Source organism: Burkholderia sp. BCC0397, from assembly GCF_902832865.1.
In the GTDB taxonomy this organism is placed as follows: Bacteria; Pseudomonadota; Gammaproteobacteria; order Burkholderiales; family Burkholderiaceae; genus Burkholderia.
On the sequence record NZ_CADFDL010000001.1, the window covers coordinates 280,194 to 509,000 of the forward strand.

Sequence of the window (228,807 nt, forward strand, 5' to 3'; positions counted from 1 at the left end):
GCATGCGCGCGCGCATTGCCGGTCGATCTGCGGCGAGATGCATTCCGGCTTCAGCGCATTGCGATCCGCGCTGCCGATGAACCTGCGCGGGCATTTCCCCGGTTTCCGGATCTGGTCGCGCGCGCAGCACGACATCCAGCGGATCGTGACGATCTGGCGCGAGTGCCTGATGGAGTACGGCGGCCCCTGGCTGTTTGGCGCCGAGATCGGCATCGCCGACGCGATGTATGCGCCGGTCGTCACGCGCTTCCTGACCTACGACGTGAAGCTCGAATCGGACGTCGCCGAGTACTGCATGCGCGTCCTCGCGCATCCGTTCGTCGCCGAGTGGATCGAGGCGGCGAAGGCCGAGCACGAAGACATCGACGAACTCGACATGGAGTTCTGACCTGACGCGCGATCGCGGCGGGCTTTCAATTTCACTACATGTGCCGTGGGCGAAACGAACGATCGATGCGCCCATGCAACCCGCAAACGTTTCACCTTGATTTCGGTTCAAAACGAGCACGAATGCCCTAAAGGGCGTTGCGCCCGATGACGTAAACAAGTCACGGGGACGACTCGTGATCGCATGCTTCAGACGTGCGACGCGCAGTCCGCAATAACCAGCGCAGCAGGGGGATCGACTTGTGAATCGTCAGCAATCGTGGACGCGTACCGCGGCGCCCGGGGAAATCATCTACTCGGAGGGCTTCGCGGGCGAGCCCGTCCTCTTCCTCATTACCGACGGCAAGGTCGAGCTGTCCACGCGCTGCGACGACAAGCGCGTGATCGTCGCGACGCTCGGCCGCGGCGAGTTCTTCGGCGAATCGGCGCTGCTCGCCGCCGAACCGCGCGCGCATACCGCGAAGGCGCTGTCGTTCTGTCAGCTCACGGTCGTGCCGGCCGGCGTGCTCGATGAGGAAATCGAGCGCGTGTCCGCGCTGCTGCGTCATATCGTGCGAACGATGATCCGGCGCGTGAAGCGCAAGGACGACCAACTGGCGACCTATACGCATGCGGATTTCATGCCGGGTGTGCTGTCGTATGCGCACGTGCTGTCGCTGATGGCCGGCGCCGACGCGCGCGAATCGGGCGACACGTGGGCGCGCCGAGCGATGCAGGCGCATGCGGCCGAAACTTCCGTGCCGCTCGCCGACGTGATCCGCAAATGCCGCGCGATTGCCGGCCATTCGCGGCCGCACGTGCTCGCGATGCTGCGGCGCATGGAGAAGCTCAACCTCGTCACGATCGAAGCCGCGCAGGGCGATGGTGCCGGCGGCACGACCGACTACGCGGCATCGTCGGATGCGCGCCAGGTCGTCACGTTCGACGCCGCACGCGTGATCGACCGGGCGCAACAGGTTGCCGATCACGATCTCGACCTGTCGATCAACAGCGAACTCGAACTCATCGAACTGGCCGATCTCGAATCGCTGATCGGCGTCGACAAGACGCTGTTGCTGAGCAAGCTGTCGAACGGCGAGATCGCGGAAGAAGTGTTCGCGTTCCGCAAATCGAAGGTGCTCAACTACGTCGAACAAAAGGGCGTTGCGTACTTCTCGCGCCGCAACGCGCGTCGCGGCGGCGACGTGCGCGCACTCGAGGATCTCGTATGGATCGACCAGCGCACGCTGTTCGACGTGATCAGCGCGTTCGATACCTACGACCTCGCGAAGCTGATCGCGAACCTCGACGATCGCGCGGTGGCCGACAAGCTGTTTTCCGTGATGACCGAGGCGCGACGCAACGAGGTGTCGTGGGTGATGCGCCGCGAACTCAAGCTCGACCCGGTCGAGATCGAGGACATCGAACAGCGCGTGCTGGAGGCCGTACGCGTGGCGAAGGCGCCTGCGGCGGGTGCGATGTCCGTCGCATCGACTTCATCGTCGAATGCGTGATACGGAGGCGCGTATGGATCTGTTGACTCTGGTCGGTGTGGTGCTGGGCGGCGCGGCGATCGTGTTCGGGTTCGCGCTGGAAGGTGGGCATTTCTCGATGCTGTTTCAGCTCGAGGCGCTCGTGATCGTGCTCGGCGGCACGCTCGGCGCGGTGATGATCCAGAACACGTGGGCACGCTTCTTCGACGCGGTGAAGCAGTTGCGGCTCGCGTTCGTGCGGGCGCGCGAAGTCGATCGCAAGAACCTGTCCGACCTGCTCGAATGGGGCGACCGCGCGAAGCTCGACGGGCTGCTCGCGTTCGAATCGATGGACGTGAGCGGCATTCATCCGTTCGCGCGACGCGGGCTCGAACTGCTGGCGAACGGCGTGTCGACCGCCGTGCTCGAAGATGCGTTGCAGCGCGAACTCGACGCGTACGAACGCAGCCGACTCGCCGCCGTGCGCGTGTGGCAGCAGGCCGGCGGTTATGCGCCGACCTTCGGCATTCTCGGTTCGGTGCTCGGGCTCGTGCAGGTGACGAGCCATATTCTGGAGCCGGCGCAACTCGGGCCGGGCATCGCGGTTGCGTTCATCGCGACGCTGTACGGGCTCGCGTTTGCGAACCTCGTGTTCCTGCCGCTGTACGGCAAGCTGCGCGCGCAGATCGACAGCGAGATGCGGTTCCGCAAGCTGTATCTCGACGGCTTGCTCGCGATTTCGCGCAAGGAGTCGCCGCATACGATCGAGACGCGGTTGACCGGCGATGTGCGCGGGCGGGCGGCGGAATCGCTGGCGTGATGGTCGTGCGCTTGTGCCGGTGCCCGTACCTGTACCGTATGACGAACCCGGATTCCCGACAGCATGACTGCTCGAACTGACGGCGCATCCGCTGCCGATCGCGACGATGACGAACTCGAAGGCGCGCAGTCCGGGCGCTGGCTGATTTCGTACGCGGATCTCATCACGACGCTGATGGTGCTGTTTCTCGCGCTGTATGTGCTTCAGCTCGCGAAATACAACGCGCTCGATGCGCGGTATCAGACGCTTGCGCGGCAGGCTGGTGGCGTGCCGAGTGCTGCCGATGTTGCTACGCCCGTTCATGCGCCGCCGTGGCTCGCGTTGCTCGATTCGTTGAAGTCGAATGGCCGCATTTCGCTGGTGAAGTCGCCGCACGGCGTCGAGATCGGCATCGACGCGAAGATTCTGTTCAATGTCGGCGATGCGCGTTTGCTGCCCGATTCGTCGCCGGTGCTGAACCAGATTGCGCAGGCATTGAGCGAGCATGCAACCGGTGACATCCTCGTCGAAGGCCACACGGACAGCATGCCGATCGCGAACGCGAAATACGAATCGAACTGGGAGCTTTCGTCGGCGCGCGCGGGGAGTGTGGTGCGCTACCTGACCGAGCGCGGTGTCGCGCCGCATCGGCTGGCGGCGATCGGGCGGGCGGATACGCAGCCGCTTGTCGCGGGGGACGATGCTGCATCAAGGGCGCGAAATCGGCGGGTGACGATCTTCGTTGCGTATTAATTGGATTGCTCGCGCTCACCCAAGATCTGAACCTGAGGGAATGTATAGATGTCGACCGAGAATAATGCCGGGGCCGCTGCCAATCGCGAGGACAAGCGAAACCCTCGCGGTGTTGTCAGGCTGTTGGTGCGTGTGCTGACAGCTGATTTGTCGCTTAGAAACCTAATCATCGAGACGATTGTGCTGTCCTTGGCGATTGCATTAGCCTGCCATTACTGGCTGGGGCCGTGGATGGCCACACATAGTGATTACGCATGGTTGAGCCAGTGGCGCTGGATGCCGTTGCCGGTGGCATTGGGGTATCTGGCGTTGATTGGGGTCATACGGCATCGGTCGCTGATGGCGGCGCATGCGGCATTTCGCGAGTTGCCGAAGGGCGCGCCGGACGAGAAGAAAAGTCAGCTCAAGAACCGGGTCGAGAGAAAGCGCAGTCTGTACAAGATGATCGGTGAAGTATTCGCTGCGATGTCGGTACTCAGCGCAGCATTTTCGCTGATGGCCTCCTATACGTCGTTCGACGCGCGATTTCTGCGACCCGGCCACGCTGCGATTGCAGCGGATCTGGCACGGATCCGCGTGTTGACTGAGCGGACGTGCCGCATGGGTGTGACGGCGGACATATGCACGACTCCACCTTCCGTGAGCCAGATGATTGAAATCATCGAGCAGGAAACCGATCCGATTGACCGGCGGGCTGCGGTAATGGAGATGCTGGAGCGTGTTCGTCCGTTGCTGGCCACGATTCAGGACGTCGGGCATGACGAGCTGGCGCGTCTGCTCGAGAAGATCGATGCTGAAATCCCAGACGAGGCGGGGTTCTCGTTACTTCAGATGGCTATTGCATCGTTTCTGGTTCTGACGGTGACCATTGCGGTTGGTTTCAAGCTTGCTGTTGCCGTGTATGAGTACCGGCTGACGTTTTTGACCACTGACGACGGTGCAAAGCAAACCGTCACGTCCGATGTTTTACGGTGTACGAATGTGCCGCGGGTTGCCGAATCCCAGGAATCGTCAAAATAAACAGCCCGAATGTCGCTGGGGCTGACATATATCGAATCTCGCATGACGAACATCTGAAATCAGCGATGCGGTTCTGCGCGTGCATGCCGATAACCCAATCTGGCTCAGACCGAGCGGTTATCGAGGGTTCCCCATGCATTTCTGGCGCAAGCTTTCCATTCAGAACAAGCTGATTCTCAGCATGACGAGTTGCCTGCTCGTGTTCGTCGCGATTTCGAGCGGGCTCAGCATCCGTCTGATCGGCAATGCGGTGCGGGAGCGCGTCGTCCGCGAAGAGCTGCCGACCGCCGTGAACGGCATCCGCGCCGACGTGCAGCGCCAGATGGCCGGCCCGATCGCCGCGTCGCGCATTCTGGCGCGCGATGCGTTCCTGCTGCAATGGGAAGCCGACGGCGAACCCGATGCCGGCACGCGCAACTGGATTCAGCTTGCGAAGAACGTGAAGGACGAGCAGAAGGCCGCGTCCGTGCAGTGGGTGTCGGTGAAGAGCGGCAACTACTACAACGAAGCCGGCCTGCAGCGGAAGGTAACCGACAAGGATCAGTGGCTGACCAGCTTCCTGTCGTCCGGCAAGGCGTTCGACGTGAACATGGATCGCGAGGTGACCGTCGGCGGCTACATGATGTTCATCAACAGCCGCGTGGAACTCGACGGCGTGCCGATCGGCGCGGCGAGCATGAGCCTGTCCGTCGATGCGCTCGCGAAGGGCATCTCGGCTTACCGGATCGGTGAGAGCGGGTTCGCGTATCTCGTGCGCCCCGACGGCGCGATCATGATGCATCGCGATACGTCGCTGATCGACGGCAAGCATTTCCTGAAGGATGAACCGGGCCTGCCGGGCGATGCGTCGTCGACGCTGCTCGCCGGCAAGCCGTATGCGTACCTGAGCTACGAAGGTGATGGCGGCGCGCGCTTCATCGCGACGTCGTTCATTCCGGAGCTGAATGCGTATGTGGTCGTCCAGGTGCCGCAGGCCGAACTGCTCGGGCCGGTGACGCGCGCGATCCGCAGCGCGGCGCTCGTCGCGGCGGTGGTGGGGCTTGGGGTTGCGCTGTTCGTGATCTGGCTGGTGGGCCGCGCGATTGCCGCGCCGATTCGGCGTGCGGCGACGCTGCTGTCGGAGATCGCCAGCGGCCATGGCGATTTGACGCGCCGCATGACGGTCGAGAGCGAGGACGAGATCGGGCAGTTGTCGGATGCGTTCAACCGGTTCGTGTCGTCGCTGTCGACGCTGGTTCATCGGATTCGTGCGGCTTCGGCGTCGATCGCGACCGGGTCGGCGCAGATTGCTTCGGGGAATGCGGATCTCAGCGAGCGCACCGAAGGGCAGTCGAGCAACCTGGAGCGAACGGCTTCGTCGATGGAAGAGATCACGGCCGTGGTGCGCAACAACACCGAGACGGCGACGACGGCCGCGAAGATGATCAACGGCGCGGCGGATACGGCGGCACGTGGCGGGCAGGTGGTGGGGGAGGTCGTGACGACGATGGAGCAGATCAGTAACGCTTCGCAACGGATCTCCGAGATCATCGTGATGATCGACAGTATTTCGTTTCAGACGAATATTCTGGCGCTGAATGCTGCGGTGGAGGCGGCGCGGGCGGGGGAGCAGGGGCGCGGGTTTGCCGTTGTCGCTTCGGAGGTGCGGAACCTGGCGCAGCGTAGTGCGCAGGCGGCGAAGGAGATTAAATCGCTGATCGAGCACAGCGCGGGGACGGTGGGTGCCGGGTCGCGGCTCGTTAGTGAGGCGGGGAAGGTGATGAGTGATGTTGTCTCGCAGGTTCAGGGCGTTAGCGCGATGATGAGCGAAATTGCCGAGGCTAGCCTGGAGCAGAGTGCCGGGATCGATCAGATCGGGGATGCGGTGCAGTCGCTCGATCAGATGACGCAGCAGAATGCGGCTTTGGTCGAGGAAAGCGCGGCTGCGGCGGAGAGTTTGAAGCAGCAGGCGGCGGAATTGACCAAGCTGGTTTCGGCTTTTAAGGTGGATGAGTAGAGGCTGATTTTTGATTTGGAATTCGGGGTGTTTCTGAGGGCGGCTGCCGTGGGGTTACGGTAGCCGCTTTTGCTTATTGGCGCCGGATTTGGCGGGGTTTATAGAAATGAAACGCATTTCCAGATTGAATGGCTTGGGGCGGCGGTGCTTGTCGCCGTCATTGCTGCGGTGAGGGCGAAGGTTGTTGGGGCGACGGGTTGAATTCGCGTCCCACAAGCGCCACTCAAACTAACGCCATAGCATCTGCGCTCACATCGGGACGTCCCAGTGATGGCACGGATGAAGGGCTCCCTTGCGCGGTTGGCTGTACCGGCAGCTACTCTTTATGCAGATGAGCAGTTGCCGCCCCTGTTCTTGCTAGCTTCGGTGCGCGTTCCTGCGGGGCTTGTGATAACTTGTGAACTTGCGCGATATTAGGTTACGGGGGAAGCGTGCACATTTCAAAGCTAACGCTCATAAACTATCGAAATTTCGCTAACGCCACACTGAGATTTAGCAAGGGTGTTAATACGGTCATTGGAGAAAATGGCGCGGGGAAGTCCAACGTACTAAGAGCAATCAGACTCATGTTGGACGACAACATGGTTCGGGCGTCATACAGGCTCGATGAGTTGGACTTCTATCGGGGGCTTGGTTCCTGGCGCGGCCACTGGATCATCATCAGCGTCGAGTTCGAGGAGATCAGTGCAGATGAGTCGATTCAAGCGCTCTTCGTACATGGCACGGGAGTTGGGCAGGCTGGTGGGGCCGTAGGGCTAGCAACTTACAACCTGATATTCCGTCCCAATAAACAGACCAGAATGAATCTGGCAGCGCTCGCGGACTTTGATGTAGCGGGGATGAACGCGATTCTTGATCAGGTAACGATCGACGACTACGAAACTCTATTTACGGGGCGGAGTGTTGCTGATTTCGCCGATCCGGCAGTTTATCGGCGCATCGTAGGAGACTTTAGCAGCGCTGTATTTAGCGATGAAGTCGAGTTTCCGGAACTGGGTGCTCGAATTCCGGGTACGCTGTCAGTCACTAAGGAGGTGTCATTCACCTTCATTCAAGCACTGCGCGATGTGGTATCTGAGTTCCACAACAACCGGACTAACCCTCTTCTCACATTGCTGAAGAGCAAGAGCGGACAGATTGACCCTTTGCAGTTTCAACCAATCGTAGAGCACGCCCGGCAACTGAATAGAGAAATTGAGAATCTGAACGATGTGCAAATTGTTCGCTCCGACATCGTGGATACGATCCATGGAGCTGCCGGCCAGACCTACTCTCCTTCCTTGCTAGCAATCAAATCTGATCTTCCGGATGAAGCGGATTTGCTGTTCCAATCACTCAAGCTTTTCGTCGGTGAGTTCGATGCGACCCATGAGGGTAGTATCCAGGAGCTCAGCCTTGGGGGCGCCAATCTGATTTTCCTGACGCTGAAGCTTCTGGAGTTCAAGTACCAACACGAACGTCAGGCGCTTGCGAACTTCCTGCTTATCGAGGAGCCAGAGGCGCACCTACACACGCACGTCCAGAAGACGTTGTTCGATCGAATCGGATACGCGGGGGCGCAGATTATCTACTCGACGCACTCGACGCACATTTCAGAGGTGAGCAACATCCAGAGCGTCAACATCTTGGGGCGCAACGGGACTGCTTGTGAGGCGTTCCAGCCGTCGACAGGGCTTGCCCTTGAACAGGTGGGCAACCTCCAGCGCTACCTCGATGCCGTTCGCAGTAACTTGCTCTTCGCAAAGAGCGTGCTCCTGGTGGAGGGTGACGCCGAAGAAATCCTCATCCCATTGATGGTGAAGAGGGTTCTTGGCGTAAGCCTTGACGAACTTGGAGTCAGTCTGGTCAATATCGGCAGCACTGGCTTCGCCAATGTATCGGTGCTGTTCCACCAGACTAGAGTTCGCCGACGTTGCTCGATCATCACGGACCTGGACGCGGCATTTATGAACCCGCACCCCGTACCGGGCGACGATCCTGAGACATTGAAATTCAAGAGCAAACTGCTCGGATCCCAAACGGCCGGAGCGGCTCGCAAAGTCGCACTCGATGCGCAGGTCGCTGGCAATGCATGGGTTCGGCCCTTCTACGCCGCCAATACGTTCGAAGTTGACTTCGTGTCATGCGGCAACGTGGGGACGGTGGTTGCATCAGTCAACGATGTCTATACGCAGCCCGCAACGCGCGCTCAGTCGATAGCCGAGTTGACCTCGGGTGATCCGGCTCAGTTCGGGAGGCGAGTGCTCACCATGGCCAACTATGAAGGCAAGGGTTGGTTCGCCATTCTTCTAGGCAAGCGGATAGATCACAGGACCGTCATCCCACCCTACATCCGGCAGGCGATCATCTTCGCGCATGGCACGTTCTCGACCGAGCTGATCTTCAACATACTGAAGCACAGAGTTACTGTTAACTATCCGGGCGGAGCCGCCACACCGCCAGCACTGCACTATTGGGAACGTCTGCTTGAGTATCGCGCAGGCCGAATTGACTTTAACACCATCAGGGCGGAGGCAGCTGTAGGGCTCCCCGGCGATCAGATCCTTGCATTCCTTGGAGATCTGCCGTGACGTTCACCTGGACTCGGACCGAGCTGAACGATGAACAGTCGGAGGCAGTACGCGAAGAGAACAGCGTGGTTCTGGTTGCCTGCCCGGGCAGCGGAAAGACTAGAACACTCACCTACAAGATCGCCTATGAGCTATCACGCCTGCAGAGCAAGCGGCAGTTCATCGCCGCTCTCACCTATACGCACCGAGCGGCCGACGAAATTCATGAGCGTATTGAAGGGCTTGGCGTCGATACCTCGCAGCTATGGATAGGAACGATTCACTCTTTCTGCCTGGAATGGATTCTGAAGCCCTACGGCATCTACGAACCTGCGTTAGCACATGGCTTCCGGATCATGGACAGCCATGAGCAAGAGAATCTACTTGGAGAGCTGTGCCGGACGCAGCGAGGAATCGCCTACTGGGACTGCGAATACTATTTCACCGATCAGGGGTACGTTCTGGCGTGCAGGGATCAAGGCAAACACGAACGTCTTCATGCCATTTTTGCACTGTATTTCCGCCATCTCGCGGATAACAGGCAAATTGACTTTGAGCAGATCCTCTTCTATGCGTCGCGCCTGATCCAAAGTCAACCACAGATCGCTAGGGTCCTGGCTAACATCTTCCCGTGGATGCTGGTTGACGAATACCAGGACACGAAGAGGATTCAATACGAGGTCGTTGCCGCCATCGTGAGGGCTGGAGCAGAGCGAACAAAACTGTTTGTTGTCGGCGATCCCAACCAAGCGATCTTTGGCTCGCTTGGTGGCTTCGCAATGCCGGTTGCCGAACTTCGGCAGCTCTGTGGTGTTCGGCTGGAGGAGCGCGCACTGTCTGAAAATTATCGGTCCACCGATCGGCTGATCAGGTACTTCTCGAACTTCACCGTTCAGGCGACCGACATTCGCGGAGCCGCGTCCGACCGAGCGTTCCCCAGCAGCATCAGCTACAACATCAATCTGGAGCGAGACCAACTGGAGGCTGAGCTTGTGAGACTGATCAGGCTCAGCACCGCCCAAGGTTTTGCCGCGGATCAGATCTGTGTTCTGGCGCCGTGGTGGATTCTGTTGGCGGGAGTGACACGTCGACTTGCAGGCGCTTTGCCAGAGTACCAGTTCGATGGCCCAGGCATGGTTCCCTTCAGCCGCGACCAGGAGAACTTCTGGTATCGGTTGTCGCGGATCGCACTGACGGAGGCGTCCCCTGCGCAGCATGTGCGGCGGCTGCGTTGGGCGGCGGAGGTAATCAGAGACCTAGGCAATGAAGGCATCGACACTCGGGAGCTGTCCGTTAAGCGGCTTCTTCGGGAGAGTAATTCTATTCGGCTGAATCAGCCTGATGGGCTTCGATATCTCGCGGAGTACTTTGCCTCATTGATGGATTGCCTCGGAGTTGACTGGCAATCGCACCCTCTGCTCTCGGAGCATTATCAAGCCTTCTTTGATAGTTCGGCCGCGAAGATTGACAGGCTACGTAGGGAGGGTGCCGCGTACATCGGCGGAATTGACTTCTTCCGTAAAGTGTTCCAACACCGAAGCGGCATCACCGTCAACACCATCCATGGCGTCAAGGGTGCGGAGTTCGACGTCGTGATAGCGTTTGGCCTACTGCAGGGAATGGTTCCGCATTTTAGCGAAGAAGCAGAGGCAGATGGGGGTGTCAACAGCGCCAAAAAGTTGCTTTACGTTATTGGTTCGCGGGCACGCAAACATCTTTATTTGATCTCAGAGCGGCAACGCATGAGAGGGGGAGGGCGAGGCCCGTACGCAGCAACGGACACGCTTGCCGCATGCGCGTTCGATTATGACGTCGTGTAGCCAATGCCTTGACGAGGGTTGACGTTAGAAACACGTTCTCTGGCAACAGAGTTCGTGCAGTATCGTGTGTATTCGGGGCATCGCCGAGCGTATTGAAGAGCTCGACACAACGTCGGAGCTGTTATGTGTCGATCCATCCGTCAGTCACTAGATTCGTACCCAAAAAATGAAACGAATTACAGCGTTGCCTATTAAAGGTGAATCTTATCTGTTGGAGTACGTTGGAAAGCGCGTTCTCGTCGATGGTGGTTACACTGGCGCCGCTCTTGCGCTAGTTCTGAAGAAACAGCTCGGCAAGCCGAACGTCCACCTAGACGTTGTGGTGTGCACACATAGTGATAACGACCATGCAGGTGGGTTGACGAACCTGCTCGATCAACCAGGAATAACGGCATCAGAGTTTTGGCTGCCTGGCTCATGGAAAGAAAGCGTTAAAGAGCTCGTCGAGGAAACTGAACTCTTCTACAAGGAGTTGGTGAAAGAGATCAAAGACGTTGATGGCGAACGCATTGAAACCCTGTCTGCCGAAGAAAACGAGAAGATCGACCGCGAACTTGCCAAGTTGACTTCCGACGTGTTCGTCTCCGAGGAAGGCGATCCAGGCGGAACAGGACGCACGCTTCAGTTGCGGCCTGCGAAGCCGGACACGAAGACGACGTCAGCCGCCAAGGCGAAGCAGTCAATCAGGAAGGCGGGCAAAGCCCCAGGAATCACGCGGCGCGCAATGGATCTTATCGACACGGCCGAGCGAATCAGGAAAATTGCATTGTCGGCGAACGACAAAGGCGTCCCAGTACGGTGGTTCGATTACCTCGCCTATTCTAAGGATCGTATAGCGACGGGCGGTGAGGACTTCCTCACGCCTGTCAATGCAAAGGAGTTACGGGAGCCACCGACACTGTTGGGGTTGGCATTCCGCCGCTTCATCGTACTCTCCCGTGCCAATCGGGAAAGCCTCGTCTTTCTTTCTTCAGGCAATGACGCGCACGTCGACATCATGTTCTGTGGCGATTCGCCTCTGGGTGACGGCCCCCTCTATGCGAATTCATTTTTTTCCGGCAAGAGGACACACGGGCCTTTGATCGCGACCGCGCCGCATCACGGAGCCGATTCCAATGCAGTGGCATACGATCATATCGCTGGATTCGGCAGTGTCTCCTTCTGGATACGTGCCGGAGGCAAGCCCCATCATCCCCAATCCGCGTATCGAGCGATCCCTGGCGCTATCAGGACTTGCACGCATTGCCCACACAACGGCCTTCCACTTCAGGCCGTGTGCATTACGGACAAATGCGAAGAATTTGCTGACCCACAGGCGTGGCTGACCGTAAGATCGCACGATTGCCTCTGTTAGATCGCTATGGACAGCACGCTCGGCCTAAGGGATTGCGCAACGAACCGAGCAATGCCGATTCCGAGCAATGGTATTTGAATCTACCCACGACACATTGCTAGCCTGAAACGGCTGAAGGAACCTTCGCCGTAAATTCGCTGAGGAGGCGAGGTCAGCAAAAGAGAAGGCTTGTCCTGCTAGACCAATGCGCGCAACGGCGGAGTATCCGACGGCTAAGCCAGCGTCCGGATGACCGCTGTAGTTCGGGAGCAGACGTAAGACCGGGACAGCGTCGAGCGACCGAGAAGGGGCGGTAACGGTCAACCGCATCTGCTCCGTTCGGTTTTAGCGATTCGACGAACATCCAGGAACGTAACCTGACGAATTCGCAGCATCCGTCTTGTGTTGCGCACGCCCTATACCTAACGGCCAATCCCCCTCAATTCCCTAATTCTGAGATGCCAGCCCGACTACACTGGTTATGAAGCCTTGCTTCTCGCCATCGGAAGTTGGCCGCAATCCCCACCGCACCGATGGTCGAAAAAGTCTTGTCCAACAAGACACAGCGAAGGGGAGAAAGTAGGAAAACCCAAGGCATCAAAGAAGCGCGGGCCGCATGGGCGGCAACCCATACGACCCGCTGACCACCACCAACTCGGACAAGGAGTCGGAAATGGCTGACGCCAATACTAAGCCACGTCGTAGAAAGAACAAACCCGTCAACATGCAAAAGACGTTTGAGCTGGTCCTGCGCAACTACCCGGACCTTCCCAAGCGTGGCTGGCCGTACCTGCCGTGGATGAAGGCGATCGATATCAATTTCAAGATCTTCGGCTTCAAGCCGGGCGACCGCGTGTACCTGAGAGTCTGCGACGTCAACCGGACGATCACGATCACGCCGGACTACGGCCAGTTGGCGCTGCGAGAGCAGCCGTACCACGATCCTGATTGGGTACCGCCGCCGCTATAACGTCTGCAAGGGCCGCTTGATGCGGCTCTAGCGAGTGGAACGCAGGCGTTTCCCGAATGCGATTGACCGCCGGGGCGACACCGCCCCGGCCATTGCCGCGAACGCCGCGACTCACACCCCCAGCGACCTTCAACAACTGTCACGACCACAAGGCCCGTGATGCCGCAACGCGCCTGCCGAAATAGCCGAATGGCTTCACATCAACGCCCGCCAGCCCGCCGCTTCACAACCGTCCCCCGCTGCAACACATACTCGACCTTCGCGCCTTCATCGGCCACGACTCCGATATCCTCGAGCGGATTGCCGTCCAGCACGACGAGGTCCGCAATCGCCCCCACCGCAACCACCCCAAGCTGCCCCGTCATATTGACGATCTCCGCCGCCACCGTCGTCGCCGACCTCAGCGCCTCCAAATTCCCAAGCACCTCCGCCCGAATCCGGAACTCATCGGACTGAAACGCATGCATCTCGCCGAGCAGGTCCGACCCGAACCCCATCTTCACACCGGCCTTCGCATAGATATCCAGCGACTCGCGTCCTTTCTGCTGCACGGAAGCCACCTTCGCGATGGAGTCCACCGGCATCCCGAACGCCGCCCCATGTTTCGCCAGCGCGTCATAAGTCACCAGCGTCGGCACCACGAACGCCCCCCGCTCATGCATGAGCGTGGCAGCCGCTTCATCCACGAGATTCCCGTGCTCGATCGTCCGCACGCCGCATCGCACGGCCCGCGCAATCGCCCGCCCGGTATACGCATGCGCCATCACATACGTATTCGCGGCCTCGGCTTCGTCGACGATCGCCCGAATCTCGTCCTCCGAATACTGCGTGTTCGCAATCGGATCGGTCGGCGAAGCCACGCCGCCTGACGCCATGATCTTGATTTGCGTCGCGCCTTTCTGAATCTCCTCACGCACGGCGAGCCGCACCCCTTCGACGCCATCGACGACTCGCGCAATCGCCCCCGTCCTGAAACAGCAGGAGCAGGGCTCCAGCACATCGCCGCGCGGCCGGAAATCCCCATGCCCGCCGGTCTGCGACAACGCTTTCCCCGACGGAAAAATCCGCGGCCCCGGAATCAGCCCCGTCTCGACCGCCTGCATCAGGCTCCAATCCGCGCCCCCCGCATCCCGCACACTGGTAAACCCACGCGACAACATCGCATCGAGAATCGGCAGCGACCGAATCGCCGCGAGAATATTCGGCTGCGTCGCATTCGCGCCCAGGTTCGCATTCGACGCCAGCACATGCACATGGCAATCGATGAACCCCGGCATCACGGTCTTGCCGCGCGCGTCGATCACCTGCGCATTCGGCAAATCCACTGGCCGATCGGTGACTTCGACGATCCGCTCGCCTTCGATCACGACATGATGATGTTCGAGCAACACGCCTCGTTCGAGGTCGAGCACGTTGCCGCCTTGAAGCACGGTAATGGTCATGAGGGAAAAGTCCTTATCGAGTCGTTGCGGCCGCACGCTTCGCATCCTTCACGAAGCGCGTGCCGACGAAACTGACGGCCGCCGCGAGCATCACGTAGAACGCAGGCGCCATGTTGCTGCCGGTGCGGGCGATGAGCCACGTGATCAGGAACGGCGCGAACCCGCCGAAGATCGTCACCGCGAAGTTGTACGCAACGGATAACCCGGTCGACAGCACCTTGGTCGGAAACAGCTCCGCGAACGCCGCGAGGATCGGCCCCGTATAGGTCGCGATCAGCACGCCGAACACGGCCTGGAACACGATCAGCGACGCGAACCCGGGCGCATGGTTGATCCACGAGAACATCGGCCACGCCAGCACGAGGATCGCGAGCGCCGAGCCGGACAGGAACACGCGCCGTCCCCACGCGTCGGCGAGTCGCCCGACGATCGGCGAGCAGCACATGATCATCAGCCCGCCGACCATGCCGGCCGTGAAGCCGGTCGATTGCGGCAGATGCAGCGTGCGCACGGAATAGGTCGGCATGTAGAACAGCAGCACGTAGGTGCAGACGGTCCACAGGATGACCATCGAGAAACTCGCGAACGTCTCGCGCGGGTAGGTGTGCAGCACTTCCTTCAGCGGCGAGCTTTCCTTCGCCTGCGATTCGACGGCGGTGAACGCGGGCGTCTCGTCGATATGGCTGCGAATGAAGTAACCGACCGGCCCGACGATGATCCCGAGCAGGAACGGCAGCCGCCAGCCCCAGCTATGCAGCGCCTGCGTGTCGAGCGACGTCGTGACGAACGTGCCGGTCGCCGCACCGAGCAGCACCGCGAAGCCGATGCTCGACTGGATCCAGCTCGAGTAATACGCGCGCTTCTCCGGCGGCGCGTATTCGGTGAGGAACGCGGTGGCGCCGCCCATCTCGCCGCCGGCCGAGAAGCCTTGCAGCAGCCGCGCGACGACGATCATCAGCGGCGCGGCGATGCCGGCCTGTTCGTAGGTCGGCGCGATCCCGATCAGCGCGGTGCCGGCCGCCATCAGCAGGATCGTGAGCGACAGCGCGGCCTTGCGTCCGACCTTGTCGGCATAGACGCCGAGCACGATGCCGCCCACCGGCCGCATGAAGAAGCCCACGCCGAACGTCGCGACGGTGAGCAGCACGGACGTGAGTTCGTTGCCGGTCGGGAAGAACAGCTTCGCGATGATCACCGCGAAGAAGCTGTAGACGGTGAAGTCGAACCATTCGAGACCGTTGCCGATCACGGTCGCGACGATGGCACGGCGGCGCTGTCGCACCGCCGCATCGACGGAAGGCGCGGCGCGTGGGGAAAGCGTTCCTTGCATGGTCTCTTCCTCTGTCAGAAGACGGGACGGCTGCCCCGCGTGAATCCCATGCTAAGGACAGCCGGATTTTTTTCTGAAACGAAAGATTCGCATGCCTGCATGCGCTGCACGCATGCGTCGCGCGCGGGGCATTCAGGCCCCGGTCTGTTGCTCCGCCTGTTCGAACAGCCAGCGCGTGAACAGGCGGGCGGCCTGGTTCTGCACGCGGTCGTTCGGCGAGATCACGTAATAGCCGCCGCCGTGGCTCGCGGACGCTTCCGTCACGCGCACGAGCAGGCCGGCTTCGATGCATGCGTCGATCATGTAACGCCAGCCCAGCGACACGCCCTGACCGAGAATCGTCATCTGCACGATCTGCGGATAGGAGTTGATCGTGATGTCCTGCGGCTGCGCCTTCTGCCGGTCGACGTCGTTCATGTCGAACCATTCGGACCACGACATCCATTGGCGCTGGCCGTCTTCGAGGCGCAGCAGCGTTTCGTTCGCGAGATCGGCCGCGTCGAGCGTGCGGCCGGCCAGATAGCCGGGCGCGCAGACCGGGAACACTTCTTCGTCGAACAGCCGGCGTGCGGTGTATTCGGCCGGCGCCTGCTGGCGCACGTAGTAGACGCCGACGTCGAATTCCGCGGGCGACATCGATGCAAGGCCGTCGCGCACGATCAGGCGCAGCTTGATGTTGGGATACGTGGCGCGAAAGGTCGGTAGCCGCGGTGTGAGCCACAGCAGCGCGACGCCGGACGAGCACGCGATCGTCAGTTCGAGATCGCCGTACGGTTTCATTACGTCGTGCGTGGCTTCCGCGCATTGCGTGAGCAGATGGTGGACTTGTGCCGCGTATTGCTCGCCGGCGATTGTCAGCCGCAGCGAACGGTGTTCGCGAACGAACAGCGAGCGGCCGAGGAATTCCTCGAGCTGCTGGATCTGGCGGCTGATCGCGCTTTGGGTCAGGTGCAGTTCGGCGGCGGCTTTCGTGAAACTCGCATGCCGCACGGCGGCTTCGAACGCGATGAGGCACTGAAGAGGCGGGAGAGGCGTGATGCGCATGGCGGGCAGGGATTCGAGGGCGCTGCCTCCATGATACGGGTGGAGTCGACGGAAATCGTAATCTGTGAAGGCAGCTGTGGATTCGCCATATTCAATCGTGCGAAGATTGAGCGAAACAACACCGACACGTACCGAGAACGACGTGACCCTATCAAACCCTGAGAGCAAAGTGAAAGCTGTCCACCCACCCTGGATGCCCGTCGCGCTGGCCGAACTCGGCATCCGCCGCCACCCGCCGGGCAGCATCAACCCGCGCATCGTCGAGTACAACAACCAGACGAACCTGGTTGGCTACGACGACAAGATTTCCTGGTGCTCGTCGTTCGTGAACTGGTGCATGGCGCACGCCGGATTCCGCGGCACAGGGTCTGCGCTCGCACGCTCGTGGCTCGAATGGGGCAAACCGCTGGAGCGTCCGGTCTACGGCTGCATCGCGATTCTGACGCGTGATGATCCGACGAGCTGGAAAGGGCACGTCGGTTTCTACCTGCGTCACGATGCCGAATATGTCCACCTGTTCGGCGGTAATCAATTGGAAGAAGTGCGCGAACTCGCGTATCCGTTGAACGAAGTGATCGGCTACCGTTGGCCGATGTTGGATAACCACGGCGCCGAGCTTGCGTAACGGTGCGGGGCCGTCGACGCGGTCCGCATCCGTATCAGGCATCGGCTTCAATTCTTCGCGACGGCCTCCACCTCCGTCCCACCCGCCGCGTCATTCCTGCTCCACCCACCCCCAAGCGACCGATACAACGCCACCGCCGCCAGCGCGTGCTCGCGCTTGACCTGATTGAGCGAATCCGAATCGCGCAGATAAACCTCCTGCGCCGACAGCACATCCAGAAAATCCGTCGCGCCGCCCTTATAAAGTTGATTCGCCAACCCAAGCGCCTTGTCCGAAGCGGAAAGCGCGCTACCCAGCCGCCGCGTCGCCTCATCGGAACTGACGAGATTCGCGCGCGCATCCTCGACTTCCCGCAGCGCTTGCAGCATCGTCTGCCGTAACCCGAGTTCGGATTCGCGCATCCGGCTTTCGCTCTGCGAGATATCGGCGGTAATGCGCCCCGCGTTGAAGATCGGGCTCGTCGCACTCAGCGCCGCGCTGAACAGGTTATCGGTCAACGTCGGCAACCCGAGATACGAAGCCGCCAGAATCCCGTCCGTCAGGTTCAACGAAAACTTCGGATACCGCTCGGCCTTCGCCACGCCGACTTGCGCGGCACGCCGTTCGACTTGAGCGTAGGCAGTCAGCACATCGGGCCGCCGCAACAACGCTTGCGAAGGCAACGTCCCCGGCGCGCCGACCGGCGGCGCCGGAATCTCTCCCGTCTGCGCCAGCAAAAGCCGATCGATCGATTCCGGCGTCCTCCCCGAATACACGGCGATCAGATTCAACTGATGCGAAATCTGCGCCTGCGTCGGCGGAATCCGCGCTTCGAGCGCATCGAGCTGGTTCTGCGCGCGCGTCACGTCGAGTTCCGTCGACAGCCCGAACGCCTGACGCTTGCGCGTGAGTTCGAGCGCATGCTGCCGGATCTTCGCGTTGTCCTGGAGGATCTTCAATTCCTGCTGCGCCCAGCGCAGATCGACATATGCGGATGCCGCATCGGCGGCAAGCGCGAGGCGCATTGCATCTTCCGCGTGCTTCTGCCCAACCAACTCCGCTTGAGCGGCCAGCAAATCGAGCCGCTCGCCGCCGAACACATCGGGCGACCAGCTCAGCGCGAGCCCCGCGCCGGCCTGCCGCACATAGCCGAGCGGTGGCGGCGTGTTCTGCCGCGCGTCGGCCGCATGGGCGGTCGCGTCGAGTTCGGGCAACAGCACCGCGCGCTTTTGCACGGTCAGCGCTTGCGCCTGCTTCACGCGTTCGGCGGCGGCTTGCAGATCGAGGTTGCCGTCGAGCACGGTCGCGATCAGCCGGTCGAGCACGGGGTCGTGGAATTGCGCCCACCAGGCGGCCGCGTCGATGTCCGCGCGCGGCACGTCGGTATCCCACGCGGTGGGCGCGAGCGTCTGAACGGATTCGTTCAGCGCCGGATGCTGCGCGGGTTGCACCGCACACCCTGCGGCGAACACGCTGACGGCAACGGCGACGAGTAGCTTTTTCATGATGATGATCTCAGTGCGCGTCCGGCGGCGGCGCGTTCAACGTAATGGGTTTGGAAAACACGACGGCAAGCAGCGCGACGACGAAGCACAGCGACAGCGCGTAGTACGCATCCGCATAGGTGAGCGTCAGCGCTTCGCGATAAATCAGCCGATGCAGGTTCGCGAGCCCGGCCTGCGCGGTATTCAGCGTATTGCCGGCCACCGAGCCCCAGTACGCAGCCTGGCGATCGAGCAGCGATGCGACCTGCGGTTCGCCGGCGCTCACGTGCTCGTTCAGCCGCAGGTAATGAAAATTCAGCCGGTCGTTGAGCATCGTCGCGCTCACCGCGATACCGATCGCCCCGCCGAGGTTACGCATCAGGTTGAATAACCCGCTTGCCGATTTCAGCCGCGACTGCGGCAGCGAGCCGAGCGCCATCGTCACGATCGGCGGCACGCTGAACTGCTGGCCGATGCCGCGCAGCGCCTGCGGCAGCAGCAATTCCCGCCAGCCCCAGTCGTGCGTGATCGGCGTGTACAGATAGCAGCCGAGGCCGAAGCAGATCAGCCCGAACACGAGCAGCGCACGCATGCTGACGTAGCGCGCGGCGAACGCATACGCGCACAGCGCGACCAACTGGAACGCGCCGACCGACAGCAGCGCGATGCCGATCTGCAGCGAGCTGAACGCACGCACCTGCGCGAGAAACAGCGGCGTCAGGAACACGGTCACGAAGATCCCGATGCCGGTCACGAACGACAGCAGGCTGCCGATCCCGAAGTTGCGCACGGCGAGCGCGCGCAGGTCGACGATCGGATCTTTCGCAGTCAGCGCATGCACGATGAACAGGAAGCCGCAGATGCCGGAGATCCACGCGCAGATCACGATCGCATCATCGCCGAACCAGTTCTTGCGCGGGCCTTCTTCGAGCACGTATTCGAGGCAGCCGAGGAAGCCGGACATCAGCACGATGCCGAGATAGTCGCCGCGCTTGATGAGGCTGAGATCGGGCGCGTCGATATGCACGTAGCGCGGCACGAGCGCGGCCACCGCGATACCCGGCACGAGGTTCAGGTAGAACAGCCAGTGCCACGACCATTGGTCGGTGATCCAGCCGCCGATCACGGGGCCGATCGCCGGCGCGAGCGACGCGAGCGCGCCGATGGTCGTCGACGCGATCAGCCGCTGCCTGCCGGGGAACAGCACGAACGCGGTGGTGAACACGGTCGGGATCATCGCGGCGCCGAGCGCGCCCTGCATGCCGCGGAACAGGATCATCGAGTTGATGTCCCACGCGAGCCCGCACAGCATGCTGGTGATCGTGAAGCCGACGGCCGATGCGACGAACAGCCAGCGCGTCGACATCACCTTCGACAGCCAGCCCGACATCGGGATCACGATGATCTCGGCGATCAGGTACGCGGTCTGCACCCACGACAGTTCGTCCTGGCTCGCGGACAGCCCGCCGCCGATGTCGCGCAGCGACGACGCGACGATCTGGATGTCGAGCGTCGCCATGAAGAAGCCGACGCACATCAGCGCGAACGCGAATACGCGCTGCCTGGTCGGTTGCGACGCGGGGTCGCCGGAAAACGCGGTGGTCATCGTCGGCTCCCGCTCAGTTCTTGTGGTCGGTATGCACGGTCACGACCGCGGACAGGCCGGGGCGCAGCACGTGCTCGATGCCGGGCTGCGGATCGAGATGCACGCGCACGGGCACGCGCTGGACGATCTTTGTGAAGTTGCCGGTCGCGTTCTCGGGCGGCAGCACGCTGAAGGTCGCGCCGGTGGCGGGCGCGACGCTGTCGATGCGGCCGTGCAGCCGCGTGCTCGACGCATCGAGCGCGACGTCGACGCGATCGCCCGCGCGCATCTTGCGCAGCTGGTCTTCCTTGAAGTTCGCGTCGATCCACAGGCCGGACGCCGGCACGACCGTCAGTAGCGGCACGCCGACGTTCGCGAGCATCCCGACACGGCCCGTGCGGTTGCCGACGTAACCGTCGACCGGCGAGCGGATCGTCGTGTATTCGACGTTGAGCGCCGCGACGCGCTGCGCGGCGAGTGCGGTGTTCACGCGGGCCCGCGCATCGGCGAGTTGCGCGCCGAGCACGTCGAGCTGCCGCTTCGACGCGAGCAGCGCGGCGTCACTGCGTTCGACGGCCGCGCCGGCCTTCGAATAATCGGCGTCCGCGCGCTCGACGATCTGGTTCGATACGGCGTCCGACTTCACGAGCTCGCGGTAGCGCACGCGGTCTGATGCGGCACGCGTCAGTTCGGCCGACGACGCGTTCTTGTCCGCCGCGTGCTGGCCGATCACCGCGAATTGCAGTTGCTGCTTCGCCTCGAGTTCGGTCACGGCGGAGCGCGCGCTGTCGACCTCGGCGCCGGCCTGCGCGAGCTTCGCGTCGTAGTCGCGCGCATCGAGCTGCACGAGCACGTCGCCGGCTTTCACGCGCTGGTTGTCGGTCACGAGAATCTTGTCGACGAAGCCGTTGACCTTCGGCGCGAGCACCGTCACGTCGCCGCCGACATACGCGTCGTCGGTGCTTTCCTGGAAGCGCAGCACGAACAGCCAGTCGAGCGCGGCGGCCGCGACCACGACGACGACGGCGCCCACCGCGATGCGCATCCACGGCACGCGGCGTTGCTGTTTCGCGGGCTGCTCGGTTGTGGCTGCTTCGCGTGACGAGGCAGCGGCTTGGGTCGTATCCATCGATTCACCTATGTATATGCACTGATCAAAACGATCGACATCGTCGTGTCGATCGGGGAAGGGGTTAGCGTTCCGGCAGGTTGTGCGTGATCCGGAACAATTCGTCTCTCAGGCGGGCCGCCTGCGTCGGCCCGAAGCGCCGCTCGAACGCTTCCTGCGCGGCGAGCCAGTGCACGTGCGCATCGGCGACTTTCGTTTCGCCGTCCGCGGTCAGCGCGAACGTCTGGCCGCGGCACGGCGGCTCGATCCGCCCCGTCACCAGCGCCGCGCTGACGAGCGGCTTGAGCGCGCGCAGCAGCGCGGTGCGTTCGATCACCAGCACGTTCGACAGCGTCGCCATCGTCAGGCCGGGCCGGTCGCGCAGCAGCGCGAGGATGCTGTACTGCGACGGCGTCACGCCCGCCCGCGACAGGTAACGCTCGTAGAACTGCGAGATCCGCCGGGCGGCTTGCCGGACCGCGAAGCAATCGTCATCGGTGAGCGTGGTCTTGTGCATGTGCACATGTTAGGTGGCGGGGCGGCGCGAAGCGAGCGGTGCGGCGGGATCAGATTGGTGTCGTGGCTGTATCAATCGGCGTTGGAAGGGCGCGTTCGCGCGCCGGGTCAAGCCGCCGCCGGAACGATCCAGCCTTCGCGGTCGCAGTACGCGGCCGTGTAGTCGATGAACGCCTTTACCTTCGCGGGCAGCAGCGCGCGGTTCGCGTAGGCGAGCTTGATTTCGACGAACGCATCGACGAGATCGGCGCCTTCCAGCAACTGCACGAGCGCGCCGGACGCGAGTTGAGCCTCGACGAGCGTTTTCGGGACGACGCCGATGCCGAAGTCGTGCATCACCATTTCTCGGTTGAACACGGGGCTGTTCGACGAGATGTCGAAACGGAACGGCACGGTGAGCATGTTGCCGTCGACCCGGAACGACAGCGCCGGGCGGCGCAGCGACGGCGAGATCGGCACGAACGGATGATGGGCGAGGTCGGCCGGCGTCTCGGGGCGCGCATGCGCCTGCAGATACGCCGGCGTCGCGACGATCACGACCGGAATGCGCTCGACCAGCCGCACGACGGTCGATTCGCTCGTCAGCATGTACGGCACGACGATGCCGATGTCGTAGCCTTCGCCGACCAGGTCGACCGGGCGCTCGGTCAGCGTGACGTCGAGGCGCACGTTCGGATGCGCGGCCTTGAAGCCGGCGATCAGCGGCACGAGCCGGTTCAGCGCGGCCGTCGTATGCGCGACGAGGCGCAGCAGGCCTTCGGGCTCGCGCGTGTGCGTCTGCGCTTCCACTTCGAGCGCGTCGAGCTCGTCGAGCACGGCCGCGCAACGCTCGTAGATGCGCTCGGCCGTTTCGGTCAGCGACACCTGGCGCGTGGTCCGGTGCAGCAGCCGGCTGCCGAAACGCGCCTCCAGATCCGCGACCGCGCGCGATACGACCGGCCGCGCGAGGCCGTGCATGTCGGCGGCGCGCGTGAAGCTGCGCATCTCCACCACCGACCGGAAGATCCGCAGCTTGTCGATGTAGTCCATGTCCGTCTCCTTGACGCGATGGCCGGCCGCCGGCCCCGTTACGGCGGAGTGTACATTGACTTTATGCATATGCACATATAGATTGCCAAACATGAACGACATTCCGATTTCCGAGGCGTGCAACTGCCTCGCGCTGCGTCAGGCGGCGCGCTTCGTCACGCAACTGTACGAACGCCATCTGGCCCCGGTCGGCGTCACGCCCGCCCAGTTCTCGATCATGGTGAACCTCAAACGCCGGCCCGGCCTGCTGATGAGCGAACTTGCCGATACGCTCGTGATGGATCGCACGACCTTGCTGCGTGCGCTGAAGCCGTTGCAGCGAGACGGTTTCGTCGCGACGGCGGCGTCCGAGCACGATGCGCGCGCGCATGCGCTGCATCTCACGAAGCTCGGCGAGCGCACGTTCGCACAGGCGAAGGTCGCGTGGCAGGCCGCGCAGGACGAGTTCGACACGCAATTCGGCCGTGATCGCGCGAAGGCGTTGCGCGATGAGCTGTTCAGCCTGACGGCGGGACGCTAGGCGAGGGGCGGGCGGTTCGGTGTGGCGATCTCAACTGGTGCTAAATTCGAGCCATTGGTCGCCTCCGAAGAATTCTTTCGTGAAAATTGGTTTTAATGACGTCCGATTTGAAGGTAATCTGGACAGTTTTTATTTCCAGTTGTAGAGTCCTCTGACTGAATTCATGAGCCGGCGCGGCCGCCGGCACGCGTCACGAGGAGCAACCGATGCTGCAGTTGAGTGACCGCGACGACGCAATGTTGCGCGGGGATTTCGGCGACGGCGTCGCCCGCGCGATGCGGATCGTCGCGCGCACCGCGCAAGTGATGTCCGCGCCGCACCTGATCGACATTACGTCCGCGCATATCGACGGCTGTCTGTATCACGGCCAGACGAGCCTCGACTTCGTCGACTATTTCGTCGACACGGGCGCGAAGGTCGCGGTGCCGACCACCTTGAACGTTGGGTCGCTCGACCTGATCCATCCCGAGCTGTACCACGGCGACCGCACGATCCAGCGCGATGCGCAGCGCCTGATGGACGCGCATTTGCTGCTCGGCTGCGAATCGAGCTTCACGTGCGCGCCATATCAACTGAAGAATCGTCCCGCGATGGGCGAGCAGATCGCGTGGGCCGAATCGAATGCGATCGTGTTCGCGAACTCGGTACTCGGCGCGCGCACGAGCCGCTACGGCGATTTTCTCGACCTGGCCGCCGCGATCACCGGGCGTGCGCCGTATGCGGGGCTGCATGTCGATGCGAACCGCGCCGCGCGGATCGTGTTCAATGCGCCGGATTTCACCGGCCTGCCGTCGCGCGACATCTATTTCGCCGCGCTCGGTTTGGCGGTCGGCAAGATCGCGGGCGCGGTCGTGCCGGCGATCGTCGGGCTGCCGGCGGACACCACCGAGGACGAACTCAAGGCGCTCGGCGCGGCCGCCGCATCGAGCGGGGCCGTCGCGCTGTTCCATGCGGTCGGCGTGACGCCCGAGGCGCCGACGCTCGACGCCGCATTGCACGGGCGGGCGGCGCAACGCACGGTCGATATCACGATGGCCGATCTCGACGAGATTCGCCGCACGCTGAATCACGGTGCGGCCGGCGACGCGCTCGTCGCGGTCGCGCTCGGCACGCCGCATTTTTCGCTGGCCGAATTCCGCACGCTCGACACGTTGCTCGACGCGTTCGACGGCAAGCCGGCCTGCGATTTCTACGTGAACACGAGCCGCTTCATTCTGTGGGAACTGGAGCAAGCCGGTCTCGCGGAGAAATTCGCCGCGCGCGGTATCCAGATCGTCGTCGATACCTGCACGTACATCACGCCGGTGATGAAGCAGTTGTCGGGGCTGGTGATGACCAACTCGGGGAAATGGGCGTCATATGCGCCCGCGAACATCGCCGTGACGGTCGCGTACGGCAGCATGCGCGAATGCGTGCGCTCCGCGTACGAAGGCAAGGTGCGATTCGATGACTGAAGCGACGGGCCAATTCTTGACGGGCGACACGCTCGTGCCGGGCAGCGCGTGCGCGCGTCCGTTCATCCTCGACAAGCCGCTCAGCTTCTGGGGCGGCTACGACTCGGGCGCGGGCAGGATCGTCGATCGCGGGCATCCGCAGGCCGGCGCGAGCCTCGCCGGCAAGGTGATGGTGATGCCGCACGCGAAGGGTTCGAGTTCGAGCAGCAGCGTGCTCGCGGAAGCGGTGCGCAACGGCACCGGGCCGGTCGGGATCGTACTGAAGGAGCGCGACCTGATCATCTCGATCGGCACGATCGTGGCCGCGGAGCTGTATGCGATCGCGGTGCCGGTGGTGTGCGTGAGCGATGACGTGTACGACGCGATCGTCGCCGCCACGGGCGACGTGCGGATCGAAGCGGGCGAGGGGGACGGCGGCGCGCGGATTCATATCGGCCGCTGACGCGTCGCGCACATCTTTCGCGTTACTCGCGAGTTCCCGCAGCCGCCTCACGGTACGCGCTCGGCGTCTGCCCGGCCCAGCGCCGGAACGCGCGCGTGAAATTCGCCGGGTCGGTGAATTGCAGCCGCTCGGCGATCGTTTTCAGATCGAGATCCGACGCGGCGAGCAACTGCCTGGCGTCGCGAAACCGCGCTTCGTCGAGCAATTGCCGGTAGCTCGACCCCGCTTCCTCCAGCCGGCGCCGCAGCGTGCGCGTCGACACGAGCAGCGCGTCGGCGAGCGTATCCGGCCCCGGATAATCGCCGGCTGCGCGCGCCAGTTCCGCCCGCACGCGCTCGACCAGATCGCCTTCCTCCTGCCGCACCTGCGCATACTCGCGCTCGACCTGCACGAGCGCCTGCCGGTGCGCGACTTCGTCGGCGAGCGGCAGCGGCCAGTCGAGCACGTCGCGCGCAATCCACAGCGCATTGGCCGCGCAGCCGAATGCCACCGGCGGCAACGCGTCGCGATAGCGCGCGAAATACGCGGGCTCCGGCCACGCGAATTGCAGCCTGATCGGCGGTGACGCGCGGCCGGACCATTGCGAGATGTTCTGCGCGAGCCCCGTCAGCACGAATTCGAACATCACGTGATGCTGCAGCACGGGGTTCGCCTGCACGCCGTGCAGTTCGAGCGTCGCGCCGCGTTCGTCTTCCGCATAGGTCAGCCGGTACTGGCGATTGCGCATCCGGAAGTAGCGCTGCGTGACGGATAGCGCGTCGCGGATGTCCCGCGCGGTCAGCGTCGCGTAGCCGAGAAAGCCGTGCACGGTCGGCTTCAGCAGCAGCCCGAACGCGAGCCCGATGCCCGGATCGCCGCCGATTTCGATCGCATTGAGCACGAGCCGCCCCCATTGCGACGGCGCGACGCGCGCGTCCGGTTCGGCCAGCACCGCGTCGCGCAGGCCCGTGCCGGCACGCACGGCGGCCAGGTCGACGCCGCGTGCGGCCAGCGCCTGCAGCAGCAGGCGCGGATAGGCGACCGGAATCGTCGGCCGGCGCAGCCCGAGGCGATCCTTGCGAGACGGGGAGATCATGTCGATTTGGCCGGAAATGACAAGCATTATGGCTGTTTGCCCCCTCACGTTCAAGGCGGCGCGCGCCTACGATGGCAGGCATCGCTTATTGGCCGAATCATCATGACGACACCCTTTCCCCACCTGCTCGCACCGCTCGATCTCGGCTTCACGACGCTGAAGAATCGCGTGCTGATGGGCTCGATGCATACCGGCCTCGAGGACAGCCGCAAGACGCTGCCGCGCCTCGCCGAATATTTCGCCGAGCGTGCGCGCGGCGGCGTCGGCCTGATCGTGACGGGCGGCTTCGCGCCGAACGTGGCCGGCTGGACCAAGCCGTTCGGCGGCACGCTGATGACGTCGGCCGCCGCGCGCCGGCATCGCGAGATCACCGGTGCCGTGCATGCGGAGGACGGCAAGATCGCGCTGCAGATCCTGCATACGGGCCGCTACGGTTACCACCCGTTCGCGGTCGCGCCGTCGAAGATCAAGTCGCCGATCTCGCCGTTCGCGCCGCACGAACTGAGCGCGCGCGGCGTCGAGCGGCAGATCCGCGCGTTCGTGCGCTGCGCGACGCTGGCACGCGAAGCCGGTTACGACGGCGTCGAGATCATGGGCTCCGAGGGCTACCTGATCAACCAGTTCATCTCGATGCATACGAACAAGCGCACCGACCAGTGGGGCGGGTCGTACGAGAACCGCATCCGTTTGCCGATCGAGATCGTCGAGCGCACGCGCGAAGCGGTCGGCCGCGATTTCATCCTGATCTACCGGCTGTCGATGCTCGACCTGATTCCGGACGGCAGCGACTGGCGCGAAACCGTGCAGCTCGCGAAGGCGGTCGAGCGCGCGGGCGCGACGATCATCAACACGGGGATCGGCTGGCACGAGGCGCGCGTGCCGACGATCGCGACATCGGTGCCGCGCGGCGCGTTCGCGTGGGTGACGAAGAAGATGAAGGGCGAGGTCGGCATCCCGCTCGTGACGACCAACCGGATCAACCGGCCCGAAGTGGCCGAGCAGATTCTCGCGGACGGCTGCGCGGACATGGTGTCGATGGCGCGCCCGCTGCTCGCGGATGCCGAGTTCGTCGTCAAGGCCGCGCAGGGCCGTGCCGACGAGATCAATACCTGCATCGGCTGCAACCAGGCATGCCTCGATCATGCGTTCAAGAACCGAATCGCGTCGTGCCTGCTGAATCCGCGCGCGTGCCACGAGACGGAACTGAAATACACGCCCGCGTCGCAGCCGAAGCGGATCGCGGTGGTCGGCGCGGGGCCGGCCGGGCTCGCCTGCTCGACGGTGCTCGCGCAGCGCGGTCATCAGGTCGACCTGTTCGACGGCGCGGCCGAGATCGGCGGCCAGTTCAACATGGCGAAGCGGGTTCCGGGCAAGGAGGAGTTTCACGAAGCGCTGAGCTACTTCGGCCGGCAGGTCGAGCTGACCGGCGTGAAGCTGCACCTGAACCGCCGCGTCGACGCGAGCGACCTGATTGCGGGCGGCTACGACGAGATCGTGCTCGCCACGGGCGTCGCGCCGCGCGACCCGAAGATTCCGGGGCAGGACGGGCCGAACGTGCTCAGCTATGTCGACGTGCTCGCGGGCAGGCAGCCGGTCGGCCGGCGGGTCGCGGTGGTGGGCGCGGGCGGGATCGGCTTCGATGTCGCCGAATATCTGGTGCAGGACGGCGAGTCGCCGGCACTCGATCTCGAAGAATGGAAAGCGGAGTGGGGCGTGACCGATCCGGCCGCGACGCGCGGCGGCGTGACGCGTGCGCAGGTATCGGCGCCGGCGCGGGAAGTGACGCTGCTGCAGCGCAAGGCCGCGCCGCTCGGCAAGGGGCTCGGCAAGACGACCGGCTGGATTCACCGTGCGACGCTGAAGATGAAGCAGGTGAAGATGATCGGCGGCGTGAACTACGAGCGGATCGATGCGCGCGGGCTGCATGTGTCGTACGGCGAGCAGCGCACCGATCACGAACTGATCGAAGCCGACACGATCGTGCTCTGCACGGGGCAGGAGCCGCAACGTGCGTTGCTCGCGCCGTTGCAGGCGGCCGGGCGCTCGGTGCACCTGATCGGCGGCGCGGAACTGGCCGCCGAACTCGATGCGAAGCGCGCGATCGATCAGGGCTCACGGCTGGCGGCGCGGTTGTAACGGGCGACCGCTGCGACGCTCATCCGGACGTTCGTCGCGTGGCGATGATCGGCTGACGGGACGGTTCGCGGCTTGCCACAGGATGCGCCGATTCGCGGGCGCAGAACCATAACAAGCCGCAGTGCCGACCGCGCCACCATGCAACATGGCGGCGCGAACCCGGCCGACCGTGACCGCGATCGGCCGGCGCGGCTCAGGCCGCTTCGGCCCGCTCTTCCGCTTCCGCTTCGAGCATCGCCTTGACGATCAGGTAGATGGCCGGCAGGTCGTCGTCGTCCCGGCGCCAGTCGACCGGCTCCTCGACGTCCGCCGCGACCAGCCGGCTGTCGCGCAGCCGGATGAAAGCGTCGACGACGGCCGGATCGTTGCGGTTCAGGAACCCGGCGTTCGAGAACGCCAGCTCCTCGACGTTCAGCAGCGCCTGCCAGCTCATCGTGCGGACGGCCGCCGGGTGGGTGCGGCGCCTCAGGCCGAGCGCCCGCTGCGCGGGGCCGCCCGCGACACGCTGCAGATCGACGACCGCCCGCTGCGCGGCGCGCTCGAAATGGACGGGATTGAAGCCGGGTTGCTCGGGATCGAATGCGGAAGCCTGGAACATGGTCGCCTCACAAAAGTCCGTTCGTCTTGGATGACGGAATTCGGGTCAAATGGTGCAAAAAAGCACTGTAAATATATACAGTGTTTGGTGCGGTTTCAAGTCCCGAATGCAGGATTTCGTGCGTCGGCGCTCGACGCGGGCGAATCGCATCGAGCGGGCGAGCGATTTACACCGCCGCCGCGATCGTCTCCCGCAGCCATCGATGCGCCGGATCGCGATGCACGCGCTCGTGCCACAGCATCGACATTTCATAGCCGGGCACCTCGACCGGTGCGTCCACCACGCGCAGCGCGGGCACGTCGCGCACCAGCCGCTCGGGCAGCATCGCGACGAGGTCGGTGCTCGCGACGGCCGACATCACGAACAGGAAGTGCGGCACCGACAGCACGACGCGCCGCGCGGCACCGACCTTTGCGAGCGCTTCGTCCGTCACGGCGAAGAAGCCGCCGCCGTCGGGCGACACGATCACGTGCTCGAGCGTGCCGAACTGCGCGAGCGTGGGGCGCCGCTTCAGCTTCGGGTGGCCGGCACGGCCGATCAGCACGTAACGCTCGACGAACAGCGGCAGTCGTCGCATGCCGGGCGGCGACCCTTCCGTCGTATGGAAGGCCAGGTCGACGCCGTTTCGTTCGGCATCCTGCTCGATGCGCGGCGGCACGAGTTCGACGACGGCCAGCCGCGTGCCGGGCGCGGTCGAACGCAGCGTGCGCAGCGCGGGCAGCACGATCGTCGATTCGCCGTAGTCGGTCGCGGCCACGCGCCACGTGTTCGTCGCGGTCGCGGGATCGAACGGCGTCGCCGGGATCACCGCGCGCTCGACCGCTTCGAGCGCGTCGCGCAACGGCTCGCGCAGCGCTTCCGCACGGGCGGTCGGCCGCATCCCGCGCGGCCCCGGCAGCAGCAGCGGATCGCCGAACACGTCGCGCAGTTTCTGCAACTGCACGCTGACCGATGGCTGCGACATGTTCAGCTTCTCGGCCGCGCGCGTGACGTTGTGCTCGGCGAGCAGCACGTCCAGCGTGACGAGCAGGTTCAGATCGAGCCTTCTGAGATTATTCATGGCTATACCTGGAATATCATGAATTCATTTCAAATATACCGTTGAAAGCCCCATTCTGCAGTCATTCAATCCACGGAGTGACCAACATGAATGTGCTGATCGTGTATGCCCATCCCGAGCCGCGTTCGCTGAACGGCGCGCTGCGTGACTTCGCGGTCGAACATCTCGAAGCGGCCGGCCACGCGGTGCAGGTGACCGACCTGTATGCGATGAACTGGAAGGCGGTGCTGGATGAGAACGACGTGACCGATCGTGCGCCCGACGCACGGTTCGATCCGTCGCTCGATTCGAAGCGCGCGTTCGCGACGGGTACGCAGAGCGAAGACATCGCGCGCGAGCAGGACAAGCTGAAGTGGGCCGACGCGGTGATCCTGCAGTTTCCGCTGTGGTGGTTCTCGATGCCGGCGATCATGAAGGGCTGGTTCGAGCGCGTGTATGCATACGGCTTTGCGTACGGCGTCGGCGAGCACTCCGATACGCACTGGGGCGACCGCTACGGCGAAGGGATGCTGGCAGGCAAGCGGGCGATGGTGATCGTCACGACGGGCGGGTGGGAACCGCACTACAGCCCGCGCGGCATCAACGGACCGATCGACGACTTGCTGTTCCCGATCCAGCATGGGGTGCTGTATTACCCGGGGTTCGACGTGCTGCCGCCGTTCGTGATCTATCGGACGGGCAAGATGAACGCCGCGCGCTTCGACGAAACGCGCGCGGCGCTCGGCCGGCGTCTCGACGATCTGTGGACCACGCCGCCGATTCCGTTCCGCCGGCAGAACACGGGCGATTACGAGATTCCGGCGCTGACGTTGAAAGAGGAGGTCGCGCCGGGGAAGGTGGGGTTCGCCGCGCATTTGACCGCCTGACGGTTACTGCACCCCCCGATGCGGGGTGACACGGCTAACCGCCGCCAAACACAAATTGCACCATGCAAAAGACCCGGGCGGCCTGCGTGACATCGCCGGCCGCCCGGGTCGTGCGGATCGTACATCTCGTGGCCGTGGGTCACGGCCGCGATTCAGCGTGGCTTACCGATCGTCTTCCCGCACCGACGACGGATGCCGGCACAGCGCCCGCACCTCCATCTCCATATACGGAAACAGCGGCAGCTGACTCAGCACGTCATGCAGCTGCTGCACGCTTTCGACGTCGAAGATACTGACGTTCGCATACTGCCCGGCGATCCGCCACAGATGACGCCAGGTCCCTTCGTTCATCAGCCGCTGGCACATCGCCTTTTCTTCGGCCTTCAGCGTGGCCGCCTTGACCGGATCCATGTCCGCCGGCAGGCGAACGGTCATTTCCACATGAAACAGCATCCTGCACTCCTTGCATTGTCGATTCGTCGAACGGGAAGGCCGCTCACGCCTGCGCGCGGGCCCGCTCGACCTCGCTTCCCGGCACGTCCTGCTTTTCCTTGAGCAGCGAGAAGTCGAAGTCGATCAGCGCGAATTGCCCGTCGACGCCGTACGGCTTGCCTTCCGCGCCCTCCGCCTGCCTGACCGGCGGGATCAGCCCGTCGCGCGTCGCGAACGCGAAGTCGTCCCACAGATGCGGATCGCCATCGATGTTGATCTGCGTCGTCAGCTTACGATAACCGTCCGCGGAAACGAAGAAGTGAATATGCGCCGGACGATGGCCGTGGCGGCCGAGCTGGTCGAGCAGTTGCTCGGTCTTGCTGCCCGGCGGCACGCTGTAGCCGACCGGCAGCACGCTGCGGAAGCTGTAGCGGCCTTCGGCATCGGTGCGGATCGAGCGGCGCAGGTTGAACGCGGGCTGCGACGGGTCGAAGTACGAGTAATTGCCCAGATGGTTCGCGTGCCACACCTCGACCAGCGCGTTCGCGAGCGGCGCGCCGTCCTGGCCGAGCACCTGGCCGCGCATGATCAGCGTCTGGCCCGGATCGGTGCCGTCGTCGAGACGCGCGTGGCCGACCGATTCCGGCGCGCCGGCGACATACAGCGGACCTTCGATCGTGCGCGGCGTGCCGCCCTGGATGCCGGCCTTTGCCTCGGCTTCGTCCATCCGCACGTCGAGGAAGCGCTCGAGGCCGAGGCCCGCGGCGATCAGCCCGAATTCGCGGCCGGCTTCGTTCAGGTAGTTGAGGGCCGTCCAGAACTCGCTCGGCTGCACGTCGAAGTCCTCGATCGTGTAGCAGAGGTCCTTCACGATCCGGTTGACGATCGCGCGCACGCGCGGGTTGCCGGGCTTCTCGGCGGCGTCGTCGAAGGTCTTCAGCAGTGCGTCGATGGCTGGCTTGTTCATCTGTGTCTCCGGTTTCGGTTGTCGTGTGGGGATCAGCGGGCGTCGCGTCGCATCCGTTCGATGCGGGCCCAGTCGAAGGTGAGGCCGAGGCCGGGCGTCGCCGGCAGATGCAGCTTGAAATCCTGGTAGCGCAGCGGCTCGACGAGGATCTCCTCGGTGAGCAGCAGCGGGCCGAACAGTTCGGTGCCCCATTTCAGCGAGTCGAACGTGCTGAACAGTTGCGCGGACGCCATCGTGCCGGCCGCGCCTTCGAGCATCGTGCCGCCGTACAGTTCGATGCCGGCCGCCGCCGCGATCGACGCGACGCTCGCGGCGCCCTGCAGGCCGCCCGATTGCGCGATCTTCACCGCGAACACGTCGGCCGCGCGATCCTGCGCGAGCGTGAACGCATCGACGGGGCCGTGCAGCGCCTCGTCGGCCATGATCGGCACCTGCGCGAGCTGCGTGAGGCGTTTCAGCCCCGCGCGGTTGGTCGCGGCGATCGGCTGCTCGACGAGGCTCACGCCGGCGTCGGCGAGCCGCGCGCCGGCCCAGATCGCATCGGTTTCGCTCCAGGCCTGGTTCACGTCGACCCGCACGTCGCCGCGCTCGCCGAGCGCGCGCTTGATCGCGACCACGTGGGCCACGTCGTCGGCGACTGCGTTCGAGCCGATCTTCAGCTTGAACGCGCGATGGCGGCGGGCGTCGAGCATCGCTTCGGCTTCCGCGATGTCGCGCTGCGTGTCGCCGCTCGCGAGCGTCCACGCGACATCGACCGCATCGGTCCGGCGGCCGCCGAACAGCTCGGACAGCGGTACGCCGAGACGACGCGCCTGCGCGTCGAACAGCGCGGTCTCGATCGCGCATTTCGCGAAGCGGTTGCCCTGGAACAGCTTGCGCGCACGCGCCATCGCGGCGCCGGGGCGCGTCGCGTCCATGCCCTGCAGCAGCGGCGCGAAGTAGGTGTCGAGGTTGACCTTGATGCTTTCGGGGCTCTCCTCGCCATACGCGAGACCGCCGATGGTCGTCGCCTCGCCGACGCCTTCGATACCGTCCGTGCATCGAATTCGGACCAGTACGAGCGTCTGGCAATTCATCGTGGCGACCGACAATTTGTGGGGCCTGATCGTCGGCACGTCGACCAGCAACGTCTCGATGCGCTCGATGGTGGCGGCAGTTGCTATCATGCGATTCCTCCTGTTGGTGCACATGGTAGGAATTCCCGCCCCGCGTCGTCCAACACTCTTTCCGACTACTTCCATACCTTTGAGGCATGAAATGGAATTGCGTCAGCTCCGGTACTTCATCGCCGTCGCCGAGGAAATGAACATCACGCGGGCCGCGGAGCGGCTGCACATGACGCAGCCGCCGCTGAGCCGCCAGATCCAGGCGATCGAGGACGAGATCGGGTTGCCGCTGTTCGAGCGCGGCGCGCGGCCGCTGAAACTGACCGATGCCGGGCGCGTGTTCTATGCGCAGGCGAAACGTCTGGTCGACCAGGCCGACGAACTGGGGCCGCTGACGCGGCGGCTCGCGCAACTGTCGGAGCGGATCGTGATCGGCTTCGTGCCGTCGACACTGTACGGCGCGCTGCCGGACGTGATCCGCGCGTTTCGCGAGGCGCAGCCGGACGTCGAGTTGTCGCTGATCGAAATGTTCACGCTCGAACAGTTGGGCGCGCTGAAGGGCGGGCGGATCGACGTGGGGTTCGGCCGCTTGCGCTTCGACGACGACCAACTGGTGCGCGAGGCGCTGATCGAGGAGAAGCTGATCGCGGCGCTGCCGGTCGGGCATCGGCTCGCCGATCCGGCCCGGCCGCTGACGCTCGCGGATCTCGCGACCGAGACGATGATCGTCTACCCGAGCACGCCGCGGCCGAGCTTCGCCGATCAGCAGTTGTCGGCGCTGCGCGACGGTGCGGTCGTGCCGGCGGCCGTGCACGAGGTGCGCGAACTGCAGACGGCGCTCGGGCTCGTCGCCGCGCAGGTGGGCGTGTCGCTGGTGCCGGAGAGCGTGGAGGGCGTGCGCGTGAAGGGCGTCGTCTATCGGCGGCTGCCGGAGCCGGGCGCGACGTCGCCGATCATCATGAGCCGCCGGCTGCACGGCGAAAGCGCGGCCACGGCGGCGTTCTGCGCGATTGCGCGGGAGATGATCGTGCCGGCGGCGTGAGGGCTGCCGGACGACCGAAAAACGATCGCCGCGAGCCGATTATTGCCGCACATGGTTTTTTCTATCCCGTCGCCGGCGGATAAATCGGCCGTGTCGCTCTCCGTAAACAGGGTTGGAGGCGGGGTTTCCCGTTCCGCATCGCCCTGGGCATTCAAGGAGAGCAACGTGAGCCGATTTGGGAAAAGCATAAAGTTCAGGATCTTTTTCGCGCTTGCCGCGTGTGTCGCGCTCATGGTCGCCATCGGCGTGTTCGGCCTGTTCGGCATGTCGAGACTGAATTCGAACGTCCATGACGCTTATACGGGCAATACGCTGCCGATCAGCGAGTTGTCGGAAATTCGCGCCGCGACCTTCGAGACCCAGCTTCGGATGCGTGGGGCATTGTCCGAGCGCGATCCCGCGCGGGTCCGAAGCGGGATCGACGAGACGCGTGCCGAGCAACGCCGTCTCGACACGATATGGAACCGCTATTACAGCGAATCGATCACGAGCGACAAGGAGCGCCGCATCGCGGACCGGATTCGCGACGTGCTGCCGCGGTTCCGGGCCGGCGTGGACGAAGCGCTCGCGGCGGTGGGCGGCGGGGACCGCGACGCGGCCGCCGCGGCGATCGACCGGCTGGCGCCCGCCGCCGGCGCGCTCAAGCAGGCGCTCGACGACGACATCGCGCTGAACATCGAGCAGGCGAAGTCGTTCGTCGACGACAGCGCATCGACCTTCGTCATGATTTTATGGATTGCGATCGGCCTGATCGGCATCGGCGTGCTGGTCGCGGCGTGGGTGTCCGCGCACCTGATGCGGCATATCTCGACGCCGCTCGGCAAGGCCGTGAGCGTGGCCGACGAAATCGCCGGCGGGTCGCTGGACAATCGGATCGACATCGATTCGCACGATGAATTCGGCCGGCTGCTCGGTGCGCTGGCGACGATGGATCGGCAGCTCGGGGCGACGGTGCGCGGCATCAAGCGCAGCGCGGAAGCGGTGGCGGTCGCGTCGCGCCAGATCGCGAGCGGCAATGCCGATCTGTCGGCCCGCACGGAAGAGCAGGCCGCGTCGCTCGAGGAAACCGCGTCGAGCATGACGCAACTGACCGAGACCGTGAAGCAGAACGCCGACAACGCGCAGCAGGCCAATACGCTGGCGACGCGCGCGACCGGGATGGCCGATGCCGGCAACGATGCCGTGCAGAGCATGGTCGCGACGATCGGGCAGATCAGCAGCAGTTCCAGCCAGGTTTCCGACATCACGGGCGTGATCGAGGGCATCGCGTTCCAGACCAACATCCTCGCGCTCAACGCCGCGGTGGAGGCCGCCCGCGCCGGCGAGCAGGGGCGCGGCTTCGCGGTGGTCGCGAGCGAGGTGCGCAGCCTCGCGCAGCGCTCGGCGGCCGCCGCGAAGGAGATCAAGGAACTGATCGGCGCGTCGGTGTCGATGATCCGGGACAGCGCGCAGCAGGCCACGGGCGTCGGCGCGACGATGGGGCAGGTGAAGCTCGCGATCAAGCAGGTGTCCGATATCGTCGCCGAAATCGCGGCCGCGTCGCGGGAGCAGAGCCAGGGGATCGGGCAGGTCAATCTGGCGATCGAGCAGATGGACATGGTGACGCAGCAGAACGCGGCGCTCGTCGAGCAGGCGGCCGCGGCGGCGCATTCGCTCGAAGAGCAGGCCGGCCGTCTGCAGGAGGCGATGGCCACGTTCAAGCTCGCCCCGAACGCGGTCGATGCGCCGGCCGTGGCGTCGTCGGTGCCGGCGCCCGCGCGGACGAAACCGCCGGCGGTTGCGCCGCTGGTAGTGGGGCTGAGCGAGCCTGCTGTGGCCGAAGCCGTCGACTGGAAGGCGTTTTGATCGGGATCACGGTCCGCAGCCTGCTGCGACGGGGGTATAGGCCCATGAAAGGCTCGACGCGTTCTGCTCACGTGGTACTCACGCTCGATGCGCTCGTCGACGCATGCGTGCGTTTCGATCCGTTGGACCGCGATCAGCGGCTGATCGTCCGAACGCTGGTCGTGCCGATGCTCGCGCGGCGGCTGAGGTGGCTGGGGCTGTTGCTGCGCGCGAGCCCGCGCAGCGAGGCCACGCGCACGATGGTCGAACGGATCGAAGGGGCGCTGGCGTGCGCGGCGGCACGGCTCGACCCTGCACGCCGGCCGTCCGCGGACGCGGCGCGCAACGCCGTGCGGCGGCGCGAACCGTCGGCGTAGATCTCGAGGTCGCGTCGTGCGAGCGCAACCGACCGTCGATGAGCGGCTGTCCTCGCCAGCGGAAGGCGCGAATGGTAGGGATGGCGATCGGCAGGACGAAGCGCGAAATGCGGCGTGCGGCGTGGAGCGTGGCGTGCGCGGACGGTTTCAGCGCTTGGCGTCGAGCGTGTCCGACGGCGATTCGCCGAACCTCTCCCGATACGCGATCGCGAACCGCCCGAGATGGGTAAACCCGCAGTCGAGCGCGATATCGGCGATCCGCCGGTCGGATGCCGCGCCGCGCAGCAGTTCGCGCGCGTGCGCGAGCCGCGTCGCGCGCAGGTATTGCATCGGGCTCATGCCGCGGAATTGCAGGAACGCATCGCGCAGCGTCCGTTCGGGCACGTTGGCGGCCTGGACGATATCGGCGAGTTGCAGCGGCTGCGCGTAGTGCGCATCGACGAATTCCTGCGCGCGCCGCACGAAGCCCGGCGCCGGGTCGCGATGCGACGCCGGCAGCACGGACGGCGGGTGGCCCTCGATCAGCAGGTCGATCAGCAGATGCTCGAGCTGCGCCGCGACCCGCGGGTTCGCGTTCGCGCGTTCGAGCAGCTCGGGCGACCGCGCGACGAACATCAGTTGCTGGCGCCACGCGCCGAGCGCGGCGTCGCTGACGTGCAGCACGGGGTCGAGTGTCGCGCGCGGGTCGCCGGTCAGCGCGCCGACGGTCGCCGCGTCGATGCGCAGCACGAACTGTTCGCAATCGGCCGACAGCACCGCGTCGAAGCGCTCGCCGGGCGCGCACAGCACGCCGGTCTGGCCGTCGACGCCGAGTTGACGCCCCATCGCGCGCACTTCGGCATGGCCCGACAGGCAGAACATCAGCAGATAGTAGCCGTCGACGGCGTCGACCTGTACGCGCATCGCGTCGCCGAACGCGATCGTGCCGATCCCGAGGCCGCCCAGCTTGACGAAATCCATGTGCGATGCGCCCTGCACGCGGCCGTTCGGCAGCAGCGCGTGCGGCTGCATCACGCGCGAGATCCGCTCGCGCGTCTCGTCGAGATCGCGGGATTCGAACAGCCGGTGCGCGCGCAGCGCGAGCGGCTCGAACGATGTTGGGGACATGGGCCTCAGCCTCGGTATGGACGACGCGCGCTTCGATCCGACGAATGGGGCGCGATCGGGCGCCGGGTCGCGTGTGCCGTCATGCTAGCGCAGAAATCCGCCGAAAGTGGATAGTGCGCCGCCGCAATCGCACTTTCCGGATAGACGCCGAATATTAGCTTTTCAAAAATCGGCTCCATGCATTCAACGCAACGGATCGACCAGGAGTCCGACATGGAGCAGACAGAATCGCCCGTCGTTTTCGCCGCCCGCGGCGACGCATCCGACGTAACCTTCCCGCACGACGACGGCTCGCGCGTGCCGTACAAGGTGTTCAGCTCGCGGGCGGTCTACGATCGCGAGCAGGAACGCATTTTCCGCGGGCCGACGTGGAATTTCGTCGCACTCGAAGCCGAGATCCCGAACGCCGGCGACTTCAAGAGCACGTTCGTCGGCGACACGCCGGTGGTCGTCACGCGCACCGAGGACGGCGCACTGTCCGCGTGGGTGAACCGCTGCGCGCACCGCGGCGCGCAGGTCTGCCGCAAGTCGCGCGGCAACGCGAGTTCGCACACGTGCGTCTATCACCAGTGGAGCTTCGACAACCAGGGCAACCTGCTCGGCGTGCCGTTCCGGCGCGGCCAGAAGGGCATGACCGGGATGCCGGCCGATTTCGACCCGAAGCAGCACGGGCTGCGCAAGCTGCGCGTCGACAGCTATCGCGGGCTCGTGTTCGCGACCTTCAGCGACGAGGTCGTACCGCTGCCCGAGTATCTCGGCGAGCAGATGCGGCCGTGGATCGACCGGATCTTCCACAAGCCGATCGAGTATCTCGGCTGCACGCGCCAGTATTCGAAGTCGAACTGGAAGCTGTACATGGAGAACGTGAAGGACCCGTATCACGCGAGCATGCTGCACCTGTTCCATACGACCTTCAACATCTTCCGCGTCGGGATGAAGGCGCGCTCGATTCCGGACGCGAACCACGGGCTGCACAGCATCATCACGGTGACGAAGACGAACGACGACACGTCGGCCGCGTACAAGCAGCAGAACATCCGTTCGTTCGACGAAGGCTTCCATCTGGAAGACGAATCGATCCTCGATCTCGTGTCGGAATACGACGAGGACTGCACGAACCATATCCAGCCGATCTTCCCGCAGCTCGTGATCCAGCAGATCCACAACACGCTGGTCGCGCGGCAGATCTTGCCGAAGGGGCCGGACAACTTCGAGCTGATCTTCCACTTCTTCGGTTACGCGGACGACACGCCCGAGCTGCGCGCGCTGCGCATCAAGCAGGCGAACCTCGTCGGGCCGGCCGGCTATATCTCGATGGAAGACACGGAAGCGACCGAGCTCGTGCAGCGCGGCACGGTGCGCGATGCCGACGCGACGTCGGTGATCGAGATGTCGCGCGGCAATCCGGACCAGCAGGACACGGTGATCACCGAGAGCCTGATCCGCAAGTTCTGGGTCGGCTACCAGAAGCTGATGGGCTATTGAGGCGGGAGCAAAAAATGACGGAAGACATGAAGACGTGGTTCGAGATTTACATGCTCCAGAACCGCTACATCGGGCACCTCGACAACGACCGGCTCGAACACTGGCCGGACATGTTCACCGAGGACTGCACGTACGAAATCGTGCCGAAGGAGAACGCCGATCTCGGGCTGCCGGTCGGGATCGTCCACTGCACGAACCAGCGGATGCTGCGCGACCGCGTGGTGTCGCTGCGGCACGCGAACATCTTTGAGGAGCACACGTACCGGCACATGACGTCGGGCCTGACGATCGTCGCCGAACGCGACGGCGAGTTCGATACCGAGAGCAACTACGTGGTCGTGCAGACGCGCAGCAACGGCGAATCGAACGTGTATCAGGCCGGCAAGTACTACGACACGGTGGTCCGCACGCCCGACGGGTTGCGCTACAAGACCAAGCGCGTGATCTACGACACGTCGCGCGTGCAGACGCTGCTCGCGACGCCGATCTGACCGATCTGACGAAGCAAGGAAACGACATGACCGAAGCAACGCTGGCCGAGTGGCATCCGCTCGGCACTTTCGACGAATTCTCCGAGGACGAACCGGCGGCGCGCGTCGCCGGCCAGAAGCCGATCGCCGTGTTCCGGATCGGCGACGAACTGTTCGCGATGCACGACCTCTGCACGCACGGCCATGCGCGGCTGTCCGAAGGCTATGTGGAGGACGGCTGCGTCGAATGCCCGCTGCACCAGGGGCTGATCGACATTCGCACGGGTGCGCCGAAATGCGCGCCGATCACCGAGCCGGTGCGGACCTATCCGATCCGGATCGTCGACGGGCAGGTGGAAGTCAATGTCGGCTGATCCGTTCGTGATCGTCGGCGCCGGCCACGCGGCGCGGCGGACGGCCGAAGCGCTGCGCGAACGCGATGCGGCGGCGCGCATCGTGATGATCGGCGCGGAGCGCGAGTTGCCGTACGACCGGCCCGCGCTGTCGAAGGATGCGCTGCTGACGGACGGCGGCGAGCAGCGCGCGTTCGTGCGCGACGCGGCGTGGTACGACGCGCAGCGCATCGAACTGCGGCTCGGCACGCGCGTCGATGCGATCGAGCGGGACGCACAGCGTGTGCGGCTCGACGACGGTGCGACGCTGCCGTACGCGAAGCTCGTGCTTGCGACGGGCTCGCGCGTGCGCACGTTCGGCGGGGCGATCGACGAAGGTGTCGACGTGCACTACGTCCGCACGGTCGACGATGCGCGTGCGTTGCGTGCGCAACTTGTGCCCGGGCGCCGCGTGGCGGTGCTCGGCGGCGGCTTCATCGGCCTCGAGGTCGCGGCGTCGGCGCGTCAGCTCGGCTGCGACGTGACGGTGATCGACCCGGCTGCGCGCTTGCTGCAGCGTGCGTTGCCGGAAGCCGTCGGCGCGTATGCGCGGCAATTGCACGATGCGCGCGGCGTGCGTTTCCAGATGGCGACGCTGCCGCACGCGATCCGTCGTGCACCAGGCGGCGCCGTCGTCGAGACCGATCAGGGCGACGTGCCGGCCGACATCGTCGTGGTCGGCATCGGCGTGGTGCCCAACGTCGAACTGGCGCAGGCGGCCGGGCTCGACGTCGACAACGGGATACGCGTCGATGCGGGCTGCCGCACGGCCGATGCCGCGATCTTCGCGGCGGGCGAGGTGACGATGCACTTCAATCCGCTGCTCGGGCGGCATGTGCGGATCGAATCGTGGCAGGTGGCAGAAAACCAGCCGGCCGTCGCGGCCGCGAACCTGCTCGGCGCCGACGAGCGCTATGCCGAGCTGCCGTGGCTGTGGTCCGATCAGTACGACTGCAACCTGCAGATGCTCGGGCTGTTCGGCAGCGAACGCACGATCGTCGTGCGCGGCGATCCGGCGAGCGGGCCGTTCACGGTGTTCGGGCTCGGCGATGACGGCAGGATCGTCGCGGTGGCCGCGGCGAACCTCGGGCGCGACATCGGCGCGTCGCGGCGGTTGATCGCGGCGGGCGCGGTGCCCGATCCGGTGAAGCTGGCCGATCCGGCGGTGAATCTGAAGACGTTCATGTAACGGCGGGACGCGCGGCGCGTGTGCGCCGGGCGCGCCGACGTCGGCTGCGGGTTTGTCGGTTGCGGCGAAATCGGGGATATTAGCGACATCGCCGATCCGCCCGTCCTCCATGACGCCCGACAAAGCCCTCGAACTGAAACGCAGCAAGCGCCGCGCGCTGTGGCTGCTGCTGGCCGCCGTCGCGGTGTTCGTCACCACCATCCTGCTGCCGCGCGGCCCGTGGGTCGACGGCGTCAAGGCGGTGGCCGAAGCCGCGATGGTCGGCGCGCTCGCCGACTGGTTCGCGGTCGTCGCGCTGTTCCGCCGCGTGCCGATCCCGTTCGTGTCGCGCCACACCGAGATCATTCCGAAGAACAAGGACAAGATCGCCGACAACCTCGCGGTGTTCGTGCGCGAGAAATTCCTCGGCCCCGACGCGCTCGCCGCGCAGATCCGCCAGCACGATCCCGCGCAGAAGCTCAGCGCGTGGCTCGGCGAGCCGGCGAATACCGACGCGCTCGGCGGCTACGTGACGAAGCTGATGAGCTTCGCGCTCGACATGACCGACGACGCGCGGATCCAGTCGTTCGTCCACGATGCGTTCCGCGCGGTGATCGACCGGATCGACCTGTCGCAATCGGCCGGCGCGATCCTCGACACGCTGACGAAGGACGGCCGCCATCAGGCGCTGCTCGACGACGCGATCGAACAGGTGGTCGACGTGCTCGACAAGGAGGAGAACCGCGAGGTGATCGCGGGCTTCATCGTCGAATGGCTGAAGACGCAATATCCGAAGGTCGAGAAGATCATGCCGACGCAGTGGTTCGGCGAGAACGGCGCGCGGATGCTCGCGAGTGCGGTGAGCCGCGTGCTCGAAGGTGTCGCGGCCGACCCCGAGCACGAGCTGCGGCAACGCTTCGACCGGACCGTCGTGCGGCTGACCGAGCGGCTGAAGCACGACCCCGCGTTCATCGCGAAGGGCGAGGAGATCAAGCGCTATATTCGCGACGGCGATGCGTTCAACGAGTATGTGCGCGACTTGTGGGACCAGTTGCGTGCGTGGCTGAAGGCCGATCTCGCGCGCCCCGATTCGGCGCTGCACCGGCAGGCCGCGACGCTCGGCGGCTGGCTCGGCGCGCGGCTTGCCGAGAGCCCGGCGCTGCGCGCGTCGCTGAACGAGCACGTCGAGAAGGCCGTGCACGAAATGGCGCCCGATTTCGCCGATTTCCTGATGCGTCACATTCGCGACACGGTGCGCAACTGGGATGCGCGCGAGATGTCTCGACAGATCGAACTGAACATCGGCAAGGACCTGCAATACATCCGCATCAACGGCACGCTGGTCGGCGGGTTGATCGGGCTTGGTTTGTATCTGGTGTCGCTGGCGCCGCGCTGGGCGGCCGGGTGGCTGCACTGAGGCGGGCACGGGCGTTGCGCCCGCGGCGCGATGCCGTGCGCCGCCGGGTCACGCGCCAGCCTTGGCGCCGTGCAATTGCAGGCCGAGCGCCTTGATGACTTTCAGGATCGTGCCGAAGCTCGGATTGCCGTCGTGCGACAGCGCCTTGTACAGCCCTTCGCGCGACAGGCCCGCGTCGCGTGCGACCTGCGACATGCCGCGTGCGCGGGCGATCACGCCGAGCGCATGCGCGATGAAGGCCGGATCGTCGCCGGCCTCCTGCAGGCATGCGTCGAAGTAGTCGGCCATGTCGTCTTCGGTTTTCAGGTGTTCGGCCGAATCCCACGGCCGCGTGTTGATCTTGTCCATCGATCACTCCATGTCGAGGTGCGCGAGCATTGCGTGCGCGGCGCGTATGTCGGCCTGTTGCGTCGATTTATCGACGCCGCAGAGCAGGATGACCCAGATCGTTCCGCGCCGGACGTAGTAGACGCGATAACCGGGCCCATGATCGATGCGCATTTCGACGATGGGCGCGCCGGCGGATTTCCAGTCGCCCGGATTGCCCATCGACAGGCGGTCGATGCGCGCCTGGATGCGGCGTTTGGCGATGCGATCGGGCAGGCCGGCAAACCAGGCGTCGAAGACGTCGGTGGTCCGGATGCTGAATGCAGGGGCACTGTAGGGCATGAATGGCAATGTGTCAACCATGGTTCACATGTCTGTTGAATGGAACATCGTTGCCATTACAGCCCGGCCGGGCGCGTCCTGGACGTTTACTGGCCATCAGGCCGACCTTTGTCCCGCTGCGGGAGCCGGCCATCCGGTCGAATTCGGAATTCCGCGAATCCGTCTACAATCAAAAACGTCTTTGCCGTCCGTGTGCGCTTGCCGCGCGCGGGCGGGTCCGTTCGTCCTCCGGCATCCGGAGGCGCCGCCGCGCATCACGCATCCAGCATGGCGTCTTGCGCGGCGAGCAGTGCCGTGGTCTGTGTCCAGTAGGTAAGGCGTCCGCGTGCCGTAGGCCGGCGCGCGTCCTGAACGCCGCGTGTCCGTAGGCCGGGCAGGCGGCATAACCGAGAGTCCCCATGAAAGCATCGGATCTGTTCGTGAAGGCGCTGGAAGCCGAAGGCGTCGAGTACGTGTTCGGTATTCCAGGTGAAGAAAACCTCGATCTGCTCGAATCGCTGCGGCGATCGACGATCAAGCTCGTGCTGACCCGGCACGAGCAGGCGGCCGGGTTCATGGCCGCCACCTACGGCCGCCTCACGGGCCGCACCGGCGTGTGTCTCGCGACGCTCGGGCCGGGCGCGACGAACTTCGTGACGGCTGCCGCGTATGCGCAGCTCGGCGGGATGCCGATGCTGATGATCACCGGGCAGAAGCCGATCAAGTCCAGCAAGCAGGGCCACTTCCAGATCGTCGACGTGGTCGACATGATGCAGCCGCTCACGAAGTTCACGCGGCAGATCGTGTCGATCGGCAACATCCCGTCGGCCGTGCGCGAAGCGTTCCGCCGCGCGGAGGAGGAGCGCCCGGGCGCCGCGCACCTCGAGCTGCCCGAAGACATCGCGCACGAGGAGGGCGACGGCAAGCCGATCCCGCGCAGCTACAGCCGGCGGCCGGTGGCGGAGGAGAAGGCGGTCGCGCACGCGGTCGACGCGATCCAGGCCGCGCGCCATCCGCTCCTGATGATCGGCGCGGGCGGCAACCGCAAGACCACCTGCAAGATGCTGCTCGAATTCGTCGACAAGACGGGCATCCCGTTCTTCACGACGCAGATGGGCAAGGGCGTGATCGACGAGACGCACCCGCTGTGGCTCGGCAACGCGACGCTGTCCGACGGCGACTTCGTGCATCGCGCGATCGAGCATGCGGATTGCATCATCAACGTCGGCCACGACGTGATCGAGAAGCCGCCGTTCTTCATGCGCACCGACGACAAGACCGTGATCCACGTGAACTTCCTCGGCGCGCAGGTCGACCCCGTCTATTTCCCGCAGATCGAGGTGGTCGGCGACATCGCGAACGCGGTGTGGCAGATGAAGGAAGCGGTGACGCCGCAATCGCACTGGGATTTCGAGCGCTTCACGATGATCAAGGCGCATTTCGACGCGCATCTGGAAAAGGGCCAGCACGATCCGCGCTTCCCGATGTACCCGGTGCGGATCGTCAACGACCTGTACAACGCGCTGCCGCTCGACGGCATCGTCTGCCTCGACAACGGGATGTACAAGATCTGGTTCGCGCGTTACTGGCGGGCGCACGAGCCGAATTCGCTGTTGCTCGACAACGCGCTCGCGTCGATGGGGGCGGGCCTGCCGTCGGCGATCGCGACGAAGATCGTGCATCCGCAGCGCAAGGTGATCGCCGTGTGCGGCGACGGCGGCTTCATGATGAATTCGCAGGAGCTCGAAACGGCCGTGCGGCTGAAGCTCGACATCGTCGTGATGATCCTGCGCGACGACGCGTTCGGGATGATCCGCTGGAAGCAGGAGAACATGAATTTCCCCGATTTCGCGATGACGCTGCAGAACCCCGATTTCGTGTCGTACGCGCAAAGCTACGGCGCGCACGGGCACCGCGTCGAGTCGGCCGACGATCTCGAGCCGCTGCTGCGCGAATGCTTCTCGTCGCCGGGCGTGCACGTGATCGACGTGCCGATCGACTACTCGGACAACGAGCGCGTGCTGAACCGCGAGATCAAGCGCCTGTCGGCGCAACTCTGAATTCCCCGTTCACAGGAAGGAGTCGTTCCATGTTGAAGGAAACCTATCCGTACTACCTCGCCAACGAAGCCGTCTACGCGAACACCGATCTGGAGGTGACCGACAAGTTCAGCGGCAAGGTCGCCACGCGCGTCGCGCTGGCCGACGCGAAGGCGATCGATGCGGCGATCGCCGCGGCGGTCGACGCCGCGAAGCCGATGCGCGAGATGCCCGCCTACAAGCGGCAGGCCGTGCTCGATCATTGCGTCGCGCGGTTTCGCGAACGTTTCGACGAACTGGCCGAGGCGCTGTGCATCGAGGCCGGCAAGCCGATCAACGATTCGAAGGGCGAAGTGACGCGGCTGATCGACACGTTCCGCGTCGCGTCCGAGGAATCGGTGCGCATCGACGGCGAGATCGTCAACCTCGAGATCTCCGCGCGGGCGCAGGGCTATACGGGCTACACGAAGCGCGTGCCGGTCGGCCCGTGCTCGTTCATCTCGCCGTTCAACTTCCCGTTGAACCTCGCCGCGCACAAGGTCGCGCCCGCGCTCGCGGCCGGCTGTCCGTTCGTGCTGAAGCCGGCGAGCCGCACGCCGATCGGCGCGCTGATCATCGGCGAGGTGCTCGCGGAAACCGACCTGCCGAAGGGCGCGTTCTCGGTGCTGCCCGCGCATCGCGACGGCGCCGACCTGTTCACGACCGACGAACGCTTCAAGCTGCTGTCGTTCACCGGTTCGCCGGCGGTAGGCTGGGCGCTGAAGGAGAAGGCCGGCAAGAAGAAAGTCGTGCTGGAGCTCGGCGGCAACGCGGCGGCGATCGTCGATGCGGACCAGCGCGACCGGCTCGACTACGTGGTCGAGCGGCTCGCGTTCGGCGCGTACTACCAGTCGGGCCAGAGCTGCATCGGCGTGCAGCGGATTCTCGTGCATGCCGACCTCTACGACGCGCTGCGCGAGAAGCTGATCGCGAAGACGCGTTCGCTGAAGATGGGCGATCCGAAGGATCCGTCGACCTTCGTCGGCCCGATGATCTCCGAATCCGAGTCGCGCCGGCTGTCGGGCTGGATGGACGCGGCCGTCGCGGCGGGCGCGAAGATCGTCGCGGGCGGCAAGGTCGACGGCGCGATGTTCGAGGCGACGCTGCTGGAAAACGTCGGGCGCGAGCAGGACCTGTACCGGAAGGAGGCGTTCGGCCCGGTTGCGATCCTCGAGAAGTTCGACCGCTTCGACGACGCGCTCGCGCGCGTGAACGACAGCGACTTCGGGCTGCAGGCCGGCGTGTTCACCGATTCGCTCACGCATGCGCACCGCGCGTGGGACGAACTGGAGGTCGGCGGCGTCGTGATCAACGACGTGCCGTCGTTCCGCGTCGACAACATGCCGTATGGCGGCGTGAAGGATTCGGGCCTCGGCCGCGAAGGCATCCGCTACGCGATCGAGGACATGACCGAGCCGCGGCTGATGGTGGTGCGGCGTCGGTAACGCGCGGCAGGCGGCGGGGTGCCGCGACGGCACGCGGGCGGGCGATCGGGCCGGCCCGCGTGCCGTTTTTCATGGTGCGTCGCGCAGCGGCACGGCACCGCGCGTGTTGTGCGCGGCCGGTCGCCCGATACAGGCTCGACTACGGGCCTCGCCTCGTGATGTAATCGCGCGAAACCGCCGACCGGGGTACGACGCCGGAAAGCGCGCATTCATTCTTCACGAGGTCGATTCATGTCCCCCGTCTCGGCATTCAAGCTGGTTCTGTTGTCCTTCCTCGCGATCGTCGCGCTCGAATGCATCGCCAAGCGGCTGCGGCTGCCGCCCGCGGCCGCGCTGCTGATCGGCGGCATCGGCATCGCGTTCATCCCCGGCCTGCCGCCGATCAACCTCGATCCCGAGCTGGTGCTGCTGGTGTTCCTGCCGCCGCTGTTGATGGACGGTGCGTACTTCTCCGTGTGGGAAGAATTCAAGCGCAACGTCGGCGGCATCCTGATGCTGGCGATCGGCGCGGTCGTGTTCACGACGTTCGCGGTCGGCTTCGCCGTGCACTGGGTGGTGCCGGCGCTGCCGTGGGCCGCATGCTTCGCGCTCGGCGCGATCGTGTCGCCGCCCGATGCGGTCGCCGCGAAGGCCGTGCTCGAACGCGTCGCGCTGCCGCGCCGGCTGATGGTATTGCTCGAAGGCGAGAGCCTGCTGAACGACGCGGCCGGCCTCGTGCTGTTCCGCTTCGCGGTCGCGGCCGCGCTCACCGGCGCGTTCAGCCTCGAGCATGCGGTCGTGCGCTTCGCGGAGCTCGGGCTCGGCGGCGTGGTGGTCGGCTTCGTGGTCGGCAAGCTCGTCGTGTGGTTCCTGAAGCTGCTCGACGACGACTACCTCGTGATTACCGTCGCGGTGATCGCCGGCTGGATCGCGTACATCGCGGGCGAAATGGTCGAGGTGTCGGGCGTGATCGCGACGGTGACGGCCGGCATGATCGTCGGCTGGCATCAGCACGAGGTGTTCTCGGCGGCCGTGCGCACGCGCGGCACCGCGTTCTGGCAGGTCATCGTGTTCCTGTTCGAGGCGATGGTGTTCGTGCTGATCGGGCTGTCGCTGCGCGGCGCGATCCACCGGCTCGGCGGCTTCGAGCAGGTGCTCGGCACGATGGTGCCGCCGGTGCTCGCGGTGCTGGCGGCGGTGATCCTGTCGCGCTTCGTGTGGATCTACGCGGTCGAGGCGCTGAAGTGGCCGGTGCGCGGCCTCGCGCGGCGCGGCGAGGCGCCCGACTGGAAGGCCGCGACGATCATGAGCTGGGCCGGCATGCGCGGCGTGGTGACGCTGGCGATCGCGCTGTCGCTGCCCGAGGCGCTGCCCGGCCGCGACGTGATCCTGGTCGCGTCGTTCGCGGTGATCCTCGTCACCGTGCTGCTGCAGGGCACGACGATCGGGCCGCTGATCCGGCTGCTGCGCCTGCCGCAGCGCGACGAGCGCGCGGCGCACCATCTGACCGAGCCGCAGACGTGGGCGTACGTCGAGGCCGCGCAGCTCGCGGCGATCCAGCCGCTCGTGCGGAACGAGAGCGGCGTCGTGATCCATCCGCGCCTGCTCGAGCAATACACGTATCGTGCCGAGCTGACCGAACGGGCCAAGAACGAGCCCGCGTATCCGGCGGAAGTGCGCACGGCGCACTACGACGTGGTGCTGGCCGCGATCCGGGCCGGGCGCGCCGAACTGTTGCGCCTGCACCGGTCCGGGCGCATCCACGACGAGATGCTGCACACGCTCGAACGCGACCTCGACCTGCAGGAAGTGTCCGCGCAGCACGCACGCGGGTAAGCGGGCGCGCGGCGCGCGCATCGCACGGGCCGGCGGCCTGCCGGCCCTGAAACGCACGCGGGTCGAGCGTCCGTCGCGCGATTTTTCTTCTCCCGCGTGCCGATGCCGGGTATCCGAATCCGGCCCCCAATACGACTTCCTATCCGACCGGCCCCCAGCCTTGCAGCGCATGCAAACCTCATCGCGGCGGTCTCGCAAACGTTATCGTCTTCCGAATCCGGAAATGATCCGATTTATCTGTTTCCGTCTCTTTCTGCATATTTGGCAAAACTAAACCGGAACGAGATAGATGCTGTGTTCTAATTTCATTTAGAATCAGCCGGTTATGTTTATTGAGAGAAAGAATGCGGAGGTAATGCGGTCGTCGACGGGGGAACAAGCGGCGTCCGAAGCCCTGCATGGCAGTGCCGACAGGCCAAATCGGCGGAATCAGGCGGTTTTTACAACTGCCAATATAAGATAGTGTCCAAGTCGGATAAACAACTCCTATGAAAGAATCGATTGGAGATTCGGCGTTTGAAACTGTATTTATGAAAGAATCGAGCAGTGATAATGCCTCGGATTGCCTCGAATCGGGGTTATCGGTCCTCCTCGTCGACGACCAGCCGTTCGTCGGCGAGGTGATCCGCCGCGCGCTGCGCAGCGAGCACGACATCGACCTGCACGTGTGCACCGACGCACATCGGGCGATGGCGGTCGCGCGCGACGTGAAGCCGACGGTCATCCTGCAGGATCTCGTGATGCCGGAGATCGACGGCCTCGATCTCGTGCGCGCCTGGCGCGCGGACGCCGGCACCGCACGCGTGCCGATCATCGTGCTGTCCGCGAAGGAGGAGCCGATCGTCAAGCGCGAGGCGTTCATTGCCGGCGCGAACGACTATCTGGTGAAGCTTCCCGACGCGATGGAGCTGACCGCGCGCATCCGCTATCACTCGAATTCGTACCTGATGTCGCGGCAGCGCGACGAGGCGCTCGATTTCCTGTCGCACGACATGCGCTCGCCGCAGACGTCGATCCTCGCGCTGCTCGACGTCTACCGGACCGAACACGGCGACATGCCGGCGATCATGGAGCGCATCGCCGGCCATGCGCGGCGCGCGCTCGCGCTCGCCGACGGCTTCATCCACCTGACCCGCGCGCAGTCCGAGCGCCGCGCGCACGAGGTCGTGAGTCTCAACGAGATCGTGCTCGACGCCGTCGACCAGCTGTGGGAGAAGGCGGCCGGGCTCGGCTGCCGGGTGACCGCGCACGTGCCCGATAGCGAGTGCGTGACGATGGGCGACCGCATGATGCTGACGCGCGCGGTCGCGAACCTGATCGACAACGGGCTGAAGTACGGCCCGGCCGGGATGGACGTACATTGCACGCTGAGCGGCGACGACGGCGCCTGGCTGATCGGCGTCGAGGATGCCGGCGCCGGCATCGCGCCGGAACAGCGCACGGCCGCGACCGAGTCGTTCGTGCAGCTCGAATCCGCGCACGGCGCGGCGCGCAGCGGTTTCGGCCTCGGCCTCGCGTTCGTCCGCGCGACGGCGGCGCGGCATCGCGGCCAGATCCTGATGCGCAATACGGCGCGCGGCTTCATGGTCGCGCTCCGGCTGCCGGCGCAAGCGGAGCGGTGATGTCGCGGCGCGGCCTGCCGGCGCCGCGCCGCCCGCGAGACCCCGATGCGCTCGTGGCGCGCCACCCGGCGCGCAGGCGGGCGCGGATTTTTTCAACGCTGAATTTAGAAAGCCCATAACGAACATGGCTACCGTGACGCCCCGCGCGACCAATGAAAGCCTGCATCCGACGATCGGCGCTGCCCGGCTGACGCTCGGCAATCGCATCCTGCTCAGCTTCGGCGTGCTGTTCGTGCTGATGCTGGTGACAGCCGGCGTGTCGTACGAGCGACTGCGCGCGATCAACGCCGAAGCCGTCAGCATCGAGCGCGACTCGCTGCCCGGCGTCTACCTCGCGTCGTCGCTGCGCGGCGCGGTCAACGAATCGTTCATGCTGCTGCAGCAGGCGACCTTCGTCGAGACCGGGCCCGAAACCGTGCAGCGCAATCTCGCGAAGATCGCCGACGCGCTGAAGGACGTCGAATCGCTGTCGGTGGACTACCAGAACACGACGTTCCGCGACGACGACCGGCAGCGCTTCACGGCGTTCCGCGGCGCCTACGATCACTACGTGCCGTTGCTGAACGACGCGGCGCAGAAGAGCCGCGCATCGCACGACGAGGCAGTCGCCGCGTACGCGAAAGTGCTGCCCGCGTGGACCGAGGTCGTGCGCAACGCGAACGTGCTGGTGCAGGAGAACCGCAAGTTCGCGGAGCAGTCCGCGAAGCTGATCCGCGAATCCGTGCAGGACACCGAGGTCGTGTTGGCGACCGCGCTGACGTTCATGCTGCTGTCCGCGCTCGGGCTCGGCTACATGCTGTACCGCTCGGTCACCGTGCCGATGGCGCGGCTCGTCGAGGTGCACGACGTGATGCGCACCGGCAACCTGACGCGCCGCCTCGACCTGCGCCGCCGCGACGAATTCGGCACGCTCGAGACCGGCTTCAACCGGATGGCGGACGAGCTGACCGAGCTGGTCTCGCGCGCGCAGCAGTCGTCGCTGCAGGTGACGACGTCGGTCGCCGAGATCGCGGCGACGTCGCGCGAGCAGCAGGCCACCGCGAACGAGACCGCGGCGACGACGACCGAGATCGGCGCGACCTCGCGCGAGATCTTCGCGACGTCGCGCGACCTGCTGCGCACGATGAACGAGGTGGCCGGCGTGGCCGAGCAGTCGGCGACGCTCGCGGGCGTGAGCCAGAGCGGGCTCACGCGGATGGGCGAGACGATGCGCAGCGTGATGGACGCGGCCGGCTCGGTGAACGCGAAGCTCGCGATCCTCAACGAGAAGGCGCTGAACATCAACCAGGTGGTCGCGACGATCACCAAGGTGGCCGACCAGACCAACCTGCTGTCGCTGAACGCGGCGATCGAGGCCGAGAAGGCCGGCGAGTACGGCCGCGGCTTCGCGGTCGTCGCGACCGAGATCCGCCGCCTGGCCGACCAGACGGCCGTCGCGACCTACGACATCGAGCAGACGGTGAAGGAGATCCAGTCGGCCGTGTCGGCGGGCGTGATGGGGATGGACAAGTTCTCCGAGGAAGTGCGCCGCGGGATGCTCGACGTACAGCAGGTCGGCGGGCAGCTGTCGCAGATCATCGCCGAGGTGCAGACGCTCGCGCCGCGCTTCCAGATGGTCAACGAAGGGATGCAGACGCAGGCGAACGGTGCCGAGCAGATCACGCAGGCGCTGTCGCAGCTGTCGGAGGCCGCGCAGCAGACGGCCGAGTCGCTGCGCCAGTCGTCGCAGGCGATCGACGACCTGACGCTCGTCGCGAACCAGTTGCGCACCAGCGTGTCGCGCTTCAAGGTCGACGCGTGACGCGCGCCGATCCGCAGCACGGCGCGCATGCGCTGTTCCTGATGTTCGAGCTCGACGGCGAACGCTATGCGCTCGACGCGGCCGGCATCGAAGAGGTGCTGCCGCTCGCCGTGATGAAGGCGGTGCCCGGCGCGCCCGACTGGATCGCCGGGCTGCTGATGCGCGGCGGCCAGCCGGTGCCGGTGATCGACGTGCCGATGCTGGCGCTCGGGCGGCGCGCGCAGGCGCTGCGCTCGACGCGGCTCGTGATGGTCCGCTATCGCGCCGGTCATGCCGATGGCGAGCGTACGATCGGCCTGATCGTCGAGCGGGCGACGCAGACGATGCGGATCGACCGCGCGGCGTTCCGCACCAGCGGCGTGTCGACCGCGCGCACGCGCTGGCTCGGGCGGGTCGCGAACACGCCCGACGGCGTCGTGCAGCAGGTGTCCGTGTCCGACCTGATCGACGACGTGGCACGCCTGTATCTGGTCGACGGCCTGTCGGGCCACGGGGAGGAATCCGCTTGACGTCCTCCTACGCCTAAAGGCGGAGGATTCCCACACCTGGCGATGCACGTCCGCATCGGAGAATGTTCAGCGCAGCGTTGATATCACGATCATGCACGACACCACATCCACTGCAGGCCCATTCTCTTACTCGCAGTCCCGCGATACCTTTCGGCCGCGTCGTGCTGTCTTTCGACCCGCACGCCGAACAGGACTGGGTGGAACCGCTTTCGTCAACTTCCTCGAACGTAGCCCCGTGCGCGATCGCTTTGTAGCGGAGCTTGTTCCGGAAGGACGACCAGGACGCGTCGTAGACGCTCTTCGCCATCCTGGTTCTGGCGAGCTTCGCGGCCGACACGTTGCCGACCGCGATGTAATCGAAATGCCGCACCAGATCGAGTGCCAGCTTGTGCTGGAAATCGGCACGCGCATTCGCCACCTTGGCGTGCAGTTTCGCGATATGCCGCCTGTGCTTTCGCGCCCGTTGCGCTTTCGCCAGCTTTTCCGCCGCTCGTCGACCGAACTGGTCATTGGGCAGTTTCTCGCCGGTCGAAAGTGTGGCGAAGTCTTTCAGACCGAGATCGATGCCGACGCCGGAACGGATCGGGCGGGCCTGCACATCCGGCATCTCGATCACGATGTTGAGAAACCAGTTGCCGCGTGCATCCTGCGCAAAGTTGGTCCCGTCCTTGATCTTGCCTTCGGGAAGCGGCCGGCTGTTGAACACACGAAAGGTGTTGCCGGCGAAACGGAACGCGTCACCCTCGCGCTTCAGGTCACGCCCCTTCAGCGGTACCCAGCCGAGCGACTTCCTGCCGCGATAGCGCAGGTACGGGCGTCGGTGTTGACTGCGCGACTTCGCATATTGCTCGCACGTTGCGTTGACCGTGCCGGAGTGGATGCCGAGCGCCTTGCTGCTCCCCGTCGTCAGCACGTTCAGATCGAATCCCGTCGGCCACTTCTTGCTCCACTTGAGCGCGTGCTTCTGCGTGTCATTGCAGAAGTTCCAGACGTAGTTCACCGCACGGCTCTGCTTGTTGAGCAGTCCGTTGAGCGACTTCACCCGGTAGCGGTAGACAAGGATCATGCAGGTGATCCTAACCCGTGGAAGAAGCTGCTTGTCAACAGCACGCCTTTCCTTCCCGCCATCAATGGCGGAGTTTCTCGGAGCAAATTCTGATGAACGCGTCCGAATCGCGATTTCGCGGCTGGTTGCTGCGCGAGACCGGCATCGACCCCGATTCGCTCGGCAACGATTTCCTGATGCGGGCGCTGGCGGATCGCGTGCAGGCGTTGCAGGCGGACGGCGAGCGCGTGCCGTCGGCCGCGCGCCCGCCCGTGACGCCGGAAGCGCTCGACGCGTACTGGCAGCAGATCAACGCGTCGGCCGACGAACGGCGCGCGCTGATCGAGCTGTTCGTCGTCCCTGAGACGTGGTTCTTCCGCGACCGTGAAGCCTTTACCACGCTCGCGCGGCAGGCCGCCGAACGGCTCGCCGCGATGCCCGGCCGCGTGATCCGCGTGCTGAGCGCGCCGTGTTCGACGGGCGAGGAGCCGTATTCGGCGGCGATGGCGTTGCTGGATGCGGGGCTCGACCCGAGCAGCTTCGCGATCGACGCGATCGACCTCAGCGCGCGCGCGATCGAACAGGCGCGGCTCGGCTGTTACGGGCGCAATGCGTTCCGCGGGACGGCGACGGAGTTTCGTACGCGGTATTTCACGCCGACCCGCGACGGCTGGCTGCTCGACGAGCGTGTGCGCGCGTGTGTGCAGTTCAGTCATGCGAACCTCGTCGAACCGGTGGCCGATAACGGCATTCGCTACGACTTCGTGTTCTGCCGCAACGTGCTGATCTATTTCGACCGCGATGCGCAGGATCGCGTGATCCGCTCGCTCGACGCGCGTCTCGCCGACGACGGCATGCTGTTCGTCGGGCCGGCGGAGACGGGCGTCGCGATGCGGCACGGGATGCGCTCGGCGCGCGTGCCGCTGGCGTTCGCGTTTCATCGCGAGCCGGCCGGCGCGGCGGCGGCCGATGCCTGCGCGGCCCGGCCGGTTGCGCCGCTGCCCGCGGCGGCGCCGTACCGGCGTGCGGAGCGCTTCACGGTCGCACCGCTCGCCGCGCCGCGCCCGGTGGTGGCCGTCGAGCCGCCGGCCTGGCTCGGCGACGTGCGTCAGCCGTTCGTGGCGGCGCCGGCCGTGCAGACGGCCGCCATCGATGCACGGGCCGACCTGGCGGTGGCGACCGCCGTAGCGGCCGCACCGGCCTACGACGGCATCGCGTCGACGATCGACGATGCGCCGACGCTGGAGGATGCGCAGGCCCTGGCGAACGCGGGCGCGTTCGACGAGGCCGAGCGCGTGCTCGCGCAGTTCTCGGCGCGCGTCGGCCCGCATGCCGATGCGTTCTACCTGAACGGACTGATCGCGGATGCGCGCGGGCGCGCCGCGGAAGCGAGCGACTTCTACCGAAAGGCGCTGTACCTGCGCCCCACGCATCACGAGGCGCTGACGCATCTCGCGACGCTGCTCGACGTCGGCGGCGATCGTGCGGGCGCGCAATGGCTGCTCGAACGCGCCCGGCGTTCGGCCGGCTGACACGACGACGGGAATGGGACCGACACCGCGATGACCAGAGGAATTCATGAACCGCGCCGCCGCTGCCACTGACGACGCGACGCTCGACGTCGACGATTGCTGGAACCGGATCGGCACGCGCGGCGACCGCTCGTGCGAGCGGCTGAACGACTGCCTGCGCTGCCTGAACTGCCCGGTCTACGCCTATCACGCGGCGAAGCTGCTCGAGCGTCCGCTCGACGTCGCCGAGATGGCCGACGTCACGCGCCGGATGAGCGCGTTCGGCACCGCCCATGCGCGCGACGACGATGGCGATACGCGCCATGCGGCGCTCGCGTTCCGGGTGGCCGACGAATGGCTCGCGCTGCCGATCGGCGTGCTGCGCGAGATCGCCGGCACGCGCCCGATCCATTCCCTGCCGCATCGCCGCCATTCGGCGGTGCGCGGCGTGGTCAATATCCGCGGCACGCTGCGCATCGCGATCTCGATCGGCGCGCTGCTCGGCCTCGAGGCCGGCAACGCCGGCAGCGGCGGCGGCGACGGCCGTTTCACGCGGCTGCTGGTGGCCGCGCACCAGGGCGAACCGGTCGTGTTTCCGGTCGACGAAGTCGAGGGCGTGCTGCGTTTCGGCGCGTCCGACTGGGTGCCGGTGCCTGCGACGGTCGGGCGCGCGAGCGCCGGCCTGTCGCGCGGCGTGCTGTCGTGGCGCGGCAAGTCGGTGGGGCTGCTCGACGACGATCGTCTGTTCGACGCCGTGACCCGGAGCATGCGATGAGCGGCGATGACGACCTGAGCCACCTGTCGCTGCTCGAGCTGTATCGCGAGGAGACGCGCACGCAGACCCAGGCGCTGTCGGAGCGGCTGCTCGCGCTCGAATCGGGCGAGCCCGATTCCGTCGCGCTCGAAGCGTGCATGCGCGCCGCGCATTCGCTGAAGGGCGCCGCGCGCATCGTCGGCGTGCCGCTCGGCGTCGAGATCGCCGGGCGGATGGAGGAATGCTTCGTCGCCGCGCAGGCCGGCACGATCGCGCTGACGGCCACGCACGTCGACGTGCTGCTGGCCGGCGTCGATTTGCTGGTGCGCGTCGGCGATCCGCAGGGGCAGCCCGTGTCGCAGACCGAGATCGACGTGTTCGCGGCGGCGCTGAAGGGCGCCGATGGCGCGCAGACGATGCAGGCGCCGACCGCCGTGCCGCCGCCGGTGCCGCCGTCGTTCGTGCCGTATCGCGATCACGACGGCGCCGCGAACGAGCCGGTCGGGGCCAGTGCCGCGGTGCCGCCGCTCGCCGTGTCGGGCACGGCGCCCGACCCGGCCCAGGCCGGCCGCGTGGCGGGCGCCGGCGCGATGCGCCGGGTGCGCGCCGATACGCTGAACCGGCTGTTGAGCCTGTCCGGCGAATCGCTGGTCGAATCGCGCTGGCTCAAGCCGTTCGCCGAATCGATGCTGCGCGTGAAGCGCGCGCAGCGCGACGCGGCCCGTTCGCTCGACCTGATGTACGAGCAGTTCGCCGACGATCTCGACGCCGGCATGCTCGCGTCGATGAACGAAGTGCGGCACATGCTCAACGACCTGCAGCGCTCGCTCGCCGAGCGCATGGACGAATTCGACCGCTTCGAGCGGCGCAGCACGCATATCGCCGAGCAGCTGTACGACGAGGCGCTGCAGTGCCGGATGCGGCCGTTCGGCGACGCGACGCGCGCGTATCCGCGCATCGTCCGCGATCTCGCGCGCTCGCTCGGCAAGCAGGTGCGTTTCTCGATCGTCGGCGAAGGCACGCAGGTCGATCGCGACATCCTCGACCTGCTCGACGCGCCGCTCGGCCACCTGCTGCGCAACGCGATCGACCACGGCGTCGATTCGCCCGACGCGCGCCACGCGCGCGGCAAGCCGGCCGAGGCGAGCGTCACGCTCGAGGCGCGCCACAGCGCCGGCTCGCTGCTCGTCAGCGTGATCGACGACGGGCCGGGCGTCGACATGGACGCGCTGCGCGCGGCCGTCGTGCGTCAGCGCCTGACCGACGACGAGACGGCCGCGCGGCTGTCCGATCCCGAACTGCTCGAATTCCTGCTGCTGCCGGGCTTCTCGATGCGCGATGCGGTGACCGACGTATCGGGGCGCGGCGTCGGCCTCGACGCGGTGCAGGAGATGGTGCGCGGCGTGCGCGGCGCGGTGCGGATCTTCAACGAGCCGGGTTCCGGCATGCGCTTCGTGCTGCAGTTGCCGCTCACGCTGTCGGTGATCCGCAGCCTGCTCGTCGAGGTCGGCGGCGAGCCGTATGCGTTCCCGCTCGCGCACGTGCGGCGCACGCTCGAACTCGCGCACGACGACATCGACGTGCTCGAAGGGCAGCCGCATTTTCCGTTCGACGGCCGGCGCGCGGGCCTCGTCGCCGCGCACCAGCTGCTCGACGCGGGCGCACCCGACGTGGCGCGCACCAGTACGGCGGTCGTGGTCGTCGGCGCCGAGCCCGAACTGTACGGCGTCGCGGTCGACCGCTTCCTCGGCGAACGGATGCTCGTCGTGCAGCCGCTCGACAGCCGCCTGCACAAGATCCAGAACATCGCGGCCGGCGCGTTGCTCGAGAACGGCGACCCGGTGCTGATCGTCGACGTCGAGGACCTGATCCGCTCGGTCGACAAGCTCGTGCGCGGCGGCCAGCTCGCGCGGCTCACGCGCGATCCGCAGCTCGCGCTCGCCGACCGGCGCCGCCGCGTGCTCGTCGTCGACGATTCGCTGACGGTGCGCGAGCTCGAACGCAAGCTGCTGGAAAAACGCGGCTACGACGTGACGGTCGCGGTCGACGGGATGGAAGGGTGGAACGCGGTGCGCAGCGATGCGTTCGATCTCGTCGTGACCGACGTCGACATGCCGCGCATGGACGGGATCGAACTCGTCACGCTGATCAAGGGCGACCCGATGCTCAAGCGCGTGCCGGTGATGATCGTGTCGTACAAGGATCGCGACGAGGATCGCCGTCGCGGGCTCGACGCCGGCGCCGATTACTACCTCGCGAAGAGCAGCTTCCACGACGAGGCGCTGCTCGATGCCGTGCACGACCTGATCGGGGGCGCGCGAGGATGAACATCGGCATCGTCAACGACCTGCCGCTGGCCGTGGAGGCGCTGCGCCGCGTGATCGCGCTGCGCGCGGATCATCGTGTGCTGTGGGTCGCGACCGATGGCGACGAGGCAGTGGATTTCTGCGTCGCGCATCCGCCCGACGTCGTGCTGATGGATCTCGTGATGCCGAAGGTCGACGGCGTTGCCGCGACGCGTCGGATCATGGCGCGCGCGCCGTGCGCGATCCTGATCGTGACGGCGAGCGTCAGCGCGAACACGTCGTCGGTGTACGAGGCGATGGGCGCGGGCGCGCTCGACGCGGTCGACACGCCGACGCTCGCGCTCGGGCTGTCGACCGATGCGTCGCCGCAGGCGCTGCTCGCGAAGATCGACCAGATCGGCCGGCTGCTCGAAAGCCGCACCGCGACGCTCGTGCCGCCGGGGCCGGCGCCCACGCGCGGCCAGCCGACGCTCGTCGCGATCGGTGCGTCGGCGGGCGGGCCGACCGCGCTCACCGCGCTGCTGCGCGCGCTGCCGGCCGATTTCCCGGCCGCGATCGTGATCGTCCAGCACGTCGACCAGGCATTCGCGTACGGCATGGCCGACTGGCTCGACGGCTATACGCGGCTGCCGGTGCGCGTCGCGCGGCAGGGCAGCGTGCCGGAAGCGGGCGAGGTGCTGCTCGCGGCGACCAACGACCATCTGACGCTGTCGCCGCGCGGCGTGCTCGGCTATACGCGGCATCCGGCCGAAACGCCGTACCGGCCGTCGATCGACGTGTTCTTCAACAGCGTCGCGGACGGCTGGCAGGGCGATGCGCTCGGCGTGCTGCTGACGGGCATGGGACGCGACGGCGCGCTCGGCCTGAAGGCGATGCGCGCGAAGGGCTGCTACACGATCGCGCAGGACGAAGCGACCAGCGCCGTGTACGGGATGCCGAAGGCAGCGGCGGCGATCGGCGCGGCGTCGGCGATCCTGCCGCTCGAACAGATCGCGCCCCAGTTGATCGCGCGGATCGCGCTCGCGCCGCGCGACTGACCGCGCATCGGGCAGGCGCCGTCGTTTCGCGGCGCGCCGGCGTCCGCATTGCGTGCGTGGCGCGGCGTCGCGTACAATCGCGGCCTGCGGAGATGGCATGCCTCCCTGCGGTCGTTCCCGGCGCGTGGCGCGCGGTGCGGCCCTCAACCGCCGGTTTGCCCGGCTGATGATGCCTGCGTGTTCCTGGGTCGTCAGGAGGTCGCAGGCCGTCCATGCGGTATTCTGCCGCCCAGGTTTTGATGTCCTGTCGAATCTGGAAATCATGTTTTTCACGACTTCTGCCGATCTTTTCGCGACCGTGCGCTATGTGTGCCGCTGGCTCGCGCTTTCAGCGCTGCTCGGCGCGCTGGCCGGCACGGCTTCCGCACTGTTCCTGATCGCGCTCGACTGGGCGACCGGTACGCGCGTCGCGCATCCGTGGCTGTTGTGGGGGCTGCCGGTTGCTGGTTTCGCCACCGGCTGGGTCTACCATCGCTTCGGCCAGTCGGTCGCGCGCGGCAACAACCTGCTGATCGACGAGATTCACGACCCGAAGGCGCTCGTGCCGAAGCGGATGGCGCCGCTCGTGCTCGTCGCGACCGTCGTCACGCACCTGTTCGGCGGGTCGGCCGGCCGCGAGGGCACGGCCGTGCAGATGGGCGGCGCGCTCGCCGATCGCGTCACGCACCTGTTCCGCCTCGATCGCGAGCATCGTCGCGTGCTGCTGATGGGCGGCATCGCGGCCGGCTTCGCGTCGGTGTTCGGCACGCCGCTCGCGGGCGCCGTGTTCGGGCTCGAGGTGCTCGCGATCGGCCGCGTGCGGTACGACGCGCTGCTGACCTGCGTCGCGTCGGCGATCGTCGCGGACGTCGTGTGCCGCGCGTGGGGCGTCCATCACACGGCCTATGCGATTCCGTTCGTGCCGGCCGTATCGGCGACCGGGCTGGCCGTGACGGTCGTCGCGGGCATCGCGTTCGGCGTGGTCGGGCGGCTGTTCGCGTTTGCGACGCATGCGCTGACCGCGTGGTTTCGCCGCGTGATCCGCTATGCGCCGCTGCAGCCGGTGCTCGGCGGCCTGCTGGTCGCCGTGGCCGCGACCGTGCTGAACGTGCCGCAGTATCTCGGTCTCGGCATCCCGACGATCGAAGCCGCGTTTCGCGGCCCGCTGCCGCTTTACGATTTCGCGGGCAAGTTCGCGTTCACCGTCGTCACGCTCGCGTCGGGGTTCAAGGGCGGCGAAGTGACGCCGCTGTTCTATATCGGCGCGACGCTCGGCAATGCACTCGGTCAAGTGCTGGCGCTGCCGGCGCCCGTGCTCGCGGGGCTCGGCTTCGTCGCGGTGTTCGCGGGCGCGGCGAACACGCCGATCGCGTCGACGATCATGGCGATCGAACTGTTCGGCGCGGATATCGGCGTGTATGCGATCGTCGCCTGTGTGGTCGCGTATCTGTTCTCGGGACACGCGGGGATTTATCGCGCGCAGCGCGTGGCGGTGGGGAAGGGGGCGCAGGGGGAGGCGGAGTGAGGCGCGGGCAGCCGTGGTTCGATATCGTTCGATCGCGGCGGCCCCGTGTGATACCCAAGGTGCAACAAATGACTGACGGACATCCGATGACGCTGGACGACTTTCTGACCGAAGCGAAGCGCCTCGCCAGGCCATGCCACGAGTACCGCTTCGCGGACGACGGCGAACCCGTCACCGGCTACTGGCATGGGATCGACGCCGGCGCGTTGTGCATCTCCGTCGAGCGCGACGGCGTCTGGCTGAACGTGTATCTCGACGAAAGCGGCACGTCAGGTCGTGTGGAGATTTCCACGCAACCCGTCCGCTCCGACCGCCCGCTGTGCCGCTCCGACGCAACGTCGCTTCCGCCGGTCGACGCGGTGTTCCGCTTCGGCTCCGCCGCGATCGGCGCGTACCTCGACGCACACGGCTGGCAGCGCGACTGGGGATTCAACGGCAACTTCAAGGGCGCGGCCGCGCACGACTACGAGCGCGAGTGGATGGCGCAATGCCCGCTCTACATGGGCGGGGTGGTGGCCGTCGCGGGCGGATGGAACATGCCGTGGCCCGACGACGGGGACGAGCCGGTCGATCTCGAGCTCGTCCTCTGGACGTTCGAGGAATCGGAACCGTGGGTCGAGGTGTTTTCCGACGGCAGCCGGTACTCGGTGATCCAGCGGATCACCTAGCACGCGGGTAATCAGCCTTTACTGCTTCGGCAGCCGCGCGACGTTGCGCGCGAGCAGTTCCTCGATATCGATGCCTTTTTCCGCCAGCAGCGCGGTGACGACGCCGTTCAATTCGCCGAGCGTTTCCTTGACCGATTCCCGGATCGTATCCACGACGACCTGCGTGCTGCGTTCGATCTCGATGTTGACCTTGTCGTTGACGCCCTTCGCATCGAACGTGGTCGCGCGGCGCGTTTCGGGAATCAGCCACACGTCGAACCAGCCTTCGTCGCGATTGACGTCCGACACGGTGAGGCTGCAGCCGTTGATCGCGATGTAGCCCTTCGCGAACACGTAGCGCTTGAACTCGGCAGGTACGCCGATGCGGATCATCCGGTTGTGCTCGGACGATGCGATGTGCGCGATGGTCCCCGTGAAATCGACATGACCGGACAGCGGATGCCCGCCGATCTCCGCGCCGTCCTTCGCGGCCCGCTCGACGTTGACCCGCGCGCCGGTCGTGAGGTCGGCCAGCGTGGTGATCCGCAGGCTCGGCAGCATCACGTCGAAGTCGATCAGCACCGGCGAATGGAGGGTCGTCACCGTCAGGCACACGCCATCGACCGACACGCTCGCGCCGATCTCGATATCGTCGGTGAACCGCTCCGGGAATTCGATGCTGAACGTCCTCAGCTCGCCGTGATCCTTGATGGCGTTGATGGTGCCAACACCCTGAACAATGCCTGTAAACATGATCGATCCCTTGTCGCCCATTTGCTGGCCGACATGATAAGTGATCCGCGGGAGGGGCGCGTGACGGCGGCGGCCTGACGGCGGCAGGCCGCTTTCGTGGAAGCCCCGGCCGCGGGCAGGATCACTGCGAACAAGGTCGATCGTCGCGAGTCGACCGCCTATGCCTGCCCGGGGCTTTCGCATGTCACCGGGGCCGGTATCTGATAAATGACCGACACGAATTTCGGGGTCTCGCCGTGACCCGTTACAGTGCCGCCGAGGGACTCGGCGATACGTCGGCTCGGATGGTTCTCTTCGGCGACGGGATAGTTGAAGCGCTGAACGTTGAGCGTCACGCACGCCCATTCCACGACGAGCCTGACCGCCTCTCGTCCGATCCCTTCGCGATGCCGATCTTCGCGGATCCAGACGCCCAATTCCGGGATGGCTTGCTTGACGTGATGAACCCCCACCAGGCCGAGGAAAACTCCGCCGTCGCGTTGTCGAATCACGAACACGTAGTCTGTGCCGGCGGCTTGTGCATGCAGCCACGTCTGCCAGATGCGATCGAAACTTTCCCTGTCGGCCGGAGGGTCCCAGCCCATATAGCGAGTCAGCGACGGCGTAATGCATGCAAGCGTCGCATCCGCGTCGTTCGCCGAGAACGGTGCGAGCGAAAGGCGATTCGATTCGATACGGGTTTCGTCCGGTTGCAGCATCGTTGCCTCGTCGTGCGTCGACCACGCCAATCGGATCGCCGACATGGCCCGGCGATCGAAGCCATTTCGCCGGGCCACGTGACGACCAGCCTGCATCAAACCTCCGCCGGCTCCCCCAGCGGCCCGGCATCGCGATCCGCCACGCGCCGCGGCGAATCGGCGAGCCCCTTCGCCAGCTCCAGCGCCTGCCGCTCGAACAGCCGCCGATAAATCCCGCCGTCGATGCGGATCAGCGCGTCGTGGTTGCCTTCCTCGATCACCTTGCCGCGATCGAGCACCAGCAGCCGGTCGAGCGCACGCACGGTCGACAACCGGTGCGCGACGACGAGCGTCGTGCGGCCGACCATCAGCCGCTCCATCGCCTGCTGGATCAGCAGCTCGCTTTCGCTGTCGAGGCTCGACGTCGCTTCGTCGAGGATCAGGATCGGCGCATCGGCGAGGAACGCACGCGCGATCGCGACGCGCTGGCGCTCGCCGCCCGACAGCTTGATCCCGCGTTCGCCGACGAGCGTGTCGTAGCCGGCCGGCAGCGCGACGATGAAGTCGTGCGCGCTGGCCTGACGCGCGGCGCGCTCGATGTCGGCGCGGCTCGCGCCGGGGCGCGCATACGCGATGTTCTCCGCGAGCGTGCGGTGGAACAGCACCGGCTCCTGCTGGACGATCGCGATCTGGCTGCGCAGCGACTCCTGCCGCACCTGCGCGATGTCCTGGCCGTCGATCGTGATGCGGCCGCCCGACACGTCGTACAGGCGCTGGATCAGCTTGATGAACGTCGTCTTGCCCGACCCCGAATGGCCGACGAGGCCGACGCGTTCGCCGGGCGCGATCCGCATCGAGAAATCGTCGTACAGCGGCACCGGATGGTTGCCGTAGCGGAACGTCACGTGCTCGAAGCGGATCTCGCCTTGCCCGATCCGGATGGCCGGCGCGCCGGGGCGATCGTCGATGCCGAGCGGCTGGCGTTCGAGCGCGACGAGTTCTTCCAGGTCGTTGACCGAGCGCTGCAGGTTGCGGATGTGCATGCCGACGTCGCGCAGGTAACCCTGCAGCATGAAGAACATCGTCAGCGCGAACGCGATGTCGCCGACGCTCGCCTCGTCGTTCATCCACAGCCGCAGTGCGACGCCGATCATCGCGGCCTGCATCGCGACGAGCATCGCGCCCTGCAACCCGCCGTTGAACGTGCCGCGCACCCACGTACGGCGCGTGCGCTGCCGCCACTTGCCGATCACGCGCGCGAGCCGCGCTTCCTCGCGCGTTTCCGCGCCGAACGCCTTGACGACCGCGTTGCAGCTGACGGCGTCGGCCAGCGCGCCGCCCATGCGCGTATCCCACAGGTTGCCGAGCCGGGCGGCCGGCGCGACGATGCCGAGCGACACCCCGACCGTCACCGCGATGTACAGCAGCGAACCCGCACCGACGACGAGCCCCATCACGGGCCAGTGCGTGCCGAGCAGCACGGTCGCGCCGACCAGCATCGTGACCGACGGCAGCAGCGCGATCAGCACGGTGTCGTTGAGCAGGTCGAGCGCCCAGATCCCGCGCGTGATCTTGCGCACGGTCGAGCCCGCGAAGCTGTTCGCGTGCCAGTCGGTCGAGAAGCGCTGCACGCGGTGGAACGACGCGGCGGCGATCTCGCTCATCATCTTCAGCGTGAGCGTGATGATGTTCAGGTAGACGCCCTGGCGCAGCACCGTCGCGCCGATGCCGAGCGCGGTGAGCGTGCCGAACGCGACGAGGGCCGAATGCCACGCGGCGGCGCGGTCGGTCAGGCCGGTCGACAGCGCGTCGACGAGGCGGCCGGCGAACAGCGGCGTGAGGACGTCGGCGAGCGCGGCGAGCAGCGCGAGGCTCGCGACCGTGGCGATGCGCGCCGGCTGCTTGCGCCAGTAGCGGATGGTGAAGCCGAAGACGGCCTGGAATGCATGGCCGCCCAGATGGGAGGTTTTTCTGGTCATGTATCGTTGCCCGGCGCATCGCGCGACGGGACTTTCCGGTTCGGAGAACGTCGAAAACGCAACAGCCGGGCCGCGCGAAACACGCGGGCGGAACGAAACGGGCTGTCGGGAAAAGCGCGGCTGACGGGTTAGCGGAAAACTCGGGAGCCGGCGCGGACGGCGGGCTGGATCAGCTGCGCCGTGGGACCACGTTCGGGAAGGTTGCTGGCATTCGGAACATCTGCACCTCCCCTGAAGTGAACGGTTGAAAGGACGCCGAAAAGACGTGGAAAAGATTTTAGCAGGACAGTCGCGCGCGCCGCAACGTCTGACGAATGCGGCGTTGCTGCGTCGATACGGTTAGTATTCAGGGTTTTGGCCCCTTTTCGCGTACGTTGCGCGATGGCGGGCTCGGGCCGGCGGGCGCATCGATTACACTTCCGCGTCCGCGGCGCGCGACGATGCGCGCCCGCCCGGATTCATTCCGAACCATTCCCGAGGAAACGATGAGCGACGTTCAGCACGGCATCCTGGCTCCGATCGATACGGCAGCCCGATACCTGACTTTCACGATGTCGAATGACGGCAATGTTGCTGCGGCGCTGGCCGCGCTGCGCGAGATCGTCGACGGACGCGACACGGTCGTCGGTTTCGGGCACGCGCTGGCTGCCTATCTCGGGCATCCGGTGCCGGGCCTGACCGACTACCCGGCGTTCGCGGTGAACGACCGCACGCTGCCGGCGACGCCGGCCGACGTGTGGGTCTGGCTGCGCTCGGACGACCGCGGCGAGATCGTGCTGCGCGCGCGGGCGATCGAACGCGCGCTGGCGCCGGCATTCGCGCTGCAGGATGCCGTCGACGGCTTCCGTTATTCGAACGATCGCGACCTGTCCGGCTACGAGGACGGCACCGAGAACCCGGAAGGCGACGACGCGGTGGCCGCGGCGATCGTGACGGGGCAGGGCGCGGGGCTCGACGGTTCGAGCTTCGTCGCGGTGCAGCAGTGGGTGCACGACTTCGACCAGATGGAGCGCATTGCGTCGGGCGACATGGACCACATCATCGGGCGTCGCCGTTCGGACAACGAGGAACTCGACGACGCGCCCGAATTCGCGCACGTGAAGCGCACCGCGCAGGAGAGCTTCGCGCCCGAGGCGTTCATGCTGCGCCGTTCGTCGCCGTGGTCGGACACGCGCCGTGCGGGCCTCTACTTCGTCGCGTTCGGCTGCTCGTTCCGCGCGTTCGACGTGCAGATGCGCCGGATGAGCGGCGCGGAAGACGGCATCGTCGACGGCCTGTTCCGCTTCACGCGGCCGCTGACGGGCGCGTATTTCTGGTGCCCGCCGATGAAGGACGGCAAGCTGGATCTCGCCGCGCTCGGACTGTAAGCGCCGGGCAGGATCGATGAACGGGCGGGTCGCGCTGGATGCGCGGCCCGCCCGTTTCGTTTTTCAGGCTTTCAAGTGGCAGTGCGTACGGCCTGCCGCGTGCGTCAGTTCAACGTCGTGTCGATCCGCGTGCCGCGCTTGATGAACTGCGTCACCGGGGTTTTCTCGCAGATTTCCGCGAGACGCTGGCGTTGCGCGTCGTCGAGCGGGCCGTCGAGCGTCACGACGCGGCGCACGTATTGCACGCCTTCGCGATCGGCATGCAGCTCGGTGCGCACGGCGATGCGCGCGGCCGGCCACGTCTTGCGCTGCATATACATGCGCAGCGTCGCGGCCGTGCATTGTGCGAGCCCGGCCAGCACGAACTCGTACGGTGCCGGCCCGCGATCCTGGCCGCCTTCGCGCGGCGCTTCGTCGCCGGTCAGCGCATGCGTGCCGGCCTGCAACTGGACGACGTAGTCGGGCGCGTCGGCATCGAGGACGGCGGCGGCGTGGATGAGCGACATGGCAAGTCTCCGGTAAGCGGATCAAGGAAAGCGGGCGCCGCGTGGCGGCGTGGTGAAGGACGGATCGATTCTAAAGGATGCGCAGGCAACGGATGCGCCGGTTGGCATACGCGGCGATCGCACGCGTTCGACGCGTGTCGATGCCGTTCGCGCCGATACGCGAGCGCCCGCTTGACCGCTGCGCAACGCCATCGAACACGCATGTCATTACGCACGACGACCGCAACAATCGGCCGCATCGCATACGCGATTCTGTGCCTGCATACCAGCGGCGCGCGGCAGCCTGTAGTAATCCGCCATCATGCTGTCCCGGTCGGCCATTTCGCGCCAAAGGCACTACCCGTTCGGCTAAGATGCCGTCGCTTCATATTTCGGGATAGCCGTCCTGTCGCACGCATTCAAACCAAATATAAGCCTGACAGTTCGACGGTATTAGAAGAAGTCGAACAAGTCGGGGGCTTGGCCAGTGAATGCAGCAGATCAGCGATGGGTCATCATCTATTTGAGTACGGGTTTTTCGTTGGCCCAGGCCGCGCGTCTTGGCGAGGCCTTCAACCTGGCGAATCGCCTGCATGGGTACGGCGTGGATTACCAGCTCAAGTACGTCTCCGAAAGCGGGGGACTGTTGCAGTCGTCGTCCGGCGTGAGAATCGCGGCCGATCCGCTCGGCGACGAACACAGCCGCCGTGCGCTCGCGTTCTTTCATCTTCATGGCGACCGTGCGGCCGTCAACTGGGACGACGCATTGCAGCGGCGCCTGACCGACATTCGCCTGCATGCGCGCTGGATCGTCGACGCGATGGATCTGCCCGCGCTCGCCGCCACGCGGCGGCCGTCGTCGTCGATCGACGGGCGGCCGGGCAGGGCCGGGCGCCGCGCCACCACGACGATCGAATCGCAGGCCGGCGAAACCGACGTGTTTGCCGCCGCGCTCGACATGTTCCGCGCCGACCTCGGCGACGGCGCCGCGCAGGAGATCGCCAGCAACATGATGCGGCCGGTCGAGCAGCGCTATGTGCAGTCGATGTGGGCATTCCGCGAACTGAGCGCGAGCCCGTCGATCCGGATGTCCGCGCAGCGGCTGCGCGCGCAGAGCGTGAACCGCATCTCGATCGCGAACGCCGCGCAGGCGGCCGCGATGAGCGAGCGCAATTTCCTGCGGCGCTTCAAGAAGGAAATCGGCGTGACGCCGACCGAGTTCGTCCAGCACGTGCGGCTCGAACGTGCGTGCCACATGCTGATCCATACGACGCTGCCGGCCGACAAGGTCGCGCGGCGCACCGGGTTCGGCAGCGGCGAGCGGCTCGCGAAGCTGTTTCGTCAGCGCCTGTTGATGTCGCCGACCGAATTTCGCGTCGCCGAGCGGGAAAAAATCCTCGCGCACGGCGCGGCGTCGCCCGATCCGGATGACGGGGCCGCCGCCGCGTGTTGCGACGGCGACGGGGCGGGATGCGACGCGTGCGTGGCCGAGCACGGGAAAACGGGCCGGATACCCGTAGAATCGTCGTGTCGCGACCTCGATTCCCGGTTTCCATGCCTTTCCTCCCCACTACCGCCACCGCCCCTTTCTGCCCGTCGGAAGTAAAGGGCAGCATCACGATCGATGCCGCCGCGCCGCGCTGGCAGAAGCTCAGGCGTTTCTTCGGCCCCGGCCTGCTGGTCGCGATCGGCTATATGGATCCCGGCAACTGGGCGACCGATATCCAGGCCGGCTCGCAGTTCGGCTATTCGCTGCTGTGGGTCGTCGCGTTCTCGAGCCTCGCGGCGATCTTCCTGCAGATGCTCGCGGCGCGGCTCGGCCTCGTCGCGGGCAAGGATCTCGCGCAGGCCAGCTACGAACGCTACGGCCGCCTCGGCCGCGTCGTGCAGTGGATCACCGCCGAAGTGTCGATCATCGCGTGCGACATCGCGGAAGTGCTCGGCTGCGCGCTCGCGTTCAAGCTGCTGCTCGGCGTGCCGCTCGCATGGGGCGTCGTGCTCACCGCGCTCGACACGGTGATCGTGCTCGGCCTGCAGGGCAAGGGGTTCCGGCAGATCGAGGCGATCGTGCTCGGGCTGATCGCGACGATGGCGTTCTGCTTCGTCGCGCAGGTGGCGATCACGCCGCCCGACTGGCATGCGGTGGTCGGCGGGCTCGTGCCGGGCGACCCGGGCCACGACCGCAAGGACGCGATCGTGCTCGCGCTCGGCATCGTCGGCGCGACGATCATGCCGCACAACCTGTACCTGCATTCGTCGGTCGTGCAGACGCGGCACGTCGTCGGCGGCGCGCGCGGCGTGATCCGCGACACGCTGGCGCTCGTGCGCATCGATACCTGCGTGTCGCTGTTCGTCGCGATGCTCGTCAACACGGCGATCCTCGTCGTCGCGGGTGCGGCGTTTCATGCGACGGGCCAGCACGACGTGACCGACATCGAGCAGGCGTACCGGCTGATCACGCCGATCGCGGGCGGCGCGGCCGCGCTGTTGTTCGGCATCGCGCTGCTCGCGTCGGGGCAGAGCTCGACGCTGACCGGCACGATCGCCGGCCAGGTGATCATGGACGGTTTCCTGCATACGAAGATCCCGTGTTATCAGCGCCGGCTGATCACGCGCGGGCTCGCGCTCGTGCCGGCGCTGATCGGCGTGCTGTGGCTCGGCGACGGCTCGGTCGGACAACTGCTCGTATGGAGCCAGGTGCTGCTGAGCCTGCAGTTGCCGTTCGCGATGTGGCCGCTGATCCGCTCGGTCAGCGACCGCGGCACGATGGGCGACCACGCGATCGGCCGCGGGACGCAGGTGGCCGCATGGGCGCTGTTCGCCGTGATCACCGGCACGAACCTGCTGTTGATTACCGGTGTCGCGGGCTGATACAGCCTGTCACAGGCTGACACAGGTGCGGCGTGCGCTTGCGGTAAACTCTGGCCTTTCGATCGTCCCCGAAGTCCGTTATGTGGAGTGAAATCAGCAATATCGGCGATGCCGCGCTGACCTTGCCGATCGCGCTGACCTGCGCGGTATGGCTCGTGCTGACCGACTGGCGCCTCGCCGCCCGCTGGGGTGTGCTGCTGGCCGCCGGCATGGGCGTTGTCGGCGCCACGAAGATCCTGTATGCCGGATGCGGCATCGAGCTTCCGCAATTCGATTTCCGCGTGATCAGCGGCCATACGATGCTGTCGACGTCCGTGTGGACGGTCGCGCTGTCGATGCTGTGGCAGGCGTTCCGGCCGGGCAAGGCGCCCGGCATCGCGGCCGGGCTGGCCATCGGCGCGATCACGGCCGTCGCGCGCGTGTTCGATCACTCGCACACCGTGCCGGAAGTCGTCGTCGGCTGGATGCTCGGCGCGCTGGTCGCGCTGGTGTTCCTGCGCGGCTACGACGGCGCGCGGCAACGCGCGTTCTCGCCGCGCGTCGCGGCGGTCTGCCTGCTGCTGGTGTCGGGCATCGCGTACGGGCACCGCGCGCCGTTCCAGCAGATGATCGACACGCACTCGCCGCAGCTCTGCGCGTTCGTGCGCGCGCCGTCGGGCGACCGATTCTGACGGTTGCCGGTGGCGGGCGCGCTGGCGCCGCCTTCTCTCCGTCGGCGTTCGTCCTCTGGCGTTCGTCCGGCGGGTGGCACGAGGCCACGCCGGGTCATCTTCCCGAATGCTTCCTCCCCTGAGCGGCAACGCTCGTCATCTCGCGAATCCACGAATCGACTGATGCCCTCGACCGGCCGCGCCGGCCGGTTTGCGCGTCGGCGCGGATACGCGCAAGTCATGAACGATGTCTATGACCGGGCATAACGAATATTCATTTCATCGATTGGTGGCATTCGCGTACGCTGGCTGTGGTTCAACCGCGGGCAGGCTGCCCGGCCGGTCCGGCTTGCATCGCGTTCATCTCGATATACTTGTGGAAACCGTGCGATGCGTCGTGATGTCGGCGCGCAGGCCATCGGCGTATGTCGGCGGGAAGATGCACGGAAACCCCGTCGCGGCAGCGTTCCGCGACGACGACTCAAGACAGGAGCAGGTCACATGACAATCGTTTCCCCACGCCTCGCCGGCAAGTGCGCATACATCACGGGCGCCGCGGGCGGCCTCGGCCGCGCGATCGCGCGCCGGATGGTCGAGCAGGGCGCGCGCGTGTTCGTGACCGACATCGCGGAAGCGGCGGTGCTCGACGCGTTCGCGCAGGAACTCAACGCGGGCCACGCGACGCCGGTCGCGTTCGCCGCGACCCAGGACGTGCGCGACGAAGCGCGCTGGCAGGCGCTGCTCGCGGAGGCGACCGATGCGATGGGCGGGCTGTCGGTGCTGGTCAACAACGCGGGCGTCGGCTCGATCGGCTCGCCCGCGCAAATCGAGCTGGACGAATGGCGGCGCGTGATGGCGATCAACGTCGAGAGCATCGTGCTCGGCTGCAAGCACGCGCTGTCGTACCTCGCCGAGAGCCATCCCGCGTCGATCGTCAACATCTCGTCGGTCGCCGCATTCAAGGTCGAGCCGGACTTCACCGCGTACAACGCATCGAAGGCGGCGGTCGCGTCGCTGACGAAGTCGGTCGCGATCGACTGCGCGCGCCGCGAGATCGACGTGCGCTGCAATTCGATTCACCCGGCGTTCATCCGCACGGGGATCGTCGAGCCGCTGTTCCAGTCGCTCGGCGAACGCGACGCGACGCGCAAGCTCGCGCGCGGCATTCCGCTTCGCCGGCTCGGCGAGCCGGACGACGTCGCGCACGCGGCCGTATATCTCGCGTCCGACGAGAGCCGCTTCGTGACGGCCGCCGAACTCGTGATCGACGGCGGCATGTGCGCGGTCTGACGCGCATCCCGAACCACAACGATTGGAGGAGAACATCATGTCGACACCCGTGAACCGCCAGCTGCTGCTGAAGACGCGCCCGGAAGGGCGGGTCGGCCGCGAACATTTTTCGCTCGTCGAGACGCCGGTGCCGGCGCTCGCCGACGGCGAGGTGCTCGTGCACGTGCTCTATCTGTCGATGGACCCGACCAACCGCGTGTGGATGAGCGACGTGCCGCAGTACCTGCCGCCCGTCGCGATCGGCGAGGTGATGCGCGCGCTCGGCATCGGCCGCGTGGTCGCGTCGCGTCATGCGGATTTCGCGGAAGGCGATCTCGTGCAGGGGCTCGTCGGCTGGCAGGACTACGCGGTCGTGCCGGCCGAGCAGGCCGCGCAGCTCGTGAAGCTGCCCGCGCAGTCGGGCCTGCCGCTGCCGACGCTGCTCGGCGCGTGCGGGATGAGCGGGCTGACCGCGTACTACGGGCTGACCGACATCGCGCCGGTGCAGCCGGGCGAAACGCTCGTCGTGTCGGCGGCGGCCGGCTCGGTCGGCTCGATCGCCGGGCAGATCGGCAAGATCCACGGCGCACGGGTGGTCGGCATCGCGGGCGGCGCGGACAAGTGCCGCTACCTGACCGAGACGCTCGGCTTCGACGCGGCCGTCGACTACAAGGCCGACGATTTCCGCCAGCAACTGAAGGCGGCGACGCCGGACGGCGTGCACGTGAACTTCGAGAACGTCGGCGGCGAGGTGATGCGCGCGGTGCTGTCGCGGATGGTGATCGGCGGGCGTGTCGCGCTGTGCGGCGTGATCTCGAACTACAACAGCGGGCGCGCGGCCGACGACGTCGGCGTGCTGATCTCGAAGCGGCTGACGATGCGCGGTTTCCTGATCCTCGACTACCGCAAGAGCCGCGAAGCCGTGCAGACGCTCGCGGGCTGGCTGCGCGACGGCCGGCTCAAGGCCGAGGAAACCGTGGCCGACGGTCTCGAAAACGCGCCCGACGTGCTGAACCGCCTGTTCGACGGCGACCATCGCGGCAAGCTCGTGCTGCGCGTCGATCCGGACGCGTGACGAGCGTGTCATGCCTGTCGGATCGGGCCGCGGGCGCGTATCGACCGCGCTGAGTTCGATCGACGCGGCTGCAGTTTAGGACTTGTCCCATATATTGTCCGGGCCGCTCTCCCTACAGTGATTGCCAGCACACAGGCGGCGTGACCGACGCGTCACGCCGCCTGTTTTTCTGGTGACGCGGCAGAGGAGAGGGAACATGCGCAACAACGCGAAGCGGTCGGCATCGGCAACGGCAGTGGGCGCCGGAGCCGTGCGGAGGATGGTGTTCGGGCTCGGTGTCGTGCTCGCGATGTCGAACGCGATGGCGGCCGGACAGCCCGCGTCGGACGGCGTCGTGCGATTCACCGGTTCGCTCGTCGATCTCTACGACGTGACGCTCGATGCCCCGGCGGGCGTGCAGGTCGACGCGCGGGAGGCGGCCGACGGCGGGGCAACGGCCACGCTCCGGTTCGATGCGCATGGCCGGCGCTTGCCCGGTGCGCAGGTGGCGCTGGTCAAGCCCGACGGCGCGCCGTTCGCGCCGGACGGCGGCGCAGCGGTGCGTGTCACGTGGCGCGATGCGCGCGACGAACGAAGCGTGCGGCTGGCGCCGGGCCGGGTGCATCGCGTCGGCCCGTATGGCGGCGTGATGACGGTCGCGGCGGATGAAGCAACGGGCGCCGTGGCGCCCGTCGTGATCCATATCCGTCATCCTTGACCGGCGATGTCCGCACGCGTGCGGATCGCCGGCGGCCGGACGCGGGTCATTCGCCCTGTTCGGCGCGCGCGTAGATGTCCCAGCTCGCCATGAACAGCGCGGCGACGAGCGGCCCGATCACGAAGCCGTTGATGCCGAACAGCGCCATCCCGCCGAGCGTCGAGATCAGCACGACCCAGTCGGGCATCTTCGTGTCCTTGCCGACGAGGATCGGGCGCAGCAGGTTGTCGACGAGGCCGATCACGCCGACGCAGAACACGACGAGGATCACGCACTTCCAGACCGCGCCGATCATCAGCAGGTAGAGCGCGGCCGGCACCCACACGAGGCCCGCGCCGATCGCGGGCAGCAGCGACAGGAACGCCATCAGCGCGCCCCACAGCACGACACCCTCGATCCCGAGGATCCAGAAGATCAGGCCGCCGAGCGCACCCTGCACGAGCGCGACCGCGATGTTGCCCTTCACGGTCGCGCGCACGACGGTCGTGAATTTCGCGAGCAGCAGGTTCTTGTGCTCGTCGTCGAGCGGCAGCGCGCGGCGCACGCGGCGGCCGATCTCGCCGCCGTCGCGCAGCAGGAAGAACACCATGTACAGCATCACGCCGAAGCTCACGATGAACTGGAACGTGTTCTGGCCGATGCTGAGCGCCTGGGTCGCCGCGAACTGGCTGATCTGCGCGGCGCCGTCGGTCAGCTTCTTCTGGATGCCCGGGATGTTGGTCAGCCCGTATTTCTGCAGCAGATGCTGGATCGACGACGGCAGTGCGTGAATGATGTCCTGGAAGTACTGCGAATAGTTCGGCTGTGCGGTCTTGATTTCCTGGTACACGTACGCGATTTCCTGCACGAGCGTCCCGGCGACGAACACGAGCGGCAGGATCACGATCAGGATGATCAACGACAACGTGACGAGCGCGGCCAGGTTGCGCCGCTTGCCGAAGCGCGCGGCAAGCCAGCGCTGCACGGGCTGGAACAGGATCGCGAGAATGGTGCCCCAGAACACGGCGCCGAAGAACGGCGCGAGGATCCAGCAGAGTCCGACGGTGACCGCGAACAGCAGGAAGTAGAAGAATTTTTGGTGGTCTTGTCCGCTATCCATGGGTGGCATTCGCGCAGATTGATGCGTGGTTTGATTGAATCTCGTTGCCCTGTGCGCGATCGGTTCGCGAACGTCAGGGTTCACGGCGCAACGCGCCGCCGGGCGGCCCATGCGGAGTATGCCCGCAAAGGTGCCGCCATCATAGCCGCTGCGTGAGACACATGCGAAAACGCCGCGGCCGGGGCCGCGGCGCTGCCGGGAGGCGAATGCGGCGCAAAGGCCGCGTGCCGCATCGTCAGATGTGGAGCTTGGTGACCTTCGTGCCGTTCACCGACAGGTCGCCCATCAGGCCCGCGTTGGTCAGGACCAGCACTTCCACCGGTGCGGTGGCCGTGTTGGAGTCGACCGCGCCGTTCGCGCCCATCTTCACGACCGCGACGGAAGCGTCGGCGCCGGCCGACCAGCCTTCGGACTTGCGGAACGAGTCGAGCGCGTCCTGCGTCATGAACAGGAACACGACGGCCTTCGACTGCGCGCCTGCCTGCAGGCCGACCGACAGCGACGACGTGTTGTAGTAGCCGACGGTGCTGCCGCCGACGCGCAATGCGCCGTTGCCCGACTGGCCGCCGATGATGAAGCCGGCCTGCAGCACGTTCGGGAACACGAGCACGCCGCGCGATTTCGCGACGAGCTCACGTGAGCCCGGCACCGTCGAATAGAGACGCGACAGCGTCGCGTTCACGCTCGCGTCGATCGACTCGCGTTTCGATGCGCTGGTGGATGCGTTGTCGGATTTGTTAGGCGTGGTGGTGCAGCCGGCGAGGGCGAGGCTGCCGAGCATCACGGCAGCGGCGGCTTTCATGGCGAGGGATTTCTGCATGGCGGTTTCTCCTTCGTTGTCTGATTGAGGACGGACGGTGCGGGCAGCGGGGCGGCCGGCCCCGTTCAACGGCGGGAAAGGAGCAGCCCCGCGACGAACGCGAGGCCCGCGACGACGCCGGCGGTCTGCCACGGATTCTCGTGCACGACCTGCGACACGCGTTCGGCCGAATCGCGCAGCCGGGCGGCCGCGCTGCCCGACGCGTAGTCGAGCGCGCCACGCGCTTCGTCGATCCGCGATTGGATGCGCTTGCGCAGGGCGGCGATGTCGCCATCGCCATCGTTTTTCAGCAGATCCTCCAGTTCGTCGACCAGCCCGCGCAGATCGTCGCTCACGTCGGCATGCAGGTCGCGGGCGGCAGCGCGGGTCGTACGGCCCACGCGTCGGCCGGTGCGACGGATGTCGGACAGGCCGCGGTCCAGCTTGTGTTCGATCGAGTCGGTAAGCGCCATGGTGTTTATCCTCCTTTGATTCCAGGCCAATTTGAAGATAAGACGAATCCCAGCAACTAGTGTGATTCACTTGATCCGCTTGAGTTTCGAGACAAATTTTCAATTCGTCGGCGGGATCGCCCGGAAGCCCCGTCACGCGGGGCGGGGCGGCGGTTGAAAAAATTTCGCGTCTCGGGGCGAGGCAGCGTGTCGAGCAGCGGATCGCAGTGAAGGTCCGGTAAATATGGCGTTGCCGGGCCGTCAGGTAAATAGTGCCGTTGCAGGCCGCGTACTGATGCAATTGCACTAATCAACGCCAGATCGATGCGCACGATTCGTGCCCGCAGCCGACCGTGTACCGCTGCCGTCCAGCGCGACGTCGATGACGACGGGATCGTGGTCCGACGAGCGGTAGGCGTCGGGCGCGTAATAAGCCGACCGTCGCGCGGACGTTTTGTAATCGGGCACGGGTTGCAGGACGAGCGGTTCGTCCGCATTGATGTGCCAGAACCGCACGGCCTTCACGCGCGCGGCGAGCTGCGGTGTGGCGAGCGCATGGTCGAGATTGCCGGCTTCGCCGCGAAATACGTAGCTATACGCAGCATCGCCGACGAAGCGCGCGACCAGGTTCGTGTAGCCGCGCGCTTCGAGCGCGCGAACCGGGTCTTCCTTCGCATAACTGTTCAGATCGCCGATCAGCAGCACGCCGTCGGCCGCGACACCCGTCGGCGACGTGGCGAGCCAGTCGGCGACGCGCGCGGCCGCCCGCGTGCGTGCCGCATTCCAGCAGCCCTGGCCGTCGGACTGGTCGAGATCGACGCCGCTCGCATGCGGGCAGTTCTTCGACTTCAGGTGATTGACCGCGACCGTGAACGCGCGTGTGCCGCCGATGCGCCGGAACGTCTGCGCGAGCGACGGGCGGTGCCGGCCGCCGAGTGCGATGGTGGCGGCGCGCCCGACCGGCTCGACCGCGCGGCTGTCGTACAGCAGCGCGACCGCGATCGCGTCGCGGCCCAGCCGCGCGGTGCCGGGATCGACCGCGCGCCAGCCGTCGCCGAGTTGCGCGGCGAGACGCCTCACGGCGCTCGCGTCGCCGTGGCCGTTGTTCGCGATTTCCATCAGCCCGATCACGTCGGCGCGCAGCGCGCGCAACGCCGCGACGATCTTCGCTTCCTGCCGCGCGAACGCGGCGGGCGTTTTCGCGCCGCGGTTGGCCGGCGCGTCGAATCCGCCGCCATGCCCGTCGCCGTTGAAATAGTTGAAGACGTTGAACGATACGACGCGCACGTCGGCTTCGGGATGCCGGGGCGGTGCCGCGGTGCGCGGGTTCGCGGCGGCATCGAATACCGGTGCTGTGCCGGCCACCGGTTGCAGCCGCCATGTGCCGTAGCGCCACTCGAGCACGCCTTCGACGCCGCGTACCGTGTAGCCCGCGCGCAGCGTGTTGGCGGCGCTCAGCGCGGGCGGCGGATAGCGGACGCTCGCCGGGTCGCGGCGGCTCGAACCGTCGTCGAGCACGATGCGGTTCAGTGCGTTGGCCGCTACCTGTGCGGCAGCGTCGGCCGGCAGGGCGACCTGGGTCGGCACGCGCAGCCGGCCGTTGCTCAGCACGATGCTGCCGTAACGGCCGAGTTCGTAGGTATCGCTGACCGTCAGCGTTTGCGGCAGGCGTACGCGCATGGCTTCGTGAGCGGCCAGGACGGCGGGCGACGCGACCGGCAGCGTGAGCGTTGCCGGCGTGACCGTCTGCCCGCGTGCGCAGACGGCCATGCGGCCCGACAGCGTGAACTGTGTCCGGCCGTATCGTTCGTCGACCTTGCCGGTCAGGTGCACGAGATCGCCGGGTTCGGCGCGCGCGTTCGGCGCGTAGACGAACAGGCCTTCCGGAACGCCCGGCCGGCGTTGCCGCTGCGCGTCGGCCTGCTGGACGAAGAAGCCGCCCAGGCCGTCGGCGCCGCCGAACGCCGCGGTGACGACCGCTTCGATCGACGTCGTTTGCCCGGCGAGCGGCGACGGACCGCCGGCGCGGCGGATCTCGGCAATCGCCGTGGCTGCGCCGCCGCAGCCGCTGCTGACCGGCAGCGCGGCGGCGGCCGGCCGGGCGAAGCCGGCCGCGGAGAGCACGACGGACGACACCACGAACAGCGCAACGGCAAACAGGGGGAGCGGGCGTGACATGAGACGGTCCACAGGATGAAAATCCGACAGTTCGGGACCGCATCTTGAAGGCAAAATGTCAGGCCGCGGCCGAAATGGCCGTCCGGCCAGTGCCGGATGGCCAACGATGCGGCAAGCGGCTCCGCGGCTGTTACGCTTTCGCATCGGGCGTCGCATGCCGCTCGCCCGGCGCATGCCGCCGCGCCCCGTCCCCACAGGAGAAATCCATGTCTTACATGCTGTTGATTGTCGAACCGACCGAACAGCGCGCCGAGCGCACGCTCGACGAAGGTCAGGCGCTCTATGCGCGGATGGTCGATTTCGCCGAGTCGTTGAAGGCGCGCGGCGTGCTGCGTGGCGTCGAGTCGCTCGAACGGTCGGAGCGCGGCACGCGCGTGCAGGTGCGCGACGGCGAGACGCGGCTGCTCGACGGTCCGTTCGCCGAGGCGAAGGAGATGGTCGGCGGTTTCTTCCTCGTCGATGTCGACACGCGCGAAGAAGCGATCGAGATCGCGCGCCAGTGCCCGGCCGCGCAATGGTGCACGGTCGAGGTGCGCGCGGTCGGCCCGTGCTTCCTGTGAGCGTCGCGACTCGGTATTTACCCTGATTCGTCGTGGCGCGTGTCGATCCGGCCGTCTTCCGCCCGTCGTCCGGGTAAGGCGCTGCGGAACGGGCGCCGCTTTCCACCGACGACAAGGAGTGAACGATGCGATTCATGATCATGATCCGGGCGAACGCCGTCAGCGAATCCGACGCATTGCCGGACAACCGGCTGGTCGAGGCCATGACGGTCTATCACGAGGAACTGGCGAAGGCCGGCGTGCTGCTCGACGCCAACGGCCTGAGGTCGAGCGCCCACGGCTGGCGCGTGCGCTACACGGGCGGCAAGGGCACGGTGATCGACGGCCCGTTCGCCGAAACGAAGGAGCTGATCGCCGGCTATACGCTGATCCAGGTGCGTTCGCGCGACGAGGCGCTCGAATGGACGCGCCGGTTCCCCGCGCCGTTCGGCGCCGAGCTCGATTGCGAGATCGAGGTGCGGCCGCTGTTCGAGCTCGACGACCTTACGCCGAGCGATGCGGTCGAGCGGTTCCGCGATCTCCACGTCGGCCGCAGCCACGCCTGAATCCAACCTCACCGGGAGCACCCGTCATGCACAAGATGGTTTTCATCAACCTGCCGGTAGCCGACCTGCCGCGCGCGAAGACGTTCTACCAGGCGCTCGGCTTCGAGGTCGTGCCGGCCTATACCAACGAGCAGGCCGCCTGCATCCAGATCAGCGACACGATCTTCGCGATGCTGCTCGTGCGGCCGTTTTTCCAGACCTTCACCGACAAGACCATCATCGATCCGGCGACGCACATCCAGGTGTTGTCGTGCCTGTCGTGCGACAGCCGCGCCGAAGTCGACGCGATCGTCGCGAAGGCGCTGGCGGCCGGCGGGGCCGCGCCGCAGGCGCCGCGCGAGTACCCGAACATGTACGGCCACGGCTTCACCGATCCGGACGGCCACACTTGGGAGCTGATGGCCATGCCGCTGGATGCGTCGGCCCAGGGGCAGGCGTCGTGACGCATGAGGCGACGCATCGTGCGATCGAAGCGGTCTGGCGAATCGAGGCGCCGAAGATCATCGCGCGCGCCGCGCGCGTGGTGCGCGACGTCGGCGTGGCCGAGGAGCTGGCGCAGGACACGCTCGTCGCGGCGCTCGAGCACTGGCCCGTCGACGGCGTGCCCGACAACCCGGCCGCCTGGCTGATGACGGCCGTGAAGCGTCGCGCGCTCGACCGCGTCCGGCAGGAGTCGCTCCATGCGGCGAGGCGCGACCAGCTCGGTCACGAGATGGACGCGCTCGAAGCGCATGTCGTGCCCGACATCGCGGACGCGCTCGCCGACGCGACCGACGACGACATCGGCGACGATCTGCTGCGGCTGATCTTCACGTCGTGCCACCCGGTGCTGTCGACCGACGCGCGCGTCGCGCTGACGCTGCGGCTGCTCGGCGGGCTGACGACGGGCGAGATCGCGCGCGCGTTCCTGACGCCCGAGCCGACGATCGCGCAGCGGATCGTGCGCGCGAAGCGCACGCTCGCGGCCGCGCACGTGCCGTTCGAGGTGCCGGCCGCCGACGCGCGGCCCGCACGGCTCGCGTCGGTGCTCGAAGTGATCTATCTCGTGTTCAACGAAGGCCATGCGGCGACGGCGGGCGACGACTGGATGCGTCCGGCGCTATGCGACGAGGCGTTGCGGCTCGGCCGCGTGCTGGCGGGGCTCGCGCCGGACGAAAGCGAAGTGCTCGGGCTCGTCGCGCTGATGGAGCTGCAGGCGTCGCGCATGCATGCGCGCATCGACGCGCAGGGCCGGCCCGTGCTGCTGCTCGACCAGGACCGCAGCCGCTGGGATCCGTTGCTGATCCGGCGCGGCCTCGCGGCGCTGGAGCGGGCGACGAAGCTCGGCGGCGTGCGCGGGCCGTATGCGCTGCAGGCCGCGCTCGCTGCGTGCCATGCGCGTGCGCGGCACGCAGCGGACACGGACTGGGCGCAGATCGTCGCGCTGTATGACGCACTCGCCGAAGTCGCGCCGTCGCCGGTCGTCGAGCTGAATCGCGCGGTGGCGGTGGGGATGGCGTTCGGGCCGGCCGCGGCGCTCGAACTCGTCGACGGGCTGCGCGACGATCCGGCGCTGGCGCGCTATCACTGGCTGCCGAGCGTGCGCGGCGATCTGCTCGCGAAGCTCGGCCGCGCCGACGAGGCCAAGCTGGAGTTCCGCCGCGCGGCGGAACTGACGCGCAACGAGCGTGAGCGCGAATTGCTGCTCAAGCGCGCGATGGATGCTTGACGCCTGGCGCATGACGAGCGCGGCACCGTGCGGCGCCCGTCTTTCTGGCCATCCGCCGCTCCGCACCCGACACTATCGCCCGCATTGAAAAAGCCTATTGGGGGATGCGAACGCAAGCGCCTAGATTGAAGAGCACGATGCGCGCCCGGCGCACGTATCGTTCCCCACATATCTGATCGGCCCGGCGTCGCACGCGGCCGCGCCGACTCGAACGGAGGCGCAAATGGCTCAACTCAAGGGCAGCAAAACCGAAGAGAACCTGAAGGCCGCATTCGCGGGCGAATCGCAGGCGAATCGGCGCTATCTGTATTTCGCTTCGAAGGCCGACGTCGAGGGGCAGAACGACATCGCCGCGCTGTTCCGCTCGACCGCCGAAGGCGAAACCGGGCATGCGCACGGCCATCTCGAATACCTGGAAGTCGTGGGCGACCCGGCCACGGGTTTGCCGTTCGGTTCGTCGCGGCTGAATCTCGAATCGGCGATCGCCGGCGAAACGCACGAATACACCGACATGTATCCGGGCATGGCGAAGACCGCGCGCGACGAAGGCTTCGACGAAATCGCGAACTGGTTCGAGACGCTCGCGAAGGCCGAGCGCAGCCACGCGAACCGCTACACGAAGGCGCTCGACAGTCTCGTCGACTGACGGGCCGCCGCGGGTCGCACGGCATCGCCGTGCGACCGGCACGCGGCCGGCTGTTCGTTCATCGCCGCCCGCACCGTGCGGGCGGTGCGCTTGCGCACATGCGCGCCACGCGGGAGCGCCCCATGCCCCACAAGGAAGGCAGTCTCGAAGCGCCGACCCGGCATCCGCTCGACTGGCAGTCCGAAGCGTTCTACGACCAGGCCGCGATCGATGCGGAAATGACGCGCGTATTCGACATCTGCGCCGGCTGCCGGCGCTGCGTGTCGCTGTGCGGCGCATTTCCGGCGCTGTTCGACCTGGTCGACGACACGCCGACGGGCGACATCGACGAAGTGCCGAAGGCCGCGTTCGGCAAGGTCGTCGACCAGTGCTATCTGTGCGACCTCTGCTACATGACGAAATGCCCGTACGTGCCGCCGCACGCATGGAACGTCGACTTCCCGCACCTGATGCTGCGCGGCAAGGCCGCGCGTTACAAACGCGGCGAAGCGACGCTGCGCGACAAGGTGCTGTCGAATACCGATGCGCTCGGCCGTCTCGCGGGCATTCCGGTCGTCACGCAGGCGGTCAACGCGGTGAACCGCACGCCGCCCGCGCGCCACGCGCTCGAAGCGGCGCTCGGCGTCGACCGCAACGCGTGGCTGCCGGAATTCGCGCCGCGCACGTTCCGGCGCGCCGCCGAGCGCTCGGACAACCCGCCCGTGCGCGACGGCGAACGCACGCCCGGCAAGGTCGCGATCTACGCGACGTGCTACGTGAATTTCAACGAGCCGGGGATCGGCCACGACCTGCTTGCGATCCTCGCGCACAACGAGATCCCGTACGAACTCGTCACGCGCGAAGCGTGTTGCGGGATGCCGCTGCTCGAGCAGGGCAATCTCGACGGCGTCGCCGCGAAGCGGGCCGTCAACATCCCGGTGCTCGAGCGCTACGCGCGCGAAGGCTATGCGCTGATCGGCGCGATCCCGAGCTGCGTGCTGATGTACAAGAGCGAGCTGCCGCTGATGTTCCCGGGCGACGAAGCCGTGCGCGCGGTGGCCGACGCTTTCTGGGACCCATTCGAATACGTGATCGCGCGGCATCGCGACGGGCTGCTGAAGACCGATTTCAAGACCGGCCTCGGCACCGTGTCGTATCACGTGCCGTGCCATGCGCGCGTGCAGAACATCGGCCGCAAGACGGCCGATGCGCTGTCGCTCGTGCCCGATACGCGCGTGAACGTCGTCGAGCGGTGCTCGGGCCACGCGGGCACGTTCGGCGTGAAGAAGGCGTTTCATGCGGACGCGATGCGCATCGGCGCACCGGTATTCAAGGCGATGGCCGAGCCGCGGCCGGATGTCGTGTCGTCCGACTGCGCGCTCGCCGGCCATCACATCGTGCAGGGCATCGACGAGAAGGGGCTGCCGCCAGCGCCGCTCGCGCATCCGCTGACGCTGTTGCGCCGCGCGTACGGCATCTGAGCCGCTGCCGGCCATCCACGAGGATATCCATGACGCTGACCCGCGACTCCCTGCTGACGCTCGAAGCGTACGCGAAGATCCGCAAGGCCGAACACGCGCGGCTCGTCGCGTACAAGCGCCGCCGCGCGGTGGCGCTCGGCAACCACCTGCGTTTCCTGTTCGAGGACGAGACGACGATCCGCTACCAAATCCACGAGATGCTGCACATCGAGAAGATCTTCGACGAAGCCGGCATCGAAGGGGAGCTCGACGCGTATCTGCCGCTGGTGCCCGACGGCACCAACCTGAAGGCGACGATGCAGATCGAATACGAGCACGAGATCGAACGGCGCGCGGCGCTCGCGCGGCTGATCGGCGTCGAGGATCGCGTGTATCTGCGGGTCGACGGGCACGCGAGCGTCTACGCGATCGCTGACGAGGATCTCGAGCGCGACAACGGCGAGAAGACGTCGGCCGTGCACTTCGTCCGCTTCGAGTTCGATGCGCCGATGCGCGCGGCGCTCAAGGGCGGGGCGGCGCTGTCGATCGGCTGCGATCACCCGGCCTATACGATGCCGCCGCAGCGCGTCGACACGGACGTGGCCGCGTCGCTGGCCGGCGATCTGCGCTAACGCCGCCATTCATCACCGCCGCCGCGTGCCGCGCACGCCGGCTCCCGCCTTTCCGTTCCGACCCGAAACCGGCGTGCCGCATGCGATGCGGCGCGCCGGTTGGCCTATTGCCGCGAAGATGTAACAAGCGTGACGGATTTGCATGCGGGGACACAGTGGGCGCAATGCGTCAGCGTGTTTTCATCACTCGCAGAGAAACAATAAAAAGATTGTGCATGGAGATAATTCGATTCAACGGGAATCGAATGATTTACCGATTCATGAATATCTTGTTACGAATTTTTCCCTGATTTACCGATTTCAGGGAGCAATCCCGGTGATTGTTGCCGGGAGGGGTCGGAGCAGCCGGTAACAGCCTATTCGAGGGCATTCTTCAGACGCTGCGGAGCCCCGCCAGACGGGCCTTTGCAGCCGCCGGCATAAAGATCTCGCAAAAAAATTCAAGCGTAAATGGTTTGCCCGCCCATGGCAGGTTGTTTCAGTGCGTAACATTAAGTCATTGTCATATTGAGATAAACCCTGAGGATGGTATGCTTCGTGCACAAAAATTCCCACATTGGAGTGAGACCGCGATTTGTGCGCCATTGCCGGGAATCGCGGCACCGTGAAAGTGCGGTGTCGCCCGGTATGCACAACGCCGGATAACCATAATGTGCAACCTGGGCCGCCCTGCGACGCGATGTGTCGCGACGGCGCCGCCAATCGCAGCCCCGGCCTGGCTGCGTGGAGAGATCGACTATGTTCTTCGATGAGCTTAACGATGAAGAGTGGTTTCGCCTTTCAGCGCTGATCGCCGATGAACCCATCCGGCTGAACCGTCGTGGGCGTCCACGCGCCGAACCGCGCGTCGTCGCCAACGCGGTGCTCTGGATCCTGACGACCGGGGAAGCCTGGTCAAAGCTGCCCGGTCGCTATCCGTCCGGGCCGACGTGCCGCCGCCGCTACGAAGAGTGGCTCGCGAACGGCACGCTGCTGAAGATGATCGACGTGCTGACGCAGTTCAGCGGGCGTACGTTCGCGTATATTCCGCCGCCGCCGGAGGCGGTCGTGCCGGCCCGCCGCGCGGAGCCGGTGCCCGACAACGACCGTCTGCGCGGCGTGTTCTGGCAGAACCCCGAGTCGTGGCAATTGCCGGTTGCGCAGGCAAACGTTTGGGAGGGCGAGGGTGCGTCGCTGAGCACGATGCCGGACGACCAGGTGGACGGCCGCTCCGACGTGTCGTTCACGGTGCCCGGCGCGCCGGCCGCGGAGTTGCGCCATGTGCGGGCGTCGGCGGCGAGCTTTGCCGCGGCCGAGCCGCAGGTCGACGAGTATCGCGGCTATACGATCAGCGGCATCGCGCAGCCCGTGCAGAACCTGATGTATCGCGCGTGGGCCGAGATCTCGCAGGACGACCGGCGCGTCGAACGCTCGGGCCTGATCGGCCCGCGTTTCACCGACGCCGAGGAAGCCGAGCAGTACGCGCTCGAGTGGGCGCGCCAGTGGATCGATCGCCACGGTGCGAGCGACGCGCCGGCGTGCGAGCCGCAAGGCGAAGTGCTGGCCGGTTTGTCGGCGCTGGCGCGCGCGGAATCGGACATCAAGCGCTTCATCGCCGAGCGTCGCGCGGGCGCGTTGTCGGAAAGCCGCAACGATCCCGTGCAGTCGTCGGAGCGTCGCGAATACGCATACCGCGTGGGCTGATCGCCGTTGCCGTGTCACGCGCGGGCCGTCGTGTGCCACGATGCCCGCGCGCAACTCCAGTGTCTCCATCTCTTGCCTTACCCGGGCGCCGCTGTCGAAGCGGCGCCCTTTGGTGCATGGCGTTACTGTCTGCCGTAGGTATCGTCGAAGCGGACGATGTCGTCCTCGCCGAGATACGCGCCCGACTGCACTTCGATCAGTTCGAGCGGCATCTTGCCCGGGTTCTCCAGGCGGTGCGATACGCCGAGCGGAATGTACGTCGATTCGTTTTCGGACAGCAGGAACGTTTCGTCGCCGCGCGTGATCCGTGCGGTGCCGCGCACGACGATCCAGTGTTCGGCGCGGTGGTGATGCATCTGCAGCGACAGTTGCGCGCCCGGCTTCACGACGATGCGTTTCACCTGGAAGCGCTCGCCCGTGTCGACCGAGTCGTAGTGGCCCCACGGACGATGCACCTTGCGGTGATCGGTCGCTTCGGAGCCTTGCCGCGCCTTGATGTGCCCGACGATCTTCTTCACGTCCTGCACGCGCGATTTATCCGCGACGAGCACGGCGTCGGGCGTTTCGACGACGACCAGGTTCTGCGTGCCGACGCAGGCGACGAGCCGGCTTTCCGAATGCGCGAACGTCGATTCGGCGCCTTCGAACAGCACGTGGCCGCGGCCGACGTTGCCGGTGTCATCCTTCGGCGAGATCTGCCAGATCGCGTCCCACGAGCCGACGTCCGACCAGCCCGCGTCGAGCGGCACGACGACGCTTTCGCACAGTTGCGGCAGGCTCGCGAGCGGTTCCATCACCGCGTAGTCGATCGAATTCGACGGCGACGCGGCGAATGCGTCGCGATCGACGCGGAAGAAATCGCCGTCTTCCTTGCCCTGCGCGACGGCCTGTTCGCAGGCCGCGTAGATCGCGGGTTCGAGCTGCTGGATCGCCTTCAGCCAGACCGACGCGCGCACGATGAAGATGCCGCTGTTCCACCAGTATTCGCCCGACGCGACGTACTGCTGCGCGAGTTCGAGGTGCGGTTTCTCGACGAAACGGTCGAGGCGGCGTACGTCGAGGGGGCCGGTTCCGGCGTCGCCGAGCGGCGCGCCGACGCGGATGTAGCCGTAGCCGGTTTCCGCGTGCTTCGGCACGATGCCCATCGTCGCGATCTTGCCTTGCGCCGCGCAGTGCACGCCGGCCGCGACGGCCGCGTGAAAGCGCGGCACGTCCGCGACCGCATGGTCGGCCGGCATCACGGTCATCACCGCGTCGTTGCCGCCGGCGACGAGCCGCAGCGCGGCGAGCGTCAGCGCGGGCGCGGTGTCGCGGCCGAGCGGCTCGAGCATGATCGTCGCGTTCTTGGCCGTCAGGCGCAGCTGTTCGGCGGTCGTGAAGCGGTGATCCTCGCCGCAGACGATCAGCACGTCGTCGTTCAGCGGATGATCGGCCGTCAGGCCGTCGAGGCGCAGCGCGGTGGACTGCAGCAGCGAATGATCGCCGAGCAGGCCGATCAGCTGTTTCGGAAAACGCTCGCGCGACATCGGCCACAGGCGCGTGCCGGAACCGCCAGCGAGAATCACGGGCTGCACGGCGAGACGTGTGCCGGCTGCGGGCATACCGGCTGCGGGTGCGGCGGAAGAAGAATGGCGCGTTTCGGCGACCACTGCCGGAGCATTCATGATGACACTCTCCACGGTTGAAGTCAGTGCCTGTCGTTGTAGCATGAAGTAAATCGACAATAAAACCGGACCCAATGCCGGATATCCGCTACGCATTGATCCGGGAGAATTTTCCGCGATAGCACCGGCCGGCAATAAAAAAATAAAAAATAATTCCGGGCGCCGGCCGGACATGACCGCCCGCAAAGGGCGAGCGGAAAGCGTAAAGATCCCGAAAAAATCCCCGTTCCCGACCGATTCGGGAAAACCTGCCGATTTAATTAAAAAAGATCGCGGCAAGAATTTCCGATTATTTTTCGAAATACTTGTGCGCTTGAGGCGGAATTTTCTTGTCGGTTCAATAGCGTCATGCAACGTTTGAATCGAATGTGCGGCACGGGCTGCACAAGGCGCTGTTCGGCAAACGCCTGTTCAAAGAAGAGGAAACAGACATGTTGAGCGTGCTGGCGAGAGTCATCGATATCGCGATGGTCGTGACGGGCGCGCTGATCGCGGCCGCGCTGCACGACGGCAGCATCGGGCTCAACGACCTGCAGCGCACGACGGTGCTGTTCGACTGCCTGCTGGTCGTCGTGTTCTTTCCGGCCGTCGGCATCTACCAGTCGTGGCGCGGCAAGCGTCTCGTCGGGCTGGTGGTCCGCGTGGCGTTCGCGTGGCTCGCGGTCGAACTCGCGGGCATCCTGATGAGTTTCAGCTTTCACCAGTCGGGCGACCTGTCGCGGCTGTGGCTGGGGTACTGGGCGCTCACGACGATGGCGCTGCTCGCCGGCTCGAAAGCCTGCGTGCACGTCGTGCTGCGGCAGTTGCGCCGCGGCGGCTACAACCTGAAGGCGGTCGCGATCGTCGGCGGCACGCCGGCGGCGCGGCGGCTGATCGCGCAGATGCGGGCGCGGCCGGAAGCCGGCTTCAACCCGGTGTGCGTGTACGACGAAAGCGAGGCGCCGGGCGAAGTCGCGCTCGACGACGTGCGCATCGAGCGGCAGTTCGAATCGCTGGTATGGCTGGTGCGCAGCCGCGCGATCAGCGAGCTGTGGCTCACGCTGCCGATCACGGAGGAGCGCCGGATTCACCAGATCGTGACGGTGTTCCGCCACGACTTCGTGAACATCCGCTTCATCCCGGACGTGCGCACGCTGTCGTTCTTCAACCAGGAAGTGGTCGAGGTGCTCGGCGTGCCGGCGATCAACCTCGCGGCGTCGCCGATCACCGACGTGCGGATCCTGCCGAAGTTCGTGTTCGACCGGCTGTTCGCGCTGGCGGCGCTCACCGCGCTCGCGCCGGTGATGCTGCTGATCGCGGCCCTGATCAAGCTGACCTCGCGCGGGCCGGTGTTCTTTCGGCAGAAGCGCAAGGGCATCGACGGGCACGAGTTCGAGATCTACAAGTTTCGCTCGATGAAGGTGCACCAGGAAGTGGCCGGGCAGGTCACGCAGGCAACCAAGAACGACTCGCGCGTGACGCCGGTCGGCCGGTTCCTGCGCCGCACGAGCCTCGACGAGCTGCCGCAGTTCATCAACGTGCTGAAGGGCGAGATGTCGGTGGTGGGCCCGCGCCCGCATGCGCTTGCGCACGACGACATCTACAAGGATCTGGTCAAGGGCTACATGTTCCGCTACCGGATCAAGCCCGGCATCACCGGGTGGGCGCAGATCAACGGCTTTCGCGGCGAGACCGACCAGATCGAGAAGATGATGGGCCGCGTGAAGCTCGACCTGTACTACATGCAGAACTGGTCGTTCTGGCTCGACATCAAGATCGTCGTGCTGACGCTGTGGAAAGGCTTCACCGGCAGCAACGCGTACTGACACCGACGCGCTGCGTCACGCAGGTATTCCGGTTTTTCCGAATTTCGAATCATTGGTCAAGGGGTCCGACACATCATGAATCTGACTATCATCGGCAGCGGTTACGTAGGGCTTGTCACCGGCGCCTGTCTCGCCGACATCGGGCACGACGTGTTCTGTCTCGACGTCGACCAGGCAAAGATCGACGTCCTGAACAACGGCGGCGTGCCGATCCACGAGCCGGGCCTGAAGGAAGTGATCGCGCGCAACCGCTCGGCCGGCCGCCTGCGCTTCTCGACCGACATCGAGGCCGGGGTCGCGCACGGCGACGTGCAGTTCATCGCGGTCGGCACGCCGCCCGACGAGGACGGCTCTGCCGATCTGCAATACGTGCTCGCGGCGGCGCGCAACATCGGCCGCTACATGACCGGTTTCAAGGTGATCGTCGACAAGTCGACGGTGCCGGTCGGCACGGCCGAGCGCGTGCGCGCGGCGGTCGCCGAGGAGCTCGCGAAGCGCGGCGGCGACCAGATGTTCTCGGTCGTGTCGAATCCGGAATTCCTGAAGGAAGGCGCGGCCGTCGACGATTTCACGCGGCCGGACCGCATCGTGATCGGCTGCGACGACGACGTGCCGGGCGAGCGCGCCCGCGAGCTGATGAAGAAGCTCTACGCGCCGTTCAACCGCAATCACGAACGCACGCTGTACATGGACGTGCGCTCGGCCGAGTTCACGAAATACGCGGCGAACGCGATGCTCGCGACGCGCATCTCGTTCATGAACGAGCTGGCGAACCTCGCCGACCGCTTCGGCGCGGACATCGAGGCCGTGCGCCGCGGAATCGGCTCCGATCCGCGCATCGGCTACCACTTCCTGTACGCCGGCTGCGGCTACGGCGGCTCGTGCTTCCCGAAGGACGTCGAGGCGCTGATCCGCACGGCCGACGAGCACGGCCAGTCGCTGCAGATCCTGAAGGCCGTGTCGTCGGTCAACGCGACGCAAAAGCGCGTGCTCGCCGACAAGATCGTCGCGCGTTTCGGCGAGGACTTGAGCGGCCGCACGTTCGCGCTGTGGGGCCTCGCGTTCAAGCCGAACACCGACGACATGCGCGAAGCGCCGAGCCGCGAGCTGATCGCCGAGCTGCTGTCGCGCGGCGCGCGCGTCGCGGCCTACGACCCGGTCGCGCAGCAGGAAGCGCGCCGCGTGATCGCGCTCGATCTCGCCGATCACCCGAGCTGGCTCGAACGCCTCACCTTCGTCGACGACGAGGCGCAGGCCGCGCGCGACGCCGACGCGCTCGTGATCGTCACCGAATGGAAGGCGTTCAAGAGTCCCGACTTCGTCGCGCTCGGCCGCCTGTGGAAGACGCCGGTGATCTTCGACGGCCGCAACCTGTACGAGCCGGAGACGATGAGCGAGCAGGGCATCGAGTATCACCCGATCGGCCGGCCGGGCTCGCGCCAGGCCGTCGCCGCCCGCGTGCCGGGCGCCGCGCGCGCCAGCGCGTAACCCGTTTTACGTCACTCGTTACGAGACGCCATGTTCCGGAACATCCTGATCGTCTGCCACGCGAACGTCTGCCGCAGCCCGGCGGCGGAAATGCTGTTCAAGTCGCACGTCGCGTCGCGCGGCGGCCCGCGTCCGACGTTCCATTCGGCTGGCGTGCACGCGAACGACGGCGACGGCATCGATCCGGTGATGCGGCAACTGCTCGCCGAGCGGGGCGTCGATGCGACGACCCACCGCTCGCGGCGGCTGTCGCGCCGGATCGTGCGCGACGCCGACCTGATTCTCGTCAGCGAGCGCGATCAGATCAAGGCCGTCGAATCGGTCGATCCGTTTGCGCGCGGCAAGGTCCACCTGCTGGGCAAGTGGGAGGACGCCGAGATCGCGGATCCGCATGGCGGCCCCGAGGCCGACTATCGCGAGAGCTACTCATTGATCGAACGTCTGGTTCAAGGATGGCTGCAAAAACTATGCTGAAACGTCCCATGCGCCCGCTGGCGCTCTCTGTCGCGCTGACGACTTTCCTGTCGGCCTGCGCGACCGCGCCCGGCAACTACCTCGACTCGTCGAACCTGAAGGACGAAGGCCGGCAGGAAGCGGCCGAGACCTATCCGGTTCATTACATCGACGCCAAAGTGGTGATGGACCAGCTGCAGAAAGCGCAGGTCGACCATCCGCTGCCGCCCGGGCGCTATACCGATCCGTCGCAGTACACGTATCGCGTCGGCCCGCAGGACATCCTCGGCGTCACCGTGTGGGACCACCCGGAGCTGACGACGCCGCAGGGCCAGTCGTTCTCGAGCGGCGGCAACACGACGCAGTCGGTCGCGGGCGCGCTGCAGCAGCCGTATACGACCGCGCTGCCGGGCCAGGCCGATCCGTACGGCCAGACCGTGTCCTCCGACGGCACGATCTTCTTCCCGTTCGTCGGCCGCATTCGCGTGGCGGGCAAGACGGTCGCGCAGATCCGTGAAGAGATGGCGTCCAGCCTGTCGCGCTACGTGAAGAATCCGCAGCTCGACGTGCGCGTGCTGTCGTTCCGCAGCCAGAAGGTGCAGGTGACGGGCGAGGTGAAGCAGCCGGGCCCGCTCGCGGTGAGCGACGTGCCGCTGACGCTCGTCGACGCGATCTCGCGCTCCGGCGGCTCGACCAACGAGGCCGACCTGCAGCGCGTGCGCCTGACGCGCGACGGCAAGCTGTACACGCTCGACGCGAACGGCGTGCTCGATCGCGGCGAGGTGAAGCAGAACGTGATGCTGCAGCCGGGCGACATCGTCAACGTGCCGGACCGCAGCGACAGCCGCGTGTTCATCATGGGCGAGGTCAAGACGCCGGTCACGGTGCCGATGCTCAAGGGCCGGCTGACCATCGCCGATGCGCTGACCGCGGGCGGCGGGATTCTCGACACCGACGCGAACCCGCGCAAGATCTACGTGATGCGCGGGATGCGCGACAACCCGACGAAGCCCGAAGTGTTCCGTCTCGACATGACGCAGCCCGATGCGCTGATGCTGTCGAGCCGCTTCCCGCTTCAACCGCTCGACGTCGTCTACGTCAGCACGGCCAGCTCGGTGCAGTTCAACCGCGTGCTGCAGCAGGTGCTGCCGACGATCCAGACGATCTTCTACATGCGGCAAATCACGCGCTGATAGCCCGCCGGGGCGGCGCCTCCGCCCCGGCACCACTCAAGCGGGAACGAATGGTGAACACGCAAGCGAAACACTCCTACGCGGACCTGACCGCGAAAACCGAGGAAGAGGACTTCGTCCTCGGCCAGTTGCTCCAGGTCATCATGGACGACATCTGGCTGCTGCTCGGCATCGCGGTGACGGTCATCGCGTTCGCCGGCCTCTATTGCTTCATCGCGAAGCCGGTCTACCAGGCGGACGTGCACGTGCGGGTCGAGGGCAACGACAACACGTCGCAGGCGCTCACGCAGACGCAGACGGGCGCGTCGATCAACAGCGGCCCGCAGCAGGCGCCGACCGATGCGGAAATCGAGATCATCAAGAGCCGCGGCGTCGTCGCGCCGGTCATCGAGCAGTTCAAGCTGAACTTCTCGGTCGCGCCGAAGACGCTGCCGGTGATCGGCAGCCTCGCCGCGCGCCTCGCGACGCCCGGCGAGCCGTCGCGGCCGTGGCTCGGCCTGAAGTCGTATGCATGGGGCGGCGAACTCGCCGACGTCGACTCGATCAGCGTCGTGCCGGCGCTCGAAGGCAAGAAGCTGACGCTGACGGCCGGCCCGAACGGCACCTATTCGCTGGTCGACGAGAACGGCACGCGGCTGCTGGCGGGTCGCGTCGGCGAATCGGCACAGGGCGGCGGCGTGACGCTGCTCGTGCAGAAGCTCGTCGCGCGCCCCGGCACGCAGTTCACCGTGGTGCGCTACAACGATCTCGACGCGATCAGCGGCTTCCAGGCCGGCATCCAGGTGACCGAGCAGGGCAAGCAGACGGGCGTCGTGCAGATCTCGCTCGAAGGCAAGGACCCGGACCAGACCGCCGCGATCGCGAACGCGCTCGCGCAGTCGTACCTGAACCAGCACGTGGTCGCGAAGCAGGCGGAAGCGACCAAGATGCTCGACTTCCTGAAGGGCGAGGAGCCGCGCCTGAAGGCCGACCTCGAGCGCGCGGAAGCCGCGCTGACGCAGTACCAGCGCACGTCGGGCTCGATCAACGCGAGCGACGAGGCGAAGGTCTACCTCGAAGGCAGCGTGCAGTACGAACAGCAGATCGCCGCGCAGCGCCTGCAGCTCGCGTCGCTCGCGCAGCGCTTCACCGATTCGCACCCGATGGTGATCGCCGCGAAGCAGCAGCTCGCCGAGCTGCAGGGCGAGAAGGACAAGTTCAGCAACCGCTTCCGCAGCCTGCCGGCGACCGAAGTGAAGGCGGTCCAGCTCCAGCGCGACGCGAAGGTCGCCGAGGACATCTACGTGCTGCTGCTGAACCGCGTGCAGGAGCTGTCGGTGCAGAAGGCCGGCACGGGCGGCAACATCCACCTCATCGATTCGGCGCTGCGTCCGGGCGCGCCGGTCAAGCCGAAGAAGGTGCTGATCCTGTCGGCCGCCGTGTTCCTCGGGCTGATCCTCGGCACGGGCGTCGTGTTCCTGCGTCGTAACCTGTTCCAGGGCATCGAGGATCCGGATCGCATCGAGCGCACGTTCAACCTGCCGCTGTACGGGCTGGTGCCGCAAAGCGCCGAGCAGGTGAAGCTCGACGCGGCGGCGGAGAAGGGCGGCGGCCGCGCGCGGCCGATCCTCGCGAGCCTGCGTCCTAAGGACCTGAGCGTCGAAAGCATGCGCAGCCTGCGCACCGCGATGCAGTTCGCGATGATGGACGCGAAGAATCGCGTGATCGTGCTGACCGGCCCGACGCCGGGCATCGGCAAGAGCTTCCTGACGGTCAACCTCGCGGTGCTGCTCGCGCATTCGGGCAAGCGCGTGCTGCTGATCGACGCCGACATGCGTCGCGGGATGCTCGACCGCTACTTCGGCCTCACCGTGCAGCCGGGCCTGTCCGAGCTGCTGAGCGATCAGTCGCCGCTCGAGGATGCCGTGCGCGAGACGCCGGTGCAGGGCCTGTCGTTCATCGCGGCCGGCACACGCCCGCCGAATCCGTCGGAGCTGCTGATGTCGACGCGCCTGCCGCAATACCTCGAAGGGCTCGGCAAGCGCTACGACGTCGTGCTGATCGATTCGCCGCCGGTGCTGGCGGTGACCGACGCGACCATCATCGGCCGCATGGCCGGCTCGACCTTCCTCGTGCTGCGCTCGGGCATGCATACCGAAGGCGAGATCGCCGACGCGATCAAGCGCCTGCGCACCGCGGGGGTCGACCTGGAAGGCGGGATCTTCAATGGCGTGCCGCCGAAGGCGCGCGGCTACGGCCGCGGCTATGCGGCCGTGCACGAATACCTGAGCGCTTGATCGCATTGCACGAAACCGGGCCGGCGCGCGCCGCATCGGCCCGGCCGAATGGAGAACCCTCGATGAAAATTTCCGTGCTCGTTCCGACCTATCGGCGTCCCGCCGACCTCGCGCGCTGCCTGCTGGCGCTGCAGCGGCAGCAGCGGCTGCCCGACGAGGTGATCGTCGTCGCGCGCCCGGAGGACGACGCCACGCACGAACGGCTCGCCGATCCGGCGGTCGGCGGCGCGCTGCCGCTGCGCATCGTGCCGGTCGACGTGGCCGGGCAGGTCGCCGCGCTGAACAAGGGGCTCGACTCGGTGAACGGCGACATCGTCGCGATCACCGACGACGATGCGGCGCCGCACCCCGACTGGCTCGCGCGCATCGAAGCCGCGTTCCTGTCCGACCCTCGCGTGGGCGCGGTCGGCGGCCGCGACTGGGTGCACGAGAAGGGCCGCCTGCTCGACGAGTCGCGCGAGCTCGTCGGCCAGCTCACGCTGTCCGGCAAGATCATCGGCAACCATCACCTCGGCGTCGGCGGCGCGCGTGAAGTCGACATGCTGAAAGGCGCGAACATGAGCTACCGCCGCGCGGCGATCGAACGGCTGCGCTTCGACACGCGGCTGCGCGGCGCCGGCGCGCAGGTGCACAACGACATGGCGTTCAGCATGGAAGTGCAGCGCGCGGGCTGGACGCTGCTGTACGACCCGGCGATCGCCGTCGATCATTTCCCGGCCGAGCGCTTCGATGACGACCGGCGTGATGCGGCGTCGCTGAACGCGATCAGCAACGGCGCGTACAACCTGCAACTGACGCTGCGCGAGCATCTGCCGCCGGTACGGCGCGAGATCGCGTGGTGGTGGTGGGCGCTGATCGGCACGCGCGTCTATCCGGGCTTCGCGCACGTGCTGCTGTCGCTGCCGACCGCGCGGCGCGCCCGCGTGCTCGCGCACTGGCGCGCGGTGCGCCGCGGCGCACGCGATGCGCGCCGCACGAACCTCGCCCCCCACCGTGCGGCGATGCCGCCGGTGACGTCTTGAACGGCCTGCGCGCATCGCGCGCGGCCACGCCCGGAGGGCTCGCATGACCACGAAGGCTGCAACGAAAGTTCACGTCCATTTGTTCTACGGCGCCGATCCGCGTACCTACCGGAAAGGCGACGACATCGGCTGCCTGTATGGCTATCACCACGCCGAATCCGACGAATTCCGGCTGACCTATTCGCAGGACGGCGGCGAGAACCGCGTCGCGAGCCTCGCGCGTCGCGCGCTGAAGGCGGCGCTCGGCTTCGACGTCGTGCATGCGTGGCGCAACCGCGCGGCGCTGCTCGATACCGACGTGATCTGGACGCACACCGAGCAGGAGCATCTGGCCGCCGCGCTGATCCTCAAGCTCGCCGGCGCGCAGGGCAAGCGCCCGCTGCTGCTCGCGCAGAGCGTGTGGCTGTTCGACAAGTGGGGCAGCTTCGGCGGCCCGCGCCGCTGGCTGTACCGCAAGCTGCTCGCGCGCGCCGACGCGCTGACCACGCTGGCTCGCGACAACGCCGAGCTGTGCCGCCGCTATCTCGGGCGCGAAGTCGAGTTCGTCTATTACGGGCTGAACACGCAGGACTTCCCGCCGGTCGAGCCGCAGCAATGGCAACCGAACCGGCCGCTGCGGATCGCGGCGATCGGCAACGACCGCGACCGCGACTGGCGCACGTTCCTCGCCGCGTTCGGCGGCGACGCGCGCTACGACGTGCAGCTCGCGACGCGCCGCCGCGTGCCGCGCGAATGGCACGCGCCGAACGTGAAGATCGGCCCGGCGTCGGGGCTCGCGAAGCAGCACGAGCTGTACGCATGGGCCGACGTGATCGTCGTGCCGCTGCGGCCGAATTTCCACGCGTCGGGCATCACGGTGATGCTCGAGGCGGCGGCCGTCGGCAAGCCGATGATCGTGTCCGACGTGGGCGGCCTGAGCGACTATTTTCCGCACGATACGGCCGCCTATGTGCCCGCGTTCGACGCGCCGGCGATGCGCCAGGCCGCCGACCGCTTCATCGCCGACCCGGTGGCGGCGCTCGACTGTGCGCGGGCGGCCGCCGCGTGCCTGCGCGAACGCGACCTGACCACGCAGGCGTTCGCCGAGCAGCACGTGCGGATCACGCGCGACATGCTGCGCCGGCGCCGCACGCCCGCGGCGGCCGGCATGGCGATGCCGCTCGCCGATTCGCGTCCTTCGTCGCAGTGAGCGCGGATCGATGAGTACGATTGCCGCCGAACGCGCGCCGTCGCGCGCCCGCAGCTGGTTCGCCGAGCCGAAGCACTGGGCCGGGCAGGCCGGGCTGTGGACGTTTACCGCCGCGCTGATCGCCATCCACCAGGGCAAGGTGCTGACGCTCGCATTCCCGGTGCTGGCCATCGGGGTCGGCATCTGGCTGTATTTCAAGAGCCCGGCGCGCTATGTCGGCTTCATGTGGTGGGTGTGGTTCCTGAGCCCGGAAGTGCGGCGCCTGGCCGACTGGTCGAAGGGCGCGTTCACGCCGACGAGTCTGATCCAGGTCGCGCCGCTCGCGGTGACGATGATCGCCAGCTTCGGGCTGGTCAGGCATTACCGCGTGCTCGCGCAGCGGCGCGGCATTCCGGTGCTGCTGATCCTGTTCGGGCTCGTGTATGCGTACCTGGTCGGGATCGTGTCGAGCGGCGTGATGGCCGCGACCTACGATCTCGCGAACTGGCTGTACCCGATCCTGATCGGCTTTCACATCATGGTGAACGCGCGCAACTATCCGGAGTACCGCGACGTGCTGCTGTCCACCTTCATGTGGGGCATGCTCGTGATGGGCGTGTACGGCGTCGTGCAGTATTTCGTGATGCCGCAGTGGGACGTGCTGTGGATGGTCGGCTCGCAGATGGGCTCGCAGGGCGAGCCGGTGCCGTACGGCGTGCGGGTGTTCAGCACGATGAATTCGTCCGGGCCGTTCGCGTTCGCGATGATGGGCGCGCTGGTGTTCGTGCTGGTCGCGCCGCAGAAGATCCGCTGGTTCGCGGGCGCGGCCGGCTTCGTGTCGTTCGCGCTGTGTCTCGTGCGCTCGACCTGGGGCGGCTGGGTGATCGCGCTCGCGATCCAGCTCGTGCAATCGAGCAACCGCGTGCGGATGCGGATCCTGATCAGCGGCGTCGTGCTGGTCGGGCTGTGCGTGCCGCTCTTGACCGTCGGGCCGGTGGCCGACCGGCTCGGCCAGCGCCTGCAGTCGATCACGAACCTGAAGGACGACCGCAGCTACGACGACCGCAACAAGTTCTACGCGACCTTCGCGCAGACGGCGTTCACCGACGTCGCCGGCGAAGGGATGGGCGCGACCGGCGCGTCCACCAAGCTGTCGAGCGACAGCGGCGAGCTCGGCAAGTACGGCAGCTTCGACAGCGGCGTGATGAACGTGCCGTTCGTGCTCGGCTGGCCCGGCACGCTGCTGTATCTCGCCGGCGTCGTGATGCTGTTCGGCCGCACGCTGCGCGCGGCGTTCAAGCTGCGCAAGGACAAGTTCGTCGGCGCGTGCCTGAGCCTGTGCCTGTCGACCTTCGCGATGCTCGTGTTCACGAACTCGCTGATCGGCACCGGCGGCCTGCTGATGTTCACAGCCATTTTTTCGATACTTGCCGCGGCGCACTGGCAGAAGGCGCAACGCCTGCTGGCCGCCGCGCGTTCACGGGGAGGCGACCATTGAGAATCGCGATCGTCACGCACGTCGTGCGACATAACGACGGGCAGGGCCGCGTCAATTACGAAATCGCGCGCGCGGCGCTGGCCGAAAACTACGAGGTCACGCTGGTCGCGTCGCATGTCGCGCCCGAGCTGCTGGCCGACCCGCGCGTGCGCTGGGTGCCGGTGAAGGTCGGCGGCTTCTGGCCGTCGAATCTCGTCAAGCAGCAGGTGTTCGCGCTGAAAAGCGCGGCGTGGCTGCGCGCGCACCGCGGCGAATACGACGTGCTGCACGTGAACGGCTTCATTTCGTGGATCAAGGCCGACGTGAATACCGCGCACTTCGTGCACGGCGGCTGGTTCAAGAGTCCGTACTATCCGTTCGGGCCCACCAAGGGGCTGTGGTCGGCCTATCAGTACGTCTATACGCGCGTGAATACCGTGCTCGAGCGCTGGGCATACAAGCGCTCGCGCGCGATCACCGCCGTGTCGCAGAAGGTGGCCGACGAGATCGCCGGGCTCGGCATCGACAGCCGCAAGATCAGCGTGATCTACAACGGCGTCGACGCCAGCGCGTTCGCTGGCGCGCAGGCCGACCGTGCGGCGTTCAAGCTGCCGGACGATGCGTTCCTGCTGCTGTTCGTCGGCGACCTGCGCACGCCGCGCAAGAACCTCGGCACCGTGCTGAAGGCGCTGACGAAGCTGCCCGCGAACGTGCATCTGGCGGTGGCCGGCTACTTGCCCGGCAGCCCGTATCCGGAAGAAGCGCGCGCGCTCGGTATCGATGCGCGCGTGCATTTCCTCGGGCTCGTGAAGAACATGCCGATGCTGATGCGCTCGGTCGACGCATATGTCTTTCCGTCGCGCTACGAAGCGATGAGCCTGTCGCTGCTGGAGGCGATGGCGGCCGGGCTGCCGGTCGTCACCGCGCGCACGGCGGGCGGCGCGGAAATCATTACGCGCGAATGCGGGATCGTGCTGGAGGATCCGGACGATCCGGCCGCGCTCGCGCAGGCGATCGGCTCGCTCGCGGCGTCGCGCGACACCTGTCGCGCGATGGGCGACGCGGCCCGCGAACTGATGACCCGTTTCGGCTGGGCGCATATGGGCGCCCAGTACGTCGCGCTTTACCGGCGCATCGGCCAACCCTCGCAGCCGTCCGCCTTCGAGCGGGTCGAGCATGCAATCACGCAGGAGCAACCGTGATGTCCCAATCTTCCCGGCCGATCAAATCGTTGCAGATCGGCATGCACTGGTTCCCCGAACGCGCGGGCGGCCTCGACCGGATGTACTACTCGCTCGTCGGCGCGCTGCCCGGCGCGGGCGTCGAGGTGCGCGGGCTCGTCGCCGGCTCGCCGAAGGTCGCCGACGACACGGGCGGGGCGATCCAGGGCTTCGGGCCCGCGTCGCAGCCGCTCGCGCGCCGGATGCTCGCCGCGCGGCGCGCGCTGCGCGACGAGATCCGCAGCGACCGGCCGGACGTGATTTCGTCGCACTTCGCGCTGTACACGTTCCCGGGCCTCGACGTGACGCGCGGGATCCCGCAGGTGTCGCATTTCCAGGGGCCGTGGGCCGACGAAAGCCAGGTCGAGGGTGCCGCGACGCTCGGGCAGCGCGCGAAGCGCTATCTCGAGCAGGCCGTCTATACGCGCTCGTCGCGGCTGATCGTGCTGTCGCAGGCGTTCGGCCAGATCCTGACGAACCGCTACGGGATCGATCCGTCGCGCGTGCGCGTGATTCCCGGCTGCGTCGATACCGCGCAGTTCGACACGCCGCTCACGCCCGCCGAGGCGCGGCACAAGCTGCAACTGCCGCAGGACCGGCCGATCGTGCTGGCCGTGCGCCGGCTCGTGCGGCGCATGGGGCTGGAGGACCTGATCGACGCGATCGGCCTCGTCAAGCGCCGTCACCCGGACGTACTGCTGCTGATCGCCGGCAAGGGCAAGATCGGCGAGGAGTTGCAGCAGCGCATCGACGCAGCCGGGCTGCAGGACAACGTGAAGCTGCTCGGCTTCGTGCCCGACCACCATCTCGCGGCGCTGTACCGCGCGGCGACGGTCAGCGTCGTGCCGACGGTCGCGCTCGAGGGCTTCGGCTTGATCACCGTCGAATCGCTGGCGTCCGGCACGCCGGTGCTGGTCACGCCGGTCGGCGGGCTGCCGGAGGCAGTCGCCGGCTTGTCGAACGATCTTGTGCTGCCGTCGACGGGCGCGGACGCGATCGCCGAAGGGCTCGGCGGCGTGCTGTCGGGCGCGATCGCGCTGCCCGACGAGGCCGCGTGCAAGCGCTATGCGCGCGATCATTTCGACAACGCGGTGATCGCGCGACGCGTGGCCGGCGTCTACGAAGAGGCGATTCAGGCGGCAGGCTGAACCCCGCGGCGCGCCCCTCGCGCGCCGCACCGAAACCCGGACCGGCGCGCATGCGTGGCCGGTTCGCGTGCCGGCCGCCCGTCGAGGGCGGGCCGGCTTTTCCCGTTCGATCCGCATGGCCGGCGCGCATCACGCGCGCCGCAGCGTCGCGCCCCATACGCCGAGCGCGGCCACGCTCACCCCCGCGCCGAGCACGCAGACGCCCGTCCATCCGGCGCGCGCATACATCATCGTCGCCGCGATCGCGCCGAGCCCGCTGCCGGCCGAATAGAACAGCATGTAGCAGCCGACGAGGCGCGCATGCGCGTCGGGCCGCGCGCCGAGAATCATGCTTTGATTGACGACGTGCACGGCCTGTCCGCCGACGTCGAGCAGCACGATGCCGACGATCAGCAGCGCAATCGACGTATTGCCGAATGCGAGCGGCAGCCACGAGCACGCGAGCAGCGCGAGTGCGGCGCCGGTCGTCGCTTCGCCGCGCCCGCGATCCGCGAGCCGGCCCGCGCGGGCGGCGGCCGCCGCACCCAGCGCACCGACGAGGCCGAATGCACCGATCTGCGTGTGCGACATCGCGTGCGGCGGCGCGCTCAGCGGCAGCACGAGCGCGCTCCAGAAGATGCTGAACGCCGCGAACATCAGCAGCGCGATCGCGCCGCGCACGCGCAGCACGCGTTCGTCGCGCAGCAGCGACACCATCGAGCGCAGCAGCGCCGCGTAACCGATGCGCTCGCGCGGTTCGTGCGTATCGGGCAGCAGTCGCGACAGCACGACCAGCATCGCGATCGCGAGCCCGCCCGACACGAGATAGACCGCCCGCCACCCCGCGATGTCGGTGACGACGCCCGCCAGCGAGCGCGCGGCCAGCAGCCCGACCACGACGCCGCCCTGCGCGGCGCCCACGACGCGCCCGCGTTCGCCTGCGCCGGCGAGAGCGGCCGAGCAGGCGATCAGCCCTTGCGTCATCGCGGTGCCGAGCAGCCCGACCGCGACCATCCCGGCCAGCAGCGCGACACGGGTCGACGCCGCGGCCACGCCGATGCAGGCCGCGGTCAGCAGCAGAAGCTGCACGGCGATCAGGCGCTTGCGGTTCAGCAGGTCGCCGAGCGGCACGACGAACAGCAGCGCGAGCGCGCAGCCGAGCTGCGTCGCGGTGATGACGCCGCCGACGGCGGCCTGCGACATGCCGAAATCCCGCGCGATCGAATCGAGCAGCGGCTGCGCGTAGTAGACGTTCGCGACGCTCGCCGCGCAGCACACGGCCAGCAGCGCGACGCGCGCCGACGACAGGCGGCCGCCCTCGGCCGGATGGATCGCACCGGTGGGCGCGTTCGATGCAACGGTGCCGGAATGGCAGGACGATTCCATGGTTTCCTCACGCAATGTAGTTGCAATTTGAAACTGGTTTGGAGTGTAGGGAAACTGGTTTTAAAATGCAACATGTTGGGTGACGGGCCAGGAGCCCGTGCACGGATGGCCGGCATGCCCGAAGGCGGCCGGCACGATTGCGGAGAGGAAGATGGCCAGGCAGAAAAGTCTTGCGGATTCGCCGTGCCCGGTGGCGCGCGCGACCGATATCGTCGGCGATCGCTGGGCGCTGCTGATCGTGCGCGATGCGTTCGACGGCGTGCGCCGCTTCGGCGATTTCCGCGCGAGCCTCGGCGTCGCGAGCAACATCCTGTCGGACCGGCTGAAGATGCTGGTGGACGCGGGCGTATTCGACGTCGTGCCGGCGTCCGACGGCACCGCGTATCAGGAGTACGTGCTGACCAAAAAGGGCGAGGGGCTGTTTCCGGTCATCGTGATGCTGCGGCAGTGGGGTGAGGCCCACCTGTTCGCGCGCGGCGAGCCACATTCGGTGCTGGTCGATCGCGGCACCGGGCGTGCGATTCGCAAGCTCGCGCTGCGGCACGACGACGGCCGGCCCGTGAAGGCGGCCGACACGGTCGTCAGGAAGATCGACGACGAGGCCGGCGCGGCACGACGGTGAGCGTCATGTGTGATGGTTGAGCCGTCGAAGGGCATTCGGCGCGGAAGCACGAGCGCGACCCGGCCGGCTACGCGAGTCGAGACAGCGGGGTGCGTGAAACTGGAGGTGACGAGCGGCGACCATCGGCTCGATGCGCACCGCTTTTACGCGCGGCACGGCTTCACGCGGGACGGACAGCGGCTGTCGAAGCTCGTCCGTCCGTGACGCCACGGCGCGAGCGAGCGCCGCATCCGTTATCGCGGGAAAACCGGCGCCGCTTGGCCGTTCAATGCCGTTCGCCGCGCCAGCGTCCGGGTGCCACGCCGAAGCGCTTCGTGAACGCATGCGTGAACGTGCTTTGATCCGCGAAGCCGACGCTGCCCGCGATATCGACGAGCGAATGGCGGCCGTCGGCGAGCAGCACGACCGCTGCGTCGAGCCGCAGCCGCTGCAGGTAGCGATGCGGTGTTTCGCCGAACGCATCGACGAACAATTGATGAAATCGGCGCATCCCGTAGCCGCAGTGCGCAGCGAGATCGGCGATGCGCAGCGGGTCGGCGAGCCGCGCGCGCAGCCAGCGGTCGATGCGCGCGAAATCGAGGCCCGACGCGGGCGCGGCGATGCCTGCATCGTCGAGCAGCGCGTCGCACAGGCGCGCGGCGGCCTGCCACTGGAAACGGTGCGCGGCAGCCTGCCGTGCGTCGCCGGCAGGCGCATCGTGTTGCACGGCCGCCGCCGCGACCTGCGCGACGAGCGACGTGAGCGCCGGGTCGATCGACACGGCGCGGGCATGGTCGAACAGCCGCTGCGGTACCGCGAGCGACGCGGCGGGCAGGTCGATCACGAGCTGGCGATTGTCGCCGAGGCCCGCGTAGTCGTGGCGCGCGCCGGCCGGAATCAGCCAGGCCGCGTGCCGGTCGATGCGCCGGCCGATTCCGTCCACCGCCATCACCATCGCGCCATCGACGCCGAGCACGACCTGGTGGAAGTCGTGCACGTCCGACGCTTCGCACGTGTCGTAGCGGCGCAGCGCGATGGCGGGGGAGGCGATGCGTTCCATCGGAAGGAACCGGCCGGAGGCGCGGTCAGACGTCGAGCAGTTCGACTTCGAACACGAGCGTCGCATTCGGCGGAATCACGCCGCCTGCGCCGCGCGGGCCGTAGCCGAGTTGCGGCGGGATCGTCAGGCGACGCACGCCGCCGACCTTCATGCCCTGCACGCCTTCGTCCCAGCCCTTGATGACCATGCCGCCGCCGAGTACGAACGCGAACGGGTCGTTGCGATCCTTGCTCGAATCGAATTTCTGACCGTCGGTCAGCCAGCCCGTGTAGTGGACGCTGACGGTCTTGCCGGCTTGCGCTTCCGCGCCGGTGCCTTCGGTCAGGTCTTCGTACTTGAGGCCCGATTCGGTCGTGATGACGGACATGATTTCTCCTGAAAGAGAGGTTGCGTAAAACCGCTATTGTAGGCGAGCGCGCAGCGGGCCGGCGCGTGTGGATTTCGCGCTGCCGTACGCGTGTCGGCAAGCGTGGCGGGGCGCTGCGCGCAGGATCGGCCGAAACGCAATTGGAACGCGCGTTTGAATTTTTCGCGAGCCGCGGGGCCGAGGCTGCACCACGGCAGTGCGCTACGCGTATGAATCGACGCAACCGGCACGAATTGCCGCATGTTGAGCGACCGTTGCCGGATGCGGCGAAAGGCCTGCCGCATGAGGCTTGCGGGCCGATAGCAGGGCGCTGCGCCGCACCCGATATCCCGCCCGTCCACGCGCCCGCGCGTTCGAATCGCAATTCGTCCGGGCGCCTTGGGAACGCCGTTTTTTCCGCCTTTCCGACCGTGCCCTGTTTGGAAGCGCGCATCTACCGCGCGGCTTGCGTGCGTCGGCGCGCGCGGCCTATCTTTACATCTGTCGATGTCAGGATTTTGGCGGCGCGCGACGCGTCGCCCGGGCTTGCGCCGGCCGCGTCGGACGATGCGCCGGGCCGCTCCGCAACAGGAGAACGATGAACATGAAGTCAGCCGCTTCCGCCACCGCAGCCGGGATCATGCCGGTGCGCCGCGACCTGCGCTTCGACCTGCCGGTCGAACGCGCGAAGGACTGGCATGGCCTCGGGTCGCATGTGACCCATTTCTTCAACGCGCTGTCGCTGCTGTTTCCGGCCGGCGAGCGCTTCTTCATGGATTCGGTGCGCCACTACCGCGACCGGATCGACGATCCCGTGCTGAAGCAGCAGGTGCTGGGCTTCATTGGCCAGGAGGCGATGCACACGCGCGAGCACGTCGAATACAACGAGCTGATGCAGGCGAACCGGCTGCCCGCGCGCAAGCTCGACCGGCGCGTGTGGGCGGTGCTCGGCTACATGAAGCGCAAGCTGCCGCATTCGGTGCAGCTCGCGCACACGGTGGCGGCCGAGCACTACACGGCGATGCTCGCCGACTGGCTGCTGCGCGACCCGACGCGCCTCGACGGTTCGGTCGAAGGCTACCGGCAGATGTGGATCTGGCACGCGCTGGAGGAAACCGAGCACAAGGCCGTGTCGTTCGACGTGTGGAATGCCGCGATGAAGCCGGGGCTGCGCCGTTACCTGATCCGCGTCGGCGTGTATCTGCTGACGACGCTGACGTTCTGGCCGACCGTGTTCCTGATGCATGCGACGCTGCTGTGGCGCGATCGCGGCGCCGGCCATCACGTGCGCGGCATGCTGCGGATGATCGCGTTCCTGTACGGGCCGCGCCGCGGGCTGTTCCCGTGCATCGCCGGCGAATGGCTGAGCTTTTTCCGGCCGGGCTTCCACCCGTGGGATCACGACAATCACCACCATCTCGCGCGGGTCGACGCACTGGCCGCCGCCTACGGCGAACATGGCGGCACGCGGGCCGGCCGCGGCCGCGCGAACGCACCGGCGCCGCTCGCGTCGGGCCGCTGACCTGGCCCCGCCGCGCGGCGGGATGCCGTGCATGTTGCGTTCGTGCATCAATCGGCTTCTTCCGACGATTGACGAAAATTAACCGGCACCGGTCGAGCGGGCGCCCGCATGCCCGGCCGACCGGTTGCGCGCGCATGCGCCGGCGCGCCGATCGTGCGTGCGCCGCGTCGCACGCAATCGCCGCGCGCCAGCACCGGCGTGGCTTTGCGCGCGCGGCGCCGGTCCCGTCCGGTCGCCCGCGGCGCCCGCCACCGGGATAATACCCATCTAGCCGCAGGCCGGCCGCATCGATATACCGTTCATGACGATGTCGACCTCCGGCGCGATTCATGCGCAGGGGGATTTTATTCGGACGGAAATGCGGCCAATATGTCGGTTCGATCGTGTCCGTCGGACGCGGCGGTGAGCCGGCGCGCGATACCAACGCCAAGCGGGGAACAACGATGGTTGCAAGGTCACCCGACGCAAACGGGCACGCGGCGCCCGAGATGACGGACGTGTCCGTCACCGCTCCCGAGGCCGGCCGCAAGCTGTTCGCGATCATGCGCACGCCCGACGAGCCGTTGCTGGCACAACTGCGGGGGCTCGGCTGGGAGATCGCGGTCGCGAAGACGGCCGGCGCCGCGCAGAACATGACCTCCGGCGTGAGCGTGGCTGCCGGGCTGGTCGATTTCACCGGGTTCACGTCGCGCGACTATCCCGCGCTGAAGATGTGTCTGAGCCAGCCGGCGATCGGCTGGATTTCCATCGCGCAGGCCGGCATCACGATCGGCCCCGCCGTGCGCGAAATGATTCGCAGCTATTGTTTCGATTACGTGACGCTGCCGCTGCCGTACGAATGGATTTCGCACGTGCTCGGTCATGCGCGCGGGATGGCCGCGCTCGATCGCGTCGACGGCGCCGCCTATGCGGCGTCGATCGGCGAACACGGGATGATCGGCAACTGCGAGGCGATGCAGCAGCTGTTCAGCACGATCCGCAAGGTCGCGAAGACCGACGCGAGCGTGTTCATCTCGGGCGAGTCGGGCACCGGCAAGGAACTGACGGCGCTCGCGATTCACGAGCGCTCCAGCCGCGGCAAGGGGCCGTTCGTCGCGATCAATTGCGGTGCGATTCCGCATCACCTGCTGCAGTCCGAGCTGTTCGGCTATGAACGCGGTGCATTCACCGGCGCGAACCAGCGGCGCGCGGGCCGGATCGAATCGGCGAACGGCGGCACGCTGTTTCTCGACGAGATCGGCGACATGCCGGTCGAAAGCCAGGCGAGCCTGCTGCGCTTCCTGCAGGAAGGCAAGATCGAGCGGCTCGGCGGACAGGAATCGATCGCGGTCGACGTGCGGATCATCTCGGCCACGCACGTCGATCTCGACGGCGCGGTGGAGGCCGGGCGCTTCCGCGCGGATCTCTATCACCGGCTGTGCGTGCTGCGCATCCACGAGCCGCCGCTGCGCGCACGCGGCAAGGACATCGACATCCTTGCCCACTACGTGCTGCAGAAATTCAAGGCCGACAGCGGCCGCAAGATCAGCGGCTTCACGTCGGCCGCGCTCGACGCGATGCGGCGCTACGAGTGGCCCGGCAACGTGCGCGAACTGATCAACCGCGTGCGGCGCGCGATCGTGATGGCCGAGAGCCGGCTGCTGACGCCGCACGATCTCGGGCTCGACACGCCCGGCGAAACCGAACCGGTGACGCTCGAACAGGCGCGGGCGCTGGCCGAGCGCACCGCAATCGAGAACGCGCTGCTGCGCAACGACCACCGGATCAACAAGGCCGCCGCCGAACTCGGCATTTCACGCGTGACGCTCTACCGGATGATGATCGAGCACGGGCTGAACGATCGCGACAACAACGGCGGGCACGACGGCGCGCCGTCGGACGACGCGGGGCATCAGCGGGTCGGCTGAGCGGCGCGCGAACCGGCTCAGCGATAGGTCCACAGCCGGTGCAGCACGAACGTGACGGGCGGCACGCACAGCACGACCGCGACGACGCTCCACGCGCGGGCAAGCCCGAGCGCGTCGGTGCCGTGCGCAAGCAGCATCGTCACGGCCAGGCCGGCCGTCGCAACCGCGAGAAAGCGCACGAAGTTGCCCCACGTCATCGGCGACGAAAAACTCCACAACGTGTTGGCGAGATACGAGAACGCGGTCGAGCAGACGAACGCGGTTGCGTTCGCGACGACGGGCGTCGCGTCGAACAGCGCGAACATCGCGGCGGCGATCAGCGCATGCAGCGCGGTCGAGCCCAGGCCCGTCACGCCGAAGCGGATCAACCTGGCGCGCTCGGCGGCATGGAAGGTACGGATCATCGTGGGCGGTCGCTCGGGCGGCGTGAGGTCGCGTGAAGCGGTGTCGCAGTATAGCCATGCGCTCGGCCGCCGCGCCCAGCGTCCAGCCGCGACGGGCGGTGCGCATCGCCGCCGCCGGCATGTAAAGCGCATGAAACATTTCGCGTCGGCGGCCGGGCGAATTTCCGCGGCGAACCGGGGCCGATCGGCCAGCCCGCCGCCGGTAAAAATTCCGTGCTCATTGTTCAGCCTTATTCCGCAACGCCCCGCCGTGACACGGCCGGCGCGTGCCGCGGCCCCGATGTTTCAGTTTCGTAACTTCCGGCATGCCGCGCCCGTTCCGGCCGCGAGCCGGCCCGGTCACCGCCTTGTCCGGCCGGGCTCGCGCAGCGCTGGCCCGGTCCTTGCGGAGAAGGGCGTGCGAGAGTCGACGACGCGAGGTCCGTCCGGTCAGGCAGCGAAAGCCTTCAGTACCGGCCAGGATGCAGTCCGCGGGGATGCGGCGGCCGAGCGCGGTGCAGCAGCCGCGTCACGGCGAGCACGGAGCGTCGTCGCCTGATCGCCGGGGCATCGGCATCGTCCGGTTGCCGGAACAAACATCAGACAGCAAACGGGGTAGAAAAATGATCGATCGTCACACGCCGCGGTCCGCAGGCCGCGATCGCCGTGATCCGGGGCATCGCCGCTCGAACGTCGCGCTTGCGGCCGACCGGCATGCCTCGACAGGCCATCTCTCCGCGCCCGGTGCGAGGCGGATCCGGCTGGTTGCCGGTCATCCGCGCCGGGTCGGCACTTTTCTGCACCCGAACCCGGTCCGCATGGGCATGTGCACACGGGCGCCGGTGCCGCGACGCCCGATCTTCGCCTATTGACTCGAGCAGTACGACGGCCGTTGGCGTTGCCCATCGTTGCCGCGAACGGTTGGTTTGTAATCCGAACGATGATCGAAGCGTCGTGCCGCGGGCTTCGCGCGACGCAACACGACAAGCATTCGATGCAACGGCGAACCGCTCGATGCCGTTGCCATCCGGTTGAAGGGGAGGGGCGGTCGGACGCGCGCGGCGGAAGCAGCAATCCGTACGCGCGCGACGCCGTTTTTTCAACCGCCGTAGATGTCGAAGTCGAAGTACTTCGACGCGAGCCGCTTGTAGGTGCCGTCCTTGACCATGTCGGCGATCGCGCGGTCGATCTTTGCCTTCAGGTCGGTGTCCTCCTGGCGCAAGCCGATGCCGGCGCCGATGCCGAGCACCTTTTCGTCGACGAGTTCGGGCCCGACGAACGTGTAGTTCGCGCCGCGCGGCGATTTCAGGAACCCGATCGCGGCCTGCACTTCATCCTGGAGCGCCGCATCGAGGCGGCCGGCGATCAGGTCGGCATACACGCCGTCCTGGTTCTGGTACGACACGACGTTCGCGCCTTGTTTGCCCCAGTACGCCTTCGCATACGTCTCCTGCGTCGTGCCCTGCTCGACGCCGATCGATTTGCCCTTCAGCGATTCGGCGGTCGGCAGCAGCGACGAGCCCTTCTTCACGACGAGCCGCGTCGGCTGGTTGTAGATCTTCGTCGTGAAGCCGATCTGTTGCGCGCGCTGCGGCGTGATCGACATCGACGACAGCACCGCGTCGAACTTCTTCGCCTTCAGCGCCGGAATCATCCCGTCGAAATCGTTCTCGAGCCACACGCATTTCGCCTTCAGGCGCGCGCAGATCTCGTTGCCGAGGTCGATGTCGAAGCCGACGAGCTTGCCGTCGGGCGCCTTCGACTCGAACGGCGCGTAGCTGGCGTCGGTGCCGAAGCGGATCGTGGTCCAGTCCTTCGCGACGGCGGGGCCTGCGGATACCGCGAGCAGGGCGATCGAAACAGCGGCAATCAGTCTCTTCATGGTGCGTTCCTTGGCGGGGTGCATCCGGTTTCTGTGCGACACGGTCTCCACGGACACGATTCGCGCCGTGACGCAGTGTCCGCACGGCCATTAACGCAGAAAATAAAATTAGAGTCCAGAATGGACAAAAAATATCGATTTGTCGGAGGGGCGTGCACGATCGATGGGTGCGACCCTTGCAAAAATACGAGAATGGACTAATCTTGTTAGTAAATTCGTTTCGAGACTAACGATCATGTCACACCCTGCCTACGAATCGTATTCCGCTGTGCCGCACGCTTCGGTCGCGCAGATGTCGGCGGCCGGCCTGCGTGCGTTTTTCAACATCGCGCGCGACTGGGAACTGACGATCGACGAGCAGATCGTGCTGCTCGGGTCGCCTGGCCGGTCGACGTTCTTCAAGTGGAAGGCCGCGCCGGAATCGGCGCGCCTGCCGCGCGATACGCTCGAGCGGCTGTCGCTGCTACTCGGTATCTACAAGGGATTGCAGATCCTGCTGCCGCAACCCGCCGCGGCCGATGCGTGGGTCAAGCGGCCCAACGATGCGGCGCCGTTCGGCGGCAAGCGTGCGCTCGACCGGATGCTGGCCGGCAACGTCGGCGATCTGGTGGCCGTGCGGCAATATCTCGACGCGATGCGGGGCGGCTGGGCGTGACGACACCGATCGAAGTTACCCGGTGGCCCACCACCACCGTCGACTGGGCGCCCGCCTATCGCGTGATTCCCACCCGTTTCCCGGCCATCAACCTGTTCGACCGCGTCGCATCGGCGGACGATTTCGACGCGCTGTACGCGCTCGAATCGCTGACCAACGATCGCATCCGCAACGAAGTCGGCACGCTCGACCTCGTGCCGCCCGCCGAGCGCCGCTACGGGCAGGGCTGGGGGCCGATCATGGCCGCGTTCACGCACCTGAATCCGCTGGGCAGCCGCTTTTCGGACGGCAGCTACGGCGTGTTCTACTGCACGCGCTTGCGCGACACGGCGATCGCCGAAACGCGCTATCACAGCGGGCTGTTTCTCGCCGCGACGAAGGAGCCGCCGATGCGCCAGCAGATGCGGCTCTACACCGTGTTCGCGCACGGTGACGTCGCCGACGTGCGCACGTGGCCGCAGCGCGATCCTGCGTTGCTGGATCCGGGCGACTACAGCGCGGGGCAGGCGTTTGGCCGTGCGGTGCGCCATGCAGGCGGCGCGGGGATCGTCTATCCGTCGGTGCGCGACCCGCGCGGCGAGTGTCTGGCCGCGTTCCGCACGACGCTGCTGCGCGACTGCCAGCATGCGGCTTATCTCGAATACAACTGGAACGGCTCGGCCGTCGATGCGGTGTTCGAACTGAATCAGGTCGGCTAGCGTTCGCTTGGCCGGCGCGGCGGCCCGTTGCATTGCGCGGCGCGGGCGCCGGCCGGCGCGTCAAGGCAACGGCCAGTCGCCCGCGTGGCGTTCGCGCGCTTCGGCCTGCGTCATCGACCATGTGCGGCCGGTGCGCGGCTCGGCGAGTGTGAGCCGGCCGGCCGGCGCGAACGCGCCTGTGTCGATGAACCATTGCGCGCCGATCCGCTGCGGCGCACGCACCGGCGTGTGTCCGGTGCAGGTCAGCGACAGTCCGGCCTGCCGCGCCGGATCGGCGAGCCCCTGGACGAGATCGCGGCCCCACATCAGCCGCTCGCGCACGTCGTGCGGATAGCTGCCGGTATCGAGATCCGCGTCCGAGCCGAAAAATTCCGCATGCAGCACATTGAAGCGCGCCGGGCCGTCGCCGACCACGCGCACGAGCGGCAGCGCGTCGACGCGCGCCGCGTGTGCGCGCAGCCGGTCCGGCGGCAGGTCGGCGCCCCAGTCGCCGCCGATCCCGCGCCACGCGTCGGGCGGCAGCTTGCCGCGCGCGACGAGGCTCAGCACTTCCTCGTGATTGCCGCGCACGACGTGGCACCACGGCCGGTCGAGCAGGTCGAGCGCGGTGTCGGAGGCCGGGCCGCGGTCGACGAGATCGCCGACCGAGAACAGCCGGTCGCGGGCCGGATCGAAGCGGACGTCGTGCAGCAGCGCGCGCAGTACGTCGACGCAGCCGTGCAGGTCGCCGACGACGAAGTCGCGGCCGGCTGTGTTCTCGGGATGGCGGCAGAGCAGGGCGGTGGCAGTCATCCTCTTATCTTAGGCGCTCGCGCCCATCGCCACGCCACGATGGAATGGGGATAATCGGGGCGCGTTACCCGCCGGCGCAGTGGCCCTCCCGCGCACCGGCCGAACCCTTTCCATCCGCTTTCGGAATCCCACGATGACGTTTTATCCGCAGGTATTACGCAACCGGCCGCGCATGGTCGCGGCATTCGTCGCCGGCGTGCTGTGCGCGGTGCTGCTGCCGTTTCCGCTGCGCCCGACCGCGCGGGCGCTGATCGGCTGGGATTGCACGGTCTGGCTGTATCTGGTGCTGATGTGGGTGCGCATGGTCACCGCGCATCATCACAAGGTGCGCGAAGTCGCGATCCGCGAGGACGAAAACGCGACGACCGTGCTGACCGTCGTGTGCCTCGCGACCGTCGCGAGCGTGGCGGCGATCGCGATCGAACTCGCGACCGCGAAGAGCGTCGGCTTCAGCGCGGGGCTCAGCCACTACGCGATCACGGGCGCGACGCTGTTCGGCGCATGGTTCCTGATTCCGACGATCTTCACGCTGCACTATGCGCGGCTCTATTACGGCTCGCCGACCAGCGATCGCGCGCTCCGTTTCCCGGACCGGAACCCGGAGCCCGATTACTGGGATTTCCTGTATTTCGCGTTCACGCTCGCGGTCGCGTCGCAGACGGCCGACGTGTCGCTCGCGAACCGCTCCGCGCGGCGCGCGGTGCTCGCGCAGTCGGTCCTGTCGTTCTACTTCAACATGGCCGTGCTCGGCTTGTCGATCAACGTCGCGGCGGGGTTGCTGAACTGATGCCGGTTACTTGAGCAGGTCAGGTCCTGGAGCCAGTACGTGTCGTCATGCGCGCCGCACCGCGATCCACGCACCCCAGAACAGGCTCCCGAAAAAGCGCAGCGGCGCATCGAAGCCCGCGTCGTGCAGCAGCGCGAACACGGCTTCCTCGGACGCGGGCGGATCGGCGCCCTGCAGGATCTTCGCGAGTTGCGCGCGCACGGCGTCGGGCGTGGCGCCCTTCATGCGCCAGCGCTGCTGCCAGGCGTCGAGCAGGCGCGGGTGGTCCGCGTAGCGGCGATGGTTGCCGGCGAGCACGAGCGGCGCGCCGGGCTTCAGGCGCCGCGCGATCGCGTGCAGCAGCGCGGCTTTCGCGTCGTCGCCCGGCACGTGATGCAGCACGCCGATCAGCGTCGCGCCGTCGAACGCGGGCGCGTCGGGCAACGCGTCGACGCCCGCCTCGACGAACGTCGTACGCGCGCCGAAACCCGCGGCTTCGACGTTCGAGCGCGCGAGCGCGAGCATCGGCGCGGACGGGTCGACGGCCGTGAATCGCCAACCCGGTTCGAGCCCGGCCGCGACGCAGATTTCCTGTCCCGTGCCGCCCGCGCCCGCGACGAGCATTCGGGCATCGGCCGCACCGATCGCCGACGCGAGCATGCATGCGGCGAGTTCGTGGCAGGCATCGTAGCCGGCGAGCGCGATGCGCGATTGCTCGGCGTATTCGTGGGCGCGTGACGGATCGAATTTCGCGGCGCTGGCGGGAAGCGACATGGCGGGGTTCCTCGGGTCGGGAGCGGACGAGGTGTCCGCGAGCATGACGCAGAGCGTAGGGGCGCGCGGCCGGCACAACAAGGCGAGCGATCATTCCGGTATGCCAACTACCCGACTCGGCGGCGCGTGCCGATCCCCGGTTTCCAGGGCCGGTTTGCCGGGGTCGATTCGCATTTAAAAATGTCTGATCACGATGCATCGCGGTGGCGAATCCGGCGCATACTCGTTCCTCTCCCCCCGCCTGGCCTTCGCATGCCGGGCCCCGATGCGCTGCGCCATCGGCGCGGCCATGCCGCTCGGTACGCACGAGGAGCGCATGATGTCCGATTGTCCGCACGATCCGTACGCGCAGCACTACATCCATTGTTTGCCGTTTGGCGCGCAGCCCTGCGGCGCGCTCTGCACGACACCGCGCACGCATTTCCGCGTGTGGGCGCCCGGCAGCACACACGTCCAGCTCGAACTCGATACCGGCTACGGCCCGACGCTCGTGCCGATGGCGAGCGCCGGCCCGAACTGGTTCGAAGTCTTCGTCGACTGCGGCGCGGGCGCGCGTTACCGCTATCGTCTCGACGATACCGTGTCGATTCCCGATCCCGCGTCGCGCTCGCAACCCGAGGGGCTCAATGGCCCGAGCGAGGTCGTCGATCCGCGCGCGTTCACTTGGCGCAATACCTTCTGGCACGGGCGCGCGTGGGAAGACATCGCGCTCTATGCGATCCGCCCGCACGCGGTGGGCGGCTTCGACGCCGTGCGCCGCCGCCTGCCGCAGCTCGCGCGCCTCGGCGTGACCGCGCTGGAGCTGCTCGCGTCGCCGCACGACAGCCTGCCGTTCGCGCCGCTCGCGGCCGAAGGCGGCCCCGACGCGCTGAAGGCGCTGATCGACGGCGCGCACGGCTACGGTCTCGCGGTGCTGCTGGAACTCGACTACGCGCGCTTCGGCAGCGGCACCGATGCGCTGCGCCACTATGCAGGGCCGTTCTTCCATACGCGCGACGATCCGCTGCAGGCCGCGCCGCTCGCGCTCGATCATCCGGAAGTCTGCGATTTCTTCTGCGACAACGCGCTGTACTGGATCGACGAATACCGCTGCGACGGGCTGCGCCTGCGCGAAGCCGACCGGATCGGCGTGTCGTGGCTGCGCGAGATTGCGGATCGCGTGCGCGCCGCCGTGCCGGCCGACCGGCTGATCCACCTCGTGCTCGGCAGCGAGCGGCATCCGGCGCATCTCGCCGATACCCATTTCGATGCGCAGTGGAACGGCTGCGGCGAACGCGCGCTGCACCGGCTCACGGGGCGCGACACGTCGGCTCATGAAGGTATTTCCGCGCACCAGTCGATTCACACGCTCGCCCGCGCGCTGACCGCGGCCGGCGCGGCGTACCAGTCGACCGCGCCGGCGGAAGGGATGGCCGCCGAAGGCGGCCTGTCGCTGACGTCGCTCGTGCTGTCCGATGGCGCATGGCGCGACAGCGGCCAAAGCGATCACGAGCAGGCGGCCGGCCTGGCCGGGCTTGCGCTGTCGCTGCTCACGCCGCAGATCCCGCTGATCTTCGACGAAACCGCGCGCGACATCGACCGTGCGCATTTCGTGCAGTCGGCGCTCGCGGTGCGCGCGAAGCTGATCGCGCCGCGGCTGTCCGATTGCCGGCCGCAGGAAGCCCATGCGCTGAAGGCGGACGGCGACGGCGATGCCGACGCGCTGTGCGCATCATGGTGGCTCGCCGACGACGAGACGTTGACGATCGCGTTGAACCTGTCGCCCGATGCGGTGCCGTTCGACGCACCGCGAGGACAGGTGGTATTCGAGACGCCGGCGCGCGCGCGCGACCGGGTCGATGAAGGGGAGTTGCCGCCGTATTCGCTCGTCGCGTGGCTGACGGGCGACGTCAATCGCTACGCGCTGACGCACGACGTGCGTCGCATCGACGACGGGTCGTGGCGCGGGATGCGTCCGAACCTGAACGCATGAGGCGATGAACGCGTGAAGCGCCGGAGCCGGGCGCGGTCGTGCCCGGCAGCGCTGCCGGAAGGCACCGAATTACCAGAACCCGCGAATGCCCGCGATGCCGTACGCGCCGTGATGGCGTGCGTCGTCGAGGTGTGCGCGCGTCATGCCGCCGAGCGCGAACACGGGCATCGCGGCCTGTGCGGCCAGCGTGTCGAATTGCGCCCAGCCGAGCGTCGGCGCGCCGGGGTGGCTGAGCGTCGGCAGTACCGGCGACAGCGTGACGAAATCCGCGCCCGCACGCGCGGCCAGCAGCAGGTCGTCGTGCGAGTGGCACGCGGCGGACACCCAGCGTCCGGCCGGCAGCGGCCGTTGCGCGACGGCGCGCAACGCAGTGCCGTCGAGATGCCAGCCGGCGCCGTCGAGCCGCATCACGCCGGCTGCATCGATCGGGCCGTTCAGCATCAGGTGCGCGCCGGCTGCGTCGCAGCGCGCGAGCGCCGCGGCGGCCAGTGACGCGAACGCGGCCGCGTCGAGCGATTTCACGCGCAGTTGCACGAGCGTTTCGCCGCGCGCGAGCACGGCCGACAGCCGGTCGAGAAACGCGGCCCGATCGGCCGCCGACGCGGATGCCGGTTCCGGCGTGATCACGCAGCAGCGCGGCAGCGGCGCGTTCATCGCGCGATGCGACGCGCGGCCGTCATTCGTCGGCCTCTTTCACGATCTTCGGATAGACGCGCACGAGCACGATACGCGGCCCGTTCATCTTCTTCACGACGACGTCGAAGCGGTCGAACGACACGCGCTGCCCTTCGGTCGGCAGGTCGCTGAGCGCCTGGATCACGAGGCCGCCGACCGATTCCGCGCGGCCTTCGTCGATGTCGATGCCGAGCGCCTGTTCGAGCGACACGACGGGCAGGCTGCCCTTGCCCATCAGCGTGCCGTCGTCGAGGCGGCTCCAGTCGGCATCGCCCTGGCGGAACTCGTCGTGGATCTGGCCGACCAGCGCGCCGAGCAGGTTGTCGAGCGTCAGGAAGCCGATCGGCTTCTCGCCCTTGTTGCCGACCAGCGCGAAGTGCGGGGCGCCCTTGCGGAAGCGGCGGAACAGCTCCAGCGCCGGCGTGTCGGGCTTCACGTACTGGACCGGGCGCACGTAGTCGGAGAGATCCTCGAGCGCGGCGCCCGCGTGACGCGCGAGCAGCAGGTCCTTCAGGTGGATCAGCCCGCTCACCTGTTCGCGCGACGCATCCTCGAACAGCGGATAGCGGCTGAAGCGGTGCCGCGCGACGATCTCCATGTTGTCGGGCAGCGGCAGGTCGCGCCGCAGGCCGATCATTTCATGGGCCGGCCGCATCAGGTCCGACACGGTCATCGACGAAAAATCGAGCGAATGTGCAAGCGTGTTCCACTCGTCGTTGCTGTACGTGCCGCGCGCCGGCTGTGCCGCATTGCCGGCCGCGCTGCGGCGGCTGCGCAGGATCAGCTTCAGTTCGTCGGTCGAGTAGTGCGCATCGCCGCCATGGTCGGCCGACAGCCCCGCGAGCCGCAGCACCGCGTTCGCGCTGTTGTTGAGCACCCAGATCGCCGGATACATCGCCCAGTAGAACGCGTAGAGCGGCAGCGCGACCCACAGGCCGACCTTCTCCGACTGGCGGATCGCCATCGATTTCGGCGCCAGTTCGCCGACGACGATGTGCAGGAACGAGATCAGCGAGAACGCGAACACGAGCGAGATCAGGTGCACGACGCGTTCGGAGTGGACGCCGATCAGGTCGAGCAGCGGGCCGATCAGTTGCGCGAATGCCGGTTCGCCGACCCAGCCGAGGCCGAGCGACGCGAGCGTGATGCCGAGCTGGCACGCGGAAAGATACGCGTCGAGCCGGCCGTGCACGAGGCTGAGGATGCGCCCGCGCAGGCCGTGCTTGCGGGCGAGGGTCTTGACGCGCGTCGCGCGGAGTTTGACGAGGCCGAATTCGGCCGCAACGAAGAACCCGTTCAGGGCCACCAGGAACAACGCGCCGATGAGCGCGAAGATCTGTAACAAAGAATCACTCCGGTTATGACAGGCCCATCAGTATAGGGCCAGAAAGTAATTTGTAATGTGTCGGACGGCCGATCGCTTACACCGGCGCCTCGCAGGGAATCGAGAACGTGAGGGTGGCGGGCGCGCCGTCGGCGAACACGTCGTGCGCGAACGTGCCGCCGTGCGCGAGTGCGACGCGCTGGCACAGCGCGAGCGTCCAAGCGCTGCGTTTCGCGTCGCGCTCGCGCAGCATCTCGCGCCGGGCGAACGATTCGAACATGTGCGGCTGCGCGGGATCGACGAGCACGCCGGCGTTCACGGTGCAGGTGGCGCGCGCGGTGAACTGCGCGCCGTCGCGCGTGCATGCGAACGCGACGCGGCTGCCGGCGGCGCTGGCCTCGACGGCCGCCGTCAGCAGGGTCCAGAGCGCCTGCGCGACGCGTTCGCGATCGACGGTGAGCGACGGCTCGCCGTCCGGCAGCGTCGTGTCGAGCGCGACCTGCCGTGCGTCGGCGAGCGCGAACCGCACGAGCGCGATCGTGTCGTCGAGCAGCGCGCGCAGCGCGAACGGCCGCGGCGCGAGCGCGAGCGTGCGCGTTTCCGCGCGCGGCGCGTCGAGCACGCCATCGATCAGCGCGACCTGCTGGTCGATGCCCGTGCGGATGCCCGCGAGCGCGCGCTGCAGGTTCGGATCGGCATTGGCGAGCTGGCGCTCGAGCACGTAGGCCCAGCTGTGCATCGCATTCAGCGGGCTGCGCAGGTCGTGCGACGCGGTGGAGAGCGCCTGGTCGCGCAGGAACAGCGCCGCCTGGGCGGCGTAGTGCGCTGCGCGTTCGCGCAGCAGGTCGGCGGCGGGATCGGCGGAAATGGACGTCACGGAGCGGGCCTGTCGGAAGCGGTTGGCGTGGAAGTCACGCGAATCGCCATTATAGGGACGGTGGGTGTCACGCCGGCAGCGCGTCCTCGTCCTTTTTCCGTGCGTCGCCGTTCGGCAGCAACTGGCACGCGAGCAGGCCGGCCAGCATCAGCGCGCAGCCGACGAGCGCGCGCAGCGTCAGCGTTTCGCCGAGCGCGGCCCAGCCGGCGATTGCCGCGAACACGCCTTCCATGCTGAAGATCACGGCCGCGTGCGCGGGCGCCGCGTCGCGTTGCGCGACGACCTGCAGCGTATAGCCGACCCCGACCGACAGCAGCCCGCCGTACAGCAGCGTCGGCAGCGCGCTGCGCAGCATCGCGACGCTGACCGGTTCGACCGCCAGGCCGACCGCGAGACACGCGACGCCGCACACGAGAAACTGCAGGAACGCGAGCACGAGCGGATCGTGGCGTTTCGCGAGATGGCCGACCGCCATCACGTGCGCGGCGATGATGACAGCGCCCGCGAGCTGGAACCAGTCGCCGTAGAGCACCGAGAAGTGCTCGTCGATGCTGAGGAAATACAGGCCGATCGCGGCCAGCAATGCGCCGAACCACGTGCCCGCGCCGATCCGGTGGCGCGCGAACACGCCCATCAGCGGCACGATCACGACGTACAGCGAGCTGATGAAGCCGGCGTTCGCGACCCGCGTGTATTGCAGGCCGAACTGCTGCAGCGAGATCGATACGGCGAGCAGCCCGCCGAGCGCGAGGCCCGGCAGCAGCAGCGCCGGTTTGCGCCGGATGGCCGCGAGCTGCGCGCGCGACGCCGGATTCAGCATCAGCAGCGGCACCAGCACGAGCGCGCCGAGCAGGAAGCGCAGCCCGGTGAACAGGAACGGCCCGATCACGTCGAGGCTCAGGCGTTGCGCGACGAAAGCGGAGCCCCAGATCGCGGCGGCCGCGAGCATCAGCAGGTTGGCGCGGAGGTGCTTGCGGGCGTCGGGCTTCATCGGCATTCGTCTGGAGATTGCGGGGCGGAGCCGCTAGTTTACGCCGAGATTGCAAGGCTGTCGGCGAACCTGCGCAGCGCGGCGGCGGCGCGGGCGTCGCGTACGCGCGAATACAGCACGACCTGCGATGGCGGTAGCGCCGGCAACCCGAATTTCGCGCCGACGTCGACCAGCGTGCGCGGGGCGACGCGCCGCGCGAGCGGGCAGACGGCCAGCCCCGCCGCGGCGGCGGCCGCGACCGCCGCGACCCCGCCGCCCGTGAAGCGCTCGCGCCATGGCAGCCCCGCGCGGTCGAGCGCGCGCAGCGCGGCGGCCCGCACACCGCAGGGGCCGGCCAGCACCGCGAGCGGCAGCGGCTCGCCGGCGCGCGGCGCCCAGTCGGGCGCGGCGAGCCAGGCCAGCGGCTCGGTGAACAGCGGCGTGCCGTCGTCGCGCGGCGGATCTTCGCCGGGCTCGTGCCGGACGATCACCGCGTCGAGCCGCCGTTCGTCGTATTGCGGAAGCAGGCTCGTCGACGCCCCGAGATGCATTTCCAGCGACAGCCCCGGATCCTGCCGGTGCAGGCTCGTGAGCACGGCCGGCAGGTCGGGCACCGCGACGTGCTCGCTGACGCCGAGCGACAGGCGGACCGTGCCGGTCGAGATCGCGCCGAGCGCATGCTCGTGCGCGTCGAGCAGCGCGCGGGCGGCCGGCAGGAAATTCTCGCCGTCGGCGGCCAGCTTGACGACGCGCGGCGTGCGCGCCAGCAGCGGCTTGCCGAGATGGGCCTCCAGCCGCTTCAGCTTCAGGCTGACGGCCGATTGTGTGGTGCCGAGCGCATCGGCGGCGCGCGTGAAGCTGGCGAGGTCGGCGACCAGCACGAACGCGCGGACAGCATCGAGATCGAGTACTTTCATTTCAAATGAAAATGAATGAAATATTCATCAATGACTGTTCATTATAGGTTGGCGCGCCTAATCTGACGCTGTGTTTTCGTTCTTCAACGTCACTCACCGACAGGAGCAGGACCATGCCATTCACCCGTATCGCCGTACGCGAAGGCAAACCGGCCGCCTACCGCAGGGCCCTCGTCGACGGCGTGCATCGCGCGCTGATGCAGACCTTCAACGTACCCGAGGACGACATCTTCATGGTCGTGACCGAGCATGCGGCCGAGAACTTCGTGTTCGGCCGTCATTACTACGATATCGAGCGCAGCGACGATCTCGTGATGATCCAGATCACCGCGAACAACACGCGCACGCTCGAGCAGAAGCGGGCGCTGTACCGGACGATCGCCGAGAACCTCGCGCAGGAGCCCGGCGTCCGGCAGCAGGACGTATTCATCAGTCTTGTCGAGGTGCTGAAGGAGAACTGGTCGTTCGGCAACGGCATCGCGCAATACGCCGTCTGACGTGCCGTCTTGACCTGCCACAGGGCGACGGGGCCGGATCGTCGCCTGTGCGTTGGGGCGGCGTGTACTATGGAAGCTGCTTCACGAGCGACGCCGGCGCGGTCGATGCGCCGGCGATCCTTCATGTGCAGGAGCCTCCATGTCGCGTGTGCTGGAAATCGTGTTGTCGCTGTCGCTGGAAGGGTGGCCGGTCAAGGGCGCAAGCCGCGCCCGGGGCGCTCAGCGCGACTTCGGCGCCGAGCTCGTGCGCGCGTGGCGGATCTGCCCGCAGGTCCGGATGCGGCGCGGCCACGAGCGCGTGACGATCGAGCCGAGCCTGATCGAGGAGGCCGAACGGAGCCCCGGCGCGAGCTGGTGGACCTGGGTCGAATCGAACGCGCATGGCACGCGGGTCGTTGCATCGCGCACCGGGGCGTTCTCCCCCGGCGTCACGCAGCGCGAACTGTTCGACGCGGAGCACGCGGGTATCGTCGTCGCGACGCCGCTGCCGATACCCCCGACATGTGCCGCAGCCGATGCCGACGCGCCGGCCGCCGAAATCGACGGCGTTGCACCGCACACCGACGAAGCGCGGGCCCAGGCGTCGGCGCTGCGCATCGTCAGCGAACGGCGGCGCGGGCGCTGGGCCGACGACAGCGGCGTCGTGGTCGAGATGACGCTCGACGACATCACGCTGCACGGCGGCGGCGAGCCGCCGCGCCGCTACGTCGAGCTGCGTCTGGCCGCGCCCGACTGGGAGACCGTCCCCGCGCGCACGGCCGCGCTGCACGCGCTGTTTGCCGCGGCGCGCGAACTGAGCGGCGCGTGGCCCGCCTTCGTGCAACTGACGAGCGTGATCGACCGCGCCTGCGCGGGCGGACCGGTGGCCGCCGCGCTGGTCAAGGCGCAGTCGGTCGACCTGACCGGCATCCGCACGCAGCGCGCCGCGCTGTTCGCGCTGTCCGGCGACATCACCGCGCAATGGCTCGGCAACGAGTGCGGCGTGCTCGCTCGCGACGATCCCGAATTCGTGCACCAGATGCGGGTCGCGTTGCGCCGCCTGCGCACGCTGATGCGCTTCTTCCCGCGCTTCACCGACCGTCAATGGAAGGACACGCTCGGCGTCGACCTGCGCTGGCTCGCCGCGCTGCTCGGCACGGTGCGCGACTGGGACGTGTTCGCGACCGAGAGCCTGCCCGCGCTGATCGAGGCCGACGGCGGCGGCAGCGACTGGGACGGCACGCTCGACGCCGCCCGCGCGCAGTCGATGGCCGTGCGCGTCGAGCTGCGGCAGGCGCTGCATTCGGCCCGCTATGCGCGGCTGACGCTCGGCTGGCTCGAATGGCTGAGCGCGCTCGCGCTGCCGGCGGCCCACGGCGACGCCGCGCCGTCGCTGCGGCGTCACGCGACCAAGCGCGTGCGGCGGCTGTTCGGTCATCTCTACGGATCGCCGTCGCTCACGTCGCTCGACACGGCGGCGCGCCACCAGGTGCGGATCGATGCGAAGCGGCTGCGCTACGCCCTCGAATTCTTCGCGTCGCTGGCGTCGCGCCGCACGCGCAACGAGACGGTCAAGACGCTGGCGCGCGTGCAGAGCGTGCTCGGCGAAGCGAACGACGCGATGGTCGCGCTGCACCATCTCGAGCAACTGGCGGCGCCGCCGTATCAGCTCGGCTTCGTGCGCGGTTACGGCGCCGCGCTCGAACAGCGGGCGGCGCGCGACGCCGAGACGCTGCTGGCCAGCCTGCGGGCGCCCAAGCTCGACGGCAAGCCGGGCTGAGCGCCGCGCGCCGACCCTATAATGGCCGCCCGTTTCCCGCACGCCTGCCGATGATGACCGACGCACCGCATTCTTCCTCGTCCGCCGAACCGCTCGAACTGGGCGGCGAGCTGTGGCTGCGCGCCGGGGAACAGACGCTCGGCGGCGCGACGCGCATCGCGCTGCTCGCGGCGATCGGCGACACCGGTTCGATCACGCGCGCGGCGAAGGCCGTCGGCCTCAGCTACAAGGCCGCGTGGGACGCGGTCGACACGATGAACAATCTCGCCGGCGAACCGCTCGTCGCGCGTTCGACGGGCGGCAAGGGAGGCGGCGGCACGACGCTGACGCCGCGCGCGACGTCGCTGATCGCCGCATTCCGCACGATCGAGCGCGAGCATCGCCGCTTCATCGAGGCCGCGAGCGCGGCCGTTGCCGGCTTCGACGTCGACTGGGCGTTGATCGGCCGGATCGGGATGAAGACCAGTGCGCGCAACCAGTTGTTCGGCAAGGTCGTGTCGATCGTGCGCGGCACCGTCAACGACGAGGTGACGCTTGCGCTGCCCGGCGGGCAATCCGTCGTCGCCGTGCTGACGCACGAAAGCGCCGAGACGCTCGGGCTGCGGGAAGGCGCGAGCGCGTGCGCGCTGGTGAAGGCGTCGTGGGTCGTGCTCGCGGTCGACGATGGCGGGCCCGACCTGAAGGTGTCCGCGCGCAACCGTCTGTGCGGCAGCGTCGAAGCCGTCGCGGCGGGCGCGGTGAACAGCGAGGTGACACTGGCGCTCGACGGCGGCGGGACGCTGACGGCCGTCGTGACCAACGACAGCGTCGACGCGTTGCAGCTCGACGCCGGCCGGCGCGCGATCGCGCTGTTCAAGGCGTCGAGCGTGATTCTGGCGGTGACGGGCTGACCCGGCCGGCAGCGCGGCTCACGTTGGCCGGCGGCCGTCGTGCGGGGCGGGGCGAAGCCGGTGCCGCACTCGTCTGCACCGCACCGGCTTCGTTTCCGCTTTCAGCATGTGCCGCGACGCGGCGTCTCTCAGGCTTCAACGTGGCGGCCAGCGCCACGGTCACGACCACGGCGTCGCGCGCTCAGGTGACGCGCGTCGGCCACTCGGCGTGCGGCGAGCTCGCCTGCACGCGTCCTTCGCTCAACTGCACGACCTGGTCGCCGAAGGCGGCGACGTCGTCGGGGTCGTGCGAGATCAGCACCATCGGGATGTCGAGCCGCGCCTGCAGTTCGGCGAGCTCGTGACGCATGCGCTGGCGCATCGCGCCGTCGAGCGCCGCGAACGGTTCGTCGAGCAGCAGAATGCGCGGCTGCGCGACCAGCGCCCGCGCGAGCGCCACGCGCTGCTTCTGCCCGCCCGACAGTTGCGACGGATATTGCCCCGCGAGCGATTCGAGGTCGAACGCGCGCAGCCAGTACGCGACCTCCGGCGGCACCGTCTTCGCGCGCGGGTTGCGCAGCCCGGACGTGAGCCCGAACGCGATGTTCTGCCGCACGTTCAGATGCGGAAACAGCGCGTAGTCCTGGAACAGGTACGCGACCCGGCGTTCGCGGGTCGGCACGTCGATGCGGCGTGCGGCGTCGAACAGCGGCTCGTCGTTCAGCGTGATCGTGCCTTCGTCGGGCGTCAGCAGCCCGGCGATCGCCTGCAGCGTCATGCTCTTCCCCGCGCCCGACGGCCCGAACAGCACGACGCGCTGCGTCGTCGCCGTGAACGACATGTCGAGCGTGAAGCGGCGTTCGGCGTTCGCGTAGGTCTTGCGGATATCGACGACGAGGCTCATGCGAACCTCCGCCGAAGCAGGCCGGCTGCCGGACGGCGCCGGCGATACGGACGGGAGAGGCGCTTCATGTCAGCTGGCTCCGCCGGGCGCGCGACGGCACGAGCCAGCCGGTCGCGAGCAGCACGAGCACGCAGGTGATCGACGTCACCAGCACGAGGAAGTTGGCCGTGCTGTCATCGCCGGCCTGCACGGCCGCGTAGATCGCGACCGACAGCGTCTGCGTGCGGCCGGGCAGGTTGCCGGCGATCATCAGCGTCGCGCCGAATTCGCCGAGCGCGCGCGCGAACGCGAGCAGCGCCCCCGCGAGGATCCCGCGCGCGGCGAGCGGCAGCGTCACGCGGAAGAACACCGCGACTTCGCCGAGCCCGAGCGTGCGCGCGGCGCGCTCGAGATGCGGATCGACGCCCTCGAACGCCGCGCGCGCCGATTTCAGGATCAGCGGAAACGCGACGACCATCGACGCGATCACCGCGCCTTGCCACGTGAACACGAGCTCGATGCCGAGCGTGTCGAGCCACGCGCCGAACACGCCGCGCCGGCCGAGCAGCACGAGCAGGTAATAGCCGAGCACCGTCGGCGGCAGCACGAGCGGCAGCGTCAGCACGGAATCGACGACGTCGCGCAGCGGCGAGCGCCAGCGCGCGAGCATGAACGCGGCCGCGACGCCGAGCACGATGTCGAGCGCGGTCGCCCAGCCGGCAACCTTCAGCGACAGCAGCAGCGGGACCCAGGCGTCTTGCATCGCGATACGCTCACTTGGCGGGCTTGAAGCCGAACGTCGACAGCACGGCCTGGCCCTGCGGCGACGCGACGAAATCGATGAACGACTGCGCCTGCGCAGCGTGGCGGCTGTCCTTGACCACGGCGATCGGGTAGGTGATGGCCGTCTGGGTCGGCACCGTCAGCGCGACCTTCACGCGGCCCGGCATGATCGCCGCGTCGGTGCCGAACACGAAGCCCGCGTCGACCTCGCCGCGCGCGACGTAGTCGAGGCTCTGGCGCACGTTGGCGGCCAGCACGCCCTTCGCGCTGACGGCGTCCCACACACCGGCCGTGCGCAGTGCGCCCTCGGTGTAGCGGCCGACCGGCACCGAGGCCGGGTCGCCGTACGCGATGCGCTTCACGCCGGGCGCGGTCAGGTCGTTCAGCGACGTCGGCGCGGCCGCGCGGCTGTCCGCCGGCACGATCAGCACGAGCGAGTTCGCGGCGAAATCGCGGCGCGTGCCGGGCACGATCACCTTCTCGTTCACCGCGCGATCCATCGCCTTCTGGTCAGCCGACGCGAACACGTCGGCCGGTGCGCCCTTGGCGATCTGCTGCATCAGCACGTCCGATGCGCCGAAGTTGAACAGCACCTTGGTGTCAGGATGCTGCTTCTCGTACGCGTCGCCGACGGCCTTGAATGCATTCGTCAGGCTGGCGGCCGCCGACACGACCAGTTCGTCGGCGGCGGAAGCGGGCGCGCTGAACGCGACCCCGGCAGCCAGCGTGGCGATCGGCAGCAGGCGAAGCAGGGTGCGGCGAAGCGGACGGACGGTTGAGCGCATGGGGGATTCGTTTTGAATGGGTGGAAACCGTAATCGTAATATAGGGCGGGTTATAACGCTCGACATACTGCTCATGCGGCGGTGCGCATGAAATGGTCAGACGTGAAAAGGGGCGGCCGGGCGGCCGGTCACGCGTGAAGCGGATGCGGCGCCGATTCGGTGCGCTGCAGCGACGACGGCTGCGACGCGGGATGGTAGTTCGGATTGGCCTTCCAGCGCGCGCGGACGAACGGGCGCTCGTGGCCCGACAGTTGCAGCGCGACCTGGGTGACCCAGCGGTGCGACGGCACCGTGAGGCCGTGCAGCGCCACGGTGACGAGCGCGAGGCTCGCGACGACCGCCGGCACCGACCAGCGGTGCGGCGCCGCGCGCCACGAGCCGGCGATGAACGCGAGCGCGGCGAGCGCGCCGACGATGCAGCCGGTGATCGATTCGGACGGCGAATGCGCGTCGAGCGCGACGCGCGACACGCCGACCGCGACGCCGGCCGCGAGCCCGAGCGCGATGCCGGCGATCCGCACCGGCGTGCGCGTGCGGATCAGCGCGAGGAAAATCGCGACCGGATACACCGACGTCGATAGCATCGCATGGCCACTGAACCCGGTGAAATCCCATGCACGGATGCCGATGCCCCAGCCGAGGAACGCGATCTTCGTGAGCGCCACCACGCCGATCGCGGCCGCGAGCACGCCGAGCCACGCAGCCGCGCGCTGCCACGAGTAGCCGAGCGCGAGCCAGACGGCGATCGTGATCGCGAGCGGCAAGGTCAGGCCGGCGCCGCCGAACGCGGTAATCATGATCCACAGGTGAGCGGGCAGGTCGAACATCGGGAAGGGGACGGACGAAGGCGGGGAGAATGCTTAAATCAACGCACGAGCCGGGAAGAACGACTACAACGGATACAAGCGGCGAAACCCCAGTATAGCGCCGCGTCCGGATGAGGCCCGTTTTTGCGTCGCCGGGATCGATCGGCGTGCAGGAAAAATCCTGGAAACAATGTTATGGTGCATTGCACAAAGTCGAACGATGCATCCGTTGCGGCACCCTGATGGTGCCCCTATTTTTCCTGACTGCGAGCCCGATCGATGACCAAAAGTCTGACCAAGGTGTGGCTGGGCGGCATGAAACGCGTGCTGTCCCCGGCCGCCAAGCGCGCGGCGCGCGATGCGCAGCGCATCGCCCGCAACGCACTCGAGGCTGCGGCCTCTCCTGCCGTGTCCGATCCGTCCCCGCCGCGCGAATCACGCGTGCGGCCGCGCGCGGCCGCGTGGGCGGCGGGCGAGTGGACGCGCGGCGAACATCCGATGGCGCCCGCGCTCGGCCGCCTCGTCCAGAATCTCGCGTACGGGCTCTACGTGCCGCCCGGCCGCCGGCGTGGCGCGATGCCGCTCGTCGTGATGCTGCACGGCTGCCAGCAGTCCGTCGACGAATTCGCGCAGGGCACGCGGATGAACCTGCTGGCCGACAAGCACGGCTTCGCGGTGCTGTATCCGGAGCAGTCGCTGCGCGCGCACGCGCATGGCTGCTGGCACTGGTATGAAGACACCGACCGCGCGGGGCGCGGCGAGGCGGACGCGGTGGCGTCGCTGGTCGACGCGCTGGTCGACGAGCACGGCTTCGACGCGTCGCGCATCTACGTCGCGGGGCTGTCAGCCGGTGCGGGCCTCGCGTCGCTTCTGGCGCTGCACCATCCGGACCGCTTCGCGGCGGTCGCGTTGCACTCCGGCCCCGCGCTCGGCGAGGCGAATTCCGGCATCACCGCGATGGACGTGATGCGGCGCGGCCTGCGGCAGAACCCGGCCGCGGCGGTCGATGCGCTGGTCGACGCCGGCGCGTATCCGGGCATGCCCGCGCTGATCGTCCAGGGCGACGGCGATCGTGTCGTCGCGCCGAAGAATGCCGACCAACTGACCGTGCAGTTCATGCGCCTGAACGGGCTCGCCGACAGCCGGGGCGCGTTGCGCGGCGGCGAGCGGGTCGAGACGCGCGAAGCGGGCGCCCAGATGACCGATGTGTGCCGCGACGGCGCGCCGGTGGTGCGGCTGTGCCACGTGAAAGGGCTCGATCACGCGTGGGCCGGCGGCGACGAAGCCGTGCCGTTTCACGCGGCCGTCGGCCCCGACGCAAGCGCGATGATCTGGGCCTTTTTCGAAACCAATCGCCGCACTGTGGCGACCGAACGACGCACCGTTTGATCGACGCTGGCCAAAGACTAGGGTTTTCCCTATAATTCGGGAAAACCCTAGTCCAGAACCTTTGAATAGCGAGATCGAACATGTACCTGCTGAGCCACCTCTTCCTGATGCTGACCAAGAACGCTGAAAAGGCCGCGAAAGAGCGTGCCGACGCGTACCTGGCCGAAGCCACCGATATCTACGATCTCGAATTCCGCATGCGCAAGATCGATCGCGACGCGGCACTGAACCGCCCGTATTCGATCGGCGCGCGCTAAGCGGCGCACACGGGCCTGCCGGCCCGGCATTTCGATGAATCGCGCAAAAGGGCGCGTGCGGCATGATGCCGCACGCGCCCTTTTTGCATTCTGCCGAACCCTGCGTCGCGTCAGACGACCGTCAGGCGCACCGGCACGTTGTTGCGCGTGGCGTTCGAATACGGGCACACGTGGTGCGCCTTCTCGACCAGCGCCTGCGCGTCGGCCTTGTCGAGCCCCGGCAGCGACACGCGCAGCTCGATGTCGAGCCCGAAGCCGCCTGCGTCGTTCGGACCGATGCCCACTTCCGCCGTGACCTGCGTATCGGCCGGCAGCGCCTGCTTGTTCTGGCCCGCGACGAATTTCATCGCACTCAGGAAACAGGCCGAGTAACCTGCGGCAAACAGCTGCTCCGGATTCGTGCCTTCCGCGCCCGTGCCGCCGAGCTCGCGCGGCGCGGCTAGCTTCACTTCCAGCTTGTTGTCGGCGGATACCGCGCGGCCGTCGCGGCCGCCCGTGCTCGTGGCGCTGGTCTTGTACAGAATGTTCATCGTGCAGCTCCTGTCGGGAAGAGAGGGGGAAAGCGGTCCGGTCAGACGGGATGTCGCCGGCCATGAATAAAATATAGAACACTAATCATTAGTGTGCAAATGAAATTTTGAAAAAAAAACCCGGCAGCGCCAGGCGGTCCGTTTGCGCTTGAGTGTCAGCGTTCGTTGGCCACCGACAACGCGTCGCGCAACTGCTGGAGATCGGCGCGCAGCCTGATCAGGAATTCGGGTGTCTGTTGCATCGTGCAAAAGAGGTCGGCGGGCACCGAGCGCGCGCGATCCTTCAGCGCACGGCCTTCCGGCGTCACGCGCACGTTGACGACGCGTTCGTCAGCCGCGCTGCGCACGCGCTCCACGTAGCCGAGCGCTTCCAGCCGCTTGAGCAGCGGCGTGACCGTGGCCGGATCGAGGTCGAGCCGCGCGGCGATATCCTTCACGGCCATGTCGTCGCGCTCCCACAGCACGAGCATCGCGAGATATTGGGGATAGGTCAGCGACAGCTTGTCGAGCAGCGGCTTGTACGCCTTCGTCATCGCGTGCGAAGTCGAGTAAAGCGCGAAGCACAGTTGCTCGTCGAGCGTCTGGGGCAGCGGGGGCAGGCGATCCATGGTTCGGGAAGCGCGGCGGATGCGCGAACGATTTGTACGCAAATTATTTTGCGCGCAAAAGATCGGGTTGAACAGGGGCGACCGAGGCGGCCGATATCGGAAAAGGGGGGAGATCAGAAGCGCCGGGGTGACCACCCAGCGCGGGAAACAGCGTGACGGCCGGCGACATGCGCCGGCCGGGAGAAGGGTCAGCGGCCCGACATCGTCGTGGTCGCGCCCGGTTCCTGCACGCCGAAGCAGCCGCGATAGGTCGCGTAGAACGAGCAGTACAGCATCGTGACGATGATGATCGTCACCGGCATCATGATCGTCAGCGCATACGCGCCGGCGCCGAGCGCCTGCAGCAGCAGCGACAGCGCGAGCGACGTGCCGAGCGCGACGCCGAACCACAGCGCGCCGTACACGACGAACGCGCCGCGATTACGCCAGCAGCTGACGACGCTGAAGAACAGCGCCTTCGCGGGCGGGACGTCATGCCATGCGACCAGCACCGGCGCGAACCAGAACAGCATCGCGACCGGCAGATAGAGCAGCGTCGCGAACATCAGCGCGCCGAACGTGCCTTGCGCGGCCAGCGTCTCGGGCGTCGTATTGGTTTCGTCGGCCGCGCCCATCATCACGTGGAACAGCGCGCCGCCGTCCACGAACGACGAAGCGGCGAACACCAGCACCATCGACGCGACGTAGATCACGCCGAGCGCGAGCAGCCGCTGGGTCGCGATGGTGCCGTACGAGCGAAAGCCGTCGACGAGGATCGTCGGCATCACGGTCTTGCCGGCCACCGTGTCGCGGCACGCGGCCATGAAGCCGACCGCGATGCCGGGAATGAACACCAGCGGCAGCGCCGAGCCGATCACGGGCACCATCGACACCAGCGTAATGGCGAGCAGATACGTGAAGAACAGCGTGATGAACGCGAGCGGATTCCGGCGGAACAGCCAGATGCCTTGACGGAACCAGACATAGCCCGTTTTCGCGGGCACTTCGATCAGTTGCATGCGGTTTGGATCTCGGGAAGCGCGGGCGTATGCGCGATACGCTCCCGCAGAATGCGTTCGAAATGGCCGGGGTCGTGCGGCTTGAGCATCTCGGCCGCGCGCGGCAGGTGGAAGTCGTACAGGCGCGATACCCAGAAGCGGTACGCGCCGGCGCGCAGCATGTCGCTCCAGTGGCGACGTTCCTCGGCCGTGAACGGCCGGACCGTCTGGTACGCGCGCAGCAGCGCATCGGCGCGCGCGACGTCGAGCACGCCGGTCGCGAGGTCGACGCACCAGTCGTTGACGGTGACCGCGACGTCGAACAGCCACTTGTCGCAGCCCGCGAAGTAGAAGTCGAAGAAACCGCCGAGCCGTACGTCGTGGCCGGTGCCGGGCGCCGCGTGCGCGAACAGCACGTTGTCGCGGAACAGGTCGCAATGGCACGGCCCGGCCGGCAGCGCCGCATAGTCGTCCGACGCGAAGAAGCCGGCCTGGTGCGCGAGCTCGCCTTCGAGCAGCGTGCGTTGCGCGTCCGTGATGAACGGCACGATGGCCGGCACGTTCTCCTGCCACCACGGCAGGCTGCGCAGGTTCGGCTGGCTGCGCGGATAGTCGCGGCCCGCGAGGTGCAGGCGCGCGAGCATCTGCCCGACCTCGATGCAGTGTTCGACCCCGGGCGCGAGTTCGGCCGCGCCGTCGAGCTTCGTGACGATCGCGGCCGGCTTGCCGTGCAGCTCGCCGAACAGCGCGCCGTCGTCACGCGGGACCGGGTCCGGTACCGGCACGCCGTGGGCGGCCAGGTGGCGCATCAGGTCGAGGTAGAACGGCAGTTGCTGCGCCGTGAGCTTTTCGAAGATCGTGAGGACGTATTCGCCGCGCGTCGTCGTCAGGAAGAAATTGCTGTTTTCGATACCGGACGGAATGCCGCGGAACGCAAGCACGTCGCCCAGTTCGTAGTGGCGCATCCATTGCGCGAGATCGGAGTCGGAAACAGCGGTGAAAACGGCCATGCGGGATGCGTCAGGTCAGGGTGTCGGCACGCGGGCGGCGTGCAGCGCGACAGCAGGTGAAGGGGCGGCGCGGCGCGGTCGGTGCGCCGCGCCACGGAATCAGTAGCGCAGGTTCAGCGACGGCAGGCGCGTGATCGGGACGCCCGCGTCGTGCGGCTTCGGCGACGTGTCGGGCGTCGAGCTCATCTGGTAGCGCGTGCCGAAGTTCGACTTCACGTCGATCTCGACCGGCTTGCCGCGGTCGCGGTACTCGGTGACTTCGGTGCCGTTCTTGCTCTTTTCGTGGAAGCTCGGCGTGCGGCGGATGTCGGCGAAGTCCACTTTCGACGTGACTTCGGCGCCCGGCCGGTTGATCTTGCGGAGATCGGGCAGGCCGGCGGCTTCGTTGGCCTCGGCCCGGGCCTGCGCGTCGGCGTCAGGCGTGCCGCCGGCGGCGTGAGCGACGCTGGCGGCGGCAAACGCGACGGCAGCGGCGACGAAAATGAGCGGCTTCATGATGAGTCTCCAGTGAACCTACCGATTTTAGCAAATACTGCGCGCCATCCGGCCCCTGCGTGCGCAGGGGCGGCCATAAAGGCGACCGGGTTCCGTGGTAATGTCGTCGGATCTGACGAGGTAATGAAAATGAAGAACGATTTGAGCCGCCGGCACCGTGTGCTGTCGCCCGAAAGCCCGTCGGTCGAGGCTTTCGACGATCCGATCGCCGCCGTCGCGCGGCTGTCCGCCATTTACGACACGAATGCGGGCTTCCTGCGCGATGCATTCGCGCGCTATCGCCGCCACGAAGCGATTACCGAGCACGTCCGCGCGTGCTATCCGTTCGTGCGGATCCGCACCGACGTGAACACGCACGTCGATTCGCGCCGCTCGTACGGCTTCGTCGCGGGCCCCGGGGTATTCGAGACGACGGTCACCCGCCCCGATCTCTTCGCGAACTACTACCGCGAGCAACTGCGCCTGCTGTCGAAGAACCACCATGTCAAGATCGAGATCGGCGTGTCGTCGCAGCCGATTCCGATCCATTTCGCGTTTCCGGAAGGCATCCACCTCGAGGGCGAACTCGATCGCGACCGCCTGCTCGCGATGCGCGACATCTTCGACACGCCCGACCTGTCGTATCTCGACGACCGCATCGTCAACGGCACGTTCGAGCCGGCGCCGGGCGAGCCGCATCCGCTCGCGCTGTTCACCGCCGCGCGCGTCGACTTCTCGCTGCACCGGCTGCGCCACTACACGGCGACGTCGCCCACGCACTTCCAGAACTACGTGCTCTACACGAACTACCAGTTCTACATCGACGAGTTCGTGAAGCTCGGCCGCACGATGATGACGGAAAGCGACGATCCCGAGGTGCGCGCGTACCGCAGCGAGTACAGCGCGTTCGTCGAGCCGGGCGACGTCGTCACGTACAACGCGAACCTCGGCGGCGAACCGGCCGAGGGCACCGCGCCGCCGCGCCTGCCGCAGATGCCCGCGTATCACCTGAAGCGCGCGGACGGCAGCGGAATCACGATGGTCAACATCGGCGTCGGCCCGTCGAACGCGAAGACGATCACCGATCACATCGCGGTGCTGCGTCCGCACGCGTGGGTGATGCTCGGTCACTGCGCGGGGCTGCGCAACACGCAGCGCCTCGGCGACTACGTGCTCGCGCACGGTTACGTGCGGGAAGATCACGTGCTCGACGCCGACCTGCCGCTGTGGGTGCCGATCCCGGCGCTGGCCGAAGTGCAGCTCGCGCTCGAGCGCGGCGTGGCCGAGGTCACGCGGCTGGAGGGCGCGGAACTGAAGCGCGTGATGCGCACCGGCACGGTCGCGAGCGTCGACAACCGCAACTGGGAGCTGCGCGACCATCGCGAGCCGGTGCAGCGGTTGTCGCAAAGCCGCGCGATTGCGCTCGACATGGAAAGCGCGACGATCGCCGCGAACGGCTTCCGCTTCCGGGTGCCGTACGGCACGCTGCTGTGCGTATCGGACAAGCCGCTGCACGGCGAGCTGAAGTTGCCGGGCATGGCCGACACGTTCTATCGCGGGCAGGTCGACCAGCATCTGCAGATCGGCGTGAAGGCGATGGAGATCCTGCGCACGAACGGGCTCGACAAGCTGCATAGCCGCAAGCTGCGGAGCTTCGCGGAAGTGGCGTTTCAGTAACAAGCCCTTGCGGTATAAGGCTCCCCGGATGATCTGGGGAGCCTTCGTGTCTAACATGAGCGTCGGTGTCTAACTTACACGTGTCAATGGAACTGGTTGGACGCGTTCTATTTCGCGTGATTTCGTGTAGTGCGCCGTCATGCTTTCGGTCGTGTGGCCGGCCAGTGATTGCGCTGCCGCGGCCCCCGCTGCCGCTCCAGATCGGTAAGCGCCTTCGCCCGCAGATCGTGGAAGTGCATGCCGATCAGGTACAGCGGACTCGCTTTCTTCGCAGTCTTTCTCCTAGGCCAATCGTGTGCGCCGGCAGGCGCGTTTCCACCCTGAGTACGCGCCGATATAGGTGAGGCGGCCGCCGGCACGGCCGTGCGGATGGGGTGCGTATGCTGTAGTGGTAATCACAAGGTAAGCTTTTCTCCCGGAAGTGAGAGTCTTCCGGAAGATTGTCTTCCGCGCGGGTGGGAGGTTGTGCAGCGGCCTGATACAACTACTTTCGCGGTCGGAGCACCGCGGCGATGAATACTGCGGCGAGCATGCGCCCCGCGGCACCTGGTAGCGGGGCGTTTGCCGAAGAACATCAGGCAAGTCACCGTTCGCAACCGGGAGGTTACGAAGCTGGGATGCGACACGTAAATTACGTAGTCCATAATTTAATGCGCCGAATATTGGATTGGCCTCGATCCTTGTCGGCGTGTAATCACGTGTAATTGAGCACGAGAGGCTATTCATTTAATTTTAGATCCAGGCGAGCACCGGTACAGGTAGCTCGCCGATACCTTTGGATCGCGAGCCGCTCCGGGCTTGCGTTTCAAGGGCGAATTCAAGACGGACGAGGTCGATTATTTCGAAACTATCTTAGGGAAAATATCATGAGCGACGTGGTAATTGAATTCACTGCGGACCCGAGCCGCTGTATCGGAGTTAAGCCTGACTCTAACGAGGCTGGCTTTGTAGGTCCAGGCACGCCGGTAGAGCTACGCTCCCTGACCGACCCGGTGGTACTGAACGTGTGGAATTTCAATGCGACCCTCGGGGCCTTTATTCTCGATCTGACCGACATTCCGGGCGAAAAGAGGTTGGCGCTCGATTTTGCCGGAGGAAAGGCCGCTGCCGAGACCCCCCTCGTCGTGAATTACTTTACCGGTGCGTTATCTCAGCGGTGGAGTCTTACTATTCGGCCGGGATATATCACATCGCTGGCAAACCGGAATCTCGTGATCGACGACCATTTCGACAGTTTGCAAAGCAACAATATGATTTGGGGGTTTCCCTACAACGGGACACAGGCGCAGCGATGGACGGTGCGTAAATTGCTGGATGCGGTAGCCGCCAAAGCGCCTCGATACGCGTAATTGTTTCGTTTTGGCCACTGTCGCCACTACTCTGGCCGAAATTGCCATCGCGTCACATCAAAGGGGCCATCCAGCCCCTTTGTCTATGAGCGAATTACTTGGCGCACTGCCATTTAAGCGTGGCTTTACGCCGTTATCAACGCGCAATAACGGGTAACGTGTCGAACCCGGTCATGTGTTCCACCATTACATCGTCCACTTCCCGCCGCCAGCGCCGCACTCACCACTGCACCGGTTCGATCGTCCGGTCGAAGGCCGCTTCGAGCAACGTGGTTTCGCGTTCGTCGAGCGTGAGGTCGAGTGCCGCGAGCGCATCGGCCATGTGATGCGGCTTCGACAATCCGATGATCGGCGCGGTGACGCCTGGGCGCCGCAGCGCCCAGGCGAGCGCGACCCGGGCGGGAGGCACGCCGCGCGCCTGCGCCGCTTGCCTGACCGCTTCGACGGTCGCGGCAACCGTGTCGCGGCCATCGTACCAGGACACCATCTGCTGGTCGGTCGCGGCCCGCGTCGTCTCCGCGCCGCGCGAGCCGGCCAGCAGCCCGCGACCGAGCGGGGACCATGGCGTGTAGGCGATGCCTTCTTCGATGCACAGCGGCAGCATGTCGCGCTCGTCCTCCCGGCAGATCAGGCTGTACTGGCTCTGCATCGACACGAACCGCGCGAGGCCGTGATGCTGCTGGAAGGCGAGCATCTTCATGAATTGCCACGCATGCATCGACGATGCACCGAGATAGCGGACCTTGCCGCTCCTCACGAGGGTATCGAGCGCGTCGAGCGTTTCTTCGATCGGCGTATCCGGATCGAACCGGTGGATGACGTAGAGATCGACGTAATTGGTCCCGAGGCGCTGCAGCGACGCATCGATGCTCGCGAGCAGATGCTTGCGCGACAGCCCGCGCGCATTCGGCCCGTCGCCGGTCGGAAAGAACGCCTTGGTGGCGATCACCGCGTCGTCGCGCGTCGCGAAGTCGCGTAGCGCGCGGCCGAGAATGCGCTCGCTTTCGCCGCCCGAGTAGATGTCGGCCGTATCGAAGAACGTCACGCCCGCCTCGAGCGCCGCGCGGATGAACGGGCGCGCCACGTCCTCGGTCACGACCCACGGTCGCCACGACGGATGGCCGTAGGTCATGCAGCCCAGGCACAGTTTCGACACCTTCAGCCCGGACGTTCCCAGTCTCACGTACTCCATCGGTTCGATCTCCGTTGCGGTGCCGGTCAGCGCATGCCGCCGATCGTGTAGCCGCCGTCGACGAGGATCGATTCGCCGGTCACGAAGCGTGCTTCGTCGCTGCAGAGCCAGACGGCCGCGTCCGCGACGTCTTCGGGGGTGCCGATCCGCCGTGCCGGCGTGAACGCGGCGAACGGGCGAAACATCTCGTCGTCGCCGAAGCGGCGCGCCATCGGCGTGTCGATGATGCCCGGGTTCACGTTGTTGATCCGGATGCCGTGCGGGCCGCCTTCGAGCGCGACCGCGCGCACCAGCGCATCGAGCGCGCCCTTGCTCGCGGAATAGGTCGACGAGCCGGCCAGCGCGCCTTTCGCGAGCCACGACGACGTGTTGACGATCGCACCGCCGCCGTGCGCGAGCATCGCCTCCATCTCGTATTTGATCGACAGCCACGTCCCCTTGAGATTGGTGGCGATCACGTTGTCGAAGTCGGCTTCCGTCTGTTCCACGATCGGCGCGAACGTGCCTTCCGTGCCGGCATTGTTGAAGGCCGCATGCAACGCGCCGTAGCGTTCGATCGTCGTGTCGACGAGGGCGCGCACACCAGCGGCGGAGCCGACGTCGACGGCCACCGCGAACGCTTCGCCGCCGCGTTCGGCAATCGCCCGCACGGTGTCGTCGAGCGGCGCCGCGCGCCGCCCGGCGACGACGACGCGAGCGCCGTCTCGCGCGAACGCGAGTGCGGCCGCCCGGCCGATACCGGTGCCGCCGCCGGTGACGAGCGCGACGCGACCGGCGAGCCGGTGCCGTATCGTGGCGGAAGGCGTTGATAAGATGCGTGAATCGGACATGATGTGCAGCGCTCCGTGTTGGGGTGAAATGCGCCGGCCGCTCAGTCTTCGCCGTCCGCAACCGTCAGCGGTGCGCCGGGCGTGCCCGCGTAGAACACGATCAGCTCGGCGGTTTCATCGCCGGTCTCGCCGCGATGAGCGCCGTCGACCATTTCCGGCACCACGTCGCCGGGGCCGAGCGCCAGCCGCTTGCCGTCGCTTCGGCGCACGGCGGTCAGGTGGCCCGACAGCACGTAGCCGATATTGATCGACGGATGCGTGTGCCACGGCAGGACGGCGTGCGGCGGAATGCGGTAGCGTACGACCGTCACCTCCGGTCGAGCCGTCGGATAGGCGCGGTAGGGCGAGCCGTCCCACGCGCGGGTGGTTTGCAGCAGCACCGTCTCGACGGCACGGGCGGGCGCGCCGCTCTGTTGCGCGAGTGCGGGCTTTGCCGCACCGGCGACGATCGACACAGCCGCGACGGCGGCCCGGAAGGCGGTGGAAAACGAGCGCGGTTTCATGATGAGCGGCCCGTGCGGGCTGATCGTTGAAGACGGCGCCATTGTGCGAAGCGGAACGGCACGCGACTAGCACCGGACCGGTTGAAACCGATTCAACTTGACGGAGCGGTGGAGCGGCGCCATGGACGAATGCCGGGGCAGGCCCGGCTCGACGGGAGCATCGAATGGATCGTTTGAAGGCGCTGACGGTATTCGTCCGCGTCGCCGTCGCGGGCGGCATCAGCGCGGGGGCCCGCGAGCTCGGCATGACGCCGCAGGCGGCCAGCAAACAGGTCGCCGCGCTGGAGGCGATGCTGAACGTTCGCTTGTTCCAGCGTTCGACGCACCGGATCGCACTGACGGTCGAGGGCGAGCGCCTGCTGGCGCAATGCCGCGGTGCCGTCGGCGAACTGGAGACCGCGCTGCGCATGCTCGACGACGATCGCGCGCACGCGGTCGGCACGCTGCGCGTCGCGGCACCTTATTCGCTGGCGCGGCGTTTTCTTGCGCCGTTGCTCGGCGAGTTCTGCGACCAGCATCCTGGCATGACCGCCGAGCTGATCGTCAGCGACGACATGGCCGACATCGTCGAACAGCGAATCGACCTCGCGGTGCGGACCGGCGATCTGCCCGACAGCGGGCTGATCGCGCGGCGCATCGCCGAGCTGCAATTGGTCGTGTGCGCGGCGCCCGCGTATTTGCGCCGCCATGGCGCGCCGCAGACGATCGACGCGTTGCGCGACCATCGTTGCACCGCGTTCCTGTATCCGCGCACGGGCAAGCCGTTTCCGTGGGAATTCCTCGTCGACGGCCGGGTCGATTCGCGTCAGATCGATCCGTTCATCGCGACCAACGACATCGACGCGGAACTCGACACGGTACTGAGTGGCGCCGCGATCGGCCAGTTCTTCGGCTATTCGGTTCACGAGCATGTCCGCGAAGGGCGGCTCGTGCCGTTGCTGACCCGGCATGTCACCTGCCGGTACGGTCTCTACCTGTGCATGCCGCAGCGCGAGCATCTACCGCGCCGGAACCGTTTGCTGATGGATTTCCTCGTCGCCCGGCTCGGCGCGCATCCTGACCTGGCGCCGCTTTCGTTTGCGGAGACGCGTGCTTGACGTGTTGCTCGATCGACGGCGAGGTAGCGGCTGACGCCCGTTTCATCCTGCCGGTGTGATTCGGCCGAAAAACGGCGCCCGGCGCGCGTTGTGCAAAGCGACAAGGCCGCCCGGCACCGAAGTGCGCGAGCGGCCTTGCAGGGGCGAACGGCCGTGCTGTGTTTCTGTCGTTCAGCACTCGCCTTTTTTCGCATGCCCCGGCGGGCAGTGATAGCCGCCATGGCCGTGATGACGCTCGCGATCTTCCCACTCGCGGCGTTCCCAGTAGCGGCGGCCGTCCCAGTAGCGGTCGCCGTGCCAGCCGACGATGACCGCCGGTGCCGGGGCGACCACGACGGGCGCGGGCGCGACGACGACCGGCGGGGGCGTGCCGATGTTGACGTCGACGTTGACGGCGTGAGCGAGGCCGGACAGCGAAAGGCCGAGGCCGGCGAAAGCGAGGGCGATCAGCGAGCGTTGCATGTTCTTTTCCGTGGTGTCGTGATGAATGGGCCGACGCGACGCGATGGAAGCGAGGGGGACCGTTCCACCGGGGGAACGCCGCGTCGACACAATGCAGTGTGCTGCCGTGCGACGGAAAAGGCGAGTCGTGATTATTACGGAGGGTTGGCGGTGCGCCGGCGCGCGGCGGGCCATCCATTTGACAGTGACTGGCCGCCGATGCGGCTGATCCCGCCGCATCGCGCAGCGCCGACTGCGGGGATTTGACATTCGACCGCGCGTGACGGCGAACGGCATTAACAGCGCGTTACAAAGTCACGCCCGGCGGGCCGCCGGACGCGAGTTCGTTGCGTGAAAAGCACGACGCCGGCCGTCGGGCCGGCTGTCGTCACTGACCGGTTACAGATAGAACATCCGGTCTTCTTCCGGGCGCGGCGGATGACCTTCCTCGTCCGAACCTTCTTCCTCGCCGCTGTCCTCGTAGAACGCGAGCACCGCGTCGAGCACCTGGTCCGGATCGTCGATCACCTGCATCAGATCCATGTCTTCCGGATTGATCAGGCCCATCGGAATCAGTTGATCGCGGAACCATTGCAGCAGCCCCTGCCAGAAGTCGCTGCCGACGAGGATGATCGGCACGAGGCGCGACTTCTTCGTCTGGATCAGCGTGAGCACTTCGGACAGTTCGTCGAGCGTGCCGAAGCCGCCCGGCATCACGATCACCGCATCCGAGTTCTTCACGAACGTGACCTTGCGCGTGAAGAAGTGGCGGAAGCGCAGCGAGATGTCCTGATAGTGGTTGCCGGCCTGCTCGTGCGGCAACTCGATGTTCAGGCCGACCGACGGCGCCTTGCCGGCGTGCGCACCCTTGTTCGCGGCTTCCATGATGCCGGGGCCGCCGCCGGAGATCACCGCGAAGCCGGCGTCCGACAGCTTGCGCGCGATCTGCGCGGCGAGCTTGTAGTGCGGCGTATCGGGTTTGAGGCGGGCAGAACCGTAGATGCTGACAGCCGGGCGGATCTCCGACAGGTACTCGGTCGCCTCGATAAACTCTGCCATAATCGTGAACATCTGCCACGATGCGCGGGCCTTCTTGGCCGTCGCGCGTTCTTGATCTGCGAGCGAACGCAGACTCGGAATCACTTTTCTCTTGTTCATAATGCCTGAAGAACGAAATCTGGAAGGTAAGACCCTGCTATTGGTTGACGGTTCGAGCTATCTGTATCGGGCTTACCATGCGATGCCTGATTTGCGTGGCCCTGGCGGGGAGCCGACCGGAGCGCTCTACGGAATCATCAACATGCTGCGCCGTATGCGCAAGGAAGTCAGTGCAGAGTATAGCGCTTGCGTGTTCGATGCAAAGGGCAAGACGTTCCGCGACGACCTTTATGCCGACTATAAGGCAAACCGTCCGTCGATGCCTCCCGATCTCGCGTTGCAGGTCGAACCGATCCACGGCGCCGTGCGCGCGCTCGGCTGGCCGCTGCTGATGGTGGAAGGCGTCGAGGCCGACGACGTGATCGGCACGCTCGCGCGCGAAGCCGAACGGCACGGGATGAACGTGATCGTGTCGACCGGCGACAAGGATCTCGCGCAGCTCGTGACCGAGCGCGTCACGCTCGTCAACACGATGACCAACGAGACGCTCGACCGCGACGGCGTGCTCGCGAAGTTCGGCGTGCCGCCGGAGCGCATCATCGACTACCTCGCGCTGATCGGCGACACCGTCGACAACGTGCCGGGCGTCGAGAAGTGCGGGCCGAAGACGGCCGTGAAATGGCTGTCGCAATACGACAGCCTCGACGGCGTGATCGAACACGCGGGGGACATCAAGGGCGTGGTCGGCGACAACCTGCGCCGCGCGCTCGATTTCCTGCCGCTCGGCCGCCAGCTCGTGACCGTCGATACGGCCTGCGATCTCGCGCCGCATCTCGAATCGATCGAAGCATCGCTGAAGAGCGACGGCGAGGCGCGCGACCTGTTGCGCGACATCTTCGCACGCTACGGCTTCAAGACGTGGCTGCGCGAAGTCGACAGCGCACCGGCCGAAGGCAACGGCGCCGATGTGCCGGAAGGCGAGCCGGCCCCGGTGATCGCAACCGACGTCGTGCGCGAATACGACACGATCCAGACCTGGGAACAGTTCGACGCGTGGTTCGCGAAGATCGACGCGGCTGCGCTGACCGCGTTCGACACCGAGACGACCGCGCTCGATCCGATGCTCGCGCGGCTCGTCGGCCTGTCGTTCTCGGTCGAGCCGGGCAAGGCGGCCTACCTGCCGGTCGCGCACCGCGGCCCCGACATGCCCGAGCAGCTTCCGCTCGACGAAGTACTCGCGCGCCTGAAGCCGTGGCTCGAATCGGCCGATCGCAAGAAGGTCGGCCAGCACCTGAAGTACGACGCACAGGTGCTCGCGAACTACGACATCGCGCTGAACGGCATCGAGCATGACACGCTGCTCGAATCGTACGTGGTCGAATCGCACCGCACGCACGACATGGACAGCCTCGCGCTGCGTCATCTGGGCGTCAAGACGATCAAGTACGAGGACGTCGCCGGCAAGGGCGCGAAGCAGATCGGTTTCGACGAAGTGGCGCTCGCACAGGCCGCGGAATATGCAGCCGAGGACGCCGACATCACGCTGCAGCTCCATCACGTACTGTATCCGCAGGTCGCGCGCGAGCCGGGCCTCGAGCGCGTGTACCGCGAGATCGAGATGCCGGTGTCGCTCGTGCTGCGCAAGATGGAACGCACGGGCGTGCTGATCGACGATGCGCGCCTGCACGCGCAGAGCACCGAAATCGCGACGCGCCTGATCGAGCTCGAGGGCCAGGCGTACGAACTGGCGGGCGGCGAATTCAATCTCGGCTCGCCGAAGCAGATCGGGCAGATCTTCTTCGAGAAGCTGCAACTGCCGGTCGTGAAGAAGACGCCGAGCGGCGCGCCGTCGACCGACGAGGAAGTGCTGCAGAAGCTGGCCGAGGACTACCCGCTGCCGAAGCTGCTGCTCGAGCATCGCGGGCTGTCGAAGCTGAAGTCGACCTATACCGACAAGCTGCCACGCATGGTGAACCCGGCCACCGGCCGCGTGCACACGAACTATGCGCAAGCGGTCGCGGTGACGGGCCGGCTTGCCTCGAACGACCCCAATCTTCAGAACATTCCGGTGCGCACGGCCGAAGGCCGGCGCATCCGCGAGGCGTTCATCGCCTCGCCGGGCCACCGGATCGTGTCGGCCGACTATTCGCAGATCGAACTGCGGATCATGGCGCACATTTCGGGCGACGCATCGCTGCTGCGCGCGTTCGCGCAGGGCGAGGACATCCACCGCGCGACGGCCGCCGAGGTGTTCGGCGTGACGCCGCTGGAGGTCAATTCCGACCAGCGCCGGATCGCGAAGGTGATCAACTTCGGGCTCATCTACGGGATGAGCGCGTTCGGGCTCGCGTCGAACCTCGGCATCACGCGCGACGCGGCGAAGCTCTATATCGACCGCTATTTCGCCCGCTATCCGGGCGTCGCGCAGTACATGGAAGACACGCGCGCGACCGCGAAGGAGAAGGGCTACGTCGAAACCGTTTTCGGTCGCCGCCTGTGGCTGCCGGAGATCAACGGCGGCAACGGCCCGCGCCGCCAGGCGGCCGAGCGCGCGGCGATCAATGCACCGATGCAGGGCACGGCGGCCGACCTGATCAAGCTGTCGATGATCGCGGTGGACGACTGGCTCACGCGCGACAGGCTTGCGTCGCGGATGATCATGCAGGTGCACGATGAACTGGTGCTCGAGGTGCCCGAAAGCGAGCTGTCGCTCGTGCGCGAGAAACTGCCGGAAATGATGTGCGGCGTCGCGAAGCTGAAGGTGCCGCTGGTCGCCGAAGTGGGTGCCGGCGCGAACTGGGAAGAGGCACACTGACGCACCCCCGCGCGATTCCCGTTTCCCGCGGCATATTGTTGCAGGGATGCTGAATATCGAGATGGTTTGCTTGTGGTCAACGCGCAAGCTCCCGGACAATGCATGTCAGTCATGTCATTGACGCGGGGGCGGCGCGCCCCGCGTTCCGGATCGGCCGCATCGAAGTGCTTCGAACTGCACATCGATGATGTCCGAACCGGTTAATCCACCGGGCGGCGCGAGTACATCGCGTTTGCTTCATCCGGCGGCAGCAGTTTCGAATCGCAAAGGGGGAATCAGATGCATCGGATCATCATCGTAGGCGGAGGCGCGGGCGGCCTGGAACTGGCGACGCGGCTCGGCGATCGTTACGGCGCGCGCGGCAATCGTCCCGCGCGTGCGCTTGTCACGCTCGTCGACCGCAATCCGACGCACATCTGGAAACCGCTGCTGCACGAGGTCGCGGCCGGCAGCATGGACCCGTTCACGCAGGAGCTCGAGTATGCGGCGCAGGCGCGCTGGCACGGCTTTGAGTTCCAGCAGGGCGAACTGACCGGGCTCGACCGCGCGGCGAAGCGCGTCACGCTGTCGCCCCTCAACGACAGCGACGGCGCGGAACTGTTGCCGGCGCGCGAGCTGGAATACGACACGCTCGTGATCGCGATCGGCAGCACGACTCACTTCTTCGGCGTGCAGGGTGCGCCGGAAAACGCGATCGCACTCGATACGGTCGGGGAGGCCGAACGCTTCCGCAAGCGCTTGATCGCGGCATGCATGCGCGCCGAGCACCAGGCGCCGGCACCGACCGCGCCGGGCGAGTCGGCCGAGCCGCGCATCCAGGTCGTGATCGTCGGCGGCGGCGCGACGGGCGTCGAGTTGTCCGCGGAACTGCGCAATACCGCGCAGGTGCTGTCCGTGTACGGCCTGCACAAGCTCGATCCGCGCCATGACGTCGGCATCGTGCTGATCGAATCGGGGCCGCGGATCCTGCCGGCACTGCAGGAGCGCGTGTCGACGGCGACGGCCGAACTGCTCGAAAAGCTCGGCGTGCGGCTGATGCTCAGCGAGCGCGTGACCGAGGTGGCGCCCGGGTTCGTGCATACCGCGAGCGGCAAGGCGGTGCGTGCGGACCTGACGGTCTGGGCGGCCGGCATCAAGGCGCCGTCCGTGCTGTCGCACCTCGACGGCCTCCAGGTCAACAAGCTCGGGCAGCTCGACGTGCGCCGCACGCTGCAGACCTTCACCGACGACAACGTGTTCGCACTCGGCGATTGCGCAGCCTGCGCATGGCCCGGCAACGAGCGCAACGTACCGCCGCGCGCGCAGGCGGCGCACCAGCAGGCGAGTTTCCTGCTGAAGGCGATCGGCTGCCGGCTCGAGGGGCGCCCGCTGCCCGAGTTCACGTATCGCGATTTCGGTTCGCTCGTGTCGCTCGGTCACTTCAGCGCGGTCGGCAACCTGATGGGCGGGCTGATCGGCGGCAACATGCTGATCGAAGGGCTGTTCGCGCGCTTCATGTACATGTCGTTGTACCGGCTGCACATCGCGGCGCTGCACGGTTATCCGCGGATGATCCTCGACACGGTCGCGCACTGGCTGCGGCGCACGACGCTGCCGCGCGTCAAGCTGCACTGATCGCGCGCTTGCATGCGGAGCGGGCGGGGAATGCGCATGTCGTGCGTGTTCCCCGCCCGTTTTTCTTTTCGATTCGCAAAACTTCGGTTGCGCAACGAACCTCGATACGCGCTACCTCACGGTGATTCGGCGGGCCGCTGGCGGGCTGCCGCGCGATGATCGATTCGAGCGCCGCAACGCGCCGTAATCGAGTCTTACACATCCGACAGTTGACGCGACAACGGATTATTGGGCATCTTGTCCGGGTTTTCGTTTGCGGCGGGGTGCCAACCGCCGCGACATCCGCGCCGTGCGCCGGCGCGATGCCCCGTCATGCCGTATCCGCGATCGTGACGGCGGCGCCCAATCGAGGAGTGCATTCATGTTGAAACCCGAAGTCGACAGCCTGGTCCCCCATATCCCGTTCTCGCGCCGCAAGTTCATGCAGGCCGCGCTGGGCGGCACCTTCGCGGCGGCCGTGCTGCCCGTGTCGGCGCAGACGGTCACGACCGACAGCACGGGGCTGGACGTCGATACCATCGAGATCCGCTCGGGCGATGCGAGCGTGCCGGCTTATCGCGCCCAGCCGGTCGACAAGACGAACCTGCCGGTCGTCATCGTGATTCACGAGATCTTCGGCGTGCACGCGCATATCGCCGATGTGTGCCGGCGCTTCGCGAAGCTCGGCTATCTCGCGATCGCGCCCGACCTGTTCGCGCGGCAGGGCAACGCAGCGAAGTATCCGACGATGAGGGAGCTGTACGACCACATCATCAGCAAGGTGCCGGACCGGCAGGTCACCGAGGATCTCGACGCGACGGTCGCGTGGGCCGGCAAGAACGGCGGCGACCTGACGCGTCTCGGCGTGACCGGGTTCTGCTGGGGCGGCCGCCAGGCGTGGCTGTATGCGGAACACAATCCGCACGTGCGAGCTGCCGTGGCGTGGTACGGGTTCGTCGAAGGCAAGACCGACGAGATGACGCCGTTCAACCCGGTCGACCATGCGTCGTTGCTGAAGGTGCCGGTGCTCGGGCTGTACGGCGAGAAGGATCAGAACATCACGCAGGCATCGCTCGCGGACATGCGCAAGGCGATCCAGACGAGCGATTCGAAGCTCGCGCGCGAATCGGAGATCGTCGTGTATCCGGACGCCGGTCACGCGTTCTTCGCCGACTATCGGCCGAGTTACGTGAAAGGCGACGCCGAGGACGGCTGGAAGCGCGCGATCGAGTGGTTCCACAAGTACGGCGTGATGTAAACGACGAGCGGCGGCACCGGCCGCCGCTTCATCCTCGTCGCGCCGCGCGGGGGCTCAAGGATTCGGGCCGGTCGCGATCGGCCGCGACGGATCGGCGCTCCATTCGCTCCACGAACCCGGGTACAGCGACGCGCCGTGCAGGCCCGCCACTTCCAGCGCCAGCGCATTGTGGCATGCGGTGACGCCGGAGCCGCATTGCAGGATCACGCGGTTCGGCTCGGTGCCGGCCAGCACGGTGGCGAACGCCTCGCGCAATTCATGGCCGGTCTTGAAGCGGCCGTCGGCGGCCAGGTTGTCCTTGAAGAAGCGGTTGCGCGCGCCGGGAATGTGGCCGCCCACCGGATCGATCGTTTCATTTTCGCCGCGATAGCGATCCGGTGCGCGTGCATCGATCACGACGCGCGCGTGCGACGACACGTTCGCGAGCACGGCCGCGGCATCGACCGTCGATTCGAGCGGCGTTCCCGAGCGGAAGTCGCCGGCGGCCGATTGCGGCACGTCGGTCGTCAGCGGCTGTCCGGCCGCTTCCCAGGCCTGCAGGCCGCCGTCGAGCACGGCGACCGAATCGTGGCCGAGCCAGCGCAGCAGCCACCACAGGCGCGCCGCATAGGCGCCGCCTTGCGCGTCGTACGCGACGACCTGCTGACCCTGCTTGAGGCCGCGGCTGGCGAGCAGCGTGGCGAGCGCGTCGCGGGTCGGCAGCGGATGGCGGCCGTTGGTGCCTGTCTTGCGGCCCGACAGGTCGCGGTCGAGATGAAGATATTGCGCGCCGGGGAGGTGACCGGCCGCGTAGGCGGCTTCGCCGGCGCCCGGATCGGCGAGATCGAAGCGGCAGTCGAACAGCGCGACGCTGCCGGGCGCCGCGGCCAGGCGCTCGGCGAGATTGGCGGCGGAGATGAGCGTGGTGTAATGAGTGTGTGGCATGACGGCTCCCTGGAGTGCGAATGACCTGACACTCCAAGTCTAAACAAAAAAAGACGGGCCGAAGCCCGTCTTTTCGTTCGCCGGCGGCCGCGCGGCGTCAAAGCGCCGCACCCGCTGTCAGAGGTCGCCGAGGTGGCGGCGCAGGAACTCGTGGAAGTGCTGCATGCCGTCTTCCATCGGGCTCTGGTACGGGCCGACCTGCGACTCGCCGCGGGCCATCAGCGCGCGGCGGCCGGCGTCCATCCGCATCGCGATCTCGTCGTCCTCGACGGCCGTTTCCATATAGGCGGCACGCTCGGCCTCGACGAATTCGCGTTCGAACAGGGCGATTTCCTCGGGATAATAGAACTCGACGATGTTGGTCGTCTTCTGCGGCCCGCGCGGAATCAGCCACGACACGACCAGCACGTGCGGATACCACTCGATCATCAGGCCCGGGTAGTAGACCATCCAGATCGCGCCGAACTCCGGCGGTACGCCATTGCGGAACTTCAGCACCTGCTCGTGCCATTTCTGGTAGGTCGTGCTGCCCGGTTTCGCGAGGGCGTTGTGCACGCCGACCGTCTGCACGCTGTACCAGTCGCCGAACTCCCATTTGAGATCGTCGCACGACACGAAGCTGCCGAGGCCCGGGTGGAACGGGACGACGTGATAATCCTCGAGGTAGACCTCGATGAACGTCTTCCAGTTGTAATCGCACTCGTGCACTTCGACGTGATCGAACTGGTACTCGGAGAAGTCGAAGTGATGCTTCGTGCCGAGGTTGGCGAGGTCGCGCGCGACATTGCGCCCCTCGGCCTCGAACAGCAGCCCCTGCCAATTCTGCAGCGGGCTCTTGCCGAGGTTCAGGCACGGTTTGTCGGGGAAGTGCGGCGCGCCGAGCAGCTGGCCTTCCAGATCGTACGTCCAGCGGTGCAGCGGGCACACGATGTTCTGCGCATGGCCGCGCCCGTTGAGCATGATCGCCTGCCGGTGGCGGCACACGTTCGACAGCAGTTCGATCTGGTTCGTCTGGTTACGGACCAGCACGCGGCCTTCCTTCTCGGACGGCAGCGCAAAATAGTCTCCCGCCTCGGGCACCATCAACTCGTGCCCGACGTAACGAGGTCCTTTCTTGAAGAGGGTTTCGATCTCGCGCTCGAGTAGCGCCTCATCGAAATATGCAGTGACTGGAAGCTGGCTGTGGGCCGACTTCAACTGAAGCGCATCGCTCAGATTGGACATTCCCACTCCCGGTGTTAGCGTGAAAGCAGTGAACAACCCAACCATCGAAAAATCGATTTAGGGAAACGGGGAATTATACCCGGTTCGCCTCCCAAGGCTAGGATTAAGTGCCTGATTTGTGTCAATTTTTTGTCGGGCGACCGTCGAAAGGCGCACACTGTGCGTCGGAGATGGGGCCGGAATTGTGCGCGGGCGCCCACGACGGCAGGTCGGAAAATTCTCTTTTGCCGTAGAATGTCCGACTTGTTTTGAAATTTGACACCCTCGTCCATGGCGAAAACCGCATCCCCAGGCGCCACGCCGCCCGGCAATGACACCGAACCGTTGCCGGACAATTACGAGATGGCGCTCGCGGAACTCGAGACGCTGGTTGCCCGGATGGAAGGCGGCGCGTTGAGCCTCGAGGATTCGCTGGCGGCGTATCGCCGCGGTGCGGCCCTCGTTGCGTTTTGCCAACAGCAGCTCGAGAAAGTGGAGCAGCAGGTTCGCGTGCTCGACGGCGCGACGCTGAAGCCGCTTTCGTCCGGAACGGCCGCCACGGACGGCGAAGACGACGATCTATGACATTCGAACAATGGATGCGGTCCGTGCTTGACCGTGTCGAGGACGCACTCGGCCACTATCTGCCGGCTGAAACCGCGATGCCCGCGAAACTTCACGAGGCGATGCGCTACGCGGTCCTCGGTGGCGGCAAACGCGTTCGCCCGCTGCTGTGCCATGCAGCAGGCGAGCTGACCGGTGCGACGGAGGCGGCACGCAACGCCGCGGCGGCGGCGCTGGAGATGATCCACGTCTACTCGCTCGTGCACGACGACATGCCGTGCATGGACGACGACGCGCTGCGTCGCGGCAAACCGACCGTGCACGTGCAGTACGACGAGCCGACGGCGCTGCTGGTCGGCGACGCGCTGCAGTCGCAGGCGTTCGTGGCGCTGACCGACGCCGATGCGCTGTCGCCGGTGCAGCAGGCGGCGCTCGTGCGCGAGCTGGCGCTCGCGAGCGGCTCGATCGGCATGGCCGGCGGGCAGGCGATCGACCTGGCGAGCGTCGGCCTGAAGCTGACGCGCGAACAGCTCGAGACGATGCACCGGATGAAGACGGGCGCATTGCTGCGCGCGGCCGTGCGGATGGGCGCGCTGGCCGGCGAGACGCCTTCGGCGGAAACGATGGCCGCGCTGGATGTCTACGCGGGGGCCGTGGGTCTGGCCTTCCAGGTCGTCGACGACATTCTCGACGTCACGACCGATTCGGCGACGCTCGGCAAGACGGCCGGCAAGGACGCGGCGAACGACAAGCCGACCTATGTATCGATCCTCGGTCTCGAGGCGTCGCGCGAGCTGGCAGCGCAGCTGCGCGCCGAAGCGCACGACGCGCTGAAACCGTTCGGCGCACACGCACAGCGTCTCGCCGAACTTGCCGACCTGGTAGTGAACCGGGTCAGCTGACGCGAAAGCCCGCCGCCGCGCACACGCTACGGTGCGTGCAAAAGAATGCGGGCGCGTTTGATTTCCTACAATGGAACGACGATGTACGACTTGCTGAAAACCATCGACGACCCGGCGGATTTGCGCCGCCTCGATCGTCGCCAACTGCAACCGCTCGCGGATGAACTGCGCGCGTTCGTGCTCGACAGCGTGTCGAAGACGGGCGGCCATTTGTCGTCCAATCTCGGGACGGTCGAGCTGACGATCGCGTTGCACTACGTGTTCAACACGCCGAACGATCGCATCGTCTGGGACGTGGGTCACCAGACCTACCCGCACAAGATCCTGACGGGCCGCCGCGACCAGATGCATTCGCTGCGTCAGCAGGACGGCATCTCGGGTTTCCCGCGCCGTTCGGAGTCGGAATACGACACGTTCGGCACCGCGCACTCGAGCACGTCGATCTCGGCCGCGCTCGGCATGGCGATCGGCAGCCAGCTGAACGGCGACGACCGCTTCTCGATCGCCGTGATCGGCGACGGCGCGATGACGGCCGGCATGGCGTTCGAGGCGATGAACAACGCGGGCGTGTCGGAAGATGCGAAAGTGCTCGTGATCCTGAACGACAACGACATGTCGATCTCGCCGCCGGTCGGCGCGCTGAATCGCCATCTCGCCCGCCTGATGTCGGGCCGCTTCTATGCGGCTGCGCGCGCAGGCGTCGAGCGCGTGCTGAGCGTGGCGCCCCCGGTGCTCGAACTCGCGCGCAAGCTCGAGGAGCACGCGAAGGGCATGGTCGTGCCGGCCACGCTGTTCGAGGAATTCGGCTTCAACTACATCGGCCCGATCGACGGTCACGATCTCGATTCGCTGATCCCGACGCTGCAGAACATCCGCGAACTGCGCGGCCCGCAGTTCCTGCACGTGGTGACGAAGAAAGGCCAGGGCTACAAGCTCGCTGAAGCCGATCCGGTGCTCTATCACGGCCCCGGCAAGTTCAACCCGGCCGAAGGCATCAAGCCGTCGACGACACCCGCGAAGAAGACGTATACGCAGGTGTTCGGCGAGTGGCTGTGCGACGAAGCCGAGCGCGATACGCGCGTGGTCGGCATCACGCCCGCGATGCGCGAAGGCTCGGGCATGGTCGAATTCGAGAAGCGCTTCAAGGATCGCTACTACGACGTCGGCATCGCCGAGCAGCACGCGGTGACGTTCGCGGGCGGCCTCGCGACCGAAGGGCTGAAGCCCGTCGTCGCGATCTACTCGACGTTCCTGCAACGTGCGTACGATCAACTGATCCACGACGTCGCGCTGCAGAACCTGCCGGTCGTGTTCGCGATCGACCGCGCGGGCCTCGTCGGCGCGGACGGCGCGACGCATGCGGGCGCGTACGATCTCGCGTTCATGCGCTGCATCCCGAACATGACGATCATGGCCGCATCCGATGAGAACGAATGCCGCCAGATGCTGCACACCGCGCTGCAGCAGCCGAACCCGACCGCGGTGCGCTATCCGCGCGGCGCGGGCACGGGCGTGGCGACGGTGAAGGAATTCACCGAGATCCCGCTCGGCAAGGGTGAAGTGCGTCGCCGGACGTCGCAGCCGGAAGGCAAGCGCGTCGCGATCCTCGCGTTCGGCACGATGGTCGCACCGTCGCTCGCTGCTGCCGAGGAGCTCGATGCAACGGTCGCGAACATGCGCTTCGTGAAGCCGGTCGATGCGGCGCTCGTGCGCGAACTCGCCGAAACGCACGACTACCTCGTCACGGTCGAGGAAGGCTGCGTGATGGGTGGCGCGGGCTCGGCCTGCGTCGAAGCCCTGATGGAGAGTGGGGTTATCCGACCCGTAATACAATTGGGCCTCCCTGACCAGTTCATCGATCACGGCGACCCCGCGAAGCTGCTGTCGCAATGCGGCCTCGACGGCGCGGGCATCGCGAAATCGATTCGCGAACGCTTTCTGAGCCCGGCGGCCGATGTCGCCGATCAGGCGAAGCGCGTCGCATAAGCTGGCGCCGCCCGCGGGCGGCGTCGGTGCGACTGGCGCAACCGGTCTTCATTGATGCGGAAAACATGGGCCTGCGGGCCCATGTTGCTTTTCCGGCTGCTGCGTGACGCGGCGTGCGCGTCGTCGGACGCGCGGCTTACAAGGATTGAACAAAGATGAACCAGATGAACCCCGCCTTCGTGATGCCCGACGTGCAGAGCACGGTGGATACCCGTCAGATCCCGATTCAGCGCGTGGGCGTGAAGGCGGTCCGGCATCCGTTGACGGTGTGCACCGAAAGCGGCGACGTGCAGCCGACCGTCGGCGTCTGGAACCTCGACGTGCGCCTGCCGGCCGATCAGAAGGGCACGCACATGTCGCGCTTCGTCGCGTTGCTCGAAGAGAATCGCGCGCCGCTGACGGTCGAGCGCTTCCGCGCGATGCTCGCGTCGATGCTCGAGAAGCTCGAAGCCGAGGCCGGCCGCATCGAAGTCACGTTCCCGTATTTCGTGAACAAGACGGCGCCGGTGTCGGGCGTGCAGAGCCTGCTCGACTATGAGGTGACGCTCGCGGGCGAAAGCCGCAACGGCGACACGCGCCTGTTCCTGAAGGTGCTCGTGCCGGTAACGAGCCTGTGCCCGTGCTCGAAGAAGATCTCGCAGTACGGCGCGCACAACCAGCGCTCGCACGTGACGATCGATGCGGAGCTGGCCGCCGATCTGCCGGTCGAGGCGCTGATCCGCATCGCGGAAGAAGAAGCGTCGTGCGAACTGTGGGGCCTGCTGAAGCGTCCGGACGAGAAGTTCGTCACCGAGCGTGCCTACGAGAACCCGAAGTTCGTCGAGGATCTCGTCCGCGATGTCGCGCAGCGTCTCGATGCGGACGAGCGGGTGGTCGCCTACGTGCTCGAAGCCGAGAACTTCGAGTCGATCCACAATCACAGCGCGTATGCGCTGATCGAGCGCGACAAGCGGCACGCTGCATAAACACCGCGGCGTTTCGTCGCGCCAATGAGAAAGGCAGCTCGGAACCGAGCTGCCTTTTTAGTTTCCGGCTTGCGGAGTCGCGTGGCGCGATTCAGCGTGCGAGCGACGCGAGATCCCAGCGCGGCTTCACCGTGAACGCGTAGTCGGCATTCGCCTGTTCGGGCCAGCGGCCGAGCCGCAGCGCACCCGCGAGCGCGATCATCGCGCCGTTGTCGGTGCAGAGCGCGAGATCGGGGTAGTGCACGTCGAAGCCGCGCTTGGCCGCGGCCGCCGACAGTGCCGCGCGCAACTGGCGGTTCGCGCCGACGCCGCCCGCGACCACGAGGCGCTTGAGCTTCGTCTTCTTCAGCGCGGCGAGCGACTTCGCGACGAGCACGTCGACGGCTGCGTCGACGAAGCCGCGTGCCAGGTCGGCCTTCGCGCGTTCGAGGGCTTCGCCCTCGAGCTTCGCCGCTTCGAATTTCTTCATCTGCGTGAGCACGGCCGTCTTCAGGCCGCTGAAGCTGAAGTCGAGATCGCCCGAATGCAGCATCGGGCGCGGCAGCACGACCGCGCCCGGCGTGCCGGTTTCGGCGAGCTTCGATACTTCGGGGCCGCCCGGGTAGCCGAGGCCGATCAGTTTCGCCGTCTTGTCGAACGCTTCGCCGGCCGCGTCGTCGAGCGTTTCGCCGAGCGTCTCGTACACGCCGACGTCGGTCACGCGCATCAGTTGCGTGTGGCCGCCGGAAACCAGCAGCGCGACGAACGGGAACGGCGGCGGCTCGTCGACCAGCAACGGCGACAGCAGATGGCCTTCGAGGTGATGGATGCCGACGGTCGGCTTGTTCCAGGCGAGCGCGAGTGCATTCGCGATGCTCGCGCCGACCAGCAGCGCGCCGGCGAGGCCGGGGCCCTGCGTGAACGCGATCGCGTCGATGTCGTCGCGGCGCGTGCCGCTTTGCGCCATCACTTCCTCGAGCAGCGGCAGCGCGCGGCGGATGTGGTCGCGCGACGCGAGCTCGGGCACGACGCCGCCGTATTCGCGATGCATCGCGATCTGCGAATGGAGCGCGTGCGCGAGCAGGCCGCGCTGCGTGTCGTAGAGCGCGAGGCCTGTTTCGTCGCAGGAGCTTTCGATGCCGAGAACGAGCATGGGTGAGGGCAGGGTGCGCCGCAGGAAGGTCAACGTAACCCAAAATTATAGCAGGCGGGGGCTGGCCGCCGCCGCGGGCGGCCCGGGCCCGAGGCTGGGCAGGTACAATCCGCGCCATGGAAACTTATGACATCGCCGTGATCGGCGCGGGCGCCGCCGGCATGATGAGCGCCGCGGTCGCTGGGCAGCTCGGCCGCCGCGTCGTGCTGATCGATCACGCGCCGCGGCTCGCCGAGAAGATCCGCATCTCGGGCGGCGGTCGCTGCAACTTCACGAACCTGTATGCCGGGCCCGACAACTATCTGTCGTCGAATCCGCATTTCGCCCGCTCGGCGCTGGCGCGCTATACGCCGCGCGATTTCCTCGGGCTGCTCAAGCGCCATCACGTGACCTGGCACGAAAAGCACAAGGGCCAGCTCTTTTGCGACCACGGCAGCGACGCGATCATCGACGTGCTGAAGCACGAATGCGACGCGGGCGGCATCGCGTGGCGCCGGCCCGTCGTCGTCGACGCGGTGCGCCATGCGCCGTCCGACGGCTTCACGCTCGACACGCAGCAGGCCGGCCCGATCGGTGCGCGCGCACTGATCGTCGCGACCGGCGGCCTGTCGATCCCGAAGATCGGCGCGACCGACTTCGGCTACCGGCTCGCGAAGCAGTTCGGCCACAAGCTCGTCGATACGCGGCCCGCGCTCGTGCCGCTCACGTTCGCGCCGCAGGACTGGGCGCCGTTCGCGCCGCTGTCCGGCGTATCGCTCGAAGTGCGCGTATCGACCGGCGACAAGAAACGCGGCGGCGAATTCGTCGAGGATCTGCTGCTGACCCATCGCGGGCTGTCCGGGCCGGGCATCCTGCAGATCTCGAGTTACTGGCAGCCCGGCGACCCGATCCGCGTCGACCTGCTGCCGCAGCGCGACACGGTGGCCGACCTGCTCGACGCGAAACGCACGTCGAAGCGCCAGATCGGTTCGCTGCTCGCCGACTGGGTGCCGTCGCGCCTCGCGCATGCGTGGCTCGACACGCATCGTGTCGCGGCCGACGCGCGGCTCGCGGACCTCCCCGACAAAACGCTGCGCCAGATCGGCGACGCGCTGTCCGGCTGGACGCTGACGCCGAACGGCACCGAAGGCTACAAGAAGGCCGAAGTGACGAAGGGCGGGGTCGATACGCGGGAGCTGTCGTCGGCGACGATGATGAGCGCGCGCGTGCCGGGGCTGTTCTTCATCGGCGAGGCGGTGGACGTGACGGGCTGGCTCGGCGGCTACAACTTCCAGTGGGCGTGGGCGTCCGGCACGGCGGCCGGGCAGGCCGCGGCCGAGTATGCGCGCGGCGCCTGACGCGCCGGCCCGCGCCGTTCTGGCGGGGCCCGGCCCCGTGCCTTTGGACAGTCGCTCTGCTATACTCGGTAGTCTTTCCTTGCAAACCTTTATTCGTGTCGGATCATGACGATCATTCGCGTTAAAGAGAACGAGCCGTTCGAAGTTGCAATGCGTCGCTTCAAGCGTACGATCGAGAAGAACGGTCTGCTGACCGAGCTTCGTGCGCGCGAGTTTTACGAGAAGCCGACCGCAGAACGCAAACGCAAGAAGGCCGCTGCGGTGAAGCGTCATTACAAGCGTATTCGCAGCCAGACGCTGCCGAAGAAGCTGTACTGAACGATTGGGCGCCGCGCGGTTCGCTGAGCGGCGCACCGGCGACTCCGTGCGATCGGGGGCGATCGTGCAGCCGATCAGGCGGCGAGTCGCCGATGCCGGATTCGAGCAACCCGCTTGAGACACTGTCCCAAGCGGGTTTTTGTGTTGACGCCCATTCGCGGGCGTCGGATTCACGTTTCCATCCCGGGTGAAAGATGAGTTTGAAAGAGCAGATCAGCGAAGACATGAAGGCCGCGATGCGTGCGAAGGAAAGCGAGCGCCTGGCAACGATTCGCCTGCTGATGGCCGCGATCAAGCAGCGTGAAGTCGATGATCGGGTCACGCTCGACGACGCGGGCATCACGGCCGTGATCGACAAGATGATCAAGCAGCGCAAGGATTCGATCAGCCAGTTCCAGGCGGCCGGCCGCGATGATCTCGTCGCGAAGGAGCAGGCCGAGCTGGCCGTGCTGGGCGGCTACATGCCTGCGCAACTGTCGGACGCCGAAGTGGCGGCCGAAGTCCAGGCGGCGGTCGCGCAAACCGGCGCAGCCGGCCCGCAGGACATGGGCAAGGTGATGGGCGTGCTGAAGGGCAAGCTCGCCGGCCGCGCCGACATGACGGCCGTTTCCGCGCAGGTCAAGGCCGCGCTCACGAAGTAAAACCCGTTCCCGGCGCGCCCAGCGATGCGTGCGCCGGGCGTCGTATTGTCTTTTTTTCGCTCGATCCCACGGTGATTCCGCATTCGTTCCTGCAGGATTTGCTGAACCGCGTCGATATCGTCGACGTGGTGGGCCGGTACGTGCAGCTCAAGAAGGGCGGCGCCAATTTCATGGGGCTGTGCCCGTTCCATAACGAGAAGAGCCCGTCGTTTACCGTCAGCCCGACCAAGCAGTTCTATCACTGCTTCGGTTGCGGCGCGCACGGCACCGCGATCGGCTTCCTGATGGAACACGCGGGGCTCACGTTCCCGGAAGCCGTGCAGGAACTCGCGCAATCCGTCGGCCTGACCGTGCCGCACGAGCCGTCGATGCGCGGCGGCGGTGGGGGCGGAGGCGGGGGCGGCGACTATCCGGCGCCCGTGTCGAAATCGGTGGCGACCGCGCTGTCCGACGCGATGACGGCGGCGTGCGACTACTACCGCAAGCAGTTGCGCGGCGCGACCGTCGCGATCCAGTACCTGAAGAACCGGGGCCTGACCGGCGAGATCGCCGCACGCTTCGGTCTCGGCTATGCGCCGGACGGCTGGCAGAATCTCGAAGCCGCGTTCCCCGACTATCGCGACGAGTCGCTCGTCGAGTCGGGGCTCGTGATCGTCAGCGAGAAAACCGACGCGCAGGGCGTCGCGCGCCGCTACGACCGGTTCCGCGAGCGGATCATGTTCCCGATCCGCAACGTGAAGGGGCAGGTGATCGGTTTCGGCGGCCGCGTGCTCGGCAGCGGCGAACCGAAGTACCTGAATTCGCCGGAAACGCCGCTGTTCAACAAGGGCAGCGAGCTGTACGGGCTGTTCGAGGCGCGGCTCGCGATTCGCGAGCGCAAGTACGTGCTGGTCGTCGAAGGCTACATGGACGTCGTCGCGCTCGCGCAGCTCGGTTTTCCGAACGCGGTCGCGACGCTCGGCACCGCGTGCACGCCGATTCACGTGCAGAAGCTGCTGCGCCAGACCGACACGGTCATTTTCAGTTTCGACGGCGATTCGGCCGGGCGGCGCGCGGCCCGGCGCGCGCTCGAGGCATGTCTGCCGCATGCGGGCGACAACCGTACGATCCGGTTCCTTTTTCTGCCGACCGAGCACGATCCGGACAGCTACGTGCGCGAGTTCGGCGCGGACGCGTTCTCCGAGCAGGTCGAACGCGCGATGCCGCTGTCGCAATTTCTGTTGAACGAAGCGATTGCCGGCAAGGCGCTCGATCAGCCGGAAGGCCGCGCGAAGGCGCTGTTCGATGCGAAGCCGCTGTTGCAGGCGCTGCCCGCGAACGCATTGCGCGCGCAGATCATGCACATGTTCGCCGACCGCCTCGATATCCCGTTCGAAGAGGTCGCGGCGCTGTCGGACGTCGATACGCGCATCGCGGCGCCGCCGCGCCAGGCGCCCGCGCGCAGCGAGCGGCGCCGCGTGACGGACAGCGAAAAGCGCGCGTTGCGCACGCTGGTGATGCATCCGCGCGTCGCATCGCAGCTCGACGACGAACAGATTGCGACCCTGCGCGCGCTGCCGCGCATCGGCGAGCTGTTCGCGGAAGTCGTCGATCATGCGCGTGCGCTGGGCGACGGCGCGGAATTCCGGCTGCTGTCGGATGTCCTGAGGACGTCCTCGAACGGGGCGACTTACGAGGAAATCTTCCGCGAAATTCTGGACTATGATGAAAACGTCCGCGATTTGCTGTTACAGAATCCGGAAGACGAGACGGTGCCCGAGCGGCAGCGTGAGCAGGAGCGAATTGCGGGGGAGGAGCTGCAGGCTGCGGTGCTCAAGATGCGCTATGACGCCTGCTGCGACCGGCTGGACAGGCTGGCGCGGCAATCCACCTTCACTCCCGAGGAATTGGCTGAATTGACGGAATTGAACCAGCAGCGAACCGACATGAAGCGTCGGCTCGGGCTGTAGGCGGCCGGGGCGCTTAGAGAGGGCTCCCCAGCGTGCTATAATATAAGGTTTCCAGCGGTTTGTTTTCCAAGCAGAGGCGAGAATCGCGATGGCAAAGACGACAGGCGGAAAGAAAGCAACAGGCAAGGGCTCGACGGAGCCGACCAAGAAGGTCACAGCGGCCAAGTCTGCTTCTTCCACCAGGACAACGTCTTCAGCCACGTCAGCCCCTATGGGAAAGAAAACCGCGGCCGGCACTGCTCAGGCTGCGCCGGCACCGGCAGCCAGAACACGGGCTGCCGCCAGACCCGACTCCGGGCCGGCCAAGCCGGCGGCGAAGCGGGCAAGTGCGAAAAGCGCAAGGGACACGACTGCCGACGCGGACGAAACGGCAGTACGTACTACTCATGCACCCACGGTTCAACCGGCTGTCGTCCAGCAGCCGCGAGTCGATATAGCCGGTACGGCGAACTCCATGACCAAAAAGCTGAACGAAGTAACCGTCGAAGACGACGCAAATCAGAGCGACGAGCAGCCCGCAGTGGCGGCTGCACCGGGCAAATCCAAGGTGCGCGATCGTCGCGCCAAGGAAAAGGCGCTGCTGAAGGAAGCGTTCGCGACGAGCACGCCGGGCACGGCCGAGGAGCTCGAAGAGCGCCGCGTGAAACTGCGCGCGCTGATCAAGCTCGGCAAGGAGCGCGGCTTCCTCACGTACGCCGAAATCAACGACCACCTGCCGGACAACTTCACCGAGACCGAAGCCCTCGAGGGCATCATCGGCACGTTCAACGACATGGGCGTGGCGGTTTACGAGCAGGCGCCGGACGCGGAAACGCTGCTCCTGAACGACAACGCGCCCGCCGCGTCGTCGGACGATGAAGTCGAAGAGGAAGCGGAAGTCGCGCTGTCGACCGTCGATTCGGAATTCGGTCGTACGACCGATCCGGTCCGGATGTACATGCGCGAAATGGGCACCGTCGAGCTGCTCACGCGCGAAGGCGAAATCGAGATCGCGAAGCGGATCGAGGACGGCCTGCGCCACATGGTGATGGCCATCTCCGCGTGCCCGACGACGATCGCCGACATCCTCGCGATGGCCGAACGCGTCGCGAACGAAGAGATCCGCGTCGACGAGCTCGTCGACGGCCTGCTCGATCCGAATGCTTCGGACTCCGCCGATACGGACGGCTTCTCCGCGAAGGAAGCGGAAGCCATCGAGAACGAGGACGAGGAAGCCGAAGAGGAAGAGGAAGAAGAGGAAGAGGAGGAAGACGACGGTGCCGCGCAGGCATCGGCCAACGCCGCCCAACTCGAAGCCCTCAAGCGCGCGTCGCTCGAGAAGTTCTCGCAGATCAGCGAGTGGTTCGACAAGATGCGCCGCGCGTTCGAGAAGGAAGGCTACAAGTCGAAGGCCTACCTGAAGGCGCAGGAAACGATCCAGACCGAGCTGATGACGATCCGCTTCACCGCGCGTACCGTCGAACGCCTGTGCGACACGCTGCGTGCGCAGGTGGACGAAGTGCGCCAGGTCGAGCGTCAGATCCTGCACATCGTCGTCGACAAGTGCGGCATGCCGCGCTCGGAATTCATCGCGCGCTTCCCGGGCAGCGAGACGGATCTCGACTGGGCCGAGAAGATCACCGCGGAAGGCCATTCGTACAGCGCGGTGCTGTCGCGTAACGTCCCGGCGATCCGCGAACAGCAGCAGCGCCTGCTCGACCTGCAGGCGCGCGTCGTGCTGCCGCTGAAGGACCTGAAGGAAACCAACCGCCAGATGGCGGCAGGCGAACTGAAGGCACGTCAGGCGAAGCGCGAAATGACCGAGGCCAACCTGCGTCTCGTGATCTCGATCGCGAAGAAGTACACGAACCGCGGCCTGCAGTTCCTCGACCTGATCCAGGAAGGCAACATCGGCCTGATGAAGGCGGTGGACAAGTTCGAATACCGTCGCGGCTACAAGTTCTCGACCTATGCGACGTGGTGGATCCGTCAGGCCATCACGCGTTCGATCGCGGACCAGGCGCGCACGATCCGTATTCCGGTTCACATGATCGAGACGATCAACAAGATGAACCGCATCTCGCGGCAGATCCTGCAGGAAACCGGTCTCGAGCCGGATCCGGCCACGCTCGCCGAGAAGATGGAGATGCCGGAAGACAAGATCCGCAAGATCATGAAGATCGCGAAGGAGCCGATCTCGATGGAAACGCCGATCGGTGACGACGACGATTCCCATCTCGGCGACTTCATCGAGGACACCAACACGGTCGCGCCGGCGGATGCCGCGCTGCATGCCAGCATGCGCGACGTCGTGAAGGACGTGCTCGATTCGCTGACGCCGCGCGAGGCGAAGGTGCTGCGGATGCGTTTCGGTATCGAGATGAGCACCGATCACACGCTCGAGGAAGTCGGCAAGCAGTTCGACGTCACCCGCGAGCGGATCCGTCAGATCGAGGCCAAGGCGCTGCGCAAGCTGCGTCACCCGAGCCGTTCCGACAAGCTGAAGTCGTTCCTCGAAGGGAACTGATTTCCAGCGTCTTTGCCACGAACGCCGCCGGTATCCCCATGATGCCGGTGGCGTTTGTTCCCTTTGCCGTCTTTGTTGTTACAATGCCGGCCCGGCCTCGTTGCCGGGGCAGCGTGTAGCACGCTTTGCTTCTCGTCTGGGCCCCTAGCTCATGCTTGGTTAGAGCAGCGAACTCATAATTCGTTGGTGCCGGGTTCGACTCCCGGGGGGCCCACCAGATTCGCTTCCACGGTTGTCCGGGGAAGCCGCGAAACCCGCGATGCCGCACGGCGTCGCGGGTTTTTCTTTGGTTCATCGCAGGAATCCGTGGCACGTTTTCGAGCGATTGCATAATTCGACACCTGATTTTAAGGATCTCGGAGGAGGCAATTGCTCGATCGAAAGGCACCTCAGGCACTGGCTGCTGGACCGGCTATCGGTTAGAGCGGGTGGAATGGCCGCAACGAGAGCGATCGACACGATGCGCTTGCGAGCGCGCGTGGCCGAACCGGACGGGTCGACGCCCGCTATCTGGCGATGAACGAATTCGCGCTGAACAACGGCCATCGCTACGCCACGGTGGTGGTTGATCCGATTGGCCGGCAGGTGCTCCGGGTTGGCCCCGGACGCTCGCGCGAAACGGCTCGAATTCACCGACCAGCTCACGGTTGCAGTGGACTATCAGTGCGTCTTCTGGTCCGGCGCAATAAAAGATATCTGGTCGGGTTCACTCAGGACGCACCGGGCAAACGCTGAAGCTCGCGCTGCCGTTCGATTATCAGGACATCAACGTCTTTTCGATCGATGGTCAGTACCGCTACAGCGATAGCTGAACGTCGCCCTAACTTATGCATTTCCGAAGAGCTTTCCCAATGGGGGTCTTCCGGGCACGAGTGTACCGATCGAGGTTAGGCACTCGCAGATTGCCGCGTCGCTTGCATTCACGAAACGGTTCAGGCGCTTGTGTTGAAGATCGCGTGTCTTGATGACGAAGGATCCTGTCACGCCTGATGTGATGGGCGTAAGGCATAGGCACAATCCGGGGAAACGCTCACAGATGGGGCCTCTCGCCGATGTGCGCGGTGCTGCGGCGCAGCAGCGAAAGATGACCATATGAGTTGACAGGAACATGTAGCGGCACAACAATGCAAAAACAGACGGTCGAGTCTGTTTGTTTTTTTGAGAGGCGGCTTGGTCGGAATCAATCAACTGGAACGAGAATGGACGAAGGCATCAAGCGGATCGTGATCGCAGGCGCGGGCCAGGCCGGCGCGACGGTTGCATTTGGCCTGCGACGCGGCGGATTCGACGGCGAGATCGCGCTGGTGGGCGACGAGATGCATCTACCGTATGAGCGGCCCCAGTTGTCAAAGGAGGTGCTACAGCCGGACCGAACCGAACATCGATCGATCAGGACGCGGGCGGAGTTCGATGAACAACGAATCGAGCTGGTCCTGGGCCGTAAGGTCGCCGCCGTCGATGCGGATCGCCGGCAGATCCGGCTGGATGACGGGCGCCGGTTCGCATTTGACCGGTTGGTGATTGCCACGGGCGTCAGCCCGCGAAAATTGCCGGGAGGACCTCACGATCCCGGCAGGGTCCGCTATCTGCGCACGATCGAAGACGCCGGCAGCCTGCGCGCCGACTTGGAAGGGGGCGGGCACCTGGCGATTGTCGGCGGAGGTGTGATCGGTCTGGAGGTCGCGGCGGCTGCGCGGGCAAGGGGCTGCGAAGTCACGGTGATAGAGGCAGCCGACCGCCTGATGTCACGCAGCGTCGACGAAGCGGTGTCCCGTTTCCTCGACCGGACACATCGAGGCAATGGCGTCGATATCCGCTACGGGGTGTTCGTCACCGAACTGCTCGATGGCAGGCATTTGAAGTTGTCCGATGGCAGTACTGTCACGGCGTCTCACGTGCTGGTAGGCATCGGCGTAACGCCGAACGTGAATGGTTTCGAGGCGCTTGGAATTACCGACGCTGCCGGGATACGCGTCGATGTTTGCGGACAGACGGCCACGCAGGGGATTTTCGCCACGGGCGATATCGCGTCGCAGCCCAACGACACCGGGTTCGGGCGGATCGAGACCTGGGCGAATGCCCAGGATCATGCCGCGAACGTTGTCAGGAATCTGCTGGGTGAGCGGGTTCCTTATGAATCGCCGATGTGGTTCTGGTCCGACCAGGGCGCGACCAACCTTCAGGTGGTGGGCAACGCAACACGTGGCAGAAGGATCATCCGAGGCGATGAGCGCGGCGATGCCTTCAGCGTTTTCTGGCTGGACGAAGGGGACCGTGTCACCGGATGCGCGTCGATCAACCTCCCAAAGGACATGGCGGTCGCACGCCGCTGGGTAAAGCAGGGAAATCGGGTGGATCCACAGCAGCTCGGCGAGCCGGGCACGCCATTACGCAATTGTGCGCTCTGACAGAGTACGTTCAAGATCACGAGGATAAGACCATGGTGAGTGAGTCGAAGTTGGTGGAGGTCGACGAGAAGCACCTCCAGTTCCGGGTGTCCCGGGAAGCATTCGTCAGTGAGCAGATTCTGTTCAGCGAGTACGAAAAGATTTTTGACCGATGCTGGCTCTATGTCGGGCACGTGTCGGAGTTCAAAAAGCCCGGCGACTTCGTCACCCGTACGATCGCGCGTCGCAATCTGCTGGTGACCATGGGCACGGACAACAGGATCAATGCGTACTTCAACACGTGCCCGCACCGCGGTGCCACGGTCTGTCGAGATCGTTCCGGCAACGCGAAGAACTTCCAGTGTTTCTACCACGGCTGGGTGTTCGGTTGCGACGGCAACCTGAAGAGCCAGCCGGGCAAGGAGCGATATTGCGCGGATTTCATGGCGAGCGGCGCAGGCAACCTCGTCCCCGTGCCCAAGTTCGATATCTACGCCGGCTTCTGCTTCGTCAGCTTCAATGCGGACGTGGAGCCGCTGCCCGACTATCTGGCGGGTGCGAAGGAATACCTCGATCTGGTGTCGAAGTATTCGGAGAGCGGCATGGCGATTTCCAGCGGCACGCAGGAGTATGCGATTCGTGCGAACTGGAAGCTGCTGGTAGAAAACAGCGTGGATGGTTATCACGCCGTCAGCACTCACGCAACCTACCTCGATTATCTGAAGAACACCAACGGCAGTCTGTCGAGCACGAAGCTCGAAGGGACGAGCTATGACCTCGGCAACGGTCACGCGGTACTTGAGTACACCGCGCCGTGGGGGCGTCCGATTGCATCGTGGGTGCCGCTGTGGGGTGAGGATGGCAAAAAGGAGATTGACGGAATTCATGCGCGCCTCGTCGAACTGCACGGCGAGGAGATGGCCGAGCGCATGGCACACAAGAACCGCAATCTTTTGATTTTCCCGAATCTCGTCATCAACGACATCATGGCGATCACGGTGCGGACGTTTTATCCGCAGGCGCCCAATTACATGCTGGTCAACGGCTGGTCACTCGCGCCCAACGAAGAGTCCGACTGGGCGAAAAAATTCCGGCTCGGCAATTTCCTCGAGTTCCTCGGGCCGGGCGGGTTTGCCACGCCGGACGACGTCGAGGCGCTGGAGTCGTGTCAGAACGGATTCAACAATTATCGTCTCGTGCCGTGGAGCGATATTTCCAAGGGAATGGGCAAGGAGTCGACCAATTACGACGATGAGCTGCAAATGCGCGCGTTCTGGACGCGCTGGAACCAGTACATCAGCGCTCCGTCGTCGAAGTCGCAGATCCATCAAATCATGCCGGAAACTGCAGCTTGAGGACACGCACATGAACGCCGTTACGATCGAAAAGGAACCTGTGCGTATCCCGTCGTCCAGCGACTTCGCGGAATATGTGACGAGAGCCGAAGTCGAGGACCTGCTGTTTTACGAAGCGGAGTTGCTCGACATGTGGCAGCTCCACGACTGGCTGTCGCTGTTCACTGACGACGGCACGTACTATGTGCCGTCGGCCGACCTGCCGCGTACCGCTAGCGCGGACGACAGCCTGTTCTACATCGCGGACGATCCGGTCCGGTTGCGCGAACGCGTGATCCGACTGATGAAGAAAACCGCCCACTCGGAATACCCGCGATCTCGCACTCGGCATCTGGTCAGCAACGTCCGCATCCTCGGCGCCGGTCCAGACGAAATCAAGGTCGCCGCGGCGTTTGTGACCTACCGATTCAAATTCGGCAGCAGCGATGCGTATGTCGGGAGTACGCACTATCGCCTGCGGCGCATCGACGGCCACTTGCGGATCGCGGAAAAGCGCTGTTTCCTGGATCTCGAAGCGCTTCGTCCGCATGGGCGAGTGAGCATCATTCTCTGAGAAAGGCCGACTATGGATATCACGCTTCCTTTCCGCTACAAGAAACTCGGCTACGCCGCGATCAATGTCACCGACCTTGACCGCTCAATCGCGTTTTACACGGATTCCGATTGGACGAAGGCGATCGTGTCACCGGATGCGCGTCGGTCAATCTACCAAAGGATATGGCGGTCGCGCGCCGCTGGGTAAAGCAGGGAAATCGGGTGGATCCGCATCAGCTCGCCGAGCCGAGCACACCGTTACGCAATTGTGCGCTCTGAAAGCGTACGTTCAAGATCACGAGGATAAGACCATGGGCAATGAGTCGAAGTTGGTGGAAGTCGACGAAAAGCACCTCCAGTTCCGGGTGTCCCGGGAGGCATTCGTCAGTGAGCAGATTCTGTTCAGCGAGTACGAAAAGATTTTCGATCAATGCTGGCTTTATGTCGGGCACGTATCGGAGTTCAAAAAGCCCGGCGACTTCGTCACCCGTACGATAGCGCGCCGCAATCTGCTGGTGACCATGGGCACGGACAGCAGGATCAACGCGTTCTTCAACACGTGCCCGCACCGTGGCGCCACGGTCTGTCGAGATCGTTCCGGCAACGCGAAGAACTTCCAGTGCTTCTACCACGGCTGGGTGTTCGGTTGCGACGGCAACCTGAAAAGCCAGCCGGGCAAGGAGCGATATTGCGCGGATTTCATGGCGAGCGGCGCGGGCAACCTCGTCCCCGTGCCAAAGTTCGAAATCTATGCAGGCTTCTGTTTCGTCAGCTTCAATGTGGACGTGGAGCCGCTGCCCGACTATCTGGCGGGTGCGAAGGAATACCTCGATCTGGTATCGAAGTATTCGGAGAGCGGCATGGCGATTTCCAGCGGCACGCAGGAGTATGCGATTCGTGCGAACTGGAAGCTGATGGTGGAAAACAACGTGGACGGCTATCACGCCGTCAGTACTCACGCGACCTACCTCGACTATCTGAAGAACACCAACGGTAGTCTGTCGAGCACGAAGCTCGAAGGAACGAGCTATGACCTCGGCAACGGCCACGCGGTGCTTGAGTACACCGCGCCGTGGGGACGTCCGATTGCGTCGTGGGTGCCGCTGTGGGGTGAGGATGGCAAGAAGGAGATTGACGGAATATATGCGCGCCTCGTCGAACTGCACGGCGAGGAGATGGCCGAGCGCATGGCACACAAGAACCGCAATCTGCTGATTTTCCCGAATCTCATCATCAACGACATCATGGCGATCACGGTACGGACGTTTTATCCGCAGGCACCCAATTACATGCTGGTCAACGGCTGGTCACTCGCGCCCAACGAAGAGTCCGACTGGGCAAAAAAATTCCGGCTCAGCAGCTTCCTCGAGTTCCTCGGGCCGGGCGGATTCGGCACGCCGGACGACGTCGAGGCGCTGGAGTCATGTCAGAACGGATTCAACAATTATCGTCTCGTGCCGTGGAGCGATATTTCCAAGGGAATGGGCAAGGAGTCGACCAACTGCGAAGATGAGCTGCAAATGCGTGCGTTCTGGACGCGCTGGAACCAGTACATCAGCGCTGCGTCGTCGTCGAAGTCGAAAATCCACCAAATCATGCCGGAAACTGCAGCTTGAGGACACGCACATGAACGCCGTTACGATCGAAAAGGAACCTGTGCGTATCCCGTCGTCCAGCGACTTCGCGGAATATGTGACGAGAGCCGAAGTCGAGGACCTGCTGTTTTACGAAGCGGAGTTGCTCGACATGTGGCAGCTCCACGACTGGCTGTCGCTGTTCACTGACGACGGCACGTACTATGTGCCGTCGGCCGACCTGCCGCGTACCGCTAGCGCGGACGACAGCCTGTTCTACATCGCGGACGATGCGGTCCGGTTGCGCGAACGCGTGATCCGACTGATGAAGAAAACCGCCCACTCGGAATACCCGCGATCTCGCACTCGGCATCTGGTCAGCAATGTCCGCATCCTCGGCGCCGGTCCAGACGAAATCAAGGTCGCTGCGGCGTTTGTGACCTACCGATTCAAATTCGGCAGCAGCGATGCGTATGTCGGGAGTACGCACTATCGCCTGCGGCGCATCGACGGCCACTTGCGGATCGCGGAAAAGCGCTGTTTCCTGGATCTCGAAGCGCTTCGTCCGCATGGGCGAGTGAGCATCATTCTCTGAGAAAGGCCGACTATGGATATCACGCTTCCTTTCCGCTACAAGAAACTCGGCTACGCCGCAATTAATGTCACCGACCTCGACCGCTCGATCGCGTTCTACACGAATGTCGTCGGTCTCGAGCTGATGCAGCAGGTTGCCGGCGTCGCGTATCTGCGATGCAGTCGGGATCACCACAGCATTCTGCTTTGCGAGTCGGCGGAGCGCGGGCTCAAGCGCGTCGGTTTCGAGCTTGAGCAGGAAAGCGACGTGTGCGCGGCGTTCGACCATTTCGAGCGGCTCGATATGGCGCCGGTCTGGGTGTCGCAGGAAGAATCCCGACTGATGAAGCAGGGCTCGGGATTCCGCGTGCGGGAGCGCCATAGCGGGGTGCTGTTCGAGTTGTTTGTCGGCAACACACACATGAGCAAGCCATTCGTGCCGACGGTCGCGAAGATCATCCGCATTGGCCACGTGGTGATCGGTGCCGAGAATTTCGAAGCGAGCCGCGATTCGCTGGTGCGCGATTTCGGTTTCCGGATTTCGGATCTGATCGAGGATCGCATCGTGTTCATGCGTTGCCATCCGAATCCGTTTCACCACACGTTCGCGATCGGGCCGGCCAGCAGCAGTCATTTCCATCACGTGAATTTCATGGTGACGGATATCGACGACATCGGTAAGGCACTCTACAGAATCAAGGCGCACGATGTGAAGGTGGTCTTCGGCCCAGGCAGGCATCCGCCGTCCGACAGCATCTTCTTCTATTTCCTTGATCCGGACGGGATGACGGTGGAGTACAGCTTCGGCATGGAGGAATTCGCGGAACACGGCGCGCGGCCGGCGCGCTACATGGAACCCGTACCCGAATCGCTGGACGTTTGGGGCGCAGTGCCGGACAGTCAATTCGGCCGCAGCGGCCCGATCGAGCGCGACGGGAATGACGTGTCCATGCCGAAGATGCAGAAGGTAGTCGGTTAAGCGAAATGAAAAATAAACAGACCAGTCTGGATGATTGTGTGGCAGTAGTGACCGGCGGTGCGCATGGCATCGGCTTTGGCATTGTCGAGCGGCTGCTGCAGCTGGGTGCGAAGGTCATGGTGTCGGACCTCGACCGGGAAGGGCTGGAAGCCGGTCGCGAGCGTCTCGTGAAGTCGTTCGGCAACGCGGTTGCCGCGCATGCGGCGGATCTGTCGAAAGAGCGCGGCGCGCAGGCGCTGCACCGTGCCGCCACGAAGCGATTCGGGCCGGCGCAGATCCTCGTCAACTGTGCGGGCGGCGGCGTGATCCGCCCGTTCCTCGAGCACACGCCCGACACGCTGAAGGCGACCGTCGACAGAAACCTCTGGACGGTTATCTGGTGCAGCCGCGTATTTCTTCCGGACATGGTCGCCGCGAAGTACGGCCGGATCGTCAATATCGGTGCCGACTCGGTGCGAAACGGCCTTCCGGATCACGCGGGATACAACGCCGCGAAGGGCGGCATGCACGGACTGACGACGGGGCTGGCGCGCGAGTTTGCGTTGTACGGCATCACCGTGAACACGGTGGCGCCCTGTGCAGTGAATACGGACGTGTGGGTGAAGGTCAAGCAGTCGAACCCGGCGCTCGCCCAACGGTTTGTGGACGTGATTCCGATGGGGCGCGTGGGCGAGATCGACGAAGTGGCTTCGATGGTGGGCTATCTGACGTTGCCGGAGGCGGGGTTCGTCACCGGTCAGGTAATCAGTGTCAACGGCGGCAGCGCGATGTTGTGAGGATCGAGATGAACACAAGCACTGAAATGGTCGAACTGTGCGCGTCGGGTGACGTGGCTGACGGTGAAATCCGTCGCGGCATGTTGCCGTCGGGGCATGCGGTGGCGATCTATCGCGTCAATGGCGAATTCTACGTCACCGACGATATTTGCTCGCATGGGGAGGCGTCGTTGTCCGAAGACGGTTCGCTTGACGGATATGAAGTCGAATGCAGCTGGCATTTCGGCCGGTTCGACGTGCGTAGCGGCGCGCCGTGCGCGATGCCGTGCGAGCACGCGATTCGCATCTGGCCGGTGAAGATGGATGGCGACCGGGTCTTCGTCGACGCCGGAGCGCACGCATGATGAGCGGCGTCGATCTCACCGTCGTCCAGCGCCGCGTACGCGTGGCGGCAAGAGCGCTTGCGCGTCACGGTCTCGTACAGGCGTGGGGGCACTGTAGCGCGCGGATCGACGAGACGTCCTTCGTCGTTTGCGCGGCGCGACCGATGGGGTGTATCGACCCGGGCGAGCCGGGTATCGTCGTTCGAGTGGATGCACCGCTTCCGCAGGGCGTGCTCGGAGAGGTGCGCATTCATCAGCAGATCTACCGAATGCGTGCCGACGTCGGCGGTGTGTGCCGCGTGATGCCTCCGCATCTGGTGGCGCTGTCGACGCTGCGAATAGTGCCCAGCCCCCGGCACGGCGTCGGTGCATTCAATGCGGCGTGCCGATTCTGGGACGACCCGCGGCTGTTGCGCGACGATGCGCTGGCTGCGCAGCTGGCAGCCCATCTGGGCGATGCGCCCGCCGTCGTCATGCGGGCGAACGGCGCCGTCACCGTCGGGCCGAGTCTCGAACTGGCTGCGGGCTTCGCGTGGTGCCTGGAAGACGCGGCACGCATCGAGGCGCTCGTGCGCTCCGCCGCGGGCGAGCAGCGCGCGGCGTCGGCGTGCCTGACGCGTGACGAGATTGCGTCACGTCAGGTCAGTTCCGGAGCGGTGTTCGAACGGCTGTGGGAATACCTGACGGCAGGGGATCCGGAGGCCGCCGCGACGGAAGCCGAGTTTCCGCCACCCGCCTGGGGGACTGTGTGATGACGCCCGGAAATGGCAGGGCAGTGGAGCCGACGGCGCGTTCGTCCGGGGGAGGTGCTTGCCGTCAGGTCGCCGTGTGGGGTAGTGTAATGCCGGTTTCAGCGGACTCTACACGTTACGATGACAATAAAAGTACCAGAACGACGTCGCAGCCAGACAGAACGGCGCGAGGAAACGCGTGCGCGGATACTGGAGGCCGCAGTCAGCGAACTCACGAGCAAAGGCTACGCGGGATTCCGGGTCGAGCAAGTCGCTGCTACGGCGAACGTCTCCCGCGGGGCGCAGTCGCATCATTTTCCGACCAAGGAATCGCTGGTCCTCGGCGCGCTGCAAAAGCTCTACGAGGCATCGACCGAAGCCAGTATGAGACTGATCGACGGCCTGAAGCCGGGAGACGACGTCCTCGACGCGCTGATGCAGGATTCGGCCAAGTTCTATCTTGGGCCGAATTTCATCATTTCGATGTCGCTGCTGAATCTCGGCGATCACGAGCCCGAGTTGCGGCAAAAGGTTCGCGCGATCTCGCGCAAGCACCGGTTGCCGATCGAAAAGGCGTGGCTGGACGCGTTGCTGCGCTCCGGGTTGGCGGAAGAGCCGGCGCGAACCGTCCTGAACATCACGCAGAGCATCTATCGCGGAATGGTGATGCGCCGTTTCCTGCGCAACGATCCGGAATATACGCGCTTCACGATCGAGCAGTGGTCGAAAATCGCGCGCGCATACATGAACTCGAGCCAGCCGTCGCCGTAACGCGCGTTCGTCAGCACGCGCCTCTTTCACAGCGCCCATTCGTCTTCCAACGCCACCCCTGCGGGACCCGCAGCGGTGGCGTTGTCGTATCTGCTTCTTTTCGAGGAGAAACCCATGAGTCTCTGGCTTGATTTGCTCGGCGCGGAAATCCGCTACGTCGACACGAAGCACTTCGGCACGATTCGTATCGCCGAGGCCGGGAAAGGCAATCCCGAAACGCTTATCTTCCAGCATGGCATCAACGGCCATCTGGAGGCATATGCGAAGAACATCGTGCCGTTATCGAAGGACTTTCACGTCATCGCCTTCGATTATGTCGGCCAGGGGCTGTCAAGCAAGCCGGTTCGGGAATACCACCCGATCATGCTTGCGGAGCAGCTTGGCGAATTGATGGATGCGCTCGGCATCGAAACGGCCCACCTTTCGGGCGAGTCGCTCGGAGGCTGGGTGTCCGGGCACTTCGCCGCGGCGAACCCACATCGCGTGCGACGCCTCATGCTGAACACGGCGGGCGGCATCCCGATCGTGACTCGGAAGGGCAAGCAGGACCTGGCGACTTTTATCGGGCTGAACCAGCGCAACATCGACAGCACGCCCACCTACGAATCAGTGCAGGCCCGCATGCACTGGTTGATGCACCCGGACAACCGTCACCTGGTGGACGACGAACTGGTCGATCTGCGCCTGCGCCTCTACCTGCGCCCGGAAAGCCGTGCAGTGCTGCCGTTGCTCAACGAAATTCTCGCGCATCACGACGACTATCTGATTCCGTTGGAGAAGCTGCCCGAGGGGACGCTGTTCCTGTGGACGCACGACAATCCCATCCACGATACCGAATCGGTGAAAGCCGCACAGGCGAAGGTGCCGGGAAGCATTCTTTATTTCATGAAGGGGAATTCGGCCCACTGGCCCCAGTACGAAGCAACCGACGAGTTCAACGACGTCGCGGTGAAGTTTTTCAAGACCGGTGCGGTCGCGTGAGAGGGCCGGCATGACTTTGGAAAACGATATTGCCGAGCTGTTGTGGGACGCGCAGCAACGCAACGCACCCTGTGCTCCCGTGAGGGACCGCTTCGAAGGGCGGGACGAGAACGCACAGGCGGCACTCGCCTATGCGGTACAGCAGATCAACATCCAGCGCCAGGTGCGGGGCGGCAGGCGGATCGTCGGCAGGAAGATCGGCCTGACGTCGCCGGCCGTTCAGCAGCAGCTCGGCGTCGACCGCCCGGATTTCGGTACGTTGCTCGACGACATGGCCATCGTGGACGGTGAGCCGATCGAGCCGAACCGCTTGTTGCAGCCGAAGGCCGAGGCCGAGATTGCGCTGGTGCTCGAGAAGGATCTGCCCCATGAACGGCACACCGTGGCCGACCTGATCGACGCAACCGCCTATGCGTTGGCCGCGATCGAGGTAGTGTCCAGCCGCATCGCGGGCTGGAATATCCGTTTCGTGGACACCGTCGCGGACAACGCATCGTCCGGTCTGTTCGTGCTCGGCACGCAGCCGGTTCCGCTTGCGAGGCTCGATCTGGCAGGCGTGACGATGCGCATGACCGACGGCGAGGAAACGGTATCGCAAGGCGCTGGCGCAGCCTGCCTCGGCAATCCGCTGAATGCCGCCCGCTGGCTTGCGGACACGCTTGTCGAGGTCGGAACGCCGATGCGCGCCGGCGACGTGATTCTCACGGGTGCGCTCGGTCCGATGGTGGCGGTGAGGGCCGGCCATACCTATACGGCGCACATCGACGGCTTTGCTCCGGTACGGGCGATTTTCTCCAGATGAGGTACTTCCCATGAACTCGATTGACGAAAAGCATGCAGTTGCCATCATCGGATCCGGAAACATCGGCACCGATCTGATGGTCAAGATCTTCCGCTACGGAAAACACCTGAAGATGGGTGCATTCGTCGGCATCGATCCCGAGTCGGACGGCCTGAAGCGGGCCGAGCGGATGGGCGTGTCGACCGTGACGACCGGAATCGACGGGCTGCTCGCCCATCCCGATTTCGGATCCATTCGCTACGCATTCGACGCCACGAGCGCCGGTGCACATGCCAAGCATGAACAGTTGCTGCGTCCGCACGGCGTGCGCGTGATCGACCTGACGCCGGCCGCAATCGGTCCTTTTGTCGTCCCGGCGGTCAACATCGACCAGCATCTGGATGCGCCGAACGTGAACATGGTGACCTGCGGCGGGCAAGCGACGATTCCGATGGTCGCAGCGGTGTCCCGCGTCGCGCCGGTCGAATACGCGGAGATTGTCGCGTCGATCTCGAGCCGCTCTGCCGGGCCGGGTACGCGAGCCAATATCGACGAGTTCACCGAGACCACGTCGAGCGCGATCGTGCAGGTGGGTGGCGCAAAGGCCGGCAAGGCAATCATTGTCCTCAACCCGGCGGAGCCGCCGCTGATCATGCGCGACACGGTGTACTGCCTCGTTCCGGGAGACGCCGACCAGGCTGCGATCGTCGAATCGGTCGAGCAGATGGCGGCTTCGGTTCGTTCGTATGTGCCGGGGTATCGGCTCAAGCAGGTCGTGCTGTTCGACGCGTTCAACGGACGCATGCCGCAAGAACCGGCCGCCCCGCGTGCGCCGCGCCTGAAGGTATCGGTTTTCCTCGAGGTCGAGGGGGCGGGGCACTATCTGCCAAGTTACGCCGGGAACCTGGACATCATGACCAGCGCGGCTCTGGCCACCGCGGAACGCATCGCCGCGCGTCAGCCGGTCTTGGCTTGAGGGGGCAACAGATCATGTACGACAAGAGCAAGAAGATCTACGTTTCGGATGTAACGCTGCGTGACGGGATGCATGCCATTCGACATCAGTACAGCGTGGCGGATGCTCAGCGCATTGCTCGCGCGCTGGACGAAGCGGGCGTGGACAGCATCGAGGTGGCACATGGTGACGGCCTGCGAGGATCATCGTTTAACTACGGTTTCGGCGCGCATACGGATCTGGAATGGATCGCGGCGGCGGCTGACGTGGTCAAGCAGGCGAAGATCGCCACGCTCCTCTTGCCGGGTATCGGCACGATTCACGACCTGAAGGCCGCTTACGACGCCGGTGCGCGCGTCGTGCGCGTCGCGACGCACTGCACCGAGGCCGATATCTCGAAGCAGCATATCGACTATGCGCGCTCGCTCGGCATGGACACGGTCGGCTTTCTGATGATGAGCCACATGACGACGCCGGAGAACCTCGCCGTCGAGGCAAAGAAGATGGAAAGCTACGGCGCGACGTGCATCTACGTCGTTGATTCGGGGGGCGCGATGACGATGGGCGATATCCGCGATCGCTTCCGCTCGCTGAAGGCGATGCTCGATCCGGCGACGCAGACCGGCATCCACGCCCACCACAATTTGAGTCTCGGCGTCGCGAACTCGATCGCCGCGGTCGAGGAGGGGTGCGATCGGGTCGACGCGAGCCTTGCCGGCATGGGCGCGGGCGCGGGCAACGCGCCGCTTGAGGTGTTCGTCGCAGCGGCCGAGCGGCTCGGCTGGAACCACGGGACGGACCTGTACGCGCTGATGGATGCGGCAGACGACATCGTGCGGCCGCTGCAGGACCGTCCGGTGAGAGTCGACCGCGAGACGCTCGCGCTCGGCTATGCCGGTGTCTATTCGAGTTTCCTGCGACATTCGGAGGTTGCGGCGGAGAAGTACGGGCTGAAGACCGTGGATATTCTCGTCGAGCTGGGGCGTCGCAAGATGGTGGGCGGGCAGGAGGACATGATCGTGGATGTCGCGCTCGACCTGTTGCGCAATACGGCGTGACCAACCGGCAATTCTTTTCATCATGCACGGTAGATTCGCATATCGGAAGGAGGCCGATTTGCTGAGCATCAAAAGAACGAGACGGTCTGTTTTAAAAAAACGACGACGCGACATGCCATCGCTTGTATCGGCACGAGAGCGCCGCCCCTGATGGGTTCCGGCAGTAAAAGACGAGCCATCAACATGGTGAAGGAGACAAATGAGACATCAACGAACAGCGTTGCTTGCCGCCTCGGTGAGCATCTGTGCGCCGGCATGGGCGCAATCGACGATTACGCTGTACGGCATTGTCGATACAGGCGTGGAGTTCTTTACTCACGCGTCACCAACAGGCGGGGCGATGTTGCGGCTCCCGACGATCAGCGGCGGCGATCTACCGTCCCGGTGGGGCCTGCGTGGCGAGGAGGACCTGGGCGGAGGAATCAAGGCGGTATTCATGCTCGAGAGCGGTTTTGCGATGTCGACGGGAACCTCGCTTCAGAATGGCCGCCTATTTGGACGGCAGTCGTTTGTCGGGATCAAGGGCGAATGGGGACAATTGACCGTTGGGCGGCAAATGACCATGACCATCTATGGCATGGCCGATGCAGATGTGATCGGCCCTGCCGTTTTCAGCGTGGGATCGTTCGATGCCTATCTTGCTTCGGCACGTGCGGATAACAGCGTCGAGTATCGCGGGAAGTTTTCGGATTTGACGGTCGGCGTGAGCTATTCGTTCGGACGCGACGGCCTGTCCGCAAGCAACTGCGGCGGGCAGCTTCCCGGGGACATGATGTCATGCCGTGCAATCAGCGCGATGCTGAAGTACGACCGCGCGAACTGGGGGGCGGCGCTCATCTATGACGAGCAGCGCGGTGGCGCCGGCGCAACAGCAATGACCGTCGTGCCGGGCCTGAGCAGCGTCGCTTTTGCGAACTCGGGCGATACCGATCGGCGATATCAGGCAAACGGCTATGTTCTCGTCGGAAGGGTCAAGCTCGGAGGCGGATGGCTGCATCGGGAAATCAAAGGGGATGTTCGGACGGTGCGAACGGATCTCGGCTACCTCGGTGTATCGGTGCCGTATGTCGCATGGGTTTTCGACGCGCAAATTTCGCACATCAGGAACCGTTCATACGATGCGGACGGGACGATGGGGGTTTTTCGCGTCAACTACAACCTGTCCAAGCGCACCGCGGTATATGGCCTACTTGCTTACATGAAGAACAGCGGAAGCGGTGCGGCTTATTCAGTGTCTTCAAGCAGCATCGTGCCAGCAGTGCCGGCACGCGGAGTCGGACAGGCGGGCGCGATGGTCGGGATACGTCACCTGTTCTGACGGCTGATTCGTAGATCTATTTAAATACAAACAGACTTGTTTGTTTTGTTGTGGAGTTGAGCCGTTCCGGCACAGTCCGGTTCCGTTGTTCGTATCGAAAACTTGTCGATGCAGAGATGTCAATCTCGACGTTGAAGTATTGGAGGAAGGAATGAGCGAGGAAGCGAGGAGGAATGGGCCATGTTCGGGACTTCGTGTGCTCGAACTGGGCTCGATGGTGTCGGCTCCGCTGGCGGGGCAGGTTCTGGCGGACATGGGTGCCGAGGTGATCAAAATCGAACCGCCGGAAGGCGATCCGATGCGCAGAGTGGGACCCTTCCACAAGGGGATGGGTGCGTTGTTCATGACGGTGAATCGGGGCAAGAAAAGCATCGTGCTGGACCTGAAGACGCCGCGCGACCTGGAAGTCGCTCAGGCGCTGGCGTCAGCGTCGGACGTGCTGCTTCACAACATGCGCCCTCGTGTCATGGAGCGGCTTGGTCTGGGTTATGAGTTACTCCAGAGCGCCAATTCGAAGCTGATTTATGCATCGATTTCCGGCTTTGGCGAGTCGGGGCCATATGCGTCGAAACCCGCATACGACCATGTGCTTCAGGGTATGACAGGCGTCATGTATCTCCAGGGGCGCGGCGGCGCGCCGGAGCCGATCCGCAATTTGATGGTGGACAAGTCGACCGCAACAATCACGGCGAGCGCGATTCTCGCGGCGCTGCTGCATCGCGAACGCAGCGGTGGGCAAGGGCAGCGCATTGATGCCTCGCTGCTGAATGCGTTTTCGTGGTTCGGCCTGACGGACAACATCGGAAACTACACGTTCCAGTCGCCCGACGCACGCAAAGCCCCGGCACTCGACATTCATCACCCGCTTCGCACGCGCGACGGATGGGTCATTGGCCATGTCCAGACGGACGATCAGTTTGCGGCGGCGTGCCGGCTCTTCGGTCGGGAAGATCTGCTGGATGACGCGACCTGGAAGTCGGCGGCGAAACGAATCGAACAGAACGGCGAGATGTGGCGAGCGCTCGGCGCCAAGGCGACCACGATGACGCGCGCCGAAGTATTGGCGCGTGCCGAATCCGAGGGCGTGGCAATCGGCCCGATCTACACGTTGGAGGAGTTCTTCGAAGATCCGCAAGTGCGGAGCAGCGACGTTTATGTCGATTACGAGGATCCCGAATTCGGCGTGATCCGGCACATGAACTTTCCGGTGCGCTTCGGTCTTTCAACGGTTCAAGTCGAGGCGCGGGCACCGCTGCTCGGCGAACACACCGAGGAAATTCTGCGCGATACGTTACGCGGGGCCGTCAGGCTTTGACCGCGAGGTAGCGATTTTCTTTCGACGATTTTCTGCGGATCGAGAAGGGCGAATATCGTGAACGATGCGCCGACACTTCTTGACGCAGATGTGAACTGCGTTGTTCAGGAAAACAGGAGGAAGACTTGATTACGTTCGATTTGAGCGAGGAACAGGAACTCGCGCGTAACGCGATGCGAAGCTTCGCGCAAGGAGAGTTGCGGCCGATCGCACAGAAGCTGGACCGGGATTCGGCAATTCCCGTATCGACACTGGATGCGCTGTGGTCGACTGGCCTCATACAGATGCAAGGCAACGAGGACCAGGTTCGGTGCCCGATTCTCAACGCGATTGTGCTCGAAGAACTCGCCGCAGCCGACGCCACGCTCGCGCTTGCGCTGGCGGCGCCGGTGGCGTTTACCCAGGCCATCCTGGATCAGGGGTCGCAGCAGCAGCGGGAGACGCTGTTGCCGTTGTTTTACGGAAGCACATTCCGCGCTGCGGCCATTGCGCTGATGGAACCGCATTTCGGTTCCGACGTGTCGTCGCTGACGACCACGGCTGTGCGGGACAAAGACGGATGGCGGCTCAACGGACGCAAGACACTGGTCCCGCTGGCTTCCGCTGCGAGCCACTTTCTCGTCATCGCGCAAGCCGAGGGCGAGCGGGCAGCCTTCATCGTTGGGCGCGACACGGCTGGCATGAATGTCGAGGCGCCGGTACCGACGGTTGGCTTGCGGGCACTGGAAATGAGCGACATCCGGTTCGACGGCGTATTCGTTCCGAACTCGGCACGCCTTGGCAACGGGGCCGGCATGAACGTTCAGCGCATCGTCGATTCGTCGCGCGTCGGGCTTGCTGCCGTGATGACCGGTCTTTCGCGCGGCGTCATGGAGTACGTCATCCCGTACGCAAAGGATCGGGTGGTTCATGGCTCCGCGCTCGCGAGCAAGCAGTCGATCGCCTTTCGTATAGCGGATATGCATATCGACGTGGCGGCGATGCGCATGATGGGATGGAGAGCGGCGTTCGAGCTTGCGGGCGGACAAGACGCCACGCGTTCGTCCCAGCTCGCGTATACGTATGCTGCGCGTCAATCGATGTCGATCGCGGATGAGGGCTTGCAGATCTTCGGCGGCCACGGGTTCGTACGTGAACATCCAATTGAAATGTGGTACCGGAATTCACGCGCGGTCTCGATGCTCGAAGGCGTGGCCGGTGTTTGACTTGTCGATAAGGAGATCAAACGTGGTTGACTTTACTCTCACCCCGAAAGACGAGTATCTGGTGAACATCGCACGTGAAGACGTGGAAATCGCCCGTAAATACGCGCGCTATTACGATCAGCATCACGAAGAACTCGAGCCCGTCGAGCTTCCGGAGGCCGCCGGGCGCCCGGATCCTTACGCATTGCTCGAAGCCGATCCGGCCGAAACAAGCGGGTCGATCGTTACGCAGGCGCTGCTGCAACTGGAGTATCCCGACGTGCGCATGCGGCGCGATACGAATCGGTTTCTCGGAACGAAGATCGTCAAGTACTCGGGTACGCCGGATCAGATCGAGCGCTTTGGCGACAAGTTGCTGTCGATCGCCATTTCGGAGCCCGGCGCAGGATCCGATCCGCGAGCGATGGTCGGAAGCGCCCGACACGACGAGGTCACCGATGAATGGATACTGAATGGCGAGAAGATCTATTGTTCGGGCTTCGGAGAGGCAGCGGGAGCAGTGGTTTTGCTGAAGGGTGCGCCGGACGAGCGGGGAATTCGCCCGTTCTGTGCGTTTATCGTCGAGAAGGGCGCGCCGGGTTTGCAACTGCTTGGCCAGGTCGACAAAATGGGCATGCGCGCGTGGGACACGGCGGACTTTGTGCTTCAGGACTGTCGCGTGCCTTCACGGAACAAGCTGAACGCAGACTTCAAGCGCACGATGATGGTTTTCAACGGGTCGCGCGCGATGGTTACGGCATTCGGCCTCAAAATCGCCCGCAACATGCTGGACGCGGTAGCGGAAAATCTTCGCCAGGCAGGACAGGCGCCCGACTACGCGGAAGGGCGCAACGCGCGGTCTGCCGCGCAGGATCGCCTGATCGCGCTCGAAGCGTTGTACGACGCGACCAAATTGTCGGTCTTGCATGCCAAATGGTCGGAACAGGCGAACGGCGTCACGAATGAGCAGACGATGATCGAGGCTTCCATGGCGAAAGCGCTGGGTGGTTTGGCTACGCGTCGCATTACGCAGGAGTGCATGGAACTTCTCGGGCCGCTCGCGCTAACGGAGGAACACCTGGCGGAGAAGTGGTTTCGAGATGCCCGGATCTTCGACATTTTCGAAGGGGCGGGTGAAATCAACCGTCTCATCGTCGCAAGGTGGCTGCTCGGTTATTCGAGCAAAGAACTGAACTAAATTTGGTATTTTCAGATTTTTGGTTCAACGCGGATCACCGAGGAACGCGGCGCGGATCTTGAGGAGGAAGTACTCCCCGTCGCGGTATCCGTAAGCTCGACGCTTGATGGCCTTGATGGTGCTGTTGATGTCTTCGACGACGCTGGTATTGAGCGGATGGCGGAAACGGGTCACGAAACAGCGACTGATTGGCCGCCAGTAACGCCCTCCGGTTCACGGCCTGACCGCTCCGTCACGCCGCTGGTAGCGACCCAGCCACGTCAGCTTCTCCCGCGGGCCGCCACAATGTCCGCACCAGACCCGGCGACGAGGCACATGCAACACCACCCGGTATTCGAATAACGGCAGTTCGCCCACTCGGCGAACCGTCGTCTCGTGGATTTGCCGACTGCGCGCACCGCATTGCTCGCAATACATGACCTTGCTGACTGGCTTCAGATACAGCGATCTGCGCAGCATGTCGTATCGCCGCCACGGGAAACACGGAGAGCGTGCCGTCCCGATCTCGATCGAAGTATGCTGTAGCGCGACCGGCGTGCACGATCGGATTTCCGTCGGGCGCGCAAACCGCCGACCCGCGCCGCGTGCGATCCGGCAGCCAGAACAATCACAATCCGATTTCGCCCGACAGTGAGGGGCGGCCAACATGATCATGCTGCGTTCGTGGGGTGCGATTCTGTCGTTGCTGATGCTTGCCGCGTGCGCGAGCCTGCCGCCGCAGGCCGACCGCGCGCCGACGCATGCATTCACCGATACCGACGATACGCGCCTCGGCGCGGCATTTCGTCAGCAGGCTGCCGCCCATCCGGGGCAGGACGCGTTTCATCTGCTGACCGATCCAGTCGACGCGCTGGATGCGCGCGTGCTGCTCGCCGACCGTGCCGACCGTTCGCTCGACCTGCAGTACTACATCTGGCACGACGACCTGACCGGGCACGAACTGGCCGATGCGGTCATGCGCGCGGCCGATCGCGGCGTGCGCGTGCGCGCGCTGCTCGACGATCTCGGCACCAACGCGGATGACCGCAAGCTGCTCGAGATCAGCGCGCATCCGAACATCGAGATCCGGTTGTTTAATCCGGTGGCCACGCGCCGGTTCAAGAAGCTCGGCACGGTGTTCGAGTTCTCGCGCGTCAACCGGCGCATGCACAACAAGGCGATGATCGCGGACAACCAGGTGGCGATCGTCGGCGGCCGCAATATCGGCGATGAATACTTCGGCGCATCGTCGATGCTGGAGTTCGGCGATCTCGACGTCGTCGTGCACGGCCCGGTCGTGAAGGACATCTCGACCGAATTCGATACGTTCTGGAATTCGCCGTATGCGTATCCGGTCGATACGCTGGTCGGGCACGATGCGGCGCCGGGCGGGCTCGACCGCGAGCGCGAACGGTTGCGCGACTACCTGCGGGCCATGGAGGACAATCCGTACGTGCTCGAGGCCCGGCAGCGGCTCGACCGGATCGTCCACGGGCAGGGCACGGAGCTGTCGTGGGGGCATGCGACGGTGCTGTACGACGATCCGTCGAAGATCGCGCACGCGCCGAAGGACAGCGACGGGCACCTGATGCCGCAGTTGCGTGCGCTTGCGTTGCAGCCCCGGCGCGACCTGCTGATCGTGTCGCCGTATTTCGTGCCGGGCAAGGAGGCGGTCGAGCGGCTGCGTGCGCTCACGGCGCGCGGCGTGAGCGTGACGGTGCTGACCAATTCGCTCGCGTCGACCGACGTGGCAGCCGTACATGCCGGCTACCGCCGCTATCGAAGCGATCTGGTGAACGCGGGCGTGCGGCTTTACGAGCGCCGGCCATCGGGCGACAAGAGCATTTCGAAGCAGGTCATCGGCGGCTCGTCGCGCGCGTCGCTGCATGCGAAGACCTACGTGTTCGATCACACGAGCATCTTCATCGGGTCGATGAATCTCGATCCGCGCTCGCTGAACCTCAATACGGAGATCGGCGTTTACTGCGAGAGCCCGGCGATTGCATCGCAGGTGGCCAACGATCTGGAGGCGCGGCTCGACCAGATCGCCTGGCGTGTCGAGGCGAGAACCGATCCGGCCGGCAAAGCGCGGCTCAAGTGGATTCAGACCGATGCGGACGGGACGGTCACCGAGATCGATCACGAGCCGGAGGTGTCCGCCCCGAGGCGGATGGAAGTGTGGTTTCTCGGGCTGTTTCCGATCGAATCGCAACTGTGAGCGACATTCAGCGCCGCGTGCGGCGGTGCTGCTCGATGACGGCCGCAAACTGCATCGCCGCTGTCTCGATCACCGCGTCGCTCAGCCCGGAATAGCCGAGCACGAAGCCGTTGTACCGGCGGCCGTTGCCGCGGCGGCCGTCGCCGATGCAGTAGCTGCTCATCGGTTGCAGCAGCAAGCCATGAGCGGCTGCGGCGCGCGCGACGTCGGTATCGTGCAGCGGCGCCGCGAGATCCGCGGAAAGATGCATGCCGCCCGGGCTTTCGCGCACGCTCAGCGACGTGCCGAGATGGCGAGCGAGCGCCGCTTCGAGGCTGCTGCGCCGGTCCGCATAAAGCGCCCGCATCTTCCGCAGGTGCCGCGCAAACAGGCCGGTATCGATGAATTCGGCCATCGCCAGCTGGTCGGCCGAGTGACCGCGATGGACGAGTTCGCGCAGCGTTCTGGTGAAGCGTTCGACCAGCGCCGGCGGCACCACCATGAAACCGAGCCGCAGGGCCGGAAACATCGTCTTGCTGAAGGTGCCGAGATAGCACACCGGCGCGTCCGCATGCAGGCCCTGGATCGCGGGCAGCGGCTCGCCGCCGTGACGGAATTCGCTGTCGTAGTCGTCCTCGATGATCCACGCGCCGCATGCGCGGGCGCGCTCGACGAGCGCCGCGCGCCGCCGGGGGCTCATCAGCGCGCCGAGCGGGTACTGGTGCGACGGGGTCGTATAGATCAGCCGGGGCGGGCGGGTGCGCCACTGCTCGTCGGTCGGCGCCATGCCCTCGCGATCGACCTCGATCGGCACGGGATTCAGGCCGGTCGACCGGAACGCGGTCCTCGCGCCGTTGTAGCAAGGGTTCTCGAGCCAGCCGTATTCGCCGGGATTCGCGAGCATCCGCGCGCAGAGCTCGAGGCTGCTCTGCGTGCCGTCGGTGATGAATACCTGCTCCGTGTCGCAGCGCACGCCGCGCGAGACGCGGATGTACGCGGCCACCGCGCGCCGCAGCTCGGGCAGCCCTTCGACCGGCCCGTACGCCAGCCGGGCGGGCGTGATGGTCTTCCATGCGCGCTCGATGCAACGGCGCCACTGGGCAACCGGGAATTCGTCGAGGGAAGGGAGGCCGGGAACGAACGGCAGCATGCGTTCGGGCTCGGGATCGGCGTTCTCCAGCCCGTGCACGCGCGCCGACAGGTGAACCGGTGCGGGGCCGTCCTCATGGCCGACGCTCGGGCGGCCGCATCCGTCCCATCGCGTGATCGTGCCGTTGCGCGTGGCCGCCACGAAGCCTTCCTCGGCCAGGCGCTCGTACGCATAGACCGCGGAATTGCGCGCGATGCCCAGCTCGGCCGCGAGCACGCGCGTCGACGCGAGCCGCGTGCCACGCGGAAGCTGCCCGTCCAGCAGCATGTCGCGCAGGCTCCGGTAGAGGGCTTCCTGCTGACTATGCGTTGGCGCGCCGTCCTGTCTGGCAAGCGATGAGATGAGCAGCGCGAGATCCATGGGCTGGTTCCAGAAATTTTCGTTGTGCTGGTTCTTTCGAAGATGCCGCGCGCATCGTATCGTTCACGTTCTCGCGGGGCAGGCCGGTGCACGCGCATGTTGAGCGATCGGCCGCTTGCGGTACGCGCGTATTTTGCTCGATTCGGCGAGCGACTGTCGATGGGCCAGGCAATCGCGCGTTCCGCCATGGATACGGAACGATTCCGATATAATTCATTTCGCAGTACAGATATATGAACGACCAGACCACTCTCTCTTCCACGCCGCGTACGACCATTCGCCGCCTGCCTGAACTGGCGAGCCACGATCGCACGATGCTCTACCGCATCGTGGACGATGCGTACGTCTGTCACATCGCGTTCGGCGACGGGCAGAACACGCACTGCATCCCGACCGCGCACTGGAGAAGGGGCGACGAGCTCTATATCCACGGGTCCAACGGCAGCCGGATGATCAAGGCGCTGTCGGCCGGCGCGCAGGCTTGCGTCGCGATGACGCTGCTGGACGGCCTCGTGCTGGCCCGGTCCGCCTTCAACCATTCGATGAATTATCGATCCGCGGTGATCTACGGGCAGTTCGACGTGATCGAAGGCAGGGAGGAAAAACTCGTCGCTCTGGATGCGTTGATGGACAAGATCGCGCCGGGCCGCAAGCATGAAGCGCGACCGGGCAATTCGAAGGAAATCAACGCGACCAGCGTGCTGCGGATTTCAATGGCGGAAGCGGCCGTGAAAATCAGCGATTCGCTGCCGTCCGACAAGGAAGAGGATCTTGGGCTTGCTGTGTGGGCCGGGGTCTTGCCGCTGAAGACGACGCGCGGCGCACCGGTTCATGCAGACGGCAACGTGCCGGTGCCGGATTATGTCCGGAACTGGGCCGATTGAATGGCGCGGCAAGGCCCGCATCGGAGAGGCGAGACGACGCGGCATGCAGAGAACCCGCGACGGCTTCGCAGCCTTCGCGGGTTGTCGGACGCGGTTGCGCGCGATACGTCGCGCAACCGCACCCGGTTCGGTCAACGGTTCATCAGCGCGCGAAATCCGACGTGCTCTGGATGAACGCGTTCAGCTTCGAGATGTTCACGCTGCCGAAGCCCGTCGTCGCATCCCAGCCGGCCTTCGCCTTGTAGCCGTAAGTGCCGCTGCCGTTGTTGCCGGACGTGACGTCGTGCAGCAGCGCCGCGTTGGTCGGGAAGTACTTGTAGATGCTCGACGCGGGGAACCCGAGCGCATTGTTGTTGGCCGACTGCAGCCGCGCCCAGATGCCCGTGAAGATCGGCGCCGCGAGGCTCGTGCCGCCTTCGTTGTTCAGGTAGCCCGAACCCCACAGCGTGTCGGACGTCTGGCCGTTCACGACGAGAATCGCACCCGTGCGCAGGTCGGCGTCGAAGCCGATGTCGGGCAGCGCGCGCTTGGTCGAGCCGGTGAGGGTCGACGACTGCCACGTTGGCGCGGCCTCGTACTTGCTGTACCCGCCGCCCGTCGACCACACGGTGCCCGGCTGCCAGCTCGGATCGTTCCAGACGATTTCGCTGTTGTACGCATTGGTCGACGTATTGGTGAACAGCGTCGTGCCGCCCACCGCGATCACGTACGGCGACGTGGCCGGCTCGCTCACCGTGTAGGTCGAGCGCGACGGCGTGCCGCTCGCGCATTCGTACGCGCCGTGGTCGCCGGCGGAAACCGAGAAGGTTTGCCCTTGCGCGACCGCCTGCTTGAAGATGGTGTCGTCGGTGGCTTGAGAGCCGGTGCTGTTCGCGGACGATTCGCACACGCCGAGCGACACGTTGATCACCTTCGCGACGTTGTCGGTCACGGCCTTGTTGTACGCGGCCGTGATCGCGGTGAGCGTCATCGACGGCGCGGTGTAGAACACGACCTGCTTCACGCTGCCGCCGGCCGTGCCGACGATCGACTGGCTGTCGAGGTTCCATTCGACGGTGCCGTCGGTATCGGTGTACGAACTGCCGGCCGGCCCCGTCTTCACGATGCTGCTGCTGATCGTGCCGAGGCCGTTGTTCGCGGCGAACGTATTGAGGTCGCTCACCGTCTGCGACAGGTCGCCTTCGGAGATGATGCCGACCGTGGTCTGCGAGGCCGTCGGCGTGCCGTCGCCGCCGTAGATCGACGAGAACTCGGTCGGGTTGTGCGGCACCGCCGACGCGCCGGCCGGGATCGTCAGGTTGCTGGTGTTGCCTTGCGGCTTGCTGCCCGCACCCGTATGCATCAGCTCGACGTTCTGCAGGCCGAGCACCGTGCCGACGATGTTGCCGATCGCGTTCGGTACTTGCGCGGCGTCGGTGTTCGCATAGACGCTGCGGCCGTTGCGCGTGAAGCGCTTGAGGGTCGTGCGGAACGCGGACTGGACGGTTCCCGCGGTGCCGGACGCGGAGACCAGCAGCCGGTTCGGCGCGACCACGATATTCACGAAGCCCGCCTTGCGCAGGTGCGCGACGACGGACGCGACCTGCTGGTCGGTCGGCGCATATTGCGCGGCGAATTGCGCGGGCGTGAGGAACTGCCGGTAGTGCGGCGAGCCGGGCGTATGCAGGTCGCGCAGGTACTGGTCGAGTTGCGCTTCGTTGCGCAGGTTCAGCCCGAGCACGATGTCCACCGATTCGCCGGGCGCCATGTCGATCGCTGCGGCGGCAGCGGCAGCCGTGCTCGCGGCGGGCGCGCCGGCCGTGCCGGCTTCGTTCTGCTGCACGAGCGGCAGGAACCCCTTGGTGCGCGTTTCCGTCCAGCCGGCCGCAGGCGCGGCATGGGCGGTCGCCATGCCGAACGACGCGGCTGCCGCGGCAACGAGTGCGAGATTGACGGCGCGAATGTGCTTTTGTTTCTTGTTTGCAACCTGATTCATTTGAATTACCCCTCCGGTTGAACAACGAACGGCACGAACAACAACGGTCGACAGCGGTGCGGGTCATGCACCGCCGCTTTCTGTCGCATGCGGGCGGATGGCACGGACGCGACAGGGCCTTTCGCCCGATCCGGAAAGCGGTTTTTCTCCGGGGGCGAAATACGGAAAACGCGATAACGGGAAGGCTGCGCCGCAGGGCGGGGCAGTCGCGCCGGATTCGGCGCGGGCGGGATTGCTAGAGCAACAGCTTCGTTGTCCTGCTCATTTGATTCGATCCTTCGGCCCGCTGCCGGATGGCAGCCGTCCAGTGAAATGCATCGGGATGCTGCACGCGCCGGCGGGCGAACGACTCATTCGGCGGCGCGTACTTCGGTGCAGCGGAAGCGAAAAAACGTGGAGCGGAATCGATTGCGTGGCGGGCAATCCGTCGGATTGCTTGCATCGGACGGTATCAAGAACGAAAGCGCGATGTCAAACTTTTTTTGATTATATGAAACAAAATTAAATCGAATAAACCGCAATGATTTTGAAAAGATCGGCGGCATTTTGTAATGTTCGAAACCGGTAAAGCAGGTAATGCCGAAAGCGACTCGCCGATCCTTTCCGATGCGTGTTGAAACGGCCGTTCGTTATCGAGGAAATGCTCGAATCGGCGGGGCCTGTCGTTCGGCAACCTGAAGGTCGTCGACGAACCGGAACAGCGCGTCGACATGCTGAAGCAGCGCGTCGCGCGAGGCAGCGTCCGCATCGGTGGCGAGCACCTTGATGGCGTCGAGCCGGGTTTCGAGTTCAGCGAGCTGGGTGCGCGTGACGCGACTGCTGCTGGCGACGGGGGCCGTCGCATCGGATGGATTCGTCGATTTCATGGAATGAGTTATCGCATTGAAGTGCTCGATGAAGCGCGACAGGTCGGCCGGGCAGCCGTCGCGGGAAACCGCGCGTGCCGACGGATCGCCGGCGACGATCCGGCCCGCGGTGTCCGCCATGGCGTCGAGCGTCGCGAGCATGCGGCGGAGCAGCCTGACAAGGTCGAACGCGGCGGCCAGCAGGCAGACGAACAGCACCGTCGCCAGCACCAGGTAAGTGGGCACACTGCGGAGCATCGCGTCGGCCGTCGCGTCGTGCGGCAACGCGGCCGGCGCATGCAGTGTGTAGACGAAGAACGCGACGGTGCAGGCGAGCAGCACGACGACGATCGCGACGAGGCCGATCGCCCGCCCGATTTGCCGGCCGGGCCGTGCCGGCAGCGTCACTGCACGCCTCGCAGCCGGTAGCCGACGCCGCGCATCACTTCGGGCATGCCCGGTGCGCCGGCCTGTTCGAGTTTCTTGCGCAGCCTGCAGATGTGGCTGTCGACCGTGCGCTCCAGCGCGCTCACGTCGGCCATGCACGCATCGAGCAACTCGCCGCGCGTGAATACGCGGCTCGGCGATCTCGCCATGTGCGCGAGCAGCCGGAACTCCGTCAGCGTCAGCGTGATCGGCACCTCGGCGCCCGCCGTGCGCACGCGGGCCAGATAGCTGTCGGTGTCGACCTCCAGGTCGCCGACGCGCAGCATGCGCAGGGTCGGCGGCGCGGCGGACCGGCGCAGGATCGCGCGCAACCGCGCGACGACTTCGGCCGGGTTGAACGGCTTGACGATGTAGTCGTCCGCGCCGGCATGCAGTGCCTGCAGCCGGTCGAGGTCGCGATCGAACGCGGTGACGACGACGACGGGTGTGTTGTCGCGCCGCCGCAGCTCGGCGAGCACGTCCCAGCCGCTTTTCTGCGGCATCTTCACGTCGAGCAGGATCAGGTCGGGCTTCAGGTGCGGCTGCATGTCGAGCGCCGCTTGCCCGTCGGCGACGCGGTAGGTGCGAAAGCCGTCGTGCTTAAGGTACGCATCGAGGATGTCCGAGATGTCGGGCTCGTCTTCTGCAATCAATATCAGTGAATTCGTCATGGAGTGTGCCGTGCGATGTCGAACAGTCGGGGCGGCCCGTTACCGGGCCGGGTCGCGCCGTTCCGCCACGCTGCCGCGCGGGACGGAACGGCGCCGTTCGTTCAGTCCTGCACCACGCGCTTCGACGGTGCGACGTCCTGGTCCGTCAGGCCGCCGCCGAGCGCCTTGTACAGCGCAACGGCATTGCCGAGCTCGCTGCGGCGCAGGTCGAGCAGCGCCTGCCGTGCCGAATAGAGCTGCCGCTGCGAATCGAGCAACTCCAGCCGGCCCTCGACACCCGCGCGATAGCGCAGGTTCGACAGGTCGGTGCGGCGTTCGGCCGAGCCGACCACGCGCGTCTGCGCGTCGATCTGGCGGCCGAAGGTTTCGCGCCCGGCGATGCCGTCGGCCACTTCGCGGAACGCGGCCTGGATCGAGCGTTCGTATTCGGCGACCGCGCTGGATTTGCGCACTTCCGCGAGACGCAGCTCGGCACGCAGCCGGCCGCCCTGGAAGATCGGCACCGTGACCTGCGGCGCGAAGCTCCACGTGCGCTGGCCGCCGTCGAACAGGCTGCCCATCGCGGGGCTGAGGAAACCGATCGACGACGTCAGCGACAGGCGCGGGAAGAATGCGGCGCGCGCGGCGCCGATGTCCGCATTCGCGGCGACGAGATTTTGTTCGGCCTGCTGGATATCCGGTCGCCGGAACAGCAGCTCGGACGGCAGGCCGGCCGGCAGTTGCGTCATCACCGGTTGCTGCTGAAGCGGCAGCGGCTCGGGCAGATCCTTCGGCAGCTCGGCGCCGATCAGCAGGCGCAGCGCGTTGCGTGCCTGCTCGACGGCGCGCGTGCGCGCTTCGAGATCGGCCGTCGCGCTCGCGACCTGGCCTTCGGCCTGCGCGATATCGACGCCGCTCGCCTGATGCGCTTCCTTCAGGCGGCGCGCGAGATCGAGCGATTGCTGCCAGTCGGCGAGCGTGCGCTCGGACAGCTGGCGCTGCTCGTGCGCGAGGCGTTCCGCGAAGTACGCGTCCGCCACGCCGCCGACCAGCGAGATCTGCACCGCACGGCGGCCGTGATCGGTCGCGAGGTAGCGCGCGAACGCGGCATCCGACTGCGACTTCACGCGGCCGAACAGGTCGATCTCGAACGCGCTGATGCCGACGTTCACGCCGTACTGGTTCTGCGTCGTGCCGAACAGCGGCGGACTCGACTGCGTGTCGTCCGACGTGCGCTGGCGCGTGAAGTTCGCGCCGGCGCCGATCGACGGCAGGCGCGCGGAACGCTGGATGCCGTACTGCGCTTCGGCGGCCTCGACGTTCAGCGCTGCCACCCGCAGGTCGCGGTTGTTGTCGAGCGCAAGCTCGATCAGGCGCTGCAGGCGGCGATCGCCGAACATCGTGCGCCAGCCGAGATCGGCCGCGTTGGCCTTGAGATCGGCGGCCGCGTTGGCCGTGTAGGCCGTCGGCACCGGCATCGAGGGTTTGACCAGCGTCGGCGCGAGCGAGCAGGCCGACAGCGCGAGGACGAGGGGAAGAATAAGCAATCGCATGGCATCAACCTTCCTGTCCGTGAGTCGGGATAGCCGGCTGCTTGCGGGAAGCCCGCCATGCGCCGATGCGCTCCTGGATACTCATCACGAACACAAAGAAAACAGGGACGAAGAAAATGGCCAGCACCGTGGCGGTCACCATGCCGCCGAACACGCCGGTGCCGATCGCGTGCTGCGTCTCGGCGCTGGCGCCGGTCGCGATCATCAGCGGCACGACGCCGAGGCCGAACGCGAGCGAGGTCATCAGGATCGGGCGCAGGCGCAGCTTCGACGCCTGCACGGCTGCCTCGATCAAGCCCTTGCCTTCCTCGCGCAACTGCTTCGCGAACTCGACGATCAGGATCGCGTTCTTCGCGGACAGGCCGATCACGGTGATCATCCCGACCTTGAAGAACACGTCGTTCGGCAAGCCGCGCAGCAGCACCGCACCGATCGCGCCGATCAGGCCGAGCGGCACCACCAGCATCACCGACAGCGGAATCGACCAGCTTTCGTACAGCGCGGCGAGCACCAGGAACACGACGATCATCGACAGCACCATCAGCATCGGCGCCTGCGACGCCGACTGGCGTTCCTGCAGCGACTGGCCGGTCCACTCGACCGCGAAGCCCGGCGGCAGTTGCGCGGCGAGCCGTTCCATCTCGGCCATCGCCGCGCCGCTCGACTGGCCGGGGGCGGCAGTGCCCGAGATCCGCGCGGACGGGTAGCCCTTGAAGCGCACCATCTGCAGCGGCGTCTCGGTCCACACCGGGCGCACCACTTCGGACAGCGGCACCATGCCGCCGGCCGCGTTGCGCACGTACAGCTTCATCACGTTGTCGATCTGCATGCGCGCCGGCGCGTCGGCCTGGATGATCACCTGCTGCATGCGGCCGGCGTTCGGGAAGTCGTTCACGTAGGTCGAGCCCATCGCGGTCGACAGCGTGTCGCTGAGCGTCGTGAACGACACGCCGAGCGCCTGCGCCTTCGCGCGGTCGATCTCGAGGCGGATGCTCGTGCCGGCCGGCAGGCTGTCCGGGTACACGCCGGTCACGACCTTGCTTTGCGCGGCGAGTTCGAGCAGCTTGACTTCCGCGGCCTTGAGCGCCGCCGTGCCCTGGTTGGCGCGGTCTTCCAGGCGCATCGAGAAGCCCGAGCTGTTGCCGAGCTCGTCGATGGCCGGCGGCAGCAGGCTCATCACCGTGCCTTCGGTCACGCCGGCCATCGCCTGCTGCGCGAGCATGCCTTCCTCGACGGTCGATGCGCCGCCGCGGTTCTTCCAGTCCTTCATCACGGACCAGTTGATCGCCGCGTTCGGACCCTGGCCCGAGAAGCCGTAGCCGATCACGGAAATGCTCGACTGGATTGCCGGACGCGAAGCAAGATGCTTCTCCAGCGTCTTGACCACGTCATGTGTGCGCTCGGCGGTAGCGTCCGCGGGCAGCAGAAAGCTGGTGATGAAGTAGCCCTGGTCCTCGTCCGGCAGGAACGACGACGGCAGGCCGCGGAAGCCGAACACCAGTGCGCCGGCAATCGCCAGGAACACCAGCATCACGCGGCCCGTGCGGCCGACCAGGCGGCCGACGCGCGTCTCGTACCATTTCGTCATGCGATCGAAGCGGCGGTTGAACCAGCCGAAGAAGCCGCGCTTCTCGTGATGGCCCGGTTCGAGCGGCTTGAGCATCGTCGCGCACAGGGCCGGCGTGAGCGTCAGCGCCAACAGTGCGGAGAACAGGATCGATACGGCCATCGACAGCGTGAACTGCTTGTAGATCACGCCGACCGAGCCGCTCGCCATCGCCATCGGCAGGAACACCGCGGTCAGCACCAGCGTGACGCCGACGATCGCGCCCGTGATCTCCTTCATCGCCTTCGACGTCGCGTCCTTCGGCGAGAGTCCTTCCTCGGCCATCAGGCGTTCGACGTTCTCGACGACGACGATCGCATCGTCGACGATGATGCCGATCGCGAGCACCATGCCGAACATCGTCAGCACGTTGATCGAGAAGCCGGTCATCAGCATTACCGCAAAGGTGCCGAGCATCGCGACCGGCGCGACGATGGCCGGGATCAGCGTATAGCGCACGTTCTGCAGGAACAGGTACATCACGAGGAACACGAGCACCATCGCTTCGAGCAGCGTGTGCAGCACTTTCTCGATCGAGATCTTCACGAACGGCGACGTGTCGAGCGGGATCGAGTAGGTCATGCCCGACGGCATCGACTTGCTCAGTTCGGCCATGCGCGTGCGGATCGCGTCCGCGGTCTTCACCGCATTGGCGCCCGGCGCGAGCTGCACGCCGGCGAGGGTGGCCGGCTTGTTGTTCTCGCGGCTCACGTACATGTAGTTCTGCGAGCCGAGTTCGACGCGTGCGACGTCGCCGAGCACGACCTTCGAGCCGTCCGCGTTCGCGCGCAGCACGACCTTCGCGAATTCCTCCGGCGTGGTGAGCTGACCCTGCGCGGTGAGCGGCACGGTCACGCGCTGGCCCGGCAGCGCGGGCAGCGCACCGAGGCTGCCCGGCGCGATCTGCACGTTCTGCTGGCCGATCGCGGTCGTCAGGTCGCTCATCGACAGGCCGAAATTGATCAGCTTCTGCGGATCGACCCAGATGCGCATCGCGCGCTCGGAGCCGAACTGGAGCACCCGCCCGACGCCGTCGATGCGCCGCAGCTCCTCGGACACGCTGCGCGCCATGTAGTCGGCGAGCGCGCCTTCGTCGAAGCGGCCGTTGTCGGAGCGCAGGCCGATCAGCATCAGGAAGCCGGACGACGCGGATTCGACGATCAACCCGTTCTGGCGCACGGCGGCAGGCAGGCGCGGCTCGATCGACTTGATCTTGTTCTGCACGTCGACCTGCGCCATCTCCGGATCGGTGCCGGGCTTGAACGTCACGGTGATCTGCGCGCCGCCGGACGTGTCGGCCGACGATTCGAAGTACAGCAGGTTCTTGACGCCGGACAGTTCGCGCTCGATGAGGCTCAGCACGCCGTCGTTCATCGTCTGCGGCGTGGCGCCCGGATAGGTCGCGGTGATCGTGACGGAGGGCGGCGCGACCGACGGATAGCGCGCGACCGGCAGTTGCGGGATCGCGATCAGCCCCATCAGGATGATGAAGAGGGCGATCACCCACGCAAACACCGGGCGGCGGATAAAGAATTCAGCCATGGCTGGAGGCTCCTCGTGACTCAGTGCGCGGACGCGGCGGCGGCCGCGTCAGGCGACTTCCAGTCGGTTGCGGCGGCCGCCGCGCCGTCGGTCAGGCGTTCCATGCCTTCGACGACGATCTTCTGGCCGGCCTGCAGGCCCGACTTGATGCGGTAGCTGCGGTTCGTGAGCTCGCCGACTTCGACGGCTTTCAGATGCGCGTTGCTCTTCGCGTCGAGCACCCACACCTGCGGCTTGCCGCCGGCGCGCACGATGGCCTGTTGCGGCACCATCACGGCGTTCGCGTAGTGCGCGCGCGGAATGCGGGCACGCACGTACATGCCCGGCAGCAGCTGGCGCTTCGGGTTGTCGACCAGCACGCGCAGCAGCACGTCGCCGGTGCCCGGATCGACGTTGACGCCCGAGAACAGCATGCGGCCCTTCACGTCGTAACGCGTGTCGTCGTCGCGCAGCACGTCGACCGGCAGGCCGTTGCTGTCCGACGCTTGCGGCTGCGAGGCGAGCGCGCCGCGCAGCGCGTCGAGCGAGGCGGCCGGCTGGCGCACGTCCACGTACACTTGGTCGATCTGCTGGATGCGCGCCATCGGCTGGCTGTCGCTGCTCGACACCAGCGCGCCTTCGGTCACGAGCGCCTGGTCGATGCGGCCGGCGATCGGCGCTTCCACGGTCGCGAACTTCAGGTCGAGCTGGCGGCGCGCAAGCGTCGCGCGGGCCTGCGCGACATCGGCCGCGGCCTGGTCGCGTTGCGATACGGCGTCGTCGTACACCTGGCGGCTGATCGCATCGGCCTCGACGAGCGGCTTGAAGCGCGCCGTCTGCACCTTCGCACGTTCGAGTGCGGCCTGCGCGCGCTGCAGCGAGGCGGCGGCGGTGTCCATCTCGGCCTTGAACGGCGCCGGATTGATCTGGAACAGCGGCTGGTCCACGCGCACTTCGGTGCCTTGCTCGAACAGCCGGCGTTGCACGATGCCGCTTACCTGCGGCCGGATCTCGGCCACCCGCACGGCCGCGACGCGGCCCGGCAGGTCTTCGGTCACGTCGACGCGCGTGGCGGCCACGGTCATGGCCGCCACCGGGGTGGCCGGTGCGGCGGCCTGCTGTTGGGACGGCCCGCAACCCGCCAGCATTGCCGCCACCAGCGCGCATACGGCGCCGTGGCAGCATCGTTTCTGATTCTTCATAGCGACTCCAGGAAGCGCAGGCAGCCCACTGCCTGCTTTGACGGACTGGAGTCTGACGCGCGTAGTTGGCGTCTTTTATGCGGAAAGATGGAGATTCGATGGAGACGGCGAAAGGCGGCAAAAAACGATGGCGGGCGGGAGGGGGGATGGTCAGACGAGGCCGCGCGGCTGCGCCGGCTGGCGACGACGGGCCTGCCGGGCGCAGATGCTCGACGTCGCGTCGGTGGTGGGGTGCGAGTGGATGCTGCTTTGACGCGTCGTCGCGCTACGGTTTGGCGCCTGCATTGCGCAGTGCGTCCGCGGCGTACGTGTTGTCGTGCGTCAGCGCGAGCTGAAGCAGCGACTGGCCGCGCCGGTCGACATGGTTCGGATTCGCGCCCTGCGCGACGAGCAGCGGAATCAGCTCGAAGCGGTTGAACAGCGTCGCGAACCCCAGCGCGGTTTCGCCGGCGCCGTTCGTCTGGTCGATCGGGCAGCGCGTGTCGATCAGGCGTCGCGCGATGTCGGGTTCATTTTTGAAGAGGGCGCCCATCAGTGCGGTGTTGCCGTGACGATCGCCGACGCACGCATCGGCGCCGGCCGACAACAGGTAGTCGAGCGCCGCGGGCTGGCCGTCGTACGACGCGAGGATCACGGCCGTGTAGCCGTGGCTGTCGGTGGCGTCGACCGGATAACCGGCGTCGTGCAACGCGCGCAGGATATCGACGCGGCCGACGCGCGCGGCGTCGAACCAGTCGCCGTCATAGCGGCGCAGCGCGGCAGGGTCGGCCTTGCCGTATGCCGGCTGGTCGGGCAGGTGCGCGCAGCCGGCGAGCGCGGCCAGTGCAAGCGCCGCCGCGGCCGCGCGGATCGCGTGGGTGAAGCGTTCTGATCGCATGGGGAAGTCCTGATGAAGGGGGGGCGGGCCGACGTGCGCGGCGCGATCGCACACGTCGGCAGCGACCGAAGCCGCGGGATCAGTTGTCGCTCAGCTTCGCCGCGAGCGACTGCACTTGCTGGACGTTCGCGTGAACGGCCTGCGCGAGGCGCATCCCGTAGTCGGCGTCGGCCTTGTAGAAGTACGACAGCATCGCGTACTGGTTCTGCGCGTTCTTCACCTGGCCGAGGTCGCCGGACAACGCGGTGACGAGGTCATCCTTGTCCTGCTGCGACAGGCTCCGGTAGTACTCGCCCGCCTGACGGAACGGCAGCTTCTTGCGGATCGCTTCCTGCTGCGTCGTGCCGTTGAGCGCCATGCGGACCGACTTGTACTGCGGATCCTGCGCGAGTTCGTTCAGCGTCGACGGTTCGTAATTCACCTCGCCCTTGCGGTCGCCGGCATTCATCTTGCCGTCCTGGTTGTTGTTGACCACCGGCACGACCGGGCGGTTGATCGGCAGATCCATGTAGTTCGCGCCGAGCCGGTACATCTGCGTGTCGGCGTACGCGAACAGGCGATCCTGCAGCATCCGGTCTTCGGACGGCTCGATCCCCGGCACGAGCCGCGACGGCGCGAAGGCCGATTCCTCGGTCGACTGGAAGTAGTTGTCGGGCACGCGGTTGAGCGTCATCGTGCCGATCTTGCGTTCAGGCACGCCGGTCCAGACCTTCGTATCGTCGAGCGCGTCGAAGTCGAAGCGGCTCAGGTCCTTCGGCGTGAGCACCTGCACGTACAGGTCCCACTTCGGGAAATCGCCCTGTTTCAGCGCGCCGTACAGGTCGTTCGTCATCATGTTCCAGTCGCGGCCGATCGATGCAGGGATCTCTTGCGGGCGCAGGCCGTGCACGCCTTGCTGGCTCTTCCAGTGGAACTTCACGTAGTGCACGTCGCCCTGCGCGTTGACGAACTTGAACGCATGCACCGCGAAGCCGTCCATGCGGCGATACGAATCGGGCATGCCCTCGTCCGTGTACAGCCTCGTCAGCATGTGGGTCGCTTCGGGCGTGTGCGCGAAGAAGTCGAACGCGAGGTTCGGGTCCTGCACGCCGGTCACGGCGCTCGGTTTGTTCGCGTGCACGAAGTCGGGGAACTTGATGCCGTCGCGAATGAAGAACACCGGCCAGTTGATGCCGACCATGTCCCAGTTGCCCTGCTGCGTATAGAACTTCACCGCGAAGCCGCGCGGGTCGCGCGCCTGCTCGGGCGAGCCGCGATAGCCCATCACGGTGGAGAAGCGCACGAACACCGGCGTGCGGGTGCCCGGCGTGAAGACTTTCGCTTTCGTCAGGTCGGAGATGTCGGTGCTCGGCACGAACTCGCCGAATGCGCCGGTGCCGCGCGCATGCACGACGCGTTCGGGAATGCGCTCGCGATCGAAGCGCTGCAGTTTCTCGATGAGCGCGGAATCCTGCAGCAGCACCGGGCCGGCGGGGCCGGCCGTCTGCGAATTCTGGTTGTCGCCGACGGGCGCGCCGGTGTCGCGCGTGAGTTCGGCGGCGTACGGAGAGGCGGAGAGTGCCACGCAGACCGCGGCGACTGCGTGCCGCAGCACGCGATGGGAAGATGAGGACATGACGATGGAACTCCTTGAATCCGATCGGTGGTGGGGAAGCCGACTGAATTAGAAGAGATCGTCAGACGATTGGCTAATTGATATTCGATATGTTTTCGATAGCCGTGGCGTCGATGGGGCGCGCGCCCGTTCGTTGCGCAAGAAACGAAGCAGTATTGTTGCGCGCGCAATGAGTTGCGGCAAGCATGATGCATCGGTCGTGCATGATTTGCGTCGGCGCCGTCAACCGGCGCTTGTCTGCCATCCGAGCCCGAGGCTCTTCTGTACGGACACGTAGTCCTTGATCAGTTCGGCTTGCCCGGCGATCACGTTTTGCTGCGCGGACAGCGCTTCGCGTTGCGTATCGAGCAGGTCGATCATCGACGCGACGCCCGCGCGATAGCGCTGGTCCATCAGCGCGCGCGAATGCACGGCCGACGTCTGCACCTTCGTCAACGCGACGACATGCTCGCGCTGATGCCCGTAACGCTGCAACGCGGTATTGGCATCCTGCAATGCACCGAGCACGGCCTTCTGGTAATTCGCTTCCGCTTCGTCGCGCGACGCTTCGGCCGCGCGTACCGCGCCGCGCGTGCGTCCGAAGTCCAGAATGTTCCATTGCAGGTACGGCGCACCGACCCACGTGAAATTCTGCTTGCGGAACAGGTGGCCGGGGTCGGTCGCGCTGAAGCCGAGATCGCCGAGCAACGTCACCTTCGGGAAATAGTCGGCGATATGCTCGCCGATCTGCGCATGGCTCGACGCGAGCCGGCGTTCGGCCGCGCGGATGTCGGGGCGCTGCTTCAGCAGCGTGGCCGGATCGCCGATCGCGACGCTGCCGGGCAGCATCGGCAATGCCGCGTCCGGGGTCGACAGCGCGGCGTCGAGCGCGCCCGGCGCGCGGCCCGTCAGGATCGCGAGCCGGTCGAGCGATTCGGTCACCTGGGCATCGAGCGGGATCAGCGACGCGCGCGTGTTCTCGACCAGCGTCGTCAGCCGCTCGATGTCCGCATCGGCCGCGACGCCGCGCGCGCGGCGCTGCTGCGTGAGTTCGAGCATCTGCTGCTGCAATTGCGCGGTGCGCCGCGACAACGCAAGTCGTTGCTGCTGATCGCGCAGGTCGACATACGCATTCGCGACTTCGGCCGCGATCGACACCTGCGTATCGGCAAGGTCGGCATCGACCGCTTCGGCCTGCGCGGAGGCGGCTTCGACCGCGCGGCGCGTGCCGCCGAACAGGTCGATTTCCCAGGTCGCGTCGAAGCCCGCCGAATAGAGTTGCAGCGGCCCCGAGCCGCCGAGCGACGGCGACATGCCGCCCGACTGGCCCGAGCCGTTCGACGGCAGCAGCGAACCGAGCGCGCCGACGTCCGGTTCGCGCATGCGGATGGCCGCGACGGTGGCCGACGATTTCGGCATCTGCGCGGCGCGCTGTTGCGAGAGCTGCGCGCGTGCCGCGCGCAAGCGGGCCTGCGCGGCGTGCAGATCGGGGTTGTACACGAGCGCGGCGACGATCAGCGCGTCGAGCTGGCGATCGTTCAGCGCGTGCCACCACGCGCTCGGCGCGGGCGCGGCGGTGTCGACGCCGGTGGCCGGTGCGCGCACGAAGGTCGGCGCATCCGGCGCGGCGGGCGCGCCGCGGTAGTCGGGGCCGACCGTGCAGCCGGCGAGCAGGCACGCGGCCGCGCACAGGGTGAGCGCGGGGCGGCGGGGCAGGGAGAAGGATTTCATCGCGTATGACGGGTCAATGGCCGGACGACGTCGGCTGCGGCCCGCGCGGCGTTCTCAGCAGCAGCGCGAGCGGCACGCAGGCGAGCAGCGCGAGGCCCAGCAGATAGAAGGTTTCGGAATAGGTCATCACGACGGCCTGGATCTGGATCTGCTGCGCCAGCTGGCCGAGCGCGCGCATGTTCGAATACGCGAGATCGCCGGTGTGCGCGAACCAGTTGGCCGCATAGGCCGACAGTCGATCCTGGCCGATCAGCGAGTTCGCGGTCACCGATTCGCGCAGCGCGGCCGTATGGAAGGTCGTGCGCCGGTCGATCACGGTGCCGATGATCGCGAGCCCGATCGAGCCGCCGAGGTTGCGCGCCATGTTGTAGAGCCCGGCCGCATCGCCCGAGTCTTCGCGCGCGACGGCCGCCATCGACGCCTGGTTGAGCGGCATCATCGCGAGCATCTGCGCGAGGCCGCGGATCAGCTGCGACCACATGAAATCGTGGCCGACGCTCTGCGCGGTCAGGCTGATGTCGAGCATGCAGCTCACGCAGAACAGCAGCAACCCCGTGATCACGAGGATGCGGAAATCGACCTTGCCGAGCAGGCGCGGCAGGATCGGCATCACGAGAAAGGCCGGCAGCCCCGACAGCAGCATGATCGCGCCCGCCTGTTCCGCGTTGTAGCCGGCGACGATCGCGAGGAACTGCGGCAGCAGGTAGGACACGCCGTACAGCCCGGCGCCGACCGCGGACACGATCACGATCACGCTCGCGTAGCGCGGGTTGCGCATCAGCGACAGCCGCATGATCGGCCGCTTCGCGAAGCGCTGCGACAGCGCGATCAGGATCATCCCGGCGAACGACACGACGCTCAGCGTGACGATCATCTGCGATTCGAACCAGCGTTCGCGCTGGCCTTCCTCGAGCACGACGGTCAGCGAGCTCAGGCCGATCGCGAGGCCGAAGATGCCGAGCCAGTCCGCGTTGAAGAATGCGCTCCATTGCGGGCGGTCCGACGGCAGGCCGAACACCAGCAGCGCCATCAGCAGCAGGCACACGGGCAGGTTCAGGAAGAAGCACCAGCTCCAGTTCACGTTTTCCGCGAGCCAGCCGCCGAGCACGGGGCCGAACAGCGGCCCCAGCAGCACGATCAGGCCGAACATCGTCATCCCGACGGGCAGTTGCGACAGCGGCAGCCGCGTGCGGATGATCGTCTGCGCGGTCGGGATCAGCGCGCCGCCGGTGAAGCCCTGGCCGATCCGGCCCGCGATCATCATCGGCAGCGAATGCGACCAGCCGCACATCATCGAGAACGCGATGAACAGCGCGGAGTTCGTCAGCAGGAAATTGCGCAGCCCGAACACGCGCGTGAGCCAGGCGGCGAGCGGGATCATCACGATTTCCGACATCAGGTAGCCGGTCGAGATCCACGTGCCTTCGGTGCCGGTCGCGCCGATTTCGCCCTGGATCTGCGGCAGCGCGGAATTCGTGATCGAGATGTCGAGCGTCGCCATCAGCGCACCGAGCGCGCCGGCCGCGACCGCGATCCAGTCGGTCACGCTCGCGCGGCCTTCATGCGGCGGCATGGGTATCGTGGCGGGCGTATCAGCCATGATGCCGCTCGTCGCGGGCAGGGCGCGTATCGACGTCGACCGTCACCGACAGCCCGGGCAACAGCATGCGTTGCGCGCGGGCGTTCGCGGCGAGACGGATGCGCACGGGCACGCGCTGGACGATCTTCGTGAAGTTGCCGGTCGCGTTCTCGGGCGGCAGCAGCGCGAACTGCGCGCCGGTGCCGGGCGCGAAGCTGTCGACGACGCCGGACAGCGGGCCGTCCGGCAGCGCGTCGACATGCAGCTCGACGGGCTGGCCGATGTGCATGTTGCCGATCTGCGTTTCCTTGAAGTTCGCGACGAGATAGATCGAGTCGACCGGCACGACGGTCAGCAGCCGCGTGCCGGGCTGCACGTATTGGCCGACGCGCACCGTGCGATCGCCGACGCGGCCCGCGAGCGTGCTGCGCACGATCGTGTTGTCGAGGTCGAGCTGCGCCTGGGCGGCGCTGGCCTGCGCGGCCTCGAGCTGCGCGCGCGCCTGCTGGAGTTGCGCGGTGAACGACGCGATCTGCGTGCGGGCGGCGGCGATCGACGCGTTGTTCGCGGCGAGCGTCGCGAGCGCCTGGTCGCGCGTGCTTTTCAGGTCGGCCACACGTTCGTGCGTTTCGGCGCCGGTCGCCGCGAGCGGCGCATAGCGCGTGTACTCGTCGCTCGCGTGCTGCGCGTTGATGCGCGACACCTTCGCCTGTGCGTCGGCCTGTTCGAGATTCGCGTGTTGCTGGCTGATGTCGGCTTCGGCGCGCGCGATATCGGCGCGGCGGGCGTCGACGGTCGCCAGCGCTTGCGCGAGCGCCACCTGGTACTGGCGGACGTCGAGCCGCACGAGCGGATCGCCGGCCTTCACGGGCTGGTTGTCGCGCACGTAGACGTCGGTCACGTAGCCGGCGACCTTCGGCGCGGCAGTCATGCTGTCGGCCTGCAGGTACGCATCGTTGGTGCTTTCGATGAAGCGGCCGACCGTCCACCAGCGGCCGAGCCAGATCGCGCCGCCGACGGCCGCGAGCACGGCGACCACGAGCAGGATGCGCCGCTTCGTTCCGCCGTTGCCGCTGCGCGGCGTTGTTCCGTTTTCCTGACGATCTGCTTTCTGTGGCGGCTCTTGTAGCGTCGACATGCGGGATCCAATTTATTCCAAGTGGAAGAATTATTCCAGTTGATAAAATTGTGTCAAGTAGAATGTCGATCGATCGAATGACGAGGAAGGCATGAACGAAGCGAAGAAGCTGCGCCGCACGTCGGCGAGCGGCTACGCGCGTGGCGACGAAACGCGCCAGCGGATCATCGAGGCGGCGATCGAACTGTTCGGCGAACGCGGGTTCGCGGGTGCGTCGACGCGCGAGATCGCCGCGATGGCGGGCGTGAACGCGCCGGCGCTCCAGTACTACTTCGAGAACAAGGAAGGCGTGTACCGCGCGTGCGTCGAGACGATCGCCGAGCACGGCTGGCAGGTGTTCGCGCCGGCGGTCGGCCATGCGCGGGCGATGCTCGACGCCCATGCGAGCGTCGATGAGCTGATCGATGCGTTCATCGGGCTGCTGCGGGCGTTGTCGGACCGGATGTTCACCGCGCCGAAGACGATGAACCAGCGGATGTTCTTCGCGCGCGAGCAGGGCGGCCAGGAACCGGCGAGCGCGAGCGAAATCCTGATGAAGCGCATGCGCAAGCCGCTGAACGACGTGAGCGCCGAGCTGATCGGCCGCATCACGGGGCGGCCGATCGACGATCCCGTCACGCGGTTGCGCGCGCTGAGCCTGTTCGGGCAGATCACGGTGTTCCACATCGCGCAGCGTTCGGCGCTGCAGTTGCTCGAATGGGACGCGTTCGAGGGCGAGCGCGCGGCGCTGGTGACCGACACGATTGCCGACCAGACGCGCGTGCTGCTCGAGCAATGGCATGCGCAGCGCGAGGCGGGGGGCACCGGTGTGGAATCCGCCCCGAAGCGCGGGCAGGGTGCCGTGGCGAAACGCGCGGCGAAGCCGGGGGCGGCACCGCCCGCCGCGAAAAGCACGGCGCGCGTGAAGAAGCCTGCCGCGCGTTGAGCGCGGCTGCTCACCCGCCCCGGGCGATCACGATCAACCCGACTTGCGCTTCGCTGCGTCGGGCGACGGCGGCCGGGCTGCCGGTTCGGCGGCATTCCGCGTGTCGGGGCGAAGGTCGTTTTCATCGTTGCCGACAGGCCGCGAGCCGTCCGCATAGGCCACGAGGCTGCGCTGCGGATTGGCGATCCGGATTCCGCGTTCGCGGAACGTCTCCGCGATCCGCCGGTTGAATTCGCGCTGCACGCTCCAGCGTGCCGAGTCCGTGCACTGCATCTGTCCGGCCAGCGCGAGCGCCGCGCCGTCGACCTGGTCGATGCCCCAGTAGCTGAAGTCCGACAGGATGCCGTCGTGGTACTTCGGATCGTCGCGCAACGCGGCGCCGATTTCCTTCAGCGTCGCGATCGCGCGCTCGATGTCCTCGCCGTACGCGATGCTGACCTTGACCGCCGCGTTGCCGAGCCCGCGATTCGTGTTGTTGACGGTCGTCACCGAGCTGAACGGGATCGTGTACAGCGAGCCGTCGCCGGCGCGCAGCCGCACGGTGCGGATCGACAGGTATTCGACCGTACCCGACACGCCGGCGAGCGTGACCCAGTCGCCGACCTGCATCGCGTTTTCCATCAGCAGGAAGATCCCGGTGATGAAATCCTGCACCAGCTTCTGCGAGCCGAAACCGAGCGCGACGCCGAAGATGCTGGCGCCGGCCAGCAGCGGGCCGACGTTCACGCCGAGTTCGCTGAGGCCCGTCAGCACGACGACGAGCGCGATCATCACGAACAGCAGCGAGCGCAGCATCGGCAGCAGCGTGCGCAACCGCGCGGCGCGCACCAGGTTGCCTTCGCGCGTCCAGCGTTGCAGCCGGCGCTCGATCGCGATGTTGGCCGCTTCCCACACGACGAGCGCGACGATCGCCGCGATCGCGATCGTCACCAGCGCGGACGCGAGCCGGTGGCCGATCGTGCCCGTCTCGAACGCGCGGAAGATCGGCACGCCCCAGATCTGCAGCAGCAGCACGACGGTCACGATGCCGATCGCGCCCGACACGATCTGGCGCAGCAGCGGGTAGTAGCGATATGCGTGCAGATGAACGAGCGTGCGGTCGTCCTCGCGGCGCTGGAACAGCCGCGCGAGCGCGCCGAACACGACGATCGACACCATCCGCATCGCGATCATCACGGCGATCGAGCGGCCGCCGAGCGTGATCAGCACGCGGTAGCCGTTGTGGACGTCGAGCGCCCACACGAACCACAGGGCCATCACGATGAAGACCGAGACAGGCGCCCACGCGTCCGCGAGCGCGTTGCCGACGACCGTGAAGGTCGGACGATCCGCGCCGGCGGCACGGATCCGTGCCGCGACCGGCCGGCGGCACTGCAGGATCAGCACCGAGATCATCACGTGCCCGACGAGCGCGACGGCCTTCAGCAGCGCGACATGGCCGGCTTCGGTCAGGCCGAAGTTCGCGGCGATCTCGACGGCCGCCGTGCACGCGCCGACCACGATCACGATCCGTGCGATCGAGCGTTGCGCGAACTCGGCCCATGCGTCGCTGATATGCAGCAGCCGCAACTGCCGCGCGTCGGGCTGGAAGAACAGCCGGCTGACGATCGTGACGAGCCGGCCAATCACGTAGGTGTCGATCAATGCTTCGAGTGCGGATTCGATCGGTGTGTCTGCTTCAACGAGCAACGACATCGTCAGGCTCGCGACGCCGACGAACACGAGCAGCGGCACCGCGCGCAGCGCGAGACTGACGAGCGCGCGCGGCATCCGGTGCAGCAGCGTGGTATGCCGCCGTGCGTGGCCTTGGCTTGGCGAGGACGAGGGCGCGGTGTCGGCGGCTGCGGTGTCGGGCGGGGTGGAAGTATCGGGCGGCGGCGCGGGGGCCTCGTCCGATGCGGCGGAATCGGGCGTGGTGCCGCGCGACGTGTCGGCGCGGCGCGCGGCCACGGCAGCCAGCGCGCGTCGCAGCAGCCGCTTCGCGAGCCATTCGACGACGAGCGCGGGCAGGAGCACCGCAAGGAGGATCCCGAGCGTGTGAGTCAGATCCGCACGCTGGTCGGCGCGTACGAGCTTGTCGTGCCACCAGCTTCCCACCGAACCGATATCGAGCAGCGAGCGCAGCGATTCCTGCAGCGCGTTGCCGATCTGGGCAGACCAGCGCGATCCCTGGCGGACGAGCATCGATGCGAGCCCGTTCGACGTGAGCGCGGCCGGCGCCGCGGCAGCCGATGCGCCGCTCGCCGCCGCCGCCTCGCTTGCCGGCACCGCAGGCGCGCTCAACGCGCCGACGGCCGCGATCGCGCGCAGCGTCGTTTCGACCTGCGCGCGGTCGCGCGGGTTTTCCAGCACATTCAGTGCCTGCCGCGCCTCTTGTGGCGTCAGGGCGGGCGCGGCGCCGGAGGCAGCCGACGCGGCGGCCGGAGCGGGAGCGGCCGCGTGGGCGGCCGAGACGACGGCGGCGAGCAGCCAGCCGAGGAGGATATGTCGCATGGAGTGGGCATGCGGGCGCGTCTCGTCACGCGGCCCGCGAGGCTGAATGATGGACGGAAGTTAACATGATCGCGCTCGGAACCGAATAGTTCCGTCGCCGACGATTTGAATCGGGCATGAGCGACGCGGCGCGGGCGTGAGCGGCGCATGCGCGCAAGCCGTGTGCCGGATGCAGGCTGTCGGCCATCCGATATCGGCCGGAACGTCCTGTTTGCCGGGTCGTAAGGCGTCTGTAACGCGCGTTTGCCGGTGCCGGTCAGCGATGCGCCGCTGCGCGAGCGTTCGTCCGGCCGCGATCAACGCTTGCACCGCATCATATGGATGGATTGGGATTCCTGATGAATCACGCTTGCTCGTCGTGAAATACCGGCAGGACATGCTCGGCGATTTCTTCGATGACGTCGCGCACGGGCCGGTCCGATCCAGGGTTCAGCGTGACATGGTGCGTCCCTGCCGCGCGCATGTCGTGCAGGATGTCGACCAACGCGCGGCGCCCGGTTGCATAACCGAGCGGCAGCGCGGTGGCGGGCGTATCGGGATGCGCGGCGAGATCGAGCCGCATCGATACGCCGAACGCGCGAAATGCCGGCGACGCGAGCCGATCGACCGCCGCGCGCCACATCGAATAGCGGGCGCGCTGCGTATCCGGATCGCGGTGATACGTCATCCAGCCGATCGAATGCCGGGCGATCCAGTCGACGCTCTGTCCGCCCGAGCCGACCGCCAGCATCGGCACCGCGTCGCCGTCGCGCGGCAGCAGCGTGAATTCGGGCGCATCGGGCGGTGCTTCATCCGGCAACACGCGCGACGGCACGCCGAGCGCGGCCGCGACGACGTCCCAGTGCGCGCGATAGCGGTCGCGCCGCGTTTCCGCGTCGACGCCGAACGCCGCATATTCGGGCGGCCGGTCGCCGGAGCCGAGCCCGAGGATGAAGCGCCCGCCCGACAGCGTCGCGACCGACAGCGCGCCTTTCGCGATATGCAGCGGATGACGCAGCGGCAGCACGATCGCGCCGCTGGCGAGCGCGATCCGGCGGGTGCGCGACGCCAGTGCGCCGAGCAGTACCCACGGGTCGAGGTGGCCGACCGGGTCGGGATAGTCGGCGCTGTTCAACGGCACGTCGCGAATCCACAGCGCGCGAAAGCCGAGCGAATCGGCCAGCGCCGCGAGTTCGAGCTGTTCGTCGAAGTCCGCGACGATGCGGCCGCTGCGAAGCAGCGGAAGCGTGAGGCCGATCGACAGCCGCCCGGCCGAAAAGACAGGATGCGCGACGCCGGGGCGGGCGGGAGCGGGTGGGGTCATGGCGAATCCTTGGAGGCGAGGCAGCGGGAACGCGTGGCGCTACGTGTCCGAATGCTAGCGTGTTTGCGCGATGCACGAGCGGGACGGCCAAGCGTCGCGCAACACGAGCCTCGGGCGTGACGCCACGCGTTGCGACGCGCGGTTGTCGCGACCGGGGCTGTGGACCCGCGTGTGGGCGTCGATATCCAGCCAGTGCTTCGTGTCGGGCATGCGGCGAGTGCGGGTTCCGGCCGGGCGGTGGCGAGTCGCGGGAAAGGGCAAGGCCGGGCGCACGCGTCCGATTGCGGCGCGACGCCGACTGTGGGCAGATTGTAAGGCGGCTGACCGCCCCGCCCGGCGGCGACGCGACAATGCCGGCGATGCGTTTCAGTTTCGAAACGTTCGCGCTTTCTGACGGGGCGCGATGCCTGCCCGCGGCCCGGCCTAGGCCCGCGAGGCCTTGCGGCATGAAGCATGGTGCGCTCCTTGCATGGTTGTATGGGCCGTGAGTGCGATCGCGGGGTGCAGTCGGCCCGGCAATCGCTTCAGTGGGTCGGACGTATCGAAGACGGGGACAAGAGAATGAAAAAAGACCGAAACGCAACGTGTCGTGTTGCAAACATGAATCGCCGACCTGCCTGGGTATTCGCTTCGCCGTTGATTGCGGCGACGTGAGCGGGCGGCTTTCCGTTCCATCCGAGCAATCGGGTTCGTTCCGAACGACGACGTGCATGCGTGACGCACGCGTCCGACCGGTGCCGGTCGGCCGTCGGGGATGAGCCACGAACGCAGGCGGATGGCCCCGGCCCGGATCCCGGAATCGTCATGCCATGGCGCAACGCACGTCGTCGCGCGGCGAATGCGTTGGCGCGCCGCGCGTTGCGCGGGCGTAACGAGCGCACCGAACAGGATCGGGTCGGAAAAGCCGGTGGCGCGCCGATGTGCACGGCAGGGCGGAACACGCAAAGTCCCGGGGAACGTCCGTCGATCGCGGCATGACGGACGTCGCAATATTGTGCTGTCAGTTGATCCACTACCCCGATGGATCAATTGTTTAAGCGCCCGTCGCCGAGCGGCGATGGGCGTCTTTTTGCGTGCGCCGGCTTGCCGCGGCGGCGGCCCGTCCGATCGCACGGCGTTCTGTATCATGTGCTGGCGTGCCTGGCCGCCCGTGCGGGCGCACGGCCTGCCGGCGCGACCGATCACGTTGCCAACATGAACGACACAGCCTTGCCCGATCCCTCCATCGCCGACGTCGATCCGGCCGCGCTCGATGCGCTGCAGACGTTCGTCGAGCGTCATCCGCGCCTGCTCGTGCTGACCGGCGCGGGCATCAGCACCGATTCCGGCATTCCCGGCTACCGCGACCGCAACGGCCAATGGATGCGCTCGCCGCCGATCCAGCTTCACGAATTCCTCGGCTCCGATGCCGCGCGGCGCCGCTACTGGGCGCGCAGCATGATCGGCTGGCCGGTCGTCGGCCGCGCGCGGCCGAACGGCTCGCATGTCGCGCTGGCGCGGCTCGGCGGCGCGGGCCGGATCGAGCGCCTCGTCACGCAGAACGTCGACGGCCTGCATCAGCGCGCGGGCAGCGACGACGTGATCGAGCTGCACGGCGGCATCAACGGCGTGACCTGCCTCGAATGCGGCGCGCATCACACGCGGGCCGCGATCCAGACCGTGCTCGAAGCCGACAATCCCGAGCTGCTGGGCGCGCAGGCCGAGCCGGCCGCGGACGGCGACGCGCATCTCGAATGGGCCGCGCTCGATACGTTCCGCATCCCGCCGTGCCCCGCGTGCGGCGGCCTGCTGAAGCCGGCGGTGGTGTTCTTCGGCGAGAACGTGCCGCGCGAGCGCGTGGCGCTGGCGTCGCAGGCGCTCGACGCGGCCGATGCGCTGCTCGTCGTCGGCTCGTCGCTGATGGTGTATTCCGGCTACCGCTTCTGCGTGTGGGCGCAGGCGCAGCACAAGCCGGTTGCCGCACTCAATCTCGGCCATACGCGCGCCGATCCGATGCTGACGCTGAAGGTCGAGGCGCGCTGCGCCCCCGCGCTCGACGCACTCACGGCGCGGCTAGGGCTCGGCAGCAACAGCAACACGACGGAGCATGCATCGTGACCGACTCCGCTTCTTCGCCCGATCCGTCCGCGCGGCTGTCGGCGCCGGCGGCCGAACGCAATCGCGGGCCGATCCTCGACGTGCTGCGCCGCGTGCTGCCGGCGAACGGCAGCGTGCTCGAAATCGCGAGCGGCACCGGGCAGCACGTCGTGCACTTCGCGCAGGCGTTGCCGGGCCTGCACTGGCAGCCGAGCGATCCCGATGCGCAGGCGCGGCGTTCGATCGCCGCGTGGGTCGCGCATGCGGGCCTCGCGAACGTCGCCGGGCCGCTGGCGTTCGACGTGCGTGACACGCCGTGGCCGGTCGCGGCGCTCGACGCGATCGTCTGCATCAACATGATCCACATCTCGCCGTGGGCCTGCACCGATGCGCTGTTCGCGGGCGCGTCGCGCGTGCTGCGGCCGGGCGGCGTGCTGTTCCTGTACGGTCCGTACCGTCGCGAAGGCCGGCATACGGCGCCGTCGAACGACGCCTTCGACCGGCAGTTGCGCAGCCGCGACCCGTCGTGGGGCGTGCGCGATCTCGAGACCGTGGTCGCACTCGGGCTCGATCGCGGGCTCGACTGCATCGAGGTCGTCGAGATGCCGGCGAACAACCTGAGCGTCGTGTTCCGGCGCCTGCCGCACGCGGAGCAATGACACGCAAGCGCGCAGCGCCGCCGGGTTTCCACTATCCTTTCGCCTGTGCGCGCGGCCCGGTTCGGGTCGCGCCCCGTTTTTTCCGGAGAATTGACTAATGGGCAAACAAGCAATCGGTGTGATCGGGCTCGCGGTGATGGGCCGCAATCTCGCACTCAATATCGAGAGCCGCGGTTACGCGGTGTCGGTGTACAACCGCAGCCGCGAGAAAACCGACGAACTGATCGCCGAATTCCCCGGCCGCAATCTGGTGCCGGCCTATACGCTCGAGGAATTCGTCGCGTCGCTCGAAACGCCGCGCCGGATCCTGATGATGGTGAAGGCCGGGGAAGCGACCGATGCGACGATCGCATCGCTCAAGCCGCTGCTCGAGAAGGGCGACGTGCTGATCGACGGCGGCAATACGCACTTCACCGACACGATCCGCCGCAACCAGGAACTCGCGCAGTCGGGCCTGCATTTCATCGGCACCGGCGTGTCGGGCGGCGAAGAGGGCGCGCTGCGCGGCCCGTCGATCATGCCCGGCGGCCAGCGCGACGCGTACGACCTCGTCGAGCCGATCCTCAAGCAGATCGCCGCGAAGGCGCCGTCGGACGGCGAGCCGTGCGTCGCGTACATGGGCCCGGACGGTGCGGGCCACTACGTGAAGATGGTCCACAACGGCATCGAATACGGCGACATGCAGCTGATCGCCGAAAGCTACTCGGTGCTGAAGAACGTCGCGGGCCTGACCAACGACGAACTCGGCGCGGTGTACACCGAATGGAACCAGGGCGAGCTCGACAGCTACCTGATCGAGATCACGTCGAAGATCTTCGGCAAGAAGGATGAAGAGACCGGCAAGCACCTCGTCGACGTGATCCTCGATCGCGCCGCGCAGAAGGGCACCGGCAAGTGGACGAGCCAGAACGCGCTGGATCTCGGCGTGCCGCTGCCGCTCATCACCGAGTCGGTGTTCGCGCGCGTGCTGTCGTCGCTGAAGACCGAGCGCGTCGCGGCCAGCAAGATCCTGTCGGGCCCGGCCGCCGCGCCGTTCGACGGCGATCGCGCCGCGTTCGTCGAAGCGGTGCGCCGCGCGCTGTACCTGAGCAAGGTGATCTCGTACGCGCAGGGCTTCGCGCAACTGCGCACGGCGTCGGAAGAGTACGGCTGGAACCTCGATCTCGGGACGATCGCGAAGATCTTCCGCGCGGGCTGCATCATCCGCGCGCGCTTCCTGCAGAAGATCACCGACGCGTATGCGAAGGATCCGGCGCTCGCGAACCTGCTGCTCGACCCGTACTTCAAGGACATCGCCGCGAACTACCAGGCGTCGCTGCGCGACGTCGTGGTGGCCGCGGTGAAGGCCGGCGTGCCGGTCCCGGCGTTCGCATCGGCGGTCGCGTACTTCGACAGCTACCGTTCCGAGCGCCTGCCGGCGAACCTCGTGCAGGCGCAGCGCGACTTCTTCGGCGCGCATACGTTCGAGCGCACCGACAAGCCGGGCAGCTTCCACGCGAACTGGTCGTAACCGGCTGGCGGCGGCAGCATTGTTGCGAAAATCTATTCTTTGAATAGGGTTTTTCACTCCCGGATGCCGACATTGTTGGCTCCGGGGAAACAGTGTTTTCGTTCTTTCATGGTTTTCCCTAGGTGCCGTCGGGACTAAACTCTGTTCCATCGCTGCAGACATGGTGTGTGCGGCGGAGCAAAAAAATCCCGGAGGTAATCATGAAATCGCTGATCGCAACGTTCGCTGCTGCTGCTGTCCTCGCCGTCCCCGCCGTCTCGTTCGCCCAACAGAACGCGCCCGTCACCCGTGCACAGGTGAAGGCCGAGCTGGTCCAGCTGCAACAGGCCGGCTACAAGCTGGGCAGCGACCGGACCAACTACCCGGAAGGCATCCAGGCTGCTGAAGCGCGTGTGAACCCGCAACAGAACGTCGCCGCTGCCGACACGACCGGCTACGGCGCACAACCGGCCGCTGGTCAAGAATCGGGCGCCCCGGCTGCTGCGAAGACCGGCTGGCAAGTCAAGCGCATCTCGGACGGTGCACCGGTCTACAAGGGTCGTTAATGGTACGGCCGCGCTGGCGACCTGATCCGACCCCCTGTAGTACAACAGCCCGTCGTACCGCATAGCGGAACGACGGGCTGTTTTCATTGGCGGCGCGCCATGCGCCGGCGTTCAGTGCAGCGGGCGTCTGCCGCGTCCGATATCCCGGAACAGCGCTTCGGCCGGTTCCAGCACCTGCAGCCACGTTTCGTCGTAACCGCTCAGCGTATCGAGCGCGTCGCGCAGCCGTTCGATCGCGAGGACCGGCAGCTCGACGCTGTGGCGCGTGGCGCCGGTCAGGTGCGTGACGCTCGCCAGCTGGACGAGCGCATCGGCCGCTTCGGCGACGTCGGTCGCGAACAACAGGTGCCGGTTGAGCAATTCGACCAGACCGCTGGAACCGGCGAAATCGTCGGCGTCGAGCTGCACGGAAAGAAACGTCGCGTTATTCATTGTCATGCTCCTCGTTGTCGTTGGATCGCGTTGCGCATCACCGAGTATAGGCGGCGATCGAAGCGGACAATATGACGGCGCCGATACGGCTGGCGGGGGCGGCTGCCCCCGCAAAACCCCCCAAGCGCCCGCCGGGCGGCCCGCCTGGCACGGCTCACGGCCCACTGGCATACCCGAGCGATGCCGCAAGATTGTTTCCGGATCGGCCAACTGTCGGGGCCTCGACCGCGACAAATGGTATCTTTGCCGGTCGGGACGACGCGAAAAAGGGGCCGGTGAGCTCATTCACGCCGACGTTCCGATGTGGAAACTGACGGCCGCGATAGCGGTCGGATACTGATTGATCCGGCCGTTCGGCCGGACATCGTGCGTCGCGCGCCGGGGGGCGGTGGGCGGCGCAACGACGCAAATCCGGGAGGACCCTTGAGAGAAACTATTCCCATCCACGATGCGCTCACGCGCTGGCTGCCGCAGGCGGCGCTCGTCGCCGCGGCCATCGCGCTGACGGGCTGCACGATGACGCCGTGGACCGACAGCTGGCAACCCACGCGCCAATCGGCGCCCATGTCGGCGGCGACGCCGGGCGTGATTGCCGGTTATTACCGCGTGAACCCGGGCGATACGCTGGCGGGCATCGCGAATGCCTACGGGCAGCGCGTGCAGGACGTGGCCAGCTGGAACCACATGGCGCCCACCGACGCCGTGTCGCCGGGCCAGGTGCTGCGGGTCGCGCCGCCGTCGGCTGCGACCTCGTACGGGCAGCCGCCCGCGGGGGCCGCCCAGCCGGGCTCGCTCGCATGGCCGGCCACGGGCGTCGTCGCAGCGCCGTTCTCGGCCGGCAAGACGCGCGGCGTCGTGATCGCCGCCTCCGGGCCCGACCATTCGGTGCGGGCCGCGGCGAACGGGCGCGTGGTGTACGCCGGCTCCGGCGTCAAGGCGTACGGTCCGCTCGTGATCCTCAAGCACGACAACGGGCTCATCACGGCCTACGGGCACAACGGCAAGCTGCTCGTCAACGAAGGCGACGCGGTGCGCCAGGGCCAGTCGATCGCCGAAATGGGCACCGACGCGAGCGGTCGTTCGACATTCGAGTTCGAAGTCCGCCAGAACGGCAAGGTCGTCGATCCGATGAACTTCCTGCCGCGCAACGGCGGCTGATCGTCGGCATCGCCACGTGTGCGCCGGGCGGCGCACACGTTCCCGCCTGCTTCACTTTCCCGCCTTCATCCTTCCTTCAGCGTCGCGCTGCCAGACTGTCTCGCATGATTGCCGAGCCAGCAAATGCCCAGTGCGAGCGCCGCCGCGCCGAGCGCGATCAGCGAACACTGGATCGCGACGGGCAGGTAGCCGTGCGGCCGCGGATCGACGAACGGGTAGGGATACCAGTTCTCCACCGCGCCGCGCACGAGCGTATAGCCGAGATAGACGACCGGAAAGCCGAGCCACGCGACCGCACTGCGGCGCGGAATCGGCGAGCGCGGTTCGACATACAGCCAGTCGCACAGCATCACGAGCGGCACGATCCGGTGCAGTACCCAGTTGTTGAACGCCGGCGTGACGTGGCGCAGCGCATCGAGCCGCGCGAGCAGCAGCTCGTAGACGATCGCGGTGATCAGCACGTACAGCACCGCCGCGCCGCGCATCGATTCGTAGCGGGCCGAGCCGGGGCGCGCGATGCGCCATAGCCCCGCGGCGAGTATCGCGGCCGCGTAGAGGCTGCTCAGTTGCGTGAAGTAGCTGAGGTAGTTGCCGAGATGAAAGGTCGGCAGGCGCCAGTAGTCGGCGACGCTGTGCAGCGTGGTGGATACCGCGAGCAACGCGGCGATCAGCCGGTAGGCCGCAACGAAGAACGCTTTGCTCATGATGCCCGCACACTGTCGCACCAAAGCTTCATCGTGCCACAGCCGCCCACGCGCGCGATGCGGATTTTCCATAGGGCGGCCTTGCGCGGCGCGCGTTGACGATACGTCGGATATTTGACCGCGTCGTGCAAAACCGGACGCCCGTGCGGCTACAATCGTCACTGCGTTGCCGGGCACAGGCCGGTTGCAGCTGGCGCCCTCCCCGAAAACAACACGAGACGAAGCATGAGAAACATCCTCGCGAAACAGACGCGCTACAGCTCGCCCGCGATCTTCTTCCACTGGGCCATCTTCCTGCTGGTCGCGCTGGCCTACCTCGCCATCGAGATCCGCGGACCGAAAGGCAGCGACAGCCGTGCGTTCTGGATGAACGTGCACCTGATGGCCGGTACGTTCGTCCTCGTGCTGTCGGTGCTGCGCGTGCTGTGGCGAGTCGTCAGCCGCGTGCCGGAAGCCATTCCGCAGGCGACGCTGCTGCGCTGGCTGTCGAAGTTCGCGCATGTCGCGCTCTATGTATTCATCATCGCGCAGCCGCTGCTCGGCATCATGATGGTCAACATGGGCGGCAAGCCGGTGTCGCTCGACTGGCTCGGCGTGTCGTTCACGCTGTTCGGCCCCGACAAGGCGCTGCGGCCGACGATCAAGGAAGCGCACGAGCTGATCGGCAACGCGTTCTACTTCGTGATCGGCCTGCATGCGCTGGCCGCGCTCTACCATCATTTCATCCGGCGCGACGGCGTGCTGCGGCGCATGGCGCCGTGATCGCCGCGCTTCCGGAGCGTGCAGCAGGCGGGGCGCATGGTTGTGTTGACAACCATGCGCCCCCGGTTCGTTTACCGTCGCCCGCACTGGTCATCGCGTTGAACATTCTGTAACATCTCGGCTGTTTTTACATTCCGTTTACGCGTTGCCGTACATGCTGCACCGACATCGTCACCTGACTGCCTGGCTTGGCCTGCTCGCGATCTGGATCGCGATCGCGGCGCCGCTGGTGTCGCAGTGGCGTATCGCGCAGGCGGCCACGCCCGAGGCGATCGTCTGCAGTACAGAACATGGTGCGCATCGTTCGTCCGATGCGGGCGGCATGCACGATCATGCGCTGCATCTCGATGCGTGCGGCTACTGCGGCTTCTTCGCGCATAGCCCGGCGATCGGCGCGCCTGCCGCCGCGTCGGTCGGCTTCAATCCCGTCGTTTCCGTTTCCGCCGCCGCGTCGCCTGCCGTCGCGGTGCGCAGCGACCGCTATCCGCGCGCCTATCCGCGTGCACCGCCCGAGCGCGCCTGACGCGTTTCCCGCCGTTCCTACTTCCGCCGATATCCGTGCGGCCCGTCGAGGCCGCGTGGAGGGCGTCACTCGGGCTTTCGATCATGACCAATTTCCAGTTGCGTGCGTCACGCAATGCCTGTGCGCGGCCGCTGCCGCGCATGTTGAAACTTACCGTTCCCGCGCTGGCCGTCGGCGCGCTGGCCGCGAGCGCTGCCGCAGCCGAAACCACGCATGCGGCCGGCGCGACGGCGAACGACGCGGCCGTGCTCCTGCCGCCCGTCGAAGTCGTCGCGTCGCCGCTGTCGACGCCGCTCGTCGTCGTCACGGATCCGAAGGCGCCGCGCCAGCCGCTGCCCGCCAGCGACGGCGCCGATTACCTGAAGACGATTCCCGGCTTCACGTCGATCCGCAGCGGCGGCACGAACGGCGACCCCGTGCTGCGCGGGATGTTCGGGTCGCGGCTGAACATCCTGGCGAACGGGATGCCGACGCTCGGCGCGTGCCCGAACCGGATGGATGCGCCGACGTCGTACATCGCGCCGGAAAGCTATGACAAGGTCACCGTCGTGAAGGGGCCGCAGACCGTGCTGTACGGTCCGGGCGCGTCGGCCGGCACGGTGCTGTTCGAGCGCGTGACGCCGCGTTTCGAGCGCCCCGGCATGCGCTTCGACGGCAGTCTCGTCGGCGGGTCGTTCGGCCGCAACGACCAGAACGTCGACCTGACCGCCGGCACGCCCGACGTCTATGGCCGCGTGACCGCGAACCACGCGCATTCGCAGGACTACCAGGATGGCAACGGCAACACGGTGCCGTCGCAGTGGGACAAGTGGAATGCCGATGCGGCGCTCGGCTGGACGCCCGACGACCATACGCGCGTCGAGCTGACCGCCGGCACCGGCGACGGCTATGCGCGCTACGCGGGCCGCGGGATGGACGGCGCGCATTTCCGCCGCGAGACGTTCGGCCTGTCGTTCGACAAGCGGCATCTCGGCGACGTGCTCGACCGGATCGAGGCGCGCGTGTACTACAACGAAGCCGATCACGTGATGGACAACTATTCGTTGCGGCAGCCCGACCCGACGAGCAGCATGCCGATGCGGATGGCCGCGGACGTGCGGCGCCGCACGGTCGGCGCGCGTGCGGCCGCGACGTTGCGCTTCGGCGACGACTTCAAGCTCGTCACGGGTGTCGACGCGCAATCGAACCGGCTCGATTCGCGTTCGTCGATGGGGCAGCAGAACTACCGCGACCAGCCGTGGGATGCGCAGGCGACGATGTGGAACGCGGGCGTGTTCGGCGAGCTGACGTGGTATGCGAGCGACGTATCGCGCGTGATCGGCGGCGCGCGAATCGACTATGCGAGCGCACGCGACAAGCGCGCGATGAAGCGCGGCATGATGATGAGCAAGCCGAACCCGACTTTCGACGACGATCGGACGAAGGTGCTGCCGAGCGGCTTCGTACGCTACGAGCGCGATCTCGCGTCGCTGCCCGTCACGTGGTATGCGGGGATCGGCCACGCGGAGCGTTATCCCGACTACTGGGAACTGTTCTCTGCGACGCGCGGGCCGGCCGGTTCGGTCAATGCGTTCTCGGCGGTGCAGCCGGAGAAGACCACCCAGCTCGACATCGGCGCGCAATACAAGAGCGACCGGTTCGATGCATGGGTGTCGGCGTACGCGGGCTACGTACAGGACTTCATCCTGTTCAACTATGCGGCCGGCATGATGGGCCCGACCACGCAGGCCACCAACGTCAACGCGCAGATCATGGGCGGCGAAGCCGGCGTGTCGTGGCGGCCGGTCGCGCCGCTGCGCGTCGAGACGTCGCTCGCGTATGCGTGGGGGCGTAACGTGGCGAGCGGCGATCCGCTGCCGCAGATGCCGCCGCTCGAGGCGCGCATCGGGCTCGAATATACGCGCGGCGCATGGTCGGCGGGCGGCCTGTGGCGCATCGTTGCGCCGCAGCATCGCTATGCGCTGAACGAGGGCAACGTGGTCGGCAAGGACTTCGGCCCGAGCGCCGGATTCGGCGTGCTGTCGCTGCATACGCAGTACAACGTCAGCAAGACCGTGCAGATCTCGGTCGGCGTCGACAACGTCCTGAACAAGGCCTACACCGAGCATCTGAACCTCGCCGGCAACGCGGGCTTCGGCTATCCGGCGAACGCGCCGGTGATGGAGCCGGGGCGTACCGCGTGGGTACGCGTGAGCGCGAAACTGTAGCGCGCAACGCGCGTGTGCGTCGCAGCATGCGCATGCCTGGACGCCGCACCGCCCGAACGGGCGGTGCGCGTCAACCGATTAGAGAACCGTATCTAGTCGGGGCGCAAACGTTCACGAGTCGTGCTTCACTCCCGCATTCGACACACGCGGCGCGCGCAATGCGGCGTGCGTGTCGATCCGGTGTCATTCGCACCGGCAGCACAATAACCAGGAGACATGCATGGCCAGATCGATGCGTTCCAGGGTAATGGCAGGGGCAGTGGCATGCGCGATGAGCGTCGCGCCGTTCGCGGGGACGGCCGCGCTGACGACGCTCGCGACGACGCACACGGCGATGGCGGCAACCGCGCCCGCCGACAACTATGCGACGACGCGCTATCCGATCATTCTCGTGCACGGGCTGACCGGCACCGACAAGTATGCGGGCGTACTCGAGTACTGGTACGGCATCCAGGAAGACCTGCAGCAGCACGGCGCGACCGTCTACGTCGCGAACCTGTCGGGCTTCCAGAGCGACGACGGCCCGAACGGGCGCGGCGAACAACTGCTGGCTTACGTGAAGACGGTGCTCGCCGCGACCGGCGCGACCAAGGTCAATCTCGTCGGCCACAGCCAGGGCGGGCTGACGTCGCGCTATGTCGCGGCCGTCGCGCCCGATCTCGTCGCGTCGGTGACGACGATCGGCACGCCGCATCGCGGCTCCGAGTTCGCCGACTTCGTGCAGGGCGTGCTCGCGTATGATCCGACCGGGTTGTCGTCGACGGTGATCGCCGCGTTCGTCAATGTGTTCGGGATCCTGACGAGCAGCAGCCACAACACGAACCAGGACGCCCTCGCGTCGCTGAAGACGCTGACGACCGCGCAGGCCGCCACCTACAACCAGAACTATCCGAGCGCGGGCCTCGGCGCGCCCGGAAGTTGCCAGACCGGCGCGCCGACGGAAACCGTCGGCGGCAACACGCACCTGCTGTATTCGTGGGCCGGCACGGCGATCCAGCCGACGCTTTCCGTGCTCGGCGTGACGGGCGCGACGGACACGAGCACCATTCCGCTCGTCGATCCGGCGAACGCGCTCGACCTGTCGACGCTCGCGCTGTACGGCACGGGCACGGTGATGATCAACCGCGGCTCGGGCCAGAACGACGGGCTCGTGTCGAAGTGCAGCGCGCTGTACGGCAAGGTGCTGAGCACGAGCTACAAGTGGAACCATATCGACGAGATCAACCAATTGCTCGGCGTGCGCGGCGCGTATGCGGAAGATCCGGTCGCGGTGATCCGCACGCATGCGAACCGGTTGAAACTCGCGGGCGCGTGATCGATGGCGGCACGTGAAGGGCGCGCGCCGCTGGCGCGGCGCGCTGCGATCTATGGTGTCGTGGGGCTGGCGGCGATTGCCGGCGTCGCGATGTGGGGCGGGGCGGGATCGCATCGCGGCGCGGGCGCCGCGGGGGATGCGCCGGAGGCGGCCGCGGTGGGCGGCGTGGCGGCCGCCGCGCCGCAGCCCGCCGTGCCGGCGAGTGCGGGCCTGCCGCCGTCGTTGGCCGGTTCCAGCGCGCCGCGGTTGCCGCTCGATGCGGGCGGTCATCTCGCGAAGTTGCGCGCGGTGCGCGATTTCTTCGACTATTGCCTGACCGCGCAGAGCGACCTGAGCGCGGCCGCGCTCGATGCATTCGTCGTACGCGAGATCGCCGCGCAGCTCGACGGCACGGTCGCGCAGGCCGAGGCGCTCGACGTGTGGCATCGGTATCGCGCGTATCTCGACGCACTCGCGACGTTGCGCGATGCCGGTGCGGTCGACAAGTCCGACCTGGGCGCGTTGCAGCTCGCGCTGGATCAGCGCGCGTCGATCGCGTACCGCACGCTCGGCGACTGGAGCCAGCCGTTCTTCGGCGCGGAGCAGTGGCGGCAGCGCTATGACCTGGCACGGCTGAAGATCGTTCAGGATCGCTCACTGACGGATGCGCAGAAGGCCGAGCGGCTCGCGGCGCTCGAGCAGCAGATGCCGGCCGACGAACGCGCGGCGCAGCAGCGGGTGGACCGGCAGCGCGCCGCGATCGACCAGATCGCGCAATTGCAGAAGAGCGGCGCGACGCCCGATGCGATGCGCGCGCAACTGACGCAGACGCTCGGCGCCGAGGCGGCGGCACGCGTTGCGCAGATGCAGCAGGACGACGCGTCGTGGCAGGGCCGTTACGCGGATTATGCGGCGCAGCGTGCACAGATCGAATCGGCCGGCCTGTCGCCGCAGGATCGCGACGCGCAGATCGCCGCGCTGCGGCAGCGTGTGTTCACGAAGCCCGGCGAAGCCGTGCGCGCGGCGTCGCTCGATCGTGGCGCGGGAAGCGCGCATTGACGAACCGGGCGCCGCCGTGTGCGGCGGGCTTCATGCCGCGCGCGTGATGTCCCGCGGCAGATGGTGCTCGATGGTATTGGCGAGCGTGTCGAACGCGGGGCGGATGCCTTCGTGCGCGACGCAGGCATAGCCGAGCAGCAGGCCCTGCCGTGCGGTGTCGAGGTGGCTGTAGTAGCTGGTGAGCGGGCGCACGATCACGCCGGCGTCGAATGCGCTCTGCGTGACCGCGCGATCGTCGCACGCATCGGGCAGGCCGAGCACCAGATGCAGGCCGGCCTCGTCGCCCATCACCGGCAGCGCGTCGCCGAAGCGCGCGCGGATCGCGTCGATCATCAGTTGCCGGCGCTCGCCGTACAGCGTGCGCATTCGTCTGACGTGCGAAGTGAGGTGGCCGTCCATGATGAATTCGGCGAGCACGGCCTGCTGCATCAGCTGGCCTTCCCGATACAGCTCGGACAATCCGGTGCGGAAGGTATCGACCAGATGCTCGGGCACGACCATGTAGCCCATCCGCAACCCCGGGAACAGCATCTTGCCGAGACTGCCGACGTAGATCACGCGGCCGCCGTCGTCGAGCCCCTGCAGCGACGCGAGCGGGCGGCTGCCGTAGCGGAATTCGCTGTCGTAGTCGTCCTCGATGATCCAGCAGCGGTGCTGGCGCGCATATTCGAGCAGCATGCGGCGCCGCGCGAGACTCATCACCATCCCGAGCGGGTACTGATGCGACGGCGTGACGAGCGCGAGCCGCGGCGGATGCTGCATGTCGCTCGCGCGCGGGTCGAGCCCTTCCTGGTCGACCGGCACCGGCGCGAGCGTGAGGCCGGCCGCCTGCAGGACGCTGCGCACGCCCCAGTAGCACGGCTCCTCGACCCACGCGCGATCGCCGATGTCGGACAGCAGCCGCACCGCGAGATCGATCGACTGATGAATGCCGGTCGTGATGATCACCTGGTCCGGCGAGCATTTGACCGAGCGCGCGACGCGCAGGTAATCGGCGAGCGCGCGCCGCAGCGGCCGGTAGCCTCCGCCCGGCGCATAGGTCAGCAGCTCCGGGTTGGCCTCCTTCCACAGCCGCGCCTGCAGGCGGCTCCACGTGCGGCTCGGGAATTCCGACACGTCCGGCACGCCCGGCATGAACGCTCCCCACTGGCGCCGCGAGACGCCCGCATGCTCGATCAGCTGCCGGCCCCGCATCGACAGGCCGCCCTGCGCGTCGGGCGGCGGCGGTTCGTCGGCGGCTGACGGCGGCGGCGCGGCGCCCGGCACGCGGATCGCGGCGGCGTCCGGCCGCGTGTCGGCCACGTAGGTGCCGCTGCCGGTCGTCGTCAGCACGTAGCCTTCGGCCGTCAGCTGGTCGTACACGTGCAGCACCGTATTGCGCGCGATCGACAGGTCGCCGGCGAGCGTGCGCGAACTCGGCAGCTTTGTTCCTGGCCCCAATTCCCCGGTCAGGATGGCCTGCTGCATCAGTTGCAGCAGTTGCCGGTACATCGGTTCGGGCGAGCTGCGGTCGATGCGGGCGGAGAGCCAGTCGGCGACGATCACGGTATCCAAAGTGGTCCTACTAGTAATATTGAAATGGTTCCCTATTGTAGAACCGTGCGCACCGTATAGTGGCTCGCATCTCAAAAAGCGATTGTCGCGGAGCAAGGGGACAGCACGATGAAGTCCGATGATGTGATCGTCAGCTTTCGCGGCGTGCGGAAGACCTACGACGGCGAGACGCTCGTCGTCAAATCGCTCGACCTCGATATCCACCGAGGGGAATTCCTGACGCTGCTCGGGCCGTCCGGCTCGGGCAAGACCACCTGCCTGATGATGCTGGCCGGCTTCGAATTCCCGACCGGCGGCGAGATCCGCCTCGACGGCGAGCTGCTGAACACCGTGCCGCCGCACAAGCGCAACATCGGCATGGTGTTCCAGAACTACGCACTGTTTCCACACCTGACGGTCGAGCAGAACGTCGCGTATCCGCTGACGGTGCGCAAGCTGTCGGCCGCCGAGCGCGCGGAGCGCGTCGCGCACGCGCTGAAGATGGTGCAGATGGAGCGCTTCGCGAAACGCTATCCGGCGCAGCTGTCGGGCGGCCAGCAGCAGCGCATCGCGCTGGCGCGCGCGCTCGTGTTCGAGCCGAAGCTGGTGCTGATGGACGAGCCGCTCGGCGCGCTCGACAAGCAGCTGCGCGAACACATGCAGTACGAACTGAAGGCGCTGCACGAAAAGCTCGGCGTGACCTTCGTGTACGTGACGCACGACCAGGGCGAGGCGCTGACGATGTCCGATCGTGTCGCCGTGTTCGACAAGGGCATCGTGCAGCAGCTCGACACCGTCGACCGCCTGTACGAATCGCCATGCAACGAATTCGTCGCGAACTTCATCGGCGACAGCAACCGGCTGCGCGGCACCATCGCGCGCGTCGACGGCGAATTCTGCGAATTCCGGCTCGACGACGGCACGAAGCTCGTCGGCCGCCATATCGGCGAAGCCGCCGAGGGCGCATCGGCCGTCGCGTGCATCCGCCCCGAGCGCATGAGCCTCGCGGCGCACGGCGCGAACGGTACGCATGGCGCCGCCGCCAATTGCGTGAGCGGCGAGGCGCGCAGCCTCATCTATTTCGGCGATCACGTGCGCATGCGCTGTGCGCTGCCGGGTCAGGACGAATGCTTCGTGAAGGTGCCGCTCGGCACCGGCGCGCTCGACGCGTTCTCGCCCGGCGCGCCGGTCTCGCTTGCGTTCTCGCCCGAACACCTGCGCGTGTTCGCGTGAGCATGGTTTACCCGGTTTTCCGTAGCACGTCGTCAACAACAAAGCCCACTTCCACCACGAGAGGAGAGGAAACCATCATGAAACGAGCAAGCTTTACGGCGCGCCGCACGGCGCTCGCGCTGGCATTGGTCGCGTTCGGTGCATCGGCATCGGCTGCGGAACTCACGGTCGTCAATTTCGGCGGCGCGAACGGCGACGCGCAGAAGGCCGCGTTCAACCAGCCGTTCGAGAAGGCGACCGGCAACAAGGTCACGGCCGTCGAATACAACGGCGAGCAGGCGAAGGTGAAGGCGATGGTCGAGGCGAAGCACGTCAACTGGGACGTGGTCGAAGTCGAATCCGGCGACCTGAACCGCGGCTGCGACGAAGGGCTGTACGAGAAGCTCGACTGGTCGAAGATCGCGAAGAAATCCGACCTGATTCCGGAATCGCCGCAGGTGTGCGGCGTCGGTTTCTTCGTGTGGTCGACCGCGCTGTCGTACAACGCGGACAAGCTGAAGTCGGCGCCGACCGGCTGGGCCGATTTCTGGAACGTGAAGAAATTCCCCGGCAAGCGCGGGATGCGCAAGGGCGCGCGCTACAACCTCGAATTCGCGCTGATGGCCGACGGCGTCGCGACGAAGGACGTCTACAAGGTGCTCGGCACGAAGGCCGGCCAGGATCGCGCGTTCAAGAAGCTCGACGAGCTGAAGCCGTACATCCAGTGGTGGGAAGCGGGCGCGCAGCCGCCGCAGTTCCTGGTGGCCGGCGACGTCGTGATGTCGACCGCGTACAACGGCCGCATCGACGCCGCGCAGAAGGAAGGCAAGAACCTGAAGGTCGTGTGGAACGGCAGCATCTACGACCTCGACTACTGGGCGATTCCGAAGGGCTCGCCGAACAAGGCGCTGGCCGAGCAGTACATCGCGTACACGTTGACGTCGAAGCCGCAGCAGGCGTATGCGCAGCACATCGCGTACGGCCCGGCCAACGTTGCCGCGATCAAGTCGCTCGATGCGAAGACGCTCGCGAACCTGCCGAACTCGCCGGCCAATGGCAAGAACGCGATACTGGAGGACATCGGCTTCTGGACCGACCACAGCGACGAGCTCGAACAGCGCTTCGCCGCGTGGGCAACGAAGTAACCAGTCAGGCATCCTCACGGGTGCCGTGATGCAACCGGCCGCGCGACGCGTCGATCGTGTCGCGCGGCATTCCGCCGGAACGTGCCCGGCCGGAGAGAGCCGTTGAATACAATGACGATCGCGCCTTCCTCGCAGTCGACTGCCGCGCTGAAACGCGAGCTGAAGGCCGCCGAGGCCCGCAAGCGCACGATGGCGCTGCTGCTGGTCGCGCCGCTCGCGATTTTCCTGCTGCTGATTTTCGTCGTGCCGATCGGCACGCTGCTCACGCGCGCGGTGCAGAACCCGGAGATCGCGATCGCGTTGCCGAACACGGTCGCCGCGTTGTCGGGCTGGGACCGCAAGACGCCGCCGGCGGACGCCGCGTATGTCGCGCTCGCGGCCGACATGACGAAGGTCGCCGACAGCGAGGCGATGGGCGCGCTCGCGCGGCGCCTGAACACCGAGATTCCCGGCTATCGCTCGCTCGTCGCGAAGACGGCGCGCGCGATGCCGCTGAAGGGCGACGGTAACGCGGGCGACGCGCCGCTGACGCCCGCGCAGACCCGCGCGAAATTCGTCGACCTCGACTCGCGCTGGGGCGACGTTGCGTACTGGCAGGCGATCGCGAAGAACGGCAGCCAGGTGTCGCCGTTCTACCTGCTCGCGGCGCTCGATCACAAGCAGGACGGCTTCGGCCACATCGTGCAGGCCGATCCCGACCAGTCGATCTACCTCGCGATCTTCGGGCGCACGCTCGTGATCGGCGTCGCCGTCACGCTGTTCGCGCTGCTGCTCGGCTATCCGCTCGCGTACTGGATCTCGACGCTGTCGGAACGGCGCGCGAACCTCGTGATGATCCTCGTGCTGATTCCGTTCTGGACCTCGGTGCTCGTGCGCGTCGCCGCGTGGATCGTGCTGCTGCAGAGCGAAGGGCTCATCAACACGGCGCTGATCGGCAGCGGGCTGATCTCCCATCCGCTGACACTGCTGTTCAACCGCGTCGGCGTGTACATCTCGATGACGCACATCCTGCTGCCGTTCATGATCCTGCCGCTCTACAGCGTGATGAAGTCGATTCCGCCGACCTACCAGCGCGCGGCCGTGTCGCTCGGCAGCCATCCGTTCGCCGCGTTCTGGCGCGTGTACGTGCCGCAGACCTATCCGGGCGTCGGCGCGGGCGCGCTGCTCGTGTTCATCCTCGCGATCGGCTACTACATCACGCCCGCGCTGCTCGGCGGGCCGAACGACCAGATGGTCAGCTACTACGTCGCGTACTTCACGAACGTGACGATCAACTGGGGCATGGCGTGTGCGCTCGGCGGGCTGCTGCTCGCGGCCACGCTCGTGCTGTACGCGGTGTACGGGCGCTTCACGCGCTCGAACGTGAGCCTCGGCTGAGCGCCGGGCACAGGGAAACGGGAAGGGGATGCCGACCATGAAACTCGCCAGGCCGCTGTTCGCGCCGCACATGTCGTTCGTCGAGCGCGCGTGGTACGTCGCGCTGCGCGTGCTCGTCGTGCTGACGCTGCTGTACCTGATCCTGCCGGTGCTCGCGATCGTGCCGCTGTCGTTCTCGTCGAGCACGTTCCTCGTCTATCCGATTCCGGGCTTCTCGACGCGCTGGTACGAGAACCTGATCGCATCGGACGAGTGGCGGATGGCCGCGAAGAACAGCTTCATCGTCGCGCCGTCGGCGACCGTCGTCGCGACGGTGCTCGGCACGCTCGCGGCCATCGGCCTGACGAAGGCCGACTTCCGCGGCAAGGGGCTGCTGATGGCCGTGCTGCTGTCGCCGATGATCGTGCCCGTCGTCGTGGTCGGCGTCGGCATGTACCTGTTCTTCGCGCCGCTCGGGCTCGCGAATACCTACACGGGGCTGATCGCCGCGCACGCGGCGCTCGGCGTGCCGTTCGTCGTGACGACAGTGGCCGCGACGCTGCAGGGCTTCAACCAGAACCTCGTGCGCGCGAGCCTGTCGCTCGGCGCGAATCCGGTCACGACGTTCTTCCGCGTGACGCTGCCGGTGATCGCGCCGGGCGTGATGTCGGGCGCGCTGTTCGCCTTCGCGACGTCGTTCGACGAAGTGGTCGTCACGCTGTTTCTCGCGGGCGCGGACCAGACGACGCTGCCGCGCCAGATGTTCACGGGCATCCGGGAGAACATCAGCCCGACGATCGCTGCGCTCGCCACGATCCTGATCATCTTCTCGACGAGCCTGCTGCTCGCGCTCGAATGGTTGCGCGGCCGCAATGCGCGGCGTGCGGTGACCTGACCTGATCCGACTTGACGCGACGGCGCGACGGCGGTGCACGCATGCCACGCATCGGCGCATTGCCGATGCGTGGTGTCGCCAGCAGACGCGGCCGGGCCGGCCGCTGGCGCCGACACGACGAAGCTGGGCGCGAGCCCGAAAGGCCGCGCGGCAGCCGCCGGATCGTCGATCGTTGTGCGCTCAACGATGCCGCGCGCAAGGCACGGCATCTCACAAGCTTTCGTTTCGCTGACTGACGTGGCGGCCGCCTGCAGGTTTGATGCGGCTCTGCAACAATACGGATCGCGGTAACGCGCGCGCCGGCCTTGCCGTCCGGCACGCCCGTCGCCGCGCCGCTCAATCCGCGACGCCGCGCGTCGCTCGTCAGCCGAGCCCATCTTGTCCGAATTCGCTTCCCCCGCCGGCGCGCACGAGCCGGCCGTCAACTGGCGCGCGATGTCCGCCGTGCTGCTGGCCGTCGCGCTCGCGACGCTCGACACCGCGATCGCGAACACCGCGCTACCCGCGATCGCTGCCGACCTGCACGCGTCGCCGGCCGCGTCCGTATGGATCATCAACGCGTACCAGCTCGCGATGGTCGCGACGCTGCTGCCGTTCGCGTCGCTCGGCGACATCGTCGGCCACAAGCGCGTGTATGTCGCCGGGCTGGCGGTGTTCACGCTGGCGTCGCTCGGTTGTTCGCTCGCATCGACGCTGCCGATGCTGACGGCCGCGCGCATCGTGCAGGGCTTCGGCGCGAGCGCGATCATGAGCGTCAACGTCGCGCTGATCCGCGGCCTGTTTCCCGCGCACCGGCTCGGGCGCGGCGTCGGCTTCAACGCGCTCGTCGTCGGCGTGTCGTTCGCGGTCGGGCCGACGATCGCGTCGCTGATCCTGTCGGTGGCCGCGTGGCCGTGGCTGTTCGCGGTGAACGTGCCGCTCGGCGTGTTCGCGCTCGCGGTGGCGATTCCGTCGCTGCCGCAGACGGCGCGCGGCAAGCATGCGTTCGATCCGGTTGCCGCGCTGTTCAACGTGATCACGTTCGCGTCGCTGATCTTCGCGCTCGGCGAATTCGCGCAGCGCGGGCCGCTCTCGGTCGTGTTGGCGGCGGCCGCGGTGGCATTCGCGTTCGGCTGGCTGCTGATCCGCCGCCAGGCCGGACACCCGGCGCCGATGCTGCCGGTCGACCTGTTCCGCCGGCCCGTGTTCACGCTGTCCGCGCTGACCGCCGTATGCGCGTTCGCCGCGCAGGGGCTCGCGTTCGTGTCGCTGCCGTTCTATTTCGAAACCGTCCTGCATCGCAGCGCGGTCGAAACGGGGTTCCTGATGACGCCGTGGTCGGCGATCGTCGCGCTCGCCGCGCCGATCGCGGGGCGGCTGTCGGATCGTTATCCGCCCGGGCTGCTCGGCGCGATCGGCCTTGCGTTGCTGAGTGCGGGCATGGTGTCGCTCGCCGCGCTGCCGGTGTCGCCGGGCGTCATCGATATCGGCTGGCGGATGATGCTGTGCGGCGCGGGCTTCGGCTTCTTCCAGTCGCCGAACCTGAAGGCGTTGATGTCGAGCGCGCCGCCCGAGCGCAGCGGCGGCGCGAGCGGGATCATCGCGACCGCGCGGCTGATCGGGCAGGCAACGGGCGCGGCGCTGGTTGCGCTGTCGTTCGGCATCGCGGGGCGCCACGGGCCGACGCTTGCGTTGATGCTCGGTGCGGGTTTCGCGGGCGCGGCGAGCGTCGCGAGCGGGCTGCGGCTGTTCGCGCCGTCGCATCGGGCCGGCGCGCCGGTCGTGTCGGAGCGCGCGAAGGAGCCGGCGACGGAGTAGCGCGCGGGACGGTCACCACCGGCGCGCGGCAACCCTCGCCGCGCGCCGGTCTTCATGCATCGCTCAGAACCCGCCCGACTTGATCAGCTGGTTGAGGTTCGCGATGTTCAGGCTGCCGAAGCCGGTCGTCAGATCCCAGCCGGTGCCGGCCGTATAGCCATACCCCTGATAGCCGTTGTTGCCCGACACGACGTCATAGCGCACGAGCGACGGATGCGACGGAATGTCCGCATAGAAATTGGCGGCCGGGAAGCCGAGACCCGTGCCGTTCGCCGCGAGCAGCCGCGCCCAGAAGCCCGTGAAGATCGGGGCGGCGAGGCTCGTGCCGCCGATCTGCTGCAACTGGCCGTAGTTGTAGATGTATGCGCCCGTGCTTTGCGCGGCATCGAACGCGACGTCCGGCAACCGGCGATTGCTGCCCGACTGCCACGACGGCGCAGGCAGGATCGTGCTGACGCCGCCGCCCGTCGCCCACAGCTTGCCGTTCGAATCGAGCCCTTCGTTCCACACCGTCTCGTTCGAGAACGCGCCGGCCGACGTCGTGTAGAGCGTCGTGCCGCCGATCGCGAGCACGTGCGGCGACGAAGCCGGCCACGACACCGTGTAGTTCGAGCCGTCCGGATAGCCGCGGTTATTGCACTCGTACACGCCTTCGTCGCCCGATGACACCGAGAACGTCTGGCCTTGCGCGGCCGCCGTCGTGAAGATCTGCTCCTCGGCGTCGAGCGTGCCGTCCGCGTTCGCGTCGGTTTCGCACCAGCCGAGCGAGACGTTGATCACCTTCGCGGTGTTGTCCGATACCGCGCGGTTGAACGCCTGCGTGAGGCCCGTGTTGCCGGCGGCGTTGAGGTCCGCCATGTAGAACACCAGCTTGCCGACCTGGCCGCCGGCCGAGCCGACGATCGACTGGCTGTCGAGATCCCATTCGCCCTGGCCGTCCTGGTCGTCGGTGTAGCTGCCGCCCGTGCCGTTGGTCTTTACGGTCTGCGTCGTGACCGTGCCGTAGCCGTTGCTCGACGTGAACTGCTTCAGGTCCTGCAGCGTCTGCGATACGCCGCCGATCGTGATGATGCCGACGGTCACGCCGGCTGCGGTCGGCACGCCGGTCGCGTTGTAGAGGCCCGGAAATTCCTTCGGATAGTGGCCCGTCGCCGTGCCGGCGGCGAGCGCCTGCGGCTTCGCCACGTTGCCGATGCGCAGCATCGGCTGCGCGCGCGCGACACTTTGCAGCCCGAGCACCGAGCCGACGACGTCGCCGAGTGCACGCGGCACCTGCGCGGTCGACGTGTTGGCGAAGCCCGAGCGGCCTGCGTACTGGAAGTGCACGAGCGACGTGTTGAACGCGGTCTTCACCGTGCCGGCCGTGCCGTGCGCGGAGATCAGCAGCCGGTTCGGCGCAACCTCGACGTTCACGAAGCCGCTCTTGTGCAGATAGTCGACGACCGACTTCACCTGCGCATCGGTCGGCGCGTAGTTCGCTAGGAACTGCTCGTGCGTCAGGTACTGACGGTAATGCGCGCTGCCGGGCCGGTTCACGTCGCGCGCCAGTTGCTTGAGCTGCGCGGCGTTGCGCAGCTTCAGGCTGACGACGACGTCGGTCGTCTCGCCGGCCGCGAGTTCGAGCGACGGCGCCGCACTGCGCGCCAGCAACTGCGGGCCGGTCAGAAAGGCCTTCGTATGAGTATCGACCCAATCCGTCGCCGCGTGCGCCGCAGCGGCGGCGAACACGAGCGGTGCCACGCACGCCAGGCGGCGGGGCGACGGAAGGGGAAGGGCAAACCAGGCGTTCCTTTTCATCGGGAGTCCTTTTTTAGGAGAGGCGACGTTACTGGAACCCCCGGCCCTTGTGGGGCCGCGAGCGGTGACGAGCGTAGGGCGTCGGTGCCGTTCGGGTAGCTGCCAGTTTCCATAGCTGTCAGTTCTGACAACGGGGGCGCATGAGTGCGTGCGCCGCGCAGTACGCGCCGGTAGTGACGGGGGCGGTGAGCGGAACCGGTTCGCGGTACGACGGCGCGGCAACGTGCGTCGCTCGCACGCACGAGTCGTTCGTTGCGGCATCGGAATGTGCGCGGTCGTGGACGGGCGCGCCGCGTGGATGCATGGCGTTTGCGTGTCAATGGCTGCACGCCGTATCGCACTATGTGGTCATTGGAAGCGACTCGTCAGGAACGGATTCGCGCATGCACAACAACGGGGCCGGCGGAGCTCGGACGTTTCCCGAACTGTGGAACAGCGCATCGGCCAGTCTTGCAGGCCGCTTTCGGATCGCGCGTCGCCATCGCGGATTAGAGGAAATGCTCGAATCCGGCGTCGGCGCGCGCCGGTGCGCCGCACGCGCCGGTCGCGCAGGATCGACCGACGCGGTTCGCGAAATCCCGCCTTGACGCGCGCCGATCAGCGGATATCCTTCAATCCATAACCATCTGGTTATGTATTTGGGACGATATGCAAAACACTCACGACACGCTTTTCAGGACGCTTGCCGATCCCACGCGCCGCGCGCTTTTCGAGCGGCTGTGCGCGGAGGGCGAGCTGACGGTTGCCGCGCTGACCGCCCATGCGGGCGTCTCGCAGCCGGCCGTGTCGAAGCACCTTGGCGTACTGAAGCAGGCCGGGCTCGTGAATGACCGTCACGAAGGCCGGCAGACGCACTACAGCGCGCAGCCGCAAGCGCTGGCCCCGTTGATCGACTGGACGAGCCAGATGGCAGGTTTCTGGCAGAGCCGGTTCGATGTCCTCGAAGATCTGCTCAAAAGGATGGATCAGTAATGAACCAAGCCACTACCGAAACGCGCTCCGTCGTCGTCGACCGGGAGCTGCCGCATCCGCCGGAGAAGATCTGGCGCGCGCTCACGCAACCGCACCTGATCGAGGCGTGGCTGATGAAGAGCGACTTCGAGCCCGTCGCGGGCCGTGCGTTCAGTTTCCGCGCGGACTGGGGCTCGGTCGACTGCACGGTCCTCACGATCGAGCCGCACCGCGCGCTGTCCTATACGTGGGCGGCCCACGGCCTCGAAAGCGTCGTCACGTGGACGCTCACGCCGACGCCGGCTGGCACGCACCTGCGCATGGAGCAGGTCGGCTTCCGCCCCGACCAGGAGCAGGCATACCGTGGTGCGCAGTACGGCTGGGTACGGTTCTTCGACTCGCTCGAACAGGTGCTGTCGCGTCCTGACGAAGGCACGGAGGCCCGCGCATGAGTGCAACGGACCTCACGCCGTCCGAGCGCATCGATGCGCTGATCGCAGGCATCGCCGACTGGCGCGGCAAGACCTTCGCCGAGCTTCGCCAGACGATCCTCGCTGCCGACGACGGCATCGTCGAGGAATGGAAATGGATGGGCAGCCCCGTCTGGTCATGCGACGGGATGATCGCTGTGGCGAACGCGCACAAGGGCAAGGTGAAAGT

At 66.5% G+C, this 228,807-nt stretch carries 203 protein-coding genes, 1 tRNA gene, 4 pseudogenes and 1 riboswitch (2 of these 209 running past the window's edge); of the genes and pseudogenes, 131 read left to right on the top strand and 77 right to left on the bottom strand.

Translation table 11 applies throughout. The annotated features are described in order from the left end of the window. The 10 genes from HWX03_RS01345 to HWX03_RS01390 form a co-directional block, all read left to right on the top strand. On the top strand, positions 1–388 hold the 3' portion of the coding sequence (locus HWX03_RS01345) for a glutathione S-transferase family protein (RefSeq protein WP_174434416.1). It extends 275 nt beyond the left edge of the window; 388 of the gene's 663 nt are visible here — the last part of the coding sequence; its start codon lies beyond the left edge, outside the window; it ends in the stop codon at positions 386–388. Positions 389–629: 241 nt separating this feature from the next. Then, positions 630–1,880 (top strand): cyclic nucleotide-binding domain-containing protein, encoded by a 1,251-nt coding sequence (locus tag HWX03_RS01350; RefSeq protein WP_175869980.1) that lies wholly within the window; start codon positions 630–632, stop codon positions 1,878–1,880. A 13-nt stretch (positions 1,881–1,893) separates the two neighbouring features. Then, complete coding sequence (locus HWX03_RS01355) at positions 1,894–2,658, top strand: flagellar motor protein (RefSeq protein ID WP_175819051.1); 765 nt, start codon at positions 1,894–1,896, stop codon at positions 2,656–2,658. 63 nt (positions 2,659–2,721) lie between these two features. Continuing rightward, a complete protein-coding gene (locus HWX03_RS01360; RefSeq protein WP_175869981.1) occupies positions 2,722–3,390 on the top strand; it encodes an OmpA family protein in 669 nt (222 codons plus the stop codon). Between the two features lie 48 nt (positions 3,391–3,438). Beyond that, positions 3,439–4,410, top strand: a complete 972-nt coding sequence (locus HWX03_RS01365; protein ID WP_175869982.1) for a hypothetical protein — start codon at positions 3,439–3,441, stop codon at positions 4,408–4,410. A gap of 133 nt (positions 4,411–4,543) precedes the next feature. After that, entirely contained in the window at positions 4,544–6,406 is a 1,863-nt protein-coding gene (locus HWX03_RS01370) for a methyl-accepting chemotaxis protein (protein ID WP_175870494.1), read from the top strand. A 431-nt stretch (positions 6,407–6,837) separates the two neighbouring features. After that, positions 6,838–8,976 carry an AAA family ATPase gene (locus HWX03_RS01375; protein ID WP_175869983.1) on the top strand — a complete coding sequence of 713 codons (2,139 nt, stop codon included), beginning with the start codon at positions 6,838–6,840 and terminating at the stop codon, positions 8,974–8,976. Then, on the top strand, positions 8,973–10,775 hold the full coding sequence (locus tag HWX03_RS01380) for an ATP-dependent helicase (protein ID WP_175869984.1): 1,803 nt from the start codon (positions 8,973–8,975) through the stop codon (positions 10,773–10,775). Before HWX03_RS01375 ends, HWX03_RS01380 begins: the two co-directional genes overlap by 4 nt. A gap of 166 nt (positions 10,776–10,941) precedes the next feature. Continuing rightward, complete coding sequence (locus HWX03_RS01385; protein WP_175869985.1) at positions 10,942–12,129, top strand: MBL fold metallo-hydrolase; 1,188 nt, start codon at positions 10,942–10,944, stop codon at positions 12,127–12,129. A gap of 595 nt (positions 12,130–12,724) precedes the next feature. Continuing rightward, positions 12,725–13,078 (top strand): hypothetical protein, encoded by a 354-nt coding sequence (locus HWX03_RS01390; protein ID WP_244132558.1) that lies wholly within the window; start codon positions 12,725–12,727, stop codon positions 13,076–13,078. A gap of 200 nt (positions 13,079–13,278) precedes the next feature. Here the strand turns inward: HWX03_RS01390 and HWX03_RS01395 are convergent, their stop codons facing one another. From HWX03_RS01395 to HWX03_RS01405, 3 genes are all read right to left on the bottom strand, one after another. Beyond that, complete coding sequence (locus HWX03_RS01395) at positions 13,279–14,520, bottom strand: amidohydrolase family protein (protein WP_175869986.1); 1,242 nt, start codon at positions 14,518–14,520, stop codon at positions 13,279–13,281. A 13-nt stretch (positions 14,521–14,533) separates the two neighbouring features. Further along, the gene (locus HWX03_RS01400) at positions 14,534–15,850 is read right to left on the bottom strand and encodes an MFS transporter (RefSeq protein WP_175869987.1); all 1,317 of its coding nucleotides are present in this window, start codon (positions 15,848–15,850) and stop codon (positions 14,534–14,536) included. Positions 15,851–15,982: 132 nt separating this feature from the next. Further along, complete coding sequence (locus HWX03_RS01405; protein WP_175869988.1) at positions 15,983–16,894, bottom strand: LysR substrate-binding domain-containing protein; 912 nt, start codon at positions 16,892–16,894, stop codon at positions 15,983–15,985. A 193-nt stretch (positions 16,895–17,087) separates the two neighbouring features. Here HWX03_RS01405 and HWX03_RS01410 point away from each other — a divergent pair, with 193 nt between their 5' ends. Next, positions 17,088–17,519 (top strand): TIGR02594 family protein, encoded by a 432-nt coding sequence (locus HWX03_RS01410; protein ID WP_175870496.1) that lies wholly within the window; start codon positions 17,088–17,090, stop codon positions 17,517–17,519. Between the two features lie 47 nt (positions 17,520–17,566). On the opposite strand, the gene HWX03_RS01415 is transcribed toward HWX03_RS01410, so the two are convergent. The 5 genes from HWX03_RS01415 to HWX03_RS01435 all read right to left on the bottom strand — a co-directional run bounded on the left by HWX03_RS01415 (position 17,567) and on the right by HWX03_RS01435 (position 23,220). After that, the gene (locus tag HWX03_RS01415) at positions 17,567–19,003 is read right to left on the bottom strand and encodes an efflux transporter outer membrane subunit (RefSeq protein ID WP_175869989.1); all 1,437 of its coding nucleotides are present in this window, start codon (positions 19,001–19,003) and stop codon (positions 17,567–17,569) included. 10 nt (positions 19,004–19,013) lie between these two features. Further along, complete coding sequence (locus tag HWX03_RS01420; protein ID WP_175869990.1) at positions 19,014–20,588, bottom strand: DHA2 family efflux MFS transporter permease subunit; 1,575 nt, start codon at positions 20,586–20,588, stop codon at positions 19,014–19,016. 13 nt (positions 20,589–20,601) lie between these two features. Continuing rightward, positions 20,602–21,696, bottom strand: a complete 1,095-nt coding sequence (locus HWX03_RS01425) for an HlyD family secretion protein (protein WP_175869991.1) — start codon at positions 21,694–21,696, stop codon at positions 20,602–20,604. A 64-nt stretch (positions 21,697–21,760) separates the two neighbouring features. After that, entirely contained in the window at positions 21,761–22,192 is a 432-nt protein-coding gene (locus tag HWX03_RS01430) for a MarR family winged helix-turn-helix transcriptional regulator (RefSeq protein ID WP_175869992.1), read from the bottom strand. A 107-nt stretch (positions 22,193–22,299) separates the two neighbouring features. After that, complete coding sequence (locus HWX03_RS01435; RefSeq protein ID WP_175869993.1) at positions 22,300–23,220, bottom strand: LysR family transcriptional regulator; 921 nt, start codon at positions 23,218–23,220, stop codon at positions 22,300–22,302. Between the two features lie 91 nt (positions 23,221–23,311). On the opposite strand from HWX03_RS01435, the gene HWX03_RS01440 reads away from it, so the two are divergent. The 3 genes from HWX03_RS01440 to HWX03_RS01450 all read left to right on the top strand — a co-directional run bounded on the left by HWX03_RS01440 (position 23,312) and on the right by HWX03_RS01450 (position 25,636). Continuing rightward, the gene (locus tag HWX03_RS01440; RefSeq protein WP_175869994.1) at positions 23,312–23,740 is read left to right on the top strand and encodes a MarR family winged helix-turn-helix transcriptional regulator; all 429 of its coding nucleotides are present in this window, start codon (positions 23,312–23,314) and stop codon (positions 23,738–23,740) included. A 206-nt stretch (positions 23,741–23,946) separates the two neighbouring features. Further along, on the top strand, positions 23,947–25,194 hold the full coding sequence (locus HWX03_RS01445; protein WP_175869995.1) for an aconitase X: 1,248 nt from the start codon (positions 23,947–23,949) through the stop codon (positions 25,192–25,194). Beyond that, entirely contained in the window at positions 25,187–25,636 is a 450-nt protein-coding gene (locus HWX03_RS01450) for a DUF126 domain-containing protein (RefSeq protein WP_175869996.1), read from the top strand. The genes HWX03_RS01445 and HWX03_RS01450 overlap by 8 nt, the downstream gene beginning before the upstream one ends. Before the next feature lie 22 nt (positions 25,637–25,658). On the opposite strand, the gene HWX03_RS01455 is transcribed toward HWX03_RS01450, so the two are convergent. After that, positions 25,659–26,738 carry an AraC family transcriptional regulator gene (locus HWX03_RS01455; protein WP_175869997.1) on the bottom strand — a complete coding sequence of 360 codons (1,080 nt, stop codon included), beginning with the start codon at positions 26,736–26,738 and terminating at the stop codon, positions 25,659–25,661. A 75-nt stretch (positions 26,739–26,813) separates the two neighbouring features. Between HWX03_RS01455 and HWX03_RS01460 the strand changes: the two genes are divergently transcribed. After that, complete coding sequence (locus tag HWX03_RS01460) at positions 26,814–28,847, top strand: NADPH-dependent 2,4-dienoyl-CoA reductase (RefSeq protein ID WP_175869998.1); 2,034 nt, start codon at positions 26,814–26,816, stop codon at positions 28,845–28,847. Positions 28,848–29,040: 193 nt separating this feature from the next. Here HWX03_RS01460 and HWX03_RS01465 read toward each other — a convergent pair whose 3' ends face one another. Both HWX03_RS01465 and HWX03_RS01470 read right to left on the bottom strand, forming a co-directional pair. Then, positions 29,041–29,445 (bottom strand): DUF2471 family protein, encoded by a 405-nt coding sequence (locus HWX03_RS01465; RefSeq protein WP_175819072.1) that lies wholly within the window; start codon positions 29,443–29,445, stop codon positions 29,041–29,043. A 166-nt stretch (positions 29,446–29,611) separates the two neighbouring features. After that, positions 29,612–30,505 carry a LysR family transcriptional regulator gene (locus HWX03_RS01470; protein ID WP_175869999.1) on the bottom strand — a complete coding sequence of 298 codons (894 nt, stop codon included), beginning with the start codon at positions 30,503–30,505 and terminating at the stop codon, positions 29,612–29,614. Between the two features lie 86 nt (positions 30,506–30,591). Between HWX03_RS01470 and HWX03_RS01475 the strand changes: the two genes are divergently transcribed. Further along, the gene (locus HWX03_RS01475) at positions 30,592–31,371 is read left to right on the top strand and encodes an NAD(P)H-dependent oxidoreductase (protein WP_175870000.1); all 780 of its coding nucleotides are present in this window, start codon (positions 30,592–30,594) and stop codon (positions 31,369–31,371) included. 162 nt (positions 31,372–31,533) lie between these two features. Here the strand turns inward: HWX03_RS01475 and catC are convergent, their stop codons facing one another. The 3 genes from catC to HWX03_RS01490 are packed head-to-tail and all read right to left on the bottom strand — an operon-like array spanning position 31,534 to position 33,936. After that, positions 31,534–31,824, bottom strand: a complete 291-nt coding sequence (gene catC / locus HWX03_RS01480) for a muconolactone Delta-isomerase (RefSeq protein ID WP_050017398.1) — start codon at positions 31,822–31,824, stop codon at positions 31,534–31,536. A 43-nt stretch (positions 31,825–31,867) separates the two neighbouring features. Next, entirely contained in the window at positions 31,868–32,770 is a 903-nt protein-coding gene (catA, locus tag HWX03_RS01485; RefSeq protein ID WP_175819076.1) for a catechol 1,2-dioxygenase, read from the bottom strand. Positions 32,771–32,802: 32 nt separating this feature from the next. After that, the gene (locus tag HWX03_RS01490; RefSeq protein ID WP_175870001.1) at positions 32,803–33,936 is read right to left on the bottom strand and encodes a muconate/chloromuconate family cycloisomerase; all 1,134 of its coding nucleotides are present in this window, start codon (positions 33,934–33,936) and stop codon (positions 32,803–32,805) included. Positions 33,937–34,027: 91 nt separating this feature from the next. Here HWX03_RS01490 and HWX03_RS01495 point away from each other — a divergent pair, with 91 nt between their 5' ends. The 3 genes from HWX03_RS01495 to HWX03_RS01505 all read left to right on the top strand — a co-directional run bounded on the left by HWX03_RS01495 (position 34,028) and on the right by HWX03_RS01505 (position 37,119). Continuing rightward, positions 34,028–34,918, top strand: coding sequence for a LysR family transcriptional regulator (locus HWX03_RS01495; RefSeq protein WP_174428948.1), 891 nt, complete (start codon positions 34,028–34,030; stop codon positions 34,916–34,918). A 165-nt stretch (positions 34,919–35,083) separates the two neighbouring features. Beyond that, on the top strand, positions 35,084–36,763 hold the full coding sequence (locus HWX03_RS01500; RefSeq protein WP_175870002.1) for a methyl-accepting chemotaxis protein: 1,680 nt from the start codon (positions 35,084–35,086) through the stop codon (positions 36,761–36,763). A 44-nt stretch (positions 36,764–36,807) separates the two neighbouring features. After that, a complete protein-coding gene (locus HWX03_RS01505) occupies positions 36,808–37,119 on the top strand; it encodes a hypothetical protein (RefSeq protein WP_175870003.1) in 312 nt (103 codons plus the stop codon). 147 nt (positions 37,120–37,266) lie between these two features. Here the strand turns inward: HWX03_RS01505 and andR are convergent, their stop codons facing one another. Beyond that, positions 37,267–38,226, bottom strand: coding sequence for an anthranilate 1,2-dioxygenase regulatory protein AndR (gene andR, locus HWX03_RS01510; RefSeq protein WP_175870004.1), 960 nt, complete (start codon positions 38,224–38,226; stop codon positions 37,267–37,269). Between the two features lie 213 nt (positions 38,227–38,439). Between andR and andAc the strand changes: the two genes are divergently transcribed. From andAc to HWX03_RS01535, 5 genes are all read left to right on the top strand, one after another. Continuing rightward, positions 38,440–39,711, top strand: a complete 1,272-nt coding sequence (gene andAc / locus HWX03_RS01515; RefSeq protein ID WP_175870005.1) for an anthranilate 1,2-dioxygenase large subunit AndAc — start codon at positions 38,440–38,442, stop codon at positions 39,709–39,711. Positions 39,712–39,725: 14 nt separating this feature from the next. Further along, positions 39,726–40,202 (top strand): anthranilate 1,2-dioxygenase small subunit AndAd, encoded by a 477-nt coding sequence (gene andAd, locus HWX03_RS01520; RefSeq protein WP_174428951.1) that lies wholly within the window; start codon positions 39,726–39,728, stop codon positions 40,200–40,202. Between the two features lie 26 nt (positions 40,203–40,228). Beyond that, positions 40,229–40,555, top strand: coding sequence for an anthranilate 1,2-dioxygenase ferredoxin subunit AndAb (gene andAb, locus HWX03_RS01525; protein WP_129516794.1), 327 nt, complete (start codon positions 40,229–40,231; stop codon positions 40,553–40,555). After that, positions 40,545–41,762 carry an anthranilate 1,2-dioxygenase system ferredoxin--NAD(+) reductase gene (gene andAa / locus HWX03_RS01530; RefSeq protein ID WP_175870006.1) on the top strand — a complete coding sequence of 406 codons (1,218 nt, stop codon included), beginning with the start codon at positions 40,545–40,547 and terminating at the stop codon, positions 41,760–41,762. Before andAb ends, andAa begins: the two co-directional genes overlap by 11 nt. Before the next feature lie 109 nt (positions 41,763–41,871). Next, complete coding sequence (locus HWX03_RS01535) at positions 41,872–43,158, top strand: DUF445 domain-containing protein (protein ID WP_175870007.1); 1,287 nt, start codon at positions 41,872–41,874, stop codon at positions 43,156–43,158. Between the two features lie 48 nt (positions 43,159–43,206). Here the strand turns inward: HWX03_RS01535 and HWX03_RS01540 are convergent, their stop codons facing one another. Next, a complete protein-coding gene (locus HWX03_RS01540; protein ID WP_174386022.1) occupies positions 43,207–43,506 on the bottom strand; it encodes an addiction module antidote protein in 300 nt (99 codons plus the stop codon). A gap of 3 nt (positions 43,507–43,509) precedes the next feature. Continuing rightward, a complete protein-coding gene (locus HWX03_RS01545; RefSeq protein WP_347879522.1) occupies positions 43,510–43,827 on the bottom strand; it encodes a type II toxin-antitoxin system RelE/ParE family toxin in 318 nt (105 codons plus the stop codon). A 398-nt stretch (positions 43,828–44,225) separates the two neighbouring features. On the opposite strand from HWX03_RS01545, the gene HWX03_RS01550 reads away from it, so the two are divergent. From HWX03_RS01550 to HWX03_RS01575, 6 genes are all read left to right on the top strand, one after another. After that, positions 44,226–45,866 carry an acetolactate synthase large subunit gene (locus tag HWX03_RS01550; protein ID WP_175870009.1) on the top strand — a complete coding sequence of 547 codons (1,641 nt, stop codon included), beginning with the start codon at positions 44,226–44,228 and terminating at the stop codon, positions 45,864–45,866. Between the two features lie 29 nt (positions 45,867–45,895). Beyond that, a complete protein-coding gene (locus HWX03_RS01555) occupies positions 45,896–47,329 on the top strand; it encodes an aldehyde dehydrogenase family protein (RefSeq protein WP_175870010.1) in 1,434 nt (477 codons plus the stop codon). Between the two features lie 231 nt (positions 47,330–47,560). After that, positions 47,561–49,144, top strand: a complete 1,584-nt coding sequence (locus HWX03_RS01560) for a Na+/H+ antiporter (protein WP_175870011.1) — start codon at positions 47,561–47,563, stop codon at positions 49,142–49,144. 488 nt (positions 49,145–49,632) lie between these two features. Continuing rightward, positions 49,633–50,766, top strand: a complete 1,134-nt coding sequence (locus HWX03_RS01565) for a hybrid sensor histidine kinase/response regulator (RefSeq protein ID WP_175819088.1) — start codon at positions 49,633–49,635, stop codon at positions 50,764–50,766. A 124-nt stretch (positions 50,767–50,890) separates the two neighbouring features. Then, on the top strand, positions 50,891–52,567 hold the full coding sequence (locus tag HWX03_RS01570; RefSeq protein ID WP_175870012.1) for a methyl-accepting chemotaxis protein: 1,677 nt from the start codon (positions 50,891–50,893) through the stop codon (positions 52,565–52,567). Further along, entirely contained in the window at positions 52,564–53,076 is a 513-nt protein-coding gene (locus HWX03_RS01575) for a chemotaxis protein CheW (protein ID WP_175870013.1), read from the top strand. Before HWX03_RS01570 ends, HWX03_RS01575 begins: the two co-directional genes overlap by 4 nt. A 13-nt stretch (positions 53,077–53,089) precedes the next feature. Here HWX03_RS01575 and HWX03_RS01580 read toward each other — a convergent pair whose 3' ends face one another. Further along, entirely contained in the window at positions 53,090–54,142 is a 1,053-nt protein-coding gene (locus HWX03_RS01580) for an RNA-guided endonuclease TnpB family protein (protein ID WP_175870014.1), read from the bottom strand. A 92-nt stretch (positions 54,143–54,234) separates the two neighbouring features. Between HWX03_RS01580 and HWX03_RS01585 the strand changes: the two genes are divergently transcribed. The 6 genes from HWX03_RS01585 to HWX03_RS01610 all read left to right on the top strand — a co-directional run bounded on the left by HWX03_RS01585 (position 54,235) and on the right by HWX03_RS01610 (position 61,901). Next, on the top strand, positions 54,235–55,653 hold the full coding sequence (locus HWX03_RS01585) for a CheR family methyltransferase (protein ID WP_175870497.1): 1,419 nt from the start codon (positions 54,235–54,237) through the stop codon (positions 55,651–55,653). A 46-nt stretch (positions 55,654–55,699) separates the two neighbouring features. Further along, positions 55,700–56,407, top strand: coding sequence for a chemotaxis protein CheW (locus tag HWX03_RS01590; RefSeq protein ID WP_175870015.1), 708 nt, complete (start codon positions 55,700–55,702; stop codon positions 56,405–56,407). Beyond that, positions 56,404–58,713, top strand: a complete 2,310-nt coding sequence (locus HWX03_RS01595) for a hybrid sensor histidine kinase/response regulator (protein ID WP_175870016.1) — start codon at positions 56,404–56,406, stop codon at positions 58,711–58,713. The genes HWX03_RS01590 and HWX03_RS01595 overlap by 4 nt, the downstream gene beginning before the upstream one ends. After that, on the top strand, positions 58,710–59,729 hold the full coding sequence (locus HWX03_RS01600; RefSeq protein WP_175819094.1) for a chemotaxis response regulator protein-glutamate methylesterase: 1,020 nt from the start codon (positions 58,710–58,712) through the stop codon (positions 59,727–59,729). The genes HWX03_RS01595 and HWX03_RS01600 overlap by 4 nt, the downstream gene beginning before the upstream one ends. Before the next feature lie 79 nt (positions 59,730–59,808). After that, positions 59,809–59,912: riboswitch (Fluoride riboswitch) on the top strand. 79 nt (positions 59,913–59,991) lie between these two features. Continuing rightward, complete coding sequence (locus HWX03_RS01605) at positions 59,992–61,233, top strand: voltage-gated chloride channel family protein (RefSeq protein WP_175870017.1); 1,242 nt, start codon at positions 59,992–59,994, stop codon at positions 61,231–61,233. Positions 61,234–61,301: 68 nt separating this feature from the next. After that, entirely contained in the window at positions 61,302–61,901 is a 600-nt protein-coding gene (locus HWX03_RS01610) for a hypothetical protein (RefSeq protein WP_244132559.1), read from the top strand. Positions 61,902–61,919: 18 nt separating this feature from the next. Here HWX03_RS01610 and HWX03_RS01615 read toward each other — a convergent pair whose 3' ends face one another. The 3 genes from HWX03_RS01615 to HWX03_RS01625 form a co-directional block, all read right to left on the bottom strand. After that, entirely contained in the window at positions 61,920–62,633 is a 714-nt protein-coding gene (locus tag HWX03_RS01615) for a riboflavin synthase subunit alpha (RefSeq protein WP_174386037.1), read from the bottom strand. A 158-nt stretch (positions 62,634–62,791) separates the two neighbouring features. Further along, positions 62,792–63,427 (bottom strand): GNAT family N-acetyltransferase, encoded by a 636-nt coding sequence (locus tag HWX03_RS01620; RefSeq protein ID WP_347879516.1) that lies wholly within the window; start codon positions 63,425–63,427, stop codon positions 62,792–62,794. Next, positions 63,427–65,289, bottom strand: a complete 1,863-nt coding sequence (locus HWX03_RS01625) for an ABC transporter ATP-binding protein (protein WP_175870018.1) — start codon at positions 65,287–65,289, stop codon at positions 63,427–63,429. Before HWX03_RS01625 ends, HWX03_RS01620 begins: the two co-directional genes overlap by 1 nt. Before the next feature lie 485 nt (positions 65,290–65,774). Here HWX03_RS01625 and HWX03_RS01630 point away from each other — a divergent pair, with 485 nt between their 5' ends. Then, positions 65,775–66,656 (top strand): Dyp-type peroxidase, encoded by an 882-nt coding sequence (locus tag HWX03_RS01630; RefSeq protein WP_175870019.1) that lies wholly within the window; start codon positions 65,775–65,777, stop codon positions 66,654–66,656. A gap of 104 nt (positions 66,657–66,760) precedes the next feature. Here HWX03_RS01630 and HWX03_RS01635 read toward each other — a convergent pair whose 3' ends face one another. Then, complete coding sequence (locus tag HWX03_RS01635; RefSeq protein ID WP_069618571.1) at positions 66,761–67,162, bottom strand: OsmC family protein; 402 nt, start codon at positions 67,160–67,162, stop codon at positions 66,761–66,763. Positions 67,163–67,682: 520 nt separating this feature from the next. Between HWX03_RS01635 and HWX03_RS01640 the strand changes: the two genes are divergently transcribed. From HWX03_RS01640 to HWX03_RS01665, 6 genes are all read left to right on the top strand, one after another. After that, complete coding sequence (locus tag HWX03_RS01640) at positions 67,683–68,747, top strand: helix-turn-helix domain-containing protein (protein ID WP_175870020.1); 1,065 nt, start codon at positions 67,683–67,685, stop codon at positions 68,745–68,747. Next, on the top strand, positions 68,696–70,012 hold the full coding sequence (locus HWX03_RS01645) for an Nramp family divalent metal transporter (RefSeq protein ID WP_175870021.1): 1,317 nt from the start codon (positions 68,696–68,698) through the stop codon (positions 70,010–70,012). Before HWX03_RS01640 ends, HWX03_RS01645 begins: the two co-directional genes overlap by 52 nt. Positions 70,013–70,092: 80 nt before the next feature. Beyond that, a complete protein-coding gene (locus HWX03_RS01650; protein ID WP_175819102.1) occupies positions 70,093–70,683 on the top strand; it encodes a phosphatase PAP2 family protein in 591 nt (196 codons plus the stop codon). A 480-nt stretch (positions 70,684–71,163) separates the two neighbouring features. Next, the gene (locus HWX03_RS01655) at positions 71,164–71,952 is read left to right on the top strand and encodes an SDR family oxidoreductase (RefSeq protein WP_175870022.1); all 789 of its coding nucleotides are present in this window, start codon (positions 71,164–71,166) and stop codon (positions 71,950–71,952) included. A gap of 37 nt (positions 71,953–71,989) precedes the next feature. Further along, positions 71,990–73,006, top strand: a complete 1,017-nt coding sequence (locus HWX03_RS01660; RefSeq protein ID WP_175870023.1) for an NADP-dependent oxidoreductase — start codon at positions 71,990–71,992, stop codon at positions 73,004–73,006. A gap of 196 nt (positions 73,007–73,202) precedes the next feature. Beyond that, positions 73,203–73,703, top strand: coding sequence for a thioesterase (locus HWX03_RS01665; protein ID WP_175870024.1), 501 nt, complete (start codon positions 73,203–73,205; stop codon positions 73,701–73,703). 46 nt (positions 73,704–73,749) lie between these two features. Here HWX03_RS01665 and HWX03_RS01670 read toward each other — a convergent pair whose 3' ends face one another. From HWX03_RS01670 to HWX03_RS01685, 4 genes are all read right to left on the bottom strand, one after another. Continuing rightward, complete coding sequence (locus HWX03_RS01670; protein WP_174433258.1) at positions 73,750–74,802, bottom strand: AI-2E family transporter; 1,053 nt, start codon at positions 74,800–74,802, stop codon at positions 73,750–73,752. Positions 74,803–75,037: 235 nt separating this feature from the next. Beyond that, a complete protein-coding gene (locus tag HWX03_RS01675; protein ID WP_174433259.1) occupies positions 75,038–75,622 on the bottom strand; it encodes a YSC84-related protein in 585 nt (194 codons plus the stop codon). A gap of 65 nt (positions 75,623–75,687) precedes the next feature. After that, on the bottom strand, positions 75,688–76,074 hold the full coding sequence (locus tag HWX03_RS01680; RefSeq protein ID WP_174433260.1) for a DUF883 family protein: 387 nt from the start codon (positions 76,072–76,074) through the stop codon (positions 75,688–75,690). 285 nt (positions 76,075–76,359) lie between these two features. Beyond that, positions 76,360–78,231, bottom strand: a complete 1,872-nt coding sequence (locus HWX03_RS01685) for an ExeM/NucH family extracellular endonuclease (RefSeq protein ID WP_175870025.1) — start codon at positions 78,229–78,231, stop codon at positions 76,360–76,362. A 206-nt stretch (positions 78,232–78,437) separates the two neighbouring features. Between HWX03_RS01685 and HWX03_RS01690 the strand changes: the two genes are divergently transcribed. The 8 genes from HWX03_RS01690 (at position 78,438) to HWX03_RS01725 (ending at position 85,444) form a co-directional block, all read left to right on the top strand. Next, entirely contained in the window at positions 78,438–78,791 is a 354-nt protein-coding gene (locus tag HWX03_RS01690; RefSeq protein ID WP_006482933.1) for a YciI family protein, read from the top strand. Between the two features lie 125 nt (positions 78,792–78,916). Next, positions 78,917–79,336 carry a YciI family protein gene (locus HWX03_RS01695; RefSeq protein WP_006482945.1) on the top strand — a complete coding sequence of 140 codons (420 nt, stop codon included), beginning with the start codon at positions 78,917–78,919 and terminating at the stop codon, positions 79,334–79,336. Between the two features lie 26 nt (positions 79,337–79,362). Beyond that, positions 79,363–79,779, top strand: a complete 417-nt coding sequence (locus HWX03_RS01700; RefSeq protein ID WP_175819106.1) for a VOC family protein — start codon at positions 79,363–79,365, stop codon at positions 79,777–79,779. Then, a complete protein-coding gene (locus tag HWX03_RS01705) occupies positions 79,776–81,044 on the top strand; it encodes an RNA polymerase sigma factor (protein WP_175870026.1) in 1,269 nt (422 codons plus the stop codon). Before HWX03_RS01700 ends, HWX03_RS01705 begins: the two co-directional genes overlap by 4 nt. 223 nt (positions 81,045–81,267) lie before the next feature. Continuing rightward, the gene (locus tag HWX03_RS01710; RefSeq protein ID WP_175819108.1) at positions 81,268–81,690 is read left to right on the top strand and encodes a rubrerythrin family protein; all 423 of its coding nucleotides are present in this window, start codon (positions 81,268–81,270) and stop codon (positions 81,688–81,690) included. A 122-nt stretch (positions 81,691–81,812) separates the two neighbouring features. Beyond that, complete coding sequence (locus tag HWX03_RS01715) at positions 81,813–83,150, top strand: heterodisulfide reductase-related iron-sulfur binding cluster (protein ID WP_175870027.1); 1,338 nt, start codon at positions 81,813–81,815, stop codon at positions 83,148–83,150. A gap of 29 nt (positions 83,151–83,179) precedes the next feature. Beyond that, complete coding sequence (locus HWX03_RS01720) at positions 83,180–83,761, top strand: DUF3501 family protein (protein ID WP_175819110.1); 582 nt, start codon at positions 83,180–83,182, stop codon at positions 83,759–83,761. A gap of 738 nt (positions 83,762–84,499) precedes the next feature. Then, positions 84,500–85,444: a DUF6566 family protein gene (locus HWX03_RS01725; RefSeq protein ID WP_175819111.1), complete on the top strand. Its 945-nt coding sequence runs from the start codon at positions 84,500–84,502 to the stop codon at positions 85,442–85,444. A gap of 122 nt (positions 85,445–85,566) precedes the next feature. Here HWX03_RS01725 and HWX03_RS01730 read toward each other — a convergent pair whose 3' ends face one another. Beyond that, a complete protein-coding gene (locus HWX03_RS01730; protein WP_175870028.1) occupies positions 85,567–87,108 on the bottom strand; it encodes a mannose-1-phosphate guanylyltransferase/mannose-6-phosphate isomerase in 1,542 nt (513 codons plus the stop codon). A gap of 431 nt (positions 87,109–87,539) precedes the next feature. Between HWX03_RS01730 and HWX03_RS01735 the strand changes: the two genes are divergently transcribed. From HWX03_RS01735 to HWX03_RS01780, 10 genes are all read left to right on the top strand, one after another. After that, the gene (locus tag HWX03_RS01735; RefSeq protein ID WP_175819113.1) at positions 87,540–88,913 is read left to right on the top strand and encodes an undecaprenyl-phosphate glucose phosphotransferase; all 1,374 of its coding nucleotides are present in this window, start codon (positions 87,540–87,542) and stop codon (positions 88,911–88,913) included. A gap of 75 nt (positions 88,914–88,988) precedes the next feature. Further along, a complete protein-coding gene (locus HWX03_RS01740) occupies positions 88,989–90,401 on the top strand; it encodes a UDP-glucose/GDP-mannose dehydrogenase family protein (protein ID WP_175819114.1) in 1,413 nt (470 codons plus the stop codon). Positions 90,402–90,431: 30 nt separating this feature from the next. After that, positions 90,432–90,875: a low molecular weight protein-tyrosine-phosphatase gene (locus HWX03_RS01745; RefSeq protein ID WP_174387446.1), complete on the top strand. Its 444-nt coding sequence runs from the start codon at positions 90,432–90,434 to the stop codon at positions 90,873–90,875. Beyond that, positions 90,869–92,047 carry a polysaccharide biosynthesis/export family protein gene (locus HWX03_RS01750; protein WP_174433268.1) on the top strand — a complete coding sequence of 393 codons (1,179 nt, stop codon included), beginning with the start codon at positions 90,869–90,871 and terminating at the stop codon, positions 92,045–92,047. The genes HWX03_RS01745 and HWX03_RS01750 overlap by 7 nt, the downstream gene beginning before the upstream one ends. A gap of 50 nt (positions 92,048–92,097) precedes the next feature. Beyond that, a complete protein-coding gene (locus tag HWX03_RS01755) occupies positions 92,098–94,323 on the top strand; it encodes a polysaccharide biosynthesis tyrosine autokinase (protein ID WP_175819115.1) in 2,226 nt (741 codons plus the stop codon). 62 nt (positions 94,324–94,385) lie between these two features. Next, the gene (locus tag HWX03_RS01760; RefSeq protein WP_175870029.1) at positions 94,386–95,345 is read left to right on the top strand and encodes a glycosyltransferase family 2 protein; all 960 of its coding nucleotides are present in this window, start codon (positions 94,386–94,388) and stop codon (positions 95,343–95,345) included. Between the two features lie 43 nt (positions 95,346–95,388). Continuing rightward, positions 95,389–96,534 carry a glycosyltransferase family 4 protein gene (locus tag HWX03_RS01765; RefSeq protein WP_175870030.1) on the top strand — a complete coding sequence of 382 codons (1,146 nt, stop codon included), beginning with the start codon at positions 95,389–95,391 and terminating at the stop codon, positions 96,532–96,534. 10 nt (positions 96,535–96,544) lie between these two features. Continuing rightward, a complete protein-coding gene (locus HWX03_RS01770) occupies positions 96,545–98,011 on the top strand; it encodes a glucose-6-phosphate isomerase (RefSeq protein WP_175870031.1) in 1,467 nt (488 codons plus the stop codon). Continuing rightward, positions 98,008–99,192: a glycosyltransferase family 4 protein gene (locus HWX03_RS01775; protein WP_175870032.1), complete on the top strand. Its 1,185-nt coding sequence runs from the start codon at positions 98,008–98,010 to the stop codon at positions 99,190–99,192. Before HWX03_RS01770 ends, HWX03_RS01775 begins: the two co-directional genes overlap by 4 nt. After that, complete coding sequence (locus HWX03_RS01780) at positions 99,192–100,358, top strand: glycosyltransferase family 4 protein (RefSeq protein WP_174433274.1); 1,167 nt, start codon at positions 99,192–99,194, stop codon at positions 100,356–100,358. The genes HWX03_RS01775 and HWX03_RS01780 overlap by 1 nt, the downstream gene beginning before the upstream one ends. 129 nt (positions 100,359–100,487) lie before the next feature. On the opposite strand, the gene HWX03_RS01785 is transcribed toward HWX03_RS01780, so the two are convergent. Further along, complete coding sequence (locus HWX03_RS01785) at positions 100,488–101,723, bottom strand: MFS transporter (protein ID WP_175870033.1); 1,236 nt, start codon at positions 101,721–101,723, stop codon at positions 100,488–100,490. 151 nt (positions 101,724–101,874) lie between these two features. Here HWX03_RS01785 and HWX03_RS01790 point away from each other — a divergent pair, with 151 nt between their 5' ends. Then, on the top strand, positions 101,875–102,345 hold the full coding sequence (locus HWX03_RS01790) for a helix-turn-helix domain-containing protein (protein ID WP_175870034.1): 471 nt from the start codon (positions 101,875–101,877) through the stop codon (positions 102,343–102,345). A 265-nt stretch (positions 102,346–102,610) separates the two neighbouring features. Here HWX03_RS01790 and HWX03_RS01800 read toward each other — a convergent pair whose 3' ends face one another. After that, a complete protein-coding gene (locus tag HWX03_RS01800; RefSeq protein ID WP_174433277.1) occupies positions 102,611–103,384 on the bottom strand; it encodes an AraC family transcriptional regulator in 774 nt (257 codons plus the stop codon). A gap of 25 nt (positions 103,385–103,409) precedes the next feature. After that, on the bottom strand, positions 103,410–103,751 hold the full coding sequence (locus HWX03_RS01805) for an FKBP-type peptidyl-prolyl cis-trans isomerase (RefSeq protein ID WP_006479474.1): 342 nt from the start codon (positions 103,749–103,751) through the stop codon (positions 103,410–103,412). Between the two features lie 583 nt (positions 103,752–104,334). Here HWX03_RS01805 and HWX03_RS01810 point away from each other — a divergent pair. Both HWX03_RS01810 and HWX03_RS01815 read left to right on the top strand, forming a co-directional pair. After that, positions 104,335–105,252 carry a metal-dependent hydrolase gene (locus HWX03_RS01810; protein WP_175819122.1) on the top strand — a complete coding sequence of 306 codons (918 nt, stop codon included), beginning with the start codon at positions 104,335–104,337 and terminating at the stop codon, positions 105,250–105,252. Positions 105,253–105,695: 443 nt separating this feature from the next. After that, entirely contained in the window at positions 105,696–107,159 is a 1,464-nt protein-coding gene (locus HWX03_RS01815) for a sigma-54 dependent transcriptional regulator (RefSeq protein WP_175820657.1), read from the top strand. A 17-nt stretch (positions 107,160–107,176) separates the two neighbouring features. Here HWX03_RS01815 and HWX03_RS01820 read toward each other — a convergent pair whose 3' ends face one another. Continuing rightward, a complete protein-coding gene (locus HWX03_RS01820) occupies positions 107,177–107,563 on the bottom strand; it encodes a GtrA family protein (protein WP_175870035.1) in 387 nt (128 codons plus the stop codon). Between the two features lie 602 nt (positions 107,564–108,165). Between HWX03_RS01820 and HWX03_RS01825 the strand changes: the two genes are divergently transcribed. Then, positions 108,166–108,414 (top strand): hypothetical protein, encoded by a 249-nt coding sequence (locus tag HWX03_RS01825; RefSeq protein WP_175870036.1) that lies wholly within the window; start codon positions 108,166–108,168, stop codon positions 108,412–108,414. A 227-nt stretch (positions 108,415–108,641) separates the two neighbouring features. On the opposite strand, the gene HWX03_RS01830 is transcribed toward HWX03_RS01825, so the two are convergent. Beyond that, positions 108,642–109,424: an ABC transporter substrate-binding protein gene (locus HWX03_RS01830; RefSeq protein WP_050017967.1), complete on the bottom strand. Its 783-nt coding sequence runs from the start codon at positions 109,422–109,424 to the stop codon at positions 108,642–108,644. 235 nt (positions 109,425–109,659) lie between these two features. Here HWX03_RS01830 and HWX03_RS01835 point away from each other — a divergent pair, with 235 nt between their 5' ends. Both HWX03_RS01835 and HWX03_RS01840 read left to right on the top strand, forming a co-directional pair. After that, entirely contained in the window at positions 109,660–110,079 is a 420-nt protein-coding gene (locus HWX03_RS01835; protein WP_175819125.1) for an MbcA/ParS/Xre antitoxin family protein, read from the top strand. Next, positions 110,076–110,777, top strand: a complete 702-nt coding sequence (locus HWX03_RS01840; protein ID WP_175870037.1) for an RES family NAD+ phosphorylase — start codon at positions 110,076–110,078, stop codon at positions 110,775–110,777. Before HWX03_RS01835 ends, HWX03_RS01840 begins: the two co-directional genes overlap by 4 nt. Before the next feature lie 60 nt (positions 110,778–110,837). Here HWX03_RS01840 and HWX03_RS01845 read toward each other — a convergent pair whose 3' ends face one another. Beyond that, positions 110,838–111,569 carry a metallophosphoesterase gene (locus HWX03_RS01845; protein WP_175870038.1) on the bottom strand — a complete coding sequence of 244 codons (732 nt, stop codon included), beginning with the start codon at positions 111,567–111,569 and terminating at the stop codon, positions 110,838–110,840. A gap of 133 nt (positions 111,570–111,702) precedes the next feature. On the opposite strand from HWX03_RS01845, the gene HWX03_RS01850 reads away from it, so the two are divergent. Beyond that, positions 111,703–112,356, top strand: coding sequence for a DUF1345 domain-containing protein (locus tag HWX03_RS01850; protein WP_175870039.1), 654 nt, complete (start codon positions 111,703–111,705; stop codon positions 112,354–112,356). A gap of 45 nt (positions 112,357–112,401) precedes the next feature. Here HWX03_RS01850 and HWX03_RS01855 read toward each other — a convergent pair whose 3' ends face one another. Continuing rightward, positions 112,402–113,109: a class I SAM-dependent methyltransferase gene (locus HWX03_RS01855; RefSeq protein WP_175819129.1), complete on the bottom strand. Its 708-nt coding sequence runs from the start codon at positions 113,107–113,109 to the stop codon at positions 112,402–112,404. A gap of 319 nt (positions 113,110–113,428) precedes the next feature. On the opposite strand from HWX03_RS01855, the gene HWX03_RS01860 reads away from it, so the two are divergent. Then, entirely contained in the window at positions 113,429–115,081 is a 1,653-nt protein-coding gene (locus HWX03_RS01860; RefSeq protein WP_175870500.1) for a DUF3459 domain-containing protein, read from the top strand. A gap of 69 nt (positions 115,082–115,150) precedes the next feature. Here the strand turns inward: HWX03_RS01860 and HWX03_RS01865 are convergent, their stop codons facing one another. The 5 genes from HWX03_RS01865 to HWX03_RS01885 all read right to left on the bottom strand — a co-directional run bounded on the left by HWX03_RS01865 (position 115,151) and on the right by HWX03_RS01885 (position 119,844). Further along, positions 115,151–115,735: a thiamine phosphate synthase gene (locus tag HWX03_RS01865; protein WP_174433287.1), complete on the bottom strand. Its 585-nt coding sequence runs from the start codon at positions 115,733–115,735 to the stop codon at positions 115,151–115,153. Between the two features lie 22 nt (positions 115,736–115,757). Further along, positions 115,758–117,101 carry a hemolysin family protein gene (locus HWX03_RS01870; protein WP_175870040.1) on the bottom strand — a complete coding sequence of 448 codons (1,344 nt, stop codon included), beginning with the start codon at positions 117,099–117,101 and terminating at the stop codon, positions 115,758–115,760. A gap of 76 nt (positions 117,102–117,177) precedes the next feature. Beyond that, positions 117,178–117,957: a HAMP domain-containing sensor histidine kinase gene (locus HWX03_RS01875; RefSeq protein WP_175870041.1), complete on the bottom strand. Its 780-nt coding sequence runs from the start codon at positions 117,955–117,957 to the stop codon at positions 117,178–117,180. A gap of 67 nt (positions 117,958–118,024) precedes the next feature. Then, on the bottom strand, positions 118,025–118,948 hold the full coding sequence (locus tag HWX03_RS01880) for a DMT family transporter (RefSeq protein WP_175870042.1): 924 nt from the start codon (positions 118,946–118,948) through the stop codon (positions 118,025–118,027). 38 nt (positions 118,949–118,986) lie between these two features. Then, entirely contained in the window at positions 118,987–119,844 is an 858-nt protein-coding gene (locus HWX03_RS01885) for a LysR family transcriptional regulator (protein ID WP_175819132.1), read from the bottom strand. A gap of 113 nt (positions 119,845–119,957) precedes the next feature. Here HWX03_RS01885 and HWX03_RS01890 point away from each other — a divergent pair, with 113 nt between their 5' ends. The 3 genes from HWX03_RS01890 to HWX03_RS01900 all read left to right on the top strand — a co-directional run bounded on the left by HWX03_RS01890 (position 119,958) and on the right by HWX03_RS01900 (position 122,990). Then, positions 119,958–120,341 (top strand): tautomerase family protein, encoded by a 384-nt coding sequence (locus HWX03_RS01890; protein WP_175870043.1) that lies wholly within the window; start codon positions 119,958–119,960, stop codon positions 120,339–120,341. Between the two features lie 139 nt (positions 120,342–120,480). Then, positions 120,481–122,100 carry a CHAD domain-containing protein gene (locus HWX03_RS01895; RefSeq protein ID WP_175870044.1) on the top strand — a complete coding sequence of 540 codons (1,620 nt, stop codon included), beginning with the start codon at positions 120,481–120,483 and terminating at the stop codon, positions 122,098–122,100. A gap of 53 nt (positions 122,101–122,153) precedes the next feature. After that, positions 122,154–122,990, top strand: coding sequence for a TOBE domain-containing protein (locus HWX03_RS01900; protein WP_175870501.1), 837 nt, complete (start codon positions 122,154–122,156; stop codon positions 122,988–122,990). A gap of 181 nt (positions 122,991–123,171) precedes the next feature. Here the strand turns inward: HWX03_RS01900 and HWX03_RS01905 are convergent, their stop codons facing one another. The 4 genes from HWX03_RS01905 to HWX03_RS01920 all read right to left on the bottom strand — a co-directional run bounded on the left by HWX03_RS01905 (position 123,172) and on the right by HWX03_RS01920 (position 126,247). Then, positions 123,172–123,873: an ATP-binding cassette domain-containing protein gene (locus tag HWX03_RS01905; protein WP_175819135.1), complete on the bottom strand. Its 702-nt coding sequence runs from the start codon at positions 123,871–123,873 to the stop codon at positions 123,172–123,174. Between the two features lie 64 nt (positions 123,874–123,937). Then, the gene (gene modB / locus HWX03_RS01910; protein ID WP_175819136.1) at positions 123,938–124,615 is read right to left on the bottom strand and encodes a molybdate ABC transporter permease subunit; all 678 of its coding nucleotides are present in this window, start codon (positions 124,613–124,615) and stop codon (positions 123,938–123,940) included. A gap of 10 nt (positions 124,616–124,625) precedes the next feature. Beyond that, complete coding sequence (gene modA / locus HWX03_RS01915; RefSeq protein WP_175870045.1) at positions 124,626–125,420, bottom strand: molybdate ABC transporter substrate-binding protein; 795 nt, start codon at positions 125,418–125,420, stop codon at positions 124,626–124,628. Between the two features lie 128 nt (positions 125,421–125,548). After that, entirely contained in the window at positions 125,549–126,247 is a 699-nt protein-coding gene (locus tag HWX03_RS01920; RefSeq protein ID WP_175819138.1) for a phosphatase PAP2 family protein, read from the bottom strand. A gap of 258 nt (positions 126,248–126,505) precedes the next feature. On the opposite strand from HWX03_RS01920, the gene HWX03_RS01925 reads away from it, so the two are divergent. After that, complete coding sequence (locus HWX03_RS01925) at positions 126,506–127,615, top strand: PHB depolymerase family esterase (protein ID WP_175870046.1); 1,110 nt, start codon at positions 126,506–126,508, stop codon at positions 127,613–127,615. An 80-nt stretch (positions 127,616–127,695) separates the two neighbouring features. Then, positions 127,696–127,872: a DUF3563 family protein gene (locus HWX03_RS01930; RefSeq protein WP_080681241.1), complete on the top strand. Its 177-nt coding sequence runs from the start codon at positions 127,696–127,698 to the stop codon at positions 127,870–127,872. 110 nt (positions 127,873–127,982) lie between these two features. Here HWX03_RS01930 and HWX03_RS01935 read toward each other — a convergent pair whose 3' ends face one another. The 5 genes from HWX03_RS01935 to HWX03_RS01955 all read right to left on the bottom strand — a co-directional run bounded on the left by HWX03_RS01935 (position 127,983) and on the right by HWX03_RS01955 (position 131,492). Next, entirely contained in the window at positions 127,983–128,402 is a 420-nt protein-coding gene (locus tag HWX03_RS01935) for an organic hydroperoxide resistance protein (protein ID WP_034185184.1), read from the bottom strand. A 155-nt stretch (positions 128,403–128,557) separates the two neighbouring features. Continuing rightward, entirely contained in the window at positions 128,558–129,010 is a 453-nt protein-coding gene (locus HWX03_RS01940; protein WP_034205244.1) for a MarR family transcriptional regulator, read from the bottom strand. A 188-nt stretch (positions 129,011–129,198) separates the two neighbouring features. Beyond that, positions 129,199–130,008: a BPSS1780 family membrane protein gene (locus tag HWX03_RS01945; protein WP_175870047.1), complete on the bottom strand. Its 810-nt coding sequence runs from the start codon at positions 130,006–130,008 to the stop codon at positions 129,199–129,201. Then, positions 129,999–130,997 (bottom strand): homoserine kinase, encoded by a 999-nt coding sequence (locus tag HWX03_RS01950; RefSeq protein ID WP_174391218.1) that lies wholly within the window; start codon positions 130,995–130,997, stop codon positions 129,999–130,001. The genes HWX03_RS01945 and HWX03_RS01950 overlap by 10 nt, the downstream gene beginning before the upstream one ends. Before the next feature lie 99 nt (positions 130,998–131,096). Next, entirely contained in the window at positions 131,097–131,492 is a 396-nt protein-coding gene (locus HWX03_RS01955) for a hypothetical protein (protein WP_027782546.1), read from the bottom strand. 129 nt (positions 131,493–131,621) lie between these two features. Between HWX03_RS01955 and HWX03_RS01960 the strand changes: the two genes are divergently transcribed. Then, positions 131,622–133,148 (top strand): AMP nucleosidase, encoded by a 1,527-nt coding sequence (locus HWX03_RS01960; protein WP_175819140.1) that lies wholly within the window; start codon positions 131,622–131,624, stop codon positions 133,146–133,148. Positions 133,149–133,245: 97 nt separating this feature from the next. On the opposite strand, the pseudogene HWX03_RS37295 reads toward HWX03_RS01960, so the two are convergent. Beyond that, positions 133,246–133,505, bottom strand: a pseudogene (locus tag HWX03_RS37295) (integrase); the annotation flags it as partial. A gap of 509 nt (positions 133,506–134,014) precedes the next feature. Here HWX03_RS37295 and HWX03_RS01965 point away from each other — a divergent pair. Then, on the top strand, positions 134,015–134,497 hold the full coding sequence (locus HWX03_RS01965; RefSeq protein ID WP_175819141.1) for a hypothetical protein: 483 nt from the start codon (positions 134,015–134,017) through the stop codon (positions 134,495–134,497). A gap of 220 nt (positions 134,498–134,717) precedes the next feature. Here the strand turns inward: HWX03_RS01965 and HWX03_RS01970 are convergent, their stop codons facing one another. Genes HWX03_RS01970 through HWX03_RS01980 form a run of 3 tightly spaced genes read right to left on the bottom strand, consistent with a single transcriptional unit; the run spans position 134,718 to position 137,022 of the window. After that, the gene (locus HWX03_RS01970) at positions 134,718–135,689 is read right to left on the bottom strand and encodes an aldo/keto reductase (RefSeq protein WP_175870048.1); all 972 of its coding nucleotides are present in this window, start codon (positions 135,687–135,689) and stop codon (positions 134,718–134,720) included. 26 nt (positions 135,690–135,715) lie between these two features. Continuing rightward, complete coding sequence (locus HWX03_RS01975; RefSeq protein WP_174431956.1) at positions 135,716–136,519, bottom strand: glucose 1-dehydrogenase; 804 nt, start codon at positions 136,517–136,519, stop codon at positions 135,716–135,718. Positions 136,520–136,560: 41 nt separating this feature from the next. Continuing rightward, on the bottom strand, positions 136,561–137,022 hold the full coding sequence (locus HWX03_RS01980; protein WP_244132560.1) for a cupin domain-containing protein: 462 nt from the start codon (positions 137,020–137,022) through the stop codon (positions 136,561–136,563). 164 nt (positions 137,023–137,186) lie between these two features. On the opposite strand from HWX03_RS01980, the gene HWX03_RS01985 reads away from it, so the two are divergent. Next, positions 137,187–138,119, top strand: a complete 933-nt coding sequence (locus tag HWX03_RS01985; protein ID WP_175870050.1) for a LysR family transcriptional regulator — start codon at positions 137,187–137,189, stop codon at positions 138,117–138,119. Positions 138,120–138,290: 171 nt separating this feature from the next. Here the strand turns inward: HWX03_RS01985 and HWX03_RS01990 are convergent, their stop codons facing one another. Then, the gene (locus HWX03_RS01990; RefSeq protein WP_175819145.1) at positions 138,291–138,581 is read right to left on the bottom strand and encodes a hypothetical protein; all 291 of its coding nucleotides are present in this window, start codon (positions 138,579–138,581) and stop codon (positions 138,291–138,293) included. A 378-nt stretch (positions 138,582–138,959) separates the two neighbouring features. Beyond that, a complete protein-coding gene (locus HWX03_RS01995; protein ID WP_174388717.1) occupies positions 138,960–139,718 on the bottom strand; it encodes a TIGR00730 family Rossman fold protein in 759 nt (252 codons plus the stop codon). Between the two features lies 1 nt (position 139,719). On the opposite strand from HWX03_RS01995, the gene polA reads away from it, so the two are divergent. The 3 genes from polA to HWX03_RS02010 all read left to right on the top strand — a co-directional run bounded on the left by polA (position 139,720) and on the right by HWX03_RS02010 (position 145,324). After that, a complete protein-coding gene (polA, locus tag HWX03_RS02000; RefSeq protein ID WP_175870051.1) occupies positions 139,720–142,473 on the top strand; it encodes a DNA polymerase I in 2,754 nt (917 codons plus the stop codon). A 279-nt stretch (positions 142,474–142,752) separates the two neighbouring features. Further along, positions 142,753–144,087, top strand: coding sequence for an NAD(P)/FAD-dependent oxidoreductase (locus HWX03_RS02005; protein ID WP_175819147.1), 1,335 nt, complete (start codon positions 142,753–142,755; stop codon positions 144,085–144,087). Positions 144,088–144,448: 361 nt separating this feature from the next. After that, the gene (locus HWX03_RS02010; RefSeq protein WP_175870052.1) at positions 144,449–145,324 is read left to right on the top strand and encodes a dienelactone hydrolase family protein; all 876 of its coding nucleotides are present in this window, start codon (positions 144,449–144,451) and stop codon (positions 145,322–145,324) included. A 54-nt stretch (positions 145,325–145,378) separates the two neighbouring features. On the opposite strand, the gene HWX03_RS02015 is transcribed toward HWX03_RS02010, so the two are convergent. Further along, positions 145,379–146,248: a sulfurtransferase gene (locus HWX03_RS02015; protein WP_175819149.1), complete on the bottom strand. Its 870-nt coding sequence runs from the start codon at positions 146,246–146,248 to the stop codon at positions 145,379–145,381. A gap of 117 nt (positions 146,249–146,365) precedes the next feature. Beyond that, positions 146,366–147,472 carry an aromatic ring-hydroxylating dioxygenase subunit alpha gene (locus tag HWX03_RS02020; RefSeq protein WP_126367177.1) on the bottom strand — a complete coding sequence of 369 codons (1,107 nt, stop codon included), beginning with the start codon at positions 147,470–147,472 and terminating at the stop codon, positions 146,366–146,368. A gap of 270 nt (positions 147,473–147,742) precedes the next feature. Between HWX03_RS02020 and HWX03_RS02025 the strand changes: the two genes are divergently transcribed. The 4 genes from HWX03_RS02025 (at position 147,743) to folE2 (ending at position 151,868) form a co-directional block, all read left to right on the top strand. Continuing rightward, on the top strand, positions 147,743–148,036 hold the full coding sequence (locus HWX03_RS02025) for an exodeoxyribonuclease VII small subunit (protein ID WP_175819150.1): 294 nt from the start codon (positions 147,743–147,745) through the stop codon (positions 148,034–148,036). Beyond that, positions 148,033–148,917, top strand: coding sequence for a polyprenyl synthetase family protein (locus tag HWX03_RS02030; RefSeq protein ID WP_175870053.1), 885 nt, complete (start codon positions 148,033–148,035; stop codon positions 148,915–148,917). Before HWX03_RS02025 ends, HWX03_RS02030 begins: the two co-directional genes overlap by 4 nt. A gap of 81 nt (positions 148,918–148,998) precedes the next feature. Next, on the top strand, positions 148,999–150,903 hold the full coding sequence (dxs, locus tag HWX03_RS02035) for a 1-deoxy-D-xylulose-5-phosphate synthase (RefSeq protein WP_174431963.1): 1,905 nt from the start codon (positions 148,999–149,001) through the stop codon (positions 150,901–150,903). A gap of 155 nt (positions 150,904–151,058) precedes the next feature. Continuing rightward, entirely contained in the window at positions 151,059–151,868 is an 810-nt protein-coding gene (gene folE2 / locus HWX03_RS02040; protein ID WP_174388724.1) for a GTP cyclohydrolase FolE2, read from the top strand. Between the two features lie 91 nt (positions 151,869–151,959). On the opposite strand, the gene tsaD is transcribed toward folE2, so the two are convergent. Beyond that, complete coding sequence (gene tsaD, locus HWX03_RS02045) at positions 151,960–153,000, bottom strand: tRNA (adenosine(37)-N6)-threonylcarbamoyltransferase complex transferase subunit TsaD (RefSeq protein ID WP_039358123.1); 1,041 nt, start codon at positions 152,998–153,000, stop codon at positions 151,960–151,962. A 116-nt stretch (positions 153,001–153,116) separates the two neighbouring features. Here tsaD and HWX03_RS02050 point away from each other — a divergent pair, with 116 nt between their 5' ends. From HWX03_RS02050 to HWX03_RS02175, 26 genes and pseudogenes are all read left to right on the top strand, one after another. After that, the gene (locus HWX03_RS02050) at positions 153,117–154,337 is read left to right on the top strand and encodes an NAD(P)/FAD-dependent oxidoreductase (RefSeq protein ID WP_175870054.1); all 1,221 of its coding nucleotides are present in this window, start codon (positions 153,117–153,119) and stop codon (positions 154,335–154,337) included. Positions 154,338–154,442: 105 nt separating this feature from the next. Next, on the top strand, positions 154,443–154,655 hold the full coding sequence (gene rpsU, locus HWX03_RS02055) for a 30S ribosomal protein S21 (RefSeq protein WP_006479415.1): 213 nt from the start codon (positions 154,443–154,445) through the stop codon (positions 154,653–154,655). A 194-nt stretch (positions 154,656–154,849) separates the two neighbouring features. Then, on the top strand, positions 154,850–155,296 hold the full coding sequence (locus HWX03_RS02060; RefSeq protein ID WP_050011331.1) for a GatB/YqeY domain-containing protein: 447 nt from the start codon (positions 154,850–154,852) through the stop codon (positions 155,294–155,296). A 71-nt stretch (positions 155,297–155,367) separates the two neighbouring features. Further along, entirely contained in the window at positions 155,368–157,245 is a 1,878-nt protein-coding gene (dnaG, locus tag HWX03_RS02065; RefSeq protein WP_175870055.1) for a DNA primase, read from the top strand. Between the two features lie 88 nt (positions 157,246–157,333). After that, entirely contained in the window at positions 157,334–159,751 is a 2,418-nt protein-coding gene (gene rpoD, locus HWX03_RS02070) for an RNA polymerase sigma factor RpoD (protein WP_175819153.1), read from the top strand. A 138-nt stretch (positions 159,752–159,889) separates the two neighbouring features. Next, positions 159,890–159,968 (top strand) — tRNA-Ile (locus HWX03_RS02075). Between the two features lie 228 nt (positions 159,969–160,196). Beyond that, positions 160,197–160,378, top strand: a pseudogene (locus HWX03_RS02080) (ISL3 family transposase); the annotation flags it as partial. A 572-nt stretch (positions 160,379–160,950) separates the two neighbouring features. Beyond that, complete coding sequence (locus HWX03_RS02085) at positions 160,951–162,159, top strand: FAD-dependent oxidoreductase (protein ID WP_175870056.1); 1,209 nt, start codon at positions 160,951–160,953, stop codon at positions 162,157–162,159. A gap of 32 nt (positions 162,160–162,191) precedes the next feature. Continuing rightward, a complete protein-coding gene (locus HWX03_RS02090) occupies positions 162,192–163,493 on the top strand; it encodes an aromatic ring-hydroxylating dioxygenase subunit alpha (protein ID WP_175870057.1) in 1,302 nt (433 codons plus the stop codon). Between the two features lie 10 nt (positions 163,494–163,503). After that, positions 163,504–164,046 (top strand): aromatic-ring-hydroxylating dioxygenase subunit beta, encoded by a 543-nt coding sequence (locus HWX03_RS02095; RefSeq protein WP_175819160.1) that lies wholly within the window; start codon positions 163,504–163,506, stop codon positions 164,044–164,046. A gap of 12 nt (positions 164,047–164,058) precedes the next feature. Beyond that, positions 164,059–164,235 carry a VOC family protein gene (locus tag HWX03_RS36805; RefSeq protein ID WP_244132561.1) on the top strand — a complete coding sequence of 59 codons (177 nt, stop codon included), beginning with the start codon at positions 164,059–164,061 and terminating at the stop codon, positions 164,233–164,235. A 103-nt stretch (positions 164,236–164,338) separates the two neighbouring features. After that, positions 164,339–165,643, top strand: coding sequence for an aromatic ring-hydroxylating dioxygenase subunit alpha (locus HWX03_RS02105; RefSeq protein ID WP_175870059.1), 1,305 nt, complete (start codon positions 164,339–164,341; stop codon positions 165,641–165,643). Positions 165,644–165,653: 10 nt separating this feature from the next. Continuing rightward, entirely contained in the window at positions 165,654–166,196 is a 543-nt protein-coding gene (locus HWX03_RS02110) for an aromatic-ring-hydroxylating dioxygenase subunit beta (RefSeq protein WP_175870060.1), read from the top strand. Positions 166,197–166,208: 12 nt separating this feature from the next. Then, complete coding sequence (locus HWX03_RS02115) at positions 166,209–167,153, top strand: VOC family protein (RefSeq protein WP_175819161.1); 945 nt, start codon at positions 166,209–166,211, stop codon at positions 167,151–167,153. A 5-nt stretch (positions 167,154–167,158) separates the two neighbouring features. Beyond that, the gene (locus HWX03_RS02120) at positions 167,159–167,929 is read left to right on the top strand and encodes an SDR family oxidoreductase (RefSeq protein ID WP_174431976.1); all 771 of its coding nucleotides are present in this window, start codon (positions 167,159–167,161) and stop codon (positions 167,927–167,929) included. Positions 167,930–167,955: 26 nt separating this feature from the next. Further along, positions 167,956–168,273, top strand: coding sequence for a non-heme iron oxygenase ferredoxin subunit (locus HWX03_RS02125; RefSeq protein WP_244132562.1), 318 nt, complete (start codon positions 167,956–167,958; stop codon positions 168,271–168,273). After that, positions 168,270–169,004, top strand: a complete 735-nt coding sequence (locus HWX03_RS02130) for a class II aldolase/adducin family protein (RefSeq protein ID WP_244132563.1) — start codon at positions 168,270–168,272, stop codon at positions 169,002–169,004. Before HWX03_RS02125 ends, HWX03_RS02130 begins: the two co-directional genes overlap by 4 nt. A 120-nt stretch (positions 169,005–169,124) precedes the next feature. Further along, positions 169,125–169,754: a TetR/AcrR family transcriptional regulator gene (locus tag HWX03_RS02135; protein WP_174431977.1), complete on the top strand. Its 630-nt coding sequence runs from the start codon at positions 169,125–169,127 to the stop codon at positions 169,752–169,754. Between the two features lie 114 nt (positions 169,755–169,868). Further along, positions 169,869–170,735, top strand: a complete 867-nt coding sequence (locus tag HWX03_RS02140) for an alpha/beta fold hydrolase (RefSeq protein WP_175819164.1) — start codon at positions 169,869–169,871, stop codon at positions 170,733–170,735. Between the two features lie 10 nt (positions 170,736–170,745). Beyond that, the gene (locus tag HWX03_RS02145; protein ID WP_175870061.1) at positions 170,746–171,537 is read left to right on the top strand and encodes a fumarylacetoacetate hydrolase family protein; all 792 of its coding nucleotides are present in this window, start codon (positions 170,746–170,748) and stop codon (positions 171,535–171,537) included. 10 nt (positions 171,538–171,547) lie between these two features. After that, a complete protein-coding gene (locus tag HWX03_RS02150) occupies positions 171,548–172,492 on the top strand; it encodes an acetaldehyde dehydrogenase (acetylating) (protein ID WP_175870062.1) in 945 nt (314 codons plus the stop codon). A 14-nt stretch (positions 172,493–172,506) separates the two neighbouring features. Next, on the top strand, positions 172,507–173,529 hold the full coding sequence (gene dmpG / locus HWX03_RS02155) for a 4-hydroxy-2-oxovalerate aldolase (RefSeq protein WP_175870063.1): 1,023 nt from the start codon (positions 172,507–172,509) through the stop codon (positions 173,527–173,529). 199 nt (positions 173,530–173,728) lie between these two features. Continuing rightward, on the top strand, positions 173,729–174,847 hold the full coding sequence (locus tag HWX03_RS02160; protein ID WP_175870064.1) for a porin: 1,119 nt from the start codon (positions 173,729–173,731) through the stop codon (positions 174,845–174,847). Between the two features lie 151 nt (positions 174,848–174,998). Continuing rightward, positions 174,999–176,162 carry a CoA transferase gene (locus HWX03_RS02165; protein WP_175870065.1) on the top strand — a complete coding sequence of 388 codons (1,164 nt, stop codon included), beginning with the start codon at positions 174,999–175,001 and terminating at the stop codon, positions 176,160–176,162. Positions 176,163–176,287: 125 nt separating this feature from the next. Continuing rightward, positions 176,288–177,367, top strand: coding sequence for an acyl-CoA dehydrogenase (locus tag HWX03_RS02170; RefSeq protein WP_175870066.1), 1,080 nt, complete (start codon positions 176,288–176,290; stop codon positions 177,365–177,367). A 22-nt stretch (positions 177,368–177,389) separates the two neighbouring features. Beyond that, on the top strand, positions 177,390–178,544 hold the full coding sequence (locus tag HWX03_RS02175; protein ID WP_175870067.1) for an acyl-CoA dehydrogenase: 1,155 nt from the start codon (positions 177,390–177,392) through the stop codon (positions 178,542–178,544). Between the two features lie 24 nt (positions 178,545–178,568). On the opposite strand, the pseudogene HWX03_RS36810 reads toward HWX03_RS02175, so the two are convergent. Together HWX03_RS36810 and HWX03_RS36815 are read right to left on the bottom strand one after the other, a co-directional pair. Next, positions 178,569–178,703, bottom strand: a pseudogene (locus HWX03_RS36810) (transposase); the annotation flags it as partial. Positions 178,704–178,781: 78 nt separating this feature from the next. Then, positions 178,782–178,991 (bottom strand): annotated as a pseudogene (locus HWX03_RS36815) (transposase family protein); the annotation flags it as partial. 199 nt (positions 178,992–179,190) lie between these two features. On the opposite strand from HWX03_RS36815, the gene HWX03_RS02190 reads away from it, so the two are divergent. After that, positions 179,191–180,741 carry a phospholipase D family protein gene (locus HWX03_RS02190; protein ID WP_175870069.1) on the top strand — a complete coding sequence of 517 codons (1,551 nt, stop codon included), beginning with the start codon at positions 179,191–179,193 and terminating at the stop codon, positions 180,739–180,741. A gap of 7 nt (positions 180,742–180,748) precedes the next feature. Here HWX03_RS02190 and HWX03_RS02195 read toward each other — a convergent pair whose 3' ends face one another. Next, a complete protein-coding gene (locus HWX03_RS02195) occupies positions 180,749–182,230 on the bottom strand; it encodes a PLP-dependent aminotransferase family protein (protein ID WP_175870070.1) in 1,482 nt (493 codons plus the stop codon). 233 nt (positions 182,231–182,463) lie between these two features. Between HWX03_RS02195 and HWX03_RS02200 the strand changes: the two genes are divergently transcribed. Beyond that, positions 182,464–183,114, top strand: coding sequence for a pyridoxamine 5'-phosphate oxidase family protein (locus HWX03_RS02200; RefSeq protein WP_175870071.1), 651 nt, complete (start codon positions 182,464–182,466; stop codon positions 183,112–183,114). Positions 183,115–183,256: 142 nt separating this feature from the next. Here HWX03_RS02200 and HWX03_RS02205 read toward each other — a convergent pair whose 3' ends face one another. From HWX03_RS02205 to HWX03_RS02255, 11 genes are all read right to left on the bottom strand, one after another. Further along, positions 183,257–185,089: a S53 family peptidase gene (locus tag HWX03_RS02205; protein ID WP_175870072.1), complete on the bottom strand. Its 1,833-nt coding sequence runs from the start codon at positions 185,087–185,089 to the stop codon at positions 183,257–183,259. 629 nt (positions 185,090–185,718) lie between these two features. Further along, a complete protein-coding gene (locus HWX03_RS02210; protein WP_175870073.1) occupies positions 185,719–186,342 on the bottom strand; it encodes a histidine kinase in 624 nt (207 codons plus the stop codon). Further along, positions 186,339–187,031, bottom strand: coding sequence for a response regulator (locus tag HWX03_RS02215; RefSeq protein ID WP_175819177.1), 693 nt, complete (start codon positions 187,029–187,031; stop codon positions 186,339–186,341). The genes HWX03_RS02210 and HWX03_RS02215 overlap by 4 nt, the downstream gene beginning before the upstream one ends. Before the next feature lie 101 nt (positions 187,032–187,132). Beyond that, the gene (locus HWX03_RS02220) at positions 187,133–188,563 is read right to left on the bottom strand and encodes an efflux transporter outer membrane subunit (protein WP_175870074.1); all 1,431 of its coding nucleotides are present in this window, start codon (positions 188,561–188,563) and stop codon (positions 187,133–187,135) included. 4 nt (positions 188,564–188,567) lie between these two features. Beyond that, positions 188,568–191,711 (bottom strand): efflux RND transporter permease subunit, encoded by a 3,144-nt coding sequence (locus HWX03_RS02225; RefSeq protein ID WP_175870075.1) that lies wholly within the window; start codon positions 191,709–191,711, stop codon positions 188,568–188,570. A gap of 20 nt (positions 191,712–191,731) precedes the next feature. Beyond that, complete coding sequence (locus HWX03_RS02230; protein ID WP_175870076.1) at positions 191,732–192,892, bottom strand: efflux RND transporter periplasmic adaptor subunit; 1,161 nt, start codon at positions 192,890–192,892, stop codon at positions 191,732–191,734. A gap of 265 nt (positions 192,893–193,157) precedes the next feature. Beyond that, the gene (locus HWX03_RS02235) at positions 193,158–193,769 is read right to left on the bottom strand and encodes an ankyrin repeat domain-containing protein (protein WP_175870077.1); all 612 of its coding nucleotides are present in this window, start codon (positions 193,767–193,769) and stop codon (positions 193,158–193,160) included. Positions 193,770–193,848: 79 nt separating this feature from the next. Then, positions 193,849–195,384 (bottom strand): catalase, encoded by a 1,536-nt coding sequence (locus tag HWX03_RS02240; protein WP_175870078.1) that lies wholly within the window; start codon positions 195,382–195,384, stop codon positions 193,849–193,851. A gap of 222 nt (positions 195,385–195,606) precedes the next feature. Then, complete coding sequence (locus HWX03_RS02245; protein WP_175870079.1) at positions 195,607–197,094, bottom strand: efflux transporter outer membrane subunit; 1,488 nt, start codon at positions 197,092–197,094, stop codon at positions 195,607–195,609. A 13-nt stretch (positions 197,095–197,107) separates the two neighbouring features. Further along, positions 197,108–198,694: an MDR family MFS transporter gene (locus HWX03_RS02250; RefSeq protein WP_175870080.1), complete on the bottom strand. Its 1,587-nt coding sequence runs from the start codon at positions 198,692–198,694 to the stop codon at positions 197,108–197,110. Next, positions 198,687–199,811, bottom strand: coding sequence for an HlyD family secretion protein (locus HWX03_RS02255; protein ID WP_175870081.1), 1,125 nt, complete (start codon positions 199,809–199,811; stop codon positions 198,687–198,689). Before HWX03_RS02255 ends, HWX03_RS02250 begins: the two co-directional genes overlap by 8 nt. Before the next feature lie 91 nt (positions 199,812–199,902). On the opposite strand from HWX03_RS02255, the gene HWX03_RS02260 reads away from it, so the two are divergent. Beyond that, positions 199,903–200,736 (top strand): CerR family C-terminal domain-containing protein, encoded by an 834-nt coding sequence (locus HWX03_RS02260; protein WP_175870082.1) that lies wholly within the window; start codon positions 199,903–199,905, stop codon positions 200,734–200,736. A gap of 33 nt (positions 200,737–200,769) precedes the next feature. On the opposite strand, the gene HWX03_RS02265 is transcribed toward HWX03_RS02260, so the two are convergent. Together HWX03_RS02265 and HWX03_RS02270 are read right to left on the bottom strand one after the other, a co-directional pair. Continuing rightward, positions 200,770–203,229, bottom strand: a complete 2,460-nt coding sequence (locus HWX03_RS02265; RefSeq protein WP_175870083.1) for a mechanosensitive ion channel domain-containing protein — start codon at positions 203,227–203,229, stop codon at positions 200,770–200,772. Between the two features lie 343 nt (positions 203,230–203,572). Then, on the bottom strand, positions 203,573–204,532 hold the full coding sequence (locus tag HWX03_RS02270; protein WP_175870084.1) for an LLM class oxidoreductase: 960 nt from the start codon (positions 204,530–204,532) through the stop codon (positions 203,573–203,575). Between the two features lie 1,194 nt (positions 204,533–205,726). Here HWX03_RS02270 and HWX03_RS02275 point away from each other — a divergent pair. The 4 genes from HWX03_RS02275 to HWX03_RS02290 all read left to right on the top strand — a co-directional run bounded on the left by HWX03_RS02275 (position 205,727) and on the right by HWX03_RS02290 (position 209,322). Then, positions 205,727–206,629: an NAD-dependent protein deacetylase gene (locus HWX03_RS02275; protein WP_175870085.1), complete on the top strand. Its 903-nt coding sequence runs from the start codon at positions 205,727–205,729 to the stop codon at positions 206,627–206,629. Then, entirely contained in the window at positions 206,626–207,267 is a 642-nt protein-coding gene (locus HWX03_RS02280) for a DUF938 domain-containing protein (protein WP_174432002.1), read from the top strand. The genes HWX03_RS02275 and HWX03_RS02280 overlap by 4 nt, the downstream gene beginning before the upstream one ends. A gap of 97 nt (positions 207,268–207,364) precedes the next feature. After that, complete coding sequence (gndA, locus tag HWX03_RS02285; RefSeq protein ID WP_175870086.1) at positions 207,365–208,777, top strand: NADP-dependent phosphogluconate dehydrogenase; 1,413 nt, start codon at positions 207,365–207,367, stop codon at positions 208,775–208,777. A gap of 200 nt (positions 208,778–208,977) precedes the next feature. Continuing rightward, entirely contained in the window at positions 208,978–209,322 is a 345-nt protein-coding gene (locus HWX03_RS02290; RefSeq protein ID WP_034205207.1) for a DUF4148 domain-containing protein, read from the top strand. 111 nt (positions 209,323–209,433) lie between these two features. Here HWX03_RS02290 and HWX03_RS02295 read toward each other — a convergent pair whose 3' ends face one another. Next, a complete protein-coding gene (locus HWX03_RS02295; protein WP_011694691.1) occupies positions 209,434–209,754 on the bottom strand; it encodes a hypothetical protein in 321 nt (106 codons plus the stop codon). A gap of 423 nt (positions 209,755–210,177) precedes the next feature. On the opposite strand from HWX03_RS02295, the gene HWX03_RS02300 reads away from it, so the two are divergent. After that, complete coding sequence (locus HWX03_RS02300; RefSeq protein ID WP_175819191.1) at positions 210,178–210,912, top strand: M23 family metallopeptidase; 735 nt, start codon at positions 210,178–210,180, stop codon at positions 210,910–210,912. A 65-nt stretch (positions 210,913–210,977) separates the two neighbouring features. Here HWX03_RS02300 and HWX03_RS02305 read toward each other — a convergent pair whose 3' ends face one another. Then, positions 210,978–211,616, bottom strand: a complete 639-nt coding sequence (locus HWX03_RS02305) for a Pr6Pr family membrane protein (RefSeq protein WP_174432005.1) — start codon at positions 211,614–211,616, stop codon at positions 210,978–210,980. 225 nt (positions 211,617–211,841) lie between these two features. Here HWX03_RS02305 and HWX03_RS02310 point away from each other — a divergent pair, with 225 nt between their 5' ends. The 5 genes from HWX03_RS02310 to HWX03_RS02330 all read left to right on the top strand — a co-directional run bounded on the left by HWX03_RS02310 (position 211,842) and on the right by HWX03_RS02330 (position 217,461). Beyond that, entirely contained in the window at positions 211,842–212,378 is a 537-nt protein-coding gene (locus tag HWX03_RS02310) for a cytochrome b (protein ID WP_175870087.1), read from the top strand. Between the two features lie 154 nt (positions 212,379–212,532). Further along, complete coding sequence (locus tag HWX03_RS02315; RefSeq protein WP_175870088.1) at positions 212,533–212,901, top strand: DUF2946 domain-containing protein; 369 nt, start codon at positions 212,533–212,535, stop codon at positions 212,899–212,901. An 83-nt stretch (positions 212,902–212,984) separates the two neighbouring features. Further along, a complete protein-coding gene (locus HWX03_RS02320) occupies positions 212,985–215,108 on the top strand; it encodes a TonB-dependent copper receptor (protein WP_175870089.1) in 2,124 nt (707 codons plus the stop codon). A 220-nt stretch (positions 215,109–215,328) separates the two neighbouring features. Continuing rightward, a complete protein-coding gene (locus HWX03_RS02325) occupies positions 215,329–216,423 on the top strand; it encodes a triacylglycerol lipase (RefSeq protein ID WP_175870090.1) in 1,095 nt (364 codons plus the stop codon). A gap of 3 nt (positions 216,424–216,426) precedes the next feature. Further along, positions 216,427–217,461, top strand: coding sequence for a lipase secretion chaperone (locus HWX03_RS02330; RefSeq protein ID WP_175870091.1), 1,035 nt, complete (start codon positions 216,427–216,429; stop codon positions 217,459–217,461). Between the two features lie 30 nt (positions 217,462–217,491). Here HWX03_RS02330 and HWX03_RS02335 read toward each other — a convergent pair whose 3' ends face one another. Next, positions 217,492–219,015 (bottom strand): PLP-dependent aminotransferase family protein, encoded by a 1,524-nt coding sequence (locus tag HWX03_RS02335; protein ID WP_175870092.1) that lies wholly within the window; start codon positions 219,013–219,015, stop codon positions 217,492–217,494. 108 nt (positions 219,016–219,123) lie between these two features. Here HWX03_RS02335 and HWX03_RS02340 point away from each other — a divergent pair, with 108 nt between their 5' ends. From HWX03_RS02340 to HWX03_RS02360, 5 genes are all read left to right on the top strand, one after another. Beyond that, on the top strand, positions 219,124–220,227 hold the full coding sequence (locus HWX03_RS02340) for an ABC transporter ATP-binding protein (protein ID WP_175870093.1): 1,104 nt from the start codon (positions 219,124–219,126) through the stop codon (positions 220,225–220,227). A gap of 77 nt (positions 220,228–220,304) precedes the next feature. After that, positions 220,305–221,351: an ABC transporter substrate-binding protein gene (locus HWX03_RS02345; RefSeq protein WP_174434386.1), complete on the top strand. Its 1,047-nt coding sequence runs from the start codon at positions 220,305–220,307 to the stop codon at positions 221,349–221,351. A gap of 102 nt (positions 221,352–221,453) precedes the next feature. Next, the gene (locus tag HWX03_RS02350) at positions 221,454–222,728 is read left to right on the top strand and encodes an ABC transporter permease (RefSeq protein ID WP_347879518.1); all 1,275 of its coding nucleotides are present in this window, start codon (positions 221,454–221,456) and stop codon (positions 222,726–222,728) included. Between the two features lie 37 nt (positions 222,729–222,765). Further along, positions 222,766–223,602 (top strand): ABC transporter permease, encoded by an 837-nt coding sequence (locus HWX03_RS02355; protein WP_165752767.1) that lies wholly within the window; start codon positions 222,766–222,768, stop codon positions 223,600–223,602. 378 nt (positions 223,603–223,980) lie between these two features. Further along, the gene (locus HWX03_RS02360) at positions 223,981–225,399 is read left to right on the top strand and encodes an MFS transporter (RefSeq protein ID WP_175870094.1); all 1,419 of its coding nucleotides are present in this window, start codon (positions 223,981–223,983) and stop codon (positions 225,397–225,399) included. 63 nt (positions 225,400–225,462) lie between these two features. On the opposite strand, the gene HWX03_RS02365 is transcribed toward HWX03_RS02360, so the two are convergent. Then, a complete protein-coding gene (locus tag HWX03_RS02365) occupies positions 225,463–227,196 on the bottom strand; it encodes a S53 family peptidase (RefSeq protein ID WP_175870095.1) in 1,734 nt (577 codons plus the stop codon). A gap of 648 nt (positions 227,197–227,844) precedes the next feature. Here HWX03_RS02365 and HWX03_RS02370 point away from each other — a divergent pair. The 3 genes in view from HWX03_RS02370 to HWX03_RS02380 are tightly spaced (each overlapping or abutting the next) and all read left to right on the top strand, a layout consistent with a single transcriptional unit that may run on beyond the window. Beyond that, entirely contained in the window at positions 227,845–228,168 is a 324-nt protein-coding gene (locus HWX03_RS02370; protein ID WP_175870096.1) for a metalloregulator ArsR/SmtB family transcription factor, read from the top strand. Next, positions 228,168–228,599, top strand: coding sequence for an SRPBCC domain-containing protein (locus HWX03_RS02375; protein ID WP_175819202.1), 432 nt, complete (start codon positions 228,168–228,170; stop codon positions 228,597–228,599). The genes HWX03_RS02370 and HWX03_RS02375 overlap by 1 nt, the downstream gene beginning before the upstream one ends. After that, on the top strand, positions 228,596–228,807 hold the start of the coding sequence (locus HWX03_RS02380) for a DUF1801 domain-containing protein (protein ID WP_175870097.1). Its footprint extends 223 nt past the window's final position; only the first 212 of its 435 coding nucleotides appear in the window; the start codon lies at positions 228,596–228,598; its stop codon lies beyond the right edge, outside the window. Before HWX03_RS02375 ends, HWX03_RS02380 begins: the two co-directional genes overlap by 4 nt.

What these genes read in the sequence shown, in the direction of transcription:
- HWX03_RS01505 (WP_175870003.1), top strand. Translation starts at nt 36,808, where the DNA reads ATGAAAGGCTCGACGCGTTCTGCTCACGTGGTACTCACGCTCGATGCG.
- HWX03_RS01900 (WP_175870501.1), top strand. Translation starts at nt 122,154, where the DNA reads ATGACCGACGCACCGCATTCTTCCTCGTCCGCCGAACCGCTCGAACTG.
- HWX03_RS01625 (WP_175870018.1), bottom strand. Translation starts at nt 65,289, where the DNA reads ATGACCAGAAAAACCTCCCATCTGGGCGGCCATGCATTCCAGGCCGTC.
- HWX03_RS02135 (WP_174431977.1), top strand. Translation starts at nt 169,125, where the DNA reads ATGACAATAAAAGTACCAGAACGACGTCGCAGCCAGACAGAACGGCGC.
- HWX03_RS01925 (WP_175870046.1), top strand. Translation starts at nt 126,506, where the DNA reads ATGACCAAAAGTCTGACCAAGGTGTGGCTGGGCGGCATGAAACGCGTG.
- HWX03_RS01470 (WP_175869999.1), bottom strand. Translation starts at nt 30,505, where the DNA reads ATGAATAATCTCAGAAGGCTCGATCTGAACCTGCTCGTCACGCTGGAC.
- andAb (WP_129516794.1), top strand. Translation starts at nt 40,229, where the DNA reads ATGACCGAAGCAACGCTGGCCGAGTGGCATCCGCTCGGCACTTTCGAC.
- HWX03_RS01730 (WP_175870028.1), bottom strand. Translation starts at nt 87,108, where the DNA reads ATGAATGCTCCGGCAGTGGTCGCCGAAACGCGCCATTCTTCTTCCGCC.
- HWX03_RS02220 (WP_175870074.1), bottom strand. Translation starts at nt 188,563, where the DNA reads ATGCGATTGCTTATTCTTCCCCTCGTCCTCGCGCTGTCGGCCTGCTCG.
- HWX03_RS02310 (WP_175870087.1), top strand. Translation starts at nt 211,842, where the DNA reads ATGAGAAACATCCTCGCGAAACAGACGCGCTACAGCTCGCCCGCGATC.
- HWX03_RS02275 (WP_175870085.1), top strand. Translation starts at nt 205,727, where the DNA reads ATGAACGACACAGCCTTGCCCGATCCCTCCATCGCCGACGTCGATCCG.
- HWX03_RS02110 (WP_175870060.1), top strand. Translation starts at nt 165,654, where the DNA reads ATGAACGCCGTTACGATCGAAAAGGAACCTGTGCGTATCCCGTCGTCC.
- HWX03_RS01855 (WP_175819129.1), bottom strand. Translation starts at nt 113,109, where the DNA reads ATGTCGCTTCCCGCCAGCGCCGCGAAATTCGATCCGTCACGCGCCCAC.
- HWX03_RS01600 (WP_175819094.1), top strand. Translation starts at nt 58,710, where the DNA reads ATGAACATCGGCATCGTCAACGACCTGCCGCTGGCCGTGGAGGCGCTG.
- HWX03_RS01825 (WP_175870036.1), top strand. Translation starts at nt 108,166, where the DNA reads ATGATCGATCGTCACACGCCGCGGTCCGCAGGCCGCGATCGCCGTGAT.
- HWX03_RS01560 (WP_175870011.1), top strand. Translation starts at nt 47,561, where the DNA reads ATGTCCCCCGTCTCGGCATTCAAGCTGGTTCTGTTGTCCTTCCTCGCG.
- HWX03_RS01990 (WP_175819145.1), bottom strand. Translation starts at nt 138,581, where the DNA reads ATGCAACGCTCGCTGATCGCCCTCGCTTTCGCCGGCCTCGGCCTTTCG.
- HWX03_RS01465 (WP_175819072.1), bottom strand. Translation starts at nt 29,445, where the DNA reads ATGTTCCAGGCTTCCGCATTCGATCCCGAGCAACCCGGCTTCAATCCC.
- HWX03_RS01665 (WP_175870024.1), top strand. Translation starts at nt 73,203, where the DNA reads ATGCGCAACAACGCGAAGCGGTCGGCATCGGCAACGGCAGTGGGCGCC.
- HWX03_RS01995 (WP_174388717.1), bottom strand. Translation starts at nt 139,718, where the DNA reads ATGAACAAGAGAAAAGTGATTCCGAGTCTGCGTTCGCTCGCAGATCAA.
- HWX03_RS01940 (WP_034205244.1), bottom strand. Translation starts at nt 129,010, where the DNA reads ATGGATCGCCTGCCCCCGCTGCCCCAGACGCTCGACGAGCAACTGTGC.
- HWX03_RS01655 (WP_175870022.1), top strand. Translation starts at nt 71,164, where the DNA reads ATGACAATCGTTTCCCCACGCCTCGCCGGCAAGTGCGCATACATCACG.
- HWX03_RS02120 (WP_174431976.1), top strand. Translation starts at nt 167,159, where the DNA reads ATGAAAAATAAACAGACCAGTCTGGATGATTGTGTGGCAGTAGTGACC.
- HWX03_RS02105 (WP_175870059.1), top strand. Translation starts at nt 164,339, where the DNA reads ATGGGCAATGAGTCGAAGTTGGTGGAAGTCGACGAAAAGCACCTCCAG.
- HWX03_RS36805 (WP_244132561.1), top strand. Translation starts at nt 164,059, where the DNA reads ATGGATATCACGCTTCCTTTCCGCTACAAGAAACTCGGCTACGCCGCG.
- HWX03_RS02090 (WP_175870057.1), top strand. Translation starts at nt 162,192, where the DNA reads ATGGTGAGTGAGTCGAAGTTGGTGGAGGTCGACGAGAAGCACCTCCAG.
- HWX03_RS02020 (WP_126367177.1), bottom strand. Translation starts at nt 147,472, where the DNA reads ATGTCCAATCTGAGCGATGCGCTTCAGTTGAAGTCGGCCCACAGCCAG.
- andAc (WP_175870005.1), top strand. Translation starts at nt 38,440, where the DNA reads ATGGAGCAGACAGAATCGCCCGTCGTTTTCGCCGCCCGCGGCGACGCA.
- gndA (WP_175870086.1), top strand. Translation starts at nt 207,365, where the DNA reads ATGGGCAAACAAGCAATCGGTGTGATCGGGCTCGCGGTGATGGGCCGC.
- HWX03_RS01800 (WP_174433277.1), bottom strand. Translation starts at nt 103,384, where the DNA reads ATGGAACGCATCGCCTCCCCCGCCATCGCGCTGCGCCGCTACGACACG.
- HWX03_RS01430 (WP_175869992.1), bottom strand. Translation starts at nt 22,192, where the DNA reads ATGCACAAGACCACGCTCACCGATGACGATTGCTTCGCGGTCCGGCAA.
- HWX03_RS01770 (WP_175870031.1), top strand. Translation starts at nt 96,545, where the DNA reads ATGAGTACGATTGCCGCCGAACGCGCGCCGTCGCGCGCCCGCAGCTGG.
- rpoD (WP_175819153.1), top strand. Translation starts at nt 157,334, where the DNA reads ATGGCAAAGACGACAGGCGGAAAGAAAGCAACAGGCAAGGGCTCGACG.
- HWX03_RS01885 (WP_175819132.1), bottom strand. Translation starts at nt 119,844, where the DNA reads ATGAAAGTACTCGATCTCGATGCTGTCCGCGCGTTCGTGCTGGTCGCC.
- HWX03_RS01440 (WP_175869994.1), top strand. Translation starts at nt 23,312, where the DNA reads ATGAACGACATTCCGATTTCCGAGGCGTGCAACTGCCTCGCGCTGCGT.
- HWX03_RS01365 (WP_175869982.1), top strand. Translation starts at nt 3,439, where the DNA reads ATGTCGACCGAGAATAATGCCGGGGCCGCTGCCAATCGCGAGGACAAG.
- HWX03_RS01450 (WP_175869996.1), top strand. Translation starts at nt 25,187, where the DNA reads ATGACTGAAGCGACGGGCCAATTCTTGACGGGCGACACGCTCGTGCCG.
- HWX03_RS01395 (WP_175869986.1), bottom strand. Translation starts at nt 14,520, where the DNA reads ATGACCATTACCGTGCTTCAAGGCGGCAACGTGCTCGACCTCGAACGA.
- HWX03_RS01735 (WP_175819113.1), top strand. Translation starts at nt 87,540, where the DNA reads ATGTTGAGCGTGCTGGCGAGAGTCATCGATATCGCGATGGTCGTGACG.
- HWX03_RS01755 (WP_175819115.1), top strand. Translation starts at nt 92,098, where the DNA reads ATGGTGAACACGCAAGCGAAACACTCCTACGCGGACCTGACCGCGAAA.
- HWX03_RS01540 (WP_174386022.1), bottom strand. Translation starts at nt 43,506, where the DNA reads ATGGACAAGATCAACACGCGGCCGTGGGATTCGGCCGAACACCTGAAA.
- HWX03_RS02235 (WP_175870077.1), bottom strand. Translation starts at nt 193,769, where the DNA reads ATGCGATCAGAACGCTTCACCCACGCGATCCGCGCGGCCGCGGCGGCG.
- HWX03_RS02255 (WP_175870081.1), bottom strand. Translation starts at nt 199,811, where the DNA reads ATGTCGACGCTACAAGAGCCGCCACAGAAAGCAGATCGTCAGGAAAAC.
- HWX03_RS01820 (WP_175870035.1), bottom strand. Translation starts at nt 107,563, where the DNA reads ATGATCCGTACCTTCCATGCCGCCGAGCGCGCCAGGTTGATCCGCTTC.
- HWX03_RS01860 (WP_175870500.1), top strand. Translation starts at nt 113,429, where the DNA reads ATGTCCGATTGTCCGCACGATCCGTACGCGCAGCACTACATCCATTGT.
- andR (WP_175870004.1), bottom strand. Translation starts at nt 38,226, where the DNA reads ATGTCCCCAACATCGTTCGAGCCGCTCGCGCTGCGCGCGCACCGGCTG.
- HWX03_RS01595 (WP_175870016.1), top strand. Translation starts at nt 56,404, where the DNA reads ATGAGCGGCGATGACGACCTGAGCCACCTGTCGCTGCTCGAGCTGTAT.
- HWX03_RS01445 (WP_175869995.1), top strand. Translation starts at nt 23,947, where the DNA reads ATGCTGCAGTTGAGTGACCGCGACGACGCAATGTTGCGCGGGGATTTC.
- HWX03_RS02305 (WP_174432005.1), bottom strand. Translation starts at nt 211,616, where the DNA reads ATGAGCAAAGCGTTCTTCGTTGCGGCCTACCGGCTGATCGCCGCGTTG.
- dxs (WP_174431963.1), top strand. Translation starts at nt 148,999, where the DNA reads ATGTACGACTTGCTGAAAACCATCGACGACCCGGCGGATTTGCGCCGC.
- HWX03_RS01845 (WP_175870038.1), bottom strand. Translation starts at nt 111,569, where the DNA reads ATGACTGCCACCGCCCTGCTCTGCCGCCATCCCGAGAACACAGCCGGC.
- HWX03_RS02370 (WP_175870096.1), top strand. Translation starts at nt 227,845, where the DNA reads ATGCAAAACACTCACGACACGCTTTTCAGGACGCTTGCCGATCCCACG.
- HWX03_RS01475 (WP_175870000.1), top strand. Translation starts at nt 30,592, where the DNA reads ATGAATGTGCTGATCGTGTATGCCCATCCCGAGCCGCGTTCGCTGAAC.
- HWX03_RS01740 (WP_175819114.1), top strand. Translation starts at nt 88,989, where the DNA reads ATGAATCTGACTATCATCGGCAGCGGTTACGTAGGGCTTGTCACCGGC.
- HWX03_RS02200 (WP_175870071.1), top strand. Translation starts at nt 182,464, where the DNA reads ATGAACGACCAGACCACTCTCTCTTCCACGCCGCGTACGACCATTCGC.
- HWX03_RS01790 (WP_175870034.1), top strand. Translation starts at nt 101,875, where the DNA reads ATGGCCAGGCAGAAAAGTCTTGCGGATTCGCCGTGCCCGGTGGCGCGC.
- HWX03_RS02190 (WP_175870069.1), top strand. Translation starts at nt 179,191, where the DNA reads ATGATCATGCTGCGTTCGTGGGGTGCGATTCTGTCGTTGCTGATGCTT.
- HWX03_RS02265 (WP_175870083.1), bottom strand. Translation starts at nt 203,229, where the DNA reads ATGCGACATATCCTCCTCGGCTGGCTGCTCGCCGCCGTCGTCTCGGCC.
- HWX03_RS02295 (WP_011694691.1), bottom strand. Translation starts at nt 209,754, where the DNA reads ATGAATAACGCGACGTTTCTTTCCGTGCAGCTCGACGCCGACGATTTC.
- HWX03_RS01895 (WP_175870044.1), top strand. Translation starts at nt 120,481, where the DNA reads ATGTCGCGTGTGCTGGAAATCGTGTTGTCGCTGTCGCTGGAAGGGTGG.
- HWX03_RS01865 (WP_174433287.1), bottom strand. Translation starts at nt 115,735, where the DNA reads ATGAACGCGCCGCTGCCGCGCTGCTGCGTGATCACGCCGGAACCGGCA.
- HWX03_RS01980 (WP_244132560.1), bottom strand. Translation starts at nt 137,022, where the DNA reads ATGAAACCGCGCTCGTTTTCCACCGCCTTCCGGGCCGCCGTCGCGGCT.
- HWX03_RS01390 (WP_244132558.1), top strand. Translation starts at nt 12,725, where the DNA reads ATGGGCGGCAACCCATACGACCCGCTGACCACCACCAACTCGGACAAG.
- modA (WP_175870045.1), bottom strand. Translation starts at nt 125,420, where the DNA reads ATGCGCTCAACCGTCCGTCCGCTTCGCCGCACCCTGCTTCGCCTGCTG.
- HWX03_RS01675 (WP_174433259.1), bottom strand. Translation starts at nt 75,622, where the DNA reads ATGCAGAAATCCCTCGCCATGAAAGCCGCCGCTGCCGTGATGCTCGGC.
- catA (WP_175819076.1), bottom strand. Translation starts at nt 32,770, where the DNA reads ATGAACAAGCCAGCCATCGACGCACTGCTGAAGACCTTCGACGACGCC.
- HWX03_RS01760 (WP_175870029.1), top strand. Translation starts at nt 94,386, where the DNA reads ATGAAAATTTCCGTGCTCGTTCCGACCTATCGGCGTCCCGCCGACCTC.
- HWX03_RS01435 (WP_175869993.1), bottom strand. Translation starts at nt 23,220, where the DNA reads ATGGACTACATCGACAAGCTGCGGATCTTCCGGTCGGTGGTGGAGATG.
- HWX03_RS02060 (WP_050011331.1), top strand. Translation starts at nt 154,850, where the DNA reads ATGAGTTTGAAAGAGCAGATCAGCGAAGACATGAAGGCCGCGATGCGT.
- tsaD (WP_039358123.1), bottom strand. Translation starts at nt 153,000, where the DNA reads ATGCTCGTTCTCGGCATCGAAAGCTCCTGCGACGAAACAGGCCTCGCG.
- HWX03_RS01960 (WP_175819140.1), top strand. Translation starts at nt 131,622, where the DNA reads ATGAAGAACGATTTGAGCCGCCGGCACCGTGTGCTGTCGCCCGAAAGC.
- folE2 (WP_174388724.1), top strand. Translation starts at nt 151,059, where the DNA reads ATGAACCAGATGAACCCCGCCTTCGTGATGCCCGACGTGCAGAGCACG.
- HWX03_RS01590 (WP_175870015.1), top strand. Translation starts at nt 55,700, where the DNA reads ATGAACCGCGCCGCCGCTGCCACTGACGACGCGACGCTCGACGTCGAC.
- HWX03_RS01425 (WP_175869991.1), bottom strand. Translation starts at nt 21,696, where the DNA reads ATGGATACGACCCAAGCCGCTGCCTCGTCACGCGAAGCAGCCACAACC.
- HWX03_RS02355 (WP_165752767.1), top strand. Translation starts at nt 222,766, where the DNA reads ATGAAACTCGCCAGGCCGCTGTTCGCGCCGCACATGTCGTTCGTCGAG.
- HWX03_RS01945 (WP_175870047.1), bottom strand. Translation starts at nt 130,008, where the DNA reads ATGCAACTGATCGAAGTGCCCGCGAAAACGGGCTATGTCTGGTTCCGT.
- HWX03_RS01950 (WP_174391218.1), bottom strand. Translation starts at nt 130,997, where the DNA reads ATGGCCGTTTTCACCGCTGTTTCCGACTCCGATCTCGCGCAATGGATG.
- HWX03_RS01850 (WP_175870039.1), top strand. Translation starts at nt 111,703, where the DNA reads ATGACGTTTTATCCGCAGGTATTACGCAACCGGCCGCGCATGGTCGCG.
- HWX03_RS01550 (WP_175870009.1), top strand. Translation starts at nt 44,226, where the DNA reads ATGAAAGCATCGGATCTGTTCGTGAAGGCGCTGGAAGCCGAAGGCGTC.
- HWX03_RS01830 (WP_050017967.1), bottom strand. Translation starts at nt 109,424, where the DNA reads ATGAAGAGACTGATTGCCGCTGTTTCGATCGCCCTGCTCGCGGTATCC.
- modB (WP_175819136.1), bottom strand. Translation starts at nt 124,615, where the DNA reads ATGCAAGACGCCTGGGTCCCGCTGCTGCTGTCGCTGAAGGTTGCCGGC.
- rpsU (WP_006479415.1), top strand. Translation starts at nt 154,443, where the DNA reads ATGACGATCATTCGCGTTAAAGAGAACGAGCCGTTCGAAGTTGCAATG.
- HWX03_RS02365 (WP_175870095.1), bottom strand. Translation starts at nt 227,196, where the DNA reads ATGAAAAGGAACGCCTGGTTTGCCCTTCCCCTTCCGTCGCCCCGCCGC.
- HWX03_RS01545 (WP_347879522.1), bottom strand. Translation starts at nt 43,827, where the DNA reads ATGCCCTACAGTGCCCCTGCATTCAGCATCCGGACCACCGACGTCTTC.
- HWX03_RS02140 (WP_175819164.1), top strand. Translation starts at nt 169,869, where the DNA reads ATGAGTCTCTGGCTTGATTTGCTCGGCGCGGAAATCCGCTACGTCGAC.
- HWX03_RS01765 (WP_175870030.1), top strand. Translation starts at nt 95,389, where the DNA reads ATGACCACGAAGGCTGCAACGAAAGTTCACGTCCATTTGTTCTACGGC.
- HWX03_RS01385 (WP_175869985.1), top strand. Translation starts at nt 10,942, where the DNA reads ATGAAACGAATTACAGCGTTGCCTATTAAAGGTGAATCTTATCTGTTG.
- HWX03_RS01810 (WP_175819122.1), top strand. Translation starts at nt 104,335, where the DNA reads ATGAAGTCAGCCGCTTCCGCCACCGCAGCCGGGATCATGCCGGTGCGC.
- HWX03_RS01420 (WP_175869990.1), bottom strand. Translation starts at nt 20,588, where the DNA reads ATGACCACCGCGTTTTCCGGCGACCCCGCGTCGCAACCGACCAGGCAG.
- HWX03_RS02165 (WP_175870065.1), top strand. Translation starts at nt 174,999, where the DNA reads ATGAGCGAGGAAGCGAGGAGGAATGGGCCATGTTCGGGACTTCGTGTG.
- dmpG (WP_175870063.1), top strand. Translation starts at nt 172,507, where the DNA reads ATGTACGACAAGAGCAAGAAGATCTACGTTTCGGATGTAACGCTGCGT.
- HWX03_RS01975 (WP_174431956.1), bottom strand. Translation starts at nt 136,519, where the DNA reads ATGTCCGATTCACGCATCTTATCAACGCCTTCCGCCACGATACGGCAC.
- HWX03_RS01670 (WP_174433258.1), bottom strand. Translation starts at nt 74,802, where the DNA reads ATGGATAGCGGACAAGACCACCAAAAATTCTTCTACTTCCTGCTGTTC.
- HWX03_RS01815 (WP_175820657.1), top strand. Translation starts at nt 105,696, where the DNA reads ATGGTTGCAAGGTCACCCGACGCAAACGGGCACGCGGCGCCCGAGATG.
- HWX03_RS01645 (WP_175870021.1), top strand. Translation starts at nt 68,696, where the DNA reads ATGCCTTTCCTCCCCACTACCGCCACCGCCCCTTTCTGCCCGTCGGAA.
- HWX03_RS02230 (WP_175870076.1), bottom strand. Translation starts at nt 192,892, where the DNA reads ATGAAGAATCAGAAACGATGCTGCCACGGCGCCGTATGCGCGCTGGTG.
- HWX03_RS01495 (WP_174428948.1), top strand. Translation starts at nt 34,028, where the DNA reads ATGGAATTGCGTCAGCTCCGGTACTTCATCGCCGTCGCCGAGGAAATG.
- HWX03_RS01720 (WP_175819110.1), top strand. Translation starts at nt 83,180, where the DNA reads ATGACGCTGACCCGCGACTCCCTGCTGACGCTCGAAGCGTACGCGAAG.
- HWX03_RS01360 (WP_175869981.1), top strand. Translation starts at nt 2,722, where the DNA reads ATGACTGCTCGAACTGACGGCGCATCCGCTGCCGATCGCGACGATGAC.
- HWX03_RS02160 (WP_175870064.1), top strand. Translation starts at nt 173,729, where the DNA reads ATGAGACATCAACGAACAGCGTTGCTTGCCGCCTCGGTGAGCATCTGT.
- HWX03_RS01695 (WP_006482945.1), top strand. Translation starts at nt 78,917, where the DNA reads ATGCGATTCATGATCATGATCCGGGCGAACGCCGTCAGCGAATCCGAC.
- HWX03_RS01535 (WP_175870007.1), top strand. Translation starts at nt 41,872, where the DNA reads ATGACGCCCGACAAAGCCCTCGAACTGAAACGCAGCAAGCGCCGCGCG.
- andAd (WP_174428951.1), top strand. Translation starts at nt 39,726, where the DNA reads ATGACGGAAGACATGAAGACGTGGTTCGAGATTTACATGCTCCAGAAC.
- HWX03_RS01565 (WP_175819088.1), top strand. Translation starts at nt 49,633, where the DNA reads ATGAAAGAATCGATTGGAGATTCGGCGTTTGAAACTGTATTTATGAAA.
- HWX03_RS01745 (WP_174387446.1), top strand. Translation starts at nt 90,432, where the DNA reads ATGTTCCGGAACATCCTGATCGTCTGCCACGCGAACGTCTGCCGCAGC.
- HWX03_RS01630 (WP_175870019.1), top strand. Translation starts at nt 65,775, where the DNA reads ATGAGCGACGTTCAGCACGGCATCCTGGCTCCGATCGATACGGCAGCC.
- HWX03_RS02345 (WP_174434386.1), top strand. Translation starts at nt 220,305, where the DNA reads ATGAAACGAGCAAGCTTTACGGCGCGCCGCACGGCGCTCGCGCTGGCA.
- HWX03_RS01555 (WP_175870010.1), top strand. Translation starts at nt 45,896, where the DNA reads ATGTTGAAGGAAACCTATCCGTACTACCTCGCCAACGAAGCCGTCTAC.
- HWX03_RS02125 (WP_244132562.1), top strand. Translation starts at nt 167,956, where the DNA reads ATGGTCGAACTGTGCGCGTCGGGTGACGTGGCTGACGGTGAAATCCGT.
- HWX03_RS02205 (WP_175870072.1), bottom strand. Translation starts at nt 185,089, where the DNA reads ATGAATCAGGTTGCAAACAAGAAACAAAAGCACATTCGCGCCGTCAAT.
- HWX03_RS02145 (WP_175870061.1), top strand. Translation starts at nt 170,746, where the DNA reads ATGACTTTGGAAAACGATATTGCCGAGCTGTTGTGGGACGCGCAGCAA.
- HWX03_RS02085 (WP_175870056.1), top strand. Translation starts at nt 160,951, where the DNA reads ATGGACGAAGGCATCAAGCGGATCGTGATCGCAGGCGCGGGCCAGGCC.
- HWX03_RS01635 (WP_069618571.1), bottom strand. Translation starts at nt 67,162, where the DNA reads ATGTCGCTCATCCACGCCGCCGCCGTCCTCGATGCCGACGCGCCCGAC.
- HWX03_RS01455 (WP_175869997.1), bottom strand. Translation starts at nt 26,738, where the DNA reads ATGCTTGTCATTTCCGGCCAAATCGACATGATCTCCCCGTCTCGCAAG.
- HWX03_RS02095 (WP_175819160.1), top strand. Translation starts at nt 163,504, where the DNA reads ATGAACGCCGTTACGATCGAAAAGGAACCTGTGCGTATCCCGTCGTCC.
- HWX03_RS01605 (WP_175870017.1), top strand. Translation starts at nt 59,992, where the DNA reads ATGTTTTTCACGACTTCTGCCGATCTTTTCGCGACCGTGCGCTATGTG.
- HWX03_RS01685 (WP_175870025.1), bottom strand. Translation starts at nt 78,231, where the DNA reads ATGTCACGCCCGCTCCCCCTGTTTGCCGTTGCGCTGTTCGTGGTGTCG.
- HWX03_RS02260 (WP_175870082.1), top strand. Translation starts at nt 199,903, where the DNA reads ATGAACGAAGCGAAGAAGCTGCGCCGCACGTCGGCGAGCGGCTACGCG.
- HWX03_RS01585 (WP_175870497.1), top strand. Translation starts at nt 54,235, where the DNA reads ATGAACGCGTCCGAATCGCGATTTCGCGGCTGGTTGCTGCGCGAGACC.
- HWX03_RS02115 (WP_175819161.1), top strand. Translation starts at nt 166,209, where the DNA reads ATGGATATCACGCTTCCTTTCCGCTACAAGAAACTCGGCTACGCCGCA.
- andAa (WP_175870006.1), top strand. Translation starts at nt 40,545, where the DNA reads ATGTCGGCTGATCCGTTCGTGATCGTCGGCGCCGGCCACGCGGCGCGG.
- HWX03_RS01490 (WP_175870001.1), bottom strand. Translation starts at nt 33,936, where the DNA reads ATGATAGCAACTGCCGCCACCATCGAGCGCATCGAGACGTTGCTGGTC.
- HWX03_RS01650 (WP_175819102.1), top strand. Translation starts at nt 70,093, where the DNA reads ATGTGGAGTGAAATCAGCAATATCGGCGATGCCGCGCTGACCTTGCCG.
- HWX03_RS02330 (WP_175870091.1), top strand. Translation starts at nt 216,427, where the DNA reads ATGGCGGCACGTGAAGGGCGCGCGCCGCTGGCGCGGCGCGCTGCGATC.
- HWX03_RS02025 (WP_175819150.1), top strand. Translation starts at nt 147,743, where the DNA reads ATGGCGAAAACCGCATCCCCAGGCGCCACGCCGCCCGGCAATGACACC.
- HWX03_RS01805 (WP_006479474.1), bottom strand. Translation starts at nt 103,751, where the DNA reads ATGTCCGTCATCACGACCGAATCGGGCCTCAAGTACGAAGACCTGACC.
- HWX03_RS01985 (WP_175870050.1), top strand. Translation starts at nt 137,187, where the DNA reads ATGGATCGTTTGAAGGCGCTGACGGTATTCGTCCGCGTCGCCGTCGCG.
- HWX03_RS01700 (WP_175819106.1), top strand. Translation starts at nt 79,363, where the DNA reads ATGCACAAGATGGTTTTCATCAACCTGCCGGTAGCCGACCTGCCGCGC.
- HWX03_RS02215 (WP_175819177.1), bottom strand. Translation starts at nt 187,031, where the DNA reads ATGACGAATTCACTGATATTGATTGCAGAAGACGAGCCCGACATCTCG.
- HWX03_RS01615 (WP_174386037.1), bottom strand. Translation starts at nt 62,633, where the DNA reads ATGTTTACAGGCATTGTTCAGGGTGTTGGCACCATCAACGCCATCAAG.
- HWX03_RS01580 (WP_175870014.1), bottom strand. Translation starts at nt 54,142, where the DNA reads ATGATCCTTGTCTACCGCTACCGGGTGAAGTCGCTCAACGGACTGCTC.
- HWX03_RS01415 (WP_175869989.1), bottom strand. Translation starts at nt 19,003, where the DNA reads ATGAAAAAGCTACTCGTCGCCGTTGCCGTCAGCGTGTTCGCCGCAGGG.
- HWX03_RS01610 (WP_244132559.1), top strand. Translation starts at nt 61,302, where the DNA reads ATGACTGACGGACATCCGATGACGCTGGACGACTTTCTGACCGAAGCG.
- HWX03_RS01680 (WP_174433260.1), bottom strand. Translation starts at nt 76,074, where the DNA reads ATGGCGCTTACCGACTCGATCGAACACAAGCTGGACCGCGGCCTGTCC.
- HWX03_RS01460 (WP_175869998.1), top strand. Translation starts at nt 26,814, where the DNA reads ATGACGACACCCTTTCCCCACCTGCTCGCACCGCTCGATCTCGGCTTC.
- HWX03_RS01890 (WP_175870043.1), top strand. Translation starts at nt 119,958, where the DNA reads ATGCCATTCACCCGTATCGCCGTACGCGAAGGCAAACCGGCCGCCTAC.
- HWX03_RS02320 (WP_175870089.1), top strand. Translation starts at nt 212,985, where the DNA reads ATGACCAATTTCCAGTTGCGTGCGTCACGCAATGCCTGTGCGCGGCCG.
- catC (WP_050017398.1), bottom strand. Translation starts at nt 31,824, where the DNA reads ATGCTGTTTCATGTGGAAATGACCGTTCGCCTGCCGGCGGACATGGAT.
- HWX03_RS01400 (WP_175869987.1), bottom strand. Translation starts at nt 15,850, where the DNA reads ATGCAAGGAACGCTTTCCCCACGCGCCGCGCCTTCCGTCGATGCGGCG.
- HWX03_RS01660 (WP_175870023.1), top strand. Translation starts at nt 71,990, where the DNA reads ATGTCGACACCCGTGAACCGCCAGCTGCTGCTGAAGACGCGCCCGGAA.
- HWX03_RS02010 (WP_175870052.1), top strand. Translation starts at nt 144,449, where the DNA reads ATGTTGAAACCCGAAGTCGACAGCCTGGTCCCCCATATCCCGTTCTCG.
- HWX03_RS02150 (WP_175870062.1), top strand. Translation starts at nt 171,548, where the DNA reads ATGAACTCGATTGACGAAAAGCATGCAGTTGCCATCATCGGATCCGGA.
- HWX03_RS01750 (WP_174433268.1), top strand. Translation starts at nt 90,869, where the DNA reads ATGCTGAAACGTCCCATGCGCCCGCTGGCGCTCTCTGTCGCGCTGACG.
- HWX03_RS02245 (WP_175870079.1), bottom strand. Translation starts at nt 197,094, where the DNA reads ATGAAATCCTTCTCCCTGCCCCGCCGCCCCGCGCTCACCCTGTGCGCG.
- polA (WP_175870051.1), top strand. Translation starts at nt 139,720, where the DNA reads ATGCCTGAAGAACGAAATCTGGAAGGTAAGACCCTGCTATTGGTTGAC.
- HWX03_RS01965 (WP_175819141.1), top strand. Translation starts at nt 134,015, where the DNA reads ATGAGCGACGTGGTAATTGAATTCACTGCGGACCCGAGCCGCTGTATC.
- HWX03_RS02240 (WP_175870078.1), bottom strand. Translation starts at nt 195,384, where the DNA reads ATGTCCTCATCTTCCCATCGCGTGCTGCGGCACGCAGTCGCCGCGGTC.
- HWX03_RS01355 (WP_175819051.1), top strand. Translation starts at nt 1,894, where the DNA reads ATGGATCTGTTGACTCTGGTCGGTGTGGTGCTGGGCGGCGCGGCGATC.
- HWX03_RS01370 (WP_175870494.1), top strand. Translation starts at nt 4,544, where the DNA reads ATGCATTTCTGGCGCAAGCTTTCCATTCAGAACAAGCTGATTCTCAGC.
- HWX03_RS02315 (WP_175870088.1), top strand. Translation starts at nt 212,533, where the DNA reads ATGCTGCACCGACATCGTCACCTGACTGCCTGGCTTGGCCTGCTCGCG.
- HWX03_RS02375 (WP_175819202.1), top strand. Translation starts at nt 228,168, where the DNA reads ATGAACCAAGCCACTACCGAAACGCGCTCCGTCGTCGTCGACCGGGAG.
- HWX03_RS02050 (WP_175870054.1), top strand. Translation starts at nt 153,117, where the DNA reads ATGGAAACTTATGACATCGCCGTGATCGGCGCGGGCGCCGCCGGCATG.
- HWX03_RS01970 (WP_175870048.1), bottom strand. Translation starts at nt 135,689, where the DNA reads ATGGAGTACGTGAGACTGGGAACGTCCGGGCTGAAGGTGTCGAAACTG.
- HWX03_RS02225 (WP_175870075.1), bottom strand. Translation starts at nt 191,711, where the DNA reads ATGGCTGAATTCTTTATCCGCCGCCCGGTGTTTGCGTGGGTGATCGCC.
- HWX03_RS01935 (WP_034185184.1), bottom strand. Translation starts at nt 128,402, where the DNA reads ATGAACATTCTGTACAAGACCAGCGCCACGAGCACGGGCGGCCGCGAC.
- HWX03_RS02015 (WP_175819149.1), bottom strand. Translation starts at nt 146,248, where the DNA reads ATGCCACACACTCATTACACCACGCTCATCTCCGCCGCCAATCTCGCC.
- HWX03_RS01785 (WP_175870033.1), bottom strand. Translation starts at nt 101,723, where the DNA reads ATGGAATCGTCCTGCCATTCCGGCACCGTTGCATCGAACGCGCCCACC.
- HWX03_RS01955 (WP_027782546.1), bottom strand. Translation starts at nt 131,492, where the DNA reads ATGAAGCCGCTCATTTTCGTCGCCGCTGCCGTCGCGTTTGCCGCCGCC.
- HWX03_RS01780 (WP_174433274.1), top strand. Translation starts at nt 99,192, where the DNA reads ATGTCCCAATCTTCCCGGCCGATCAAATCGTTGCAGATCGGCATGCAC.
- HWX03_RS01570 (WP_175870012.1), top strand. Translation starts at nt 50,891, where the DNA reads ATGGCTACCGTGACGCCCCGCGCGACCAATGAAAGCCTGCATCCGACG.
- HWX03_RS02130 (WP_244132563.1), top strand. Translation starts at nt 168,270, where the DNA reads ATGATGAGCGGCGTCGATCTCACCGTCGTCCAGCGCCGCGTACGCGTG.
- HWX03_RS02030 (WP_175870053.1), top strand. Translation starts at nt 148,033, where the DNA reads ATGACATTCGAACAATGGATGCGGTCCGTGCTTGACCGTGTCGAGGAC.
- HWX03_RS01715 (WP_175870027.1), top strand. Translation starts at nt 81,813, where the DNA reads ATGCCCCACAAGGAAGGCAGTCTCGAAGCGCCGACCCGGCATCCGCTC.
- HWX03_RS02290 (WP_034205207.1), top strand. Translation starts at nt 208,978, where the DNA reads ATGAAATCGCTGATCGCAACGTTCGCTGCTGCTGCTGTCCTCGCCGTC.
- HWX03_RS01725 (WP_175819111.1), top strand. Translation starts at nt 84,500, where the DNA reads ATGTTCTTCGATGAGCTTAACGATGAAGAGTGGTTTCGCCTTTCAGCG.
- HWX03_RS01920 (WP_175819138.1), bottom strand. Translation starts at nt 126,247, where the DNA reads ATGTTCGACCTGCCCGCTCACCTGTGGATCATGATTACCGCGTTCGGC.
- HWX03_RS01690 (WP_006482933.1), top strand. Translation starts at nt 78,438, where the DNA reads ATGTCTTACATGCTGTTGATTGTCGAACCGACCGAACAGCGCGCCGAG.
- HWX03_RS01620 (WP_347879516.1), bottom strand. Translation starts at nt 63,427, where the DNA reads ATGCAGGCTGGTCGTCACGTGGCCCGGCGAAATGGCTTCGATCGCCGG.
- HWX03_RS01410 (WP_175870496.1), top strand. Translation starts at nt 17,088, where the DNA reads ATGCCCGTCGCGCTGGCCGAACTCGGCATCCGCCGCCACCCGCCGGGC.
- HWX03_RS02250 (WP_175870080.1), bottom strand. Translation starts at nt 198,694, where the DNA reads ATGGCTGATACGCCCGCCACGATACCCATGCCGCCGCATGAAGGCCGC.
- HWX03_RS01905 (WP_175819135.1), bottom strand. Translation starts at nt 123,873, where the DNA reads ATGAGCCTCGTCGTCGATATCCGCAAGACCTACGCGAACGCCGAACGC.
- HWX03_RS02325 (WP_175870090.1), top strand. Translation starts at nt 215,329, where the DNA reads ATGGCCAGATCGATGCGTTCCAGGGTAATGGCAGGGGCAGTGGCATGC.
- HWX03_RS01930 (WP_080681241.1), top strand. Translation starts at nt 127,696, where the DNA reads ATGTACCTGCTGAGCCACCTCTTCCTGATGCTGACCAAGAACGCTGAA.
- HWX03_RS02005 (WP_175819147.1), top strand. Translation starts at nt 142,753, where the DNA reads ATGCATCGGATCATCATCGTAGGCGGAGGCGCGGGCGGCCTGGAACTG.
- HWX03_RS01710 (WP_175819108.1), top strand. Translation starts at nt 81,268, where the DNA reads ATGGCTCAACTCAAGGGCAGCAAAACCGAAGAGAACCTGAAGGCCGCA.
- HWX03_RS01835 (WP_175819125.1), top strand. Translation starts at nt 109,660, where the DNA reads ATGTCACACCCTGCCTACGAATCGTATTCCGCTGTGCCGCACGCTTCG.
- HWX03_RS01405 (WP_175869988.1), bottom strand. Translation starts at nt 16,894, where the DNA reads ATGCGCATCACGCCTCTCCCGCCTCTTCAGTGCCTCATCGCGTTCGAA.
- HWX03_RS02195 (WP_175870070.1), bottom strand. Translation starts at nt 182,230, where the DNA reads ATGGATCTCGCGCTGCTCATCTCATCGCTTGCCAGACAGGACGGCGCG.
- HWX03_RS02270 (WP_175870084.1), bottom strand. Translation starts at nt 204,532, where the DNA reads ATGACCCCACCCGCTCCCGCCCGCCCCGGCGTCGCGCATCCTGTCTTT.
- HWX03_RS01880 (WP_175870042.1), bottom strand. Translation starts at nt 118,948, where the DNA reads ATGAAGCCCGACGCCCGCAAGCACCTCCGCGCCAACCTGCTGATGCTC.
- HWX03_RS02340 (WP_175870093.1), top strand. Translation starts at nt 219,124, where the DNA reads ATGAAGTCCGATGATGTGATCGTCAGCTTTCGCGGCGTGCGGAAGACC.